Annotated in this window: 199 protein-coding genes, 4 tRNA genes and 2 pseudogenes (2 of these 205 cut by a window edge); 100 read left to right on the plus strand and 105 right to left on the minus strand. The window is 68.6% G+C overall.

What is annotated here, in order from left to right; genetic code table 11:
• Positions 1-431, minus strand: partial view of a MarR family winged helix-turn-helix transcriptional regulator gene (locus ACQP1O_RS06565; protein WP_364621920.1) — the 5' portion only. 43 nt of this gene lie to the left of the window's left edge; 431 of the gene's 474 nt are visible here — the first part of the coding sequence; it begins with the start codon at positions 429-431; its stop codon lies off the left edge, out of view.
• 81 nt (positions 432-512) lie between these two features.
• Here ACQP1O_RS06565 and ACQP1O_RS06570 point away from each other — a divergent pair, with 81 nt between their 5' ends.
• Entirely contained in the window at positions 513-836 is a 324-nt protein-coding gene (locus ACQP1O_RS06570) for a rhodanese-like domain-containing protein (RefSeq protein WP_433564972.1), read from the plus strand.
• A 118-nt stretch (positions 837-954) separates the two neighbouring features.
• Positions 955-1,644: a dienelactone hydrolase family protein gene (locus ACQP1O_RS06575; protein ID WP_433564973.1), complete on the plus strand. Its 690-nt coding sequence runs from the start codon at positions 955-957 to the stop codon at positions 1,642-1,644.
• Positions 1,645-2,067: 423 nt separating this feature from the next.
• Here ACQP1O_RS06575 and ACQP1O_RS06580 read toward each other — a convergent pair whose 3' ends face one another.
• Both ACQP1O_RS06580 and ACQP1O_RS06585 read right to left on the minus strand, forming a co-directional pair.
• Positions 2,068-3,294 carry an MFS transporter gene (locus tag ACQP1O_RS06580; protein ID WP_433564974.1) on the minus strand — a complete coding sequence of 409 codons (1,227 nt, stop codon included), beginning with the start codon at positions 3,292-3,294 and terminating at the stop codon, positions 2,068-2,070.
• Positions 3,294-3,944, minus strand: coding sequence for a GntR family transcriptional regulator (locus tag ACQP1O_RS06585; protein ID WP_433564975.1), 651 nt, complete (start codon positions 3,942-3,944; stop codon positions 3,294-3,296). Before ACQP1O_RS06585 ends, ACQP1O_RS06580 begins: the two co-directional genes overlap by 1 nt.
• A 148-nt stretch (positions 3,945-4,092) precedes the next feature.
• Between ACQP1O_RS06585 and ACQP1O_RS06590 the strand changes: the two genes are divergently transcribed.
• On the plus strand, positions 4,093-4,554 hold the full coding sequence (locus ACQP1O_RS06590) for a YiiD C-terminal domain-containing protein (RefSeq protein ID WP_433564976.1): 462 nt from the start codon (positions 4,093-4,095) through the stop codon (positions 4,552-4,554).
• Positions 4,555-4,613: 59 nt separating this feature from the next.
• Here ACQP1O_RS06590 and ACQP1O_RS06595 read toward each other — a convergent pair whose 3' ends face one another.
• Positions 4,614-4,997, minus strand: a complete 384-nt coding sequence (locus ACQP1O_RS06595; RefSeq protein WP_433564977.1) for a hypothetical protein — start codon at positions 4,995-4,997, stop codon at positions 4,614-4,616.
• A gap of 112 nt (positions 4,998-5,109) precedes the next feature.
• A complete protein-coding gene (locus ACQP1O_RS06600; RefSeq protein ID WP_433564978.1) occupies positions 5,110-6,330 on the minus strand; it encodes a cytochrome P450 in 1,221 nt (406 codons plus the stop codon).
• A 183-nt stretch (positions 6,331-6,513) separates the two neighbouring features.
• On the opposite strand from ACQP1O_RS06600, the gene ACQP1O_RS06605 reads away from it, so the two are divergent.
• Positions 6,514-8,109 (plus strand): carboxylesterase/lipase family protein, encoded by a 1,596-nt coding sequence (locus ACQP1O_RS06605; RefSeq protein WP_433564979.1) that lies wholly within the window; start codon positions 6,514-6,516, stop codon positions 8,107-8,109.
• A 376-nt stretch (positions 8,110-8,485) separates the two neighbouring features.
• A complete protein-coding gene (locus tag ACQP1O_RS06610; protein WP_433567598.1) occupies positions 8,486-9,061 on the plus strand; it encodes a TerD family protein in 576 nt (191 codons plus the stop codon).
• On the opposite strand, the gene ACQP1O_RS06615 is transcribed toward ACQP1O_RS06610, so the two are convergent.
• On the minus strand, positions 9,058-9,837 hold the full coding sequence (locus tag ACQP1O_RS06615; protein WP_433564980.1) for an SGNH/GDSL hydrolase family protein: 780 nt from the start codon (positions 9,835-9,837) through the stop codon (positions 9,058-9,060). The two genes, ACQP1O_RS06610 and ACQP1O_RS06615, sit on opposite strands and share 4 nt — an antisense overlap.
• 76 nt (positions 9,838-9,913) lie before the next feature.
• Positions 9,914-10,351 (minus strand): nuclear transport factor 2 family protein, encoded by a 438-nt coding sequence (locus tag ACQP1O_RS06620; RefSeq protein ID WP_433564981.1) that lies wholly within the window; start codon positions 10,349-10,351, stop codon positions 9,914-9,916.
• A gap of 164 nt (positions 10,352-10,515) precedes the next feature.
• Between ACQP1O_RS06620 and ACQP1O_RS06625 the strand changes: the two genes are divergently transcribed.
• Positions 10,516-11,448, plus strand: a complete 933-nt coding sequence (locus tag ACQP1O_RS06625; RefSeq protein ID WP_433564982.1) for a LysR family transcriptional regulator — start codon at positions 10,516-10,518, stop codon at positions 11,446-11,448.
• A gap of 63 nt (positions 11,449-11,511) precedes the next feature.
• Here ACQP1O_RS06625 and ACQP1O_RS06630 read toward each other — a convergent pair whose 3' ends face one another.
• The 3 genes from ACQP1O_RS06630 to ACQP1O_RS06640 form a co-directional block, all read right to left on the minus strand.
• Positions 11,512-13,275, minus strand: coding sequence for an oleate hydratase (locus ACQP1O_RS06630; RefSeq protein WP_433564983.1), 1,764 nt, complete (start codon positions 13,273-13,275; stop codon positions 11,512-11,514).
• A gap of 89 nt (positions 13,276-13,364) precedes the next feature.
• Positions 13,365-14,225: a 3-hydroxyacyl-CoA dehydrogenase gene (locus tag ACQP1O_RS06635; protein ID WP_433564984.1), complete on the minus strand. Its 861-nt coding sequence runs from the start codon at positions 14,223-14,225 to the stop codon at positions 13,365-13,367.
• Between the two features lie 2 nt (positions 14,226-14,227).
• Positions 14,228-14,815: a TetR/AcrR family transcriptional regulator gene (locus ACQP1O_RS06640; RefSeq protein ID WP_433564985.1), complete on the minus strand. Its 588-nt coding sequence runs from the start codon at positions 14,813-14,815 to the stop codon at positions 14,228-14,230.
• A 157-nt stretch (positions 14,816-14,972) separates the two neighbouring features.
• Here ACQP1O_RS06640 and ACQP1O_RS06645 point away from each other — a divergent pair, with 157 nt between their 5' ends.
• A complete protein-coding gene (locus ACQP1O_RS06645) occupies positions 14,973-17,261 on the plus strand; it encodes a molybdopterin-dependent oxidoreductase (protein WP_433564986.1) in 2,289 nt (762 codons plus the stop codon).
• On the opposite strand, the gene ACQP1O_RS06650 is transcribed toward ACQP1O_RS06645, so the two are convergent.
• The gene (locus tag ACQP1O_RS06650; RefSeq protein ID WP_433564987.1) at positions 17,230-18,129 is read right to left on the minus strand and encodes a LysR family transcriptional regulator; all 900 of its coding nucleotides are present in this window, start codon (positions 18,127-18,129) and stop codon (positions 17,230-17,232) included. The two genes, ACQP1O_RS06645 and ACQP1O_RS06650, sit on opposite strands and share 32 nt — an antisense overlap.
• Before the next feature lie 103 nt (positions 18,130-18,232).
• On the opposite strand from ACQP1O_RS06650, the gene ACQP1O_RS06655 reads away from it, so the two are divergent.
• On the plus strand, positions 18,233-19,495 hold the full coding sequence (locus ACQP1O_RS06655) for an MFS transporter (RefSeq protein ID WP_433567599.1): 1,263 nt from the start codon (positions 18,233-18,235) through the stop codon (positions 19,493-19,495).
• On the opposite strand, the gene ACQP1O_RS06660 is transcribed toward ACQP1O_RS06655, so the two are convergent.
• The 3 genes from ACQP1O_RS06660 to ACQP1O_RS06670 form a co-directional block, all read right to left on the minus strand.
• Positions 19,468-20,859 (minus strand): aminotransferase class I/II-fold pyridoxal phosphate-dependent enzyme, encoded by a 1,392-nt coding sequence (locus ACQP1O_RS06660; protein WP_433564988.1) that lies wholly within the window; start codon positions 20,857-20,859, stop codon positions 19,468-19,470. The genes ACQP1O_RS06655 and ACQP1O_RS06660 overlap by 28 nt on opposite strands.
• The gene (locus ACQP1O_RS06665) at positions 20,856-27,194 is read right to left on the minus strand and encodes a type I polyketide synthase (RefSeq protein ID WP_433564989.1); all 6,339 of its coding nucleotides are present in this window, start codon (positions 27,192-27,194) and stop codon (positions 20,856-20,858) included. Before ACQP1O_RS06665 ends, ACQP1O_RS06660 begins: the two co-directional genes overlap by 4 nt.
• Before the next feature lie 100 nt (positions 27,195-27,294).
• Positions 27,295-27,927, minus strand: a complete 633-nt coding sequence (locus ACQP1O_RS06670; RefSeq protein ID WP_433564990.1) for an N-acetyltransferase family protein — start codon at positions 27,925-27,927, stop codon at positions 27,295-27,297.
• 283 nt (positions 27,928-28,210) lie between these two features.
• Here ACQP1O_RS06670 and ACQP1O_RS06675 point away from each other — a divergent pair, with 283 nt between their 5' ends.
• Positions 28,211-29,305 carry a TerD family protein gene (locus ACQP1O_RS06675; RefSeq protein WP_433564991.1) on the plus strand — a complete coding sequence of 365 codons (1,095 nt, stop codon included), beginning with the start codon at positions 28,211-28,213 and terminating at the stop codon, positions 29,303-29,305.
• Positions 29,306-29,489: 184 nt separating this feature from the next.
• A complete protein-coding gene (locus tag ACQP1O_RS06680; protein ID WP_433564992.1) occupies positions 29,490-30,821 on the plus strand; it encodes a hypothetical protein in 1,332 nt (443 codons plus the stop codon).
• A gap of 69 nt (positions 30,822-30,890) precedes the next feature.
• On the opposite strand, the gene ACQP1O_RS06685 is transcribed toward ACQP1O_RS06680, so the two are convergent.
• Both ACQP1O_RS06685 and ACQP1O_RS06690 read right to left on the minus strand, forming a co-directional pair.
• Positions 30,891-32,228: a TerD family protein gene (locus tag ACQP1O_RS06685; protein WP_433564993.1), complete on the minus strand. Its 1,338-nt coding sequence runs from the start codon at positions 32,226-32,228 to the stop codon at positions 30,891-30,893.
• A 56-nt stretch (positions 32,229-32,284) separates the two neighbouring features.
• Positions 32,285-32,992 carry a haloacid dehalogenase type II gene (locus ACQP1O_RS06690; protein WP_433564994.1) on the minus strand — a complete coding sequence of 236 codons (708 nt, stop codon included), beginning with the start codon at positions 32,990-32,992 and terminating at the stop codon, positions 32,285-32,287.
• Between the two features lie 65 nt (positions 32,993-33,057).
• Between ACQP1O_RS06690 and ACQP1O_RS06695 the strand changes: the two genes are divergently transcribed.
• From ACQP1O_RS06695 to ACQP1O_RS06715, 5 genes are all read left to right on the plus strand, one after another.
• Positions 33,058-33,930: a class I SAM-dependent methyltransferase gene (locus ACQP1O_RS06695; RefSeq protein ID WP_433564995.1), complete on the plus strand. Its 873-nt coding sequence runs from the start codon at positions 33,058-33,060 to the stop codon at positions 33,928-33,930.
• Positions 33,931-33,994: 64 nt separating this feature from the next.
• Positions 33,995-35,299: a DUF1800 domain-containing protein gene (locus ACQP1O_RS06700; RefSeq protein WP_433564996.1), complete on the plus strand. Its 1,305-nt coding sequence runs from the start codon at positions 33,995-33,997 to the stop codon at positions 35,297-35,299.
• A 13-nt stretch (positions 35,300-35,312) separates the two neighbouring features.
• Entirely contained in the window at positions 35,313-36,506 is a 1,194-nt protein-coding gene (locus ACQP1O_RS06705; protein WP_433564997.1) for a DUF1501 domain-containing protein, read from the plus strand.
• A 138-nt stretch (positions 36,507-36,644) separates the two neighbouring features.
• On the plus strand, positions 36,645-42,668 hold the full coding sequence (locus tag ACQP1O_RS06710; RefSeq protein ID WP_433564998.1) for an amino acid adenylation domain-containing protein: 6,024 nt from the start codon (positions 36,645-36,647) through the stop codon (positions 42,666-42,668).
• 51 nt (positions 42,669-42,719) lie between these two features.
• Positions 42,720-43,748, plus strand: coding sequence for an LLM class flavin-dependent oxidoreductase (locus tag ACQP1O_RS06715; protein WP_433564999.1), 1,029 nt, complete (start codon positions 42,720-42,722; stop codon positions 43,746-43,748).
• Here the strand turns inward: ACQP1O_RS06715 and ACQP1O_RS06720 are convergent.
• Complete coding sequence (locus tag ACQP1O_RS06720) at positions 43,740-45,062, minus strand: hypothetical protein (RefSeq protein WP_433565000.1); 1,323 nt, start codon at positions 45,060-45,062, stop codon at positions 43,740-43,742. The genes ACQP1O_RS06715 and ACQP1O_RS06720 overlap by 9 nt on opposite strands.
• A 140-nt stretch (positions 45,063-45,202) precedes the next feature.
• On the opposite strand from ACQP1O_RS06720, the gene ACQP1O_RS06725 reads away from it, so the two are divergent.
• Positions 45,203-45,364 carry a hypothetical protein gene (locus ACQP1O_RS06725; protein ID WP_433565001.1) on the plus strand — a complete coding sequence of 54 codons (162 nt, stop codon included), beginning with the start codon at positions 45,203-45,205 and terminating at the stop codon, positions 45,362-45,364.
• Between the two features lie 42 nt (positions 45,365-45,406).
• Here the strand turns inward: ACQP1O_RS06725 and ACQP1O_RS06730 are convergent, their stop codons facing one another.
• A complete protein-coding gene (locus ACQP1O_RS06730; protein WP_433565002.1) occupies positions 45,407-45,547 on the minus strand; it encodes a hypothetical protein in 141 nt (46 codons plus the stop codon).
• A gap of 108 nt (positions 45,548-45,655) precedes the next feature.
• On the opposite strand from ACQP1O_RS06730, the gene ACQP1O_RS06735 reads away from it, so the two are divergent.
• Entirely contained in the window at positions 45,656-46,264 is a 609-nt protein-coding gene (locus ACQP1O_RS06735) for a MerR family transcriptional regulator (protein WP_433565003.1), read from the plus strand.
• Between the two features lie 115 nt (positions 46,265-46,379).
• Here ACQP1O_RS06735 and rplL read toward each other — a convergent pair whose 3' ends face one another.
• From rplL to ACQP1O_RS06750, 3 genes are read right to left on the minus strand one after another with little or no spacing between them, the layout of a single operon-like run.
• Positions 46,380-46,763 carry a 50S ribosomal protein L7/L12 gene (gene rplL / locus ACQP1O_RS06740; protein WP_357001394.1) on the minus strand — a complete coding sequence of 128 codons (384 nt, stop codon included), beginning with the start codon at positions 46,761-46,763 and terminating at the stop codon, positions 46,380-46,382.
• 41 nt (positions 46,764-46,804) lie between these two features.
• A complete protein-coding gene (locus tag ACQP1O_RS06745) occupies positions 46,805-47,236 on the minus strand; it encodes an acyl-CoA thioesterase (protein ID WP_433565004.1) in 432 nt (143 codons plus the stop codon).
• Entirely contained in the window at positions 47,236-47,619 is a 384-nt protein-coding gene (locus tag ACQP1O_RS06750; RefSeq protein ID WP_433565005.1) for an acyl-CoA thioesterase, read from the minus strand. The genes ACQP1O_RS06745 and ACQP1O_RS06750 overlap by 1 nt, the downstream gene beginning before the upstream one ends.
• 138 nt (positions 47,620-47,757) lie before the next feature.
• On the opposite strand from ACQP1O_RS06750, the gene ACQP1O_RS06755 reads away from it, so the two are divergent.
• From ACQP1O_RS06755 to ACQP1O_RS06775, 5 genes are all read left to right on the plus strand, one after another.
• The gene (locus ACQP1O_RS06755; protein ID WP_433565006.1) at positions 47,758-48,714 is read left to right on the plus strand and encodes a GlxA family transcriptional regulator; all 957 of its coding nucleotides are present in this window, start codon (positions 47,758-47,760) and stop codon (positions 48,712-48,714) included.
• A 15-nt stretch (positions 48,715-48,729) separates the two neighbouring features.
• The gene (locus tag ACQP1O_RS06760; protein ID WP_433565007.1) at positions 48,730-49,461 is read left to right on the plus strand and encodes a DJ-1/PfpI family protein; all 732 of its coding nucleotides are present in this window, start codon (positions 48,730-48,732) and stop codon (positions 49,459-49,461) included.
• 20 nt (positions 49,462-49,481) lie between these two features.
• A complete protein-coding gene (locus ACQP1O_RS06765; RefSeq protein WP_433565008.1) occupies positions 49,482-50,669 on the plus strand; it encodes a cytochrome P450 family protein in 1,188 nt (395 codons plus the stop codon).
• 132 nt (positions 50,670-50,801) lie between these two features.
• Positions 50,802-51,806, plus strand: a complete 1,005-nt coding sequence (locus tag ACQP1O_RS06770) for a saccharopine dehydrogenase NADP-binding domain-containing protein (RefSeq protein ID WP_433565009.1) — start codon at positions 50,802-50,804, stop codon at positions 51,804-51,806.
• Positions 51,807-51,817: 11 nt separating this feature from the next.
• Complete coding sequence (locus tag ACQP1O_RS06775) at positions 51,818-52,666, plus strand: NAD(P)H-binding protein (RefSeq protein ID WP_433565010.1); 849 nt, start codon at positions 51,818-51,820, stop codon at positions 52,664-52,666.
• Here ACQP1O_RS06775 and ACQP1O_RS06780 read toward each other — a convergent pair.
• The 6 genes from ACQP1O_RS06780 to ACQP1O_RS06805 all read right to left on the minus strand — a co-directional run bounded on the left by ACQP1O_RS06780 (position 52,653) and on the right by ACQP1O_RS06805 (position 59,220).
• On the minus strand, positions 52,653-54,305 hold the full coding sequence (locus tag ACQP1O_RS06780) for a sulfatase-like hydrolase/transferase (protein WP_433565011.1): 1,653 nt from the start codon (positions 54,303-54,305) through the stop codon (positions 52,653-52,655). The genes ACQP1O_RS06775 and ACQP1O_RS06780 overlap by 14 nt on opposite strands.
• 63 nt (positions 54,306-54,368) lie before the next feature.
• Positions 54,369-55,226, minus strand: coding sequence for a class II fructose-bisphosphate aldolase (locus ACQP1O_RS06785; protein WP_433565012.1), 858 nt, complete (start codon positions 55,224-55,226; stop codon positions 54,369-54,371).
• Positions 55,223-56,164 carry a hexose kinase gene (locus ACQP1O_RS06790; protein WP_433565013.1) on the minus strand — a complete coding sequence of 314 codons (942 nt, stop codon included), beginning with the start codon at positions 56,162-56,164 and terminating at the stop codon, positions 55,223-55,225. Before ACQP1O_RS06790 ends, ACQP1O_RS06785 begins: the two co-directional genes overlap by 4 nt.
• Positions 56,161-57,318 (minus strand): N-acetylglucosamine-6-phosphate deacetylase, encoded by a 1,158-nt coding sequence (locus tag ACQP1O_RS06795; RefSeq protein ID WP_433565014.1) that lies wholly within the window; start codon positions 57,316-57,318, stop codon positions 56,161-56,163. Before ACQP1O_RS06795 ends, ACQP1O_RS06790 begins: the two co-directional genes overlap by 4 nt.
• Positions 57,315-58,253: an ROK family protein gene (locus ACQP1O_RS06800; RefSeq protein WP_433565015.1), complete on the minus strand. Its 939-nt coding sequence runs from the start codon at positions 58,251-58,253 to the stop codon at positions 57,315-57,317. The genes ACQP1O_RS06795 and ACQP1O_RS06800 overlap by 4 nt, the downstream gene beginning before the upstream one ends.
• A 13-nt stretch (positions 58,254-58,266) precedes the next feature.
• A complete protein-coding gene (locus ACQP1O_RS06805) occupies positions 58,267-59,220 on the minus strand; it encodes an SIS domain-containing protein (protein ID WP_433565016.1) in 954 nt (317 codons plus the stop codon).
• A 158-nt stretch (positions 59,221-59,378) separates the two neighbouring features.
• On the opposite strand from ACQP1O_RS06805, the gene ACQP1O_RS06810 reads away from it, so the two are divergent.
• Genes ACQP1O_RS06810 through ACQP1O_RS06825 form a run of 4 tightly spaced genes read left to right on the plus strand, consistent with a single transcriptional unit; the run spans position 59,379 to position 63,125 of the window.
• The gene (locus ACQP1O_RS06810) at positions 59,379-60,620 is read left to right on the plus strand and encodes an extracellular solute-binding protein (RefSeq protein WP_433565017.1); all 1,242 of its coding nucleotides are present in this window, start codon (positions 59,379-59,381) and stop codon (positions 60,618-60,620) included.
• A complete protein-coding gene (locus tag ACQP1O_RS06815) occupies positions 60,617-61,516 on the plus strand; it encodes a carbohydrate ABC transporter permease (protein WP_433565018.1) in 900 nt (299 codons plus the stop codon). Before ACQP1O_RS06810 ends, ACQP1O_RS06815 begins: the two co-directional genes overlap by 4 nt.
• A complete protein-coding gene (locus ACQP1O_RS06820; protein ID WP_433565019.1) occupies positions 61,513-62,337 on the plus strand; it encodes a carbohydrate ABC transporter permease in 825 nt (274 codons plus the stop codon). The genes ACQP1O_RS06815 and ACQP1O_RS06820 overlap by 4 nt, the downstream gene beginning before the upstream one ends.
• A complete protein-coding gene (locus tag ACQP1O_RS06825; protein ID WP_433565020.1) occupies positions 62,334-63,125 on the plus strand; it encodes a DeoR/GlpR family DNA-binding transcription regulator in 792 nt (263 codons plus the stop codon). The genes ACQP1O_RS06820 and ACQP1O_RS06825 overlap by 4 nt, the downstream gene beginning before the upstream one ends.
• Before the next feature lie 11 nt (positions 63,126-63,136).
• Here ACQP1O_RS06825 and ACQP1O_RS06830 read toward each other — a convergent pair whose 3' ends face one another.
• The 3 genes from ACQP1O_RS06830 to ACQP1O_RS06840 all read right to left on the minus strand — a co-directional run bounded on the left by ACQP1O_RS06830 (position 63,137) and on the right by ACQP1O_RS06840 (position 66,269).
• Complete coding sequence (locus tag ACQP1O_RS06830; RefSeq protein ID WP_433565021.1) at positions 63,137-63,943, minus strand: DUF1460 domain-containing protein; 807 nt, start codon at positions 63,941-63,943, stop codon at positions 63,137-63,139.
• 61 nt (positions 63,944-64,004) lie between these two features.
• Complete coding sequence (locus ACQP1O_RS06835; RefSeq protein ID WP_433565022.1) at positions 64,005-65,474, minus strand: AIM24 family protein; 1,470 nt, start codon at positions 65,472-65,474, stop codon at positions 64,005-64,007.
• A 162-nt stretch (positions 65,475-65,636) separates the two neighbouring features.
• Positions 65,637-66,269, minus strand: a complete 633-nt coding sequence (locus ACQP1O_RS06840) for a TetR/AcrR family transcriptional regulator (protein ID WP_433565023.1) — start codon at positions 66,267-66,269, stop codon at positions 65,637-65,639.
• A gap of 111 nt (positions 66,270-66,380) precedes the next feature.
• Here ACQP1O_RS06840 and ACQP1O_RS06845 point away from each other — a divergent pair, with 111 nt between their 5' ends.
• From ACQP1O_RS06845 to ACQP1O_RS06870, 6 genes are read left to right on the plus strand one after another with little or no spacing between them, the layout of a single operon-like run.
• Positions 66,381-67,793: a flavin-containing monooxygenase gene (locus ACQP1O_RS06845; RefSeq protein WP_433565024.1), complete on the plus strand. Its 1,413-nt coding sequence runs from the start codon at positions 66,381-66,383 to the stop codon at positions 67,791-67,793.
• A gap of 37 nt (positions 67,794-67,830) precedes the next feature.
• Positions 67,831-69,075, plus strand: coding sequence for an NADH:flavin oxidoreductase/NADH oxidase family protein (locus ACQP1O_RS06850; RefSeq protein ID WP_433565025.1), 1,245 nt, complete (start codon positions 67,831-67,833; stop codon positions 69,073-69,075).
• 17 nt (positions 69,076-69,092) lie between these two features.
• Positions 69,093-69,893: an SDR family NAD(P)-dependent oxidoreductase gene (locus ACQP1O_RS06855; RefSeq protein ID WP_433565026.1), complete on the plus strand. Its 801-nt coding sequence runs from the start codon at positions 69,093-69,095 to the stop codon at positions 69,891-69,893.
• 1 nt (position 69,894) lies between these two features.
• A complete protein-coding gene (locus ACQP1O_RS06860) occupies positions 69,895-70,677 on the plus strand; it encodes an acetoacetate decarboxylase family protein (RefSeq protein ID WP_433565027.1) in 783 nt (260 codons plus the stop codon).
• 36 nt (positions 70,678-70,713) lie between these two features.
• Entirely contained in the window at positions 70,714-71,838 is a 1,125-nt protein-coding gene (locus ACQP1O_RS06865; protein WP_433565028.1) for a hypothetical protein, read from the plus strand.
• 14 nt (positions 71,839-71,852) lie between these two features.
• Complete coding sequence (locus tag ACQP1O_RS06870) at positions 71,853-73,127, plus strand: cytochrome P450 (protein WP_433565029.1); 1,275 nt, start codon at positions 71,853-71,855, stop codon at positions 73,125-73,127.
• On the opposite strand, the gene ACQP1O_RS06875 is transcribed toward ACQP1O_RS06870, so the two are convergent.
• Complete coding sequence (locus ACQP1O_RS06875; RefSeq protein WP_433565030.1) at positions 73,111-73,752, minus strand: cysteine hydrolase family protein; 642 nt, start codon at positions 73,750-73,752, stop codon at positions 73,111-73,113. The two genes, ACQP1O_RS06870 and ACQP1O_RS06875, sit on opposite strands and share 17 nt — an antisense overlap.
• Positions 73,753-73,759: 7 nt before the next feature.
• Positions 73,760-74,086, minus strand: a complete 327-nt coding sequence (locus ACQP1O_RS06880) for a hypothetical protein (protein WP_213557582.1) — start codon at positions 74,084-74,086, stop codon at positions 73,760-73,762.
• 69 nt (positions 74,087-74,155) lie between these two features.
• Here ACQP1O_RS06880 and ACQP1O_RS06885 point away from each other — a divergent pair, with 69 nt between their 5' ends.
• Entirely contained in the window at positions 74,156-74,494 is a 339-nt protein-coding gene (locus ACQP1O_RS06885) for a winged helix-turn-helix transcriptional regulator (protein ID WP_433565031.1), read from the plus strand.
• A gap of 21 nt (positions 74,495-74,515) precedes the next feature.
• Here ACQP1O_RS06885 and ACQP1O_RS06890 read toward each other — a convergent pair whose 3' ends face one another.
• From ACQP1O_RS06890 to ACQP1O_RS06900, 3 genes are all read right to left on the minus strand, one after another.
• Positions 74,516-74,710 (minus strand): hypothetical protein, encoded by a 195-nt coding sequence (locus tag ACQP1O_RS06890; RefSeq protein ID WP_433565032.1) that lies wholly within the window; start codon positions 74,708-74,710, stop codon positions 74,516-74,518.
• Between the two features lie 111 nt (positions 74,711-74,821).
• Entirely contained in the window at positions 74,822-76,069 is a 1,248-nt protein-coding gene (locus ACQP1O_RS06895) for a glycosyltransferase 87 family protein (protein WP_433565033.1), read from the minus strand.
• Positions 76,070-76,237: 168 nt separating this feature from the next.
• Positions 76,238-77,107 (minus strand): LysR family transcriptional regulator, encoded by an 870-nt coding sequence (locus ACQP1O_RS06900; RefSeq protein WP_433565034.1) that lies wholly within the window; start codon positions 77,105-77,107, stop codon positions 76,238-76,240.
• An 83-nt stretch (positions 77,108-77,190) separates the two neighbouring features.
• On the opposite strand from ACQP1O_RS06900, the gene ACQP1O_RS06905 reads away from it, so the two are divergent.
• A complete protein-coding gene (locus ACQP1O_RS06905; protein WP_433567600.1) occupies positions 77,191-78,198 on the plus strand; it encodes a bile acid:sodium symporter family protein in 1,008 nt (335 codons plus the stop codon).
• 4 nt (positions 78,199-78,202) lie between these two features.
• On the opposite strand, the gene ACQP1O_RS06910 is transcribed toward ACQP1O_RS06905, so the two are convergent.
• Positions 78,203-79,594: a nucleobase:cation symporter-2 family protein gene (locus tag ACQP1O_RS06910; RefSeq protein ID WP_433565035.1), complete on the minus strand. Its 1,392-nt coding sequence runs from the start codon at positions 79,592-79,594 to the stop codon at positions 78,203-78,205.
• 396 nt (positions 79,595-79,990) lie between these two features.
• On the opposite strand from ACQP1O_RS06910, the gene ACQP1O_RS06915 reads away from it, so the two are divergent.
• From ACQP1O_RS06915 to xdhC, 3 genes are read left to right on the plus strand one after another with little or no spacing between them, the layout of a single operon-like run.
• A complete protein-coding gene (locus ACQP1O_RS06915) occupies positions 79,991-81,442 on the plus strand; it encodes a xanthine dehydrogenase small subunit (RefSeq protein WP_433565036.1) in 1,452 nt (483 codons plus the stop codon).
• On the plus strand, positions 81,439-83,808 hold the full coding sequence (xdhB, locus tag ACQP1O_RS06920) for a xanthine dehydrogenase molybdopterin binding subunit (RefSeq protein WP_433565037.1): 2,370 nt from the start codon (positions 81,439-81,441) through the stop codon (positions 83,806-83,808). Before ACQP1O_RS06915 ends, xdhB begins: the two co-directional genes overlap by 4 nt.
• A 1-nt stretch (position 83,809) precedes the next feature.
• The gene (gene xdhC, locus ACQP1O_RS06925; protein WP_433567601.1) at positions 83,810-84,628 is read left to right on the plus strand and encodes a xanthine dehydrogenase accessory protein XdhC; all 819 of its coding nucleotides are present in this window, start codon (positions 83,810-83,812) and stop codon (positions 84,626-84,628) included.
• Between the two features lie 21 nt (positions 84,629-84,649).
• Here the strand turns inward: xdhC and ACQP1O_RS06930 are convergent, their stop codons facing one another.
• Positions 84,650-86,266 carry an FAD-binding protein gene (locus ACQP1O_RS06930; RefSeq protein ID WP_433565038.1) on the minus strand — a complete coding sequence of 539 codons (1,617 nt, stop codon included), beginning with the start codon at positions 86,264-86,266 and terminating at the stop codon, positions 84,650-84,652.
• Positions 86,267-86,377: 111 nt separating this feature from the next.
• Here ACQP1O_RS06930 and ligD point away from each other — a divergent pair, with 111 nt between their 5' ends.
• Positions 86,378-87,340 (plus strand): non-homologous end-joining DNA ligase, encoded by a 963-nt coding sequence (gene ligD / locus ACQP1O_RS06935; RefSeq protein ID WP_433565039.1) that lies wholly within the window; start codon positions 86,378-86,380, stop codon positions 87,338-87,340.
• On the opposite strand, the gene ACQP1O_RS06940 is transcribed toward ligD, so the two are convergent.
• Both ACQP1O_RS06940 and ACQP1O_RS06945 read right to left on the minus strand, forming a co-directional pair.
• Positions 87,337-87,984, minus strand: a complete 648-nt coding sequence (locus ACQP1O_RS06940) for a response regulator (RefSeq protein ID WP_379387733.1) — start codon at positions 87,982-87,984, stop codon at positions 87,337-87,339. The genes ligD and ACQP1O_RS06940 overlap by 4 nt on opposite strands.
• Positions 87,981-90,269, minus strand: coding sequence for a hypothetical protein (locus ACQP1O_RS06945; protein WP_433565040.1), 2,289 nt, complete (start codon positions 90,267-90,269; stop codon positions 87,981-87,983). The genes ACQP1O_RS06940 and ACQP1O_RS06945 overlap by 4 nt, the downstream gene beginning before the upstream one ends.
• A 285-nt stretch (positions 90,270-90,554) precedes the next feature.
• Between ACQP1O_RS06945 and ACQP1O_RS06950 the strand changes: the two genes are divergently transcribed.
• Together ACQP1O_RS06950 and ACQP1O_RS06955 are read left to right on the plus strand one after the other, a co-directional pair.
• Positions 90,555-92,003, plus strand: coding sequence for a lipase maturation factor family protein (locus ACQP1O_RS06950; protein ID WP_433565041.1), 1,449 nt, complete (start codon positions 90,555-90,557; stop codon positions 92,001-92,003).
• A 6-nt stretch (positions 92,004-92,009) separates the two neighbouring features.
• Positions 92,010-92,762, plus strand: a complete 753-nt coding sequence (locus ACQP1O_RS06955) for a hypothetical protein (protein WP_433565042.1) — start codon at positions 92,010-92,012, stop codon at positions 92,760-92,762.
• A 50-nt stretch (positions 92,763-92,812) separates the two neighbouring features.
• Here ACQP1O_RS06955 and ACQP1O_RS06960 read toward each other — a convergent pair whose 3' ends face one another.
• On the minus strand, positions 92,813-95,104 hold the full coding sequence (locus ACQP1O_RS06960; protein WP_433565043.1) for a phosphocholine-specific phospholipase C: 2,292 nt from the start codon (positions 95,102-95,104) through the stop codon (positions 92,813-92,815).
• Positions 95,105-95,555: 451 nt separating this feature from the next.
• Between ACQP1O_RS06960 and ACQP1O_RS06965 the strand changes: the two genes are divergently transcribed.
• The 4 genes from ACQP1O_RS06965 to efeB all read left to right on the plus strand — a co-directional run bounded on the left by ACQP1O_RS06965 (position 95,556) and on the right by efeB (position 100,309).
• Positions 95,556-96,194 carry a hypothetical protein gene (locus ACQP1O_RS06965; protein ID WP_433565044.1) on the plus strand — a complete coding sequence of 213 codons (639 nt, stop codon included), beginning with the start codon at positions 95,556-95,558 and terminating at the stop codon, positions 96,192-96,194.
• Between the two features lie 96 nt (positions 96,195-96,290).
• Entirely contained in the window at positions 96,291-96,794 is a 504-nt protein-coding gene (locus tag ACQP1O_RS06970) for a GtrA family protein (protein WP_433565045.1), read from the plus strand.
• A 166-nt stretch (positions 96,795-96,960) separates the two neighbouring features.
• The gene (efeU, locus tag ACQP1O_RS06975) at positions 96,961-99,051 is read left to right on the plus strand and encodes an iron uptake transporter permease EfeU (RefSeq protein WP_433565046.1); all 2,091 of its coding nucleotides are present in this window, start codon (positions 96,961-96,963) and stop codon (positions 99,049-99,051) included.
• A gap of 28 nt (positions 99,052-99,079) precedes the next feature.
• Complete coding sequence (efeB, locus tag ACQP1O_RS06980; RefSeq protein WP_433565047.1) at positions 99,080-100,309, plus strand: iron uptake transporter deferrochelatase/peroxidase subunit; 1,230 nt, start codon at positions 99,080-99,082, stop codon at positions 100,307-100,309.
• Positions 100,310-100,343: 34 nt separating this feature from the next.
• Here the strand turns inward: efeB and ACQP1O_RS06985 are convergent, their stop codons facing one another.
• Entirely contained in the window at positions 100,344-101,831 is a 1,488-nt protein-coding gene (locus ACQP1O_RS06985) for an FAD-binding oxidoreductase (RefSeq protein ID WP_433565048.1), read from the minus strand.
• A gap of 1,039 nt (positions 101,832-102,870) precedes the next feature.
• Between ACQP1O_RS06985 and ACQP1O_RS06990 the strand changes: the two are divergent.
• A pseudogene (locus tag ACQP1O_RS06990) lies at positions 102,871-102,915 on the plus strand (hypothetical protein); the annotation flags it as partial.
• Between the two features lie 375 nt (positions 102,916-103,290).
• Here the strand turns inward: ACQP1O_RS06990 and ACQP1O_RS06995 are convergent.
• The 4 genes from ACQP1O_RS06995 to ACQP1O_RS07010 all read right to left on the minus strand — a co-directional run bounded on the left by ACQP1O_RS06995 (position 103,291) and on the right by ACQP1O_RS07010 (position 106,975).
• Complete coding sequence (locus ACQP1O_RS06995; protein WP_433565049.1) at positions 103,291-103,623, minus strand: transglycosylase family protein; 333 nt, start codon at positions 103,621-103,623, stop codon at positions 103,291-103,293.
• An 82-nt stretch (positions 103,624-103,705) separates the two neighbouring features.
• Positions 103,706-105,184: a flavin-containing monooxygenase gene (locus ACQP1O_RS07000; RefSeq protein WP_433565050.1), complete on the minus strand. Its 1,479-nt coding sequence runs from the start codon at positions 105,182-105,184 to the stop codon at positions 103,706-103,708.
• Between the two features lie 414 nt (positions 105,185-105,598).
• Complete coding sequence (locus ACQP1O_RS07005; RefSeq protein WP_433565051.1) at positions 105,599-105,937, minus strand: transposase; 339 nt, start codon at positions 105,935-105,937, stop codon at positions 105,599-105,601.
• A gap of 87 nt (positions 105,938-106,024) precedes the next feature.
• Entirely contained in the window at positions 106,025-106,975 is a 951-nt protein-coding gene (locus tag ACQP1O_RS07010) for a LysR family transcriptional regulator (protein ID WP_433565052.1), read from the minus strand.
• A gap of 349 nt (positions 106,976-107,324) precedes the next feature.
• On the opposite strand from ACQP1O_RS07010, the gene ACQP1O_RS07015 reads away from it, so the two are divergent.
• Complete coding sequence (locus tag ACQP1O_RS07015; protein WP_433565053.1) at positions 107,325-107,666, plus strand: hypothetical protein; 342 nt, start codon at positions 107,325-107,327, stop codon at positions 107,664-107,666.
• 25 nt (positions 107,667-107,691) lie between these two features.
• On the opposite strand, the gene ACQP1O_RS07020 is transcribed toward ACQP1O_RS07015, so the two are convergent.
• Together ACQP1O_RS07020 and ACQP1O_RS07025 are read right to left on the minus strand one after the other, a co-directional pair.
• Positions 107,692-108,627 carry a tyrosine-protein phosphatase gene (locus ACQP1O_RS07020; RefSeq protein WP_433565054.1) on the minus strand — a complete coding sequence of 312 codons (936 nt, stop codon included), beginning with the start codon at positions 108,625-108,627 and terminating at the stop codon, positions 107,692-107,694.
• A gap of 44 nt (positions 108,628-108,671) precedes the next feature.
• Positions 108,672-110,147 (minus strand): glycoside hydrolase family 5 protein, encoded by a 1,476-nt coding sequence (locus ACQP1O_RS07025; RefSeq protein WP_433567602.1) that lies wholly within the window; start codon positions 110,145-110,147, stop codon positions 108,672-108,674.
• A gap of 295 nt (positions 110,148-110,442) precedes the next feature.
• Here ACQP1O_RS07025 and ACQP1O_RS07030 point away from each other — a divergent pair, with 295 nt between their 5' ends.
• From ACQP1O_RS07030 to ACQP1O_RS07045, 4 genes are all read left to right on the plus strand, one after another.
• Positions 110,443-111,156, plus strand: a complete 714-nt coding sequence (locus ACQP1O_RS07030; RefSeq protein WP_433565055.1) for a hypothetical protein — start codon at positions 110,443-110,445, stop codon at positions 111,154-111,156.
• Between the two features lie 87 nt (positions 111,157-111,243).
• Complete coding sequence (locus ACQP1O_RS07035) at positions 111,244-112,254, plus strand: alpha/beta hydrolase (RefSeq protein WP_433565056.1); 1,011 nt, start codon at positions 111,244-111,246, stop codon at positions 112,252-112,254.
• 178 nt (positions 112,255-112,432) lie between these two features.
• On the plus strand, positions 112,433-113,962 hold the full coding sequence (locus ACQP1O_RS07040) for a cellulase family glycosylhydrolase (RefSeq protein ID WP_433565057.1): 1,530 nt from the start codon (positions 112,433-112,435) through the stop codon (positions 113,960-113,962).
• On the plus strand, positions 113,959-114,711 hold the full coding sequence (locus tag ACQP1O_RS07045; RefSeq protein ID WP_433565058.1) for a thioesterase II family protein: 753 nt from the start codon (positions 113,959-113,961) through the stop codon (positions 114,709-114,711). The genes ACQP1O_RS07040 and ACQP1O_RS07045 overlap by 4 nt, the downstream gene beginning before the upstream one ends.
• A gap of 66 nt (positions 114,712-114,777) precedes the next feature.
• On the opposite strand, the gene ACQP1O_RS07050 is transcribed toward ACQP1O_RS07045, so the two are convergent.
• The gene (locus ACQP1O_RS07050; protein ID WP_433565059.1) at positions 114,778-115,008 is read right to left on the minus strand and encodes a hypothetical protein; all 231 of its coding nucleotides are present in this window, start codon (positions 115,006-115,008) and stop codon (positions 114,778-114,780) included.
• Positions 115,009-115,624: 616 nt separating this feature from the next.
• Complete coding sequence (locus ACQP1O_RS07055) at positions 115,625-116,590, minus strand: LysR substrate-binding domain-containing protein (protein WP_433565060.1); 966 nt, start codon at positions 116,588-116,590, stop codon at positions 115,625-115,627.
• A 307-nt stretch (positions 116,591-116,897) separates the two neighbouring features.
• Between ACQP1O_RS07055 and ACQP1O_RS07060 the strand changes: the two genes are divergently transcribed.
• The gene (locus ACQP1O_RS07060; RefSeq protein ID WP_433565061.1) at positions 116,898-117,794 is read left to right on the plus strand and encodes a tyrosine-protein phosphatase; all 897 of its coding nucleotides are present in this window, start codon (positions 116,898-116,900) and stop codon (positions 117,792-117,794) included.
• Positions 117,795-117,812: 18 nt separating this feature from the next.
• On the opposite strand, the gene ACQP1O_RS07065 is transcribed toward ACQP1O_RS07060, so the two are convergent.
• Entirely contained in the window at positions 117,813-118,733 is a 921-nt protein-coding gene (locus ACQP1O_RS07065; RefSeq protein WP_433565062.1) for a helix-turn-helix domain-containing protein, read from the minus strand.
• Between the two features lie 8 nt (positions 118,734-118,741).
• Between ACQP1O_RS07065 and ACQP1O_RS07070 the strand changes: the two genes are divergently transcribed.
• The 6 genes from ACQP1O_RS07070 to ACQP1O_RS07095 all read left to right on the plus strand — a co-directional run bounded on the left by ACQP1O_RS07070 (position 118,742) and on the right by ACQP1O_RS07095 (position 126,947).
• Complete coding sequence (locus ACQP1O_RS07070) at positions 118,742-119,980, plus strand: cytochrome P450 family protein (RefSeq protein WP_433565063.1); 1,239 nt, start codon at positions 118,742-118,744, stop codon at positions 119,978-119,980.
• An 81-nt stretch (positions 119,981-120,061) separates the two neighbouring features.
• Positions 120,062-120,304, plus strand: coding sequence for a hypothetical protein (locus ACQP1O_RS07075; protein WP_433565064.1), 243 nt, complete (start codon positions 120,062-120,064; stop codon positions 120,302-120,304).
• A 748-nt stretch (positions 120,305-121,052) separates the two neighbouring features.
• The gene (locus ACQP1O_RS07080) at positions 121,053-122,471 is read left to right on the plus strand and encodes a cytochrome P450 (protein WP_433565065.1); all 1,419 of its coding nucleotides are present in this window, start codon (positions 121,053-121,055) and stop codon (positions 122,469-122,471) included.
• A 9-nt stretch (positions 122,472-122,480) separates the two neighbouring features.
• A complete protein-coding gene (locus ACQP1O_RS07085) occupies positions 122,481-123,473 on the plus strand; it encodes a GAF domain-containing protein (protein ID WP_433565066.1) in 993 nt (330 codons plus the stop codon).
• An 825-nt stretch (positions 123,474-124,298) separates the two neighbouring features.
• Complete coding sequence (locus tag ACQP1O_RS07090) at positions 124,299-124,724, plus strand: hypothetical protein (RefSeq protein ID WP_433565067.1); 426 nt, start codon at positions 124,299-124,301, stop codon at positions 124,722-124,724.
• Between the two features lie 498 nt (positions 124,725-125,222).
• Positions 125,223-126,947, plus strand: a complete 1,725-nt coding sequence (locus ACQP1O_RS07095; RefSeq protein ID WP_433565068.1) for a hydrogenase maturation protein — start codon at positions 125,223-125,225, stop codon at positions 126,945-126,947.
• 51 nt (positions 126,948-126,998) lie between these two features.
• Here ACQP1O_RS07095 and ACQP1O_RS07100 read toward each other — a convergent pair whose 3' ends face one another.
• Positions 126,999-127,802 (minus strand): Zn-ribbon domain-containing OB-fold protein, encoded by an 804-nt coding sequence (locus ACQP1O_RS07100; RefSeq protein ID WP_433565069.1) that lies wholly within the window; start codon positions 127,800-127,802, stop codon positions 126,999-127,001.
• Positions 127,803-128,066: 264 nt separating this feature from the next.
• Positions 128,067-128,148: transfer RNA gene (locus ACQP1O_RS07105), tRNA-Leu, on the minus strand.
• Between the two features lie 388 nt (positions 128,149-128,536).
• Between ACQP1O_RS07105 and ACQP1O_RS07110 the strand changes: the two genes are divergently transcribed.
• Positions 128,537-137,911: a fatty acid synthase subunit beta domain-containing protein gene (locus ACQP1O_RS07110; protein ID WP_433565070.1), complete on the plus strand. Its 9,375-nt coding sequence runs from the start codon at positions 128,537-128,539 to the stop codon at positions 137,909-137,911.
• A gap of 282 nt (positions 137,912-138,193) precedes the next feature.
• The gene (acpS, locus tag ACQP1O_RS07115) at positions 138,194-138,616 is read left to right on the plus strand and encodes a holo-ACP synthase AcpS (RefSeq protein WP_354834180.1); all 423 of its coding nucleotides are present in this window, start codon (positions 138,194-138,196) and stop codon (positions 138,614-138,616) included.
• A gap of 20 nt (positions 138,617-138,636) precedes the next feature.
• Here the strand turns inward: acpS and ACQP1O_RS07120 are convergent, their stop codons facing one another.
• Positions 138,637-139,275 (minus strand): TetR/AcrR family transcriptional regulator, encoded by a 639-nt coding sequence (locus tag ACQP1O_RS07120; protein ID WP_230329926.1) that lies wholly within the window; start codon positions 139,273-139,275, stop codon positions 138,637-138,639.
• Between the two features lie 292 nt (positions 139,276-139,567).
• Here ACQP1O_RS07120 and ACQP1O_RS07125 point away from each other — a divergent pair, with 292 nt between their 5' ends.
• Positions 139,568-140,869 carry a hypothetical protein gene (locus ACQP1O_RS07125; RefSeq protein ID WP_433565071.1) on the plus strand — a complete coding sequence of 434 codons (1,302 nt, stop codon included), beginning with the start codon at positions 139,568-139,570 and terminating at the stop codon, positions 140,867-140,869.
• 72 nt (positions 140,870-140,941) lie between these two features.
• Here the strand turns inward: ACQP1O_RS07125 and bcp are convergent, their stop codons facing one another.
• A complete protein-coding gene (gene bcp, locus ACQP1O_RS07130; protein WP_357010875.1) occupies positions 140,942-141,415 on the minus strand; it encodes a thioredoxin-dependent thiol peroxidase in 474 nt (157 codons plus the stop codon).
• A 140-nt stretch (positions 141,416-141,555) separates the two neighbouring features.
• Between bcp and ACQP1O_RS07135 the strand changes: the two genes are divergently transcribed.
• Positions 141,556-141,780, plus strand: coding sequence for a DUF3618 domain-containing protein (locus ACQP1O_RS07135; protein ID WP_433565072.1), 225 nt, complete (start codon positions 141,556-141,558; stop codon positions 141,778-141,780).
• Positions 141,781-141,966: 186 nt separating this feature from the next.
• Here the strand turns inward: ACQP1O_RS07135 and ACQP1O_RS07140 are convergent, their stop codons facing one another.
• Positions 141,967-142,269 carry an excalibur calcium-binding domain-containing protein gene (locus ACQP1O_RS07140; RefSeq protein WP_364621204.1) on the minus strand — a complete coding sequence of 101 codons (303 nt, stop codon included), beginning with the start codon at positions 142,267-142,269 and terminating at the stop codon, positions 141,967-141,969.
• 390 nt (positions 142,270-142,659) lie between these two features.
• Between ACQP1O_RS07140 and ACQP1O_RS07145 the strand changes: the two genes are divergently transcribed.
• Positions 142,660-143,124 carry a MarR family winged helix-turn-helix transcriptional regulator gene (locus ACQP1O_RS07145; RefSeq protein WP_433565073.1) on the plus strand — a complete coding sequence of 155 codons (465 nt, stop codon included), beginning with the start codon at positions 142,660-142,662 and terminating at the stop codon, positions 143,122-143,124.
• Here ACQP1O_RS07145 and ACQP1O_RS07150 read toward each other — a convergent pair.
• Both ACQP1O_RS07150 and ACQP1O_RS07155 read right to left on the minus strand, forming a co-directional pair.
• Entirely contained in the window at positions 143,121-144,167 is a 1,047-nt protein-coding gene (locus tag ACQP1O_RS07150) for a crotonase/enoyl-CoA hydratase family protein (protein ID WP_433565074.1), read from the minus strand. The genes ACQP1O_RS07145 and ACQP1O_RS07150 overlap by 4 nt on opposite strands.
• 52 nt (positions 144,168-144,219) lie before the next feature.
• Positions 144,220-144,534 (minus strand): hypothetical protein, encoded by a 315-nt coding sequence (locus ACQP1O_RS07155; RefSeq protein ID WP_357010865.1) that lies wholly within the window; start codon positions 144,532-144,534, stop codon positions 144,220-144,222.
• 166 nt (positions 144,535-144,700) lie between these two features.
• Between ACQP1O_RS07155 and ACQP1O_RS07160 the strand changes: the two genes are divergently transcribed.
• Positions 144,701-145,558 carry a GNAT family N-acetyltransferase gene (locus ACQP1O_RS07160; RefSeq protein WP_433565075.1) on the plus strand — a complete coding sequence of 286 codons (858 nt, stop codon included), beginning with the start codon at positions 144,701-144,703 and terminating at the stop codon, positions 145,556-145,558.
• Between the two features lie 16 nt (positions 145,559-145,574).
• On the opposite strand, the gene ACQP1O_RS07165 is transcribed toward ACQP1O_RS07160, so the two are convergent.
• The gene (locus tag ACQP1O_RS07165) at positions 145,575-146,021 is read right to left on the minus strand and encodes a MarR family winged helix-turn-helix transcriptional regulator (protein ID WP_433565076.1); all 447 of its coding nucleotides are present in this window, start codon (positions 146,019-146,021) and stop codon (positions 145,575-145,577) included.
• A 78-nt stretch (positions 146,022-146,099) separates the two neighbouring features.
• On the opposite strand from ACQP1O_RS07165, the gene ACQP1O_RS07170 reads away from it, so the two are divergent.
• Both ACQP1O_RS07170 and ACQP1O_RS07175 read left to right on the plus strand, forming a co-directional pair.
• The gene (locus ACQP1O_RS07170; protein ID WP_433565077.1) at positions 146,100-146,474 is read left to right on the plus strand and encodes a cupin domain-containing protein; all 375 of its coding nucleotides are present in this window, start codon (positions 146,100-146,102) and stop codon (positions 146,472-146,474) included.
• Between the two features lie 120 nt (positions 146,475-146,594).
• A complete protein-coding gene (locus ACQP1O_RS07175) occupies positions 146,595-147,416 on the plus strand; it encodes a thioesterase family protein (RefSeq protein WP_433565078.1) in 822 nt (273 codons plus the stop codon).
• Positions 147,417-147,514: 98 nt separating this feature from the next.
• On the opposite strand, the gene ACQP1O_RS07180 is transcribed toward ACQP1O_RS07175, so the two are convergent.
• Positions 147,515-148,417 (minus strand): LysR family transcriptional regulator, encoded by a 903-nt coding sequence (locus ACQP1O_RS07180; RefSeq protein ID WP_433565079.1) that lies wholly within the window; start codon positions 148,415-148,417, stop codon positions 147,515-147,517.
• Positions 148,418-148,478: 61 nt separating this feature from the next.
• On the opposite strand from ACQP1O_RS07180, the gene ACQP1O_RS07185 reads away from it, so the two are divergent.
• A complete protein-coding gene (locus ACQP1O_RS07185; protein ID WP_433565080.1) occupies positions 148,479-148,829 on the plus strand; it encodes a DoxX family protein in 351 nt (116 codons plus the stop codon).
• Here the strand turns inward: ACQP1O_RS07185 and ACQP1O_RS07190 are convergent.
• Positions 148,819-149,577 (minus strand): EI24 domain-containing protein, encoded by a 759-nt coding sequence (locus tag ACQP1O_RS07190; RefSeq protein ID WP_433565081.1) that lies wholly within the window; start codon positions 149,575-149,577, stop codon positions 148,819-148,821. The two genes, ACQP1O_RS07185 and ACQP1O_RS07190, sit on opposite strands and share 11 nt — an antisense overlap.
• Positions 149,578-149,776: 199 nt before the next feature.
• Between ACQP1O_RS07190 and ACQP1O_RS07195 the strand changes: the two genes are divergently transcribed.
• A complete protein-coding gene (locus tag ACQP1O_RS07195; protein WP_433565082.1) occupies positions 149,777-150,214 on the plus strand; it encodes a PPOX class F420-dependent oxidoreductase in 438 nt (145 codons plus the stop codon).
• 204 nt (positions 150,215-150,418) lie between these two features.
• Here ACQP1O_RS07195 and ACQP1O_RS07200 read toward each other — a convergent pair.
• Both ACQP1O_RS07200 and ACQP1O_RS07205 read right to left on the minus strand, forming a co-directional pair.
• Positions 150,419-150,491, minus strand: a tRNA-Lys gene (locus ACQP1O_RS07200).
• A gap of 210 nt (positions 150,492-150,701) precedes the next feature.
• A pseudogene (locus ACQP1O_RS07205) lies at positions 150,702-150,886 on the minus strand (Ni/Fe hydrogenase subunit alpha); the annotation flags it as partial.
• An 81-nt stretch (positions 150,887-150,967) separates the two neighbouring features.
• Here ACQP1O_RS07205 and ACQP1O_RS07210 point away from each other — a divergent pair.
• Positions 150,968-151,381, plus strand: coding sequence for a nuclear transport factor 2 family protein (locus ACQP1O_RS07210; RefSeq protein WP_433565083.1), 414 nt, complete (start codon positions 150,968-150,970; stop codon positions 151,379-151,381).
• A gap of 430 nt (positions 151,382-151,811) precedes the next feature.
• Here the strand turns inward: ACQP1O_RS07210 and ACQP1O_RS07215 are convergent, their stop codons facing one another.
• Positions 151,812-152,021: a cold-shock protein gene (locus ACQP1O_RS07215; RefSeq protein WP_433565084.1), complete on the minus strand. Its 210-nt coding sequence runs from the start codon at positions 152,019-152,021 to the stop codon at positions 151,812-151,814.
• A gap of 258 nt (positions 152,022-152,279) precedes the next feature.
• Positions 152,280-152,352: transfer RNA gene (locus ACQP1O_RS07220), tRNA-Lys, on the minus strand.
• Between the two features lie 328 nt (positions 152,353-152,680).
• Between ACQP1O_RS07220 and ACQP1O_RS07225 the strand changes: the two genes are divergently transcribed.
• On the plus strand, positions 152,681-153,883 hold the full coding sequence (locus ACQP1O_RS07225; protein WP_433565085.1) for a L,D-transpeptidase: 1,203 nt from the start codon (positions 152,681-152,683) through the stop codon (positions 153,881-153,883).
• A 95-nt stretch (positions 153,884-153,978) separates the two neighbouring features.
• Here the strand turns inward: ACQP1O_RS07225 and ACQP1O_RS07230 are convergent, their stop codons facing one another.
• Both ACQP1O_RS07230 and ACQP1O_RS07235 read right to left on the minus strand, forming a co-directional pair.
• Complete coding sequence (locus tag ACQP1O_RS07230) at positions 153,979-154,362, minus strand: hypothetical protein (protein ID WP_433565086.1); 384 nt, start codon at positions 154,360-154,362, stop codon at positions 153,979-153,981.
• Positions 154,363-154,497: 135 nt separating this feature from the next.
• Positions 154,498-155,145, minus strand: coding sequence for a cyclase family protein (locus tag ACQP1O_RS07235; RefSeq protein WP_433565087.1), 648 nt, complete (start codon positions 155,143-155,145; stop codon positions 154,498-154,500).
• Positions 155,146-155,256: 111 nt separating this feature from the next.
• Here ACQP1O_RS07235 and ACQP1O_RS07240 point away from each other — a divergent pair, with 111 nt between their 5' ends.
• Positions 155,257-155,961, plus strand: coding sequence for a hypothetical protein (locus ACQP1O_RS07240; RefSeq protein ID WP_433565088.1), 705 nt, complete (start codon positions 155,257-155,259; stop codon positions 155,959-155,961).
• A 51-nt stretch (positions 155,962-156,012) separates the two neighbouring features.
• Here the strand turns inward: ACQP1O_RS07240 and ACQP1O_RS07245 are convergent, their stop codons facing one another.
• On the minus strand, positions 156,013-156,846 hold the full coding sequence (locus tag ACQP1O_RS07245; protein ID WP_433565089.1) for a class I SAM-dependent methyltransferase: 834 nt from the start codon (positions 156,844-156,846) through the stop codon (positions 156,013-156,015).
• Positions 156,847-156,932: 86 nt separating this feature from the next.
• Between ACQP1O_RS07245 and ACQP1O_RS07250 the strand changes: the two genes are divergently transcribed.
• Positions 156,933-157,355, plus strand: coding sequence for a helix-turn-helix domain-containing protein (locus ACQP1O_RS07250; RefSeq protein WP_433565090.1), 423 nt, complete (start codon positions 156,933-156,935; stop codon positions 157,353-157,355).
• A gap of 50 nt (positions 157,356-157,405) precedes the next feature.
• On the opposite strand, the gene ACQP1O_RS07255 is transcribed toward ACQP1O_RS07250, so the two are convergent.
• A complete protein-coding gene (locus ACQP1O_RS07255) occupies positions 157,406-157,888 on the minus strand; it encodes a MarR family winged helix-turn-helix transcriptional regulator (RefSeq protein ID WP_433565091.1) in 483 nt (160 codons plus the stop codon).
• Between the two features lie 105 nt (positions 157,889-157,993).
• On the opposite strand from ACQP1O_RS07255, the gene ACQP1O_RS07260 reads away from it, so the two are divergent.
• Entirely contained in the window at positions 157,994-158,614 is a 621-nt protein-coding gene (locus tag ACQP1O_RS07260; RefSeq protein WP_433565092.1) for a DUF4386 domain-containing protein, read from the plus strand.
• Between the two features lie 336 nt (positions 158,615-158,950).
• A complete protein-coding gene (locus ACQP1O_RS07265) occupies positions 158,951-160,063 on the plus strand; it encodes an RNA-guided endonuclease InsQ/TnpB family protein (RefSeq protein WP_433567603.1) in 1,113 nt (370 codons plus the stop codon).
• 201 nt (positions 160,064-160,264) lie between these two features.
• Here the strand turns inward: ACQP1O_RS07265 and bla are convergent, their stop codons facing one another.
• Both bla and ACQP1O_RS07275 read right to left on the minus strand, forming a co-directional pair.
• On the minus strand, positions 160,265-161,179 hold the full coding sequence (gene bla, locus ACQP1O_RS07270; protein ID WP_433565093.1) for a class A beta-lactamase: 915 nt from the start codon (positions 161,177-161,179) through the stop codon (positions 160,265-160,267).
• Between the two features lie 76 nt (positions 161,180-161,255).
• The gene (locus ACQP1O_RS07275) at positions 161,256-163,034 is read right to left on the minus strand and encodes a penicillin-binding transpeptidase domain-containing protein (RefSeq protein ID WP_433565094.1); all 1,779 of its coding nucleotides are present in this window, start codon (positions 163,032-163,034) and stop codon (positions 161,256-161,258) included.
• A 154-nt stretch (positions 163,035-163,188) separates the two neighbouring features.
• Between ACQP1O_RS07275 and ACQP1O_RS07280 the strand changes: the two genes are divergently transcribed.
• Positions 163,189-164,094, plus strand: coding sequence for a serine hydrolase (locus tag ACQP1O_RS07280; RefSeq protein ID WP_433565095.1), 906 nt, complete (start codon positions 163,189-163,191; stop codon positions 164,092-164,094).
• Here the strand turns inward: ACQP1O_RS07280 and ACQP1O_RS07285 are convergent.
• The 10 genes from ACQP1O_RS07285 to ACQP1O_RS07330 all read right to left on the minus strand — a co-directional run bounded on the left by ACQP1O_RS07285 (position 164,043) and on the right by ACQP1O_RS07330 (position 177,289).
• A complete protein-coding gene (locus ACQP1O_RS07285) occupies positions 164,043-164,996 on the minus strand; it encodes a LysR family transcriptional regulator (protein WP_433565096.1) in 954 nt (317 codons plus the stop codon). The two genes, ACQP1O_RS07280 and ACQP1O_RS07285, sit on opposite strands and share 52 nt — an antisense overlap.
• A gap of 33 nt (positions 164,997-165,029) precedes the next feature.
• Positions 165,030-165,881 carry a thioesterase family protein gene (locus ACQP1O_RS07290; protein ID WP_433567604.1) on the minus strand — a complete coding sequence of 284 codons (852 nt, stop codon included), beginning with the start codon at positions 165,879-165,881 and terminating at the stop codon, positions 165,030-165,032.
• 79 nt (positions 165,882-165,960) lie between these two features.
• A complete protein-coding gene (locus ACQP1O_RS07295; protein WP_433565097.1) occupies positions 165,961-166,470 on the minus strand; it encodes a hypothetical protein in 510 nt (169 codons plus the stop codon).
• Between the two features lie 80 nt (positions 166,471-166,550).
• Complete coding sequence (locus ACQP1O_RS07300) at positions 166,551-167,033, minus strand: adenosine-specific kinase (RefSeq protein ID WP_433565098.1); 483 nt, start codon at positions 167,031-167,033, stop codon at positions 166,551-166,553.
• Between the two features lie 110 nt (positions 167,034-167,143).
• Positions 167,144-168,652 carry an amino acid permease gene (locus tag ACQP1O_RS07305; protein ID WP_433565099.1) on the minus strand — a complete coding sequence of 503 codons (1,509 nt, stop codon included), beginning with the start codon at positions 168,650-168,652 and terminating at the stop codon, positions 167,144-167,146.
• Positions 168,653-168,686: 34 nt separating this feature from the next.
• Positions 168,687-169,757: a Glu/Leu/Phe/Val family dehydrogenase gene (locus ACQP1O_RS07310; protein WP_433567605.1), complete on the minus strand. Its 1,071-nt coding sequence runs from the start codon at positions 169,755-169,757 to the stop codon at positions 168,687-168,689.
• A gap of 176 nt (positions 169,758-169,933) precedes the next feature.
• The gene (locus ACQP1O_RS07315) at positions 169,934-173,428 is read right to left on the minus strand and encodes an indolepyruvate ferredoxin oxidoreductase family protein (protein ID WP_433565100.1); all 3,495 of its coding nucleotides are present in this window, start codon (positions 173,426-173,428) and stop codon (positions 169,934-169,936) included.
• Positions 173,429-173,647: 219 nt separating this feature from the next.
• Complete coding sequence (locus ACQP1O_RS07320; protein WP_433565101.1) at positions 173,648-174,151, minus strand: Lrp/AsnC family transcriptional regulator; 504 nt, start codon at positions 174,149-174,151, stop codon at positions 173,648-173,650.
• 71 nt (positions 174,152-174,222) lie between these two features.
• Positions 174,223-175,908 carry a hypothetical protein gene (locus ACQP1O_RS07325; RefSeq protein WP_433565102.1) on the minus strand — a complete coding sequence of 562 codons (1,686 nt, stop codon included), beginning with the start codon at positions 175,906-175,908 and terminating at the stop codon, positions 174,223-174,225.
• Positions 175,909-175,912: 4 nt separating this feature from the next.
• On the minus strand, positions 175,913-177,289 hold the full coding sequence (locus ACQP1O_RS07330) for an MFS transporter (RefSeq protein ID WP_433565103.1): 1,377 nt from the start codon (positions 177,287-177,289) through the stop codon (positions 175,913-175,915).
• 142 nt (positions 177,290-177,431) lie between these two features.
• On the opposite strand from ACQP1O_RS07330, the gene ACQP1O_RS07335 reads away from it, so the two are divergent.
• Entirely contained in the window at positions 177,432-178,463 is a 1,032-nt protein-coding gene (locus ACQP1O_RS07335) for a LacI family DNA-binding transcriptional regulator (RefSeq protein WP_433565104.1), read from the plus strand.
• Positions 178,464-178,614: 151 nt separating this feature from the next.
• Here ACQP1O_RS07335 and ACQP1O_RS07340 read toward each other — a convergent pair whose 3' ends face one another.
• Complete coding sequence (locus tag ACQP1O_RS07340) at positions 178,615-179,571, minus strand: LysR family transcriptional regulator (protein WP_433565105.1); 957 nt, start codon at positions 179,569-179,571, stop codon at positions 178,615-178,617.
• A gap of 155 nt (positions 179,572-179,726) precedes the next feature.
• Here ACQP1O_RS07340 and fdxA point away from each other — a divergent pair, with 155 nt between their 5' ends.
• The 4 genes from fdxA to ACQP1O_RS07360 all read left to right on the plus strand — a co-directional run bounded on the left by fdxA (position 179,727) and on the right by ACQP1O_RS07360 (position 183,226).
• The gene (gene fdxA, locus ACQP1O_RS07345; RefSeq protein WP_433565106.1) at positions 179,727-180,062 is read left to right on the plus strand and encodes a ferredoxin; all 336 of its coding nucleotides are present in this window, start codon (positions 179,727-179,729) and stop codon (positions 180,060-180,062) included.
• 122 nt (positions 180,063-180,184) lie between these two features.
• Positions 180,185-180,778, plus strand: a complete 594-nt coding sequence (locus ACQP1O_RS07350) for an LppP/LprE family lipoprotein (RefSeq protein WP_433565107.1) — start codon at positions 180,185-180,187, stop codon at positions 180,776-180,778.
• Positions 180,779-180,807: 29 nt separating this feature from the next.
• Positions 180,808-182,223: a glycoside hydrolase family 27 protein gene (locus ACQP1O_RS07355; protein ID WP_433565108.1), complete on the plus strand. Its 1,416-nt coding sequence runs from the start codon at positions 180,808-180,810 to the stop codon at positions 182,221-182,223.
• Positions 182,224-182,257: 34 nt separating this feature from the next.
• On the plus strand, positions 182,258-183,226 hold the full coding sequence (locus tag ACQP1O_RS07360) for an SDR family NAD(P)-dependent oxidoreductase (protein WP_433565109.1): 969 nt from the start codon (positions 182,258-182,260) through the stop codon (positions 183,224-183,226).
• Between the two features lie 16 nt (positions 183,227-183,242).
• Here the strand turns inward: ACQP1O_RS07360 and ACQP1O_RS07365 are convergent, their stop codons facing one another.
• The 5 genes from ACQP1O_RS07365 to orn form a co-directional block, all read right to left on the minus strand.
• Positions 183,243-184,253 carry an SGNH/GDSL hydrolase family protein gene (locus ACQP1O_RS07365; RefSeq protein WP_433565110.1) on the minus strand — a complete coding sequence of 337 codons (1,011 nt, stop codon included), beginning with the start codon at positions 184,251-184,253 and terminating at the stop codon, positions 183,243-183,245.
• Between the two features lie 31 nt (positions 184,254-184,284).
• Complete coding sequence (locus ACQP1O_RS07370; protein WP_433565111.1) at positions 184,285-185,841, minus strand: ArnT family glycosyltransferase; 1,557 nt, start codon at positions 185,839-185,841, stop codon at positions 184,285-184,287.
• 59 nt (positions 185,842-185,900) lie between these two features.
• A complete protein-coding gene (locus ACQP1O_RS07375; RefSeq protein WP_433565112.1) occupies positions 185,901-186,905 on the minus strand; it encodes an SGNH/GDSL hydrolase family protein in 1,005 nt (334 codons plus the stop codon).
• Positions 186,906-187,779: 874 nt separating this feature from the next.
• A tRNA-His gene (locus ACQP1O_RS07380) sits at positions 187,780-187,855 on the minus strand.
• Between the two features lie 66 nt (positions 187,856-187,921).
• Positions 187,922-188,545: an oligoribonuclease gene (gene orn / locus ACQP1O_RS07385; RefSeq protein ID WP_433565113.1), complete on the minus strand. Its 624-nt coding sequence runs from the start codon at positions 188,543-188,545 to the stop codon at positions 187,922-187,924.
• 191 nt (positions 188,546-188,736) lie between these two features.
• On the opposite strand from orn, the gene ACQP1O_RS07390 reads away from it, so the two are divergent.
• A complete protein-coding gene (locus ACQP1O_RS07390) occupies positions 188,737-190,473 on the plus strand; it encodes a helicase HerA-like domain-containing protein (protein ID WP_433565114.1) in 1,737 nt (578 codons plus the stop codon).
• A 6-nt stretch (positions 190,474-190,479) separates the two neighbouring features.
• Here the strand turns inward: ACQP1O_RS07390 and lysA are convergent, their stop codons facing one another.
• The 6 genes from lysA to ACQP1O_RS07420 all read right to left on the minus strand — a co-directional run bounded on the left by lysA (position 190,480) and on the right by ACQP1O_RS07420 (position 196,649).
• Complete coding sequence (lysA, locus tag ACQP1O_RS07395; RefSeq protein WP_433565115.1) at positions 190,480-191,826, minus strand: diaminopimelate decarboxylase; 1,347 nt, start codon at positions 191,824-191,826, stop codon at positions 190,480-190,482.
• 132 nt (positions 191,827-191,958) lie between these two features.
• A complete protein-coding gene (cmrA, locus tag ACQP1O_RS07400) occupies positions 191,959-192,753 on the minus strand; it encodes a mycolate reductase (protein ID WP_354834405.1) in 795 nt (264 codons plus the stop codon).
• Positions 192,754-192,898: 145 nt separating this feature from the next.
• Positions 192,899-193,321, minus strand: coding sequence for a DUF4189 domain-containing protein (locus ACQP1O_RS07405; protein WP_433565116.1), 423 nt, complete (start codon positions 193,319-193,321; stop codon positions 192,899-192,901).
• A 135-nt stretch (positions 193,322-193,456) separates the two neighbouring features.
• A complete protein-coding gene (locus tag ACQP1O_RS07410) occupies positions 193,457-194,047 on the minus strand; it encodes a VOC family protein (RefSeq protein WP_433565117.1) in 591 nt (196 codons plus the stop codon).
• A complete protein-coding gene (locus ACQP1O_RS07415; protein ID WP_433565118.1) occupies positions 194,047-196,074 on the minus strand; it encodes an FAD-dependent oxidoreductase in 2,028 nt (675 codons plus the stop codon). The genes ACQP1O_RS07410 and ACQP1O_RS07415 overlap by 1 nt, the downstream gene beginning before the upstream one ends.
• Positions 196,071-196,649 (minus strand): PadR family transcriptional regulator, encoded by a 579-nt coding sequence (locus tag ACQP1O_RS07420; RefSeq protein ID WP_433565119.1) that lies wholly within the window; start codon positions 196,647-196,649, stop codon positions 196,071-196,073. The genes ACQP1O_RS07415 and ACQP1O_RS07420 overlap by 4 nt, the downstream gene beginning before the upstream one ends.
• Positions 196,650-196,815: 166 nt before the next feature.
• Between ACQP1O_RS07420 and ACQP1O_RS07425 the strand changes: the two genes are divergently transcribed.
• Positions 196,816-197,781 carry a hypothetical protein gene (locus ACQP1O_RS07425; RefSeq protein ID WP_433565120.1) on the plus strand — a complete coding sequence of 322 codons (966 nt, stop codon included), beginning with the start codon at positions 196,816-196,818 and terminating at the stop codon, positions 197,779-197,781.
• A 70-nt stretch (positions 197,782-197,851) separates the two neighbouring features.
• Here ACQP1O_RS07425 and ACQP1O_RS07430 read toward each other — a convergent pair whose 3' ends face one another.
• Positions 197,852-198,286 (minus strand): flavodoxin family protein, encoded by a 435-nt coding sequence (locus tag ACQP1O_RS07430; protein WP_433565121.1) that lies wholly within the window; start codon positions 198,284-198,286, stop codon positions 197,852-197,854.
• 395 nt (positions 198,287-198,681) lie between these two features.
• Here ACQP1O_RS07430 and ACQP1O_RS07435 point away from each other — a divergent pair, with 395 nt between their 5' ends.
• Complete coding sequence (locus ACQP1O_RS07435; protein ID WP_402767483.1) at positions 198,682-198,885, plus strand: cold-shock protein; 204 nt, start codon at positions 198,682-198,684, stop codon at positions 198,883-198,885.
• A 184-nt stretch (positions 198,886-199,069) separates the two neighbouring features.
• On the opposite strand, the gene ACQP1O_RS07440 is transcribed toward ACQP1O_RS07435, so the two are convergent.
• Complete coding sequence (locus ACQP1O_RS07440; RefSeq protein WP_433565122.1) at positions 199,070-200,494, minus strand: MFS transporter; 1,425 nt, start codon at positions 200,492-200,494, stop codon at positions 199,070-199,072.
• Between the two features lie 102 nt (positions 200,495-200,596).
• On the opposite strand from ACQP1O_RS07440, the gene ACQP1O_RS07445 reads away from it, so the two are divergent.
• Positions 200,597-201,577, plus strand: coding sequence for a helix-turn-helix transcriptional regulator (locus tag ACQP1O_RS07445; protein WP_433565123.1), 981 nt, complete (start codon positions 200,597-200,599; stop codon positions 201,575-201,577).
• 78 nt (positions 201,578-201,655) lie between these two features.
• Positions 201,656-202,990 carry an MFS transporter gene (locus ACQP1O_RS07450; protein ID WP_433565124.1) on the plus strand — a complete coding sequence of 445 codons (1,335 nt, stop codon included), beginning with the start codon at positions 201,656-201,658 and terminating at the stop codon, positions 202,988-202,990.
• A 19-nt stretch (positions 202,991-203,009) separates the two neighbouring features.
• On the opposite strand, the gene ACQP1O_RS07455 is transcribed toward ACQP1O_RS07450, so the two are convergent.
• Complete coding sequence (locus tag ACQP1O_RS07455) at positions 203,010-203,621, minus strand: TetR family transcriptional regulator (protein ID WP_433565125.1); 612 nt, start codon at positions 203,619-203,621, stop codon at positions 203,010-203,012.
• A 221-nt stretch (positions 203,622-203,842) separates the two neighbouring features.
• Between ACQP1O_RS07455 and ACQP1O_RS07460 the strand changes: the two genes are divergently transcribed.
• The 3 genes from ACQP1O_RS07460 to ACQP1O_RS07470 are packed head-to-tail and all read left to right on the plus strand — an operon-like array spanning position 203,843 to position 206,434.
• On the plus strand, positions 203,843-204,907 hold the full coding sequence (locus ACQP1O_RS07460) for a ferredoxin reductase (protein ID WP_433565126.1): 1,065 nt from the start codon (positions 203,843-203,845) through the stop codon (positions 204,905-204,907).
• Positions 204,908-204,937: 30 nt separating this feature from the next.
• The gene (locus tag ACQP1O_RS07465) at positions 204,938-206,086 is read left to right on the plus strand and encodes a fatty acid desaturase family protein (RefSeq protein ID WP_433565127.1); all 1,149 of its coding nucleotides are present in this window, start codon (positions 204,938-204,940) and stop codon (positions 206,084-206,086) included.
• Entirely contained in the window at positions 206,087-206,434 is a 348-nt protein-coding gene (locus ACQP1O_RS07470) for a hypothetical protein (RefSeq protein ID WP_433565128.1), read from the plus strand.
• A 49-nt stretch (positions 206,435-206,483) separates the two neighbouring features.
• On the opposite strand, the gene ACQP1O_RS07475 is transcribed toward ACQP1O_RS07470, so the two are convergent.
• Positions 206,484-207,083, minus strand: a complete 600-nt coding sequence (locus ACQP1O_RS07475) for a DUF4254 domain-containing protein (protein WP_433565129.1) — start codon at positions 207,081-207,083, stop codon at positions 206,484-206,486.
• A 462-nt stretch (positions 207,084-207,545) separates the two neighbouring features.
• Here ACQP1O_RS07475 and ACQP1O_RS07480 point away from each other — a divergent pair, with 462 nt between their 5' ends.
• Positions 207,546-207,866 (plus strand): hypothetical protein, encoded by a 321-nt coding sequence (locus ACQP1O_RS07480; RefSeq protein ID WP_379400928.1) that lies wholly within the window; start codon positions 207,546-207,548, stop codon positions 207,864-207,866.
• A 339-nt stretch (positions 207,867-208,205) separates the two neighbouring features.
• Here ACQP1O_RS07480 and ACQP1O_RS07485 read toward each other — a convergent pair whose 3' ends face one another.
• From ACQP1O_RS07485 to ACQP1O_RS07500, 4 genes are read right to left on the minus strand one after another with little or no spacing between them, the layout of a single operon-like run.
• Positions 208,206-208,799 (minus strand): GTP-binding protein, encoded by a 594-nt coding sequence (locus tag ACQP1O_RS07485; RefSeq protein ID WP_433565130.1) that lies wholly within the window; start codon positions 208,797-208,799, stop codon positions 208,206-208,208.
• Positions 208,783-209,220 carry a DUF742 domain-containing protein gene (locus ACQP1O_RS07490; RefSeq protein ID WP_379382751.1) on the minus strand — a complete coding sequence of 146 codons (438 nt, stop codon included), beginning with the start codon at positions 209,218-209,220 and terminating at the stop codon, positions 208,783-208,785. The genes ACQP1O_RS07485 and ACQP1O_RS07490 overlap by 17 nt, the downstream gene beginning before the upstream one ends.
• Positions 209,217-209,645 carry a roadblock/LC7 domain-containing protein gene (locus tag ACQP1O_RS07495; protein ID WP_354834451.1) on the minus strand — a complete coding sequence of 143 codons (429 nt, stop codon included), beginning with the start codon at positions 209,643-209,645 and terminating at the stop codon, positions 209,217-209,219. The genes ACQP1O_RS07490 and ACQP1O_RS07495 overlap by 4 nt, the downstream gene beginning before the upstream one ends.
• Positions 209,646-209,656: 11 nt before the next feature.
• Entirely contained in the window at positions 209,657-212,218 is a 2,562-nt protein-coding gene (locus ACQP1O_RS07500) for a sensor histidine kinase (protein ID WP_433565131.1), read from the minus strand.
• A gap of 274 nt (positions 212,219-212,492) precedes the next feature.
• On the opposite strand from ACQP1O_RS07500, the gene ACQP1O_RS07505 reads away from it, so the two are divergent.
• On the plus strand, positions 212,493-213,134 hold the full coding sequence (locus ACQP1O_RS07505) for a DUF4389 domain-containing protein (RefSeq protein WP_433565132.1): 642 nt from the start codon (positions 212,493-212,495) through the stop codon (positions 213,132-213,134).
• Here the strand turns inward: ACQP1O_RS07505 and ACQP1O_RS07510 are convergent.
• From ACQP1O_RS07510 to ACQP1O_RS07520, 3 genes are all read right to left on the minus strand, one after another.
• Complete coding sequence (locus ACQP1O_RS07510) at positions 213,098-213,979, minus strand: ABC transporter ATP-binding protein (RefSeq protein WP_433567606.1); 882 nt, start codon at positions 213,977-213,979, stop codon at positions 213,098-213,100. The two genes, ACQP1O_RS07505 and ACQP1O_RS07510, sit on opposite strands and share 37 nt — an antisense overlap.
• 104 nt (positions 213,980-214,083) lie before the next feature.
• Positions 214,084-214,899, minus strand: coding sequence for an ABC transporter permease (locus ACQP1O_RS07515; RefSeq protein WP_433565133.1), 816 nt, complete (start codon positions 214,897-214,899; stop codon positions 214,084-214,086).
• Positions 214,892-215,695 carry an ABC transporter permease gene (locus tag ACQP1O_RS07520; RefSeq protein WP_433565134.1) on the minus strand — a complete coding sequence of 268 codons (804 nt, stop codon included), beginning with the start codon at positions 215,693-215,695 and terminating at the stop codon, positions 214,892-214,894. Before ACQP1O_RS07520 ends, ACQP1O_RS07515 begins: the two co-directional genes overlap by 8 nt.
• A 209-nt stretch (positions 215,696-215,904) precedes the next feature.
• On the opposite strand from ACQP1O_RS07520, the gene ectB reads away from it, so the two are divergent.
• The 8 genes from ectB (at position 215,905) to ACQP1O_RS07560 (ending at position 226,555) form a co-directional block, all read left to right on the plus strand.
• Complete coding sequence (ectB, locus tag ACQP1O_RS07525; RefSeq protein ID WP_433565135.1) at positions 215,905-217,167, plus strand: diaminobutyrate--2-oxoglutarate transaminase; 1,263 nt, start codon at positions 215,905-215,907, stop codon at positions 217,165-217,167.
• Between the two features lie 483 nt (positions 217,168-217,650).
• Entirely contained in the window at positions 217,651-218,454 is an 804-nt protein-coding gene (locus tag ACQP1O_RS07530) for an ABC transporter permease (protein WP_433567607.1), read from the plus strand.
• Positions 218,427-219,230, plus strand: coding sequence for an ABC transporter ATP-binding protein (locus tag ACQP1O_RS07535; RefSeq protein ID WP_433565136.1), 804 nt, complete (start codon positions 218,427-218,429; stop codon positions 219,228-219,230). The genes ACQP1O_RS07530 and ACQP1O_RS07535 overlap by 28 nt, the downstream gene beginning before the upstream one ends.
• Positions 219,227-220,222 (plus strand): ABC transporter substrate-binding protein, encoded by a 996-nt coding sequence (locus ACQP1O_RS07540; RefSeq protein ID WP_433565137.1) that lies wholly within the window; start codon positions 219,227-219,229, stop codon positions 220,220-220,222. Before ACQP1O_RS07535 ends, ACQP1O_RS07540 begins: the two co-directional genes overlap by 4 nt.
• A 10-nt stretch (positions 220,223-220,232) precedes the next feature.
• Positions 220,233-221,378, plus strand: a complete 1,146-nt coding sequence (locus ACQP1O_RS07545; RefSeq protein ID WP_433565138.1) for an LLM class flavin-dependent oxidoreductase — start codon at positions 220,233-220,235, stop codon at positions 221,376-221,378.
• Positions 221,379-221,528: 150 nt separating this feature from the next.
• The gene (locus ACQP1O_RS07550; RefSeq protein ID WP_379442603.1) at positions 221,529-221,810 is read left to right on the plus strand and encodes a hypothetical protein; all 282 of its coding nucleotides are present in this window, start codon (positions 221,529-221,531) and stop codon (positions 221,808-221,810) included.
• Positions 221,811-221,877: 67 nt separating this feature from the next.
• Positions 221,878-224,799, plus strand: a complete 2,922-nt coding sequence (locus ACQP1O_RS07555; protein ID WP_433565139.1) for a helix-turn-helix transcriptional regulator — start codon at positions 221,878-221,880, stop codon at positions 224,797-224,799.
• Positions 224,800-224,872: 73 nt separating this feature from the next.
• Positions 224,873-226,555: a bifunctional metallophosphatase/5'-nucleotidase gene (locus ACQP1O_RS07560; RefSeq protein ID WP_433565140.1), complete on the plus strand. Its 1,683-nt coding sequence runs from the start codon at positions 224,873-224,875 to the stop codon at positions 226,553-226,555.
• A gap of 32 nt (positions 226,556-226,587) precedes the next feature.
• Here ACQP1O_RS07560 and ACQP1O_RS07565 read toward each other — a convergent pair whose 3' ends face one another.
• The gene (locus ACQP1O_RS07565) at positions 226,588-227,355 is read right to left on the minus strand and encodes a glucose 1-dehydrogenase (RefSeq protein WP_433565141.1); all 768 of its coding nucleotides are present in this window, start codon (positions 227,353-227,355) and stop codon (positions 226,588-226,590) included.
• 185 nt (positions 227,356-227,540) lie between these two features.
• Here ACQP1O_RS07565 and ACQP1O_RS07570 point away from each other — a divergent pair, with 185 nt between their 5' ends.
• From ACQP1O_RS07570 to ACQP1O_RS07580, 3 genes are all read left to right on the plus strand, one after another.
• Positions 227,541-228,095 (plus strand): inositol oxygenase family protein, encoded by a 555-nt coding sequence (locus ACQP1O_RS07570; protein ID WP_433565142.1) that lies wholly within the window; start codon positions 227,541-227,543, stop codon positions 228,093-228,095.
• 46 nt (positions 228,096-228,141) lie between these two features.
• A complete protein-coding gene (locus tag ACQP1O_RS07575; RefSeq protein WP_433565143.1) occupies positions 228,142-229,050 on the plus strand; it encodes a LysR family transcriptional regulator in 909 nt (302 codons plus the stop codon).
• Positions 229,051-229,299: 249 nt separating this feature from the next.
• Positions 229,300-229,575, plus strand: coding sequence for a hypothetical protein (locus tag ACQP1O_RS07580; protein ID WP_433565144.1), 276 nt, complete (start codon positions 229,300-229,302; stop codon positions 229,573-229,575).
• A 156-nt stretch (positions 229,576-229,731) separates the two neighbouring features.
• Here ACQP1O_RS07580 and ACQP1O_RS07585 read toward each other — a convergent pair whose 3' ends face one another.
• A protein-coding gene (locus ACQP1O_RS07585) for an NRAMP family divalent metal transporter (protein WP_433567608.1) crosses the window boundary here: on the minus strand, positions 229,732-230,686 show its 3' portion. 812 nt of this gene lie beyond the right edge of the window; 955 of the gene's 1,767 nt are visible here — the last part of the coding sequence; its start codon lies beyond the right edge, outside the window; its stop codon occupies positions 229,732-229,734.

A 230,686-nucleotide genomic window follows, 5' to 3' on the forward strand; every position in this document is an offset into this window, starting at 1 on the left:
GGGCCGAGCACCTTGCGCAATGCCGTTGCCACGGTCTCGAGTTCGGCCGGATCCAGTCTGCCCCCGAATCGCTGTTCGATGCCGGTCAGATAATGCGGCGCGGCCTCGCGGAAGCGGCGGCGGCCCGCATCGGTAATGCTCACGAACGCCGAGCGGCCGTCGTCCGGATTGGATTCACGCCGAACCAAACCGTGCGACTCCATCTCGGTCACCAGCCGGCTCACCCGGGTTCGGCTGAGCACCACGCGCTCGCCCAGGTCACTCATCCGGAGCCGGTGCGGCCCATCGAGTTCCAGCAGCACGTCGTACCAGCTCAGCGGCAGTCCGGTGGCGCGGCGCAGAGCGGCGTCGAGTTCGGGCACGAGTTTCGCGTGGACCTGCAGCAGGGCGGCCCAGGCGTGGACGGCCGGATGGGATCGGGAAGCGGACACCGGCCCATCATAACCAGTTGCGTGCGCGCGCACATAAGTAGTAGCGTGCACACGCACATATTTTTCTGAAAGGGAATTCCCATGACCGCACTCATCACACGCGACGAACTCGTGAAGGAGATCGAGGCCGGTTCGGTCGTCGTGCTCGACGCCCTCGGCGGCGAGTACTACGCCAAGGCCCACCTCCCCGGCGCGTTCGCGCTGGTCGAGGCCGAGGTGGAAAGCCGCGCGCCGCAACTGCTTCCGGATCGCGACGCGGCCATCGTCACCTACTGCTCCAACGCCGCCTGCCCCAACAGTCAGAACGTGGCCACCCGACTGGAGCGGCTGGGCTACACCAACGTCCGCAAGTACCGCGACGGCATTCAGGATTGGACAGAGGCGGGCCTGCCCGTCGAAAGCTGATCGCACGCACCGGAACTCGGCCGCCCCCCGTCGCGATGCGCGGCGGGGGAGCGGCACATTGTCCCAGACGCGCTACGATGCCCCGGTTAGTTCGATCTCCGACGGAGGGGGCTCATCGGTGAGCACGATCCAACTGACCACACCCGACGGCACCATCGACGCCTATGTCGCCACCCCGGCCGGAACCGGGCCCTGGCCCGGTGTCGTGGTGCTGCACGACATGGTGGGCGTCAACGACGACATGCGGACCATCGCCGGCCGCCTGGTCGACAACGGGTATCTCGCCATCGTCCCGAATCTCTTCGCGCGCGGCCGGGTTCGGTGCGTGCCGAGCGTGATCCGGGAACTGCTGTCCAATGGGAACGGCACCACCGTCCACGACATCCTCAGCGCCCGCGCCCATCTCATCGCCGATCCGAACTGCACCGGCCGGGTGGCCGTGGTCGGCTTCTGCCTCGGCGGCGGGTTCGCACTCCTGGCCGCCACCAAGGGTTTCGACGCCGCGGCGCCGTTCTATCCGTCCGGCCGCGGCAACTACGAGGACATCCTGCGCGGTTCCTGCCCCATCGTCGCCAGCTACGGCGCCCTCGACCCTGCCAATCCCGGCCGCGGTCCTAAACTCGAACGCGTCCTGACCGACTACGGCATCGACCACGATGTGAAGACCTACCCCGGCGTCACCCACGCCTTCGCCAACCTCACCCCCGCCGAGTCGGTCATCCGGGTCGCGGGCCTCGGCTACAACGAAGAGGCCACCGAGGACGCTTGGAATCGCATCTTCGCCTTCTTCGAGACTCACCTGCGCTGAGCCCGGTCCGGCTCCGACCGTTCAGTCCTTGACGGTGATCGAGAGTCGAGAGCGCGTGGGATTGTCGGGGGAGACGCGTTCCCAGACGGCGTCGAGCATGGGGGCCAGCAGGAGTTCGCCGAATTGGCGGAGTAGCACTGCGACTATCTGGGCGGATTCGGGCTTGTCGGTGGAGGCCTGACCGGCCTCCCGCAGGCGCCGGTCACCTCGCTGCGGGTCAGGTCGACGACCGCGTCCAGCAGGTGGATGCGGGTTTCGGAGGGTTCCAGCAGCGAGCGGCGGATGTAGTTCACGACCGCCGGGTTCTCCAATGGCACCCACTGCGATCTGCTGGTGATCGTGGCCGACGCGGAGGTGATACGACAGTGGCGGCGGCCCGAATTCGGGCCGCCGCCACTGTTTTCCGGAGTTTCGCCGCTCGGGTCAGGCTGCGCGGGCGCGGCTCACGATGCCCAGGCAGATCGCGCACCCGGCCGCGAGGACACCGAACATGGCCGGGTAGCCGATGCCGGTGCTGTCGTGACAGACCGCCATGACGGCAGGGACGCCGAAGCCGAGATAGCTGACCGCGTAGAACACCGCGGTCAGTCCCGCGAGGTCGTCGGGCCGGGCCATGCGCTCGATCTCGAGCAGGCCCGCGACCAGGCCGCTGCCGAAGCCCATGCCGAGCGCGATGGCGGTCAGCACCGTCAGCCACATGGTGAGGGTGGCGGAAGCCGCTGCGGCCAGGACCATTCCGGTGATCACCAGGCTCAGAGCCAGGACCGGCAGGCGCAGCGAGCCCGGCCGGTCGATGCGGCGGGCGACGGATTGGATGCCGAACCCGCAGCCCAGCGTGATGACGGTGATGAGGGCCGAGAAGGCGATGGGCGCGCCGTGCACCTTGGGCATCATGAGCGTCGGCATGATGGCGTAGGCCGCCGCCGACGAGGTGAACAGCCACAGGCACACCGGCAGCGCCACGGTGCGGAAGCGGTGGTGCGCGGCGGCGGGGACCTTCAGATCGTCCAGCAGCCGACCCGGATTCGCCTGCGGGGCAGTGGTTTCCGGGGCGCGGAACAGCAGCGCCGCCGCCAGCACGCACAGCGTCACATTGATCAGGTAGGCGAGGCTGTCCGGCCACGGCGCCCACTGGGCCAGCACCCCGGCCACGCCCGCGCCCACGCCGAAGCCGCCGGTGAGGCTCATGGCCGAGCGCCGCGCCCCGGTCCCCGAGGCGGTCTCGGCGGTGAACGGCGGCTGCGAGAGTTCCTTGAGCCAGCTGCTGCCCACCGCCATGGCCAGGCCCAGCGCGATGCCGCACAGCACGCGTCCGGCGGAGAGCATGGGGACGGAAGCGGATCCGAAGGCCAGCAGGGTCGAGCCGGCGGCCGCGATGAAGGGCGCGGGCCGCATGAGCGGGCGGCGGCCGTAGCGGTCGGAGAGCGGGCCGCCGATGAGCAGCGCGGGGACGATGCCCAGCACGTATTCGAACAGCAGCAGATCCACGGTGGTGACGGGCAGACCGTCCCGCTTGTACATGACCAGCAGCGGCGTGAATTCATTGCCACCCCAGGCGATCGCGAAGATCGCCGTGGCCACGCCGAGCCACGCTCTGGGATGGGTGCCGATACCGGTGGTGCGGGTGCCGACGGCTGTCAGCGTCGCCATCACAGTCCTCTCAGGGTCACGCCGTGCACGTCGGTGAGGTGCTCGGCGAGTGCTTCGGCGAAACCGGCGGCGTCGGCGGCTTCGATCAGGTCGGCGAGCCGGGTGTGCTGCTCGATGATCCGGTGCGGATGGGTCTCACCCCGGTGCAGTGCAACGCTGTTCATCCGGCGCTGGCGCTCGCGCAGCGAGTCGTAGAAGCCGATGAGCAGCGGATTGTCGGCGGCCACCACGTACTCGCGATGGAAATCGGCGTCCACGATGGCGAATTCGTCGAGGTTGCCCGCATCGGCGAGTTCACGCTGGCGGTCCAGGGATTCGCGCAGCCGGGGGATCAGCCCCGCGCGGGCGATGCGGGTGAGCGCGTCGACCGCGCCGGTTTCCACGATGTAGCGGGCGTGGATCACATGCTCGGCCTCGCGCGAGGGCACCGGCACCACCAGCGCGCCGCGCTTGGGGTAGAGCCGCATCCAGCCCTCGGTCTCGAGCCGGAGGAAGGCCTCGCGGACCGGGGTGCGGGAGGTGCCCAGCTCCCCGGCCATCTCGTTCTCGCTGACCAGTTCCCCGCCCGGCAGGTCGCCGCTCAGGATGCGTTCCTTGATTTCGCGGTAGGCCCGCTCGGCGGCGGAGAAGGTCTTGGACACGACTTGCATACTAGAGGCGTCATGGGATGATTTGCCCGAATGTGGCGGGTTTCACCCGGGGCTGAAAGAGTTGCGCCACAACCCTCTCACCCATAATGATTCACGTTGTTGGCAATACGTCAGTAAGTTGCCCTATTTCCGGGACGAGGAGGTCCGCATGGGGAACGATGCCCCGCCGCTGAACGAGGTCGTGAACGGTGGTCTGGAGTTCACGATTCCGATCGCGCACACGATGGGGGTGCGGGCCGCCGAGGTGCGCCCCGGTTTCGCCGCCACCACGGTGCCGGTCGAGGGCAATGGCAATCACTTCGGCGTCATGTACGCCGGCGTGCTGTTCACCGTCGCGGAGATCCTGGGCGGCGCGGTGGCCATCGCCAGCTTCGACACCGCCAAGTACTTCCCCCTGGTGAAGGATCTGCACATCTTCTTCCGCAAGCCCGCCGCCACCGATGTGCGCGCCGAGGCCACGCTGTCGGAGGAGGAGATCGCGCGCATCACCGAGGAGGCCGAGGCCAAGGGCAAGGCCGACTTCACCCTCAAGGCCGTGGTGACCGACGCGAATGGCGTGGTGGTGGCCGAGACCGAGGGTCTGTACCAGTTGCGCGCCCACGGCAAGTGAGCCGAAACGACCCGAGCCCCGGAGGAAAACCCCCGGGCTCGGTCGTTCTCGCGGGCGTGTCAGGCGATGATGATCCAGCCCTTGCAGCCGGTGCCGGCGCTGCCGGGCCACTCCGAGCCGGAGACCTCGAAGGGGATGACCCCGGGCATCGGGGTGCCCAGGTCGATCTGGGTGGTCTGGGCGGTGTAGGTGTCGGGCAGCGGGGTGCGCTGCCCGTTCATATCGATCTTGGCGTCGTCGGTGAAGTTGTTGGAGGTGGTGATCTCCAGCGTGGTCGGCGTGAACGAGTGGGCCAGCAGGGTGGTCTGGGCGCAGCGGCCCTTGGAGTAGTCGAGCGTGATCCGCTGCGGGGCCGCGTCGGCGGACGCGGGGGCGGCGAGGGCGCCGGAGGCGGCGCAGGCGAGCGTGGCCAGGGTGATACGGCGGAGGTACACGGTCTTCACGAACAGATCCCCTTTCCTATGGTCACGACGATGAATCCCCCCTCGATCGACGACGATCATGCCGTGACCGAGCCCCCGGCACGCGGCGGACGCGCGGAAGAATCCGCGCGGATCAGTGGATGCGCAGTGGCAGGCTGCGGTGGCGGCGCACGAAGATGCTCGGAAACCACTGCGGCGGGGCGTCTTCGACGAGGGTGAATCCGGTGGTGCGGTCGAGCAGCGCGGTCATGGCCGCGGTGGCCTCCAGTTTGGCCAGCGCCGAGCCGATGCAGAAGTGGATGCCGCGCCCGAAGGCGAGATTGTTGGCCCCGCTGCGGCGGTCCAGGTCGATGGCGTCGGGATGCTCGAAGCGGGCCGGATCCCGATTGGCCGCACCCCACAGCAGCAGCACATGGCTGCCCGCGGGAATCTCGCTGCCGCCCAGGACCGTATCGGCGGTGACATGCCGATGATGGCCCCGGAAGGGCGATTCCAGCCGCAGCGCCTCGTCGAGGAACGCAGGCAGCAGCGCGGGTTCGCGGCGCAGCTCGTCCTGGAGTTCGGGGCGGGTGGCGAGCAGCCGCGCGGCATTGGCGATCAGCCCGGCGGTGGATTCGCCGCCCGCGCCGACGAGTTGGACCAGGATGAGCACCGCCACCGCGTCGGTGATGTCGCCGGCCGCGCAGGCGCGGGCCAGTACACCGAGCAGGTCGTCGCCGGGATCCTGCCGGGCGGCGGCGAACCTGGTGTGCAGGTGGGCGGCCAGCTCGGTGGCGGCGGTGACCAGCTGCCCGAAACGTTCGGCCTCGACGACCCCGCCCAGCATCTCGGTGCTGTCGTAGGCCCACGTCAGCAGTTGCGGCACATCCGTGTCCGGTAGCCCGATGATGTCGGCGACCAGCGCCAGCGGTAGCCGGTCGGCCATGCCGGTCGCCCAGTCGATGCGATCGCCGTGCAGCTGCTCGGTCCACAACCGGTCCACCAGCTCGATGGCGGTGGATCCGAGGCCGCGAATCCGCTTGGCCAGCAAGGGCTGGACCAGCTTCCGCTGTGCCTGGTGGCTGGGATCGTCCCCGGTGGCCAGCACGTGGATGGCCTGGCCGCCGCCGTCCATATCGAAGGTGGCGGGCGGCTGCCCCTGCTGCCGCAGCAGCGCGCCGGTGAGGTGCGAGGAGAACTCTTCGGGCCGATTCACCGCCTCGGCCACCAGATCCCACGAGGTCACCAGGTAGAAGCCGGTGCCCGGGATGCGGTACACCGGCGATTCCTCGCGCAGTCGCCGGTACAGCGGATAGGGATCGTCGAGGTGCGCGGGGTCGAACAGGTCGAGGGTCTCGGGTGAGGTCCGGGTCATGCGCCCACGTTTTCCGGCCCTGAATCGACTGTCAACGGCCGTCTCGCCGTGAGACGGCCGCCGCGCGGTGACCCACTCGTACGCAGGGGTTTTGCGCGCGTCTCGAGACTTCGGGCCTCCGTACCGGGCAGCCGACTAGTATCGAACGATTACGCGATAACGCTGCTGGCCCAGGAGGCTCGGGTGATCGTGCGGTACCGGGAGTGGATGGGATGGGGAGCCGGGGCGGTGCTCTCGGTGGTCGCCCTGCTGGTGACGGTCTTCGCGGTGAACGGACCGGTGGCGCGGGCCCTACCGGCTGCCCCCGACACCGTCGCCATCGACAGCGGCACCCTGCACGGCGTGATCGCCCCTGACTACCGCCTCTTCAATGGAATCCCTTACGCCGCACCGCCGGTGGGCGCGCTGCGCTGGCGGCCGCCCGCACCGGTCGCGCCGTGGCAGGGCGTCCGCGAGGCCCGAGACGCCGGGCCGAAATGCGCGCAGGCTCTGGGCGTGGGCGGGCTGCGCTCGACCGATGAGGACTGCCTCTCCCTGAACGTCTGGACGCCGCGCACCCTGCCCGCCGACGGCCGCGACCTGCCGGTCATGGTGTGGATTCACGGCGGCGGCCTGCAGACTGGCACCGGAAGCATGTACGGTGCAGCGCCTCTGGTGTCGCAGCCCGACGGCGACAGCATCGTGGTCACCATCAACTACCGGCTCGGGGCGTTCGGCTTCCTGGCCGCCTCGGCACTGGACGAGGGCGCGGGCTCGGGGGACTACGGGCTGATGGATCAGCAGGCCGCGCTGCGCTGGGTGCAGCGCAATATCGCGGCGTTCGGCGGCGATCCGAACCGGGTGACGGTGGATGGTGAATCGGCGGGCGGGGTTTCGATCTGCGCGCAGCTGGCCACACCCTCCTCGGCCGGGCTGTTCCAGGCGGCCATGATGCAGAGCGGCCCGTGCGCCTCGCAAGCCCTCGCCGCCGCCGAGGCCGAGGGCGATGCCTGGGCGGCCGCAGTCGGATGCCCGGGAGCGGACGCGGCGTGTCTGCGTGGTCTCCCGGCGGACGTGCTCGTCGATCGCGCGCCGGAGTCCGCGAATCTGGTGTACGGCAACGACTTTCTTCCGCGTGATCCCATCGCCGTGCTGAAAGCCGGCGGGATGGCCCATGTTCCGACCTTCATCGGCTCCAACCATGACGAGATGGCGCTGTGGGTGTGGATGGATTACGGCATCCCGCTCGGCGCCAGGATGACCGCCGCGGACTATCCCGCCTTGCTCAGCACCCGGTTGAGCGGCATGGACCAGGCGCAGGTCGATCGGGTCATGGCGGAGTACCCCCTCGGCGACTACGCGCAGCCCGCGCTGGCGCTCACCCGGGCCTGGACCGACAAGTTCGTCTGCAAGCTGGCCGACCAGGTCGGCGACTTCGGCCGCCAGAACCCCACCTACGTCTACGAATTCGACGACCGGACCGCCCTGGCCCCGCCCAGCACCTTCCCGATGGGCGCCTACCACGCCGCGGAACTTCCCTCCCTCTTCGACCTGGTACAGGCCGGCCCGCTCCTGCACGGCGTCATGACCCCCGACCAGCGGCGCCTGCAGGACGAAATGCGCCGCTACTGGACCCGCTTCATCACCGCGGGTACCGGGGATCCGCAAGGATTGCCCACCATCCCCCAATACACCACGGCCGCACCGTCATTCCTCTCCCTCCGCCCCGGCGGCAACCAGTTCTCCGATGCCTTCTACACCGACCACCGCTGTGAGTTCTGGAGCGACCTGGTGCGGTAGGCGGGGCGCCGATCAGGCGGTGCCGTGCAGGTACATTCGAGGTGTGACGCTCGGTAAGGGGGAGCCGCGGGCGGGGCTGGGGCGGGTGGGTCCCGAGCCGTCGGCGCGGTGGGCGGGATTGGCCGCGCGGCTGCGGGCGGCGGTACTGGACGCGCACGCCGAGGCGGTGCGTGCGATGGACTCCGCGGAAGGCGCAGTGGCGCCGGGGAATCGGGACCTGATCGAACTGCTCGCCCTGCAACGCCGGATCGCCGTGATCGCCGAACAGCTGGATACGGATTCGGCGACCTCGGTTTCGCACAGCGAGGTGGCCTCCGCTTCGCTGCGCGAGGACGATTGGGCGTGGAGGTACCGCTCGCGGAGGGAAGGTAATGCGATGAGTGTCAGTTTGGCCAAAGGCGGCAATGTCTCGCTGTCGAAGCAGGCGCCGAATCTGACGAAGGTGGCCGTCGCCCTGGGATGGGACGTACGCAGCACCACCGGAGCCGATTTCGATCTCGATGCCAGTGCCCTCGCCTGCGGGCCGAATCAGCGTGTCGTCTCCGACAAGCATTTCGTGTTCTACAACAACCTGCGGTCCCCGGAGGGCACCATCGAGCACACCGGCGACAACCTCACCGGTGCGGGCGAGGGCGACGACGAGGTGATCACCGTGGATCTGGCGGCCATGCCGCCGAGCATCACCAATATCTTCTTCCCCGTATCGATCTACGAGGCCGAGATCCGGCGCCAGGCTTTCGGGCAGGTGCGCAATGCCTACATCCGGGTCGTGGACGCCGTCACCGGGTCGGAGCTGACCCGCTTCGACCTCACCGAGGACGCCTCGACCGAGACCGCCATGGTGTTCGGCGAGCTGTACCAGCACGGCGCCGAGTGGAAGTTCCGGGCCATCGGACAGGGCTACGCCTCCGGATTGGCCGGTATCGCACGGGATTACGGGGTCAACGTCTAGAGCCGCACCGGGAGCGGCACCGGACGCTTGGGCACCCGCCGGTCACCGGAGGAGATACCGCGCAGGCGGCGCATCACCCACGGCCCCAGCGCGGTTGCCGCCCACTGGAATTCGGCCGCGATCGAGCGCAACGCCCCGTGCTCGGGCAGATCCGGGAGCAGCGGACGGGTCCAGGCGTCGTTCGCGCCGGGCAAACGCAGGGCCTCGGCCACCGCGTCGGCGATGCGCTGGTGCCCGAGCGGGCTGGCGTGCAGCCGGTCCGCGTCCCACAGGCGGGGATCGGTCACCACGGCATGATGGCCGGTCTCGGCGACCAGCACGCCGTGCCGCTGGGCCGCCGCCCGCAGCCGGTCGTTGATCGCGGCGATCCGGCCGCGAATCGGCCGGGCCAGCGGAATCGTCTCGGCCACATCGGGAAAGGTCAGCGTCGCCACCACCGCGCCGGTCGCGGTGAGCGCGGCGAACATGGCCTCGACGTGGCCGGCGATCTCGTCCGGGTCGAAGTTCGGGCGCAGCAGATCGTTCATTCCGGCCAGCACGGTGGCCAGATCCGGGCGCAGCGCCAGCGCCGCGTCCAGCTGGTCGTCGCGGATCTGGTGGGCCAGCTTGCCGCGCACCGCCAGATTGGCATAGCACAGTTCGGGATTGGTGAGGGCGAGGCGCTCGGCCAGCCGGTCCGCCCACCCGCGCAGGCCGGTCAGGTCGTCGCCGTCGCCCACGCCCTCGGTCTGGCTGTCGCCCAGGGCGACGTATCGGGTGTACCTGCCATCGGTCATGGCGGATCGGCCTTTCGGTGACTGTGCGTGGATCATCCCAGGAAATCGGCCGGCACGGGGGCCGGACCGAACTCGTTCACGAGCCCGCCGCTTGGCGTTCGGCCGCTGCTGTCTCCCGTTCGATTTGCGCGACAGCCTCGGCCTGGATCCGCTCGAACTGCGCGGCCATCGCCTCGGCGAGCGCCTGCGCGCCGGAGAGCGGACGCACCATCACCATGAACTCGTCGATCCGGCCGTCGGCGTCGAAGTGCAGGAAGTCGCATCCGGTGATGCGCTTGCCCGCGACCGTGGTCTCGAAGACCAGCGCGTGATCACTGCTGTCCGCCGCGCCGATCTCCTTGATGTAGCGGAAGTCCTCGAACACCCGCATGACACCGCGCAGGATGGCCGCGGTGATGGCCTTGCCCGGGTAGGGCTTGAAGGCGACCGGGCTGGTGAACACCACGTTGTCGGCGAGCAGGGCCTCCATGGCCGCCTCGTCACGGGCCTCGACGGCCTTACGGAAGGGGTGCATGATTCCCTCGTTTCCTATAGTCAAATCATTGCCTACTACATTCGAACAGTAGTTGCAGCGCACTCGTATGTCCAGGTTGTCGATACTCAAGAAATTGACTATTGGGAAGCTGTTCGACCCACGCTCGCGGTGGCCGCGCATCACCGGGTCAATAGACTCTCCGGGTGCGACATAGGCAGGCCGATGGCTCCATGGACCTGACGCAGCTGCGGACCTTCCTGGCCGTCTACCGCGCCGGGTCGATCACCGCCGCCGCGGGTCAGGTCGGCCTCTCGCAGCCGACGGTGACCACCCAGCTGCAGGCGCTGGAACGCCGGGTGGGACGGCCACTGTTCGAGCGGCTGCCGCGCGGTGTCGCCCCGACCGCGGCCGCCCACGATCTGGCCGCGCGGGTGGCCGCGCCGCTGGACGCCCTGGAGTCGGTGATCGGCGACGGCTCCGATGAAGGCGTCGCAGCCGTGGAACCGCCGGTCCTGCTCGGCGGCCCGGCCGAATTGCTGGCCACGCTGGTCCTGCCCGCACTCGCACCGCTGGTCGCGGACGGCGTCCGGCTCGCGGTGAGCACCGGCCTGGCCGACGACCTGCTCGCGGATCTGCGACTCGGAAAACTCGACCTGGTCGTCTCGACCATTCGCCCGCGGGGCCGGACCGTCCTCGCGGAGACGCTCGCCGATGAGGAGTTCGTCCTGGTGGCCGCGCCCGAGGTGGCCGCCCGCACGGATCTGGAACGCCTGCGCGCCAATGACTTCGGCGCAGCGCCCCTGGTGACCTACGCCCCGGACCTGCCGATCGTCCGCCGCTACTGGCGGCACGTCTTCGACACCCGGTTGGAAGCCGACCCCGGCCTGGTGGTCCCGGACCTGCGCGCCGTCCTCGCCGCCGTGGTGGCGGGCGCGGGCGTCTCGGTGCTCCCGAGCTACCTGTGCACCCGCGAATTGGCCTCGGGCGCCATCGAAAAGCTCTGGGACCCGCAGGATGTGCCGATCAATACCGTCTTCCTGGCCCGCCGGGTGGGCGGTCCCGTCCGCCCGCACGTGGACCGGGTGCGTGCTCGCCTGCTCGCGGCCGCGCGCGAGTGGCACGACTGCCCGGACTGACGACAACGGCCCGGTCCCCAGGGAACCGGGCCGTGGTGGCACGTCGGACCGAATCCGTACCCCCTACTTCTCGATGAGACCGTACTGGGTGAGCAGTTCGCCGATCTCGTTGTTGCCGAGGCGCTTCGCCAGCGCGCGCCAGAGCAGGTCCGGGCCCGGGAGGTCGATGGGATCGCCGTCGCGGAGGCGGCTCATGGCGGCCAGCAGGGTGCGGACGTCGTAGGTGGAGTTGAAGACCTCCGGGACGCCGCGTTCGATATCGAGCAGCTGGTACGCCGCCTCCATACCGGTGCGCACCGAGTACTCGGTGGTGAAGATGCAGTCGCGGCTGGTCTCCGCGAACTGGCCGATGAAGGCGAAGTTGACCGAACCCTCCGGGACCACGTCCGGGCGGTCACCCGCCTTGCGGGGCATGAAGAAGGCGGTCACGTAGGGCATCATGACCGGCACGCACTTGGCGCCGCTCGCGGCCAGCTCGGGGATGTCCGCTTCGGGAACGCCCAGGTGGTACAGCCACTCCTGGGTGATCTCCTCGCCGGTGCACTCCTGCATGGTCTTCTTCACGTAGTCGCCGGGCTTGTCGACGAACAGCGAGTACACCCAGACCACGATCTGGTCCTCGGGCTGCTGCTTGAAGTGCGGCTGCCGGTTGACCGTCCAGCTCATCAGCCAGCTGGAGTCCTTCACGGTGACGATGCCCCCGGTGACGACCTTGCCGCTGAAGGGATCCCGCTTGCAGATCTTCTGAATGTATTCGGGGATGCGCTGATCCAACGTGGTGACGGTGGCCGACTCCCACTTGGTCTCGGGAATGTGCGAACCGAACACGTCCGGATGGCCGAAGGCCTTGTCCTTGGCGGCGATTCGGCGCCACAGATCCCACGCCGGGGCCGGGCCCTCGTCGACCTTGGCGGGCGTGTGGTGGTCGCCCTCGTCGGAGTTCTCGGTGAGCGAGCCGATGGTCATCAGCAGCAGATCGTCCGGCCCCAGGTCGACGCCGCCCTCGATGCCGTCCGAGATCCAGTGGATCCTGGTGGCCTGCTTGCGATCCGCGGTGAGGTCGAAGTCGACGTCGGTGACGGTGGTGTCGAACTTGAAGGTGACGCCCTGGTCCAACAGCCAGCGGTAGAGCGGCAGCACCAGTGACTCGTACTGGTTGTACTTGGTGAACTTCAGGGCCGAGAAGTCCGGCAGGCCGCCGATGTGGTGGATGAACCGCTGTAGGTACAGCTTCATCTCGAGCGCGCTGTGCCACTCCTCGAAGGCGAACATGGTGCGCCAGTACATCCAGAAGTTGCTCTCGAAGAAGTCCTTCGAGAACACCTCGTCGATGCGCTTGCCCTCCATCTCCTCACGGGTGGCGAGGAAGATCCTGGTGATGTCCTGCTGCGCCTTGTCGTTCAGCGTGAAGAGGTTCTTGGTCTGGGCGCTCTGACCCCGGTTGACGGTGGCGCGCTCGAGAGAGAAGTTCGGGTCGTCCTTGTTGAGCCAGTAGAACTCGTCGAGCACGCTCGCGTCCTCGACCTCCATGGACGGGATGGTCCGGAAGAGGTCCCAGAGGCATTCGAAGTGGTTCTCCATCTCGCGGCCCCCGCGAATGACGAAGCCCTTCTCGGGTTCCCGGATGCCGTCGAGTGCGCCGCCCGGCAACTTCAGCTCTTCCAGAATGGTGATCTTGCTACCAGGCATCTGGCCATCACGGATGAGGAAGGCCGCCCCGGAGAGCGAGGCCAGGCCCGACCCCACGAACCAGGCCGTCTTGCCCTCGACGCCCGCCGGCTTGCGTGGCCGCGCGAAGGCTTCGTAATTGCCACTGCTGTAGAACATAAGAACTCCTGTCCAAGAGATTGGTCTGGAAGGAAACCCAACTCGCGGAGGCTCTCAGGGGCCGACGCCCACGAAACCCCCTTCTCGAATCACGCCGTGTACTTGTAGAACCCCTCCCCGGTGGCGATGCCGAGCTTGCCCTGGTCGATGTAGTTCTCCTTGAGCCACTTGGCGATTCGCTGGGCGTCCTCGTCGCCGTGGGCCATGATGTTGTAGGGCGTGGTCAGGCCGATGATGTCGAGGATCTGGAAGGGTCCCGCCGGCGCGCCGGTGCCGATGCGCCAGGTCTTGTCCACCGCCTCGGGCTCGGCGTAGCCGCCTTCGGCCAGGTTCATGGCCGCGTTCAGCAGCGGCACCAGCAGCGAGTTCAGGACGTAGCCGGCCTTCTCCTTGTGCAGCTCGATGGGCACCATGCCGATGGCGGTGGCGAAGTCCACGACGGCCTGGAAGACAGCCGGATCGGTGTCGGCGGTGCCCATGATCTCGGCGGTGTTGAAGTGCCACACCTGATTCGCGAAGTGCAGCGCCAGGAACCGGTCCGGGCGCCCGGTGAAGTCCTTCATGGCGCTGGGCAGCAGCGTGGAGGAGTTGGTGGCGAAGATGGTGCGCTCGGGCGCGAGCTTGCCCAGCTTCTCGTAGGTGTCCTGCTTGATGGCGAGCACCTCGGGGATCGCCTCGATCACCAGGTCGGCGTCGGCGACCGCCGCGGCCAGATCGGAGCTCAGCGCGATGCCCGCCGCGGTCGTCTCGGCCTTGCCGTCGCCCGCGCCCGGCACCTGCTCGCGGTAGGTGGCGGCCAGCTTGTCGAAGCGGCCGCGTGCGGCGGTCAGCACCTCGTCGGTGATGTCGTACGCGGTGACGTCGAATCCGCGGAACGCGGTCTGGAACGCGATCTGGGAACCGAGAACCCCGGTGCCGAGCACGGTGACCTTGCGGATCTCGATGCTCATTGTCATTGCCTCCCTAGGGATGTGAAGAATCCAGTGATTATCTGTGCGATCTGCGCCCGCAGATCCGCCATGGCGTCGTGGCCGGGATGCGCCCCGGTGGACGGTTGCACCAGCGCCAGGTGCAGGACCGCGAAGATGCTGCGCCCCGCCAGCCTGGCCTGCTCTTCCCAACGCGCCGAGGTGTTTTCGAGCAGCCGCTCGGCGATCATGGACTCCAGCCGGGCCACCAGTGCCAGGCCCTCGGAGCGGTACTTGTCGGTCGGTGAGCCGAACAGCAGTTCACGCTGATAGGCGATGGTGTTCTCCGGCCGCTGCTCGGCCGCGCGCAGCAGCGGATCCAGCATGGCCGACACCGCCTCCACCGGGTCGGTCTGTGCCCGGGCCGCGGCGGCGCCGTCGTCCAGCGCGGCCCGCAGTTCCGCGTTGTAGACCATGAGCAGCAGTTCGCCCTTGGTGGCGGCGTACCGGAACAGCGTCCCGGCGGCGATATCCGCGCGATCGGAGATCTGTTGCGTGGTCACCCGGTCGAAGCCGCTTTCAGCAAACAATGCGGCGGCGGCATCGTAGATTCGCGACTGCTTGTCGTGCATCTTCCGCTGCCGTCGGCCGACGTGTGCCGATCGTGCCTGAACGGCCATTGGGCACCTCCAACCCTGCCTTCAGAACTGAGTGGACTCAAAAATGAGCGTACTCGCGGTTACTGAATGCGCAACCCGGAGCGTCCCCGGCCGGGCGTATGTTGGTCGAATGGCGACGCATCTCACCCACTGGGGCGTTTTCGAGGCGAGCAGCGACGGAGACCGGCTCACCACGGTGCGACCCTGGCGCGATGATCCGGAGCCCAGTCCGTTGATCGAGAATGTGGCCTCGGCGCAGCATCATCCGGCGCGCATCTCGCGGCCCCATGTGCGAAAGGGCTGGCTGGACAACGGTCCCGGACCAGCCGACCGCGGTGCGGACGAATTCGTGCCGGTGTCGTGGGAGACCGCGCTGGATCTGCTGTCCGGCGAATTGTCCAGGGTGTACAGCGAATTCGGTCCATCGGCGGTGTACGGGGGTTCCTACGGCTGGGGCAGCGCCGGGCGATTCCATCACGCGCAGAGCCAGATTCACCGCTTCCTGAACTGCCTCGGCGGTTACGTCTCACACCGCAACAGTTACAGCCTGGGCGCGTCGACCGTGCTACTGCCGCACATCCTCGCCGACATGGGCACGATCATGTCGCATGCCACGACGAAATCGGTGCTGGCCGAACACTCGAAGCTGGTGGTCTCGTTCGGCGGGCTGTCGCCGAAGAACGCCGCGGTGGCCCCGGGCGGAGTCTCCCGGCACAATGGCCGCGGCTGGATCGAGACGGCACGGGAGAACGGCTGCCGGTTCGTCACCGTCTCTCCGCTGCGTGATGACATTCCCGGCGAGGCGCAGGCCGAGTGGATCGCCGCCCGGCCCGGCAGCGACACCGCACTGATGCTCGCGCTCGCCCAGGTGCTGGACGCGGAAGGCTTGGCGGACAATGCTTTCCTCGACCATTACACCGTCGGCCACGAGCGCTTCGCCGACTACCTGCGCGGTGCGGTCGACGGTGTCGTGAAGGACCCGGAGTGGGCGGAGCCACTCACCGGCATTGCCGCGGAACGGATTCGGACGCTGGCCCGGGAAATGGCGGGTACGCGCACGCTGGTCACCGTGAGCTGGTCCCTGCAACGCGCCCGATACGGCGAGCAGCCGCTGTGGCTCGGCGTGGTCCTCGCCGCCATGCTCGGCCAGATCGGTCTGCCCGGTGGCGGATTCGGGCACGGCTATGGTTCGGCCGCGAATGTCGGCCTGGCCGTGCGACTCACGTCGCCGCCGCGCCTGCCGCAGGGCGTCAATGGCGTCGACGACTTCATTCCGGTCGCGCGGATCGCGGACATGCTGCTGAACCCCGGCGCGCCTTACGAGTACAACGGCGAGCACCGCACGTACCCGAATATCCGGCTGGTTTATTGGGCGGGCGGCAATCCCTTCCATCACCACCAGAATCTGGCCCGGCTGCGCACCGCGTTCGGCCGCCCGGACACCGTGGTGGTGCACGATCCGTTCTGGTCGGCCACGGCCCGGCACGCCGATATCGTGCTGCCCTCGACCATGACGATCGAACGCGACGACTACGGTTCCGGCGAGGGCGACCGCTTCCTCTTCCCGATGCCCGCCCTGACCCGCCCGCACGGCGAGGCCCGCGACGACTACTGGATGTTCGGCGAGCTGGCCGAAAGGCTGGGCGTGGGAAAGGAATTCACGGAGGGCCGGGCGACCCGGGAGTGGCTGCGCCACCTCTACGACGAGTGGCGGGAGCGGCTGGCCGGCCACGGCCACGACGTGCCGGACTACGACACGTTCTGGGCGGGCGAATCGCTCGAGCTGCCCCTCTCGGCCGAGGAGCACATCGCATTCGCGGATTTCCGGGCCGACCCGGCCGCGCATCCGCTGCGCACCCCGAGCGGCCGGATCGAGATCTTCTCCGAGACCATCGCGGGCTTCGGGTACGACGATTGCCCGGGGCACCCGGTCTGGCTCGAGCCCGACGAATGGCTGGGCAGTCCGCTGGCGGCGCGGTTCCCGCTCCAGCTGGTGGCCAATCAGCCCCGGACCAAGCTGCACAGCCAGCTGGATATCGGCGCGTACAGCCAGTCCACGAAAATCTCGGGCCGCGAACCGGTCCGGCTGCATCCGGACGATGCCGCCGCCCGCGGCCTCGCCCCGGGTGACATCGTCCGGATCTTCAATGACCGCGGCAGCTGCCTGGCCGGACTGGACGTCAGTGACGCGGTCCGGCCCGGCGTCGCGCAGCTGTCGACGGGAGCCTGGTACGACCCCGACCCCGCCGATCCGACCTTCTGCCGGCACGGAAACCCGAACGCGGTGACCAACGATCGCGGCAGCTCGCGCCTGAGCCAGGGCTGCACCGGTCAGCTGTCCCTGGTGGAGATCGAGCGCTACACCGGCTCGATCCCGCCGCTGACCGTCACCGGCCCGCCCGCGATCGCCGGTTCCTGAGCCTGCTGTCCGCGGTGAGGGCCTCGATCACGGTGCGGGCAGCATTGGACGGCGTGCGCGCGGCGGCGTGGCCGACGCACAGCTTCCAGGGCAGCGGCCGGGGTGCGAAGTCGGAGTAGGGCACACTGGGCGAGAGCAGCGCGACGGACTTCGGGATGAGGGCCACCCCGAAGTCCTTGGCAGCCAACTCGAGTGCGAAGGCCTGGTCGGCCACCTCGATCACGGGAACGCGGTCCGGAAAGAGCTCATCGGCGATGGTCCGGATGCCCCAGCCCGGCGGAAAGTCGATGTAGCGCACGCCGTCCAGGTCGGCGGCCCGAAAAGGACGCCCGGCCAGCGGATGGTCCGGCCCGGTGCACAGCACCAGGGTCTCCTCGGCGATGAGATGCGTGGTGATGCCCGGAAATTCGCTGCTCATGCCCGCGAGCAGTGCCAGTTCGAGCGAATTGTCGCGCAGCCCGGCCACATTGCCCGCCATGCCGGATATGCTCTGCCGCATCTGCAGCGTCACCGCCGGGAACCGCTGGTGCAGTTCGGCGATGATGCCCGCCAGGTCGAAATTGTGGATGTTCATGAGGTTGCCGATGACGACCTCGCCGCGGATCTCGCCGCGGGCGGCGCCGATGGCGTCCACGATGTCGCGCCGGGCGCGCAGCAGTATCCGGGCGGGAGCGACCATTGCCCGGCCCGCCTCGGTGAGCTCCAGGGTGCGCGGCGTGCGGTCGAACAGACGCACCCCGAGTTCGTGTTCGAGCTTGCCGACGCTGGTGGAGACCGCCGATTGGACCAGGTTGAGGGCGCGGGCCGCGGCGGTGAAGGACCGATGGTCGCAACAGGCGAGGAAGCATTCGATCTGACGCAACTCCATGCTCGGAGCGTACCGATGCCATCTATTTCAAAGATGGCAGTATCGAAAACCATCGCTTTTGTTGATCGCTCGGCGTACCCACCATGGACTGGTGACTGATTCGATGACCGTGGCCCCCGCCCGGCCCGCGCCCGAGACCGCGACAGCGCCCGGCGCGGCGCTGACCCGGACGACCGTGCTGGTGTTCGCGGTGACCGCGGGCTCCTCCGCGGCCGGCAACTACTATCTGCAACCCCTGCTGCACCAGGTCGCCGGGGATCTGAGCATCTCCACCGCGACCGCGGCCCTGCTGGTCAGCGCCGCGCAGATCGGCTATCTGTGCGGCCTGGCCCTGCTGGTGCCGCTGGGTGACTTCCTGCGCCGCCACCGCATGGTCCCGGTGCTGCTGCTGGCCTCGGTTGCGGCCCTGCTGGTTTCGGCCTTCGCGCCCAATTTCGCGGTGCTGTTCGCGGGGGTGGTGGCCACCGGTGTCGCGGCCTCGGCCGCGCAGGTGGTGGTGCCCTGGGCCTCGGCGCTGGCCGATCCGGCCCGGCGCGGGCAGGTGGTCGGCACGGTGATGAGCGGACTGCTGCTGGGAATCCTGTTGTCGCGGGTGCTGTCCGGTGCGGTGGCGCAGCTGGGCGGCTGGCGGGCGGTGCTGCTGGTGGCGGCCGGACTGCAGGTGGTGATGGCGGTGAGCGTCTACCTGCTCGCACCCGCCACGCCGCGGGCGGCCACGGGCGAGAGCTACCCGCAGGTGCTGGCCTCGATCCTGCGTCTGATCCGCCGGCACGCGCTGCTGCGGCAGCGCATGCTGCTGGGCTTCATCCTCATGGCCTGCTTCTCGGCGGTGTGGACGGCCATCGCCTTCCTGCTGTCCGGGTCGCACGGAAGTGATTACCACTACGGCGAATTCACCATCGGCCTGTTCGGCCTGGCGGGCGTGGTGGGGGCGCTGGGTGCGCCGGTGGTCGGGCGGATGGCCGATCGCGGGCACCTGCGCCGCGTCACCACGCTGACCTGGCTGGTGCTGCTGGCGAGCTGGGCGCTGATGGCCTGGGGCGCGCACAGCGTGGTCGCGTTGATCGCCGCGCTGGTGATCTTCGACTTCGGCATCCAGGGCGCGCATCTGACCAATCAGAGCGCCATCTACACCCTCGATCCGGCCGCGCGCAGCCGCCTGACGACCGCGTACATGGTCACCTACTTCCTGGGCGGTGTGGCCGGTTCGGTGACCGCCGGGGTGGCCTACGAGGCGGGCGGCTGGGCGCTGGTGTGCGAGATCGGCGTCTTCGCAACCATATTGGGCCTGCTGCTGTGGGCGGCGTTCGCACTCCGCCCACAGCGCGCGGGGGTGCGTCAGCCCGTCATGTCGGCGGGCAGCTGACCGGACATGGCAATCGCCTCGGCGAGCAGATCAGCCGTCGAGAGCAGTTGCTGCCGAGTGTGTTCCGAGGTGATGAAGAAGCGGAGCCGCTCCTTGCCCACCGGGACCGCCGGGGCCGAAATGGCCCCGGCGTACACGCCGTGCTGGAGCAGGTGGGCCGAGACGAATCCGGCCCGGATCTCGCCCGGCACGATCACCGGCAGGATCGGGGTGCTCTGGGAGTCACCGAGATTCAGCTCCCGCTCCCGCAACGCGGTATCGAACAGGCGCGCGTTCTCCCACAGCCGGGTGACCCGCTCCGGCTCGGCCTCCAGCACCTCCAGCCCGGCCAGGGCCGCGGCGATCCCCGAGGGCACGGGCCCGCCGGTCAGCATGGCCACGCCGGGTGCGCTCGACTTCATCGCCCCGATGAGATCGGCGTCGGCGGCGATGAACCCGCCGACGCTGCCCAGAGCCTTGGACAGGGTGCCCATCCAGATGTCCACATCCGCGCCGGCCATGCCGTAGTGCTCGCGAATGCCGTGCCCGGTGGGTCCGAAGACACCGAGCGAATGCGCCTCGTCCACCATGACCGCACAGTCGAATTCGCGTGCGACGGCGGCCAGTTCGGCAACGCGGCCGACGGTGCCGTCCATGGAGTAGTGGCCCTCGATGACCACCAGCGCCCGGTCGAACCCGGAGCGTGACATCTTCAGCACCGACCGCAGCGAGTCCGGGTCATTGTGCCGGAAATTGATCCGGCGGCAACCCGCCCACTGTGTGCCCGACACCACGCTGCCGTGAATCAGGCTGTCGCAGAAGGCCACATCGCCCTCGCGCAGCAGGAAGCCGATCACCCCGGCATTGGTGAGATAGCCGCTGGTGGTCACCATGGCGTCGCCCACGTCGTAGATCCCGGCCAGCCGCTGTTCGAGTTCGCCGTAGAGCGGGATCTCGCCGGAGACGATCCGGCTGGCCGACGCGGACGCGCCGTACTGGTCGAGCGCGTCCTTGGCGGCCCGCACCACCCGGGGGTGGCTGGACAACCCCAGGTAGTTGTAGGCGCTGAAGTTCACCAGGTCGGTGTCCAGGGCCCGGATCACGGTGTCGTTCGGGCTGGTTCGCGGCAGGAACACCGGATTCGGCATCCCCGACTGACCGTAGAGGGCATCGATGGCTGCCCGCTTCACCACGGCCGCGGCGACGTCGGGGTGATCGGCGAACTGACGGCCGGGACCGCGCGGGGTGCGCGCGGCCGCGGTCCGGCCCAGTGGTGCGATCCCGGTGGACACCGGGTGCGCTGCTGCGGTACCCGTGCCCGTCGTCTCCTTGATCCCACTGCCCGCCAGGAGTTTCCGGGCCAGATCGCGTGCCGACTCGGTCATGCCGGCACCGCCTGGCCGGTCACGGCCGCGTCGCCGCCGACCAGGAGTTCGGCCGCGCGAGCGCCGGCCTGCTGGAGGGTGAAGGACCGGCCGACCTTCATGGACATCAGGTCCACGCCGAGCGTCTTGCTCACCAGCGCACCGAATTCCACCGCCATCAGCGAGTCCAGGCCCAGTTCCGGCACCGGCACCGTCAGATCGATGGAGTCGGCGTCGACGCCCATGACCACCGCCAGCTGTTCGGCCAGCATGTGCGCCACCACGTCGGCGCGTTTCTGCTCGTCGAGCTCGCGCAGCGCCGCCACCAGATGCGACGCGGCCGAATTGTCCTCGACCGCGGCGGCGACGCGCTCGGCGGTGCGCCCGGTCATGGCGTACCAGGACACCGTGGCGGCGACCCGCGACCAGTCGATGGGAATGATGGACGCCTGGTGGTGGATGCCGAGTTCCAGTGCCTTCTCCAGGTATTCGGCGCCCTCCTCCATGCTGATCGGATCGAATCCGGCGGTGCGCAGGTAGCGGGACACGTACTCGTCCTCGGCCATCCCGCCGCCGGACATGTGGCCCCAGCCGACCGACAGCGCGGTGCCGCCCTGCCGCGCCACCACGTCCGCGGTGGCATCGAGCGCGAGATTGGCCGCGGTGTAGGCGTATTGGCCGATGCTGCCGAAAATGGCGCTGCCGGAAGAGAACAGCACGAACATGTCGAGCTCGGCCCCGGCGGCCTCGATGCCGCGTCGCAACGCGATCACGCCCTCGGCCTTGGGCCGGTACACGGTGGCGAGGCTGTCCCGGCTCATATCGGGTACGCGCTTGTCGTCGAGGCTGCCCGCGGTGTGGAAGACGCCGCGCAGCGGGTGTTCGGCGGTGTGCGCCCGCGCGATCACCGCGGTCATCGCGTAGGCGTCGGTGACATCCACCCGCTCCTCGACCACCTCGACGCCCTGTTCCTGCCAGAGTGCGAGCTGGGTGCGGGCGGCCTCGGTCCGCGGGCCGCCGCGCCCGAGCAGGGTGAGCCGCCGGGCGCCCAGCCCGACCAGCCAGCGGCCCATGGCCAGGCCGAAGGCTCCGAAGCCGCCGGTGATCAGGTACTGCGCCGCCGGATCCACGGTGACCGCCGGAATCATCGGGCGCACCTGCGGCGCTGCGGATTCCAGGCTCACCGCGATGCGGCCGAAGTGCGCCGACCGGGCCACGTCCTCGAAGGCCTTGGCCACGTCGGCGGTGTCGTACAGCTCGTAGGGCAGGTACCGATAGATCCCGGCCGCCAGCTTCTCGTGCACGCCCTGCACGAGTTCTCCGGTGGGCCTGCGCTTGAACGCGAGCATGCGGTCCAGGTCGAAGGAGTGGTAGGAGAGGTTCTTGTCGAAGTACCCCAGGTCGAGCACGCCGCCGGTGTAGATGTCGGCCTTGCCGATCTCCACGATGCGCCCGAACTCGGCTACCGCCTTGAAGTTCCGGCGCAGGATCTCTCCGGGCGCGGTGCTGATCACCACATCCACGCCCCGGCCGTCGGTGAGGCCGAGGACGTCGTCGGCGAAGTTGAGCGAGCGAGAGTCCAGCGCGTGGTCCGCGCCCTGCGACAGGACGTAGGCCCGGCGCTCGTCACTGCCCGCGGTGCCGATCACGGTGGCCCCGTGCAGTTTCGCGATCTGCACCGCCGCCGAGCCGACGCCGCCCGCCGCGCCGTGCACCAGCACCACATCGCCGGCCCGCACCCGCGCCAGTTCCAGCAGCGAGTGCTCGGCGGTGGCGAACGCCACGGTGCTCGTGCACTGGCCGACCTCGGAGCTGTCGGCGACCCGGGTGATCAGGTCCGCGTCGGTGGTGTGGAAGCGGGAGATCATGGCCTTGGAGGTCAGGAACACCCGATCGCCGACAGCCACATTGTCGACGTCCGCACCGACGCGGACGACGACGGCGTCGGCCTCCATCCCGGGTTCGGTGCCGTAGAAGGTGCCCGCCATCTCGCGCTCGCCGAGTACGCCGATGACCTTGAGCGGGTCCTTGTAGCCCAGGCCGATGGCCAGGATCCGCACCTCGACCTCGGTCGGTCCCGGGGCGCGCCGGTCGCAGCGCCGCCACGCCATCCGGGACAGCACCCGCGACTTCGGCAGCTCCAGACGGAAATTCGCCTCCGGATCGGTGAGCGGTTCGGCCCGGTCCAGGGCTTCCAGCCGGTCGGGCAGGGTGGCCGCGACCACCGTCACCCAGCGCAGGCCGTTGCGCAGCACCACCTCGTCGGAGTGGTCGTAGGTGAAGGCGCCCACGATGGCGAGCTCAGCGGCCAGATCCGCCTCGGCCACCTCGGGATCCACGTCGATCAGCCGCCAGCGCAGCCGCGACTGCTCATTGAGCAGCACCCGGCGGGCGCCGGCGAGGGCGGCGTGGGCGGGGTCCGGCGCGGCATCCTCGTCCGGGTGCGCGAAGGCGCGCTCGGTGACCAGGGAGACGTGGATGGAACCGTCACCGGTCATGGGGATTTCGTCGCCGCGCTGCTGCAGCCAGTCCTCGAGGAAGCCCTCGACCGTCACCGCGATCCGGCGCAGCGTCCAGAGCGCGTCCAGGTCGGTGTATTCCGAACCCGCCACCAGAACGACGTGTGTGCGCTCGACGCCGCTCAGTGCCACGATCTGCTGAAGTCGTTCGCGCACCACGGCTTCCAGGTCCCTGCGGGTCGGATCGCCGACCGCGAGCACCTCACCGTGGGCCGTCGTGCCCGCGATGAAACCGGCGCGGGAACCGGCCTCGGCGGCGAGGTCGATGGCCAGCGTATACGCCGTCTCCGAGGACGGCAGCGCGCTGGTGTCCACGGGTTCCCGCATGTCCCAGCGGTCTTCGTAGAAGTAGTCCGTGAGCCGTTGCAGCGCACCGCGATCCGGGTTGATGGCCCCCAGACGCAGCCCGATGATCTGCATCACCACGTTCCGCTCGGCGTCGAGCAGGTCGTAATCGCAGGTCAGATTGTCACCGCTGTGCAGCCGCGCCACCACGGTCACCTGGTCGGGGATGGGCGCGAACACCCGCACCCCTTCCACCGCGACCGGAACCAGCGCGCCCCGTTCGGCATTCGGCGCGGCGGCGAGGACCGCGCCGAAGCACTGCACGGCCGCGTCGACGACAGCAGGGTGGGCGAGGTGGCCGCTGTCACGGGCGATGGCGCCGTCCAGGGTGGCGACCACGGTATTGCCGGACACCCGCAGCTCGGTGGCGCGGCGGAAAGCCGGGCCGTAGTCCAGGCCGCGTGCGGCGAAGGCGGTGTAGTAGGCGTCCGGGTCGATGGCGAGCATCTCCTCGAGCACCGGCAGGTCGGCCTTGGTCGGCTCGTACACGCCCTCGACCAGCCGGCCGGTGGCATTGATGGTCCAGTTGATGCTCGCGGGCTCGCGGGAGCGAATCGTGAACCGACGCGTGGATTCCTCCACGTGCAGCTCCACCACCGGCGCCATGCCCTCGTCCACCACCAGCGGCGCGAGGAAGCGGACATCCTCGACGGCCACCCGGGTGGACTCGGTGCGCAGCGCCGCCGCGCTCAGCGCCGCGTCCAGATAGGCCGCGCCGGGCAGGATCCGGGAGCCGCCCACCACATGGTCGGCCAGCCACGGCAGATCGCCCACGCTGAGCTGGATGCGCCAGGCCGTGGTCGGGTCCTCGAGCATCGGATCACCGAGCATGCGGTAGCCGCCGGGGGTGCCGTACCTGAGCTGTTGCAGGCCCGGCAGTTCGATGCGCAGCCGGGTGCGCTGCCACGGATAGCGCGGCAGGTCCACGTGCGGGGTGACGACCGAGCCGAAGAGGGCGTCGATATCGAGCACGCCCGCGGTGTAGAGGCCCGCGACGGTCTGCCGGATGCTCTCGTCGTCGGCCTGCTTGCGATTGAGGGTGGCGACGGTGGTGCCGGTCTCGCCCGCGCCGATGAGAATTTCGCGAATGTTGGCGCCCAGCACCGGATGCGGACCGACCTCCAGAAACACCCGGCTGCCCGCGCTCACCAGCTCGGTGACGGCGTCGGCGAAGCGCACCGGCTGCCGCACATTGGCGCACCAGTACTCGGCATCCCAGTCGCCCGCGCCGACGCGGGTCCCGGTCACGGTGGACCACAGGGGAATTCGCGGATCGGCGAGCGTCAGATCGGCCAGCGCCGTGCGCAGCTCGTCGAGGATGGGGTCCATCAGATAGCTGTGGTAGGGCACCTCGACCTGTAGTCGGCGCGCGAAAACGCCCTGCTCGGTGAGGGATTCGGCGATCTCGTCGAGCCGCTGCTCATTGCCGGCCAAGGTGACCGCACTCGGGCTGTTGATCGCCGCGATGCTGACCAGCTCGTCGCCCTCGATCAGCGCCAGGGCCGCGGCCGGCGGCAGGCCGATGGCGAGCATGCCGCCCGAACCGGCCGTGGTGGCCTGCAACCGCGCGCGGTGACAGCTGACCAGCAGCGCGTCCCGCAGCGAGAGCATCCCGGTGACATAGGCGGCCGACACCTCGCCGACACTGTGGCCGACGACGGCGGCGGGCCGGATGCCGAGCTCCTCGAGCAGCGCGACCAGTGCCACCTGGATCAGGAAGTTGGCGGGCTGGGCGACCGCGGTCGAGGTGACCCGCGAATCCTCCTCGGGCCGCAACAGTTCCTCGACGATGGACCAGCCCGAGATCTCCCGGAACACGGCGTCGATCCGCTCGGCCGCTTCGGCGAAAGCGCCACCGGCGGTGAGCAGTTCGCGTCCCATGGCCCACCACTGCGGTCCCATGCCGGTGAAGACGAAGACCGGCTCGGGCACCTTGCGGGCGATCACCTTCGCGGTACGGCCCTCGCCATTGGCGAAGTCCACCAGCGCCCGCACCAGCTCGGCGTCGTCACCGAAGGTGAGGCCGGCGCGCACCGGGTGGTGATGGCGGCGCGTCCACGCCGCCTCGGCCAGCCGGGCGGGGTCGGCGCCCGCCGCGATGAGCTCGGCGAAGCCGCGTGCCAGGGCGCGAGCGGCGGTGTCGTTGCGGGCCGAAATCGGCAGTACGCCATGGTGTCCGGGCACATGGGCGGGAGCCTCCGTCGGGATGTACTCCTGGAGGATGGCGTGCGCGTTGGTGCCGCCGTATCCGAAGCCGTTGACCGCGATGGTCATTCGCGTCTCCGGCGCGACCGGCTGGGCCTGCAGTTGCAGCGCCAGGCCGAGCTCCTCGAAGGGGATGTCGGGGTTGGGCTCGTCGAGCCAGCCCTGCGGGGCGATCGTGCGATGGGTGATGGCCAGCGCCGACTTGATGACGCTGGCGATGCCCGAGGCCGCCTCGGTGTGCCCGAGCTGCGCCTTCACCGAGCCCACGCCGAGCGGTCCGGTGCGCTCCCCGACCTGTCCGTAGGCGCGGCCGATGGCCCGCAGCTCGAGCGGATCGCCGACCGGCGTGCCGGTCCCGTGCGCCTCCACGTAGGTGACCTCGTGCGGCGCGATGCCCGCCCGCTCGGTCACCGACTTCGCCAGGGCCTCCTGCAGATCGGCATTGGGCACGGTGATGGCGGTGGTGCGCCCGTCCTGATTGGACCCGGTCGCCTTGACCACCGCGTAGATCCGGTCCCCGTCGCGCTCGGCGTCTTCGAGCCGCTTCAGGACCACCATGCCCGAGCCCTCGCCGCGCCCGTAGCCGTCCGCGCTCGCGTCGAAGGGCTTGCTGCGGCCGTCGGCGGCCAGGAAGCCGCCCTTGCACATGGACACGAACGTCTCGGGCAGCAGCATCAGGGTGACGCCGCCGGCCAGCGCCACGGTGCAGTCGCCGTTCTCCAGCGCCTGGCAGGCCAGGTGGAAGGCCACCAGCGACGACGAGCACGCGGTGTCCACCGTCAGGGCGGGACCGATCATGTTGAGCGCGTACGCGATCCGGTTGGAGATCATGGTGTACGACGCGCCCGCCGGGGTATGCATGTCCACCCAGGGCAGCGTCGCATTGGTCAGGGACGTGCCCATCTGGTCGAGGGTGAAGGCCCCGACGTAGACGCCGATCGGCGCACCCGAGACGCGACCGGCGATGCCCGCGTCGTCCAGTGCCTCCCAGGCGACCTCGAGCACCAGCCGCTGCTGGGGGTCCATGGCGGCGGCCTCGCGCGGTGAGATACCGAAGAATTCGGGGTCGAAGGCCCACGGATCGCCGGTCATGAAGGCGGCGCGCTTGGTGTACATGCGTCCCGGCGTGCGCTTGTCCGGGTCGTAGAAGCGGCGGTAGTCCCACCGATCCGACGGGATCTCCACGACCCCGTCGCCCTTGTTGATGATGAAGTCCCAGAACGATTCCGGTGAATCGATACCACCGGCGTAGCGGCACCCGATTCCGACAATGGCAATGTCAGACACTACGTCTCCTCGGCAAAACAAAAACGAACCTGGCGATCCCCCCGAGGCAATGCGGAGCCGCCCGGGTCGTGATCCACGATCCGGGCGTCCGCTGCCGACGTCAGCCGGCGCTGACGCGCGGCGGCGGGCGCAGCAGGAAGTTCAGGTCCGGACCACTACTCCCGATTCGGGTCCGGCCGACCTGCTCGAAATTGATCGTCTCGTAGTAGGCGACGTTCTCGTCCTTGCAGATTCCGCACAGCGCGCGGCCGTCCGCGTCGGATTCGGCGGTGAGCCGGGCCAGTAGCGCGCGGCCCACACCCGCCCGCTGCGCCTGCGGTTCCGCGCCCAGATAGACCAGATAGTTGTGCGGTTCGGCGGGCGCGGTGCGGGCGATGGCGGCATCCACCTCGATGCCGCGCCTGGTCGCGCCGACGCCCATGGCCCACAGCAGCTGGGGGCCCGAAATGGCTTCCCGCCATGCCGGATTGCGGTAGCCGTCCGGAATCCACAGCGACGCGCCGACGATTCGGTCGTCCACCTCCGCCACCAGCGCGGCGTCTGCGGGCAGGTAGCGGTGTTTGATCAGTACGCGAAGCATGCCGGGCGCGCGCCGACGGCGGACCGCGGGATCGGGGAAGACGTAGTCCTCGATCGGATCGTCGGACTCGAAGGCCAGGGCGAGCACCCGGACCATGTCCTCGATGTCGGCTTCGGTGGCGCGGCGAACGACCGGTGGATCCGACTGAACCAAAACAGTCCCTTACATTTTCATGCCCGTCGGCGCCCGACCCCGATGACGGACAGTCTGCTGGTGTCCAGTGGTGCCTGCGTGTCCCCCACCGGACGGTAGCCCCGCAGGCTACTGCTGAGTAGGGTACTCGTAACTTACTGAACATGCGACCGATTCGTGTTGTGGCATAAAATGATTCACCGGGGGATGGCCTGACGCTGTGACATGTCCTAAGGTTCGCGCGCGTAAAAGCGATATCGCTTCGTTTCGTCCGGGTGACCCATGGTTCCCATAAAGTGGGAGCGTGGCCGCACTTCTCACCCAAGGGCAGACCGGTGAACTGGGCGTCGCGGATGTCACCGTGACGGTGCACTTCAGCGCGGGTATCGACCTGGCCGCGCTGCTTCTCACCGATCGGGGCGCCGTCCGCGACGACAACGACCTGATCTTCTACAACCAACCCGCGGGCCCCGGCATCCAGCTGGTGCCCGGGCAGAACGCCGTCGCCGTCAGCCTGGCCTCGGTACCGCAGGGGGTGGCGCACATCCGCATCGTGGTCAGCCTGGACGACCGCGACGGCCGCCTCGGCGACTATCCCGCCCCGCACATCGGCATCGCCGACGAGCGCGGAATCCCGCTGTACGAGTACGTGATCGACGGCCTCGGCAACGAGTCGACGGTGGCGGCGGTGGATCTGGATCGCGGCGCCGACGGCTGGTACGCCCGGGCGGTCGGCTTCGGCCATCCCGGCGGCTTCGCGGCACTGCTCGCCGATCACGGCGTGTCGATCAGTACCTCCCCGCAGCCGGCGCGCTCGACCGCGCCCGTCATCGCGCCGGTGCTGCGGGTCGGCGACACCATCGCGCTGCGGCGGCAGGGCGCCGACCTGAGCTTCGTCAAGATGGGGCTGGGCTGGGATCCCGTCCACGTGCAGCACAGGTGGGGTTCGCGCCCGGTCGAGATCGATCTGGACGCTTCGGCCCTGGTGTACGCCGGGCACGATCTGGTGGACGCCGCGTACTACGGCCAGCTGGTGACCAAGGACGGCGCCATCCGGCACTCCGGCGACAACCTCACCGGTGAGGGCAAGGGCGACGACGAGGTCATCACGGTCGACCTGACCCGAGTCGGCTCGCATGTCACCGCCATCGTCTTCGTCATCACCTCCTACGCGGGGCACACCTTCGAGCGGGTGCGCAATGCCTTCTGGCGCTTGATCGACGGCACCAACAGTGCCGAGCTCACCCGGTCCAACCTGAGCTCGGGCGGCCCGCACACCGGCATGGTGGTGGCGAAAGTGCACCGCGAGGACGGTATCTGGAAGGTGCAGGCACTCGGTCACCCGATCCAGGCCGGGCATCCGGTCGAGGCGGCCACACAGGTCACCAAGTTCCTCTGAGTTCCGAACCCGGCCGGTTCATCCGGCCGGGTATTCCGGCGAGTCGCCGGTGTGCCGCGGGTGAACAGGTTCATCCGGGTCCGGCCGGATCCTGATTCCGGCCATACTGTCGTAGTTTCGTGGTTCCAATCTGTGCTGCTCTACCCCCTTCCATTGCTGAAACGAGGTAGCTCACATGTTGCGTATGTCACGACGGTTCGGAGTCACACCGAAATCCCTACTGCTACTGGTCTTCCTGGCCATTGTCGGGCTCGCCATCACCGCCTGCACGGGCGCGCAGGGCAGTTCGGTGGCCGCGGGCACGCTGGACACCGGGTTCGGTGACGGCGGCAAGGTCACCACCGATCTGGGGTCATCCGCCGATCACGCGAATGCCGTTGCGGTGCAGGCGGATGGCAAGATCGTCGTCGCCGGCAGCACCCAGGATCAGGTCCAGGGCGACAACTTCGCCGTGGTTCGGTACTCCTCGGACGGTAAGTTGGACAGCGCCTTCGGCGACGGCGGCAGGGTGGTCACCGACTTCGGCGGCAAATCGGACGTGGCGAGCGCAGTCGCGCTCCAGGCCGACGGCAAGATCGTCGCGGTGGGCACCAGTCACGGTACCGCTACGGGGGACAATATCGCCATCGCCCGCTATTCCGCTGATGGCAAGCTGGACAACGGTTTCGGCGCCAACGGCCAGGTGAGCGCCAATCTGGGCACCGCGGCCGACCACGGCAACGCGGTGGCGGTGCAGTCCGACGGCAAGATCGTGGTTGTCGGCAGCACGCGGGACCAGGTGCAGGGCGACAACTTCGTCGTGCTGCGATACACGCCGGATGGCAAGCTGGACAGCGGATTCGGCACCGACGGCAGGGTATCGACCGATTTCGGTGGTCGGTCCGACATTGCGAAATCCGTTGTCGTGGAATCGGATGGCAAGATCGTGGTCGCCGGGACCAGCAGCGGCACCGCCACCGGCGACAATATCGCCGTCGCGCGCTACACCTCCGACGGCAGGCCGGACTCCGGGTTCGGCGTCAACAGCCAGGTGAGCTCCGATCTGGGCACCGCCGCGGATCACGGCAATGCGGTGGCGGTGCAGGCCGACGGCAAGATCGTGGTGGTGGGCAGCACCAAGGATCCGGTGCAGGGCGACAACTTCCTGGTGGTGCGGTACACGCCGGATGGCAAGCCGGACAGTGGTTTCGGTGACAATGGCAAGGCCATCACGGACTTCGGCGGCAAGTCCGATGTGGCGGCCGCGGTCGCGCTGGCCCACGACGGCACGATCATCGCGGTCGGCACCAGCAGCGGGACCGGCGCCGGGGACAATATCGCGCTGGCTCGCTACACCTCCGGCGGCAAGCTCGACAGCGACTTCGGTGCGGACGGGAAGGTGAGCACCGACCTCGGGACGGCGGCCGATCACGGGAATGCCGTGGCGCTGCAGGCGAATGGCGGGATCGTGGTGGCAGGGACCACCAAGGATTCCGCGCAGGGCGACAACTTCGTGGTGCTGCGTTACGGCGCCTGATTCTCGGTTCGATTGGCGGCGGGGCGCGTCCGGTCCGGGCGCGCCCCGTTTTCGTCGGGCGTGGTGCTCTCAGGAGACGGTGATGAAGCGGCCCAGCTGCGGGACGGCCTCGCCCGGATGCTTGGCCTGGAAGCCCTCTCCGATGGCCTGCAGAGCCCACTCACCGTTCGCGCGGAACACCTTGGCCATGGCGATGGCCGTGAACGGCATGCCACCCGCCAGCGCGTATCGGGCCAGCTCGGCCTGTGTGGTGTCGTCCACCAGCCGGCAGTAGGCATTGCTGACCTGCTCGAAGGTGTGGCCCTGATACGAGGTGACGATGAACAGTAGCGTGTTCACCTGGCGTGGCACCCGGCTCAGGTCGACCAGGATCACCTCGTCGTCCCCGGCGGCGCCCTCGCCGGTCAGGTTGTCGCCCGAATGCCGGATGGAGCCGTCCTTGGAGGTCAGCTGCCCGTAGTAGGCCACGTCCACCAGGTGCCGGTCGGCGAACATGGCCACCCAGGCGTCCAGGTCGATGTTCACCGGTCGCCGGCCGAACAGACCGCCCTGCCGGGCGGGATCCCATCCGAGCCCCATCCGAATCCGGGTCAGCGCGACGCCGCCGTCCTTGCGCAGGGTGACGCGCTGGCCCTTGGACAGATTCACCGGACGCCCGCGTGAGAGCCCGCCGTCGCCGGTCGGCGGCGCGGAATTGGGGGGCGGCGGGACCTGATAGGCCGAATTCTGCTGGGGCTGAGTGGGATACGGTGAAGTCGGCGGCGGTGGAGTGCTGTATGGCGAGGTCGGCGGTGGCTGAGTGGGATATGGCGAGTTCGGCGTGACATAGGTCGGCTCGACCGGCGGCGGGTAGGCCGTGGGAGGGGGCGGCGGGGGAGCGGTGCGGGTCTCGACCGGCGGCGCTTCCTCGACGGTGACCCCGTGGTCGGTGACCAGGGCCGCGAAGCCACCCGCATAGCCCTGGCCGACCGCGCGCACCTTCCAGTTGCCGTAGCGCCGGTACAGCTCGACCGCGATCACGATCGATTCGCTCTGCAGATCCTCGATCTTGTACTCGTACAGCGGGTTCCCGTGCTGATCGGAGACCGCCGCGATCGGCGGCGCGATGCGGCCGAAGGTGGACCCCACCTCGTCGAGCGTGATCACCGCCCGGATCTGGGTGATGTCGGCGGGCACCTGGGTCAGCGCCACCGACAGTTCGGCGGGCTGCCCCGCCTCCCCGTTTCGCAGCCGTACCCCGGGCCCGGCCGGTTGGTTGTAGAACACGAAATCCGCGTCCGAGCGCACCTTCCCGTGCTCGGTCACCAACAGCGCGGACAGCGCGGCGGCCGCCGCGACCCGGACGGAAACCACCACCTCCGGCGCGGTGAGCGGTCCGTTCTGACCCTTCACAAGCGTTGTGGACAAGGCCGATCCTCCCGTATCGAGACGCCCACTTGCCACTGTAGGAGACCCGGGTGCCCTCAGCAGCCGAGCTGGTCGGCCAGGTCGAGGAAATCCACGGCATTGATATCGAATTCGTCCGAGAACTCCGTATCGCCGAGTTCGGGGTCGCCGTACTCCAGCGGACGCGTGATGAACGCCGTCCGGAATCCGAGCTCGCCGGCCGCCCGGATGTCGTACTTGTGGCTGGCCACCATCATGATCTCGGCGGGTTCCAGCCCCAGATACCGCGCCGCGAGCCGGTAGGTCCGCGGATCCGGCTTGAACACCCCGGCCATCTCCGCCGCGAACACGGCATGCCACGGCAGCCCCCCGTGCCGCGAAATCTCCACCACGGCACTGACATCCGCATTCGACAGCGTCGCCAGCGTGAACCGCCCGCGCAACCGCCGCAGCCCCGCCACCGTATCCGGCCACGGGTCGAGCCGAGCCCATGCCCGGGCCAGTTCGTCCCGCTCCGGCACCCCGATCGACATCCCCCTCGCCTCGAGCAGCGGGTCCAGCGTCTTCCGGTACACCGAGGCCACGCTCACCCAGGGCCCCTGATCCGGCCGTTGCGAAGTCTCCGCGAAATACGCGGCCCGCCACTCGTTCACGAACGCGCCCCAGTCCTCTTCCGGCCGCTCACCCCCGAGCGCGGCCTCGGCCGCCCGCCGGATGGTCGAATGGAAATCGGTAGCGGTCCCCTGCACATCGAACAACAGCGCCTTCGGGCTCAATACGTCCACAGCCGAAGACTAGGCGAGTTGTTTGTCATAGTTCCGACGGCCGGGGACGGTTCTAGGCTGAGCCCATGGAGACGGGTAGGGCGAGTAGGACGGCGTTGGCTACCGCGTATGCGCGGGCCCATCACCAGCTTTCGGGGGAGCCTCGGGTGTTCACCGATCCGCTGGCGGCGCGAATTCTGGGGATGACGGCGGATCGGATCGGGGATCTGGATACCGCGACTCTGGATCGGCCGGGCGGGAACGATCCGCGGCAGCGGGTGCGACGGTATTTCCTGGCGGCGCGGGCTCGGTTCGCCGAGGAGGTGGTGGCCGCGGCGGTGGCCGACGGGACCACGCAGGTGGTGATTCTGGGGGCGGGGCTGGATACGTTCGGGTATCGGAATCCGTATCCCGGTCTGCGGGTGTTCGAGGTCGACCATCCGGACACCCAGGAGTGGAAGCGTGAGATGCTCGCGCAGGCCGGGATCGAGATTCCGGGGTCGCTCACGTTCGTTCCGGTGGATTTCGAAACCGGCACGCTGGCAGGGGGATTGGCTGCCGCCGGGTTCGATCGGGAGCGGTCGGCGGTGTTCGTCTGGCTCGGTGTGGTCATGTATCTGACCCGGGCCGCCATCGATGAGACCCTGCGGTTCATCGCAGGTCAGGGGCAGCCGGTGCATGTGGTGCTCGACTACCTGAGCGGGGGGAACACGGACGAGGAGCGTGCGGCGGTGCGGGCGCGGGCCGAGCGGATCGCGGCGATCAACGAGCCGTGGCTGAGTTACTTCGAACCCGAGGAGATCGAGAACCTGCTGCGTTCAGTGGGTTTCGATGCGGTCGAGTTGCGTTCGCTGGCCGGATTGTTCGAGGAGTATCTCGGCGAACCGCTGGCCGATCTGCCGCCGGGGTACGGTCGCGCGCCGCTGCTGCACGCGGTCCGCGGGCCGGTCGGGGACTGAAGATTGCCTGAAGCTCCGCGCCCGGCCCGCTGAGCGGGCGCGGAGGCGCTCGATACTCGGGGGCATGGGCAAATCTGCGGAGTGGATGCGTACCGCGCGGGTGCTGCGCCGGACCGGGTTCGGGGCGACCGGGCCCGAGATCGACGCGGTCCCGGATGTAGCGGGCTACCTGCGCGCCGCGCTGACCGCCGACCCCGAGGCCGATCCGGGCGCCCGGGCCACCCCCGTGCCGGAGCTGGTCCCGCCCGCCCCGCTCGGCAAGGGTGCGACGACCGAGGCCCGCAAGCAGTACCGGGCGCAGATCACCGGTCAGCTGGACACGCTGACCTGGTGGTGGCTGCGGCGTATGGCCACCGTCCGGGTCCCGGTCCGGGAGAAGCTGACCCTGCTGTGGCACAACCACTTCGCCACCTCGGCCACCAAGGTGCGCAATGCCGCCGAGATGGCCGCGCAGAACCGGACGCTGCGGGCCGGCGGCGCGGGTGACTTCGCCGCGCTCGCCTACGCCATGCTCACCGATCCGGCCATGCTGCGCTGGCTGGACGGCGTCGCCAATACCGCGAAGGCGCCCAACGAGAACCTGTCCCGCGAGTTCATGGAGCTGTTCGCGCTCGGCCACGGCAATGGCTACACCGAGACCGATGTCCACGAGGGGGCCCGGGCCCTGACCGGTTGGACCATTACCGGCGGTGCGGCCGCTTTCGGCGCCGAGCGTCACGACCAGGGCTCGAAAACCGTGCTGGGCGTGACGGGTTCACTGGACGCCCGGTCGTTCTGCGATGCCGTACTCGCCCGCCCGGAGTCCCCGCGTTTCGTGGCCGGGCGACTGTGGCAGCAGCTGGCCTCCGACGATCCGCCCTCCGATGCCGCCCTGAACCGCCTCACCGCCGCCTACGGCCCCGGCCGGGACCTGTCCGCCCTGGTGACCGCCGTCTGCACCGATCCCGAATTCACCACCGCCCGAGACACCGTCGTCCACGGACCGGTGGAATGGCTGATCGCCGCCGTGCGGGCCTTCCAGATCCCGCTGACCGCGGACGCCGATACCCGCGCCCTCGCCGGGACGTTGCGCAAGCTCGGCCAGCTGCCCTTCTATCCGCCGACCGTCGGCGGCTGGCCGCGCGGGCAGGGCTGGATGTCGAGTGCCGCCGCGCAGATACGGCTCACGGCGGCAATGGATCTGATGAAGCAGGCCGACCTGTCGCCGATCACCCAGGCGGGCCGAGCCGACCGCCTGGACGCCACCGCCTACCTGCTCGGCGTCGGCTCCTGGTCCGACCGCAGCGCCGCGGTGCTCGCGACCGCCGTCGATCAGCCGCCCCGGCTGGCCGCGCTCGCCATCAATACGCCCGAATACCTCACCAGCTGAAAGCCACACCACCATGCCGCAATTCAGTCGCAGACAGTTCCTGGCCGGCACCGGCGTGCTGGGCGCGCTCGGTGTGGCCGGCGCCTCGGTGATCACCTGGGACGAGCTGCAGCAGCGCGCCGTCACCACCCCGCTGGCCGCAGGCTCCGGAATCCTGGTGGTGCTCACCCTCTACGGCGGCAATGACGGCATCAGCACCGTGATTCCCTACGCGGACAACGCCTATCACGACGCCCGCCCCGAGCTGTCCTACCGCCCCGAGGAAGTCCTGCACCTGGACGACCAACTGGGCCTCAACCCGGCCTTGAAGGGCCTGTCCGGCATGTGGCGCGATCGCACTCTCGCCATTGTGCGCGGAGTCGGGTATCCCGACCCCGATCACAGCCACTTCCGTTCCATGGACATCTGGCAGACGGCCTCGCCCGACGAGCCGGTGCAAACCGGATGGATCGGCCGTTGGCTGGACGCGACCGGTGACGATCCGGTCCGCGCGGTCAATATCGGGCCCGTCCTGCCCCAGCTCGCCATGGGGGCTGAACACACTGCGGCAGCGCTGGATCCCGCGTCCGCGCCGCTGTCCGGCGACCTCGCGGCAGCTCTGTCCGGTCTGGCCGCCGCCGACGCCTCCGACAGCCCGGCGCGGGCCCGGGTCTGCACCGGCTACCGGGCCGAACAAACTGTCCGGCAAACCTTTTCGTCTCTGAAGCCGCCGGGGAAGACGGCTGCGAACCCGCTGACCGCCCAGCTGGACCTGGTCTCCCAGTGCGTGAAGGCCGGTGTTCCCACCCGCGTCTATTCGGTCAGCCTGGGCGGTTTCGACACCCACGCCGACGAACGACACACCCAGGAACAGTTGCTGGGCCGCCTGGACGAGGCGGTCACCGCCTTCCTGAAGGACCTCTCCACGCATCCGCGCGGCCGCGATGTGGTGCTGATGGCCTACAGCGAATTCGGCCGCCGGGTGGCCGCCAATGCTTCGCAGGGCACCGATCACGGCACCGCCGGACCCGTCTTCCTGGCCGGGGCGTCTGTGACGGGCGGCTTCCACGGCGACGAGCCCAGCCTTACCGACCTCGACAATGGCGACCTGAAGATGACCGTCGACTTCCGCGACGTCTATCACGAACTGCTGCACCGGGTCCTCGCCACCGACCCTGGCCCGGTGGTCGGTTCCGGTCGCCGTGACCTCGGCCTGCTGTCCGCCTGACCGCGGCGTGCCCGGAATGTCGGCCCCGCGACACACGTAAGTGTTGCCGACCCGCCCGGAACGCGGTATTCAGTTCGCTCGTGTGGGAAGGCGAATCGAGGCTGAGAGTAGGGACCGGTGCGCGCCGATGTTTCTGCGGTGGGCCGGGCGAGAAACACGCATGGCCGCCGCCACCCACGGATCCGACTGCTGCCCCAGCTACTGGCCGCGGCGGCGGAGGGTAATCCGTCCGGGATCGCACTGCGCGCGGGCGCGCAGTCCCTGACCTATGCCGAGCTCGACGAGCGATCCGCCCGCCTGGCGCGGGTGCTGGTGGCGCGGGGGCTGGGTCCGGGCGACCGGGTGGTGCTGGCGCTGCCGCGTTCGCCCGAGGCGGTGGTCGCGGTCTGGGCGGTGGCCAAATCCGGGGCGGCCTTCGTGCCGGTCGACCCCGGCTATCCGCCGGATCGGGTGGCGCACATGCTCGCCGACGCGGGCGCGCGCTGCGGGCTCACCCTGGCCGCGCTCCGCGACCGGCTCGGCGCCGCCCTCGACTGGCTCGAACTCGACGCGCCCGACTGCGCCGCACTCGTCGCCGACGCCTCGGCGGAATCCATGGACTTCACCGAACGCACCCGCCGCCTGCACGGCCGGGACATCGCGTACGTCATCTACACCTCCGGCTCGACCGGGGTCCCGAAAGGTGTGGCCGTCACGCATTCCGGCCTTGCCGGGCTCTGCGCCGAGCAGTCCCGCCGGTTCGCCGTCACCGCCGAGTCCCGCACCCTGCACTTCGCCTCCCCGAGCTTCGACGCCGCCGTGCTCGAACTACTGCTGGCTGTCGGAGCCGGCGCGACCATGGTGCTCGCGCCCGCGGACTGCTACGGCGGTGGCGAACTCGCGGACCTGCTGCGCGCCGAGCGGGTGACGCACGCCTTCCTGACCCCGGCAGTCCTGGCGGGACTGGAGGCGAGCGGGCTGCCCGACCTGGCGGTGGTGGTCGCGGGCGGCGAGGAGTGCCCGCCGGATCTGGTCGCACGCTGGTCGCCGGGACGGTCCTTCTTCAATCTCTACGGCCCGACCGAAACCACCGTCGCCGCGACCATCAGCACCGCGCTGACCACCGCGGACACCGTCGATATCGGCGGACCGATCGCCGGGGTGACGGCTCTCGTCCTGGATGCCCGGCTACGGCCGGTGCCGACGGCGGTGGCCGGTGAGCTGTACCTGGCCGGGCCGGGCCTGGCACGCGGGTATCACGAGCGTCCCGGGCTGACCTCCGCCCGCTTCGTGGCGCACCCGAATGGCAAGGGGGAGCGCCTCTATCGGACCGGTGATGTGGTGCGGTGGATCAGCGGCCGCGCCGGTGTCCCGGTGCTGCAATACCTGGGCCGCAACGATTCGCAGGTGCAGATCCGGGGCATCCGGGTGCAGCTCGATGAGATCGACGCCGTCCTGTCCGCACACGAATCCGTATCCTTCGCGATCACTTTCGTGCGCCGCCTGCGCAGCGGGGCCCACGGTGTGGTGTCGTACGTGGTGCCCGCATCGGATGCGGTCGTGGATACCGTGAGCCTGGCCGAGTATGCGCGGCAACAGCTGCCACGCCACGCCGTTCCCGCCGCCCTCACCGTGATCGACGCGGTTCCACTGACTCCGTCCGGCAAGCTGGATCGGGCCGCCCTGCCCGAGCCCATCGTCGCCGCGCGCCCGTACCGGCCGTCGTCGACCGCCACCGAGCGTGCCGTGGCCGCCGCCTTCACCGAGCTGCTCGGGGTGGGCCGGGTCGGCGCGGCCGACGACTTCTTCGAGCTCGGCGGAAACTCCCTACTCGCCATCCGATTGGCCGGGCGCCTGGGTGCGGATCGGGGCACCCGGGTACCCGTGCAGTTGATCTTCGAGCATTCGACGGTGGCCGAGCTGGCGGCGGCCGTCGACGGGGTCGACGCCGGAGCCCGGCCACCGCTGACCGCGCGGTCGCACCGCGCGAGCCGGGCGCCGCTGTCGCCGGCACAGCAGCGCCTGTGGTTCCTGGCACGTCTGGAACCGGGATCGGCGACCTACAACATCCCGTTCGCACTGCGCCTGTCCGGCGAACTCCACACGGCGGCACTGGAACTCGCCGTGCGTGATCTGCTCGACCGGCACGAGGCGCTGCGGACCAGCTATCCCGAGCACCACGGCACCGGTTATCAGGACATCCGGCCCGCCGCCGCTGTCCAGTGGGATCCGGCACCGGTCGACATCGCGGAGTCCGAGGTACGGCCGCAGCTGATCGCGTTGGCGGGCACGGGATTCGACGTCACCACCGAGGTCCCGGTGCGTGTGCGGCTGTTCCGGACCGCCGACCGCGAGCATGTGCTGGCCGTCGTGATCCACCACCTGGCCGCGGACGGCTTCTCCATGGTCCCGCTGACCCGCGACCTCATGACCGCCTACACCGCCCGCACCCGCGGCACGGTCCCCGACTGGCCGCCACTGCGTGTGCAGTACGCCGACTACGCGATCTGGCAGCGCGAATTGCTGGGCGCGGCATCCGATCCCGGCTCATTGTTGGCGACGCAACTGCGGCACTGGCGCGAGGCGCTGGCGGGCCTGCCCCCACTGCTGGACCTGCCCATCGATCGCCCGCGCCCGCCGGTGGCGTCGCATCGCGGTGCGGCCCAGCACTTCCGGGTGGACGCCACCCTGCACCGGGCGCTGGAGGAGCTGGCCCGCGCACGCGGCGTCTCGGTGTTCATGCTGCTGCACGCGGCGCTGGCGGTCGTGCTGGCCAGGCTGGCCGGGACCACGGATGTGGCGGTGGGCGTGCCGGTCGCGGGCCGCGGCGAACCCGAACTCGACGATGTGGTCGGCATGTTCGTCAATACCCTGGTCCTGCGCACCCGCATCGACCCGGCGGAGAGCTTCGCCCGCCTGCTCGACCGGGTGCGCGACACCGACCTGGCCGCCCTCGCCAGTGCTGAACTGCCCTTCGAACGGCTGGTGGCCGACCTGGACCCGCCGCGCAGCCGGGCGCATCACCCGCTGTTCCAGGTGGCCCTGTCCTTCCAGGAATTCGGCGCTCAGGTGCTGAGGCTGCCCGGTCTGACGGTTACCGCGGCCGATCTCGGTGAGACGTTCTCGCCCGTCGATCTGCAACTGACCGTCGTCCCGCAGCGCGACGCCGAAGGCGCTGCGGGGCTGAACTGTTCGTGGCGATACGCCGTAGATCTGTTCGATGAGCCGACCATCGCCCGGCTCGGCCGGCGGTTGGCCGCGCTGCTCGCCGCGGTCGCCGCCGACCCCGAGCGGGCGGTCGGGGACCTGCCCCTGACCGAGGCCGCCGAACTCGCGACCTTCGCGACGGCCGGGCCGAATCACGCAGCGCCACACAGGTTCATGTTCGAGGCGTTCATGGACCGGGCCCAGCGCACCCCCGGCGCGATCGCGGTGACCGGAGACGGTGCCGCACTGACCTACCGCGAGCTTGCCGAGCGATCGAATCGCCTGGCACGCCGGCTGATCGGGCTGGGCGTCGGTCCCGGTGCCAGGGTCGCCGCGGCACTGGATCCCGGTCCCGATCTGGTGGCATGCCTCTATGCCATCGTGCAGGCCGGTGGCGCGTTCATGCCGATCGACCCGGGCCAGCCCGCCGATCGGATCGAGGCCATGCTGGCCGCGGCCGCACCCGTGTGCACGGTGACCGCCGATCTCCTGAATCCCGCTGAGCTGTCCGAGTTCTCCGCCGATCCGGTGACCGACACCGAACGGCTGCGGCCGCTGCGTGAACAGGACCTCGCCTATGTGATCTTCACATCCGGCTCCACCGGCCGCCCCAAGGCCGTCGGCGTCTCGCATGCCGCCCTGGCCGGCTACATCGCGTTCTTCACCGCCGAATACCAGCTGACCGAACGTGATACCTACCTTCAGCTGGTGCCCGCCACCTTCGACGCATCGCTCATCGGCGCCACCGTCCCACTCGCCGTGGGCGCGCACCTGGTGATCCCGTCGGGTCCGGGCCGCACCGATCCCGAGCACCTGGCCGATCTCATGGCCCGCCACCGGGTGTCGGCCTTCCTCGCCGTGCCGTCCCTGCTGCGCGCACTGCTGGACCATGCTCCGGCGGGATCCTTCGCGGCACTGCGTGTGGTGTGGGCCGGTGGTGAAGCCCTGCCCGCCGAGCTGATCCGGCGGTTCACCGCCGCCGGTCCGGCCCGGCTGCACAACCTGTACGGGCCCACCGAGGCCACCATCTCCGTGACCGGTGTCGAGGTCACGCACTGGGGCGACGCGCCGGTGTCCATCGGTGCGCCGCACTGGAATTCACGCGCCTACGTCCTCGATTCCCGCCTGCACCCCGTGCCGGTGGGCACACCTGGTGAGCTCTACGTCGCGGGTGCTCAACTCGCCCGCGGCTACCTCGGACAGGCCGGCACCACGGCGGATCACTTCGTGGCCGATCCCTTCACCGCCGCAGGGGAGCGTATGTATCGCACCGGCGACCTGGTCCGGCGTACCCACTGCGGCGGCCTGGAATACCTGGGCCGCACTGATTTCCAGCTCCAGCTGCACGGCCTGCGCATCGAACCCGGCGAGGTGGAGGCAGCACTGCGCGCGCACCCCGCCGTCGCCGAGGCCGTTGTGGCGATCCGCCGGGACCGGCTGGTGGGATACCTGCGCACCGGCGCGACCGAACCCGACCTCTCCGATGTGCTCGCGACAGTCCGAAAGCGGCTGCCCGGCTACATGATTCCGGCCCAGCTGACCGTGGTCCAAGCCTTCCCCCTCGGACCGACGGGCAAACTGGACCGGTCCGCGCTGCCCGATCCCGAACTCCCGGTGCGGGAATACCGGGTTCCGCAGACACCCGAAGAACTGGCCATCGCGGACGTGCTCAGTGCGGAACTGGGCATCGATCGGGTCGGCCGTGAGGACGACTTCTTCGCCCTGGGCGGAAACTCCCTGTCCGCCATCCGGGTTCGCGCCGCCCTGGCCGACCGGCTCGGCCTTCCCGTACCGCTCGCGCATCTCTTCGCCCATCCGCAGGTGCGGGAACTTGCCGCCGCGCTGCGGGCGGACTCGGCCCCGACCGGCGCCGAACCCGGCCCCTCGGCCGACACGGCCCTGGCCCCGGAAATCACCGCCGCGGGCCTCCCCGCGCCGCGCCCCGGCGAGCCCGCCGCCATTCTGCTCACCGGCGCAACAGGATTCCTCGGCGTCTTCCTGCTGCGGGAGCTGCTCGACCGAACCTCCGCGACCATCCACTGCCTGACACGCGCCCGCGATGTCTCCGCCGCACGCGACCGGATCTCCGCGAACGCCACCCGCTACGGCCTCGACATCTCCGCCGATATCCATCGAATCGCCGCTGTTCCCGGCGATCTCGCCCGACCCCGGCTCGGCCTGGCTCCGGCCGAGTTCACCGAACTGACCCTGCAGATCGACGTGATCTACCACGCCGCCGCCCTCGTCAACCACCTCGAGCCGTATGCGCGCATGCGCGACGCCAATGTCGGCGGCACGGTGGAGGTCCTGCGGCTGGCCACCACGGGTCGCTGCAAGCCGGTCCACTACATCTCGACCGCCTCGGTCGCCGACGCCCCGCTCCCGCACGGTCTGCCGGGCTACGTCACTACGAAATGGGTTGCCGAACACCTCGTCCGGACCGCCGCCGACCGCGGCCTGCCCGCTCGCGTCTACCGCCCCGGCCTGATCACGGGCGATTCCCGCACCGGCGCCGCCGGCACCGACGACGCCTGGTGGACCATGCTGCGCGCCATGCTGGTCCTCGGCCTCGCACCCGAGCTGCCGGACGCCGAGGTCGCCATGCTGCCGGTCGACCAAGCGGCCGCGGCCATCGTGGCCGCGGCAGCCGAGCCCTCAGGACGCGCCACCGTCGGCTTGCTGCCCGGAAGAACGTTGTCCCTCAAAGCTATTCGCGACGAACTGCTGGGCCGGGGCTATCGGGTCGACCTCGTCGACCCGGCGGAATTCGCGTCCGCGCTGCTGACCGCGGCCGAACAGCCCGGAGCCGACGACCTGCTGGTGCGAGCGGCCGCACTCACCGTCAACCATTCGGCCGAGGTGACCGGGGCCCCCAGCGATGCGGACTCCGCCTGTCCCGGCGCCGACCGAGTCACCCTGAAGCGCTACCTCGACTACTACGTCGCCACCGGCTTCCTCCCACCGCCGCCGCTGTGACCCGGATCGCGCTCTCGGAATCAAAGCCCGCCGCCTGCGTTGGCACTGATCATGACTGCGGCACTGCGGGCGATCCGCTTCTCCATCCTGGACCGCTCCCGGGTGCGCCTGGACCAGCCGCACCCGGAGGCCCTGCGCGAGACCGTCGAGTTCGCCCGTCTCGCCGAGGACTGGGGCTACCACCGCTTCTGGGTCTCCGAACACCACAGCGTGCCAGGCGTGGCCGGGTCCGCGCCGACGGTCCTGGCCGCCGCCATTGCCGCGGCCACCTCCCGCATCCGTGTCGGCACCGGCGGCGTCATGCTGCCCAACCATCAGCCGCTGATCGTCGCCGAGCAGTTCGGTGTCCTGGAATCGCTGTATCCCGGCCGCATCGATATGGGCCTGGGCCGCTCGGTCGGCTTCACCGGCGGCGTGCGCCGCGCCCTCGGCCACGACCGGCGCGACGCCGAGGACTTCGACGCCCAATTGTCCGAGCTGCTGGCCTATTTCGCGGGTGGTCGCCAGGGTGTGCACGCCTGGCCCGCGGAGGGCCTGCGGGTGCCCGCCTTCCTGCTCGCCACCGGTTCCGGGGCCGAGCGTGCCGCCCGTTTCGGCCTGCCCCTGGTCATTGCGCCCGTCACCGGCGAGGACGTCATGGCCGGGGCGATCGAGCGGTACCGCACCGGCTTCCGCCCGGGTCCCGGCGGCGACGAACCCTATGTCGTCCTGTCCGGCTCGGTCGTCGTCGCCGATACCACCGAGCAGGCGCACCGCCTGCTCCTGCCCGAGGCCTGGTCGGCGGCCTGGTCCCGCACCCGCGGCGAATTCCCGCCTCTGAGCCCGCCCGAGCTCATCGAGCGCGCACCCATGACCGACCGCCAGCGCGAGCTGTTCGGGGAAGCCCTGCGCGGACACATCCACGGCACCGCATCCGAGGTCCTCGCCGACCTCGACCGCCTGGTGCGCCGCACCGGTGCCGACGAATTCCTGGTCCACACCAGCACTTACGACCGCACCGCCCGCCTGGAGTCCCATCGCCGGCTCGCGGAGGCGGTAGGACTGCGCGCCGATGTGGAAGGACAGCGCGCCTCAGCGTGAGCCGTGCCAGACGCCGTCATGGTCGCGGTGGGTGGACAGGTAGGCGGTGTCGGTGAGCAGCGTGTCGTAGAAGTCCAGGTCGATGTGCTGGGCCTGGAGGTAGTTCATGATCCAGACCGTGGGCACCGTGCCCGGGAACTTCCCGAAGGTCTCATCGATGTAAGTCGCTTGGAGAGCGACGAATTCGCGGAAGCGGCGGTCCCACGGCGCGGCCGCGCCGCGGACGCCCGGGGTGTCGGCGAAGGGCCCAGGCGTCGCCGGGTGGTACGGCCCGCCCGGCCCGAACTTGCGCTCGGCCAGCGCCTCGACCGCGGCGGCCATGGACTCGTGGTGCGGCCGGCAGAACGCCTCGAACACCCCGGGCCGCCCGGTGGGATTGGGGAACGGCCAGTCCGGATCGGCGTCATAGCGGAACCCCAGGCCCGGGACCTCCGGATCGCCGGACGCCCCCAGCACGGTGAGCCGGTCGATACCGTCGAAGGTCCACCCGCCCAAACCCATGGCACCGAGCAGCAGGTGGCCGTTCACCACCGCCGCCATGAGTTCCGCGGTGGCCTCGGTCAGCGAGTACTGCTCGACGAAGCTGAGCGGAATCGGATCGGTGAAACGCAAACGGTCCCGGTACTTTTCGACGCCCGGGATCTCCCGCTTGTTGATGTCGTCATACAGCGCGAACCCGTTCTGGACGAAGAAGGCGATATTGGCCAGCAGCTGCTGGGCCACATCCGCGACCGGAATCACCAGCAGCGAGCCGGCGTGATTGGCGATCCAGGTGTTGTGGCCCTCCAGGTACGGCTCCTCGCGCGGAATGTGAATGCGCTTGTCGGACAATCGGATCACCCGCGCCAGCAGCGCGTTCAGCTGGGCCTCGGCCGCACCGTCGCCCTCGGCGTAGACCGTCGTCGGCGCGGCGTCGCGGGTCGGCAGGAAGTAGGTCCCGGAGTCGTCGGTGAAGAAGAACTCGCTGGTGTGGAATCCGGCCGCCGAGGCGAAGGTGCGTCCCGTCGCCGACCCGCTGTAGTTCGGCCACGCGGGCGCGTATCCGGGATGGTGGCTGATCCCGAAATGCCAGCCGGTCCAGCCCGCGACGGTATTGAGCACCACCGCCCGCTCCAGCTCGCTCAGCGCGCGCGGCGCGTGCTTGCTGGTGAAGGCCAGCGGGCCCGCCGGAATGCTCCCGCCCAGCGGAAAGCGCCGGGAGCGCCGCCCGTAGATGGCATCCAGGAGTGGGAAGCGCGCCAGTTCGCGTAGCGCCTCCCGCTCGCCATCCCCGGGAGTCAAGGGCGGCAATCCCACGGAGCTCGAGTCCGACATTGTTCTCCTAGGTAAACGGAAGGTGAACGGAACTTGACCAAAAGGTCGGAGGTGAGCCATAATTGCCGATCTGTGCCTCGCAACCCGCGAGGTCTGTGCAATCGGTATTACGCCGGCGCAACTCCGGAAGGAGGGCTGTCATGGCTTTCATCAACTTCTCTCGTAACCCGCTGACCGTGCTCTCGGTCCTCGCAGAGCGTTCTCGCTCGGCGCTCACCGCTCAGGAACGGGCCAATCTGCGGTCCACCCGGGCTCGCGCCGCGATCTTCAGTGCCTCGCTCGGCGCCCACAGCACTCGCTGAGCCGGCTGACGCAGAGTCACGTACCACGCCCGCCGTCCCGAATCATCCGGGGCGGCGGGCTTTTTCACTGTTCTGCGCGTAGGTGCAGGCGGGTGTAACCGGAATCCGGTGCAGGAACGGCGCGGCGATCGGCGCCGTCGACGGCGACAGCTCGCGGCCCGTCGCCACATCATCGGCTGTCATAGCCGAAACGTATCAGTTCGCGCCCGGGGGCTTGTGATCGGGCTCACGCTTGAAACCGACGTAACGTCAGGTTTTAGCGTGGGTGGAGCACACCGAAAGGGAGGCGCGATGGGCGAGCGGACCTGGCGAGTCGGGGAATTGGCCCGGGAGATCGGGGTGACTGTGCGCACGCTGCATCACTACGACCGGCTCGGGCTGGTGACGGCGTCCTCGCGCACCGGTGGCGGGCATCGCTGCTACGGCGAGGCGGACGTGCGGCGGCTGCATCGCGTGATCGCGTTACGGGACTTCGGGTTCACGCTCGAGGAGATCGCGGGCGTGCTCGCCGACACCCCGGATCAGGATCCCCGCGACCTGGTCCGCCAGCAGCTCGAGGTGCTCGACCGCCGGATCGCACAGGCCCTGCGTCTGCGCGCCCGCCTGCTCGGTGTGCGCGACGGCCTCGACCGCGTGGCCGAGCCGTCGGCACTGGAGTTCCTGCGATTGATCGAGGAGATGGTGGCCATGAATCAGCCCATGACACTGGAGGAATTCACCCGGCTCGCCCGGCAGCGCGAGGCCCGCGTGCGGGAGCTCACCGAGGAGCAGCGCGCCGAGCTGTTCCAGCGCCGTGAGGCCGCATTCGCCGCCTTGAGCGCCGAGGAGGTCGAGCGAATGCAGGAGGAGCGCCGACGCTATCTGCCGCCCGGCTTCGAACCCGGTGGCGCGCAAGGGTAGTCGCGTCGGCGAGTGTGGCCCCGGTGTCCCGCCGGGGCCGCGCTCGTATCGGCGGGTGCACCGGCACGCCACCAGGGCGCCGCGCAGAGGACTGATCAGCGCAGAACCGTATTGATCAGCGGAGAGCGGCGCGGGCTCCGGCGGCCTCGAGTCTGATCCGGGCCGCCTCGGCGGCATCCTTGTCGACCTTCTCCAGGACCGCCTTGGGGGCCGCCTCGACCAGGTCCTTGGCCTCCTTGAGGCCGAGGCCGGGAATGATCTCCCGCATGGCCTTGATGACCTGAATCTTCTTGTCCCCGAAGGATTCCAGGACGAGGTCGAATTCGCTCTGCTCGTCCGCCGCCTCGGCCGGCGGCGCATCCGCCACGGCCTGGACGGCCACGGGCGGCGCGGCGGTGACACCGAACTCTTCCTCGAACGCCTTCAGGAACTCCGAAAGCTCCAGCAGCGTCATACCTTTGAAAACGTCGAGCAACTCGACAATGGTCATCTTGGCCATGATGTACCCCTTGCAACGCTGACCAGGCGATACGAACAAGTCTAAGCGTGCGGGGCCGCCAAGGTCATCAGATATTCGCGTTCTCCGCGTGTCAGCGGGCGTGGCGCGCCGTCGTCGATGGCGACCAGCGTGGAAGTGGCGGAGAGATACAGGTATTCGGCGTCGCGGACCTCGTGGGCCAGGGTGAACGAGGTGGTGCCGATGCGTTTCACGACCGAGGTGACGCTGACCGGCGCGGCCCGGAAGAGCAGCGGCATGCGATAGGACAGGCGCTGGCCCGCGACCACCACCCGCCACCGGGCGCTGCCGGATTCGTGGCTACCCGGCAGAGACTCGTGGCTACCCGCCAGAGACTCGTAGCGGCCCAGCAGATCCGAGCGGGCCTCGTCCAGGTACTGGGCGAACACCACATTGTTGAGGTGCTGCTGCGCGTCGATGTCGGTGCGGCGCAGCTGGATGTCGTAGGTGTGCATCAGGCTTCCAGATCCTTCAGCAGGTGGCGCTGATCCTCGGGCAGCGGGCGCGACCTCTGGGCGGTCTGGTCGAAGGCGACCATGGTGCACACGGCCGTGGAGTACACCACGTCCTCGTCCCGGATCTCCTGCTGCAGCGCGAACGACGAGGTGCCGATCTTGGTCACCCAGGTCTCCACCCGCACCGGCTGCTGGCGGTAGCGCAGCGGCGTCAGATAGTCGATGTCCATCTGCGCGACCACATTGGCGCCGCCGAAACCCCGCGTCCAGAACAGGTCGATGCGGGATTCCTCCAGGTAGCGCAGGTGCGCCGCATTGTGCACATGCCCGTCGGCGTCCATGTCGGACCACCGCAGGGGGCACAGGAAAAGGTGTCGGGCCACCCCGCATTCATATCAAGCGGGCCGGGGTGATTCAGCTCATGCCAGGTCGGTCGGCAACCTCCGGGCTAGTGCCGGATGGCCGGATCTGCAAGAGTCGTGTCATTGACGCCATCGGGGCGGAGACCGCAGGCTGAAGGCATGCGGGTGGTGTTGATAGTGGTCTTCGACGGGTTCCAGCTGACCGATCTCGCCGGGCCCGCCGACGTGTTCACCGGGGCGGCCGCGCTCGGCGCGACCCCGGGCTATCGGGTCGAACTGGCCGCCGCGCAGGCCGGTCCGGTGCGTTCCTCGTGCGGCATCGAGGTGACCGCGGCGCACGGGCTCGACACCTGGGACGGGCCGCTGGACACGCTGCTCGTGGTGGGCGGGCTGACCGTATGGGCCGCGGCCGGGGACGCCGATCTGGTGACCGGCATCCGGCGGCTGGCCGGCGGCTCGGATCGGGTGGGCTCGGTGTGCTCGGGCACCTTCCTGCTGGCCCGGGCCGGACTGCTGGACGGCCGCCGCGCCACCACGCACTGGGCGGGCGGTGAGCTGCTGGCCGAGCAGTTCCCGGCGATCACCACCGAACCCGACCGCATCTATGTGCGCGACGGGCCGATGTGGACCTCGGCCGGGGTGACCGCGGGCATCGACCTGGCGCTGGCCATCGTGGCCGCCGACCACGGGCCGGACCTGGCGCGCGAGGTGGCGCGCTGGATGGTGGTGTACCTGCACCGCCCCGGCGGGCAGAGCCAGTTCAGCGCGCCGCTCGCGGCCAACCCGCCGAAGCGGAATTCGCTACGGGCGCTGCAGGTCTGGATGGAGGAGAATCCGGAGGCGGATCTCTCGCTGTCCGCGCTGGCCGGGCGGGTCGGCATGAGCATCCGGCACTTCTCCCGCGTCTTCGCCGGCGAGACGGGGACCACCCCCGCCCGCTATGTCGAGCAGGTCCGCGTGGCCGCGGCCCGGCGCCTGCTGGAGACCACCGACCAGCCCATGGATCGGATCGCCGCTGCCGTCGGGCTCGGGAGCCCCGAGACCCTGTACCGAATCTTTCACCGCCAGCTGGGCATACCGCCGGGCGAGTACCGCGCCCGGTTCACCACATTCTGAAAGGGGGAGTGTCCCATGACATTCCAGATCGCCATCGTGCTCTACCCGGGCATGACCGTGCTCGACGCGATCGGTCCGTACGAGGTGCTGCGGATGATTCCGGACAGCGAATTGCGGTTCGTTTCCAATGAAGTCGGCCCGATCGTCTCCGACAGCGGAGTGCTGGCGCTGGGCGCGACCCACACCTTCGCCGAGACCCCCGCACCGGATCTGGTGCTGGTCGGTGGATCCGAGGCCGCGACCACCGAGGCCATGGCCAATCGCGAGCTCATCGACTGGTTGCGGGCCGTGCACCCGAACACGCAGTGGACCACCTCGGTCTGTTCCGGTGCATTGATCCTGGCCGCCGCCGACATCCTGCGCGGTCATCCCGCCACCACGCACTGGGCCGCTCAGCCCGCCCTGGCGGCGTTCGGGGCCGAGTCGCGCCCGCACGACCGGATCGTGCACAGCGGCAAGATCGTCACCGCCGCCGGGGTTTCCGCCGGAATCGACCTCGGGCTGTGGCTGGTGGGCCGGATCGCGGGGGAGCAGGTCGCGCAGATGACCCAGCTCTACATCGAATACGACCCGCACCCGCCGTTCGACACCGGCCACCCGGACAAGGCGCCCGCCGAGATCATGCGGAAGGCCCGCCTGACGATGACCAAACGGGCCGCCACACCCCGCCTTCCGGTCGACCTGGCCACGACCGCCTGGCGGCTGACCCTCAACCGCATGCGGGAACGCGCCGCCGCCAAGCGCTGACTTCCCGTACCGTCGGAAGGGTGACCGAGCTGCTCGGCGAGCACTTCTTCGCCAATCCGCATGCGTACTACCGGCTTTGGCGCGAGCAGGGCCCCGTCTACCGGGTGCATTTCGGCGACGGCGTGGACCGCTGGCTCATCATCGGCTACGAGGAGGCGCGCGCGGCGCTGGCGGATCCGCGGCTGTGCAAGGACATCGACCGGCTGGAAGCGGTGATCGAGCGCAAGTACGCCGGGACCTGGGCGGGGCCGCGCACTCACGACGGCCTGCGGCACATGCTCAATGCCGATCCGCCCACCCACACCCGGCTGCGCAAGGCGGTGTCCCAGGCGTTCACCGCGCGCCGGGTGGCCGCGCTGCAGCCGATCATCGAACGGACGGCGAACGACCTGCTCGACGCCATGGCCGGGCACGAGCAGGTGGATCTCCTGCAGGCCTTCGCGGTGCCGCTGCCGGTGGCGGTGATCTGTCACCTGCTGGATGTGGACATCGAGGACCACGGCACCTTCCGTGAGTGGACCAAGGCCCTCGTCGGCACCCTGGAGCCGGACGTGGACCGGGCCCGGGCGCACGACGAGATGGTGGCGTTCCTGCGGAAGATACTGCAGCGCAAGCGGGCCGAGCCCGGCGAGGATGTGCTCTCGGCGCTGGTCGCCGACGACGCCGAGCTCGACGAGGGCGAGCTCATCGGCATGGCACTGCTGCTGCTGGTCGCCGGGCACGAGACCACGGTGAACCTGGTCGGCAACGGCATGCTCGCCCTGCTGCGCGACCGTCCCTGGCTGGAACGGTTGCGCGACGACCCGGACCTGATCCCCGCCGCCGTCGAGGAATTCCTCCGCTTCGACGGCCCGGTCGACATGGCCACCCTGCGCTTCACCAGCGAACCGATCACCGTGGGCGGCACCGTCATTCCCGAGGGCGAAATGGTCCTGGTGGCTCTGGCCGCCGCCAATCGCGACCCGCGCCACTTCAGTGATCCGCACCGCGTCGACCCCACGGCCGACCGCACCGCCCACCTGGGCTTCGGCTACGGCATCCACTACTGTGTCGGTGCGCCCCTGGCCCGCCTCGAGGGCCGGGTGGCCTTCAGTGCGCTGCTGCAACGCTTTCCGGACATCACGCTGGCCGTCGACGACTCCGAGCTGCGGTGGTATCCGAATGCCGTGATCCACGGCATGAAGCGATTGCCCGTGCGTCTTTCCTGATCCGGCTCCGGGGTGCGGGGATCCGGGAATCGAAATTCCCCGGCGATAAGCGATGACTTTTCGTCGGCGCGGCGGTCTATATACATGAACTGATTTTCGAATTGTCCGTCGAGTCAAAAGAGTTGATCTTTCATGACCGTATTCGCCATCTACGGGGCCACCGGTCACACCGGTCGCCTGGTCGCCGCTGATCTCGCCGCACGGGGAAAAGAGGTGGTGGTGTCCGGGCGAGATCCGGATGCTCTGGCTGCCCTGGGCTGTTCGCGGGTGATGCCCGCCGCGCTGGATGATCCAGCGGCATTGCGGGCGCTGGCCGAGGCCGCCGACGTGATCATCCACTGCGCGGGGCCCTTCGCCACCACCGGACTGCCGGTCGCCACCGCCGCCGTCGAGGGCGGTTGCCACTATGTCGATCACGCGGTGGAGGTGCATCACGTGAAGCGGCTGTTCGACAGCTTCACCGAGCCCGCGCAGCGGGCCGGTATCACCATGCTGCCCAGCGTGAGTTTCTATGGGGGACTGGGTGATCTGCTGGCCGGCGCGGTCGCGCGCGGGATCCCCGACATCGACCGGATCACGGTGGCCTACAACGTCACCAACTGGATGATGACCCATGGCGCGGTGGAGACCGCGCGGCTGCTGTTCGCCGACACGGATCGCATCGGCTACGAGGACGGCGAGCAGCGGTACGGATTCGTGGAACCGCGACAGGCGATCTTCGCGTTCCCGCCGCCGGTCGGGCCGCGGCCCATGATCGCGCCGGTGCCGTTCCCGGAAGCGGTCACGGTGCCCCGGCACACCCGCACCAGGGCGGTGGAGGCGCAGCTGACCTCGCGCACGTTCGAGGAGGAGCAGGCCTTCGCCAGTGAGCAGGTGGACGCGGCCGCCCGCGCCGCGAGCGAATTCATGATCGCCGCACAGGTTCTCGCGCCCGGCGGCTCCGCGGCCGGGACGCTGACCGGCCGGGACCTGTGGTCGGCGGCCGCGCTGGCCTCGGTGGAAGCCGCGGTGCGGCTCGCCGAGGGCGGTGCGAAGAGCGGAGTCGCCAGTCCCGGTGAGGCTTTCGACGCCGTGGACTTCCTGAGCGGCCTCGCCGCGCGCGGGGCCTTCGAACTACGGTTGCCGGCGACGGCGTGAGGAGCAGAGCAATGGAACCGATTCTCGTCACCGGCGCGGCCGGTGGAAGCCAGGGCGGCACCGGCCGGCTGGTCGCCGAAACCCTGATGCGCGCGGGTCTGCCGGTGCGTGCCTTCGTGCACAGCGATGACGGCCGTGCGGCCGAGCTGAAGGATTCGGGCGCGGAGGTCGTCGTCGGCGATCTGCGCGAGATCACCGCCGTGACACCCGCCCTGCAGGGCGTGCGCCGGGCCTACTTCACCTATCCGGTGACCGCCGGAATGATCGACGCCACAGCGGTTCTCGCGGCCGTCGGCCGTCAGGCCGGGCTGCAGCGCGTGGTCGCGACCTCACAGCTCGGCTCCGATCCGCAGGCGGGCACCCCGCACATGCGGCGGCACTGGGTGGCCGAACAGGTGCTCGACACCGCCGGCATCGGCGCCGTGCACCTGCGCGCGGCGGTGTTCTACGAGAACCTGCGGGTGGCCATCGGCGACCGCGGGGAGCTGGCGCTGCCGCTCGGCTCGCCCGACACCGTGCTGCCGCTCATCGCGGGCGCGGATGTGGCGGGGGTCGGGGCGGGCGTGCTGCGCACCGAGGGCCCGGTGGATCCGGTGCTGTGGTTGGCGGGCGAGATCATGACCGTCGGCGAGGCCGCCGAACTGTTCGGCGTCCCCTACCGGAACGTCGATCCGGCGGAGTGGTCGGAGTGGGCCATGACCGTCTACCGCGACGCGGTGGCCGTCGAGCACCTGACCCACCTGTGGACCATGTTCGCCGCTATCGGATCCGGTCACGAGCTCTTCCGCGTGACCGAATCCATCGAGCGGTTCACCGGCCACTCGCCGATCACCCTGCGCGAGTTCGTCACTTCGGCGTGAGGAAGTCCTCCAGGAAGTTGCCCAGGCGTTCGGCGCGCGCGGCGATGCTGCGGTTGGACTGCACATAGTCGTCGATGCCCTGCTCCTGGGCGTCCTTCAGGTACCCGGGCAGCGGCTGCTGGATCTCGGTGTCGATGGCCTGCGCCAGCAGCTGTGCCATGGTGTCCCGCTGCGGATTTCCGGTCGCCGCCTGATTGTCGAGCTCCAGCCGGCCGTTCTCGGTGGAGTAGTCGTAGAGCTCGAACTCCTGCTCGGCCGACGCGTCGATCTGGATGCGGCCGTCCAGCCACTTCGAGTAGGACGCGAACTTGGCGTCGGCCGTGCGCACCATGGCCACGTGGCCGGGCGCGTTGTGGTCGAACAGGATCGCCGCCTCCTCGATGGTGGACTCGTCGGTGGTGTGCGCGATCCACGGGCGTCCGGCGGCGGAGGCATTGCGGCACAGGGCAGCCAGGTCCAGGCGGCCCCGCAGATGCTCGTAGCGGTCCCCGGCCCGCCAGTCCGAGCCGCCGGTGGCGATGGTCAGCAGTAGGGGCGTGAGGTCCACGCTGGAGGTGAGTTGCGTGCGGGCGCTGGTGGAATCGGTGGGGCTGAGGTATCCGCGCGGGTCGTGCACGTACAGCGGCACCCGGACCGCCTCGTCGTAGGCGCCGCCGCCCTTGCCGTGCAGCCCGTGCGATCCGGCGTAATCGCCGTGATCGGAGGTGAAGACGATGACCGTATTGGCGGCGACGTCCGGTCGCGAGTACAGCGTGTCGAGGACCCGGCCGATCTGCCCGTCGACCTGCTGCTGCAGCCATAGGTACAGGTTGCGCATGTCGATCCAGGCCTGGGTGGCCTCGGGCGTGCCGTAGGGTGCGAGCCCGAACGCCACCACCGACGCCTGCACCAGTGCCATCTGCAGCCGCGGCTTGGCCGAAAGCTGTTCCAGCGATTCGAAATTCCCGGGCAACTGGTCCATCCAGCGTGGAATGTCGAGGTTGGCCTGGTCGCGGCGGGTCCAGCGCGGCCAGTACTGGATGTCGTGCGGATTCACCAGTGACACCGTGGTGCACCACGGCGACCCGCCGGAATCGTGCTCGAACCAGTCCACGAAGTCGTCGACGATCTTCGGATCGGCCTGCAATCCCTGCCCCGGCGCGCCGTTCGGCGACGGGTAGGTGCCGCCGCCGAACCCGTAGGCGTCCAGCGCGCCCGGCGTGCGGTCCGGGTAGTGGCCCAGATGCCATTTGCCCCACCAGGTCGTCTCGTAGCCCTGCTCGCGCAGCATGGAGCCCCAGGTCGGGAAGCGCGGGGAGAGCGTGGATTCCGAGACCACCATGCAGCCGGTCTGATGGCTGTAGAGCCCGGTCACCAGCGCGCCGCGGGAGGCAGTGCAGTCGTTGGCGGCGGTGTAGTGCTGCTCGAACGAGACGCTGCCGTGCCGGATGCGGGCCAGATTGGGCAGCAGCTGATCCAGGGTCTGCTGATCGGGGAACCAGGCGGGCGCGCGCATCTCGTCGACGATGACGACGAGGATGTTCGGTTTGCCCGGGTCCACATCGGCTCGGGCCCGGGGTGCCGGTCCGGTCGTGGTGGCGGCCACCGCCGCCGTCACCGATGCCGCTGCTCCCGTCAGGAATCCACGTCTGCCGAACAAGGGGCCTCCTACTGCCGAAGTGGCGATTCCCGGGCAGCGTAGGACAGTTTCGCGAGCCGATCGTCACGCCTGCGCGGGACCCGGCATCCCCCGCCCGGGGGACAGGACGCAGAGGTAGTGCTCGACCTCGTGCTGGATCGCGGTCCGGCCGGGACCCAGATATCGGCGTGGGTCGGAGAGGTCCGGGTGTGTCGCGAGGGTCGACCGAACCGATTCGGCCAGTGCGATATTCAGGCGGGTCGCGATATTGATCTTCGCCATGCCGTGCCGGACGGCCGCGCCCAGGCCGGCGTCGGAGACGCCCGACGATCCGTGCAGTACCAGGGGGACCGGGAGTTTCGCGGCCAGGGCGGCGATCAACTCGGTGTCCAGCATGGCATCGCGGGTGCGCATGGCGTGGGCGGAGCCGACCGCCACGGCCAGCGCGTCCACCTCGGTCGACGAGACGAAGGCGACGGCCTCGTCGGGATCGGTACGCACACCGGGGGTGTGGGCACCGTCCTTGCCGCCGATCGCGCCCAGCTCGGCCTCCACGTGCACGCCCCGCTCGTGGCACCAGCGGGTGATGGCCGCGGTGGCCTCGACATTGGCGGTGTAGTCGAGGGCGGAGCCGTCGTACATGATCGAGGTGATGCCGAGTTCCACCGCCTGCGTGACCAATTCGCGAGACGTGGCGTGGTCCAGGTGGACCGCGAGGTCGGCGGGGCTGTCGGCGGCCAGGTCCAGGCAGGCGTGCGCGAGCGGCTTCAGGCCCCGGTGGTAGTGGACGGTGTTCTCCGAAATCTGGAGCACCGCAGGCCGATTCGCGGACTCGGCCGCGGCGGCGATGGCCTGCGCGTGCTCCAGGGTGATGACATTGAACGCGCCCAGCCCGCCGGGACGGGCGGCGGCGAGCAGCTCGGCGAGCGGGACCAGCGTCACGGGTGGGACTCCGGGATCAGTGCGGTGACGCTGACGGCGGGGGCGAGGCGGTCGCGGAGCGTCAGGTCGATCTCGCCCGCCACCGGGATCACCACGGCCGCCGCGGAAGTCGCGACGGCATCGGTGAGCAGGGCAGGCCAGTCCGGCTCGCTCTGGGCGGCCAGCGCGCGGATCACCGCGGCCGCGGCCGCATCGCCCGCGCCGGTCGGATTGCCGGCCAACGGTTCCGGCAGTGTCGCCGACCAGGCCCCCGACGCCGTCACCGCGACCACGCCGGCCGGGCCGCGGGTGGCGACGACGGCGCGGACACCGGCCGCCAGCAGTGAGCCGGCGGCGGCCGCCACGGCCCGCGGGGTATCGGCGACCACGCCGGTGAGACGTTCCAGCTCATCCTGATTGGGGGTGAGCACGACGCCGGGAACGGCGGCCGCGAGCTTCAGCGCCGGACCGTCGACATCGCACACGGCCGGTACGCCCGCCGCGACGGCCGTGCGCACCAGGTCGGCGGGCACGGCGTCGTCGACCCCGCCGGGCAGCGATCCGGAGATCACCAGCCCGCGCAGCTCGGGCAGCAGGAACGCGACGCGATCCAGCAGCCGGTCCACGGCGTGCGGCTCGTGCACGTACGCGCCCGGCTCCCACAGGCCGGTGGCGGTGCCGTCGCGGGATTCGCTGATCACCAGGGTGCGCCGGACCCATGGCAGGGCGGGCACGAAGTCGGCGGGAAATTCGGCGGCGGCCGCCGCGGCGAAGGTGTGGTCGGCGAATCCCGTTGCCCGCACACAACTTCCGAGCTGGCACAGGACGCGGGTGACATTGATGCCCTTGCCGCCCAGGCGCTGCTCGACCGAGAGCACCCGCTGGGCGCGTCCGCGTTCCAGGCGTTCGAGCCGGTAGGTCAGGTCGTAGGCGGGATTCATGGTGACGGTGAGGATCACGCCAGCCACCGTCCCCGCCGCAGCACCCGCCGCAGGTTGAGGTCGTCGTCGAGTACCACGGCGTCGGCGTACAGACCCGGCCGCAGGTCGCCGACCTGATCCAGCCCGGTGGCGTCGGCGGGGGTGGAGGTGACGGCCGCGACGGCGTCGTACAGCGGGACGCCGCACTCGCGGACCGCCCAGCGCAGGCAGTGCAGCAGTGTCGCGGTGCCGCCCGCCAGCGAGCCGCCCGGCACCCGGGCCACACCGTCGGTCACGGTGACCGGCCGGGGTCCCAGCCGGTACTGCCCGTCCGGCATGCCCGCGGCCTGCATGGCGTCGGTGACCAGCACCACACGGTCGGGGGCGGTGGCGAAAACCAGTGCGCCGAAACCGGAATCGACGTGCACGCCGTCTCCGATCACCTCCACGAAGGCCTGCCGCTGAGCCGCCGCGACCAGGCCCGCCGCCACCGGCCCGGGCGCCCGATGATGCAGCGGCGGCATGCCGTTGGCGAGATGGGTGACCAGGGTGGCGGACCCCTCCGGGCTCAGTGCCGCCCGGAAGCGGGCATAGCTCGAATCGCTGTGGCCGACGGCGACCACCACGCCAGCGTCGATCAATTGTTTTGCGGCGGTGTCGAATCCGGCACGTTCCGGGGCCAGGGTCATGACCCGCAGGCTGCCCTCGGTGGCCCGCAGCAGGCGGTCGATCAGCACGGGATCCGGATCGATGAGGCAGCCGAGATCGTGTGCCCCGCAGCGGGTCCGGGACAGGAACGGTCCCTCGACGTGGATACCGGCGATGGCCCCGTCGGCGGCCAGCCTCCGCAGCACGGCGGCCTGGGCCACCATGGTGTCGGGCGCCGCGGTCACCAGGCTGGCCAGCACGCTGGTCGAGCCGCGCCGGTGATGGAAGGCCGCGGCCGCGCGCGCCTCCGCCGGATCCTCGGTGTCGAAACGATGGCCGAAACCGCCGTGGGTGTGGATGTCCACCAGGCCGGGGACGATCGTGCCCGCGTATTCGGGCGGCAGTTCGCGGTGGGTCGTGGCCCATTCGGTGGCCGGTCGCACCGTGGCCACCCGCTCGCCTCGAATCGAGACGACACCGTCCTCCAGCACCCCCGCCCGGGTCACCACCCGGCCGCGCAATTCGAGTCCGCGCCGGCCGCTCATCGCAGTTCACCCGTCCGCGCCAGGTGGGCCGCGCCGATCAGACCGGCCCGAATACCGAACTCGCCCAGTGTGACCCGGGGGACGGGCGCCACCCGCAGCAGGGTGGCGAGCCGAGCGTGCAGGCCGTCGGTGAGGACCGCGCCCGCGCGGGCCAGGCCGCCGCCGAGCACGATCAGCTCGGGGCAGCTCGCGTGCACCACACCCAGCAGGCCCGCGGCCAGCGCGTCGATGGCATCGTCGATTACTGCCCGCGCCTGCGGATCGGTGTCGACGGCGGCGAAAACGGTTTCCGCGCCAGTGATTTCGCGGCCGGTGCTGGCGGCGTAGGCGCGGACGATGGCCGGTCCCGACGCGACCGTCTCGACGCAGCCGGTATTGCCGCACGGGCAGGGTAGCCCGTCGCGGTAGCGCACCGGGATGTGGCCGTATTCCCCGGCCTGTGCGAGGCCGAGCCGGCCGGCGGGGGCGCGCACCAGGCGGCCGCCCACCGACAGCGTGCCGCTGATGCCGGTGCCGAGGATCAGGACGCAGACATCGTCGAGGCCGCGGCCCGCGCCGAAACGCCATTCGGCCCAGCCCGCCACGGTCACGTCGTGGTCGATGAGCACCGGCAGGCCCCAGCCGTCGGCGAAACGATTGCCCACCTTCGCATTCCGCCAGCCGAGATTGCTGCTGAACACCGCGATGCCGCGGTCGGAGTCGACCAGCCCGGGCAGGACCACCGCCGCCCGCGCCACCCGCTGCCGGTGGCCCGGCGGCAGGGCCGCCAGCAGCTCGCCGCCGAGCCGTTCGATGGCATCGAAGGCAGCCTCGCCGCGCGGTGTCCCGACGGTTGCCCCGCATCGGACAGCGCCGCCCGCATCGGTGATCTCGGCCTTGGTGGTGCCGCCCCCGACGTCCACGGCGAGCACCAGATCCGTTGCTGCGTCAGCCATCACGGCACACCCATCAGCCCAGGATGACCGATCGCGTCAGGTTGCGCGGGTGATCGGGGTCCAAACCCAGGTCGGCGGCCCGCAGCAGGCACAGCAGGTGCACTCGCACCAGCTCGGCCAAGGGGTCGATGTCGCGCTGCTCGACATGTGCTCCGGTGGCGCGGATGTCGTCCGTGAGCCCGGGCGGCTGCGGGCCCAGCGCCCACACCGCGCGGCCGGGTCCGGCGATGCTGATGGGGCCGTGCCGGTACTCGGTGGACAGGTAGGACTCGGTCCAGGAGCGGCACGATTCGCGCAGCTTCAGCGCGGCCTCGTCGGCGATCGCGGCGGCGAAATCCATTCCCACGAAAGTGATCTGCTCGGCATCGCGGACACTGTTCAGCGCAGCGGGGTCGTGGTCGGCGAGCACGGCCCGGGCCTGTGCGATCACCGGGCGCAGATCCTCGCCGAGGTGCCAGCGCAGCAGCGCCAGCGTCGTTGTGGCGAACCGGGTTTGGACCACCGATCGCTCGTCCACCTCGTCGATGAGGATGGGGTCGGCCAGCTCGAGCACCGGCGTGCCGGGGCTGGAGCTGATGACCGTGCGCGGAATCTCCTCGGGCAGTGTGGAGATGGCGTCCAGCACCTCGGTGGTGGTGCCGGAGCGGCAGATCACCAGATAGCGGTCGTAGCCGCGGCCGATCCCCGCGAGATCGCGCAGGCGCGGATCGCCCGCCGGCCAGGCGTCGGTGAGCCCCTGCCCGGCGGATTCGCGCAGTGCCGCGAAGGCGCGGGCCATGAACAGCGAGGTGCCGCAGCCGAGTACGGCCACCCGTTCGCCCGAAACGGGCAGCAGGTGGCGGTGCGCGGCGGCGGTGGCTGCGGCGCGGGCCCAGTCGTCGGGCTGGGTTGAGACCTCACCCGCGAGATGGGATCCGGCGGCCGGATGGCTTGCGGGGATGGAGATTCGATTTGCCTCGGGCAGCACGTACCCAGGATCAACCCAGTGATCGTTCCTGTCAATTTTCCCGGCCAAACGATCACATTCGAGCAGACTTCGCGTTAGATTCGGACATACCGAATCGTTCGCTTCATTCATCATCCGCGATTCGCGTCGCAGGGTGTGCAGATTGAGGAGCCCTTGTCGTGAAACGTCCACTGCGCGGCGCACTTTCCTCGGTGGCGCTGCTGACCGGCCTGGTGCTGACGGTGTCCTCCTGCGGTTTCGGCGGGAGCAAATCCGACGACTCGGACCCCAATACGCTCACCTTCCTCGCGCCGACCTACAGCGACGGGACCAAGGCCGAGTGGGACGCCATCATCGCGGATTTCCAGAAGGCCAATCCGGACGTCAAGGTCAAACTCTCGATGGAGTCCTGGGATTCGATCAATGATGTTCTGCGCACCAAACTGCAGTCCAAGGGCACCACACCCGACATCCTGAACATCGACGCCTATTCGACCTACGCCACCGACGGCCAGCTGTACCCGGCCACCGATGTCGCCGACCCCGCGGTGATCGCCGACATCCAGCCCGGCTTCGCCAAGAACGCGTCCATCGACGGAACCCAGTGGGCGCTACCACTTTTCGCCTCCACCCGCACGCTGTTCTACAACACCGAACTCTTCGCCAAGGCGGGCATCGGCGCACCGCCCCGGACGTGGACGGAGCTCACCGACGACGCCAAGAAGATCCAGGCCCTCGGCGGCGTCTCCGGGTACGGGCTGCCGCTGGGCAGCGAGGAGGCCCAGGGCGAGACCTCCATCTGGACCTTCGGCGCGGGAGGCACCTGGTCCGACGGCGACAAGGTCACCGTCGACACCCCGCAGAACCTCGAGGGCGTGCGGGCCATGAAGGCCATCGCGGACGCCGGTGCGACCGAACCGAATCCGGGCGCCACCAACCGGCTCGACGTCATCAATGCGTTCATCCAGGGCAAGATCGGCATGATCGAGGGGCTGCCGCCCACCATCAGCCAGATCGCCGCCAAGAATCCGAGCCTGAAGTACGCCACCGCACCCTCGCCGACCAAGACCGGCGACCCGTCCACCCTCGGTGTGGCCGACCACCTGATGGCCTTCAAGAAGGACGGCACCAAGGCCGCGGCCATCAAGAAGTTCCTCAGCTACTTCTACTCCGCGGCCGTCTACGCCAAGTTCGTCAGCGGCGAGCACTTCATCCCCATTACCACCAGCGGTGCAGCGGCACTCACCGACGATCCCGTCACCAAGGCGTTCGCCGCCACCCTGCCGGTCGCGAAGTTCTATCCGAGCAACAACCCGAAATGGGGTGCCGCACAGGGCGCCATCCGGCAGCAGATGGGCACGATCGCGCAGGGCAGCGACCCGGCCTCGGTGCTGCAGAAGATTCAGCAGGCGGCGAGTTGAGGGGCGTCGCCTCCCATCGATCCACGGCCACGCTGCGCGCGTTGCCGTGGATCGGCCCTGTGCTGGTCCTGATCGCGGCGGTGGTGGCCTATCCGGCCGGGTACATGATCTGGACCTCGACCCGCGACCTGAGCGCCTACGGGACCGACCGCGGCCCGGCCGGATTCGCCAACTTCCGCAGGCTGTTCGCCATCGACGAACTGCCCGCGATCCTGGCGCACACCGTGGTGTGGGTGGTGGCGGTCGTGGTGATCACGCTGGTGCTCTCGGCGGGGCTGGCGCAGTTCCTGAACAAGGACTTCCCGGGGCGGACGGCGGTGCGGCTGGCCATCCTGGTGCCGTGGGCGGCGTCGGTGGTCATGACGACCACCATCTTCGACTACATGCTGGATCCGGATGTGGGGATCGCCAACCGGTTCCTGGTCGATATCGGAGTGCTGGATCGGGGTTTCGGATTCACCAAGCAGCCGGGGCCGGCGTTCCTGGTGGCCATCGGGGTGGCGGTGTTCGTGTCCGTGCCGTTCACGACCTACACGATTCTGGCGGGGCTGCAATCGATTCCGTCCGATATCGACGAGGCGGGGCGGGTCGACGGGGCGAGCTCCTGGCAGCGGTACCTGTATCTGACACTGCCGCAACTGCGTCCGGCCATGGCGGTGGCGACGGTCATCAACATCATCAACTCGTTCAACTCGCTGCCGATCCTGCAGGTGCTGACCGGCAGCATCGCGGGCTTCTCGGCGGACACCACGACCACGTTGACCTTCAAGCTGATTCGGCAGAATCAGCAGGTCGCCACGGCAGCCGCCATGAGCGTGCTGAACTTCGTGCTGATCCTGGTGATCATCGCGATCTATGTGAAGCTGATCCGGCCTGCCGGCGAGGAAGCCCGATGACCCGGCGCCGGTGGGGGCTCACGGCCGTCGGCGCGGTGCTGGCGGCGGTGTTCCTGCTGCCCTATCTGGTCATGGTGCTCGGGTCGCTCGAGCCGCGTTCGGAGATCCTGCGGATCCCGCCGGCCTACCTGCCGCGGCAGTGGCGTCCGGACAACTACGCCACCATGTGGCACACGCCGGAGACGCCGCTGCCGTTCAATCTGGTGAGCACCCTGGTGATCTCGGTGTTCGGGACGCTGCTGGTGCTGGTGGTGGCCATTCCGGCCGCGTATTACACCGCGCGGCGGCGGTTTCCGGGCAAGACGCTGTTCCTGGGTCTGGTGCTGGTCACCCAGATGCTGCAGCCGACCGTGCTGGTGACCGGCCTGCTGCGCGAGTTCTTCACCCTCGGTATCAACGACACCTGGCTCGCCATGATCCTGGTGAACGGCGCGTTCAATCTGTCGTTCGCGGTGTGGATCCTGCACAGCTTCTTCGCCGGGGTGCCGGTCGAGGTGGAGGAGGCCGCCCAGCTGGACGGGCTGAACCGCTGGCAGATCCTGACCCGGGTGAGCCTGCCGCTGGTATGGCCGGGCATCGTCACCGCCACCGTGTTCGCCTTCGTCTCGTGCTGGAACGAATTCGCCGCCAGCCTGGTCATTCTCACCACGCCGGAGAATCAGCCGCTGTCGGTGGCGCTCACCAAGTTCGTCGGGCAGTACGACGTGGCTTGGCAATATGTGTTCGCCATCTCTACCGTCGGCATCGTGCCCGTCGTGATTCTGTTCGCGCTCATCGAGAAGCGCCTGGTCGCCGGCCTGACCGCCGGCAGCGTCAAATGACCGCTCCCGCAGACCGTTCCCGGCGCTGGAATCGCCTGCTGGAACTGCTCGCCGACGCGGGCCGCCTCTCGGTCGAGGAGGCCGCCGCCCGCCTCGGTGCGTCCCCCGCCACCATCCGGCGCGACTTCACCGCGCTCGCCGACCAGGGTCTGGCCACCCGCACCCACGGCGGCATCGTCGCCACCGCCGTCGCCTACGACCTCCCCGCCCGCTACCGCGGCAGCGCCGACGAGTCCAAACAGCGCGTCGCCGAACACGTTGCGGCCCTGATCGATCCGGCCGAAGTGGTGGCGCTCAACGGCGGCACCACCACCACGGCCGTGGCCCGCGCCCTGGCCGCGCGCCCCGACCTCCCCACCTCCACCGACCATGAACTCACCATCGTCACCAACGCCCTCAATATCGCCGCCGAACTGGTCCTGCGCCCCCACCTGCGCACCATCTGCCTCGGCGGCCTGGCCCGCCGCGAGTCCTACGAACTCCACGGCCCCCTGGCCGCCCTGGCCCTGGCCGAATTACGCCTGGACACCGTGATTCTCGGCGTCGGCGCGATCTCCGCCGAGGGCGGCGCCCAATGCCGCCACCTCGACGAGGCGGGCATCAATGCCGAAATGGTCCGCCGCGCCCACCGCGTCATCGCGGTCGCCACCGCCGACAAACTGAACCGCACCGCTCTCGCCCGCATCTGCCCCATCGACGCCATCCACGTCCTGGTCATCGACCGCGACGCCGACCCCGCCGCCCTCACCCCCATCCGCGACGCCGGCGTCGAGGTGCATCTGGTCTGAGCGCGGCCGAATCAGTTCGGGCGCAGCACGACCAGGCCCGGGACCGTGGTGAGGTACTGGGTCAAGGGGGTGTCGACGACCTGGTTGTCGGCGGTCAGGGAGGAGGCGTTGCGGAACATCGGGCCGTTCGGGGTGCTGATGAAGACGCCCACGTGGGAGACGTCGAGGCCGGCGTCGGGGGTGTAGGCGCCGAGGTAGTCGCCGGTGTGGAGGGCGGTGATGACGGCGTTGTCGAAGGAGCCGCTGGGGATGTAGGTGATGTCGCGGTCCACCACCGGGATGCCCGGAAGATAGTTGCCGCCATCGGCTTTCGCGTTGAGGTGCTTGGTGACGGTGACCGCGGCGGGGGTGAGGGTGGGGGTGATGTCGGTGGCGGCGATGCGGTTGACGGCGGCCCAGTCGGTGAAGAAGTGCTTGCGGCTGGTGAATTCGACCCGGCCGTCGGCGTAGCGGGTGGCCACCAGGTTCTGGATGAAGTCTGCGCGGGTGGTGGAGCGGCTCAGGGCTTCCACGTAGTCGAGGTAGGTGAAGCAGTCGACGCGGCGGAAGTCGATGACCAGCTGTTCGGGCTGGGTGGCGGAGCCCATGAGCATGTTCGCGCCGTAGGGGGTGCCGAGGAAGCGGCTGGAGAGCTGGGCGATCGCGTCGGTCCGGGTGCCCGTGATCGAGTTGCGCAGGGCGAGCAGCACGTCCAGCTGCTGCGAGGTGGCCTCGTCGAGCGACGGGTCGGCGGGGATGGCCATGGCCTGGGAGGGCGCCAGGGCCAGCGCGGAGACCAGTGTGACCAGCATCAGCAGGATTCGGGTGAGTGTGCGCAAAACCCCTCCATCGGAACGAGACGTGCCTCTCGAACCTAACAGCTGATCGGTGAACTGCGGGTCAGCCGAGCAGGCCGCCGAACATGCCGCCCGACTGCCCGGCCTCCTGACCGCCGCCGGTCCCACCGATGAAACCGCCCGGCGGCAGCTCGGAGGGCTGCACGATGACGAAGCCGCGGCCCGAGAACGACAGGGTCAGGCCCTCGCCGGTGCTGCGGCCGATCAGGCGGCTGAAGCCGAAGGAGTCATTGCGCTTGATGCCGGTCTGCAGGCTGGACGACCAGGCCACCGCGGCCTGCGGATCGGCATAGGTCGGCTGGTCGACATTCAGGACCACGGGGGAGCCGTGGGTGGTGATGGCGATCCGGCCGCGACCGGTGAAGACGCAGTTGAAGAAGCCCGCATTGCTGGCGTAACCGGCCGCGCCCTGGACCCTTTGGATCTTGTAGGACAGCGTGGAGTCGAAGGCCAGCACGTTCGCGCCATTGATGGTCAGGCCGTCAGTGCCGTCCAGGTCCACGATGTGCACATCGGAGGCGGCATTGGCCAGGAACAGATCCCCGCGCCCCGACACCTGCATGAGCGGTACGCCCTCACCGGTGAGCCGCTGCTGGATCGCCCGCCCGATCCCACCCGACCCGAGCGCCTTGAACTGCAGATCGCCCTGATAGGCCACCATCGATCCGGCCCGCGCGAGGGTCTCCCCGTCGACCGCCACCCGGATCATCTTGCCGCCCTGCTTCTGAATGCCGTAGCCGCTGACCTCGGCATGATTCGGATGGAACAGCTCGCTCTGCACGGACGGAACTCCTTGTGGCGCGGAATGATTCGGGACGGGGGCCGCGGGCGGATAGGACGGCGGCGCGAAGGACTGCGGGGCCATGGGCATCTGCTGCGGCGCGGCGGGCGGCTGGAATTGCTGGGCAGGCAGGGTGGGCGGCAACGGCATCGGCTGCGCGGCGGGGTTGGGTTGTGTCGGCGGATATTGCGCAGGCTGGGGCGGCGCGGCCGGTTGCGCTGGGAGGCCCTGCGCCGGAAGCGTAGGGGCGGGTGCCGTTTGGGCCTGCACCGGCGGTTCGGGGTCGTCGTCGATGGTCACGCCGAAGGCCTCGGCCAGTCCGGCCAGGCCGTTGTCGTAGCCCTGGCCGACCGCGCGCACCTTCCACGCGTCGCCGCGGCGGTAGATTTCGACACAGACGACGGCTGCCTCGCTGGTCAGGCCGTTCATCGGGAAAGTCAGTGTGCCCGCAGGGGATCCGATGGCGGCGGTGAGCGTCCCGGCGGCGGCGAAGGTGGCGGGCCCGCTGCCGTCGAGGCTGGCGGTGATGGCGACCCGATCCACGTCGGCGGGCAGGGCGGAGGTCTGGATGTCCACCATGTCCCCGGCACCGCGGCCGTGCCGGTAGACCACGCCGGGACCGACTGGTTGGTTGAAGAAGATGAAGTCCCCGTCCGACCGCACCCGCCCGTTCGCGCCCAGGAGCAGCGCGGATACATCGACTGCGGCGGAGCAGGTTACGGTGACCGTCATCAGATCAGCGGGCGCGGGCCGATTCTCCCCGCGGGCGAGCGCCGTCACCGCGGCCTCTCGCGGTCGGTGCGGACCTGTTCGGGCGAAAGACGATTCACAGCATCCAGTCTCCCGAATGGCGGGATCAATGGCTATCCGGGTGTTCCCCCAGATGTTGCCGGATCAGTCACCCGGCTTCCGGAAGGCGGGCAGCGCCGGGATCAATGTCGCGGCGAAATCACGGATGCGCTGGGGTGGATAGGCTTCCGGATCGGCCAGAACCAGGCGGCCCGCCTCCCAGAACAGGGCGTACATGGTTCGCGCGGTGAGCTCGATGTCCACGGTGTCGAGCCGATCGGCCGGGATCGCCTCGCGCACGAAGACTTCCAGTGCCGCGATGAACGCCTGCCGTCCGCTCTCCAGGCGTTGACGGAACGTCGGGGTGCTGGCGTCGACCAGCAGGAAGACCGCGCGCCAGCGATCGGGCGCGGCCTGAATGGCGGACAGGAAGTGCTCGAGGCTGTCGGTCACGGCCGCGACCGGGTCGCCGGTGGACGCGAGCGGCACGGCGGTCGCCATCTGCATGAGGGCCGCGGTCTCCTCGCGATCCAGGGAAGCGCGCAGCAGGGCATTGGAGTCCTCGAACAGGCCGTAGATGACCGGCCGGCTCACCCCGGCCTCGCGAGCGACGGTGTCGATGGACACCTTGTGGATGCCCTGCTCGACGATGACGCGCAGCACCGCGTCGAGCAGTTGTTCCCGGCGCTGCTCGGGTGCCATTCGCGGGGCGTAAGCGCGGTTTCGACGCTCGGTCATGCTCACCGTCCACCTCTCTGATCAGGGGCCCGTCTTGACAACCGGCACCGCCGAGCAAATACTACACTCACTGTAGCTACACAGACTGTAGCTTTTCATCGGGAGGTCGCAATGGCGCGTCGGTACTGCATCATCGGGGCGGGATACACCGGGTTGGCGGTCGCGAAGGCATACACCGACCTCGGTCTGGACTACGACCACCTCGAGGCCACCGACGCCATTGGCGGCAACTGGTCGCACGGGGTGTACGACTCGACGTACCTGATCAGCTCCAAGGACGTCACCGAGTACCCGGACTACCCGATGCCCGCCGACTACCCGGACTTCCCGAGCGCCGCGCAGATGCGGGACTACCTGCGCGCCTTCGCCGCCGAATTCGGGCTCGATCACCGCATCGAATACGACGCCCCGGTCGCCGATGTCACGCCGCAGGACGAAACCGGGCTGGCCGGGTGGCGGGTGGTACTCGCGAACGGCGAGGTGCGCGCGTACGCCGGAGTCGTCGTCGCCAGCGGCCACTACTGGGACGTCAATATCCCTTCGTACCCGGGCGAATTCACCGGCAAGCGGATCCATTCCAAGAACTACAAGCGGCCCGCCGACCTGGACGGTCCGCGTGTCCTGGTGGTCGGCGCGGGCAACTCCGGCTGCGATTTGGCCGTGGAAGCCGCGGTGACCTTCGGCAATTCGGAGATCTCCCTGCGCCGCAGCTACTGGTTCATCCCGAAGTACGTGTTCGGCATTCCGAGCAGCAAGTTCGATGTCGGCTCGGTGCCGATCCCGAAGGTCGCGCAGGAGGCCGTCTTCCGGTCCATCGTCGCGCTGGGTATGGGCAGCTTCGGCAATTTCGGGCTGGCCAAGCCCGAACACCGCATCTTCGATCAGGACCTGGTGGTCAACCAGCAGCTGCCGTACTTCCTCAAGCACGGTCGCATCGCCGTGCGCCCCGAGATCGAGCGATTCGACGGGCGCACCGTGTATTTCGTCGACGGCACCAGCGGTGCCTACGACACCATCGTCTGGGCGACGGGATTCAAGACCACCTTCCCGTTCCTGCGCGACGGCCTGCTCGACTGGGAGCGCGGCCAGCCGCGGCTGGTGGCGCATACCTTCGCACCGGGCCTGGCCAATCTGTGCTTCGCCGGACTGGTCGCCCCGCGCTCGGGCGCGGGCATGCTGCTCATGAACTCCGCCCGCCTGCTCGCCGAGGCCGCACTGCTGCAACAGCGGATGCGCACCCCGGTCGGCGACCTCTACGCCCACATCGTGAAGCCGTCGGGCGAAATCCTCGCGGGCGGACCGGAATTGCGTTGGGAGGCGCTGCGGGGCCGGTTCCTGGTGCGCACCATGACCCAGCTGTCCACGCTGCGCGCACTGCTGTCCGGTGGGGCCGCACCGTCCGGGGCGAACGGATCGACCCTCGCGAACGACGCGAGTGCGGCCGAGCCCCAGCCCAATGCGGTCCGCGACCTCCCGCGCGCGGTCTTGCGCCCGATCCTCGCCCTCGCCCGCAATATCGCCTGACCTCCACACTCCCTCCCCGACACCAGGAGTCCCGCCCATGCCAGCCAAGACCCGCAAGCCGCGCACCGTCGCCGTCGACAGCCCCCTCACCCTGCCGTGCGGCATCACCCTGCCCAATCGGATTGCCAAGGCGGCCATGAGCGAACAGCTCGGCGAGCTCGACGGCGCGCCCAGCCAGACGCTGACCCGGCTGTACAGCGCCTGGGGGCGCGGCGGCGCGGGGTTGCTCATCACCGGCAATGTGATGATCGATCGCCGCGCCTACGTCGAGCCCCGCAATGTGACCCTCGAGGACGACCGGCATCTCGAAGCCGTCGGCAATTGGGCGCGGGCGGGCGCACGCGAGGGCTCGGTCACGGTCATGCAGATCAACCATCCGGGGCGGGTCGCGGTGGGACCGCTGCACCGGCGTCCGGTCGGCCCGTCGGCGCTGCGGCCACAGGCGGTCGGCTTCAATCTGCGCAGGCCGCGGGCCCTTTCGCTCGATGACCTCGCCGATCTGCGCCGCCGCTGTGCGCGGACCGCGGAACTGGCGGTGCGCGCGGGTTTCGCGGGTGTGCAGGTGCACGCCGCGCACGGATATCTGCTGTCGCAGTTCCTCTCGCCGCTGGCCAATCAGCGCACCGATGAGTACGGCGGGACGCCGGAGAACCGGCGGCGACTGTTGCTCGAGGTGGTGGCCGACGTGCGAAGGGCCATCGGGCCCACCGCGATTCTCTCGGTAAAGCTGAATTCGGCAGACTTCCAGCGCAGGGGGCTGGAAGAGGCCGAGTCTCTCGAAATCGCATTCGCCTTGGAGCAGGCCGGAATCGATCTGCTCGAGGTGTCGGGCGGCAACTACGAGACCCCCGCCATGACCGGTGCGGTCGCCGACAGCACCCGCGAACATGAGGCGTACTTCCTGCGCTACGCCGAGCAGCTGCGACAGCGTTCGGCGTTGCCGCTCATGCTCACCGGCGGCGTGCGGACCCTCGATTTCATGAACGATGTCCTGGCACACGGCGCGGTCGACGTGATCGGCCTGGGCCGCCCGTTCGCGGTCCAGCCCGACATCGCCGCCGACCTGCTGGCCGGAACTCGCGAGCCGGTGGCGCTGCCGACCGCGCCACGCCTACCGATTCCCGGTGCCACGCCGATCAATTCGTATCTGCAGCTGGCCTGGCACGCCGCCAACTTCCGACGCATCGCGGCGGGCGAGAAGCAGGTGAGCGGCCCGGGCGCGGTGCGCACCCTGGTCGCCGCCGGGATCACCGTGACCGCCCGCGCGCTCACCCAATTCTGACCGCCGAGGAGTACGCCATGAGCCTTCCCGAACCCACCGCCAGCAGCCGGGCCGTCGTCACCGGAGCCTCTTCGGGCATCGGCGTCGCGCTGGCAGAAGGTCTTGCCCGGCGCGGATATTCGCTGATCCTCGTCGCCCGTCGCGAGGACCGGCTGAAGGAGCTGGCCGACTCACTGTCGAATCGCTACGGCGTCGAGGCCGAGATCCGCGCCGTCGACCTGTCCGACCGCGAGCAGCGCGGCAAACTGTGCGTGGAGCTCGACGCCCGCGATATCGCCGTGCTCTGCAACAACGCCGGCTTCGCCACTTACGGTGAGTTCGCCAATGCCAACCGGACGCGCGAGCGCCAGCAGGTCGAGCTGAATGCTGTTGCGGTGCACGACCTCACGCTGGCTGTGCTGCCCGGCATGGTGGAGCGCGGTGTGGGCGCGATTCTGATCACCGGATCGACCGCCGGAAACCAGCCCGGCCCCGGCAATGCCGGCTACGCCGCCACCAAAGCCTTCGCCAACACCCTCGCCGAATCCCTGCACAGCGAGCTGACGGGGACCGGCCTGAGCTGCACGCTGCTCGCCCCAGGTCCCGTCCGCACCGAATACGCCGAAGTCGCCGAGGTCCCCAACCTGGACAAGCTGGTTCCGGGGCCGCTGTGGGTGAGCGCGGAACAGGCTGCCGAGGAGGCGATCGCGGGCATGGCCGCCGGTCGTCGCCGGGTCGTCCCGGGCGTTTTCGCCAAGGTGCAGACCGTGAGCGGCCAGTACACCCCGCGTGCGGTCATCGGTCCCGTGCTGCGCGCCGTCTATCGAAAGGTCAAATGACATGAACTGGGAACCGGCCCTCCGCACCGTGGGCCGCTCGCTCGGCGCGGACCTCGATCGCCTGTGGTCGATCGCCAATCCGCGCGGCAGCTTCTACCGCGACGCTCGCTACTTCTCCGCGACTGTCGAAGTCGATCCCGACAAGATGAAGCAGTGGCTGCCCGCCGGGCTGCGCCTGGCCGAACCGGCCCGCGCGGATGTGTTCACCGCCTACTTCCCGGACTACAACTACGGCACCGAGGGCTATCACGAGGCCGCGGTCTTCGCGCACGTGAAGACCTTGCAGGGCACGGGGATCCACTGTCCGTGGATGATCCTCGACGACGACGTCGCGCTGATCCTGGGCCGCGAGGGAGCCGGTTACCCCAAGAAGCTCGGCGAGATCGACTGGACGCTGGGCGATTCCGAGATCCGTGCCGAGGCGGGCCGCCGCGGTGCCAAACTGGTCAGCATGGGTGGACGACTCGGTGAGGTCATCGAGAACGCGCCGCCGTTCCTGGGCCGCCCGCACCGCAATGTCATGGGCCTGCTGGGGGTGGCGTTCCCGTCGTTCCTGGTCGGGTTCACCCCGCGCGAGGAGGTCGTCGAGGCCCGCCGGGTGGAAGACTTCACCCTCGAACTCGGTGGCTCCGAACGCGATCCAATCGACCAAATGGGTCTGGGCCGGGTCATCGAGGCCAGACTGCACCGGGTCGACCTGTTTGCCGCCGGTCTCCCGCCGATCCCGCTGCGACCGCTCAGCCCCCTGTTCGCCGCCAGTCACCTGCGGCCTCGGGTGCTCTGACACCGCGTCCCCGACCAGCATTTCCAGGAGGCTCCCATGAGCATCGCCGAACGCCTCGTCACCGAGCCGCTCGCCATTCCGCGCCCGGCCACCACCGCGCCGTTCGCCCGCATCGACACCTTCGACAAGGCGCTCACCGCGCCCGGTGGCTACGGTGCAAGGCTGCGGGCCTGCCGCACGGCCGCACTGGATTTCAAGCGTGAGTTCGCCGTCGGCGGGCGCCCGGATTCGGTGCGTACCCACGACCTGATCTCGCTTCCATACCCGACCCGGTACGGGCTGTTCCGGGCCGCGATCAGCCCGACACCGTTCGTCACCATCAGCAATCGCATGCTGATCGTGCGGTGGACCGACAGCGACGGCACCAAGCGGACGCTGCTGTTCGAGCCCAGTGATCACGAACTCGACTCCTACACACCGTATTTCGCGGAGCTCCAGAGGTACACGCCCGGGCCGCTGCGCAATCTGTTCGTCACCGCGCACACCGATGTCCTGTCGGCCTGCCGCGCGGCCGGGGTCGACCCGGCCGAGGTCGACTACCTCGCCTTCGATCACCTGCACACCCAGGACGTGCGCCGCTGGCTCGGCACCACCCGGCCGCAGGCCGACATCAGCCCGGAACGGGCTGTGTCCGCGGCCTTCCCGAACGCCAAGCTGCTCGCCCAGCGCGAAGAACTCGAGGCCATGGCGGACCTGCATCCGTTCCAGCGGCCCTGGTACCAGCCGGGCACCTTCGTGGATCTGCCTCCGGAGAAGATCCTGCCGCTGGACGGCAGCGTGCTGTTGGGTCCTGGCGTTGCGTTGATCTCGACACCCGGCCATGCCATGGGCAATCAGTCGCTGGTGCTCAATACCGACAGCGGCATCTGGGCGATCAGCGAAAACGCCATCGCCACCGAATGTCTCACACCGGAGCACTCGAAGATCCCGGGCCTGTCCGGTTCCACGCGGTCCTGGGGGCACGAGGTGGTGCTCAATGCGAACACCATCGAAACCACCTACGAGCAGTACAACTCGCTGGTCATCGAGAAGACCATCGTGGACGTGTCCCAGCAGGATTCGCGCTTCCTGCAGTTCTTCCCCTCCAGTGAGCTGACCGGGGCGCTGCTCAACCCCGGCACCTCGCCCACCTTCACCCATCGCGCGATCCGGCACGGCTGACCCGGGCGATATCCGTGACTACCGCACCCTCCCCGGCCACCCCGGGCTTTTTCGCCGGGCTGCTCGACCCGGCCAACCGTGCCGACCCCTACCCGCTCTACGACCGAATGCGCGAGCACGGGCCGGTCCGGCTCGGCGGCGGGCCGGTGGTGGTCCTCACCTCCTATCGGGACTGCGCGGCCGTGCTGCGGCATCCGGCCGCGGTAGTGGAGCGGCGGCACGCGTCACTGCCGCTGGGCCCGACCCCCACCCACGACCTGGCGGGCGAGCGGGCGGCGGAACTGACGGGAACCAACTCGTTCCTGTTCCGGGACGCGCCCGATCACACGCGGTTGCGGCGGCTGGTGGCCAAGGCGTTCACGCCGGCGGTGGTGCGGGGGATGACCCCGCGCATCACCGCGATCGCGGACGGCGCCCTCGACCGGGCCGCCGAGCGCGGGCGGCTGGATGTGGTGGCGGATCTGGCGTATCCGCTGCCGATCACGGTGATCTGTGAGTTGCTCGGCGTGCCCCTCGAGGACGAACCCCGTTTGCGGCAGTGGTCGAGCATGCTGGCGCGCACCCTCGACCCGGTTTCGGGGAAGTCGACCACCGGTCGCCCCGATCCGGTCGAGTTGGTGCGCGCCAACAACGAATTGCACGACTACTTCGAACAATTGGCGCGAGAACGGCGGCGGCGGCCCAGCGATGATCTGCTGTCCGCGCTCATCAGGGCCGAGGAGTCCGGTGATGCGCTGACTCACGAGGAGCTGATCGCCACCTGCGGGCTGCTACTCATCGCCGGCCACGAGACCACCGTCAACCTCATCGCCAACGCCACCCTGGCCCTGCTGGGCCACCGGCATCACCTGGCCATCCTGCGCACCGCGGGGGCCTTCGCGGCGCCGGTGATCGAGGAGACCCTGCGCTACGACCCGCCGGTGCAACTGGTTCCGCGCATCGCCCGCGACCCGATTGCCTTGCCGGGCATCGAGATCGCGGCGGGCGACATGATCGTCATGCTGCTCGCCGCCGCCAACCGAGATCCGGAGGTCTTCGCGGAGCCCGGCCGGTTCGACCCGGCCCGCGAGAACCGGCACCTGGCCTTCGGTCTCGGCCAGCACTTCTGCCTGGGCGCACCGCTGGCCCGGCTGGAGGCCGATATCGCCCTGACCCGATTCGCGCGGCGCGTGCGCGAACCCCGGCTCGACTGCGAGCGTCCGCCGTACCGGGAACACGTCACGCTGCGCGGGCCGGCCGCGATCCCGTTGTCCTACACCGGGATTCTTCCCGCTAGCGGCGATTCATGAGCGCACTGAGGGCATCGGTGCGGGTGGTGCGGGAACCGCCCGCGAAGGCCAGTCCGGCCAGCGAGCGTTCGGCCGCCTCGGCGTGGCCCGCACCGCAGGCGTCGGTCACCACGATGGGCAGGTAGCCGAGGTCGGTGGCGTGCCGCACCGTGGGTTCGATGCCGACCTCCATGGCGATGCCCGCCACCGCGAACGCGCCGATTCCCAAGTCCCGCAGGGCGATATCGAGTGGCGTCCCGGCGAACGCCGACATGGTGATCTTGTCGAAGACGACCTCGTCGGGACCCGGGGACAGCTCGGGCACCAACTGGTACTGCGGCGAGCCCTGTGCGAAGGCGGCCCGCACCTCGGCCGGATCGTCCACGTGCTGCCACTCCATGGCGGTGCGCAACTGCGAAATCCCCGCCGCCGCCGGAGGAATCGACATGTGCCGGGTATAGAAGACACGGAAACCGTTCGCCCGCGCCGCATCCCGCAACTGCACACAGGACTTCACGATGCTCTCGCCGTCGGGCAGCTGCCCCACGATGCCGACCTGCATGTCGTAGATCAGCAGCGCCATGCGCTCCGGGTGGCAGACGTCCTCGACGGTTTGCGGGATGGTCAGGCCGTAGGCTTGTCGCATGACGGCCTCACCGGGTGCGGTCGTAGGGTTCCGCGACATCCACCGAGGCGTCCATCAGCGCCTCGATCGGCAGCGGCGCCGTGACCGGCACATACGTCCACTCCAGGAAGCCCTTCTTGGTGAGCGGGAAGTCGTTCACGTACCGCTGCGCCTCCTCGACACTGTCGACCTCGAACACGATGACCACCCCCGGCTCGTCGGCGCGGGCATAGTTCTCCCGAACGATGCCCGCCTTCCACAGCCGCCACACATTGGCGACCTCCTCGGGCAGATACGGGGTGATGGTCTCCAGCGTGACGCCGGGCTTGAATCGATCGAATGTAATGACCTTCATGGGAATCCATGAAAGTCCCATGATTACAGTGTTACAAGAACGCACTTTTCGGTAAGTACCGGAGGCGAGATGCCGGCGAAGCGCTACCACTGCCCGGTCGAGGTGACCGTCGATCTGATCGGGGGCAAATGGAAGGCGGTCATTCTGGCGCACCTCAAGGAGGGGGTGCGGCGATACGGGGAGTTGCGGCGGCTCATGCCGGACACCAGCGAGAAGATGCTGGTTCAGCAGTTGCGGGAGTTGGAATCCGACGGCTTGGTGCGGCGCACGGTGTTTCCCGCTGTACCGCCGCAGGTGGAGTACGACCTCACCGACGAGGGGTGGAGCCTGGTCCCGGTGCTGACCGCACTCTACGAGTGGGGTGAGAAGCGGAGCGCGCGAACGGGTCTCGTCATCGAGAAGCCATGACGCGCCCCGCGTCCGGGTTCGTCAGGCGGCGCGGTCGGTGCGCTCCGTGTGGTCCGGTCCCCTTCCGTCCGCCTCGCACTGCGCCCGGTGCATGGCGCACCGGTACTTCGGCCCCGGCTTGATGAAGGCGGGATCCAACCGCTGGGCGAAGGTGAGGTTGTCACGCCGCCAGCAATCGATGCACACCGGCTCCTTCATGGCGTCCTCCTCGGTCATCGCTCGCGAAAGGTATGCGCGAGAGGGATTCCCATCCCCGGCCTGATTCGGATATACCCCCGGCAACTCTTCCATAACGGATGCGGCCAAATAGCCGACCGGTCGGATTGTCTATCCGCGATCGGGGGAGCGCCGGAGGCGGGCGATCAGGCCGCCCAGGATGACCACGTAGACGATGACATAGCAGTTCAGCAGGATCTGCGAGATCGGCCAGGACGGCGGGAACAGGAACCAGCCGACCACCACCCAGCGATCGGACCAGTGGTAGGCCCAGGCGCCGGTGGTCAGGTAGAGGAAGCCGGCCGCCGACCACCAATGCGGTTCCGACGCGGCACGGTTGACCAGGTAGACGAACAGCGGCAGGAACCAGACCCAGTGGTGGTTCCAGGAGAACGGGGAGACCGCGCACGAGGTCAGGCCCGCGGTGGTCACGGTGAGCAGCTTCTCACCGCGGCTGTAGAGCGCCGCCGCGAGCAGCAGTCCGCCGACCGCGACCGGGACTGCGATCAGCAGCCACAGCCACTGCGGCACCTGATGGCCCGAGAGATGGGCGATCGTGCCCCGCAGTGACTGATTGGCCGGCTGAATGTCGGGGGCGATGCGGTCGGACTGGAAGAACGTCCTGGTCCAGTACTGCTTCGAATCGGACGGGAGGACGGCGCCGGCGACCAGGATCGTCATGACGAAGGTGGTCGCGGCCACCACGGCCGCCCGCCACTGCCGCAGCACCAGGAACTGCGCCACGAAATACAGCGGCACCAGTTTGATGCCCGCGGCCAGCCCGACGCCCATGCCGCGCAATCGGCTGCCCTCCGGGCGCGAGAAATCCCACAGGATCAGCGCCATCAGGACGAGGTTGATCTGGCCGTAGTACAGCGTGGTGCGCACCGGCTCCAGGAACATGACCGTCGCGGCCAGCAGAGCACTGATCCCGGCGAGCCGCCAGGTGAGGCGGTGGCCGAGTACGCGCCAGCACAACAGGACACAGCCGTAGAGCACGCAAATGTTCAGTGCCAGCCAGGAATTCGTGACGTAACCCCACGGCACCATCAGGATCGGCAGGAACATCAGCGTGGAGAACGGCGTGTAGGTGAAGGACAGGCCGCGATGCGTCGTCTCGGTGTAGAGCGGATGGTCGTGGTAGATCTTCCACGCGCCGTCCCGGTACACGTGGACGTCGAAGCCACCCGCCAGAAAACCCACCTGGTCCAGCCACGGATCCACGGTCGTGAAGATCAGCACGAGCGACAGCACCGCACCGAAGGCCAGCACGATCAGCGTCGTTCTGCTCCATACCGGCGGTGGCCCACCGGAATCCGCAATGACAGCACTGTCGTTCGTCCTTGCACCGATCAACACCAGACCCACCTCGGATGTGCGATACACGCTGCCGGGCTCGAGAGATGCTGAACACGAACGCTTCAGCCCGCCCGCCTTGACGCTGCCGGCCATCGGCCGGCCGATCCGCGCTCTGCGTAGCGCGAATTCGGATTCTCAGCACCCTACCGTCCACGGCGGGCGGTGCGGTCACATGCCCGACCGCGTGGTCTGGAGTGATAGGCGGCGCGCATTGGCGATGATGGCGTCGGCCAGCGCCTGCTCGGGATCCGCGAGGCGGGTGCGGCGGTGCATGAGAACGAAATCCAGTTCCCCCAATTCGGGTAGCCGGGGGTCGGTGAGCGGGACCAGCCCATCGGGCAGCACACCCGCCGCGTGCGCGATCACCCCGAGCCCGGCCAGGGCCGCCGCCCGCAGTCCGAGCAGGCTGTCGCTGACACACGCGACCCGGCAGGTGCGGCCCGCGTGCTCGAGCGCGCGCAATGCCTGCTGCCGGGTCAGGCTCGGCTCCGGATAGGTGACCAAGGGCACAGGATCCTCGAATTCCGTTGTGGCCGAACGCCCTGCCCACGCCAGCCGGTCCCGCCACAGCAGGGTGCCGTGCCGCTCTCCCGGCAGCCGCTTGCCGAAGACCAGGTCGAGTTCGCCTGCGGCCATACGGGATTTGAGGGTCTCGCTCAGGCCGACGGTGAGCTCGAGATCCACGCCCGGGTGGGTGCGCTGGAACTCCACCAGGATGTCCGGGAGCGCGCGGGCCATCACATCGTCGGACGCGCCCAGCCGGACCAGGCCGGTGAGGGCGGAACCGGAGAAGTAGGCCTGGGCCTGGGCCTGCGCGTCGAGGATCGCGCGGGCGAAGCCGATCATGGCCGCGCCGTCGGCGGTGAGCGCCAGATTGCGGGTGTCGCGGCGGAACAGCTCCCGCCCGGCGGCCTGTTCCAACCGGGCGATATGGCCGCTCACGGTGGACTGGCGCAGGCCCAGCTCACGGCCCGCGGCGGTGAAGCCGCCGGCCCGCTCCACGGCCAGGAAGGTGCGTAGCAGTTCGGGTTCGAACATGCGGGTAATTATCGCGTATCGCGATGAGAGATATCGGATCGAACGACTATCGCGATCAGCATCCGCGCTCCTACCGTCGAAATGTGCAGCTCCTCGCCAAACTCCGCATCGACTCCTTCATGCTGGGCATCCTCGCCACCGTGGCGCTGGCCGCCCTGCTGCCCGCGCGCGGCGACGCGGCCGAGGTACTGGACTGGGCCACCAAGATCGCCATCGCGGTGCTGTTCCTGCTCTACGGCGCCCGCCTGGAACCCCGTGAGGCCCTGGCCGGACTACGGCACTGGCGACTCCACTCCGGAGTGCTGGCAGCCACTTTCGTGATCTTCCCGCTGCTGGGCCTGGCCCTGCGGGTGCTGGTGCCGAGCGTGCTCACCCCGGACCTCTACACCGGTGTGCTGTTCCTGTGCCTGGTGCCCTCGACGGTGCAGTCCTCCGTCGCCTTCACCTCGATGGCCCGGGGCAATGTGGCGGGCGCGGTGGTGAGCGCCTCGCTGTCGAATCTGATCGGCGTCTTCGCGACGCCGCTGCTCGTGATGGCCTGCATGAACACCACGGCGGGCGTGCATGTTTCACCGTCGGCGGTGCTCACCATCGTGGTCCAGCTGCTGCTGCCTTTCCTGGCCGGGCAGCTGCTGCGCCCCCGCCTGGGCTGGGTGCTGAGCCATCCGGCCGCCACCAAGACGGTGGACCGCGGCTCGGTCTACCTGGTCGTCTACGCGGCGTTCAGTGCCGGTGTGACAGCGGGCATCTGGCACGATCTGTCGGCCCGGGTGCTGGTGTCCACGGCGCTGGTATGTGCCGCCCTGCTGGCCACCGTGCTGGCGCTCACCTCGCTGGGTGGCCGCCTGCTCGGCTTCTCCCGCGCGGACCGCATCGTGCTGACCTTCTGCGGTTCCAAGAAGAGCCTCGCCACCGGCCTGCCCATGGCATCGGTGCTCTTCGCCGGGCATCCGGTCGGCCTGATCGTGTTGCCGCTCATGATCTTCCACCAGATCCAGCTCTTCACCTGTGCGGCCCTGGCCCAGTGCTATGCCCGCCGGGCGGACCCGGCGGAAGCCGAGTTGCCCAGCGGTGCAGTGGAACCGGTGTGATCGGTCAGTGCGCCTCGTTCACCGGTGTTCCGGTCTTGCTCGCACCCCAGTGATTGAAGAGCAGATTGAGCACGAAGACCACGATCACGGCCGAGGTGATCGGGCTGCCCGCGATCATCTGGAAGTCGGCCGGGAACTTGGTGTAGATGTTCGGGGCCACCGCCGGCAGCAGTGCCACCGACAGCGTGACCGCGATGATCAGCATATTGCTGGTGCCCTCGAACTGGACCTTGTGCAGCACTCGCAGCCCGACCGCGGTGACCATGGCGAACATGACCGTGGCCGCGCCGCCGATCACCGGACCCGGCAGTGCCGCGACCACACTGCCGACCTTGGGCACCAGCCCCAGCGCCACCAGCATGCCGCCGCAGGCCGCGACCACCCAGCGGCTGCGCACGCCGGTCAGCCCGACCAGCCCGACATTCTCGGCGAAGGCGGTGTCGGGGAAGGAGTTCATGAATCCGGCCAGCACCGCGGAGAGTCCGTCGGCGGCCAGGCCGCGTCCCAGATCCGCGGGCTCGAGCTGCTTGTCGACCATTTCGGCGACGGCGACCATATCGGCGGTGGACTCGGTGAAGGTCACCAGCATGACCACGCACATGGAGATGATCGCGCCGAGATGGAACTCGGGCGCGCCGAAGATGAACGGCCGCGAGATCGCGAACCAGCCCGAGGACCCGACCGCCGACATGTCGACCAGGTGCATGGGCACCGCCACCAGCGTGCCGATCGCGACACTGATCAGCACGGCCAGCTGGGCGATCAGCCCGCGGGCGAAACGGTGGATCACCACGATCAGCCCGATGACCAGACCGGCAAGCGCAATATGCGAAATCTGGCCGTAGTCGGCCGCTTTCGGGTCGTCGCCGGCGATCAGCCCGGCGTCCGCGCCGATCAGCGACAGCCCGATCACACAGATCACGCAGCCCGACACCAGCGGCGGGAAGAACCGCACCACCTTGGCGAAGAAGCGGGCGATGACCAGACCGAACACGCCCGACACCAGGATCGCGCCGTAGACGGTGGGCAGCCCGGCCTCGCCGCCGCCGAACTGCTGCGCGATCAGGATCATGGGCGAGACCACGGTGAAGGTCGCGCCCGCGACCACCGGCAGCCGGACACCGAGAATCCGGCCGATGCCGACCGACTGGATGATGGTGACGATGCCGGAGACCAGCAGATCGGCGTTCACCAGCAGGCCGATGGTGTGGGCCGGTAATTTCAGCGCTCCGCCGACGAGCAGCGGCACCGCGACCGCGCCCGCGTACATGATCGCCAGGTGCTGCAGGCCCAGCAGCGCCAATCGTGGGGGCGGCGGGATTTCGTCGACCGGATGCCGGGGCCGGACGACGCCGATATCGGGTTTACGGGAGGGGCGCGAAAAGCGCATTTGCATGATGCCTCCTGGAACGCGTGAACAACGGCCGGAACAGGCCGCGACCACGACCCGAATGATGGCGCAGGAAATACCTCTCCCGCAGCAGATTGTTCGATTGTCCAGCCGGTTCGGCGCGCCTCCCGGCCGCCTTCGTATTTTCCTACAGAATCCCACGGTCCGCGGCCCTTCGTGTTGACCGAATATCGTGCCGCGACGTAGGTTCGGTGCCTCGTAACCCGTGGTCACAGGCAGGAGGCGACCGGATGTCCACCAATTCCGACCTGCGTCGTCTCGCCCACCGCACGGTGTGGGTGCCCGGCCGCGTGGCGCACGGCTGCTGAGGTCCGCTTTCTCGACGAGCGGAATTAATCCGCGAACACTGGATAGTGCACTCGATGTAGAAGGCAGCCTGCAATGGCAATTTTCATGACGGTCAACGGGAAGACCACGACGATTTCTCCCGCCGCACCGCATACCTCTCTGCTGGACTTTCTCCGGGAGCTCGGGCTCACGGGGTGCAAGGAGGGTTGCGCGGAAGGCGAATGCGGCGCGTGTTCGGTGCTGGTGGCCCGGCCGGGAGTGGCCGAGCCGACCGAATGGGTGGCGATCAATGCCTGCCTGGTGCCCGCCGTCGCGCTGGACGGGCAGGAGATCGTCACCGCCGAGGGCCTGGGCGGCCCCGCGCGGCTGCATCCGGTGCAGCGCGAGATGGCGGTGCGCGGCGGATCGCAATGTGGTTACTGCACTCCGGGATTCGTGTGCAGCATGGCCGCCGAGTACTACCGGCCGGATCGGCGGGCGCTCGACGAGATCGCACCCGACTGCACCCGTGCCGAGACCGGGCCCAATGGCTTCGATCTGCACGCGCTCAGTGGCAATCTGTGCCGGTGCACCGGCTACCGGCCCATCCGCGATGCCGCCTTCGCGGTCGGCGCGCCCGCGGCCGATGACGAACTGGCCCGGCGGCTCGCCTCCGACCCGCCGGAACCGGTGGCGACCGACTTCAGTTCCGGCGGGCAGCGTTTCGTCCGGCCCGCGACCCTCGCCGACGCGCTCCGGCTGCTGCGCGAGCACCAGGACGCCACGGTGGTGGCGGGCAGCACCGACCTGGGCGTCGAGGTGAACCTCCGCGATCGGCGGGCAGAGTACACGCTGGCCGTCGATCAGTTGCCCGAACTGCGTGAGCTGACCATCGGCGCGGACCGGATCGAGCTGGGCGCGGCGCTCACCCTCACCGAGATCGAACGCCGGCTGTCCGGACGGGTGCCACTGCTGTCGGAGTTGTTCCCGCAGTTCGCCTCCCGGCTCATCCGCAATGCGGCCACCCTGGGCGGCAACCTCGGCACCGGCTCGCCCATCGGCGACGCGCCGCCGGTGCTGCTGGCGCTGGCGGCGTCGGTCGTGCTGGCCGATGCAGACGGTGAGCGCGAGGTCGCGCTGGCCGACTACTTCACCGGCTACCGGTGCTCGGTGCGGCGGCCGGACGAGCTCATCAAGTCCGTCCGGATCCCGCTGCCGCTGGCGCCGGTGACCGCCTTCCACAAGATCGCCAAGCGCCGATTCGACGACATCTCCAGCGTCGCAGTGGCTTTCGCGCTCGACATCGAGGACGGTCTGGTACGCACCGCGCGCATCGGGCTGGGTGGTGTGGCCGCCACCCCGGTGCGGGCCTACGACACCGAGGCGGCCCTCGCGGGCCGGCCCTGGACCGAATCGACCGTGATCGAGGCCGCACAGGTGCTGCGGGACGAGGGCACGCCGCTCGACGATCACCGCGCCAGCGCGCGGTATCGCAGCGCCATGCTCGGGGAGAGCCTGCGCAAACTGTTCGCCGACACCACCGAACCCGCGGGGGCGCTGTCATGAGCCACCTGTCGCAACGACCCGAGAACCCCGTGGTGGGTGTGGCGCTGCCGCACGAGAGCGCCGCCCAGCACGTCACCGGGGCCGCGCTCTACACCGACGACCTGGTGTACCGCACCAAGGATGTGTTGCATGCGTATCCGGTGCAGGTGTCGCACGCGCACGCGCGTATCACCGCCCTGCACACCGCGCCCGCGCTGCGAGTGCCCGGCGTGGTGCGGGTGCTCACCGCCGCGGACGTGCCCGGCATCAACGATGCCGGCGTCAAGCACGACGAGCCGCTGTTCCCCGACGAGGTCTGCTTCCACGGCCACGCCGTCTGCTGGGTGCTGGCCGAGACCCTGGAGGCCGCGCGGCTGGGCGCGGCGGCGGTCGAGGTGGAGGTGGAGCCGCTGCCCTCGCTGATCACGATCGAGGAAGCCGTGGCGGCCGGCAGCTTCCAGGGCGCGCATCCCCAGGTGCGGCGCGGCGACCTGGAAACCGGGTTCGCGGCCTCGGCGCACGTGTTCACCGGTGAAATCCACTTCTCCGATCAAGAACACTTCTACCTCGAAACCCATGCCGCCCTGGCGCATGTCGACGAGGGCGGACAGGTGTTCGTGCAGTCCAGCACCCAGCATCCGTCGGAGACCCAGGAGATCGTGGCCCACGTACTCGGGCTGCACAATCACGAGGTCACCGTGCAATGCCTGCGCATGGGCGGCGGATTCGGCGGCAAGGAGATGCAGCCGCACGGCTTCGCGGCCATCGCGGCGCTCGGCGCGACCCTCACCGGGCGTCCGGTCCGGTTGCGGCTCAACCGGACCCAGGACCTGACCATGTCCGGCAAGCGGCACGGATTCCACGCGCAGTGGCGGGTCGGATTCGACGCCGACGGGCACATTCAGGCCCTGGACACCACCCTGACCTCGGACGGCGGCTGGAGCCTGGACCTCTCGGAGCCGGTGCTCGCCCGCGCGCTCTGCCACATCGACAACCTCTACTGGATTCCCAACGCGCGCTTCAACGGTCGCATCGCCAAGACCAACAAGCCCTCCAATACCGCCTTCCGGGGCTTCGGCGGTCCGCAGGGCATGCTCGTCCTGGAGGACCTACTGGGCCGGTGCGCGCCGCTGCTCGGCCTGGACCCGATGGAGCTGCGCCGCCGGAACTTCTACCGCGCCGGGCAATCCACGCCCTACGGGCAGCTGGTGCGCCACCCCGAGCGCATCACCGCCACCTGGGACCAGGTGCTCGAACGCGGTGAGATCGCCACGCGCACACGGGAGATCGCGGCCTTCAACGCGACGCATCCGCACGTGAAGCGCGGGCTGGCCGTCACCGGCGTCAAGTTCGGCATCTCGTTCAATATGACGTCCTTCAACCAGGCCGGGGCGCTGGTGCTGATCTACAAGGACGGGTCGGTGCTGATCAATCACGGCGGCACCGAGATGGGGCAGGGCTTGCACACCAAGATGCTGCAGGTGGCGGCCACCACGCTGGGCATCCCACTGGACAGGGTGCGGCTCGCGCCGACGCGAACGGACAAGGTGCCCAACACCTCCGCGACCGCGGCGAGTTCGGGGGCCGACCTGAACGGCGCGGCCATCAAGAACGCCTGCGAGCAGTTGCGCGATCGCCTGCTGCAGGTGGCGGCGGCCCGGCTGGGGGTCAATGCCTCCGATGTCCGCATCGCCGACGGTGTCGCCCGCGCCCTGGGCCCCGGGGACGCGGTCGTCGAATGGAACGACCTGTGCCGGACGGCCTATCTGCAGCGAGTTCAGTTGTCGGCGGCCGGTTTCTACCGCACCGAGGGCCTGCACTGGGACGCGAAGACCATGCACGGCTCGCCGTTCAAGTACTTCGCCTACGGCGCGGCCGCCGCCGAGGTGGAGGTGGACGGCTTCACCGGCGCGTACCACATCCGCCGCGTCGACATCGTCCACGATGTCGGCGACAGCCTGTCCCCGCTCATCGACATCGGCCAGATCGAGGGCGGTTTCGTCCAGGGTGCGGGCTGGCTGACGCTGGAGGACATCCGCTGGGACACCGGTGACGGACCCGGCCGCGGGCGGCTGCTCACCCAGGCGGCGAGCACCTACAAGCTGCCCAGCTTCTCGGAGATGCCCGAGGTCTTCAATGTCACCCTGCTGCAGCACGCGCACGAGGAGGGCGTGGTGTACGGGTCCAAGGCGGTGGGGGAGCCGCCGCTCATGCTGGCGTTCTCGGTGCGCGAGGCGCTGCGCCAGGCTGCCGCGGCCTTCGGACCGGACGGGGTGAGCGTCGAGCTGGGCGCGCCCGCCACGCCGGAGGCGGTGTACTGGGCCCTCGACGCGGCCCGGCACGCCCGCGAATTCGCCACCGAGGAAAGCGTTTCCGCCCGTGCGTGACATGACCTGGGTGACCGCGGTCGCGCGACTGCGCGACCGGCGGGAACCCGGCGTCCTGGTGACGGTGGCGTCCGTGCGCGGCCACGCACCGCGGCGGGCGGGCGCGAAAATGGTGGTGGGACAGTCCGATATCTGGGGTTCGATCGGCGGTGGCAATGTCGAGGCCGTCGCGGTCGAGCGCGCCCGCGAGCTGATCGCGAAACCGCACGCCGAACCCGAGCTGATGGAATTCGCCCTCAACGACAAGGTTGTCGGTCAGCACGGCGTCCAATGTTGCGGCGGCACGGTGACCGTGTTGCTCGAGCCGCTGCCGGTGCGCCCGGCCGTGGCCATCTTCGGGGTCGGTCATGTCGGGCTGGAACTGGCCCGCATCCTGGCCCGTCAGGATGTCGACCTGCACCTGATCGACTCCCGGCCCGAGGTGCTCTCCGGGGAACGGCTCGCGCCGCTGGACGACGCCATCGCGCGCGTCCAGACGCACCACACGCCGCTGCTGCCGGAGCAGGTCCTCGACCGGCTGCCGCCCGGCACCCACATCCTGATCATGACCCACGATCACGCCGAGGACGCCGCCCTCTGCGACGCCGCCCTGCGCGCCGACGACCTCGGCACCATCGGCCTGATCGGATCCCCGGCCAAGTGGGCGCGGTTCCGGAAGCGGCTCACCACCGAGGGCGGCCATTCGCCGGAAGCCCTGGGCCGCATCAAGACTCCCATCGGGCTGGCCGATATCACCGGGAAGGAACCGGCCGTGATCGCGGTGAGCGTCGCGGCGGATCTGTTGCACACCTTCGAACTCGGAGCGCGCACCACCGACTGAAGCCGCCCCCGGCCGCCGGGGTCAGTGCGTGGCCGCCGGCTCCACGCTGTGGGTACCGGCGCGACGCCCCGAGAAGACGCAGTCGGCCAGGGACAGGCCGCTCACGTACGAGTTCGAGCACACCCCGACCGCGGCCCGGCCCGCCGCGAACAGACCCGGGATGGCCGCGCCGGATTCGGTGCGGACCGCGCCGGTCTCCTCGTCCACCAGCAGCCCGCCCAGGGTGAGCATGGGCATCGGGTAGGTCAGCCGGGACTTGAACGAGATGTCCAGCAGCGCAAAGGGTCCCGTGTGCAACGGGCGGCGGATGTCGTCGGGCTTGCCCATGGGGTCGGGCAGCTGCTGCTCGATGGCGCGATTGTGCGCGTCCACGGTCTTGCGCAGGGCCGCCGGGTCGATACCGGCCCGGGCCGCGACCTCCTCGACGGTCCGGCCGGTCACGCTGCCGAACCGCAGCAGCAGCTCGGCCTGCATGCGCTGGAACCACACCGACTGCTCACCGATCTGGCGGCGCGCCTCGGCGGCCAGCCGCGCATCGACCAGCAGCCAGGCCCGATGCCCCGGACCGGCGGCGATGGCCGCGCCCAGGGCCGCGCCGTAGCGGGACTCGTCGATCATGCGCTGCCCGTTGGCATCCACGGCGATCGAGCCGAAGTAGGCGCTCGGCGGGGCGATGAAACGCCAGGTGGAAAGTGCGTCCATACGACCGGTGGCCGCGCCCGCCGCCTGGGCCATGGCGATGCCGCTGCCGTCGTCACCGGCGGTGCCCAGCGGCAGCCCCTCGGCCCACGGATAGTCGGGTGCGTGCTCGGCGACCATCGCGCCATTGGCGATGAAGCCACCGGTGGTGAGGATGACCCCCGACCGCGCCTGGATGCGCACCGGCGTCCCGTAGCGCCGCTCGATGCGGGCCAGCAGGGCCTGCACCGCCTTGCGCAGACCCTGGTGATACACACCGGGTTTCGCCGATATCCGGGCCAGCGCGGCGAACCTGCGCTGCACCGCCGCGGGCGCGCCGCTGATCGTGGTCGCCTCGATGCCGACGACCCGGCCGTCCTCGACCACGAGTCGCGTTGCCCGGGTACCGGTTTGAACGCGCACTCCGTGCTTCGCCGCCGACTCGGCGAGCGGACCGAACAGCTTCGTGCCGGACACCCCGCGTCCGTGCGCCCGATGCCCGCGCTGCCGCGGCCGCGCCAATTCCCGGAAGCCGCCGGAGTTTTCGCTGCCCGAGTAGTACAGGTAGTAGTCGTCGGTGGGGTACGAGGTCTTGAAAGGGCACAGCGACGGCTGGAACGGCACCCCGTGCCCGGTCAGCCAATCGATCAGTGCGGGCGACTCCTCGCAGAACTTGCGCAGTGTCCGCTCGCTCACGGTGTCGCCGACCTCGGCGCGCAGATACGCGAGCATGTTCTCCACGTCGTCCTCGACCCCGGCCGCGCGCTGCACCCAGGTGCCACCGCCCGCGTACACGATTCCGCCGGACAGCGCGGTCGCCCCGCCGCCCAGGTAGCGGTCCAGGGCGAGCACGTCGGCGCCCGACTCCCGCGCGGCCAGCGCCGCCGCGACACCCGCGCCGCCGTATCCGACCACCACCACATCGGCCGAAGAGTCCCAGGTCCGCACCGTTGCGTCCACCTTCCCGAGTGAAGAGATCCCAGCGAGGTGAACTATAACGTGTTCTAGTTCGGTGTGTGGTTCGCGGCGAGCCGGTCGCGGATGACCCGACGGCCGGTTACCGTCGGACGGGTGGCCAGCAAGTCAGCCGCACCGGCGATCGAGGTGCCGGTCGGCGAACACACGGTGCGCGTGTCCAATCCTGATCGGGTGTACTTCCCGGAGACCGGGGCGACCAAGCTCGACCTGGTGCAGTACTACCTGAGCGTCGGCGACGGGATCGTCAACGCGCTGCGGGACCGGCCGTGCATGCTGCACCGCTTCCCGAAGGGCCTGCCCGGCGGCAAGGTCCACCAGAAACGCCTGCCCGGCGGTGCGCCGGACTGGATTCCGACTGTCCAGCTGTACTTCCCGCGCTACGGCCGCACCGCCGACGAACTCTGTGTCGAGAAGCTCGCCGACGTGATCTGGGCGGTGCAGATGTCGACGGTCGAGTTCCACCCCTGGAACTCGCGCCGCTTCGATACCGAGCAGCCCGACGAATGGCGCATCGACCTCGACCCCATGCCGGACTGCCCGTGGTCGCGAGTGCAGCAGGTGGCCGGGGTCGTGCACGAGGTGCTCGACGAGCTGGGTGCGGTCGGCTGGCCGAAAACCTCCGGCGGCAGAGGATTACACGTCTACGTCCGCATCGCGCCCCGCTTCGGATTCCAGGAGGTGCGCCGGGCCGCGCTGGCCTTCGCCCGCGAGGTGGAGCGGCGCGCGCCCGCGGACGTCACCACCGCCTGGTGGCGCAAGGATCGCGATCCGGCGCAGCTGTTCGTGGACTACAACCAGAACGCGCGCGACCACACCATCGCCGCGGCGTACTCGGTGCGCGGCGTGCCCGAGGCGACGGTGTCGACTCCGGTGCGCTGGAACGAGATTCCCGAGGTGCACCCCGGCGACTTCACCATGAAGACCGTGCCCGCGCGCTACGCCGAACTCGGCGATCTGCACGCGGGCATCGACGAGGCGGTGTTCGACATCGAACCGCTGCTGGAGTGGGCCGACCGCGACAAGATAGACGTCGACCTCGACGAGGACGGCGACTAGAGCTCGTCGGTGGTGATCAGGCCGTCGCGGATGGCGCGCGCCACCAGGGCCGCCTTGGTCGGGGCCGAGCGTCCGACCGCCGCGTACTTGGCGCGGATGCGTTCCAGGTACGTGTTGACCGTGCCGACGGTGATGTAGAGCTGCTGGGCGACAAGGGCTTTGGACTCGGTCTGGAACCAGGCCAGCAGCACCTCACGTTCCCGGCCCGACAGTCGCGGCCGGTCGTCGCCGTCGGCGCTCATGGCCCGGGCCATGGTCGGGCTCAGGTACGGCCGCACCTCGGCGGCGGCGTGCAGGGCGGCGATGAGATGTTCGCGCCCTTCGGTTTTCGACAGATAGGTGACCGCGCCCAGGTCCAGGCAGTCCCGGACCAGGTGGGGTTCGGTGTACTGGGAATAGACCACCACCCGGTGCCCGCGCGCGCAGATCGTGCCCAGCGCGCTCAGATCCGGTGCGCGCTGGTCGAATTGGAGATCCAGCACGATGGCGTCCAGGTCGCCGCGGTCCGGTCCGCCCGCGGCCAGGAAGGCCGCCGGATCCGGATGGTCGGCCGCCACCTCGATGCGCGGCTCGGCCGCGGCGCACCAGCCGCGCACGCCGTCGCGGATCAGCGGATGGTCGTCGACTATGGCGATACGGATCATCGGGCCCCCTCGACCTGGAAACGGTGATGCAGTCGGGCCCACAGTAATTCGCCCGCGGTGACCACCTCGGTGTGCACCGCCCCGGCGGCGGCGAGGGCGGTGCCGGACAGCGTGGAGAGGCGGTCCAGCGTGTCGGCCGGGCAGTCGCCCAGCGCGCTGACGGTACAGCCCGCGGCGTCCGCGGTCACCACCACCCGGGCACGGGAACGGCTGGCGTCCAGCATGATCCGGGTCGCGGCTACCAGATGGCCCCGGACGGCGTCGGGCAGGTCGCGGCCGGCGGGCCCGATGCCGCGACCGACATCGACCTCCGCCTCGACGGTCACCGCCACCCCGCGCCGTTCGGCGGCGTCGATACCGGTGCGCAGGTCGGACAGCAGCGGGTGGCCGAGACCGTCCTGCTGGGTGAACAGGCGGCGCAGGCGTGCGTACTCGGTGCGGGCGGCGGCCTGGACGGCCGGGTCCCCGGGATCCCGGGTGCCGTCGGCGAGACCCGCGAGCAGCGGGGTGAATTCGGTCAGCAGTTCGCGATAGCGGCGCAGGCACTCCTGCTCGGTCATGCGGCCGACGGCGTCGGCGGTGCGGTGCCGCAGGCGTTCCCGATGCAGGGCGGTGGCCTGCCGCGTGGCCCGATCGAGGGTGGCCGCGAACCAGGCGGTCAGCATCTGCAGGAAGAAGATGGCCGCGGTGTGATACCCCAGCACCGTGAGGGTCTCGACGCTCGGCGCGCGGGCCGGCACCAGTGCGCACACCAGGACCCACCAGACGCTCAGCGCGGACAGCGACAGCCGCGGCGGCAGCCGGAAGCCCAGCGCGACCACGGTCCAGCCGGACGCGCCGATCGACCAGTTCGCGCCCGCCAGTACGGCATCCGGCGGCAGCAGGGCGATGAGCACCAGCGAGGCGGCGATCGCCACGCCCATGAGCACCAGCGTCACCGATTCGCGGCGGCGCGGCGTCAGCGCCGCCAGGGCACAGGCCACGTTCACCGCGACCAGCAGCGCGTTCACCGCCGCCGGGGGCGTCGCCGCGGCGGCGGTGAGGGTCGACTGCAACAGGGTGTCGGCGATCGCGATGCCCACCATGCCGTACCCGAAACTGCGCCCGAGCCGGTCGATTCCGGAGACGGCCGCCGGTGCGCCGAACGAATGATCCTCGGCGGCAACCGGTGCGGCGACCGGCCAGCGCAGCCGGACCTCGGTGCCGTGCCCGGGGATGCCGGTTACCTCGGCGTCGCCGCCCACGGCCCGCAGGCGCTCGACGATCGAATGCCGGATGCCGTACCGGTCCTCGCCGGGCGTGCCGTCGAATCCGATGCCGTCGTCCGCGATCAGCAGAGTCCCGGGTCCGGCGCTGATCACCACGTTCGAGGCCTGGGCGTGCCGGTCGACATTGGTGAGCGCCTCCCGCGCGGCCGCGGTCACCGTCCATGCCAGCGCCCGGCGGATCGGCAGCGGACCCGGTGTGCGCAGAGTGACCTGGGCCGAGCATTCGATGCTCAACTCGCGCAACAATTCCGAGAGGTCGGCCGACGAATCATCGCCCGGCAGAGGGATTCCCGACTCCAGCACGGTGAGGTCGCGCGCGGCCTGGCGGGCGATGCGCTCGCGATCGGCGGCCGCGCCCTGACCCACCATCAGCAGGGTGGCCGCGGCGGTGTCGTGCATGACCGCCCACTGCTCGTGCTCGTAGCGCCGGCGGGCCGCGGCGACCTCACCGGCGATGCGGGAGTCGGCGGCCGCGGTCACGGTCTGGTCGTGCACGATGGCCGCGCGCAGCACCACCCGGCGCACCCCCACCGCCAGCAGCCACTCCACCAGCAGGTAGGCGACCGCCAGATCGGACAGGAAGCCCCACGGCGTCAGACCGGGCGTACCGCGGTTGGCCCAGTAGAGCGCGGCGAGGACCAGCACGGTCACCGCCGCCGATATCCGCACCCGCTCAGCGATACCCACCGAGATCACCGTTGCCGCCACGACCTTCACATCGATGAGGTCTCCGGTACCGACGCCGGACGCGGCCACACTGACCGTGCCCAACAGGTAGATCGCCACCACCGCGACATCGGCCGCGGTCCACCACGGCCCCAGGCGCCGCCCCCACAGCCGTCCCGCCGACCACATCGCCAGCAGCACGGTGACCGTCCGCCCCGTGCCCGGATCGACGGCCCCGCCGGCCAGGTACACCACGGTGAGCAGCAGGCAGGCGGCGTGCCGGAACCGAATGGCCAGCCACGTCGCCTCCTGTGCGACCGCGGCATGGGTCGGGTCGGCTTCACGCAGCACCCGGTCACGGTACCGAACCGGATTCGAGCCAGCATGGCATCCCGGCGGACGCCGCGGTGTCCGTCGAACATCCGACAGACAGACCCGTCGGGCTACGGAAGAGTGAACTGTGCAGTGGGGTGTGCGGGTCCGGCCCGCGCAGCGGCTGCGCCCGCGGCCGTTGGCGGGCGGGGAGTCAACGGCCGCCCGGGTCAGCGGACCCGGGCCGGTGCGCGCGGGGTGAGTACGCTTCCAAGTGGACGGACTTAGTGCCCGAGGTGACACGGCCGGCGCAGGAGGCGCGGGATGGAGTGGTTCATCGCACCGGAATACTGGTTCGCGCGGCAGGTGATCGAGCGCGGGATCGCGGCCATCTATCTGATCGCGTTCGTGGCGGCGGCCCGGCAGTTCCGGGCGCTGACCGGGGAACACGGCATGCTGCCGGTACCGCGTTTCGTGGCGCGGCGGCCGTTCCGGGTGGCGCCGAGCGTCTTTCAGTTGCACTACACCGACCGGTTCTTCGCGACGGTGGCCTGGGGCGGGGCGGCGGTGTCGGCCGCCCTGGTGGCCGGGGTCGCGGATCTGCTGCCGCTGTGGGCGGCCGTGGTGGTGTGGCTGCTGGTGTGGGTGCTGTACCTGTCGATCGTCAATGTGGGGCAGGTCTGGTATTCGTTCGGGTGGGAGTCGCTGCTGCTGGAGGCCGGTTTCCTGGTCGCGTTCCTCGGCAACGACCGGGTGGCCCCGCCGGTGCTGGTGGTGTGGCTGGCCCGGTGGCTGGTGTTCCGGGTGGAGTTCGGGGCGGGACTGATCAAACTGCGCGGTGATAGTTGCTGGCGGGATCTGACCTGCCTCTACTACCACCACGAGACCCAGCCCATGCCCGGTCCGCTGAGCTGGTTCTTCCACCAGCTGCCGCGGCCGCTGCACCGGATCGAGGCGGGGGCCAATCACGTGGCGCAATTGGTGGTGCCCTTCGGGCTCTTCGCGCCACAGCCGGTCGCGAGCGTGGCCGCCGGGATCATCATCGTCACGCAGCTGTGGCTGGTGCTGTCGGGCAACTTCGCCTTCCTCAACTGGCTGGTCATCGTGCTCGCCTGGTCCGCCGTCTCCGATTCCGCTGCGGCAAAGGTGTTTCCGATACCCGCGGCACCGGCACTGCCTGACTCGCCGCTCTGGTTCACGGTGCCGGTGTTCGTCTTCGCGGCCTGCACCGTGGTGCTCAGCTACCTGCCGGTTCGCAATATGCTGTCGAGCCATCAGCGAATGAATCAGTCCTACAATCCTTTCCATCTGATCAATACGTTCGGCGCGTTCGGCGTCGTCGACCGCATCCGCTACGAGGTGGTCGTCGAGGGCACCGACGAAGCCTCGCTCACCGCCCACACCCACTGGCGCGAATACGAGTTCAAGGGCAAGCCCGGCGACCCCCGTAGGTTGCCCCGCCAGTGGGCTCCGTACCACCTGCGCCTGGACTGGCTCATGTGGTTCGCGGCCCACTCGTCCAGCTATGCCCGGCCGTGGTTCGACGGCCTCCTCCAGCGCCTGCTGCGCAACGACCCCGCTACCCTGTGCCTGCTGCGCCGCAATCCCTTCCCGGACGTCCCGCCCCGCTACATCCGCGCCCGGCTCTACGAGTACCGCTTCACCAGTCCCCGTGAACTGCTGGAGACCCGCGCCTGGTGGGTTCGCACCCTGGTCGGCGAATACGCGCCGCCGATGTTCTCACCGCGCATCTCGCGCGTGACCCGGACATAATGCGGCATGGGTTTCTTCAGGCCGCGCTGCCCGGTGGGGGAGGTGGAACGGCTCTGGGTCGAGGAGATGCTGTCCTGGTGCGCCACCCAATTCGGCACCAGGACGCTGCGCACCCCCGTCATCCTCCCGACCTCCGACTACTTCCCGGACACCTACCCGGGCGCCGAACCGCAGGCGCTCGCGGTCGTGGAGCGGGTGGTCCGGTACATGGGAGTCGGGCGAAATCGCATTGTCGTGGAACTCGATTCGGCCGGTGCGGCGCCGCCCGACCAGCTCATGCAGCTGGAGGGCGCGGCTCGCGGAGAGGCCGGGCACTACCGGCTGGAGCACGGACAGGCGGTAGTGACGCTCGAACTGGCGCGCCTGCGCTCACCGATCACCCTGGTGGCGACCGTCGCCCACGAGCTCGCCCACGAGCGGCTGCTCGGTGAGCAGCGAATCGCCCCGGACCGGCACGACGGCGAACAACTCACCGATCTGGCCACGGTCTACCTCGGCCTCGGCGTCTTCAATGCCAATGCGGCGTTCCAATTCTCGCAGAACAGCCGCGGCTGGCGCTCCCAGCGCCTGGGCTACCTCTCCCAGCCCATGTACGGCTACGCCCTGGCCTGCTGGACGGTCATGCGCGGCGACCCCCGCCCCGCCTGGGCGGCCCACCTCGACACCAACCCCCGCGTCTACATGAAGCAGTCCCTCAAATACCTGCGAGCCAATCCCGACGCCCTCCCCGGCTGGCGCGCCGCGTCGTTCGAATCCTGAGGCCGGCCTTCGGATCCGGAAGTCCGGATCCGAAGGCCGTGCGGCCGCGACTACGCGGTGCCGCTCGCGCTGCCGTTCTCCAGGTGACCGGCGAAGTGCCTGCGCCAGTTGGGGTTTCCGGAGAGGCTGAGCGTCAGGTCGTACCAGCCCTGGTCGAGCGGGGCGGTGATGTCGCGTTTGGATCCGGCGTCGATCGTGGTCGAGGAACCACCGCCCACCTGGACCGTCAGTGCCGAACTGCCGGAATTGCTCACGGTGACAATGAAAGCGGGCTGATCGGCGGTGCCGCCGACGGCGGCGGTGGCGGTGAGGACCGCGGTGTCGGCGGTGCCCGCGGCCTCGACGAGGAACCCGTTGGGGGCGTGGATCGCGAAGTCGTAGGAGCCGCCGAGCTGGAATCGCTCCTGGGCGGTGCCGCCCGGGGCCACCACGGTCTGGCGGATCGAATTGTCGTGGTAGGCAAAGGTTTGGAACGGCATGGCCACCGTGCCCTGGTTGCCGTATCGGGCTGTCGCGGCGTTGCCGGCGACCTCCACCCAGGCGACCGGCTGATAGGGCAGCGGCCGGGCCTTGGCGCGGCCCGCGTCCTGGACCGGCATCTGCTGTCCGGCGGGGGAGGGCGGGGTCGGCTTGGGCAGGTTCTTCTGACCGGCCGCGCGGGCGCGCTCGGCATTGGCGTCGGGCAGGGTGGGAATGCTGGTGTCGCGCTTGCCGAAATCGAAGCAGCTGGTGAGGTCGCCGCACACCGCGCGCCGCCAGGCCGAGATATTGGGTTCGGCGACGCCGGTCCACTGCTCCAGGAAGCGCAGCACCGAGGTGTGGTCGAACACCTGGGAATTCACGTAGCCGCCGCGGCTCCACGGTGAGATGACCAGCATCGGCACCCGTGGTCCCAGGCCGATCGGCGACTGCCCGCCCAGCAGCGCCCCGGCCCGGCTGATCAGGGTGTCCATGGTCGCCGAGCCCGAGGCCAGCCCGAGCGTCGCCGAGCCGGAATTCAGGTCGGTGCCGGTGATCTCCAGCGACGGCAGGATCTCGTCGGGGGTGCCGGGCGGCGCGGTCGGCGGCACCACGTGGTCGAAGAAGCCGTCGTTCTCGTCGTAGTTGACGAGCAGGACCGTCGACTCCCACAGCTTCGGGTTGTCCCACAGGGCCCGCAGGACGCGCTGGATGTAGGCGGCGCCGTCGGCGGGACGGTAGGCGGGGTGCTCGGAGTAGCCGGCGGGTGCGACCACCCAGGACACCTGCGGCAGGGTGCCGGCGGCGCAATCGGAAATGAACTGCTGCAGCACGTAGTCGACATTGGTGCCGTCGGTGCCGGCCGGCGCGGGCGTCATGCCGGTGGTGGTCACCTTGGCGCGGTCGGCCAGCTGGCGGACTGCGGGATCGGACGAGGCCGCCGCGTCGTGATAGGCGCGGAACAGCCACAGCGGGTTGTCGCCGAAGTCGGCGAGGAAGTCGCCACCGCTGTGCGAGTCGGCGTACACCTGCCACGAGATCCCGGCCTGCTGCAGGCGTTCCGGATAGGTGGTCCAGCTGTAGACGGGCCGATAGTCCGGGGGATTGGACACGGCCGGGCCGCCCGCCCGCCCGGCGGCGTCGATGGTGCCGGTCCAGTGGAACAGTCGGTTCGGTGTGGTGGGTCCCTGGATCGAACAGAAGTAGTGATCGCAGATGGTGAACGCGGAGGCCAGTGCGCGATGGAACGGAATATCGGCCTCGGTGAAATAGCCCATGGTCATCTTGGACTTGGCCGCGATCCAGGAGTGGTAGGCGCCGTCGGCCCACGCCATGTGCGTGGTGTTCCAGTCGTGCGCCAGATCGCCGAGATCCTGTCCGTCCACCCGGCTGGTGTCGACGTGCCAGGGCAGCAGGAATCCGGTGCTGCTGAACGCATCCGGCTGATGGAACGCGTCCCGGTTGTCGCCGCCCGCCGACCCACTGCTGCTCCCGGTGCCCGATCCGCTGGCCGACCCGCTCGCCGATCCGCTGGCGCTCCCGGTGCCCGCCGACCCGCTGCCCAGATCGGTCCCGGGCCCGCCGGCGAGGGCGGTGTCCATCGCCGCCTGCAGGATCGGGTCGTAGCCGCCGGCGGGCAGCCGCAGGGCGCGCTTGTCACCGAAACCCCGCACGCCGCTCATGGTTCCGAAGTAGTGATCGAAGGATCGGTTCTCCTGCATGAGGATCACCACGTGCTGGACCTGATCCAGGGAGCCAGAGCGCCCCGGTTCGGCCAGTGCCTCCGCCATGCCCTCCGGCAGCCCGGCCACCCCCGCCGCGCCCGCGGCCAGCATCGACCCCAGCACCGTCCGCCGATTCGCGGTACCGAACCCACGACCCATCGAGAATCTCCATTCAGCCTGTCTGTCAGCACTTCCGGCCCACACCCCGCCGAGTGTCGCGTACGGCACAGCGGCGCGGCAGACGCTACCGGCTCAATTCCCACTTCGCATCGTTGGCAATTGGTGTCCGACGGACATCAATTGCGGGGCCGATAGACAACGAACGCTTTCGAATCCACTCGAAATTCTGGTTACTGTTCTACCGTGTTGTGCTCCAGCGTCTTCGAGCGGTGTCGGTGCGAAAACTGCTGGAACATATCGGAGTAGAGCCGAGGCGCTGCCGTCCGTGCGTTGATACGCCGCGACCTGGTTCGGGGCGGCGTCGACGATCGGCGCCGGCCGGATTCCGGGGCAACGGCAGCCGGCGCGCGCAGGCATCGGCGACAGTGGTGAAGTAGCGCAACTGCCGGGTATGCACCTCTATGGCCTGGATTCCAGAGGGTAATCCACCGTGCTCGATCGACAAGTTGTGCTTGTGAATCGGTCCGAAATTCGGATTTATTTTCGGAATGATTGCGCGATAGGATTTTTCAGCGCTGGTTCTAGCGAGAATCGAAGGAATATGCGCAAGAATCCGAGGCATATCACCGCTGCCGATCCGGCGCCGATCGGGGCGAGCATGACATGGACGGGCGACATCGGGGCGCTGATCACACGTGGTGTGATCCTGTTCCCGCACGAACCGCGATTCATGTTCGGTCCCGGTATCTTTCGCGAGACGGACGCGGCGGCCCTGGCTCGGACGACCGGGTGTCCGGTTCTCGCACGGCGTCGCCGGCGCGGGCCGGCGGCGGAGCGTGACCGGACGGCTCAGCTGACAGTTTCATACCGGGAACTGCTGACCATCGGCATCCAGACGAAGCGGATTCTGGTGGCGGGCCGGGCTACCCACGCGGGCCTCGTGATGGCACTGCTCGCGAACCTGCGGGAGGGCGGTCTCAGCCCGCCCGGGGCGACCGTGCTTCTCGCGCCGGAGCAGCCCAGCTCACCCGACGCCGCCCTCGAACACTTCCGCAGCGTGTCCGAGGCGGCAGCATTCATTCGCACCTACCTGCATTCCCTCGGAAGCAGGGAACAGGAATCGAGTTGACGACCACGTCGGCACCTCGGCGGCTCATGGATATCGACCGGCCGGAGTTGGTCCGGTGATCACCTGACGGTCATGCTGCAATGCCACCGTGGTCGGATGCGGATGGAGACGGAGGCGCGACCGGCCCGGGCGGTTCGCTGGTTCCACCTGGTGTGCGACCGGCTGGTTGCGTGGCTGCCCTTCGGGCTGGGGCGGCTGGTAGCGCCGACCTTCGCGGGCTATCTTCTGGTGAGCGGATGCACCTTCGCCGTGGATCTGGTGGTTCTCACCGCCTTGCACGGGGCGCTCGGGCTGGCGCTGCCGATCGCGGTGACCGTGGCCTATTGCGCCGCATTCGGATTGAGCTACCTGCTCAACCGCACGCTCAACTTCGAGTCGCACGCGGCAGTAGGCCCGCAGGTCGCGGTCTACGTCGTTGTGGTCGCGATCAATTACCTGGTGTTCATCCTCGGCGTGACCAGCGGCGTGGCAGCGCTCGGCCTCGACTACCGCGTGGCCCGGATACTCGGCGGACTCGGCGAGGGCATCTTCATGTACGCGGCGATGCGCTGGATCGTCTTTCGGACCTGGACTCTGCCCGGTCGGCGTCCGGGCAGGTAGCGCACCGCCACCACCGGTCACCGCTCGCGTGAGCAGGTGCCAATTGCACTCTGGCTTGATCATTTCGTACCGGGCCGGTGTCGGGAGCGTGACCAGCGATAACGAGTCGGTGTGCTGGACGGGGGTGGAGTGGACGGGCATGTAGGTATGGCTTACCTTGGCAGCCGTGAGTGTTGCCGAGGCTGTGCCGAATCTGCTGATCTGCCTGCGGGAGGGCCTGGAGGCGGGGCTCGTGGTGACCATCCTGCTGGCCGCCGTGCGCCGGCTGTCCACACCCGAACGCCCGCTCTCGACCACGCCGGTCTGGCTGGGCGTGCTCGGCGCGATCTCGGTGGCGGGGAGTTTCGCCGCCGTGCTGACGTATTCGACTGCCGCACTGACCAGTTCGGCCCGGGCCGCCGTCGCCGGCGTGCTGAGCGTGCTGGCCGTGGCCCTGGTCACCGCGATGATCTTCTGGATGCGGCGGACCGGGGCGTCGCTGTCGGGACAGCTGCGCGGCGAGGTCGCGCGGGCCGCCGGACTGGGCGCGGGCGTGCTCGCGGTGACGGCGTTCCTGGCCGTCGGGCGCGAGGGCCTGGAGACCACGCTGTTCGTGTGGACGGCCATCAAGGCGGCCGGGTCGACCGCGGCCCCGCTGGTCGGCGCGGCCCTCGGACTGGGCATCGCGATCGCGCTGTGCTGGTTGCTGTTCCGGCGTGCGGTGCGGCTCAACCTCGGCGTCTTCTTCAACCGGACCGCCGTGCTGCTCATCGTGATCGCCGCGGGCGTGCTCGCCTACGGCCTCGGTGACCTGCAGGAGGCGGGCTGGCTGCCGGGCGCGCGCTGGATCGCGTTCGACCTGACCGCGCACGTCGACCCGAATTCGTGGTGGGTCTCGATCATCACCGGCATCACCAACCTGTCGCCGAAGATGACGGTGCTGCAGGTGGTGGCGTGGATCGCCTACCTCGCCACCGTGATTCCGCTGTTCGTCCGGGCGGGTCGCACCCCCGCGACCGAGGCCGAGCCGGCGACGAAGTCGGAAGCCGTGTCCACCGAAAAGAGGCCGGAAACCGAACCCGCGCACGCGGATTGGTGGGAGCGGATCGCCGGTCCGCGTCCGGTGCTGGTCGGCGCGACCCTGGTGCTGGTCCCGGTGCTGGCCGCCGGCACCGCCATCGCCCTGCTGCCGTCCGGTGGTTCGAACAGCACGCGCGCGGTCACCGTGACCGCGGATGCCTGTGCGCCGGAATGGACCTCGGCGCACACCGGCACCCAGACCATCGCGGTGCACAACACGTCCGGCAAGTCCGGTGAGATCGATCTGGTCGACGCGGACGGTGCGGTGGCCGGTGAGATCGAGAACATCGGTCCCGGCACCACCGCCGAGCTGACCGCGACCCTGAATCCGGGCAGCTACACCATCGTCTGCCTGATGTCGGGCCGCCCGTCGCTGTCCTCGCCGCGCGTGCAGGCCACCGGTCCGCAGACCGACGCGCCCCCGGCCTTCAAACCCGCGCGCGCCAGCGAACTGCGTGGGCCGAACGAGGCCTACCAGGCGTACGTGCGGGGCGTGCTGACCCGTCTGACCGGTGCCGTCGGCACGGTCGGCCGGGATCTGCGGGCGCGCAATATCCCCGCCGCACAGGCCGATTGGCTGCTCGCGCTGCAGGAGTGGGAGCGGGTCGGCGCGTCGTACAACAGCTTCGGCGAGGCGGGGACCGCGGTCGACGGGCTGCCCGGCGGCCTGCCGGACGGCGTCAACGATCCAGGATTCACCGGTCTGCATCGCCTCGAGTACGGCCTCTGGCACGGCCAGGGCCCCGACCAGCTGCTGCCCGTGGTCGACAAGCTCACCGCGGATATCGCCGCGATCGGGGACAAGCTGACCAGTACCGATATCGCCGGAGATCCGGCCACCCTGCCGGTGCGCGCCCACGAGATCCTGGAAGACGCACTGCGCGACCACCTTTCGGGCCTGGACGATCAGGGCGCGGGCGCGGCCTATCCGGCGACGCTGGCCGATGTCGAGGTCACCCGCACCGTCCTGGATCAGCTCGCCGTCCCGCTGGACGAGCGTGATCCGCAGCTGCGCCCCGACCTCGGGACCAAGCTGGACCGGCTGCGCGCCGCCCTGCTGGCCACCCAGGACAACGGCCGCTGGCGCGCGCCCGCGCAGACGCCGCAGGCCGCCCGGCAGGCGGTGCTCGCCGCGATCGGCGCGGCCCTGGAAGCGCTGGACCGGGTGCCGCGGCTGCTGGAAACCAAAGCGAACTGACTCTCTACGAAGGACCGAGGCCATCACCATGACTGTCAGCCGCCGTCGTTTCCTCTCCGGCGCCGCCGCGGGCGCCGCCGGAACCGCCCTGACCGCGGGCGTTCTCGTCGAGGGCGCCCGCGTGGACGCCGCCGCGGGCGGGCAGGCCACGACCACACCGGCCTACCCGTTCCACGGCGCGCATCAGGCGGGCATTCTCACCCCGGCTCCGGCCGATCGCCAGAACGCCTCCTGCTTCGCCGCGTTCGACGTGACCGCCGCCAACCGGGCCGAACTCGCCGACCTGATGAAGACGCTCACCGAACGCGCCCGCGCCCTCACCGCCGGTGGCCCGCCGCCGGATCTGGGCCCGAGCCACCCGCCCGCCGACAGTGCCGTCCTCGGCCCCGATATCCCGGCCGACGGCCTGACCGTCACCACCGGTGTCGGTGCGAGCCTGTTCGATCAGCGGTACGGGCTGGCTTCCCAGAAGCCCGCGCACCTGACGCCGATGCGGATCTTCCCCGACGATTCGCCGGAACCGGCCTGGATGCACGGTGATCTGCTGCTGCAGCTGTGCGCCCACAACCCCGACACCATCCACCACGCCATCCGTGATCTCACCCGCCACACCCGCGGCGGGATCCAATTGCGCTGGAAGATCCAGGGTTACAACTCCCCGCCGCGGCCGTCCGGCACCGGCCGCAATCTGCTCGGCTTCAAGGACGGCACCGCCAACCCGACCGGCTCCGACGCCGCCGCCCTGATCTGGGCCGACAGCCCCGACGAGCCCGCGTGGACCCGGGGCGGCACCTACCAGGTGGTTCGCCTCATCCGCATGCTGGTGGAGTTCTGGGACCGCGTCTCGATCGCGGAGCAGGAGAACATGTTCGGCCGCCGCCGCGAATCCGGCGCACCCTTGGACGGCACCAAGGAATTCGACGTCCCCGACTACGCCGCCGATCCCGACGCCACCGTCACCCCCGTCACCGCCCACATCCGCCTGGCCAACCCCCGCACCCCCGACACCGCCGACCAGCAGCTGCTGCGCCGCTCCTACAACTACGACCTCGGCGTCGACCCGAACGGCAATCTCGCCACCGGGCACATCTTCACCTGCTTCCAGCAGGACATCCAGCGCCAGTTCGAAACCATCCAGACCCGCTTGGCCGGAGAGCCTTTGACCGACTACGTCCAGCCCTTCGGCGGCGGCTACTTCTTCGTCCTCCCGGGCGTCACCGATACCAAGGACTGGTACGCCCGCACCCTGCTGAGCTGATCCGCCGCCGCCCGATGCGGGTCGGCCCTTCCGGTCAGGCCGTCAGCACGGTATGGATTCGGTTGTCGGGGTCGATGGTTCGGCGCAGCGCGGCCAGGCGCGGGTAATTCTGTCCGTAATAGCGGCTCATCGGATCGCCGGGTTCGAGATAGTTCGCGTAGGCGCCCGCCGAGACCGGCGCGAAGAGCTTGTGGGCAGCGGTGACCCAGGCCAGCGCGGTGTCGTGTGGGATCGGCTGGTAGGCGCCCCATTCGACGAGGGCGGCGTGGTTGCGCCAGGGGAAGGCCGTCCCGGTGGGCCCGGTGTCGCGGATCGCACCGTCGAGGGTGTTGATCTGCACCCAGCCGGTGCCGCCCGCCTTCGAGAAGGTGGTGAGGGCTTCGATGATGCGGGCGATGGCGTCGGGGGTGAGCTCGGTGACGACATCGGAGCCGTTGGTGAAGGATGCCCGCGGTGAGGTGGGGTTGCCGCCCGCCAAGTACAGGATGGTGTCCATGTGATCGAGGGTCTGGGTGTCGACGCTCAGCGGCTGGATGCCGATCGCATCGGTCAGGTCGGCCGCGGCCTGCCCGCCGGACCCGGCCGCGCAGACCATCTGCATCCAGCAGTCCAGGCTGCCGTTGCCGTCGGCGTCGATGCTGACGTCGGCCCACTGGGAGCGGTCCGCGGACTGCAGCCAGGTGGACCATCCCGCGATCACGCGGTCCGCGCTGTCGCCCGGAAAGGTCAGGCGCACCAGGTCTTTCGCGGTCGCGGGGCAGGTGTCGTAGGTGAGCGAGGTGACCACCCCGCACAGTGACCCGCCGCCGCGCAGCGCCCAGAGCAGGTCCGGGCGGGAGGTTTCGGAGATCTCGGCGATGGTGCCGTCGAGCAGGACCAGCGTCGCCCCGGTGAGCCGGTCGCAGGTGACGCCGTAGGCACGGGATTCGAAGCCGAGGCCGCCGCCGAGAGTGAGCCCGGCGATGCCGACATCCGGGCACATACCGGTCGGGATGGTCAGATCCGAGCGGTCCAGTTCGCGGTACACCTCGTACAGGGTGTGGCCGGGTGCGACAACCGCCTGTCCCGCATCGACATTCACCCCGGTGAGTTGCCGGACGTCGATGATCACCGCGCCGGTCGCCGACGACACGCCCGCATAGGAGTGCCCGCCGGAACGCCCGGCCACGGGCAGCCGGTATTCGGCCGCGAAACTCATGGCGGCGACGACATCGGCGGTATTCGCGACCTGCACCACGGCCGTGGGTGATTCGGTGTCGAAGCGGGTGTTGAAAACCTGCTTCGCCGCCCCGTAGTCGGCATCGCCGACCCGGACCACGCGACCCCGGATCACCCGTTCCAGCCTGCTCCAATTCGGTTTCGCCGCACCGTGAGCGGAGGAGCTCGCGACCGGATCGGCATCGGAGTGACCGGTGAATCCCCACCCGGCCAATGCGATTCCCGCCGCACCGCAGAGGAACGCGCCTCGCGAGATCCCGGTGCCCGCGGCAGTTGAAGGCGAAATGGATTTCGCTCTGCGCATGTGCCCTCCAGGCTTGGTGCTAGCCGGAAAACCATGGCGGGCAACGGATGCACGCCTGCCCGGGAAGTCGACTATGTGTGGTTTGCCGCAATTTCCTGCGGATGATCAACAGCCGCTAGGTAATTGTGCCGACCACCCGGGTGGCGAGGCAGGACTTTCGATGGACGCGTAAACAACTCACAGGCAACCGTGACCGAACTGCCCGGGTGTCGCTCCGGGCCTACCCCTCACCCGTCCATGCCCCGTGCATCGAACTCTGAGGTGGGCGCCTCGCATCGATGCTGGGCCGCGCTCGCTGAGATAGCGCGCTTTATTGGCGAGACGGACTCGGCGACAGCACGTCGGGCTGTGTGACCAGGCCTATCGTTCCGCGCTGAACCCCGTGGCAATCGGTGCGATGTGGGTGCGCGCCAGCCGGGCGGCCGCCTCGGGATCGGTCGGATCGATGGCCAGGCTGGGTGCGGCCGCAGTGGCCCGTGCAGGGCACGGAGAGCGCGCCGACCCGGGTGGTGGGTGTCGACCGTCCGGGCAACAGCGGCCTCGAATCGGCGGTCGGCCTCGGGGCTCCGGTCCTGATGTATCCACTCCTGGAATCGGCCAACCGGCATCGCTCGGGGCGCGGTCCCAAGGAGCAGCTGCCGGCGGCGGGGCGCTGTGGTCGCGCTTCTCGGCGGTGGCCGCGGAGAACCCGAATGCCTGGCTGCCCCGGTACTTGCTTCCCGGTCGCCGTGCAGATCGCCGCCCGCGAACTCGGCCTCCCGCTGGATGATCCGGCACGGCCGCTGACGGTCACGGGCGGCCTGACCTTCGGTGGCGGTCCGGGTAACGCCTACGGTGGCCACGGCATCGCCACCCTGGTCGAGCGGCTGCGCAGTGATCCCCACGCGTGCGGACTGGCGACTTCGCTCGGCTGGTATCTGACCAAGCACGCGGCCGCGATATTGTCGGCCGTCCGCCCAGCGTGCCCTACCGATTCACGAAACCCGTTGTGCACCATCCGCCATCGCGCCCGGTGCTGGAGGACTACACCGGCCCGGCGGTGGTCGAGGCGTACACTGTTCCCTTCGACCGCACGGGATCCGAGCCGGAGGCCGGGGTCCTGAGCCCGCTGACGCCCGACGGCGCGCGAGTCTTGTTGCGTACCAGCAAACCCGGGATCGCGAGCGAGTTGCGCCCTGATCGCACTCGACCCGGATTCCGCTCTCGCCTTCGCCGAAAAGCACGGATTGCCAACCGAACCCGCGGCGCTGGCGGCGACCACCGCGGTCGGGGCCGCCGTCGAGGCGGCCGTTCGGCAGGCCGATGCCAAGCTCTCCCGTATCGAGCAGACCAAGAAATTCCGTATCGCCCCAGACTTCTGGCAGCCGGGCAGCGACGTCCACACCCCGACCATGAAGCTGCGGCGCAAGCCGACCGGCGAACGCTACACCGATCTGATCGAGGACATGTATCGGGAGCCTCAGAGATACGCCCCGCAGGATGGCCAGGCGCCCGGTCCTTCACTGGCGAGGATGCGTTCCGCGATGCGGATCTGTTCCTCGCGGCTGGCATCGGCGGGATTCCCCCAGCCGCCGTACGCCTTCCAGGTGCCCCAGCTGAATTGCAGACCGCCGTAGTAACCGTTCCCGGTGTCCGCCCCCCAATCCCCGCCCGCCTCGCACTGGACCACGGCGTCCCAGTCGTGCCATCTGGCGGCGAGTGCGGTCGCGGCCGGCCCGCAGGCCAGAGCCGTAATGCCAACCGCGAGAGCAAGAACGTGAACAGGTCTTCGAAACGAGTGCTGTCCGATCATGGCGTATCTCCGCCCTGGTAGCCGAACTCGCAGGAAAGACAACCAGTCGATCGTAGCTGAAAGTTTGCTAAGAGTCGATAAGTTAGTTCTGACCTCGGGATTGGCTAGTTTGCAGACGGAAGTCGGCCGGGTCGGGCTCGGACAGCATGGATTCCATGGTGGCGCGGTCGAAGGGGAGCAGGTCGATGCTGCCGCCTTCGGTGAAGTACCAGGAGTTGCAGCCGGTGTTCCAGACGGTGGGGCCCATGGCCTCGGCCACTTCGGATTCGAAGCGCGCGGTGGCATCCTCGGTGACCTCGACTGTGTCGAATTCGCCTGCGCTCCAGCGCTGGATCCAGCGGGTGATATAGCGGGCGGTCACCTCGGCCGCGTGGTGCAGCGGGATCGAGCCGGTGGGGGAGTGCGGGCCCAGCACCGTGAAGAAGTTGGGGAAGCCGGGGATGGCGGTCATGCGGTAGGCGCGGGGGCCCTGCGCCCAGGCCTCGTCGATCGAGATGTCGTCGCGGCCGGTCAGATTCATCGGGCGCATGTAGTCGTGGGCGCGGAAGCCGGTGGCCAGGACGATCATGTCGAGATCGTGGTGGCGGCCGTCGGCGGTGCGGATCCCGGTCGGCGTGACCTCCTCGATGGCAGTGGTGACCAGTTCGGCATTGCGGGCGCGCAGCGCGCGATAGTAGGTGCCGGACAGCACCTGTCGCTTGCACAGCGGCTCGTAGTCGGGGGTGAGCTGTTCGCGCAGCTCCGGCTGGAGGATCTGCGCACGCAGGCTCAGCCGGGCGTACTCCTGCACGGCGCGCCGCCGCCAGCTGGGCCGGGTGACCACATCGGTGAACAGCCTGGCCCCGGTCATACCCGCTCGGTAGAGCGCGCGATTCACCTGCGGCAGCCGGTTCAGTACCGCGCCCACCAGCGCCGGCTGCGGAATCTGCATCGGCGCCCAGATCACCCACTGCGGGCTGCGCACGAAATGCGTGACCCGCTCGGCCTCGGGCTGCAGCGCCGAAACCACCTGCACGCCGGTCGATCCCGTCCCGATGACGGCGATCCGCCGCCCGGCGGTTTCGACGCCGTCGTCCCAGCGCGCCGTGTGCAGGATGTCGCCGCCGAACCCGGACAATCCAGGCAGATCGGGCACGGCTGGATGGTGCAGCACCCCGGTGGCCGCGATGACGAAGTCGGCCTCGTAGCGGCTCCCGTCGCCGGTCTCGACGAGCCAACCGGACCCGGTGAACGTCGCCGCCACCACCTCGGAATTCAGCCGCAGACGCGGGCGCAGTCCGTACTGCTCGGCCACATCGGCGAGATATCGCTGGATCTCCGGGCCGGGCGCGAAGATGTGCGACCAGTCCGGCTTCGGCGCGAACCCGAACTGGTACAGCTGGGAGGGCACGTCGCAGGTCAGTCCGGGGTAGTGGTTCCAATGCCACACCCCGCCGACATCGGACCCCTTCTCCAGGATCACGAAGTCGTCGAACCCATTGCGCTGCAACGTGATCGCACTCGCGATGCCGGACACTCCGGCCCCGATGATCACGATGCGAGGCTGCCGCGCCGCACCCATCCCAACCTCCTTGTTGGATACTCCTGGAACTCGAATACCGACGGTATTTGGACCCGGTGGGTATGTCAATCGGACGGCAATGGGCGGCTGCTCAGCGCTGGACCTGCGCGGTTGCGTGTACGGGTCGGTCTCCGCTGCTTCGAGGGCGGGTCCGGTCCGGTCGCAGTTCGGAACCGGAACCCGCCCCGGAACGGGTCAGATGGTCTTGTGCGGCGTGGACGAGCCAGTGCTCAGCAGGCTCTTCAGTGCCGCGAGGATGGTGTCCAGCGAGAGGTTGGCCAGGGAACCCATTGTTTTCTCCTTCGATCCGGAATTGCTTGGAGTGCTCGTGCGCTCGTCGAAAACGTTATGGCACAAGGAGTTCGAAGAGAAATCACTGTTCGGGATCCATTGACAATGGTGAATTGTTGTTCGTCACGGCAGAATTCGGCCGAATTCCACGGGGGCAAGGGGTCGGGTCGTGCGCAATACCGCGATTATCCGTTCGAGGTCGGCCACCCGTCTGCGGAGTCTCTTGTTCTCCTTGGCCATGGCGGTGAAAAGGCTCTCCTCGGCCGTGCCGGTTGCGTTCTCGGCGCGGCCATCCATATGCTCCGCGTGGCGAATCCACAAGCGCAGCGCCTCGTGATGGACGCCGAGATCCGCTGCCATTCTTCGAAAAGTCGGTTTGGGATCCGATTCTCGGTAGAGTCGGATCGCGTGCGCCCGCAGCGCGTCCGGGTACTTCTTCGGTGGTGCCACGGGCGACCCCATTTCTCTTCGATCCCGAGAAATGTTAGTTCGCAATGGAACTGCGGGGAAATCACCTTTTTCGGATGATTGACAAGTCCGGGTTGTCAATCAGAGGTGCGGCGGCACCGTGCAATCCGTGAAGTCTGGTTCCTGCAGCTGGGCGACCAGGTCCGGACGGGTGTCGCGGATGCTGCGCGCGACCTCGACGAAGGAGCGGACCAGCGCCGATTCCTGCGCGCCGCGCCAGCCGACGGCCACCTCATTGGGCGTTACGTCGACGATGGGGAGTAGACGCACGCCCGGGAACGGAATCCACCGGGCGCAGGCCACGGTGAGGGTCACGCCGACGCCGGTCGCGACCTTGTGCAGTTCCTCGAGCAGTGAATTCGACCGGGACACCACCGGCGCCGGGGTGCCCGAGCGGTAGGCGTCCAACTCCCAGAACGCATTCCACACCGGATCGGTGGTGGCGGCGCCGAGCAGCGGCTCATCGAGCAATTCGTGGACGAAGACCTCGGTGCGCTCGGCCAGGTGATGACTCGTCGGCAGCATCACCATCAGTGGTTCGGCGAACAACGTCTCGAACTGGACGCCATCGTCGACGAACGGGCGGCGGGCGAATGCCACGTCCACCGATCCGGTGGCCAGACCGGCCGACGGATCCTCATAGGTGAAATGGCGCAACTCGACGGTGATGCCCGGATGGCGCTGGCGGAAGGTGGAGAGGATCGGTTCGGTCAGGGTCAGCGCCGCACCCTCCAGCGCGCCCAGGACCAGCCGGTCCTGGGCGCCGCGATGCACCGAGCGAGCCCGCTCGACCGCGGCGTCCAGACCTGTCAGCGCGCCGCGGATATCCTGCAGGAACACCGCGCCGGCGGCGGTCAGTTCGACATTGCGGGTGGTCCGGGAGAACAACACCACGTCCATCGCGTGCTCGAGCTGCTTGATCTGGGTGCTCAACCCCTGTTGCGAGACATGCAATCGCTGCGCCGCACGAGTGAAACTCAGCTCCTCCGCTACTGCGATGAAGTATTGCAACTGACGGGTGTGAACTTCCATGTCGCGCAGTCTAGGTGGACGAAAGTTCCGGACAGAACACTTCCCCGAAATGCGGACCGATTGACAAATCACGCTTGTGGACAGTCCACGAACAATGATTTCTCTTCGTCTGCCCGGTGCTCTAGCGTTTCCAGAGGCGTTCGTCGGGACCGGAACACCGGAAGTATTCGCATGCCGAGCCGCTCCGATAACGCGATAAACGTGCGAGCCCGCTTCCCACCAGGCTCGCACCGCCTCACGTGGTGCTGAGGCAATGTCGGCGCTGTCGGCGAACCGGAGCGTGGAGCCGCGACGCCGGCAGCGTCGATATCTTTTTGCATCGATATCGACCCCGGCGGCAGGAAATACGATGACGAATTGGAATGCCCTGGTGGGCAAGTTGTTCGCGCTGCAGCGCCGGGCCGCGGAGAGCTTCCGCGAGCCACGGCTGATGTCGGCTCCCAACCCGCCCGCCGCCGAGGACGCACTCGGCAAGACCATCGTGTCCTCCCGTTTCATCGTGATGCTGTTCCCGATCCAGCCGCAGGACGGTGCGAGCCCCTGCTGGGATTGCATGTCCGGCACGGATCTTCGCTATCCCAGCTTCGGCGCCTGGGCCGAGGACGAGGCGGCCGCGATCTCCTACGCGCTGCGTGAGGAGCTCGCGGACCGCCACTGTCTGCCTCGCGCCGGACAGCGCTGTCCGCATTGACTCGGACGGCGCTGTCCACCTCGGCTCAGACCAGCAGTTTCGCGCGCAGGGCGTCGATGGTGGCCTGATCGAGACCCAGCCCCTGCCGCACGTACTGGTCGACACTGCCGTAGAGCCGGTCGACCTCATTGAAAGCCGCTTCCAGCCAGGACAATTGGACTGCCTTCGGATCACCGAGCTCGGCATTGCTGGCCAGGTAATCGGCATTGACCACATCGCGCGGCACGCCGAGCAGGGTGAGCAGCACCGCGGTGGCCCAGCCGGTCCGGTCCTTGCCGGAGGTGCAGTGGTAAACCGTTGCGCCGCCGGTATTTCCGGCGATCGAGCGGAGCAGGGTGCCGAAAGCGACGTCCGAGCCGCGGAAGTTGACCATGAACGGATAGTCGATCGACTGGACCATGTCCGAGGAACCGTTGATCAGGCCGTCGATGACCGCGCGTCCCAGGGTGATCGGCGGGAGCTCATGGAAGGAGATGCCGCTGTCGAAGCTGATCACGTCGGCGACCTTGTATTGCGCGCCCGTCGGCACCCGATCGGGCGCGCTGCTGCGCTCGGAGCCACTGCGCAGGTCGACGTCCAGCGTCACGGTGGCGGCGCTCAGCTTGGTCAGGTCGGTATCGGCGAGCCCGGCGAGGCGGTTGGATCGGAAGGCCACGCCCGTGCGCACGGTGTGCCCGTCGGTGGTGCGGTAGCCGCCGATATCGCGGAAGTTGGTGGCGCCGTCGAGTTTGATGGCGGTGGTGGCCGGCGCGGGCAGGGTCGACACCGGATCGTTCGCCCCCGAGGAGCCGGAGTCGGAGGAGCCGGACGAACCGAAACCGCCTGAACCGGAAGCGGATCCGGAGGCGATATCGGCGGGCGCCGCGGTGGCCGGGGACGCGCTCAGTACCGCGCCGAGCGCGATCATTCCGGTGAGCGCCACCGCCGCGGTGCCGGCCCGGAGGGTTCTGCGTGAAGACATGGGAGGACCTGCTTACTGTGGGGGGAGAAAAGAATTCGAGTCCGTCAGGACTGCTTGATGGAATAGGCGCCGACGGTGTTCCCGATCAGCTGCCAGCCGCCGTCCACCTGGGTGAGGGTGAGGTCGGAAACATTGGTGGACTGCACATTCGGGCGTGCGCCTCCCGGATACCAGGCCTCGAGACGTCCGGTGCCGGAGCCGGCGAACCCGTTCGCGGTGACCGATGCCAGGCTGCCGGGCACGGCACGCGGATAGGCGCGGGACAGTGGCCGGGTATATCCGGCGGGCTGACCGAGCGAAGCATTCGACGGGCAGGCGACGCGGTTGAGATTGCCGGTCGGCTTGTTGGTGTTGCCGTCGCGAATCACATGCGGGTCACCGCAGGCTCCCTTCCACGCCCACCATGCGCCGCCGATTCGGTTGGCGTTCAACTGGTCCACGAATCGATCCACCTTGGCCGAATCGGAGTCCGCATCGCCGAACCAGCCCCACTCGCCGCTCCACACCGGCACCCTGTACTTCGCGGCCGTATCGAGCGCCAGCTTGAAGCCCAGCTCGATCGACGGGAAGGCGTTGACGATATTGATGGACTCGCTGTACAGATGCGGCGAGAACACCGCCAGCGGATCGGTGATGTAGTGCGCCGGTGGCGTGGCGTCGATGCCGATGGCCGACCAGATCGCGCTGGGCTCGAAGATCGCCAGGTGCGGCAGGCTGCCGCGCTCGGCCTGCCGGATGGCCGCGATTACCCGCTGGTAGTACTTGCCGAGCTGGTCCGCCGCCGAGAACGGGTCGCGCAGACCGGGATTGGGCTCGTTGATCAGGTCGTAGCCGGCGATGGCGGGCTCGTCCTTGAACTCCGCGGCCAGCTTCGCCCAGGTGTTGACCAGATGGCCCTGAATACCCTGGGCGTCGTCATAGAAGTTCTGGAATGCACGCGCCACCGCGGGTGCGGATTCGCGGACGCCGCCGAAGTTGCAGGTGGTCCAGCCGTCGGTGAGCGTCGCCCAGGCGGGCGCGCCGTCCCAGCCGATGCCGGGTTTCATGAAGATGGGGCAGCCCTGTCCCTTGGGTGTGCCCACGGCCTTGCCCCAGGCGTCCTGGTGCATGTCGAGCACCGTGTAGATCCCGTTCGCCTTGGCGTCGTCGACGGCGGTGTGGATGCGGGCCAGATAGGTCTGGTCGAAGGCCCCGGGAGTGGGTTCGAGCGCTGACCACGCCAGATTCAGCCGCACCACATTGAAGCCGAGCGCCGCCATCTGCGCGAAATCGGTGCGATCCAGCGGCTGCACGGTCGGCAGCGCGGGATCGTTCTGCGCATAGTCGTTGAGCTGGTTGACATTCGCCCCGCGCAGCAGCACTGTGCGCCCGGTGACATCGGTGATGGCGCCATTCGAGACCGTGAGCTGAGGCAGGGTCCAGCCGCCCGGTTCTGCCGCCGCGTTCGGCATCTGCTGCGCCGCGATACCGGCGAACAAGAGTGCCGCCGCGGCGGCGGGGGCCAGAACTCGGCCTCTCAGTAGCATGTCGAACCTCTCCGTGATGCGAAATCGGGAAGATTTCTCCGGACGCTCGGTGCCCAGCTGCCGAAGCTGGAACCGGTGCGTGCACGAAAAACCTAGTGGCCCACCGGGGCCGAGCGGAAACAGTAGTTCCCGGCTGATTGACAAGACCGGGTTGTCAATGGACCGCAAAATAGGATTTAAGTTCTCTTCCTTTGTGCTCTAGCGTTTCCCGGCGTGAGCGAAGGCTCGAATTCCACACCGGCTCACTGCTAATCGGTTCCGCGTTCTGCCGGAACTGCTGGAAGGAATCATGCGTAATACCCCCAAATTTGCCGCCGGAATTGCCGCGGCCGCATTGGTGATGTCGGGAGCGGGTGTCGCCCTCGGCACCGCGACCGCCACCGCCGACACGGCGCCCGCATCGTGCGTCCAGACACAGCACGTCGACTACAACCCCGGCATCAGCAGCTTCTGGATCACCCACACCTACGACAAGACCGTCGAAGCCACGACGGCCGCCGCCGGCACGCTGGTCACCTACAAGGTCGTGGTCGGAACCACCAGTATCGGCAATCCGTACGTCAACTCGATCACCGACTATCCGCCGCCGGGCTTCGACAAGCCGGTCAAGGCCGTGGTCACCGCGTACCACTTCGGTCAGGGCGAGCAGGCAGCCGACGTGACTCCGGAGCCGAGCAACGGTGGCTGGCGGGTCAGCAGTACCGGGTGGTTCGTCAACTCCGGGTATCCGGTGACCGCCGAGTTCACCTACAAGGTGCCGAGCTCCGTCACCGACGGCCAGCAGATCCTCAGCGGCGGCATCAGCGTCGGCGGCACGGTCGGCTCGGGCTCCGACCAGCCGGGCATGGGCGTGTGCTTCACCGCTCGCGGCGCGAATCCCGGTGAGGCCCTGCTGGGCAGCCTCGACCAGGGCGGGCTGGGCTCCTCGCAGAACCAGCTCAGCTCCACCGGTTCGGTCACCGACACCATCGCCAATGTGATCAAGCGCCTGATGGGCAGCTGACCAGCCGGTCCGATACTCCTGGACCGCGGCGTGCGCGCGGCCGCCGCGGCCCAGGACCCTTCTCATCACCGTTCCGAGGAGTCAGTCGTGTCGCCCAGGCGGACCATCGCGTCGCTCATCACGTCGTGCGTCGCAGCCACAGCTCTGCTCTATGTCGCACCGGGCGCGCTGCAGGCTTCGCACGCCGATGTCACCGCACATCTGGATCACATCGATCGCGCGGGACAGCGGCAGGAGATGTTCTATGTGTATTCGGCCGCCATGCAACGAACAATCCCGTTGCAGGTGCTCACGGCATCCGATTCGAGCGCGCCGCACCCGACTCTGTATCTGCTGAACGGCGCGAGCGGTGGCACCGATATCACCAACTGGTACAGCCGGACCGATATCGTGTCGTTCTTCTGGAACAAGAACGTGAACGTGGTGACTCCGGTCGGCGGCGAATTCTCCTATTACACCGATTGGCAGCAGGACGATCCGAAACTGGGACGCAATCGCTGGGAGACCTTCCTGACCCGGGAACTGCCGCCGATCATCGACGCGACCCTGCACACCTCGGGCGCCAATGCGATTGCGGGCGTATCCATGTCGGCCACCTCGGCACTGGATCTCGCGTCCGCCGCCCCCACGGTGTATTCCGCGGTCGCGGCGTACAGCGGCTGCGCCTCCACCTCGGACCCCGCCGGCCGTGCTTACATCCGGTTGGTGCTGGCTCGTGGTGACGCGGACCCCAAGAACATGTGGGGCCCCGACGACGATCCGGCCTGGCGGGCCCACGACGCGATCCTCAACGCGGACAGCCTGCGCGGCAAGGCGATCTACCTCTCCAGCGGCACCGGTCTGCCCGGACCGGCCGAGGCCCTGGGCGCACAGCCCACCGCCGACCAGATCATCACCAAGGCGAATCAGATGGTGCTGGGCGGCATGATCGAGGCCGCCACGAACGGGTGCACCCACCAGCTCGCCGATCGTCTGAGCGCCCTGAACATTCCCGCCCAGGTCGACTTCCGCCCCACCGGCACCCACACCTGGGCCTACTGGCAGGAAGACCTGCACCGGTCCTGGCCCCTGCTCGCCTCAGCGCTCGGCACGGAGTAGTCCGGGGCCGGGCCCACGAACGCGAGCTGCCCGACCGGCTCGCCGCCCCCCAACGACGTGGGGCTACCGCGGAAAGTCGGCACCGTCCGCGCCCGCCTCGAGCTCCGGACCGGCGGTGCCGACCCCACAGGCCTGAGCGCGACCCACCGCCGGAGCGCGACCCCAGAAGCAGGAGAGCATGGACACGACAATCGCCCACAGCACACGCCGGACCAGGTGGGTGACCCGATCGGTGGCCGCGGTGGCGGTAGTGGTGGGGTGTGCGCTGGCCGGATCGGTCCCGCCCGCCACGGCCGTGGCCGATGCCGTCTCACCGTTGCATATCGACGGTTCTCGCTTCGTCGACCAGTACGGACGGGTCGTCCTGCTGCACGGTGTCAACAGCGTCGGCAAGGAACCGCCCTACTTCGCGCCGGGAACCGTTCTCACGGCCCAGGACGCGGAGCGGCTGTCCCGGCACGGATTCAATACCGTACGGCTCGGCGTCAACTTCGACGGGCTCATGCCCACTCAGGGCGTGGTCGACACCGCGTATCTGGATCGAGTCGCGAGCGTCGTGGATACCTTGGCGCAGTACGGAATCCATACCGTGCTCGACAATCACCAGGACGGGCTCTCGAAGGTCTGGGGCGGCAACGGTTTCCCCGAATGGGCCATCCACTCCCGACCCGGAGCCGGTGAATCCAACCTCGGCTTTCCCCTCTTCTACCTGATGCCCAGCATGAACGCGGGCTGGGACGAGGTCTGGAACAACACCTACGGCGTACTCGACTATCTCGGTCAGGCGCTCGGCGCGCTCGCGGACAAGATGAACGGCAACCCCGGCGCGCTGGGCATCGAACTGCTGAACGAGCCCTGGCCGGGCTCGGCGTTCCTGTCCTGTTTTCCCAACGGCTGTTCGGGCTTCGACGCCAAATATCAAGCGGCCATGCAGAAGCTGACCGATGCGGTGCGCGGCCGCGACGGTGACCTCATGGTGCTGTGGGAACCCAATGTCACCTGGAACGAGACCATGCCCACCGACCTGGGCAAGAATCCGCCGATCAGCGCGCCCGGCATCGCCTTCGCCCCGCACGACTACTGCATTCCCAGTCAGATGGCCATCTACAACGGCCTGCCCACGTTCCTGCGCGGCCTGTGCCCGCTGCAGCAGGGCAAGACCTGGGGCAATATCGACGCCTTCACCCGCCGCACTGGAATCCCCACGCTGGTCACCGAATTCGGCGACGGCGACGCCACCGTGCTGAGCAATACGCTGATCAACGCCGACGACCGATTCATCGGCTGGCAGTACTGGCAATACGCCGCCGGGACCGACCCGTTCGCCGGCGACATCGGTAACCAGCTGGTGCGAACCTACCCGCAGGCCACCTCGGGCACCCCGGGCCGGATGATCTTCGACGCCGCCACCGGCGACTTCGCCTACCGCTACACCCCGCGCGCCACCGGCAAGCCGACCGAGATCTACGTCTCGGATCTCCACTACCCCAGCGGTTATCAGGTCCGCGTCGACGGCGGCACGGTGACCTCACCCGCCGGCGCGCGAGTGGTGACCGTGGAGGCGAACGCCTCGACGCCGGTGACGGTGTACATCAACCGGCCCGGATCGAAGGGCGCGACGGTGCCCGACGGTCCGGTGGGCACCGGGTCCGCATCGGGGTCGGCCTCGGGTTCCGCGTCGGGTTCCGGCCCGGGTTCGGGTTCGTGAGCAGATTCCTGCACCTGCCGGTAGCCGGTCATCCCACAATTCGGTTGATCGGCTTTCCGCACGCGGGGGGTGCGACGACGGCGTATTTCGCTCTGAGCCAGCGGTTTCCGCCGGACTGGGACGTGATGTTCCTCGAATACGCCGGTCGCGGACGACGCCATCGGGAGCGTCTGGCGACCTCCTTCGACGCGGTCGTCGAGGACGCGCTGCAAGCTGTCGATCCGTGGACCGATGCGCCGTTCGCGCTCTTCGGCCACGGTTTCGGCGCCGCGGTGGCGCGTGCGGTCGCGCTCCGGCTACTCGAGCGCGGCTGCCGACCGCGCTGGGTCGGCTCGAGTGGCTTGACCCCCGGTCGCTCGCCGGTGCTCGACCGATTGGCCGGCATGGACGACGAGTTCATGGTCGATTGGATGATCGATGCGGGCGGGATACCCGAAATGGTCCGTACGACACCGGAGTTCGTGGCCCTGACCGCCCGCGTGCTCCGCGCCGACCTGCAGTGCCTGGACGGATCGGGCGAGCTGCCGCCACTGCCGGTACCGCTGGGCGTCTTCGGCGGCGACGCCGACCCGCTGGCGCCGGCAGCCGACCTGGCCCGCTGGGCCGCACACTGCGCCGCCGGATGCACTGTCACGACCTTCCCGGGCGGCCATTTCTATCTGTTCGGCGACCAGCTACCCGCGCTCGTCGCGGCGGTGACCGCCGCCGTCAGGTCCGCCCCCTGGTCGAGACCGGGCGCAGTTCCATGATCGTCTACGCGTCGAGCCGGGGGCGATCACCGAAATAGCCACGTTCGCAATCGCTTACACCTGCGGCTACGACGACACCGTCACCGGCGCCGATGTCGTGTCGGAGGGCGCCCAGAGCCGAGAACACGGCAGGCAGGGCATCTCGGAGGTCACGCAGTCATCGACGCTGACCGTCGCCGCACCGGTGACGGTCAGCTCGGTCGCCACCTCGCCGATCTGATCGGCGTGGCCCTGGTAGTCCAGAACCAGTGGACCCAATTCCACATGCAGGTGGAGAATTTGACTCGGCGCACTCATCGGCCCGCTCCCGATATCGAATCTCGGCGTCAGCTGAAGATTGACGCCGCCGGTGGCGGGTCTCAATCCATTCATGGGCGGTGTGAAGGACTTCCACACCCCGGTAGGGCGCAAATTGCCGGTTTGTCCGGCTGATACTGAAACCCTACTTACCGGATGGGATTTCAGGAAATCACTTGTTCTTGCCGATTGATGAAGTCTCGGTTGTCAATGGCTTTGTGTCGGGGCGGCAGGCGCTGCGCCCCGACAGTGGAAACGACTCGTGTAGATCCTGGCTGAGCTGCCCGAACGCATAAAGTGGCGCCGAGTCGGTGTGGAACGACTCGGCGCCACTGGGTCAATGCGCCCGGCGCAGGGCGGGATTGCTACTTGGTGCCGGCGGAACCGCTGAACAGCTTCTTGACCAGCTCCGAAACAAGAGCGTCGACAACGAGATTGGCCAAGGAACCCATTTTCTTCTCCTTCATGTGTTTCCGAATGAGCTTTCGCTCACCGCGAGAAACGTTATGACACAGAAGGAAAGAATTGAAATCAATTTTCACGGATGATCGACAACGAGTAATTGTGGATCACGGGAGTGGCGTCATCCGGCGAGATTCGGCAGGCGCCGACCGGGTCAAGACGGCATCGCGCCGGCGGCGCGGGCGTGTTCCCGATCGCGGCAGCGCGGCGCCTGGAGGCGGGCCAGCAGGCCGGGATTCGCATCACGGACTCGGCGCGCGACATCGATGAAGGAACGCACGAGGGCGTTTTCGTGCCCGGCGCGCCAGCTCACCGCGACCTCGTTCGGGGCCGCGTCGATCACGGGTACGAGCCGCACGCCGGGGAATTTGATCCAGGCCGCGCAGGGCACGGTCATCGCGATGGCCGCTCCGGTGGCCACCTGGTGCAGTTCCTCCAGCAGGGTCTTCGCGCGGCAGGCCACCGGCGCCGGGCGTCCGATACGGTGGGAGTCCAACTGCCAGAAGGCATTCCACACCGGATCTGCGGCGGCCGAGGAGAGGATCGGCTCGTCCAGCAGTTCCTCCGCCGCGACCTCGGTGCGGTCGGCCAGGCGATGATTCGCCGGCAGCATCACCATCAGTGGCTGCCGGAACAGCGGCTCGAATCGCAATCCGGCGTCCTCGAACGGTCGCCGCACGATGGCGACATCCACCTGTCCGCTCGCCAGGCCCGCCGACGGCGTCTCGTAGGTGAAGTGGGACAACTCGAGAGTGACCTCGGGATGGCGCTCCCGGAATGCGGCCAGAATCGGCTCGGTCAGGGTCAGCGCCGCCCCCTCCAGACAGCCCAGCACCAGCCGATCGTGTTCACCGCGATGCGCGGCGCGGGCCTCTTCGAGCCCGAAAGCCAAGCTGGACAATGCCTCTCGGACATATCGCAGGAACGCATTCCCGGCCGCCGTCAGCTCCACCTGTCGGGTGGTGCGTGAGAACAGCGTCACGTCCATATCCTGCTCGAGCTGCTTGATCTGCATGCTCAGACCCTGCTGCGAGACGTGGAGCCGCTGGGCGGCCCGGGTGAAACTCAACTCCTCCGCTACCGCGATGAAGTAGTGCAACTGCCGAGAATGAACTTCCACGAAGGGCAGTCTAAGCTGGTCAGACGTCCAAAATGTGTCGTTCCGCCAACTCTGGCCCTGAACGATCAGCAATTGTGCAGCAGTCATACAGGTCGGGGCGGAGATTCGTACTCACTCACCGCTCGACGTATCCGCACGGCCCCCGTCCCAGGTAGTCGATGTCCCGCTGAATGAGACCCGTTGGACTGTTTTCTGATTGGTTTCCGCCGGTTCATCCGGTCCACGTAGATCTGTCTGCGATCAATTGTGTGTCACGCGTTGTCGCAGATCAGGGGACGGGTGGCGCACACGAACAGGAGTCTGAGAGTTGTCTGTTTCGTGGCGTCGTAGCGCCGTCGTTGTCGCGCTGAGTGCTGGGCTGCTGGCAAGCCCGTTGCTCGGGAACGTAGTGGATGCGCAGCTGTCGGCGCTGCCGGCGGCGGCCGCCAAGCCGAAAACCGATCAGGCGGCAGATGCGCCCCGGCTCGCCAGTGTCGACAATTTCCGCGATGTCGCAGGCACCGGCGCCGGTTACGACGCGCAGGGAAGCCACCACGTCAACAAGGGGGTGTTCTACCGCTCGAATGCGCTGACCCCCAACGATTCCGACCTGGCCACGCTGAACGGGCTGCACCTGAGCGGCGTATTCGACCTGCGCAGCAGCAGCGAGATCGCCGCCAAGCAGGACCGTGTTCCGGCCGGCGCGGCGTACGTGAACATCCCGATTCTGGGCGGGGATCTGTCCAGCGCCGTGGCGAAGCTGAAGTCGCCCGATGACGCCGCCAACTTCATGCGGGACATCAACCGGCTCTTCGTCACCGGCGCGGACGAGCGCGCGGGATTCGCGAATCTGCTGACCCAGCTCGCCGGCCAGGACGGTCCCGCGGTCTTCCACTGCACCGCGGGCAAGGACCGCACCGGCTGGGCCGCCTACCTGCTGCTGAGCATCGCCGGCGTCGACTCCGACACCATCATGAACGACTACCTGCTCACCAATCAGTACTCGGCCGCCTCCATCGCCGCCACCCTCGCTCAGATCAAGGCCGCCAAGGGCGACGCGGCCGCCGCCCTTTACCAGCCGCTGCTCGGCGTGGACCGCAGCTACCTGCAGGCCGGAATCGACCAGCTCACCGCCACTTACGGTTCGGTCGACAAGTATCTGAAGGACGGCCTGGGTCTGAAGGGCCAGACCATCGAGCAGTTGAAGCACAAGCTGATCCAGTAGCCGCCCGGCGGCGGGCTGTCAGAAGTCGCCGGCGTCCAGCGGATGGAGTCGGCCCCGGGATCGGACGATCGGCACCTGGTGCTGCATCTGCCAGTTCTCCATGACCAGCGAGTACAGCCCGCCTCGAACCCGCAGGCGCGATTGCATATTCAGCGGCAGCGTGTACGTCACGGCCCCGGCTTCCCACATGGTCCGGAAGTCGGGGAATCGCTCCAGCCGTTCGTGGTATTCCCGGGCCCACGCGGTGTGGCCGTAGCGCCCCATGAATCCTCGATGGGTAGCGACGCCGATCCCCACCTGATCTTTCCAGTTGATCATGATTTCCCGAGCCTCGTCGGTGAACGACCACTCGAGCATGTACGTCCCCGGCCGATGCGTGGGGAAGGTGTCGTAGTAGGCCTGATTCGCCGTGATCAGCCGGCGCTGCGGCGCGTAGAAGGACACGAGATCGGCTGCCGCCTCGGTCATTTCGGTGGCCATGATCGATGTCACCGCGGTCTCGAACACCTCGAACTCCGGGATCTCCAGGGCCGGACCGATTCCGGTGATGGACGGGTAGGGCGAGGCGTAGCCGGCCAGATCGCAGATATAACGCCACTCGTCGTCGCTGGCCTGATAGGTCGTCGCCAGTACCCGCAAGATCCCGACGTCGACCTGTCCGACCTCGTCGCGCTCGACCTTGGTCAGGTAGCTGGCGGTGATATGTGCCTCGGCCGCGGCCTTTTCCCTGCTGAACTTCCGCGCCGCGGGAAGCTCGCCGGTCTCGTGCCTGTGGACCTCTTCGCGCTTGCGCAAAAACGTAAGATGCTGCCCCAACGACTGTTTCGTGGGCTCATTCACCACTCTCGGCGGATCCTCTCTGGGTACTGCATGCAACGCGATTGTATATACGGGCCGGGGATGTTCGGGCCGGGTCGTGCCGGACCCGCCCTGATACATTCCGAAACATGGGGTACGAGATCGGCTCTCCGGCAAACAATTTGGCGACCGAGGTCATCGAACTGACCGATAACTTCTTCGATGACCCGCACACGGTGTACGACCAGCTGCGGGGCAGGGGAGCGGTGCATCGGGTCCGCCTGCCGGATTCCGGGCTCGGATGGTTGATCACCGATTACGAGGTCGCCAAGGCCGCGTTCACCGATCCCGCCATCAGCAAGGTCCTCAAGTCCCCCGGTGCCAAGGCCACGGTCGCGGCGGAGGGCGGCGACCGGCATCTCGGCGGCAGCATGTTCGCGGACATGATGGTCTTCTACGACCCGCCGGAGCACACCCGCCTGCGCGGCCTGGTCAACCGGGCCTTCAGCGGACGGGCCATGGCCGAACTGTCGCCGCGGATCGGTGAACTCTCCGACGAGTTGCTCGCCGACTTGGCTTCCGACCGTGGCGAAGTCGTGGATCTGCTGGAACGCTTCGCCGTCCCGCTCGGCATGTCGGTGATCTGCGAACTACTCGGTGTCCCCAGCACGGACCGCGACGCCTTCCAGCGCTGGTCCACCTCCCTGTTGTCCAGCGAGGAAAGCAACGAGGACCGCGCCGCGGCAGTCATGGATTTCGTCCGCTACATCGACCAGCTGATCCGCACCAAGGACGCAACCCCCGGCCAGGATCTGCTCTCCGAACTCATCGCCGCCCGTGCGGACGACGACCGCCTCAGCCACCGCGAACTGATCAGCATGGTCTTCCTGCTCCTGGTCGCCGGCTTCGAAACCACGGTCAACCTCATCGGCAACGGTGTCGCGATCTTCCTGGCCGACAAGAACCTTCACAAAGCCCTGCTGGCCGACGCGGACCGAATCCCGGCCTTCATCGAGGAGGTCCTCCGCTTCGAAGCCCCCGCCACCGAAGCAACCTTCCGCTACACCACCGCCCCCACCACCCTCGGCGGCATGGAAATCCCCCAAGACCAACTCATCCTCATCTCCATGGCAGCCGCCGACCGCGACCCCACCCAATTCCCCGACGCCCACCGCTTCGACCCCGACCGCTCCCCCAACCACATAGCCTTCGGCCACGGCATCCACCGCTGCGTCGGCGCCCCGTTGGCCCGCACCGAAAGCGCCATCGCCCTCACCCGCCTCCTATCCGCCTACCCCAACCTCGAACTAGCCCCCGACGCCGACCTCCATTGGCGCAAAAGCCTCATCGTCCGAGGCCTGACTGCCCTCCCGGTCCGGTTGCGCTGACGCCCGAGCACAGACGGCGTTGGACCACCATGGGCACCGAGATCACCGAGATCGGTGACGCCGGTTCGAAAACTATCGCTGTTGGGGGACATAGCTTTACAGCCGGTCATCGGGCACCTCATCGAGGTCGTCTTCGCGCAGACCGAGGGTCGCAAGGGATTTCGGAGCTCCGGCGAGCTCACCCAGGCGGGCGAATGCGGCCGCACGGCCGAGGAGTTCACGAAGTTCGTCGAGGACGCGGGATTCGAACTCACCGATCACCGTCGGATCGGTGACAGCGACCGTGCCCTCCGCATCTACGTAGCCACGCTCCTCACTCGCTGACCTGTTCGGCGCTGCACGCCGGATCTCGGGAGTAGTTGGGGGCCGGAGTTCCCCTCCGAGCCCGGCCCCCAACACCAGGCCGCGGTCAATCCGCGATGATCCGTGGTGGGTTGACCTCCTTCATAACCATCACCTGACCTGTCTCTTGGTTGGGACAGAGCACACCGAGGGCGATGATCCGGCACTGGCGCACGGTGCTGGCGTCGCGGCTCCGGGACGGTCATTGAGGCCCCGAGCCCGCGGAGCCGGCCTGTGCGCGCCGGGCACATGATTTCTGGCAGATCCTCGACAACCGGGTTGCTGCAGGCACCCCGCTGTTGCGTGGATCGGCTGCATCGACGACTCGGTCTGCACAGCCGAGAGCAGAGCGGGCGCGGACAGCCGGCAATGCACGGTGGAGATTTCGACGAATTCGACCCGGCCCACCCTATGAGCGATGACCGGCGAATCACGGCGGCATGGCAGTGCCAGCCCTGAACCGTGTTGTGCACCGGTGCGGCCTTGGTTGCTCATTCGTCGTCTCACCTGCTGGTCGTATTGCGCAGCTCAGCAGGACAGACGGGTACACAGATACGCCGTGCCGTGCGCGAGCTTCTAACGTCCAGCTAGGGGAATGAGCCGCCCAGCTTGGCGACCAGCAAATCATGCTGGGTAGGGCTTGCGCAACCGACGTTCGGACGAATTCGGCGCGTGAGCCCGATCGCTCTCGGGATGGCAATCAGCGGCTTGGCGTGTTTGAGTGGCACGCATGGAATCGTCAAGTGCCGCGCTGCCTTTGGATGCGCTGCCGCATCCACCGGGTCGGCTTCCTATCCTCGGCGATGTGGCCAGTGTGGACCGCCACCGCCCGACACAGCACGAGCTGAAGCTTGCGCAGGGCGGGCTGGGCCCAATCTTCCAGCGCAAGCTGCTCGGCACGCAGTTGATCATCGTGACCGGGGGCCGGTTGGCGGCACAGTGCAACGACGAAACATCCTGGGGGCGTGTGCTTCTCGGGCCGCTGGCGAAGATTCGGCCGGTCGCCCCGCACGGCATGTTCACGGCCAGCTCGAAAGATCCCCTGTGGGGGCAGGCCCGCCGCATCCTCACGCCGGGGTTTACCCAAGCCGCCATGCGCACCTACCACGATGCGATGGCCTCGGTCGCCGATGACCTGGTGACCGAATGGGCCTCGGCCGGCGGGGCCGGTGTGGCTGTTCATTCGGCGATGACCCGCGCCACCCTCGAAGTGATCGCGCGGGCCGGGTTCGGCCGCGACCTGAGGCTGTTCGACCCCGTAGGGCAGGGGAGCGATTCGCACCGGTTCGTGCGGGAGCTGGGTCGCACGCTGCAGTGGGCCTCGGAATCCACCAACGACCTGCCCATCATCGGCGACGTGCGGGCCGCGCTGCGAGCGCCCGGCGTGCGCCGTGACATCGCCTCCCTGCAGTGCTACGTCGACGAACTGATCGCCGACCGGCAGCACGAAAACACCAGCGACGCAACCGATCTGCTCGGGCTGATGCTGACGGCCACGGACCCGGAGACCGGGGAGCGGCTGCCCGCGGACAACATCAGGGACCAGACACTCACGTTCTTGATCGCCGGGCACGAAACCACCGCCGCCCTGCTGGAAGTCGCGCTGTACCACCTGGCGCAGAACCTGGACTACCAAGACCGCGTGCGCGCCGAGATGCCCGCGCAGACAACCGATCTGGGCTACGACGACGTGGTGAAGATGCGATTCGCACGTCAGTTCCTCAATGAATGTCTCCGACTATGGCCGCCCGCGCCGGGCTACTTCCGGATCGCGCGCACCGACCAGAACCTCGGCGGCTATCGGATCCCGGCGGGGCGGGCAGTGTTCGTGCTTGCGCTGGCCGCACAGCGCGACTCTGATGTGTGGGGTCCAGGCGCCGCGGACTTCGACCCGGACCGCTTCGATTCCGCCGCGTTGCGCGCCTTCCCCGACCGGTTCTTCCAGCCGTGGGGCACGGGCCCGCGCTCGTGTATCGGCCGGGCGTTCGCGCTGCACGAGGCAACGCTGATGCTGGGCCGGCTGGTACACGCCTTCGACCTGGCCACGACCTCCACCGCGCCCCTGACTCTGCGCGAGCGCGGAACATTGCGCCCCGACCCGTTCGAATTGACCGCCCGCGGCCGCTCAGTGGCCACCACCAGGGGATAAGCGCTCTCGATGTCGTGGTTTCTCATTCAGGCCCTGGGGCCTCTGGACACCCCCGCAACCATCGTCGCCAAGGACGGCGAACGCCGCGATTGGGTGTCGCTGCGGTCGCTGCAGCGCAACGAAGGTGTCGATGTCACCGACACCATCGACTGGGTGCGCCGGTCCGGATCGGACTTCGATCAAGTGGTCTCCGGCCGCGGTGGTCACAGCCGCGTCCAAGCCCTGCCCATCCTCGGCCCCGACGACGAAGTGTATGCCGTCCACCTGTGGGTCGGGGCGCCGGACGAACCCATTCCCGCTCATCGCCGTGCCGCCGGAATCGCATGGTACGCAGGTGATCTGCAAGTTCAGCAACGCCTCGAGTCATGGATGATGTCCACAGATGATGCCGATGGATTCAAACGGGTTCGCTCGCCCGGTGAATTCTTCCGCAAGGTCGTGAAATTCGATGACGCCACCGCCTTGATAGCACTGGGCACCAACCCCCAACCCGGCGCGCAATTCAGCCAGCACATCGTGGTTCTGCACGACAATGGGCACCTGATGAACTGGCAGACGTTCGCGGTCGGCCGAACCGATTTGGAGCGGCCCGGCCTGCGCGGGTTGACACACGATGTCTCCGACGTGGATCCGGTTTCTCTGAGCCCGCACGAAGCGCTCGGCCTGACCGATGAACCCGGACCGGATGCACCCGCCGCCGCCCTGATCGCCTTCCCGCCCACCGGTGCCCCGCTCATCGCGCAATGGATCGGGCACGTACCCACCTGGATCGACTGGCAACGCGAGGGTGACGCCGAATTGATCCACCGCGACGACTGGGACGCGATCGCGAAAACAGCGGTCATGCTGCAGCCCGGACTGCTCGACTCCAAAACTGTCACCCCTGCGCGGATCCGCGCCCACACCCCCAGCGGCTGGCAACCGGTGATGATCACATCCCGCCGCTTCCCCGGGGAGGTCGGCAGCCGTCTGCACATCGTCAGGATCGCCCGCACCGACTAGCATGCTAGCCAGTCGGTATCAGTGATCTCGGCACCCGGACAAGCCCAGGCGCAGGCAGCGTGCGTACGCCGCACCAGCGCTGCAGCACTCACTCGGGGCCGGAATCGAACCCGAGTGTGGTGTCCGGGCCGTATCCGAGTTCGCGCAGACGCTCGGCGATATCGGCGTGGACGTGATCGATGCCGGCGGTATCCGACCACCAGAAGGTGCAGAGGAATCCGTCTCGATGGGCTCGGGAGCGAGATGCGTAGAGCCGTTCTCACGTACAGCCACGGCGTATTCGACTGCGGCACAGTAGGTAGCTCGGCTGCCGTTCTGTCGATGATCTGCCGACTGACCGTGATGCGGTCTGTACTCCGGAGCGGAGAGCAGTCCTCGAGAATCGACTCTTCATGAACGACGGCCCCGATCTGGAACGCCCCGGCTTGCTCATTGATTCATCAACGACTCCGAGTGGCAACTTTGCATCAGGACTTGGTTGTCTCGATGCGTTGGTGAAAGGTCCTATGGGGCGGTTCGTTTCGCTGGTGAGCTTCCTCACGGGTGCTGGTTCGCTGTTGGGGGACACAGCTTTACAGCCGGTCATCCGGATGCCATCCGGGCGTCACCGTTGTGGCACGGTCGATGGTTGAAACTGTTCTCGCACTCGGTGCCGGTCGACGAGCCTCCAATCGCCCGGTGTCCGCACTCGACGCGAATCCTCCGTTCATGCCTCGCGTCGGCCACGGGAACCCGCGGACACCCCTGGCACCGGGTGCACCCCTCGTCGCGCGCACGGAGGTTTCGATGTTCGAATCGTGTTGTTCCCCTTACGAATCGGCCCATGTGCTGAGAGCGCGCTACGGACTTCCGGTGGAGATGTACGCCGACCGCCCGCTCCTCACCGTCGGCGCCGCGGTCGAGGCGCTGGCGCTGCCGGAATCACTGGGTGGGCGGGTCCGCCTGCGGCTGTCCTGGCTGCCGTCCACGCCCGTGGTTGCCGACCCGCGCGACCGCTTCTGGACCTTCCTGGTCGCCCCGCCCCTCCCGTATCACCCTGTACCCCAGCGACTGCGAACCTTCTTGCAGGAGAACGGCGTAACCATGCCGGACCGCGGCAGCCACATCATGCTGCCGACCTCCGACCACGAGCCGGGCTGGCACTGGGCGAACGAGCCGGAGCCGGGCCGGCTCGGATTGCCGCACCGAGCAGTGGTGCTGGCCGCCATCCGGCTGTCTATTCTCCAGGGACCCGACCGCGTTCCGGCCTGATCGCCGGGCACGGCGGCGGGGAAGTGGCTGACGGCGGCTACTTGCCTCAGATCGCTGAGGTGAGCAGATCCCCGAGGTAGGTGGCAACCGCCGTTGTCGGTGTCGGGTGTTTCGCCTGCGAGTGAACCGGCGATGCTCCGCTCGACGGTCCAGGACAGCACTGCTGCGAACTGGGGAGCGGATGGGCTCTCGATCGCGAGCCCAGTCGCCCGATCGGACTCGATGACAGTCTCGAATCGTGTGATGAGGCTCGACATGGTGGCGCGCGGTAATGGCTGGAAGCGAGTCGCCGGGTCTCCAAGGGTGATGCGGCAGTCGCGCTGTGCTGGGGGCAGTCTGTCGTCTGCGGCGCGTCGGCCGGTCCCCCATGGGCAAGGTGTTGATTCATGTGTTTCCCGAGTGGCGGGCGCATCCGTAGCGCAATCCGTCCCATAGGGTGCTGCTGTTTCGAATTTCCGGTGGGTATCGGTTTGTGTCGCCACGAGCTCAAAGGAAACCATGCGAATCCTGCTTCTCTCGAGCGCATTCAACAGCCTCACCCAGCGCATCCACGCGGAATTGCGGCAGCGGGGGCACTGCGTGGGGGTCGAGTTGGCACTCGGCGACGACCAGTCACTACGGGCGGGTGTGGCGCGATTCCGGCCCGAGTTGATTCTTGCGCCGATGCTGACAGTCGCTGTGCCAGAGGATATCTGGTCGGAGAACACAGTGCTGATCGTGCATCCGGGTCCGAAGGGTGACCGAGGTCCGTCGGCGCTGGACTGGGCGATCAGTGCCGGCGCCACCGAGTGGGGCGTCACCATTCTGCAGGCCGTCGCGGAAATGGACGCGGGTCCGATCTGGGCCTCGGAGTCGTTTGTGATGCGGCCCTGTGGGAAAAGTGAGTTGTACCGGACCGAGGTCGCCGATGCCGCGATGTGCGCAGTATTACGGGCGGTTGACCAATTCGAGCAGGGGGGCTTCGAGCCCGAACCGCTCGACTATGACCGTCCCGATGTCCACGGACAGCAGCAGCCGTATCACAGGCAGGAGTTTCGACGTATCGATTGGTCCAGCGACAGCACGGAAATGGTGCTCCGCAAGCTGCGCGCGGCCGACTCCCAACCCGGCGTGTTGGACGAGCTGTACGGACGCCAGTACTTCGTACACGGCGGGCATCGCGAGGATCGGCTGCGCGGGGCGCCAGGCGCCGTTCTCGCTACCCGGGACGGTGCGATCTGCCGAGCCACCGTGGACGGCGCGGTCTGGCTACCGCAGCTGCGCAGCCGCCGGATACCCGGCGGCCCAGCAACTTTCAAACTGCCCGCGACCGCGGTGATAGACCGCGAGTATCTGGCCGGAGTACCGGACCTTCCCATTTCGGCAGCCGAGGCCGCAACCCGCGATACCTGGTCCGAGCTGCGGTATTACGAAGTCGAGAACGTCGGCCATCTCGAATTCTCTTTTGCCGGTGGAGCAATGAGCACGGACCAATGCCGGCGGCTACTCGACGCGTATCGGCAGGCGTGCGCTCGACCGACAACGGTGCTCGTGCTGGGGCCGGCGCGCGACTTCTTCTCCAACGGCATCCACCTCAACGTGATCGAAGCCGCCGCGGACCCCGCGGCCGAGTCCTGGCGCAATATCAACGCCATCGACGATCTGGTCGAGGCGATTCTCACGACCATGGACAAATTGGTGATCTCGGCGCTGGCCGGGCACGCGGCTGCGGGCGGGGTGATGCTGGCACTGGCCGCTGACGAGGTCTGGTGCCGGGAGTCCATCGTGCTCAACCCGCATTACCGGCTGATGGGTCTGTACGGGTCCGAGTATTGGACCTACACGTTGCCACGTCGGGTCGGTACACAGCAGGCCGATCGCCTGATGCGGGAAGCGCTGCCGGTCGGTGCACGCGCCGCCGAGGCTCTCGGCCTGGTGGACCGCGTGGTCCCGGGAGATGGCGGAGAGTTTCGCGCCTGGGTGAGGCGAGAAACCGCCGCATTGTCGGCGGCCGGGTCCACCACAGCAGGTCGACTGCTCGAGAAGAAGCGTCGGCGCGCAGTGGACGAGGCGGCAAAACCCTTGGCGGCGTATCGATCCGAGGAGCTCAGCCGGATGCGTCAACACCTCTACGGCGCGGGAGAGCCCTATCACCGGCTCCGCCGCGACTTCGTGACGAACGCTCGCCCCTCGGCCACACCCGCCCACATTCTCGGACAACTCACGCAAACGGAGCAGACCTGATGGTTATCGATCACGTCAGGATGCGCACCAGACCTCGGGAGGACTGTGGCACTAGCCCGGGACGTAGGAAACCGAAGAGTCGGGGTAGGCGCGCCACGCCCATGACAGCGAGTCCAGCAGGTTGCGTTTGAGCGTTCGCGCATCACGAGTGTCGCTGGGGCGTTGAACGAGCGCCTCGCGAATCATCTGCACGAACCGCCAGCGGGTGACGCCGAACGCGACCAGCAGTTCGCCGGCGCTGGCGCCGCCGGACGGGGCCCGTCGGATCGCGAACTCGACCACGGATCTCGCAGTTGTGTCGAGCGATTTGTTTGCCGCCAGAAAATCGCAGTGCGTCATCGACGAACGAACCCATCCCGGGTCGTGGGTGTCGTGTGCCGCGGGGGACATCGCCGACTGCGGGCTCTTCCGATCATTCGCGGGCGCGCTGTCGGGCGGGGTGCTGCCGTCCGAAGGCCATGGATCGGTGGTGTCGATGGTGAAGACCGGGAATCGGTCCTCGGGCGGGTCGGGTTCGTATCGGACACGGATCGGCCGGTCCGATGGTGGTGGGAGCTCACCGTCGATCGTGGAGTAGATCCAGGGGCCGTCGTCGAGTTCGACAATGGCGACCGTCGACTGCTCCCACGCCCCGGTGTTCGATGGGTGGTGCGCCACCTTCCACGACACGATCGACCCCGTGCCCGAGGAGGGTACCCAGTCCAGAGTCGTGGACCGGCACGATGAACAGGCGTTGGTCATTGGCGCGACCAACGTTGCACAGTTGGTGCAACGCCGAATCATCAAGGTCGCACCGCCGTAGCGCCCGGAGGGGGCGCCGAAGTGTCGTGGGTTCTCCTGCTTGTGGTCGAACATCGGAATCCTCGCCAGTTCTTGCCTGTGCTGTCACTGTCGAGACTGCATTGCGGACGGCCCTGCCCGCGACGGCAGAACTACCCACGACATACCTATTTTTGCCGCCCCCGCCCAGTAGGGGCACCGGGCAACCAGGGCCGGGAGACGCACATCGGTCCAGAAGAAAGGTGCAGATCAATAGCGTTAGCCACTGGTTAACCCTTGTGTGCGCGAGTGCACTCGTACACGCGGTCCGCCGGACGTGGCACGGGTGCCACGGATGTGTGCGCGAGGCGGGACTTGAACCCGCACGTCCTAGGACACCAGAACCTAAATCTGGCGCGTATGCCAATTTCGCCACTCGCGCTAACGGTACGACCGTCCAAACTTTACCGGGTCTAACGGGGATCGCGAAGCACCGGGAGTGCGTGCCGTACTGGTCGGTAACCTCACCAGGGATTATAACGATTTGATAAACCCCAATGTGAGGGAGCCTCACATTTCCTACACGGACGTAACCGAGTCCACCAGCGGCTTCAAACATGAGGGAGGGTCATGTTTCGCGCCATTCTGGTACGGACGTACGGAAAAACTGCTCGGTAGGAACCCGGTCGGTGACCAAACATGAGGAGATCCTCATGATTTTGTGCCATCCTCGGCTTCTACCAGGGCCTGCGGGCCGGAGGGATACCTGCGCACCGTGAGCGCGGCCCAGTCCTTGGAGGCTGGCCGCCAGGAGAAGGAAGTCGAACGTCTTGACGATCAACGAGAGCACCGGAACCGGATCGAAGGCCAGGGCGGCGGGGAAGTCACGGGAGAGTGGTGTCAGGTCGTCACTGCTGGACCGGTTGCTGGGGGGCGCGCCGTACGCTCTCGCATTCGGTGGGCAGGGCGCGCAGTGGCTTACCGAGCTCGAGGAGATCGGGCGGGATTCCGCCCTGGAGCCCGAGCTGACGGCGCTGGTCAACGAGGCCGCCACCACGCTGGAACCGATCGCGGCACAGCTGCTCGTGGTCCGGCCGGTCGGTTTCGACCCCATCGCATGGATGCTGGAAGAAGAGATCGCCGACCCGGAGCAGGGGGAGGTGTCGGGAGCGCCGTCAGCGCAGGTGTTGCGCTCCGCCGCCGTCTCGATGCCGGGTGTGTTCCTGACCCAGGTCGCCGCGCTGCGCGCGCTGCGTCTGCAGGGCCTCGATATCGTCGCGCACGCGCCCGCCGCCGTCATCGGCCACTCACAGGGCCGCATCGCGGCCGCCGCCGCCGAGGCGCACGGGCAGCGTGACGCCGAACTGCTGGCCATCGCCCAGATGATCGGCGCCGCAGCCGGCCTGGTCGCCCGCCGCCGCGGTCTGCTGCCGGTGGGGGAGAAGTCCCCCATGGTCGCCGTCTCGAATGTCGACCCCGAGGCCCTGGAAGCCGTTGTCGCCGAGGTCATGGCCGGTGTCGCGCCGGAGAAGGCCGCCGTGCTGTCCATTCGCAACGGCCGCCGCCGCGCCGTGCTGAGCGGCCCCGTCGGCCAGCTCGACCGCGTGCGCCAGCGTGCCGCCGAGATCAATGCCGAGCAGGCCGGCGAGCGCGACGCCAAGAAGCGCGGCGGCGCGGTCTTCGCCCCCGTCTTCGAGGACATCCCGGTCGAGGTGGCCTTCCACCACCCGGCGCTGGCCGAGACCGTCGACCTCGTCGAGGGCTGGGCCCAGCAGTGTGGCCTGGACACCGAGCTGGCCGCGCGCCTCGCCCGGGAAGTGCTCGTCGACCCGATCGACTGGGTCGGCACCGTCGACGACACCGTCTCGCGTGGTGCGCAGTGGATCCTGGACCTCGGTCCCGGCGACCTGCTGACCCGCCTCACCGCCGGCTCACTCAAGGGCACCGGCGTCGGCGTGCTCCCCGCCTCCACCCGCCCGGGCCAGCGCAGTCTGTTCACCCCCGGCGCGGCCCCCGAGGTCGCCGCGGCCTGGAGCGAATTCGCGCCCAAGCCGATCCGCCTGCCCAACGGCCGGATCGTGGTCGAGACCGCGTTCACCCGCCTCACCGGCCGCTCGCCCATCCTGCTGGCGGGCATGACCCCCACCACCGTCGACGCGAAAATCGTTGCGGCCGCGGCCAATGCGGGCCACTGGGCCGAGCTGGCCGGTGGCGGTCAGGTCACCGAGCAGATCTTCGCCGACCGTGTCGAGGAGCTGAAGCACCTGCTGCAGCCCGGCCGCGCGGTGCAGTTCAACTCGCTGTTCCTGGACCCGTACCTGTGGAAGCTGCAGCTGGGCGGCAAGCGCCTGGTGCAGCGCGCCCGCAGCGCCGGCGCCCCGCTGGACGGCGTCATCGTCACCGCCGGCATCCCGGAACTCGAAGAGGCCGTCGCCCTCATCGAGGAGCTGTCCGAGGTCGGCATCACCCACGTGGCCTTCAAGCCCGGCACCGTGGCCCAGATCCGCGCCGTGCTGCGCATCGCCGACGCCGTGCCGTCGTACCCGGTGATCATGCACATCGAGGGCGGCCGCGCCGGTGGCCACCACTCCTGGGAAGACCTCGACGACCTGCTGCTCGAGACCTACGCCGAACTGCGCAGCCGCGAGAACGTGATCGTCTGTGTCGGCGGCGGCATCGGCACCCCCGAGCGCGCCACCGAATACCTCACCGGCGAATGGTCGCAGCAGCACGGCTACCCGGCCATGCCGCTGGACGGCGTGCTGGTCGGCACCGCCGCCATGGCCACCCTCGAGGCCACCACCGCCCCCGAGGTGAAGCAGCTGCTGGTCGACACCCCCGGCACCCCCGACTGGGTCGGTGCGGGCACCGCCGTCGGCGGCATGGCTTCCGGCCGTAGCCAATTGGGCGCGGACATCCACGAGATCGACAACGCCGCCTCCCGCACGGGCCGCCTGCTGGACGAGGTCGCCGGTGACGCCGAGGCCGTGGCCGCCCGCCGCGCCGAGATCATCGAGGCCCTCGACGCCACCGCCAAGCCGTACTTCGGCGACATCGCCACCATGACCTACCTGGAGTGGCTGGAGCGCTACGTCGAGCTGGCAGCCTTTCTGCCCCGGACCCACCCTGACCTGGATCGCCGCAAGGACTTCGACTGCGGCGCCGACTTCTCCGACGCCATCGCCGACGCCACCCGCTCGGTGTGGCTGGACATCACCTGGCGCGACCGGTTCGCGGAGATGGTGCGCCGCACCGAATCTCGCCTCAACCCGGCCGACCGTGGTGAAATCGCATCCCTTTTCGCCGACGACTCCGCTTTCGAGACCCCGGTCCAGGCCATCTGCACCCTGAAGGAGCAGTACCCGGCCGCCGCCGGCACCGTGCTGCACCCGGCCGACGTCCCGTTCTTCGTCGCGCTGTGCAAGACCCCCGGCAAGCCGGTCAACTTCGTCCCGGTCGTCGACCAGGACGTGCGCCGCTGGTGGCGCTCGGATTCGCTGTGGCAGGCCCACGATCCGCGCTACACCGCCGACCAGGTCTGCATCATCCCCGGCACCGTCGCCGTCGCCGGCATCACCCGCGTCGACGAGCCGGTCGGTGAGCTGCTGGACCGCTTCGAGCAGAACACCGCGTACTCCCTGGTGCGCGCGGGCGTCGTCCCGGCCGCCGTGGACGGCCGCCGCCGCGCCGAGGTCGCCAACGGCCTGCTCGACATCGTGCTCGCCGCCCCCGACGTGCAGTGGGCCGGCCGCACCACCGTCAACCCCATCCACCGCCTGGGTGACCTGGACGAGTGGGAGATGAACGGCAAGGGCGCCAAGCACCCGCGCACCGGCTCCACCCTGTCCGCCACCGAGGGCCCCGAATCCGATTCCGCCTACGTGGAATTGACCGTCCCGCTGCTGGGCAAGGATGCCGTCCGCATTCGCATCACCGTCCCGGCCTCCGTGTACAGCGGTGGCGCGCCGGTCATTACGGAGACCGACGCCGAGGCCGCCATGTCGGCGCTGCTGGCCGTCGCCGCCGGCCAGTCGCTGCCCGAGGTCAAGGCCGTCGACGGCGCCCAGGTGGCGCACGTCAACCTGGCCTGGAGCCCGGACCTGATCGCCGACCACGCCGGCGTCACCGGCGCGGGCCTGCCCGACAACCTGAGTACCATCGGCCGCACCGCCCCCGACGTGCTCGTCGGCGCCTGCTGGCCCGCCGTTTTCGCGGTCCTGGGCGCCACCCGCACCGCGGACGCGCAGAGCGTCATCGAGGGCATGCTGGATCTGGTCCACCTGGACCACCAGATCGAGCTGCTGGGCGAGCTGCCCGCCGAGCACGCCGTGCTCGCCGTCCGCGCCGAATCCGCCGAGGTGCTCGACACCGACCTGGGCCGCGTGGTCGAGGTCAACGTCACCGTCGGCGTCATGCGCGACCACGGCCTGGAGACCCCGGCCGTCGCGAAACTGGTGGAGCGCTTCGCCATTCGCGGCCGCACCGGCGGGGCCGAGCTGGCCGACCCGCCGCGCGCCGCGGGCTCGCTGTCCGAGGACGCCTCCGACACCCCGCGTCGCCGCCGTCGCGACGTGGCCCTGGTCGCGCCGCGTGCCATGGGCGCCTTCGCGCAGGTGTCGGGCGACTTCAACCCGATCCACACCTCCGACAACGCCGCGAAGCTGGCCGGTCTGGGCAACCCGATCGTGCACGGCATGTGGCTGTCGGCCGCCGCGCAGCACGCCGTCTCGGCCATCGATCTGAGCGACAAGGTGCCGCCGCGCACCATCACCGCCTGGACCACCCGCTTCCTGGGCATGGTCCGGCTCGGCGCCAAGATCGATGTCCGCGTGGAACGCGTTGCGGTGGACCGGGGTTCGGAGATCGTCGAGGTCTCCTGCCGCATCGACGGCAACCTGGTGATGACCGCCACCGGCCGCATCGCGCCGCCGAAGACGGTCTACGCCTTCCCGGGACAGGGCATTCAGGCCAAGGGGATGGGTCTGGAAGCCCGGACGCGGTCCAAGGCCGCCAAGGAGATCTGGGATCGCGCCGACAAGCACACCCGCGAGGCCCTGGGCTTCTCGATTCTGGCTGTGGTGCGCGACAACCCGACCTACCTCAAGGCGCGCGGCGTGGAGTACCGCCACCCGCAGGGTGTGCTGCACCTGACCCAGTTCACCCAGGTGGCCATGGCCACGCTCGGTGTCGCGCAGGTCGCGGAGCTGCGCGAGGCCGGCGCCTTCATCGAGGGCGCCATGCTCGCCGGGCACTCGGTCGGTGAGTACAACGCCCTCGCCGCCGCCGCGGGCGTGCTGCCGCTGAACGCGGTCCTCGAGGTGGTGTTCCAGCGCGGCTCGGCCATGCACGAGCTGGTGCCCCGGGATGCCCAGGGCCGCAGCAACTACCGCATGGCGGCCATCCGGCCCTCGCAGATCGGCATCGCCGACGACCAGGTCATCGACTGGGTCAAGAACCTCGGCGAGCAGGCCGGGGAGTTCCTCGAGGTCGTCAACCTGAACCTGCGCGGCTCGCAGTACGCCATCGCGGGCACGGTCAAGGGCATGGAGGCGCTCGAGGACGAGATCGAGCGGCTGCGCGCCGTGACCGGCGGCAAGCGCGCGTTCGTGCTCATCCCGGGCATCGACGTGCCGTTCCACTCCACCGTGCTGCGCGCCGGCGTGCCGGAGTTCCGCACCAAGCTGCTGGATCTGCTGCCCACGGACCTGCAGCCGGAGCTGCTGATCGGCCGCTACGTTCCGAACCTGGTGCCCAAGCCGTTCAACCTGGAGCGCGAATTCGTCCAGGAGATCGCGGATCTGGTGCCGTCCGAGCCGCTGGCCGAGGTGCTGGCCGACTGGGACGAGTGGACCGCCAAGCCCGTCGAGCTGTGCCGCGTGGTCCTGGTCGAGCTGCTGGCCTGGCAGTTCGCCAGCCCGGTCCGCTGGATCGAGACCCAGGACCTGCTGTTCACCGATGTCGAGCACGGTGGCGTCGGCGTCGAGCGGTTCGTCGAAATCGGTTTGGCCGCAACGCCGACCGTCGCGAACCTGGCGTCCAACACGCTGAAGCTGCCGCAGTTCGGCAGCGCCGTGGTCGAGGTGCTGAACATCGAACGCGAGCGCGGCGTCGTCTACTCGACCGACACCGACCCCGCGCCGGTGGAGGAGCCCGAGGAGACCCCCGCCGAAACCGCCTCTGCCGCCCCGGCTCCCGCTGCTGCCGCCGCGCCGGCCCCCGTGGCCGTGCCGGCCGGTGGCCCCACCCCGGACGACATCGCGTTCTCCGCCGCCGACGCCACCCGCGTGCTCATCGCGCTGTGGACCAAGCTGCGCATGGACCAGATCGGCCCGGTGGACACCATCGAGGGCCTGTGCGACGGCGTGTCGTCGCGCCGCAACCAGCTGCTCGTCGACCTCGGCGCGGAGCTCTCGCTCGGTGCCATCGACGGTGCCGCCGACGCCGACATGGGCGCGCTGTCCGGCACGGTCGACCGCCTGGCCCGCACCTACAAGCCGTTCGGCTCGGTGCTCTCCGACGCCATCGGCGACCATCTGCGCAAGGTCTTCGGCCCCTCCGGCAAGCGGCCCGCCGCCATCGGCGACCGCGTCAAGAAGGTCTGGGGTCTGGGCGACGGCTGGGCCAGCCACGTCACCGCCGAGGTATCGCTCGGCACCCGTGAGGGCCAGTCGGTCCGCGGTGGCGACCTGGGCGGCCTGGTCTCGGGCGGCCTCTCCGATGGTGCGTCCGTGGATGCCGCCATCGACGCCGCCGTGCAGGCCGTGGCCCTGCGCCGCGGAGTCGCGGTCTCCATGCCGTCCGCCGGCGGTGGTGGCGGCGCGACCGTCGACGCGGCCGCGCTGGGCGAGTTCACCGAGCAGATCACCGGCCGCGACGGCGTGCTGGCGCAGGCCGCCCGGGTGATCCTGGAGTCCCTGGGCCACGCCGAGCAGGCGTCCGCGCCGGAGGCCACCGAGGACACCCTGGTGGATCTGGTCTCGGCCGAACTGGGTTCGGACTGGCCGCGACTGGTCGCGCCCGCCTTCGACGCCCGCAAGGCCGTCCTCATCGACGACAGGTGGGCCAGCGCCCGTGAGGATCTCGCCCGCCTGTGGTTCGGCAACGACGGCTCGCTGCCGGTCGAACCGGTGGTGGACGGCTACGTCGGAGCCGGTGAAGCCGTTGCCGCGCAGGCCACCTGGTGGCGCAACCGGGCCATGACAGAGGCCCGCTCGGTGCTGGCCGGTGTCTACGGCGCGATCGCCGAAGCCGCCCTCAGCAGCGAGGACCCCGGCGTCTGGTCCTCCGACATCGCCGTGATCACCGGCGCCAGTAGGGGTTCCATCGCGGCGGCGGCCACCGGTCGGCTGCTCGCGGGCGGCGCCACGGTCGTGGTCACCACCTCCAAGCTGGACGACGAGCGCCTGGGCTTCTACAAGCAGCTCTACCGCGAGAACGCCCGCAAGGGCGCCGCCCTGTGGGTGGTCCCGGCGAACATGGCCTCTTACACCGATATCGACGCGCTCATCGAGTGGGTCGGCAACGAGCAGGTCGACAATGCCGGTGGCGCGAAGATTCTCGTCAAGGAGGCGATGACCCCCAGCCTGCTGCTGCCCTTCGCCGCGCCCCGGGTGGCCGGTGACCTCTCCGACGCCGGCGCTCGCGCCGAAATGGAGATGCGGGTGCTGCTGTGGTCGGTGGAGCGTCTCATCGGCGGCCTGTCCAAGCTCGGCGCCGACCACGACGTGGACGCGAAACTGCATGTGGTGCTGCCGGGTTCGCCCAACCGCGGCATGTTCGGCGGGGACGGCGCCTACGGCGAGTCCAAGGCCGCCCTGGACGCCATCGTGGCCAAGTGGCGCGCGGAGAAGTCCTGGTCGGAGCGAGTCACCCTGGTGCACGCGCTGATCGGCTGGGTGCGCGGCACCGGCCTCATGGTCGGCAACGACCCGCTGGTCACGGCCGTCGAGAAGGCGGGCGTGCACACCTGGTCCACGCTGCAGATGGCCGACGAACTGCTCAAATGGTGCAGCTCGCGGGCCCGCGTGGTGACCGCCACCGGACCGCAGCAGATCGACCTGACCGGCGGTCTCGCCGGAGCCAAGCTGGATCTGCCGGAGCTGGCCCGTGAAGCCCGCGAGCAGGCCGAGGCCGCCGCCGACGAGTCGGAAGGCCTTGACGGCGCCAACACCATTGCGGCCCTGCCCGCCCCGCCGACCCTGAGCTCCAAGCTGCCCACCCCCGAATGGGGTTCGGTCACAGCCGATCTCGACGACATGGTCGTCATCGTCGGCGCCGGCGAGCTCGGCCCCTACGGTTCGGCGCGCACCCGGTTCGAGATCGAGGTCTCCGACCAGCTCTCCGCCGCGGGCGTGCTGGAGCTGGCCTGGACCACCGGCCTGGTCACCTGGGAGAACGACCCCAAGCCCGGCTGGTACGACGCCGAATCCGGTGAGTATGTCGAGGAATCCGAGCTGGCCGACCGCTACCACGACACCGTGGTGGAGCGTTGCGGCGTGCGCCGCTACGGCGACGACGGCGCCATGATCGACAATGCCGCCCCGCTGCTCACCTCGGTGTTCCTGGACAAGGACCTCACCTTCGTGGTCAACAGCGAGGCCGAGGCGCGCGCCTTCTTCGCCGCCAACCCGGAGCAGACGGTCGTCACCCCGGTCGCGGGCCAGGGTGGGTCCGAGGGCGCCGGCGCAGACTGGCAGGTGACCCGCAAGGCGGGCACCGAGATTCGCGTGCCGCGCAAGGCCAAGCTGTCGCGCACCGTCGGCGGTCAGATCCCGACCGGCTGGGATCCCACCAAGTGGGGCATCTCCGCCGATATGGCCGGCTCCATCGACCGGGTGGCGCTGTGGAACATCGTCTGCACCGTGGACGCCTTCCTGGGCTCGGGCTTCAGCCCGGCGGAGCTCATGAGCTGGGTGCACCCGGCCATGGTCGCCAACACCCAGGGCACCGGTATGGGTGGCATGTCGTCCATGCGCTCGCTCTACATCGACAACCTGCTCGGTGAGCCGCGGGCCAACGACATTCTCCAGGAGGCGCTGCCCAACGTCGCTCTGGCACACGTGGTTCAGAGCTACGTCGGCTCCTACGGCGGCATGATCCACCCGGTCGCGGCCTGCGCGACCGCGGCGGTCTCCGTCGAGGAGGGCGTGGACAAGATCCGGCTCGGCAAGGCCGATCTGGTGGTCGCGGGCGGCTATGACGACCTCGGCATCGAGGGCATCGTGGGCTTCGGCGACATGTCCGCCACCGCCGACTCGGCCGTCATGTCCGCCAAGGGCATCAGCGATCGCTACTTCTCCCGCGCCAACGACCGCCGCCGCGGCGGCTTCGTCGAATCGCAGGGTGGCGGAACGGTATTGCTGGCTCGCGGCTCGGTGGCGCTGGAGATGGGCCTGCCGGTGCTGGGTGTCGTCGCCTACGCGCAGTCCTTCGCCGACGGCGTGCACACCTCGATTCCGGCTCCGGGCCTGGGCGCCCTGGGCGCGGGTCGCGGTGGCCCGGAGTCCAAGCTGGCCAAGGAACTCGCCAAGCTCGGCGTCACCCCGGACGAGATCGCGGTGATCTCCAAGCACGACACCTCCACCGCGGCAAACGATCCCAACGAGTCCGAGCTGCACGAGCGTCTGGCCACCGCCATCGGCCGCTCGGAAGGCGCTCCGCTGTTCGTGATTTCGCAGAAGACCCTCACCGGTCACGCGAAGGGCGGCGCGGCGGCGTTCCAGATGATCGGCCTGTGCCAGGTGCTCGAGCAGGGTGTCATCCCGCCCAACCGCAGCCTCGACTGCGTGGACGAGAAGATGGCCCAGTACCCGCACCTGGTGTGGCTGCGCGAGCCGCTCGCGGTGGGAGATCGCTTCCCGCTCAAGGCCGGTCTGGTCACCTCGCTCGGCTTCGGCCACGTGTCGGGCCTGCTGGCCATCGTGCACCCGCAGGCGTTCGTCGAGGCCATCGCCGACACCGAGCAGCGGGAGGCGTACCAGCGCAAGGCCGAGGAGCGGCAGCTGGCCGGCCGTCAGCGCTTCGCCGAGGCCATGTGCGGCGGCGCCCCGCTGTACGAGCGGCCCGCCGACCGCCGCCTGGGCGGCGACGGCACCCCGGCCAAGCAGTCGCGGCAGCTGGAAGCCGACATGCTGCTGTCGCAGCAGGCCCGGCTCGGCGCCGATGCCGTCTACGTGGCGGTGCCGAAGGGACCGGCCTGCCAGTAGGCCACACAGACCGGCCTGTCGGTAAGTAGCTCCCGGCAGGTCTGACACAGCGGGCTCGCGTCGGCGCTCCTCGGAGTGCCGGCGCGAGCCCGCTGTTCCATGTCCGCGAGCGGACCAAATGGCAATGTCCGCGAGCGGACCAAATGGCAATGTCCGCGAGCGGACCAAATGGCACTGCGATGACCGGGACATGTGTTCGAGGGAGCCTACGGTGCCGTAGGTCCGCTGGTATGTTCGCAGCCAATTCGATTGCACGCACAAGGAATCTAGGAGTCCCGCACTGTGACGATCCTGGGTATCGGCCTGGACTTGGTCACCATCTCCGAGTTCGCCGAACAACTGGAACGCACCGGAACCACCATGCTCCGGGAGAGTTTCACCGCTGGGGAACGGCGCTACTGCCAAAGCAAGGGCACCGACCCGGCCCGGAGTTACGCCATCCGGTGGGCCGCCAAGGAGGCGGTCATCAAGGCGTGGGCGACCTCTCGCTTCGCCCGCAGCCCGCAGATCGGGGACAACCCGTACCCGTTGATCGAGGTCGTGAACGACGCCTGGGGACGGCCCAGCATCAAATTGCACGGGCTGGCAGCGGAATTCCTGCCCCGGGTGCGAGTTCACCTGTCGCTCACCCACGATGGCGACACCGCCGCCGCCATGGTAGTGCTGGAGGATCCGGGCGAACTGGCCGATCTGATGCGCGACTGATCCGCGGGGGAGGGTCGCGGTTACTCCGGATCGAAGGTGGTGCGCTGCCCGCCGGAGCGCGATTCCTTTTCCGCGATCAGCAGATACGCCACCATGAGGCGCTTGAGCTCGGCGACGGCGTCCTCATGGCTGAGCCCGTCCTGCACCGAGAAGTTCAGCATCGAGTACACGACGTGCACCAGCACCTGCGCCATCATGGAGCGGCGGCCGCGCGGGGTGCGCGGCATGAGCGGGCGCAGCATCTGCGAAACCGCTTCGGCGAACTCCTTTTCGTGGATCGCGCCGGTCGCGCGCGTGGACGGGGTGGACTGCATGGCCAGCCACACCTCGCGCCGCGACGGGTCGGTCATCCACAGATCGGCCAGGTGATCGACCAGCTGCGTCATGTGCCGCAGCCAGTCCATGGACGGGATCTCGCCGTGGAAATCGGCCAGTTCCTGCGAAACCGCCACCAGGTCTTGGCGATTCAGCTCGCAGACGATGACGTACTTGTTGGCGAAGAACTGGTAGAGGGTGCCGATCGGCACCTCCGCGCGGGCCGCGACCTCTTCGCAGGTGAACGATTCGAAGCCGACCTCGACGAGTAATTCCCGGGATGCCTGCAGCAGGGCGTCGAACTTGCGTTTTGATCGTTCCTGCGTCGGGCGGCGACGGGGCATCAGCTCCTGTGGATCGTCCTGCAGCTCCAACGCAGGGTCCGGTCGTCGCGTCGACCCGGTTCCCGTGCGTGCTTCCACAATGAACAGCCTACGGGTAGCGACACGCGCATGACACGCTGCGGTACTTCGTGTGTCATCGCATCCCACCCATCCACGCCGCGTTCGGCTCCGAAGACCCATCGCAGCTGCCTCCCAGCTGCGGATCTCTGCCGGCGCATATCGACTGTCCGTCCGCCAGTACGTCGACGTTGGAAGGCTGATTGTGGTTGCTCCTACCCCTGATCGTTCTGCGGTGACCATCGGCGTCGCCACCGAGCGCGGCACGGTGCGCGCCGTGGCCCTCACCGAAGACGGCGACAAGGTGTCCGAGCGCGTGGTGCTCGAGCGTGTCGAACCGATCACCGGAGATACGAAGGCCGACTTGGCGGTCGCGGTGGAGCTGGCGCTGGAGGACATCGCCGACCGGATCGGTACGGGCCGTGAGATTCTCGGCGCGGCGGTCGCCTACCGGGATACCGCCGAGCGCCGCGCGATCGTCACCAAGCTGGCCGCCGGCTCCTGGCGCGACGCCTCTCTGGTGTCGGCCAAGGCCGCGCATCTCGCGATGGCGCGCGCCATGACCTGGGTGGATGAATTCGAGGATCTCGCCATCTGCGAGGTGGTGCCCGGCTTCCAGGCCTTCTCGCTCATCTCGCCCGAGCGTAGCCGGGTGCTCGCGGCGGTGACGCTCACCGGTGGCGCGGCCACCGAGGAGGCCATGCGCACGGCCGTCACCGCCGCCTGGGACCAGTTCGACGCGGCGGGTGTGAAGCCGGACGCGGTGGTGCTGATCGGTTCGGCCGCAACCGAACCCGCGGTGGTGGCCGCTCTGGAGTCGGGCTTCGGCGCACCGGTCATCCCGTGCTCGGTGGCGGCGGCCGCACCGGCCATCGGCGCGGCCCTGGCCGCCCTGCCCGAGGCCGAGTTCGCGGGCGAGGCCGCCGACCGCATCCGCCGCGCCCGCGGTACCGCGGCCCTGTTCGCGGCGGCGAGCGTGCTCGCGGGTGGTCTGGTGGCGGCCGGGTTCTATACCTCGGGCAGTGATTCCAAGAAGGTTCCGGCCCCGGTGCTCATCGATTCCCGGGTCTCCGCCGACCCACGCAACGGTGCCGAGCATCCGGCCGGCGAGGCACCGGCGCCCGCCGCAACCGACCCCGGATCCGGCGGTCCCTTCGTCGACGGTCTTCCGGTCGGCCCGGTCGAGCCGACGGATGCGGTTACGCCGAACCACGGTCAGCCCGCGCCCGAACTGCAGCCCACCGATATGGTGACCGTCGATCCGGCCACGCTGAACTGGGGTCCGCGCGGCGACAACCCGCGGACCGGCGGAAAACCCAGGCCGCTGATCAAGGCCCGCCCGGAATCGGAGGTCGCCTCGAATCCGCGGTCGATCATCCCGGCCCCGACCCACGCGGTCGGCGCACCCACCGAATCCGGGCTGTTCCCGGGCGAACTCGCGCCCCCGCAGTTGGGGACGACCGAATTCTCCTCCTGGTGGGACAACCACTGGCGCATGCTGCTCCAGTGGGCCGCGCAGGCGATGCCGAAGGTGTAGCGACTTCCCATTCTCGAGACTCTCGCACGGAATCCCGGCCCGAATCAGGGCCGGGATTCCGGGTTTTCGCGGTCAGACCGACAGGTCGCGGCGCAACTTGGCGACGTGCCCGGTGGCCTTCACGTTGTACTGCGCGACCTCGATCTTCCCGTTCTCGTCGACCAGGAAGGTGGACCGAATAACGCCGGTGACCTTCTTGCCGTACATCATCTTCTCGCCGAACGCGCCGTAGGCGGACAGCACCTCCTTGTCCGGGTCGGACAGCAGCGGGAAGGTGAGCTGCTCGGTGTCGCGGAACTTGGCGAGCTTGGCGGGCTTGTCGGGGGAGATGCCGACGACCTCGAGGCCGGCGCCTTCGAGATCGGCCAGGTTGTCGCGGAAGTCGCAGGCCTGCTTGGTGCAGCCGGGCGTGCTCGCGGCCGGGTAGAAGTAGACGATCACCTTGCGCCCGCGGTAGTCCGACAGCGAGACGTCCTTGCCGTCGGCGTCGGGCAGGGTGAAGGCGGGCGCGGTGTCGCCGGGACTGAGTCGGTGATTCTCGGTCATGCCGCCACGCTAGTCGACGGGCTCGAGCCGGTGTTGGCGATACACTCCTGAACAGGTCGGCTCGCATGCGCCTGCGTCGCGCGAGCGGCCCCGAGACGACAATGCCGCCTTCCAGCGCGGTTTCCAGACAGGAGTGTGACGTGGCGAGAGATACCGAGGCGATCGAGCGGGAGATCGAGGCAGCACGCAACCGGCTCGCGAGCACCCTCGATGAACTCGCGGTCCGCACCGACCCCCAGCGGCTGGCTGACAATGCCAAGCGGTCGGTCATGGCGAAGCTGAACGAGCCCAAGATCAAGTACAGCCTCATCGGCGCCGGCGCCCTGGTCGCGACCCTCATCGTGGTCAAGATCTTCCGCCGCTGAGCAGCGCCGACTCCCGGACGCTCAGGGGTCACCCCTGAATTCCCGAACCCGAATATGGCCCGGTCCAACAGGACCGGGCCATATTCGTATCGCTGGGTCCCCCATGCCATGCGGCCCGGTCCGAAAGGACCGGGCCGCATTGGCTTTTGGGATTTCAGGGAGGTGTCCCTGAGAGCCCGAGAGTTGTCAGACGGTGGGGCAAGCCATTCCGGTGCCGTCCGGGTCCAGGTGCGGGCTGTAGCCGGGCTGACCGCGGAACAGCGGCGCCACGCCGGCCGCGCGGGCCTGGTCGCAGTTCTCGTAGACGGGTCCGCCGGCCGAACCGGTCTGGGACAGGCCCGCCGAGCCGGTAGCGGCGGAGCCGGTGTCGATGGCGGAGGAACCGGTGCCGGAGGAACCGGTGGGGACGTCGGCGAGGGCGACGGTCTGGGCTGCGATGGTCGTCAGTCCCGCAACGCTGGCGGTGACGAGAAGCCGGCGAACGTTCATGTATTCCTCAATGTCGGCGCAATAGGGGTGGCAACTGGCCCGGTTCGGCGCGGATGTGCCACCGCCGCCGCAAGCGGTTGCGGCGCGGTGACCGGTCCGGGCTCGGCGTCGAGTTTTCTGGCGCAACGTTGCATTGTCAACCGGATGGGCTATTCATCCAGGTGAATTAGGGGATTTGCCCCGAATGCCGGAACCTCTTCTGCCGGTGGGTGTCTCATTCGCCCTGGTCGGAAATGCGCTCGCGCATTGACGATTTCCGCCAGAACTACGCAAATTGGACGGTCAGTACTGTACGGCAGGACGCGGCCCGATGGCCGCGCGGATGCGCCGTGAAGTTCCTGAGTATCTTCTTGGTGTCCGTGTCAACTACTCGTCGATACTATGGATGCCATGACGCGCTGGCTGACCGATGCGGAACAGACGACCTGGCAGTCCTACATTCGCATGCGACAACGCCTGGACGCCGCCCTCGCCGCCGGGCTGGCCCAGGACGGACTGTCGACCTCCGACTACGAGGTACTGGTCGCGCTGTCCGCGGCCGGTGGCCAGCTGCGCGCCAAGGAACTCGGCGCGGAGATCTGCTGGGACAAGAGCCGCCTGTCCAAGCACCTGTCGCGAATGGCGACCCGCGGCCTGGTCGATCGCTGCCAGGCCGTCGACGACGCCCGCGGCCGGGAGGTGCGGCTGACCGATGCCGGGCGCCGGGCGCTCGAAGCCGCCGCCCCCAATCACGTGGAGCTGGTGCGGCGGCTGTTCGTCGACGAGATGACCGCCGAAGAGGCGGCCGCGCTGCGCTCGCTGGCCGAACGGGTCGTCGCCGAGGTCGAGCGCACCGACGTCGAGGGGATCGCCTAGTCCTCGGGCTGCTCGAACTGGGCACGCTTCCAATCGCCGAACGGTTCGTCGCGCTCGCGGACGGCCTCGCGGAAACCGGCGGTGGCCGAACGCAATTGGAAGGCGTAGCCCTCGCGGGTGTGCCGCGAGATGCCGTCGAACACGGTGCTGACCATGCCGGAGTTCGCCACGCCCTGATTGAGCAGCGCGCTGTTGAGCGCCAGCTTCGCCATCACCAGCTGATTGATCGGCACCCGCGAAATGCGTTCCAGCAGTTCCTCGGTGCGTTCGTCCAGCTCGGCGGCCGGCGGGGCCTCGATGGCCAGGCCCCACTCCAGCGCCTGCTTGCCACTGAGGCTGTCGCCGGTGAACAGCAGTCGCTTGGCGCGCTGGTCGCCGACCCGGTGCGCCCACATGCCGGCGGCCGGAATACCCCAGGTCCGGGTGGGCGGGTAGCCGAAACGGGCGTCCTCGGCGCAGATGATCTGGTCGGCGAACAGCGCGATATCGGTGCCGCCGGCGATGGCGAAGCCGTGCACCTTGGCGACGGTCGGCTTGTTGGCGTGCAGCAGGCTGGCGAAGCCGCGGTTGAAGCGCGACATCATGGCGTAGTCGACCATGGGATCCCAAGTGCCCCAGGGATTGTGATTGCGCGCCTGCACGACCGGGTCGAGCACGGTGCCCTCGGTCGGCTGGGCGCCCTGGGCCGGGGCAACGGTGCCGGCGTCGTGATTGTTCTCGGCGAAGATCGACAGGTCGTAGCCGCCGCAGAAGCCCTTGCCGCGCCCGCTCACCACGATGACGTGGACGCGCGGATCCAGATCGGCCCGCTCGACGGCGGCGGCCAGTTCGATCGGGGTGTCGGCGGTGATGGCATTGCCGCGCTCGGGCCGGTTGAAGGTGATGCGGGCGATGCGGCCGGTCACCTCGTAGGTCAGCGTGCGGCCGGTGTAGTCGTTCACCGGTTCGGGGCGGCCCGCGAACAGCGAGTCGTCACCGCCGGTCAGATCGTCGCGCCAGGCAGCCGGGCGGGTGCCGGAGTGGTTCTCGTAGTCGGGGGACACTCAAGCAGTGAACCCCGGTTCATTTCTTGCTGTCAAGGATTTCCGGGCGTTCCTACTCCCAGGGCTTGACCGGCGGTTTCACCCAGAGGATCTTCTCGTCCAGCCGCTCCCGGCGGGCCTGCGGATGTCCTGGATTGCGCTCGGCCCAGGCGTCCTTCTCGCCGAGCAGCCCGGCCACCACCTGCCAGGTCTCATCGGTGCTGGGCGGATTGGTGTCGGCCGCCCGCGCCAGCTTGCGCCGTTGCGCGGCGGGCAGTTCCAGCAATTCGGGTCCGCTGATGCCGCGCGCCCAGAGATAGGCCGCCAGCCGCCGGGCCTTCTCCTCCCGGCTGCGGCTGGCGTGATCGGAGTGTGCGTAGTCGGCCATATCTTTCCTCGAACTCCGCGCAACCCCGCAGGTCGCGGGCCATGTCTGCTCGACCCTACCGGAGCGCCGGGGCCGGCTCGCCGGGCCCTCCGCCGGGACGGAGGGCACGCCCGCCGTGTCCTCGAATCTCCGCGAGTCACAGAGCTTTTGCGGTTACCGTGGTCGCATGCCGGATGCCGTGCGTATCGATGGTCTGGTCATTGCCCGCGCCACCCCGGCGGAATGGGCCGCCGTGGTGGAGTGGGCCGCCGCCGAGGGGTGGAACCCGGGGCTGCGTGATGTCACCGCGTTCTTCGCGCAGGATCCCGACGGGTTCCTGCTGGGGCGGCTGAATGGGGAGCCCGCCACCGCGGTCTCGGTGGTCAACTACGGCGACGACTACGCGTTCCTGGGTTTCTATCTGGTGCGCCCGGACCTGCGCGGGCGCGGGTTCGGCCTGGCCACCTGGGAAGCCGGGCTGCAGCACGCGGGCGAGCGGGTCGTAGGGCTCGACGGAGTTCCCGCGCAGCAGGACAACTATCGGCGCAGCGGGTTCGAACTCGCCTACAGCAGTGCGCGATTCGTGGGTGTGCCGCGCCTGCCGCTGCCGGATGACACGGTCACCGCGCTCGCGCCGGCGGATTTCGCGGCGCTGCAACCGTACGACTCCGCGTGCTATCCCGCGGATCGGCCGGTATTCCTCAGCGCCTGGCTCACCGAGCCGGGGCATCGGACCTTCGCCCGCATTGTCGACGGCACGGTCACCGGCTACGCCACCCTGCGTCCGGCCAGGGATTCGCTACGGGTGGGCCCTCTGTTCGCCGACACCCCCGGCGACGCGCATCAGCTGCTGGCCGCACTCGCCGCCCATGCGGCGGGTATGCCGCTGGCGGTGGATGTTCCGCTCGACAACGACCCCGCGGTGCGGTTGATGGAGGCGGCCGGGTTGACCCCCAGCTTCGAGACCGCGCGCATGTACACCGGGCCCGTCCGCGCGTATCACCGGGAGCGGGTCTACGGGGCGACCTCCCTCGAACTCGGCTGAGCGGTAGTGGAATTCGTCACCAGGTCGAGGGGCGCACCCGGCCGGGCGTGACGACTCGCGCGAGGGCATTGCGCAGTTCGACCGTCGCCGCGAGTCCCAGCGTCGCGGCCCAGCGTTCGGTGAAGCGGGCCGCCGCGGCGTCGGCGGCGCGGGTGCACGCCCACCCGCGCTCGGTGAGCGTGACGAGCTTGGCGCGCGCGTCGTGCGGGTGTGGATTGCGTTGCGCGTAGCCCTTTTTGACGAGTTCCTCGACCAGCTGGCTGGCGGCCTGCTTGGTTACCCCCAGATGGTCGGCGATCTCGCCGACCGTCGCGCCGTTCGGCGCCATGCGCACGAAGGCGAAGCCGTGGGTCGGCCGGATGTCGGTGAATCCGGCCGCGACGCACCCGTCGTTGATGGCGTCGGTGACCTCCGCGGCGGCCGCGAGCAGTAGCAGCGGCAGGTCTTGTGCGTATCCGGGCATGTCTGGAATCTTGGCACTTGACAAAGAAGTCAACAAGCTTGACTATATAGTCAAGTCGCTTGACTAAAGGAGATGGCAATGCCTGTAATCCACGCCGCCGACGCCCAGTCCCACGAAATGCACGGCTCCCGCTTCACCCCGCTGGTCCGCCCCAGTACCGGCAGCAGCGAACTGTGCCTGTGGCGGCTGGAGATCGCGCCCGGCACCCAGGGTGTCCCGCACCGCGTGCACCGTGAGGAGGCCTTCGTCCTGCTCGCGGGCTCGATCACGCTGACCATCGACGGCGAGGCCGCGCGGCTGGCGCCCGGTGACGCGGCGGTGGCGCCGGCCGGATCCACCATCCGCCTGGACAATCCGGATGACCGGACCGCCGAGGTGCTCGTCAACGCGCCCGTCGGTTTCACCGGCGAGCTGCTCGACGGCACCGTCGTCAACCCGCCGTGGGTGAACTGATCACCCGCCGATTCCTCCCCGTGTGGTCCCGGTTTCTCGACTGACCGGGACTGCGGTCTTCCCTCGGGTTTCTGAAACGTGTTCTAATTCGGAGGCTCATCAACCGGTAGGGGAGACTCCATGGTCGCGTTCTTCACCCATGAGAACGGTCGCTTCACGGCGACCCGGATGGCGGTCAGCGCCTGGTCTCCAGCGCAGCTGGCCGGTACGGCCGTCTGCGGCCTGCTCGCGCATGAACTCGAAACGCACTGCCCCGGACCAGATTTCATCCCCGCCAGATTCACCGCCGACCTGTTCAGCCCGGTCCTCAACGAGCCCATCGAACTGCACAGCTCGATCGTCCGCGACGGCAATCGAATTCGCGTGGCCGATGCGTCCATCGTCCAGCACGGCCGCGTGCGCGCCCGCGCCACCGTGCAATTCCTGGTCGCCACCGCCGAGCCGCCGGGCGAGATCTGGCATCCGGCCCAGGAGCTCCCGACCCCGGAGACCCGGCTCGACGGGCCCGAGGGCAGCCCGCCCCTGTTCAAGTCCGGATCCTTCGACTGGACCCATGATTTCGCCTCCGGCGTCAACCCGCACCGGAAGGCCGCGTGGAACAATGTCCCGGCCCTCATCGACGGGGTGCCCATCACTGCGTTCGAACGTGCGGCCTTCGTCAGTGACTCCACCAACCTGGTCTGCAACTGGGGTACCGCGGGGGTCGGCTACATCAACACCGATGTCACCATGACGCTCTCGCGTCTGCCGGTGGGTGTGGAATTGGGTGTGCAGGCGCGAGACCATGTCTCCGCGAACGGCATCGCCGTCTCCACGGCAACTCTGTACGACCGCACCGGCGAGCTGGGGTTCTGCACGATCACGGCGCTGTCCAATGCTCGCCGCCAGGTCGATATGGCTGCCTTCGCCGAAGCTCAGTCTCTTCCCGCTTCGACCCGCTGACGCGCGCTCGCCTCCTCGCTCGTCGCCCTCGGCGGGTGCGCCATCGATTCGGCTGCAAGGAAATACGGCCCGGCGAACCGCCGGGCCCGAGGCCGTTTTCATGCAGGCGGCGTCTGTCGGTGATCGAGGCAGCTGCGGACGAAGTCCTGCACGACCGGATCGGTGTCCGCCGCGGGTCGCCAGGCGACGCCGGCCTGGCTCGGGCTCACGCCGCTGACCGGGCGGTAGACGATGCCGGGACGCGTGTAGAAGCGCGCCGCGGATTCGGGCGCGAGGGCGATCCCGTCACCGTTGGCGATGCAGATCAGCCAATCGTCGGGGTGTTCGGTGACCGCGCCGATCCGCGCCGGATGTCCGTCGCGCTCATCGGCCGCCAGCCAATAGTCGCGCCACGCACCGGTTTCCGACGGTGCCGCCACGAATCGCTCGTCCCACAGGTCACTGAACGGGATCACTTCGCGGGTGGCGAGCGGGTGCGAGGCGCGTACCGCGACCCAACGCGGTTCGGTCAGTAGCAACTCCACCCTGAACCGCTCCTGGCCGGGAAATGGCAGCCGCAGCAACGCGACATCGACATCCCCTGTGGCCAGCCCCGCAGTCGGGTTCGACCAGGCCGCCTGCCGCATCTCGATACGCCACTCCGGACGGCGGCGGACGAAATCCGCGATGATGAGCTGGGTGGTCTCATTGGCCCCGCCCGCGATGAACCCGACCCGAAGCACGCGCGCCGCCGCGCTCGCGGCGCTCATCGTCCCCGTGAGCGCCCGATCCCAGCTGGCCAGTACCTCCGGCACCCATTGCGCGAGCGCCCGCCCCGGTTCCGTCAGTGCCATACCGGATTTCGACCGCGTGAACAGCCGCACCCCGAGCTGGTCCTCCAACTGCTTGATCTGTTTCGTCAGCGCTGGCTGCGACACGAACAGCCCCTCCGCCGCGCGGGTCAGATTCCCTTCCCGGGCCACAGCCGCGAAATACCGCAGCAATCGCGTGTCCACATCCATGCCATCAGGTTATAGATGCAGGTATTGGACGTGGAAAGGCATGGTCGGACAGCATCGTTGGGTGTCCATCGCCTACCTGTCCCTCACCCTTGTCACCATCGCGATCAATGGCGGAATGGCCATCGCCGACTTCGCCCGAGCGAAGTTCGTCCTCGCCAACTCGGCCGAAGTGAACTTCCCCGCGACCTGGATCCCCCTGGCCGGCGCCGCCAAAGCCGGCGGAGCCCTCGGCCTTCTGCTCGGCCTCCTGGGCGCCCGTCCCCTCGGCATCGCCGCCGCAGTCGGCTTGATCCTCTACTTCACCGCCGCGCTCGTCGTCCACGTCCGCGCCCGCGTCTTCCACAACATCGCCTTCCCCGCAATGTACTTCGCGTTCGCCGTCGCCTCCTTGGCGTTCGCCCTCATGCGGTAGTGCCTGGTTCGCCCAATAGTTCGCGGGTCAGGAGAGTGGCCCCGGCGACGCCGCCCGGCATGAGGAATACCGCGACGAACGGCACCAGGAAGGCCACCCCGAGCGGAACACCGAAGCCCCACGCCAAACCTCTCCGGGCGCGCAGCAGAGCCAATTGCTCGCGCAGGTGAATGGCGCGTCGCTGCAGCGCGACCGCGGTGAGCTCCTGCGTGAGAAAGAACCCGGTGACGAAGATCGCGGCCACCGGAATCACCGTCTGCCCTATGACGGGTACGAACCCCAGCACGAACAACACCACCGCCCACACCATGGCCCGCACCAGAATCCGGACGCTGTCCCGAAGTGACACCCACAACTCCAGCCACCAGGCCAGCCCGGACTCCGGTGCGGTCCCATCGGCCGACATCGACCGATCGACCCGCTCCGAGATCACGTCATAGAACGGCGATCCGATCACCAACGTCACCGCAGTGAACGTGAGCACCGCCGCAAGCACCGCGAGCGCGATCAGAGCGATGTCCAACGCCCCGCGAAACAACCCCGCCCACGGGCTCGGCCAGTGATCGGCGAACGGCGTCACCGTCTCGGTCACATCCCCACCCCACGCAACCACCGCAACCAGGGCCGCCACATACAACACCAACGTCACCAACGCCGGCACGATCCCGACCCCGAACTCTCGAGGATTCCGCACTACCCACCGCTGCCCCCGGACAAAATAGGCAAACCCGACCCCGAAATCACGCATCCCCGAACCCTACTGGCACCCACTCACAGCCACCCGCCCGAAACGTGTGTTCACGTCACCGTTCGGCGATCTCTTCTTCGGTGCCGAGGACGGATCACGAAGTGAGGTTTCGGCACCGCTTCATGAGCATCCGAACCCAAAATTGTTGCACCATCATCGATCCGGATGCGGTCTGTGCCGACGGGAGGGCCGGGATTGCGTGGTCGCTGCCGAGGCATCCCGGTACGCTTCGTCGGTGACCTTCACAACGAATGAGCAGCAGTTCCTCGCGGAAGCCGGGATCGGCCGGCTGGCCACGGTATCGCCCGACGGCGTTGTGCAGAACAACCCGACCAGCTATCGGGTGAACGCCGACGGCACCATCGACATCGGCGGTATGCGCATGCACAGCAGCCGTAAGTTCCGCAACGTCGCAGCGGGCAGTCGGGTTTCTTTCGTGGTCGACCAGCAGGTCTCGCTGGAGCCGTACGTTATTCGCGGCATCGAGGTGCGCGGTACGGCCGAAGCGCTCGACGACCAGGAGCCGCCGTTCCCTCCCCAGGAGCGCTCGATCATTCGGATCCATCCGGACCGGATCATCTCCTGGGGCATCGACGGCGGCTCCTTCGATTTCACCAGTCGCACGCCCGGCAACTGATCGTCTTCGGCGCTGCGGCGCAGCTTCATTCGCTCGCGAGGCGTGGTGCCGATGCCGAGGACCCATCGATTTCCCGTGTGATCAGTCCTCGAACAGACGTGGCCGAGATTCAGTGGGATGCAACCGGTACCGCTGCTCGCAGCGGACGTCGCCTCATGAAGCGAGAACTGCCCTGGCAGTGGGGCTGCCAGGGCAGTTCTTCTGTGCGCCATCAGGGACTCGAACCCCGAACCCGCTGATTAAGAGTCAGCTGCTCTGCCAATTGAGCTAATGGCGCGTGTTACTCCGTGGGGCTTGGGCTTTCGCCTGGCCGCTCTGCGGGGCGCGAAGAAGATTAGCAGGGATTGATTGCAAAACTGGAATCGGCGTAGACGTCGGTCAGCGTAGCTGCCGCAATCACCGTGCGGGACTTGCTGAACACCAGCACTGCGCCCACCTCGGGGGAAAGCGGCCGATCGGTTGCGGGCCGCGACCGGGGGCGGACCGCTCATCGGTGCACCACGTCGAGCTCGAGGAAGTGGGCCGAGCAGGAGATGCATGGATCGTAGTTGCGACGGTGCGTTCGCACAGGGTGGTCAGCGCCGCATTGTCCAGGTCGAGATGCTCGGACACCACGCGGCGTAGATCGTCCTCGATGGCAGTGCGGTTCTGGGAGGTCGGCGGAATGGTGGTGATGTTCAGCCATCGGCGCGGCGTCTACGAATCACTCCCCGGAGAACAATGAACCAAGCGCCACGAGAGAGGAGACCTGTCGTGCCCGACTCCAACGATCTGATGGCAGTAGTGCGGCAGTATGTCGACGCTTTCAACAACGGTGACGAGAAGGCGATGGCGGCATCATGCGCCGACCCGATGCAGATTCTCGACGGAATGTCGCCGCATGTGTGGCAGGGACCGACAGCCGCAGAGGACTGGTGGAGGGCCGCGCTTCTGGAAGCTGAGCACGTCGGGGCTTCCGGCTACCACATCGATCTCGGTGAGCCACGGCATGTCGATGTCACCGGCGACTACGGGTATGTCGTCGTTCCGGTGACCTTCTCGTACACCCTTCGGGGTGAGCCGGTCACGCAAACCGGCGCGGTCTTCACTGCGGCACTCGGCAAGGTCGGCGCCGACTGGCGCCTGACGGCCTGGGCCTGGGCCAAAGGCACCCACGCGGCTCAGTAGTGAGCGTTTCGCCGGATCCGACCATCGAGATTCCATGTATGCGCTGCTGCGCGCCGAACACACTGCGTCACAGCACGTTCGCACCATGGTGGCTGTTCAGGAACGCGCCCGGTCACATGATGCGCACCGCACAGCCACATGATGTGCACCGCACAGCACGACCTGACCGCCGGCGATCTCGGGCGACTCGCACGGCGTGTCGGTGTCGTGCCCGCCTGAGCCGCCTCGCGGCCGGGCTCAATGCCGAACGCGGAGAACCGCGCCCGGCCGTATCCGTTGTTGCCTTCGAGTCGAGTTCCTCCGCGTCGTCCGAACACCGTGTAGGCCTCCGGTCACCTGCACCCGGGGGCTTGATTCATGTTCGGGCGCAAGCGATGAGCTCGGGGCGACCTCGAACGCGCAGTTCTCGACCGTGTCCGCGGTCGAGGACCTACTGTCCCTGCACCACGACGTTTTCCGCCTGCGGGCCCTTTGCGCCCTGCACCACGTCGTACTCGACGCGGTCGTTTTCCTGCAACGTTTTGTAACCGGTGGACTGGATCGCGCTGAAGTGGACGAATACGTCCGGTCCACCGTCGTCCTGCGTGATGAACCCGAATCCTTTGTCGGCGTTGAAGAACTTCACAGTGCCTGTTGCCATTGGTGCCGCTCCCTTCCGATCGGACGAGTGGACCGCTCGAGCCTACCGGCCGATTGGTCTCCGGTCTGGCCGGACACGGCGGCTGGAGCGGGATCTGCTCGTGCCGGACTCGACGTCGGCGTTGTAACGGTTCGCCGGTGACCACCCAACAGTGAGGCAATTGTGGAACGGGCCGAGACTGTGCCCGTGGCCGCAGAGGAAGTCGCTTCGTGAAACGAGAAAAGCCCTGACAGTTGAACTGTCAGGGCGTTTGCTTTGTGCGCCATCAGGGACTCGAACCCCGAACCCGCTGATTAAGAGTCAGCTGCTCTGCCAATTGAGCTAATGGCGCGTGTCACTCCGCGGGGGGCTCGATCTTTCGCTCGGGCCGCTCTGCGGTGCGAGAAGAACATTAACAGGGTGGAGTGCGGAAAGTGAAATCGTGCGTCTGAGCTGCGGGTTTGTGGAGGGTTGGGGTGTTGTTAACGCGGTGGGGGCGATTACGGATGTTTCGGACGAAGCCCCTCTGGGCCGGACGCTTGGTTGGAAGCCGGGGTGGTTGTGACTGCCAGGGCGGGGGTCTCGGTCGGATGGGGTGGGCGTGGTGATCGAACAGGCGTAGTCGGGGCCGGGAGTAGTGCGGTGGCCGGTTGTGCACCGAGACGTGAAGCGGGGTTGCGATGAGTGAGGGTCGGGGCCGGCGACGGCTGCTGGGTATCGGGGCGGTGGTGTCCGTGCTGGCGTTGGCGCTGGTCGGGTGCTCGTCGGGGGGTAAGGGTCAATCCGCGACGGTGGCAATCGATTCCAATCCCATCGGCGAGCTCATGAAGCCGAAACTGATCGCGCCGGTCAAGGACGGCGACAAAGGGGTATCGCCGGGGGAATTGACGTTGAAGGTGGAGGACGGCCAGCTCACGACCGTGGCGCTCACTGGACCGGACGGCAAGCCGGTGCCGGGCGAGCTGGCGGCGGACGGCCGTTCGTGGCGGCTGACCGAGCAGTTGGGGTTCGGGCGCACCTACAGGTTGAGCGTCGACGCGATCGGCCTTGGTGGCGCGACCAATTCGACTATGAGTTTCACCACTATCTCGCCCAATAACCGTACCCACCCGTACCTGTTGCCGGCGGAGAACGACGTGGTCGGTATCGGCCAGCCGGTGGCCGTGCAGTTCGACGAGAACATTCCGGATCGCAGGGCCGCCCAGGCGGCGATCAAGATCACTACCACGCCCGCGGTGGAGGGTGCTTTCTACTGGGTCAACAATCGCGAGGTGCGCTGGCGGCCGCAGAACTTCTGGGCCCCGGGCACCAAGGTCGACATCGCGGTGAGCGCGTACGGCCGGGATCTCGGCAACGGCCTGGTCGGCGACAGCGACATCCACTCCAGCTTCACCGTCGGCGACGCCACGGTCTTCACCGCCGACGACAACACCAAGATGGTGACCGTCGAGCGCAACGGCGAGGTGATCAGGACCATGCCGACCTCGATGGGCAAGAACTCCACACCCACCGACAACGGCGTCTACATCGTGGGCGACAAGTTCGACAAGATCATCATGGATTCCTCCACCTACGGCGTCCCGGTGAACTCGCCGGCCGGCTATCGCACCCCGATCGACTGGGCGACGCGGATCTCCTACTCCGGCATCTTCTTCCACTCGGCCCCGTGGTCGGTGGGCGCGCAGGGCTCGGCCAACACCAGCCACGGCTGCCTGAATCTGAGCCCGGCCGACGCCAAGTGGGTGTACGACAACGTCAAGCGTGGTGACATCACCATCGTCAAGAACACCGTCGGCGGCACGCTGTCCGGCCTGGACGGGCTGGGCGACTGGAACATTCCGTGGGAGCAGTGGAAGGCCGGCAACGCCGACGACAACCGCTGATACCCGACGCCCGCTGCTGATCGCGGACGCGCCGAAGGGGCATCAGCGTGTTCGCCGATGCCCCTGGGGACGCGCTCGATCCAGGGTGTGGGGGGTCAGCCGATGGTCCCCGGCCCGATGCCGCCGCCGCCGTTGAGGTTGCCGCAGCCCAGTCCCGCGTAGCCCGCGAGCGCCGCGGCGCTGCCGGCGACGGTGCAGCCGTTCTTCGAGGAACCCGTGGTCGCCGAACCGGACGCGCCGCCGAGCTTGATGGCGGAGGACCCGAAATTGACATCCGACTCCATCGGGTTGCTGTCCGAGGTCGGGTCGGTCGTCGTGCCCGGAGTGGTGGTCGTGCCCGGGGTGGTCGTCGTGGTGCCGGGCGTGGTCGTGGTCGTGGTCTGCGAGGCGTCGGTGAGAACGATCTCCGCGGACGCGGCGGGCGCGGCGGGCAGAATGGCCGCAACGGCTAGCAAAGTGGTTACGGCATAGCGGTTCACGTGCGAAGTCCTTCGGATCGAGCATGGGTCGGGGCCCCGACTCCCCGGTGTCCAGAGAAGTGTACGAAGATCGCGTGACCCGCGCCGCAAAGTGCGACACACTGGTGTTTCTGTCACACTCCGAGACGTGCTGGGTCAGCCGCCGAGGCGTGCCACGGCACGCGCCGGAGCGCCGTCCGCACCGGGCAGATTGAGCGGGAACATCGACACCTCGACCCGCTGCCCGGCCTGCTGCGCCGCGAGCACCTCGCTCAATCCGGTCAGATTCTCGGCGATGACCGCGTGCGCCCCACACAGAATCCGGTGCACCGGGATCTCCTCGGCGGGCGTCGGGTCGACACTGAGCGCGTCGATCCCGACCGTTCGCACGCCCGTCTCGATCAGATACTCGGCCGCCTCCACGGTCAGATGCGGATGGTTCAGGTACGCGTGGGTACCCCAGTGCCGCGACCAGCCGGTGTCGATGAGCACTACCTGCCCCGCCGCCACCCGGTCCGCGAAGTACTCGCGCCCGATCACCCCGCCCGCCCCGGCCGCCCGTGCGTCGATGACCACACCCGGACCGGTGAACCGGTCCAGCGGCAGCTCGTCCAGCGCCGGCAGCGCGTCGTCGATATGTCGCGGCGCGTCCACGTGCGTGCCCGTCTGAGACCCGAGATCCAGGTGCAGCACGTTCACGCCGTCGACGGCCACGGTGAGCGCGGGCCGGATGGTGACCTCCGGATCGCCGGGATACACCTGCATACCGGACCGGATCGGTACCGAAAGATCGATGATGCGCACTTTCCGCCTGCCTCCCTGTGGATTTCACGCGATGATGACAGTCAGCAAGATCGAATACAGTCGCCGATGAGGAATTCGAGAATCGCTATGTCTGCCATACATATTGCCGTGTTGAACCGCAGTACCGTACTGACCGACGCGCAGGTTTCCGCCGTGGTCCCAGCATTGCAGACGCAGGTGCACCGGGATTGGGCCCCGGTGTGGGGGAGCGACGCCGACCTGAGTTTCGTGGCGACGGGCGCGCAGCCTCCGGCCGGCGCCTGGTGGCTGGTGGTCTCCGACGACTCCGATCAGGCCGGGGCGCTCGGCTATCACGACCTCACGAATGAGGGTCTGCCGATGGGAAAGGTGTTCGCGCGCAGCGACATCGGTGCCGGCCTGCAGTGGACGGTCACCGCCAGCCATGAGCTGCTGGAGATGCTCGGTGACCCCGATATCAACCTGGCCGCCTACGTGTTCTCCAGCGCCACGGCCGGACGCATCTACGCCTACGAGGTCGCCGACGCCTGTGAGGCCGACCAGTACGGGTATGCGATCAATGGAATCCAGGTGTCGGACTTCGTGTTTCCCGCCTGGTTCGAGAACTTCCGCAAGGCGGGCAGCACCCGGTTCGACTACGGCAATCACATCAGCGCTCCGTTCCAGCTGCTGCCCGGCGGATACATCGGCGTGTTCGACATCAACGGCGGCAGCGGCTGGCATCAGCTGACCGCGGAGAGCAAGCCCGCGCAGTACGCCATGCGTGCCCGGGTCGGCAGCCGCCGCGAGCGCCGCCGCACGCCCCGCGACCAGTGGCTGCTCAGCGAAGTGCGGTGAGATCCGCCAGTTTCCGTAGGTCCGGCCGCGGCAGCGAGCTGTCGCGACCGGTCAGCGAGCCCGGGCGTCGAGCAGCCAGCAGGCGGCGGTGAAGCGGGCCTCGTCGCCGTGCACGAAGGGTTCGAAGGCGGCCCGCACGGTCTCGATGACCCGCTGCCGGGTGGCTTCGTCCACCTCGAGCAGGGCCAGGCCGACCGGTCCCAGTCGCGAGAGGTAGCCGACGAGGGCCGGTTCGGGCATGACACAGTCGACATCGAGCGGGTGGATGTCGATATCGGCCCAGCCGCTCGCCGCCAGGATCCCGGCCACGTGATCGCGGTCGGCGAGGGCGAATTGGCCTGGTGAACCGGGGATTCGGGGTTCGAGATTCGACAGCAGCGGCGCCGCGGCGCGTTCGGCGGCGGTGAAGAACGGATTCGCCTCCGGATCGCGCCAGACGATGCAGCCGAGCCGGCCGCCGGACCGGGTGGCTCGGCGCAGGTTGGTGAAGGCGGCGACCGGATCGGCGAAGAACATCACCCCGAACCGGGAGGTGACGAGGTCGTAGGCGGCGGGTTCGAAGGGCTGGGTCTGGGCGTCGGCGCGAAGGAAGTCGACGGGCAGGCCTGCTCGCTCGGCGTTGGCGCGGGCGGCGGCGATCATCGGTTCGGCGATGTCGACGCCGGTGCAGTGCGCGCCGGTTTCCCGCGCGAGGGCGAGGGTGGTGCCGCCGGTGCCGCAGCCGACGTCGAGGACGTCCCGGGCTCCGGTGTCGCGCGCCAGCGTCACCAGGATGTCCTGGAGCGGTCGCATCACCTGGGCGATGAGGTCCTGGGCGTCGACCCAGGCATTGCCGGAAGCGCCGTTCCAGCGGGCGGATTGGTCATTGTCGAGCGGTGTCGTCATGGTCGCTGTCCTTCGTCGGTGGACGGGCCGGAGAGCTACACTGTCCCAATTCAAGTCGGCTTGAGGTCAAGCTCCGAGGTGATCCCGTGAGCAGTCTGGATATCGCCGAGGTCGTTCGCCGATCGGGCGTCCCGGCCTCGACATTGCGCTACTACGAAGAGCGGGGCCTGATCGCCTCGACCGGCCGCCGTGGGCTCCGCCGCCAATTCGACGAATCGGTGCTGGAACAGCTGGCCCTGATCGCGCTCGGCCGTACCGCCGGTTTCTCCCTCGACGACATTGTCGTCGCCTTCGGTCCCCCGGGCGACCTGCGCGTGGACCGTGCCGCGCTCCTCGGCAAGGCGGACGAATTGGACCGCACCATTACGCAATTGACCGCCGTGCGCGACGGCCTGCGGCACGCGGCCGCCTGCCCGGCCCCGAGTCACGCGGAATGCCCGACCTTCCGGCGCCTGCTGCGCGAGGTCATGGCGGGCCGGATCGCCACCATCGACGCGCTGACCCCGTGACAACCGCTGCGCCGCAGCGCATCTGAGCGATGGCGCGGCACGGCGGGGCGTCACTCCGTCCTGTAGCCCGGATGCACGCCCGGGGTCAGTCCATGGTCGGCGGCTATGCGGACCAGCAGCCCGGACAGCTGTGCTTGTTCCTCCGGCGTCAGTGACCGGCACATGTGCTCTTCGGCCTCGCGGGCGACCGCGCCCAGTTCGCCGAGAGTGGTTCGTCCCTTCGCGGTCAGGAACAGTGCGTGCTGCCGCCGATCGTCGGGATTGCGTTTGCGCTCGATGATTCCGCGTTCCTCGAGCTTGTCGGCGAATTGGACGAACCGGCTGGGCGGCATGCCCAGTTCGTCGGCGAGTTCGCGCTGGCTGCGGCCCGGCTGCACGATGAGCATCCGGAGCAGTCCGGCCTGCGCAGGCGTCAGGTCCAGGGTGGCCGTGCGCTCGGCGAATCGATTCGCCGCATAGGCGCCGACCTGGGCCAGCAGGAACCCGACGGCCGCCACGCCGCGCTGCGGCGCGACCTCGTCTTTCGCATTCATTTCGCAATAGTAGCAGCGGCATAATAATAGACGGTTGACAATCATTACATTCTGTAATCATTATTGGGGCGGCACGGTTCGCCCCGAGATTGAGGATCACCGCTGATGAGCACCACCATCGATCGCACCAACCCCGCCGTTCTCGCCCCCGTCGCCGCGTTCGCGGCGCTCACCATCGCCTACGTCGCCACCAATGCCCGCACCCCGCACCCGGACGCGAGCGGTGCGGACGTGCTGGCCTACACCACCGCGCATGCCGGGCTCATCGATGCCGGAGCGCTGCTGCTGGTGTTGTCCGCCGCGTCGCTGGCCATTGCCGCCGGGCTCATCCAGCGGGTGCTGCGCGGTCCGTCCATCGCCACCATCGGCGGTGCGCTCGCCGCCGGCGGGCTCACCTTCAGCGCCCTGTTCACCTGGTCCGGCGGTCGGCTGAACGGTGCTGCCGCACCGGAACTGGCCCGCGCGATCGCCGATCTGGGGTACCTGTCCGGCGGCCCCGCCTACGCGGCCGGCTTCGGGCTGCTGGCCGTCGGCATCGCGATTCCGGCGCTGCTGGAACGGAAGCTGCCGACCTGGCTGATCTGGTGCGGACTGGCCGTCGCCGCCGCGGCCGCGCTCTCGACGCTGGCACTGGTCGTCTCCGGGTTCGCCTTCCTACTGCCGGTGGTCCGCTTCGGTGGCCTGCTGTGGCTGATCGCCGTGGCGGTCGTGCTGTCCCGGCGCTGAGCCGCCACCCGTCCTGCCAATTCACCTGCCGCGCAACATGATTCACCTATAAAACCGCCGATCAAGCGGCGGTGGCCTACCCCGGGTCACCGTCGCTGAGTGTTTCCGGAGGCCGGTAACTTTCGGCGGGCATATCCCGTCATGCGGGTATGAACAGCGAAGACGGCGTTGAATTCCGCCAGCTCGCATTAGAAGTCGCCGCACACGTCCCGCATGATCAGCTCGATCTGGGTCGAGTGTCGGTCGGTGAACACGCGAACGGTGTCGTTTTCTGTCATAGCCCAATGGCAATATCGGGGTGTGCAGCTTCGATACAACTTCCGTCTGTACCCCACTGTGGGGCAACAGCAGTCGTTGGCGAGGGCGTTCGGGTGTGCGCGGGTGGTGTTCAACGACGCGCTCGCTGCTCGGGTGCAGGCGCACCGGTCGGGTCGGGGGTATCTGCCCGATCGCGAGCTGTCGAAACGGTTGACCGAGGTGAAGAAGGCGCCGGAGCGGGCCTGGTTGTCGGAGGTGTCGTCGGTGGTGCTGCAACAAGCGCTCGCCGATCTGAACACCGCGTACCGCAACTTCTTTGAGTCGATCACCGGCAAGCGCAAGGGACCGAGGATCGCGCCACCCCGGTTCCGGTCCCGCAAGGACAATCGGCAGTCAATTCGGTTCACGAAGAATTCGAGATTCGCGGTTAGGGCAGGCGGCAAGCTGCGGTTGCCGAAGATCGGAGACGTATCGGTGCGATGGTCGCGGGAGCTGCCGTCGGAGCCATCGTCGGTCACGGTCATCAAAGACGCCGCATGCCGGTATTTCGCGTCGTTCGTGGTGTGCACCGAAGACACACCGTTACCGATCTCGGATTCCGAGGTGGGGATCGACCTGGGACTGTCGACGTTCGCTGTCCTGTCGGACGGCAAACGTATCGATTCGCCGAGGTTTCTACGCCGAGCCGAACGCCGGTTGCGGAAAGCTCAGAAAGCGTTGTCCCGCAAGGCGAAGGGCTCCGCGAATCGGGCGAAAGCCCGCGTCAAGGTCGCCAAGGCTCACGCCAAGGTCGCCGACACGCGCCGGGACTGGGCGCACAAGCATTCGACACGGATCATCCGCGACAACCAAGCGGTGTTTGTGGAGGACTTGTGCGTGCAAGGTCTCGCGCGGACCAGGTTGGCGAAGTCGGTGCAGGACGCCGGGTGGGGCATGTTCACCGGCATGCTGGAGGAGAAAGCCGCCCGGAACGGGCGGTATTTCGCCAAGGTGGACCGCTGGCTCCCCTCGACCCGCATGTGTTCGCAGTGCGGGGCGATCACGGAGAAGAAACCCTTGCATGTTCGGGAGTGGACATGCGCGTGTGGCGCGGTCCACGACCGGGATTTCAACGCCGCGATCAACATCCTGGCCGCCGGACGGGCGGACAGGCTAAACGCCTGCGGAGGGACCGTAAGCCCAGCCACATAGCGGAAGGCAAGTCCCTGGGAAACAGGAACCCACCGAGAGCGCCCGCGAGGCCGCTGGTAGGAATCTTCGGCTTTGAGGCCGGAGAGGACGTCAAAACATCTACTACTGGCACGCACCGACCCGGAGAACGGCGAGTACTTCGTCGGCAGCGGCAGCTCGACGCGACAGCCCTGACCCGCCCGACTCCGTCCCGCCCGCGGGCTAGCGGATGGCGGCGACGGCTTCCTTGGCGAGGGCGGCGACCAGCGGATTGTCCGCTGCGGCAGCCTGATCCGGCTTGGTGGTCAGCACCAGGACCACCAGTGGCGCGGCGCCGCCCGCGGGCCAGGTGACCGCGATGTCGTTGGCGGTGCCGTAGTCGCCGCTGCCGGTCTTGTCGGCGGTCTTCCAGTCTGCCGGGAGCGCCGCGCGAATGCGGGCATCGCCGGTGGTGTTGGCGAGCAGCCACGCGGTCAGCTGCGTCCGTTCGGGTTCGGCCAGGGCGTCGCCGAGTACCAGTTTGCGGTAGTCGTCGGCCAGGGCGGCCGGGGTGCTGGTGTCGCGTTCGTCGCCGGGGATATTGGTGTTGAGCTCGGTTTCCCAGCGATCCATGCGGGTGGTCTGGTCGCCGATCGAGCGCAGGAAGGCGGTGACGGCCGGCGGCCCGCCGAGCAGTTCGAGGATCTGATTGCCCGCGGTGTTGTCACTGTGGGTGATGGCGGCCTGGCAGAGTTCGGCCACGGTCATGCCGGTATCGACGCGAGTGCTGGTGATCGGCGAGTTCGCCACCAGCTTGTCGGGGGTGAAATGGATGACCTGGTCGAAGAATCCGCTGTTGAGCGGATGCGCGTGCAGCAGTGCGCCGCAGGCGAGCGGTTTGAAGGTGGAGTCGAAGGCGAATCGTTCGTCCTGCCGATAGCCGATGGTCTTGCCGGTGCCGGTATCGATGGCGACAACGCCCGCCCGGGCCCCGTGCTGCTGTTCGAGCGCGCGCAGCGCCGCCTTGTCGGTGACCGCGCCGGAGGTGGTGGTCGGTCCGCTCACCACCGCTTCGGTTTTCGAGTCGCGGCCGCAGCCGCCGGCCAGCGGGGCGAGGAGCAGGAGGGAAACCAGTGCACCGTATTTCAGGGTCGACAAAACAAGCCTCTCAATCGTTTTCGAGTGCTGAAGGGGGTATTCGGCTCGCGCCGTGTGAAATTGGAAGTAGAGGAGGTCAGTGCGGGGCGCGCAGCATGCGGCCCGCGGCCTGCACGGCCGGCTCGGAACTGCCCGCGTCGCTGATGAAGACGGCGAGAGCCAGATCGCCGTCGATGCCGACGAACCAGCCGTGCGCGTGCTTGTCGTCGATGTATTCGGCGGTGCCGGTCTTGCCGAGCAGGCCGGGGATATCGCGCAGTTCGGTGGCGGTGCCGCCCGTGATCGTCTCGCGCATCATGGATTTCACCTGATCGGCGATACCCGGCGGTAGCGCGGGCGGCTGCCGGTCGGGCTTGCCGGGCTGCCCCTGGACGACGGTCGGCGGCTGGACCGTGCCCTGTGCGAGCGCGGCCGCCAGCCGTGCCATCCCGAACGGCGACGCGGTCACCTTGCCCTGCCCGATGCCCTCCTCCACCCGCAGCGCGGGCGTGTCGGCGGTGGGGACCTTGCCGGTGACGGTGGTCAGTCCGGGCGTCACATAGTCGATGCCGAGCCCGAGCTGGGCGGCGGCATTGGTCAGCCCGTCCGGTGCGAGCTGAACCGCCAGCCGGCCCATGGTGGTGTTGCAGGACTTGGCGAAGGCGGTGTGCAGCGGCACCTGGCCGAGGTCGAAATTGTTGTCATTGGGGATCTCCCGGCCCTCGATGTTCTCCTTGCCGGGGCAGGCGACCACGGAGTCGGGAGTGACCTGGCCTGCCTGCAGGGCGGCCGAGACGGTGACCGTCTTGAAGGTCGAGCCCGGCGGGTACAGCCCGGTCAGTCCGATCGGGCCCTGCGCGTCACCGGCGGCATTCTGTGCCATGGCCAGCACGTTTCCGGTCGACGGCTGTACGGCGACAATGGCCGCCGGGGTGGTGATCGGGGCCAGCGCGGCCTCGGCGGCCCGCTGCAAACCGATATCGAGAGTGGTGTGAATATCGGTGACCGGCTTGGGATCCGGGCCGCCCACGCGCTGGGTGCCGTCGCTGCCCTGGGCGCGCACGGCCCAGCCGGTGGCGGCGTCGGCGTGCTGTTGCCACAGGTCGGAGAGGCCCGAGAAGGTCGGGGAGGACAGGGCCTTGTCGACGGCCAGCAGCCGGGTCTGCTGGGCGGTGGTCACATTCGCGAGGTTCGTGAGGGCGGCTTGGACGGTGGCGTAATCGGATTCGCGCAGGGTGACCGCCGTGACCGGTTTGCCCTGGGCCGCGGCCAGATCCGATTGCAGGCCCGCGGCCGTGACATCGGCCGCGACCGGTCGCAGGGCTGCCGCGACGGCCGCGGTGTCGGCTCCGGGCGCGACGTTGACCAGTGTCACCACCTGCTGGGTGAGCAGATCACCGCCGGCGCTGTCGAGGACCTTGGCGGGGTCGGGGTAGACGAGGCTGTAGTACAGCGGGCCGACATTGAGGCCGGGCGCGACGGTCGCCGGATCCCACTGGATCTTCCAGTCGCCGCCGGACTGCGTGGCCCGGCCCGAGGTGGTGTACGTCCACTCGTTCTTGCCGTCCTTGCCCAGCTTCCAGGTGGCGGCCAGCGTGAACGTGCCGCCGTCGTCGGTCTTCTCGACCTTGCTCGCCTCGAAATGCACCTGCTTGCCCAGGCTGTCGTAGAGCGGGCCGAGCGCGGCGGAGGCCTTGGCCGGATCGCTGGTGGCGTTGGCGGCGGCGGGGACGTCGTCGCGGTTCAGGGCGTCCGCGAAACCGTCGACGGTCTTGGACAGTCCGGATGTGGCATCCGATCCGGAGCATGCCGTCGCCGTGACCAGCATCGCCGCGGCGCAGACACCGGTGAGGGCCTTCCTGCTGAACTCTGCCATGACAGCCACCCCAACATGGATCACCGGTGGCTGTCCAAGACCAACACGGATGAGAACCGATATAGAAATCGTTATCGTTGCAGCGTGCTGGGCATCGAGCGGTGGCGTCACGGGCGGTTGACGGGCCGATCGGGGCACCGGGAATGCTGAGGGAGTGGACGAGATCTTCCGGACGGCCGGTGTCGAGGGCCGGGTGCATGCCCGCTGTTTCGACTGTGACGGCGAATTCGGCTGGGCCGCAGACGAACCGGTGGTGTTGTCCTCGGTGGTGAAGGTGCCGCTGGTGCTGGAGTTCGCGCGGCAGGTGGCGGCGGGGCAGCTCGATCCCGCCGATCGGGTGCGGGCCACGGCCGCGGACCGGCTGGGCGGGGTCGGCACCGCGGGCTGCCATGACGATGTCGAATTCAGCCTGCGCGACGCCGCCTACTTCGCGCTCACCGTGAGCGACAATACCGCCGCCGACCTGCTGTTCGATCGGGTCGGCGTGGACAATGTGCGGTCGCTGGTGCGGGAGCTCGGGCTCACCGGCACCCGGATCATGGGCTCGCTGCGCGACATCCTCTACAGCATGGCAGAGGATATCGGTGCACGTGACCTGCACGAATTCGCCAGGCGCTACCCGGAATCCAGTGCGGCGGAGGTGTTCGGCTCGCGCGCGGTGGATCCGCTGCGCACCACGGCCGGGACCGCGCGCGATATGACGCGGCTGCTGTGGCTCATCGGCGAGGATCGCGCGGGTTCGCCCGAGGCGTGCCGGTTCGTGCGGGATCTGATGCGGCAGCAGGTGTACGGGCATCGGCTGCCGTCGGCGTTCCCGCCGGGCACGGACATCTGGTCCAAGACCGGGACGCTGCCCGGGATCCGCAATGAGATCGGGGTGGTCGGGTATCCGGATGGAAGCCGGTACGCGGTCGCGGTTTTCACCGTGTCACACAGCCTGGCCGGGCGGCAGCCCGCAGTGGACCGGGCCATCGGCGCGGCGGCGCGGCTGGCCGTCGAGCGCATCGATCACGGCAGTCCCGCGACCACATCCCACGGCCGGCGCTGCGGGGTGTCTTGAATCGGGGCCGGCCGGGACGCGCCGTCACCCTGCACGACCGTGACGATGAGGTCGGCGAGTTCCCGGACCAGCGGGTGCGGGGCGGCGGCGGGCCAGGTCAGGGCGAGCCGCCAGCTCAGCGTGCCCTCGGGCAGCGGCCGCCACACCACGCGCGGCTCCTTCTGTGCCACCAGGCCCTGGTCGAAGGCGACGCCGCGGCCGGAAAGCACCATGCCGAGCACGAATTCGGGATTGCGGGCGTGCTGCACCGAGGTGGGGCGGAAACCGTGCTCCCAGCAGGTGCGCAGGGTGGCGTCGTAGAGGCCGGGCGCGGCGGCGCGCGGGAAGATCACGAGTCCGTGTCCGGCCAGATCGGCCAGGGTGAGTGCGGCCCGCGCGGCCAGCGGGGAATCACGCGGCAGCACCACGCCCAGTGGAGTCTCCACCGCCGGGCCCGATTCCAGGCCGACCACATCCACCGGGTACTGCAGCAGCCCCGCGTCCAGCTGCCGATCGGCCAGCAGCCGCACCTGCTCGGCAGTGGTCAGCTCCTGGAGGTCCACCCGCACCTGGCGGCTCTCGAACGCGGTGAGGATGGCGGCCAGCACACGGCCCGCCAGTTCGGGCGGCACGCCCACCCGCAGTGCGTCGATCTCACCCCGGTGCGCCTTGCCGACCAGCGATTTCGCCCGCTCCCAGCGCGCGATCAGGTCCCGCGCCTCCACCAGCAGGATCTGCCCCGCCTCGGTGAGCTCCACCCGCCGGCTGTCGCGTTCCAGCAGCCGGGCCCCGATATCGCTCTCCAGCTTGCGGATTCGCTGGCTCAGCGCCGGCTGGGCGATCCGCAGCCGCTCGGCCGCCCGGCCGAAGTGCAACTCCTCGGCCACGGCGATGAAGTAGCGCAACTGACGCAGCGGATCCACCCGACCGACGATATCGGTTTCCTTATCGCCGGGTCAGGCCCGGGCGCGCACCTCGAGAATCTGCAGGCACCGCCCGATCGGCCCGCGCTCGTCGTGCAGCACGGTCGAGCACATCCCGACCCCGTCCGGCCCGATGGACGTCTGCACCGCCAGTCCGATCCACTCGCCCTCCGGCAGCCGGAACAGGTCGATCGTCAGATCGGTGTTCAGGAAGGTCCACCGATGCGGATCCAGCTGCGCCCCAATCCCATTGGCCACATCGGCCACCGAGAACACCCGCACCAGCGGTGAGATCTCCTCCCCTTCGACCACCTCGACCAGCGGCCGCACCCACACCCGCCGGGTGACGTCGTCACTCTCCACCGCCCGGATGTCCACCGACTTCACATACCCGACATCCCACCCGTCCGGCACGCCCCACCCGATCTCGGACGCCTCCGGTAGTGCCGCCAGTGGCGCGTCGGCCGTATGCACCACCGACGAACTGTCCGACGTGGCAATCCGCCATGCCGAAGCCTTCGCCACCGCCCGCCGGCTCCCATCCGCCTGCGTCGCCACCAACTCGGCCCCCACCAACTCGACCCGCTTCCCCGGCCGCTCCACCCACGCCCGCACCTCGACGTCCCCCACCGGCACCGGCCCCAAGATCTCCATCGTCAACCGGGCAACCCGCGCCCCCTCCCGAGGCGCACACCGCTCCACCGCCCGCGCCAGCAACGCCGAAGGCGGCGCCCCATGCTGCATGGAAGCCGCCCACACACTCACCGTCGACCCGGTAGCCCCATATCGCTCGAACCCCTCGTCACCCACCCCCTGCGCGACGTAATACGCCTTGGTCCCGGCCTCCTCCAAGGCCGCCCGCTCCACCGCTGTCACGTCATACATCTGGATCACCCAGCAAACGTATCAGCCCACGTCCAACCCACTAGACGGTGTACGACAAACGCTCGATTCGACCACAGATTCAGGGTCCTCGCTGCAAGGTCAGGATGTCGTGATGAATCCGGTCGACGATCGCCTCGGGACTCCAGCTCGCGTCGATGCGGGTCTCATCGGCGAAGGGCAGTGGCTGCCAGCCGTGGTACCACTCGGCCATCTGCTCCGGCGAGAAGTCCGCCGCCCGGGAGCTGCCGAGGTGCCGGGCGACGGTCTCCTCGAAGGTGAGGTCGAAGCAGTAGTGCAGAGCGTGATCTGCCGTGGCGGTGAGGCGCTCGAGCATCGAGCCGTACCGCCCGGCGTTCAGGATTCCCTCCACGATCACCACCAGTCCCCGAGCCAGACCGAATGTCGCAACGTGCTCCAGCAGTTCGATATTGGCAGCTCCGGCCGCATCAGGCTCCCGCAGCATCTGCCGGCGCACCACGTCCTGTGGCACGACGAGACATACGCCCCGCGCGAACCGTTGCTGCACCGCGAGGGCAGCGGTCGACTTCCCCGATGCCGAGTTGCCGCGAACAACGACCAACACGCTCATGCCGCTGCACGGTACCCGGGGCGAAGGAACCCCTGCACAACGTTCGGACACAGCGCAACCGGGTTGGATCCGAATCCGGGTCAGAGTTTGTAGCCGATGGCGCGGAGGAGGTGGTGGCGGTCGGTGCGGTCGGTCTCGGTTTCGATCCCGAGGGGCGGGGCGCCGTCGACGACGCCGATGATGCCGCGGCCGAGCGCGGTTTCGGCGATGAGGACCTCGACGGGGTTGGCGGTGGCGCAGAAGATGGTGCAGAGCTCGGGGATGTGGCGGATCGCGTTGAGGACGTTGACGGGGTACCCGTCGCGGAGGAAGACGATGAAGGAGTGGCCGGCGGCGAGGGCTGTCGCGTTCTTGGTGGCGAGGTCGACGAGCTCGTCGTCGTTTCCGGACCAGCGGATCAGGCGGGGGCCGGAGGCTTCGCAGAAGGCCAGCCCGAAGCGGAGTTGCGGGCCTGTGCCGACGAGGGCTTCGTGCATGTCCTCGACGGTCTTGATGAAGTGGGACTGCCCGATGATGACATTGAGCTCATCGGGATTCTCGATGGGCACCGCTGTCAGTTCCATCCGGCTATCGTCCCTCGTCACGCGGCCGTGGAACAAGATCAGGGAGCTGCCGGGGTGGGAATTCGGGCGAATTCCCACGGTGACAGCTCCCTGATCTTGTCGGGGCCGGGTCAGGACACGGGGTCGGGTTCGGGCGCGGCGATGGATTCGGCGGCGGGGGCCTGCTGCCTGCCGAGGATGGAGTGGCGGCGGCTGTAGGAGAAGTAGATGACGACGCCGAGGACCATCCAGATGACGAAGCGGAGCCAGGTTTCGATGGAGAGGTTCAGCATCAGCCAGAAGCAGGCCAGGGCGGCGAGGATGGGGATGACGGGGACGAGCGGGACTCGGAAGCCGCGCTTCAGGTCGGGGCGGGTGCGGCGGAGGATGGGGACGCCGAGGGAGACGAGGACGAAGGCCACGAGGGTGCCGATATTGACCATTTCCTCGAGGGTGCCGAAGTCGACGAAACCGGCCAGGAGGGCGCAGACGACGCCGACAATCACGGTCAGGCGGACGGGGGTGCCGTGCTTGCCGGTGTGGGCGAGGCCGCGGGGCAGCAGGCCGTCGCGGGCCATGGCGAACAGGACGCGGGTCTGGCCGAGGAACATGACCATGACGACCGTGGAGAGGCCCGCGAGCGCGCCGATGGAGATGATGTTCTTCACCCAGGTCGCACCGTGCAGGGCGAAAGCGGTTGCCAGGGTGGCGTTTCCGCTCGCGAGCTCGGTGTAGGGGACCATGCCGGTGAGGATCAGCGAGACGGCGACGTAGAGCACCGTCACGATGGCCAGCGAGCCGAAGATGCCGCGCGGGACATCACGCTGCGGGTTGCGGGTCTCCTCGGCGGTGGTGGCGACCACGTCGAAGCCGACGAAGGCGAAGAACACCAGCGAGGCCGCGGCCAGCAGGCCGTACCAGCCGAAATTCGTTCCGCCGGAACCGGTCAGGAAGGAGAACAGCGACTGGTGCACGCCACCGGCCTGCGCGGAGGGCTGCGACGGCGGGATGTAGGGGCTGAGGTTGGACGCCTTGAAGTACGTGGCGCCGACCACCAGCACCAGCGCGATCACGGCCAGCTTGATGGCCACCGCGACGGCCGAGACCCGCGAGGACAGTTTGGTGCCGGTGGCCAGCAGCACGCCGACGATGGCGATGATGACCACCGCGCCCCAGTCGAACGAGATGGATCCGACGTGCGCGACCGGATTCACCAGGCCGCCGAGCACCTCGCCGAGATACTGCGACCACCCCTTGGCGACCACCGAAACGGCAAGGGCGAACTCGAGAATGAGATCCCACCCGATGATCCAGGCGATGATCTCGCCGAAAGTGGCGTACGCGAACGTGTACGCACTGCCCGCCACCGGCACGGTCGAGGCGAATTCGGCGTAGCACAACGCCGTCAGCCCGCAGGCGATGGCCGCGAACACGAAGGCCAGCGAGACCGAGGGTCCCGCGACCGTGCCCGCGGTCCGGGCGGTGAGCGTGAAGATGCCCGCCCCGATGACCACCGCGACACCGAAGATGGTGAGATCCCTCGCCGTCAGATCCTTGCGTAGCTTGGAATCCGGCTCATCGGTATCCCGGATCGACTGCTCGACCGATTTGGTGCGGAACACTCCGCTCGCGAACGCCACTTGTCGTCTCCTCTCTGAAACTACGGTGCGGCGATCAGAGGGCCCGCGGGATGGCGTCGAGACGCCGCTCCGCGAACCTGTTGGCCGCCGCTCCGGTGCCGATTCCCTCGGCCTTGGATTCCGCGATGATGTCGCGGCAGCGGTCGAAGATGCCCCTCACCGCATCTTCGACCTCGGCCGACGCTGCCTGACGCAGCTCACCGGCCACCTGAACGAGCCCACCACCATTGGCCACGAAATCCGGGACCCAGGTGATGCCTCGCTCGTTCAGGGCGTATTCCACTGCGGGCGTGGCCAACTGGTTGTTGGCGGCGCCGCAGACGAGTTTCGCCTCGATGGCCTCGGCACTGGCCGCGGTGAGCGTGCCGCCGAGGGCGCAGGGGGCGTAGACGTCGACCGGAGCGGTGGACACGTTGCTCAACAGTCGAACCGACGGATTGTCCTTCGAAATGTGGTCCAGCGCCGCCTCGTTCACGTCGGTCGCGCAGACCTCCGCGCCGTCGGCGAGCAGCAGCTGGATGAGTTCGCGGCCGACCTTGCCGACACCCTCGACGCCGACCGTGCGGCCCGCCAGTGTGGGTGCGCCCCACACGGATTCGGCGCCGGCGCGCATGGCATTGAACACGCCCAGCGCGGTGAGCCGGGCGCTGTCGCCGGACCCGCCCGCCGCGGTGCTGCGGCCGGTGACATGGCTGGTATAGCGGCCGATGGCGTCCAGGTCATCGGTGTTGGTGCCCACATCGCCCGCGGTGATGTAGCGCCCGCCGAGGGATTCGACGAACCGCGCGTAGGCCGCGAACAGCTCCTCGCTCTTGTCGAGGGCCGGATCGCCGATGATGACGGCCTTGCCGCCGCCCAGGTTCAGGCCGGCGGCCGCCGCCTTGTAGGTCATGCCCCACGACAGTCGCAGCACATCGTCCAGCGCCGCCGCCTCCGAGGCGTACGGGTACATCCGGGTGCCGCCGAGCGCCGGGCCCAGCGTGGTCGAGTGAATCGCGATGATCGCCTTGAGTCCGCTCTTGTCGTCCTCGCAGAACACCACCTGCTCGTGGCGTCGAGCGCTCAACTCGTGCGAGCGGCCGAAAACCCCTGCGTCGGTGTGCATTGCGGTCACAATCGATTCCTTTCGTGGACGCCGCTTGTGGCGGCTGGGTGGTGGCCGCGTGGTGGGCGGCCGGGTGTCGTGCCCGGATTCCGGGCACAGGTCATCGCGGTACGGCGGCGGGAACGATGCCGCCGTACTGCGTCGGATGTGGAATTGGGAAGGGCGAGCGGCCCGCGTCAGCCGTCGAGGCCGAGCTCGCGGAGGCGGGCGCGGTAGAGCTCGACATTGCCGAGCTTCACGTCCTCGTAGCCGCGGACCAGGTCGGGCAGGGCGGCCGCCTCGGTGGCGGTGGCATAGCCGTCGGTGGTGAGGTCGGCCGCCAGGCGGCCGACCATGTCGGTGTAGTGGGACAGCAACTCCCGCTCCACCTTTCGGACATAGGCGTAGCCGAAGGGGTCGAGCTTGGTGCCGCGCAGGGACTTGCCCTTGGCGAGCAGCTTCAGGGCCACATGCGATTTGGGGGTGAGGCCGATCTTCTTCTTGCGGCCGAGGGCGCGGAGCACCGGGGGATGCAGCTTGTAGGTGAGGTTCTCGCCGCCGGGGACCTGAGCCCGCACCTCGTCGAGGAAGGCCGGGTCGACCAGCAGGCGGGCGACCTCGTACTCGTCCTTGTACGCGGTGAACTTGTACAGCCCGCGGGCCACGGCCTCGCTGAACTCGGTGCGCTCGGTGACCGCGCGCTCGGCGTTCCAGGCGGCCTGGACGGTGTCGATGTAGCGGCGGGCGACCTTGGCGTTCTGATAGCCGACCAGCTCGCCGGCACGCAGCTCCACCAGTCGCCGGACCTCGCCCTCGAAGCTGGTGCCCGCGAGCAGCTCGGCAGGGGCGATACGCGGAGTGCGCTGTGCCGCAGCGGTATCGGTGGCCGCCGCGAAGGCGGCCCGATCCGCTATGGCCACCCGACCCCAGCGGAATGCCGCGATATTGGCCGATACCGCAACCCCGTTGATGGTGATCGCCTCTTCGATCGCCGCGGCGGGCAGCCGCAGGCCGCCGGTCTGGAAGGCCGCGCCTACCATCAGGAAGTTGGCGGCGGCGGTGTTCCCGAACAGCTGCTGCGCGGCCGCCAGGGCATCGAAGCCGAACTGCGAATCAAACACCGCCGCGAGCCGATCCAGCAGCGAACCGGTTTCCGGGTAGGTGACCGACTTGTCGTAGACCATGTCCCCGGTCGGGGTCTGGCTGGTCGAGGCGACCACGACCGTCGCGGCCGGATTGCCGTACTGCAGGTTCTTGGGGTCGGCGGCGGTCAGCAGATCGATGGCCATGATGCAGTCCGCGCTGCCCGGGGTGAGCCGGTTGGACGGCTCCAATTCCGTTGTGGAGAACCGCAGGTGGGACAGTACCGGCCCGGCCTTCTGGCTGAGCCCGATCTGATCCAGGCTCTCGACCGCGTACCCGGCCCGCAGCGCGGCGGTGGCCAGCACCTGGTTGACCGTTACGATGCCGGTGCCGCCGATGCCCGCGATGAGCACGTTCTGCGTGCCCAGCGGCGCGCCGAGTCCCGGATCGGCCACCATGGGCGGCTCGGCCGCCTTGCTGCGCTTCGTAGCGGCCGACTTGGAACCCTTGCGCCCCTTGGCATCCGGGTTCAACTCCACCGTCACGAACGACGGGCAGTCCCCGTCCAGGCAGCTGTAGTCGGTATTGCAGGAGGTCTGGTCGATGCGCGTCTTGCGCCCGAACTCGGTCTCCACCGGCTGCACCGACAGGCAGTTCGACTTGGTGCCGCAGTCGCCGCAGCCCTCGCACACCGCCTCATTGATCACCACGCGGGTATTGCGCACCGGCAGCGTGCCGCGCTTGCGCTGGCGGCGGGCGTCGGCGGCGCAGTGCTGGTCGTAGATCAGGACGGTGACGCCCTCGATCTCGCGCAGCATCTTCTGCGCCTCGTCGAGCCGGTCGCGATGCCACAGCAGAGTGCCCTTGGCCAGCGCCTTCCGGTTGTGCCGCTTGGGATCGTCGGCGCAGATGACGATCTGCTTCACGCCCTCGACGGTCAGCTTGTGGGTGAGCTTCGCGACCGTCAGCCCGCCCTCCACATCCTGCGCGCCGGTCATGGCGACAACCTCGTTGTAGAGCAGCTTGTAGGTGATGTTCACCCCCGCTGCCACGCACGCCTGGATGGCCAGCTGCCCGGAGTGGAAGAACGTCCCGTCGCCGATGTTCTGGAACAGGTGCGGCACATCGGTGAACGGCGCCTGCCCAATCCACTGACTGCCCTCACCGCCCATCTGGGTCAGGCCGGTGACCGCGCTGTCGCTGCGCCCGGACAGGGTGACCAGGGTGTGGCAGCCGATGCCGCCACCACCGATCGAGCCCTCGGGCAGGGCGGTGGAGCGGTTGTGCGGGCAGCCGCTGCAGAAGTACGGGGTGCGCTTGGCGGACAGCACCTCCAGTGAGAGTGCCGGCGGCGGAGCCTTCTTCAGGTCGACCCGCTCGCGCAGCACCCGCCGCAGCGGGGCCAGCAGCCGGCCCGCGGTGAGCTCGCCGTCGAACGGCATGAGCGGCAGGCCGTTTCCGTCCAGCTTGCCGAGGATCTGCGGGGCATCGGCGGTGCCGTACAGGATTTCGCGAATCTGGGTCTCGATGAACGCGGTCTTGTCCTCGACCACGATCACCTGCTCCAGACCCCGGGCGAACTCGGTGACCCGATGTGCCCCAACCGGATACGGCATGCCGATCCGCAGCAGGCGAATGCCCGCCCGGTGCATGGCCGCCTCGTCCACACCCAGATCGACCAGCGCCTGGCGCACCGCGTCGAAGGTGGTGCCGGTGGCCGCGATGCCGATCCGCGCGTGCGCCGGATCCACCTCGATGACATCGAGATCATTGGCCGCCCCGAAGGCGCGCACGGTGGCCCAGCGCGGTCCGTACAGGTCGGCCTCGGCCAGCACACTGTCCGCGGGCGCCGCCATCGGCCGCTGCCGGTAGGCGAAAGTCTTTCCCTCCCACTGCACTTCGGGTACCGAGATGGGGAGCTCGGCGACCGAGGAATCCACCGTCCACGCGCCGTCGGCGACATCCGCCACGATCTTCAGGGCCACGATGCAGCCCGAGGCCCGCGACAGCGCCACCCCCTGCATTCCCATGGTGATGATCTCGCGGGCATTGCGCGGGAACAGCACCGGCACACCCATGGCCGCCAGTGACCGCTCGCTCACCGCGGGCACGGTCGAGGACTTCGAGGCCGGATCGTCACCCACCAGCAGCAGCACGCCGCCGCGCGGATTCACCCCGTACATATTGGCGTGCCGGATGGCGTCGGTGGCCCGGTCGACGCCGGGCCCCTTGCCGTACCACACACCGACGACGCCGTCGTGCGTCGCCGTTCCGGCGGGCAGATCCGCCTGGCTACCCCACACCGAGGTGGCCGCGAGTTCCTCGTTGAAGCCCGGCACGAAGGCAATGTCGTGTTCGGACAGCACATTCGGCATGCCCAACAGCATCTTGTCGACCCCGCCCAGCGGGCTGCCCTGATACCCGGACACGAAGGTCGCGACCCGGTGGCCGGCGCGCATATCGCTGACATGCTGTTCCACCAGCAGGCGGGCGATGGCCTGCACACCGGTCAGAAGGACCGGACCCGCGCCGGACCGGTAGCGGTCGGCGAGGTCGTAGGGCGTAGCCGGTTCGGCCTGTCGGACAGGCGCGCAGGCAACGTCGGTCATGAACAGTCACCACACTCTCCACAGCCCAGATCGTGAGCTGCAAACCAAGGGACCAAAGCGATCGGTGCAGCGAAATCTGCCGTGATGTGTGATCTGTGTCAACAGATGCGCGAAAACTTGATCAGACTGCTCAAAAGTGATCTGGAACACTGTGACGCACGCAGCATTTTGCTCGAGCGTCCACGCGGAAGTCCGCTCGAGTGTCCCCGGCCCATCTCCTCATGCGCCGGGGCTAGTGCGTGATTCGGCGGGCCGGCTCGTCAGATGCTCGACGAGCGGCAGCGACCGGTACTCGACCGGAGTCGCGAGGGCCAGCATGGTTTCGGTGTGCTTCACGCCGGGAATCGCGTGCACGCGCTGGATGATGGACAGCAGATCCGGCTGGGACCGGGCCGCGATCCGCACCAGCAGATCCCCGCGCCCGGTCGTCGCGTGCACCTCGAGCACATTCGGGAACTCCCGCAATGCCTCGACGATGTCGTTCATCTTGTTCTGGTTCAACTCGATGCCCAGGAACGCGTGCACCGCGAACCCGATGGCCTGCAGATCCACGTCCGGCGGATACCCCCGCACCGCGCCGGACGCCTCGAGCCGCTTCATCCGCGCCTGCACGGTGTTGCGCGCGATCCCCAGCCGCTGCGCCAACTCCAGAATCGGCACCCGCGGATCGGCCGCCAACTCCGCGAGCAGCGCGGAATCGAGGCCGTCGATCTTGATGCTCATGCCGCATTGTCGCACAGCCACGGGCCGGGGCCGGCGGGCCGGAACCGCCGCTCCGCCCCACCGGCCATGGCTCAGCTCAGGCCCGGGACCACGGCATTGCCGTCGTGATCGCCCGTCGAGGGCCTTTCGCTACTTGCGATCACACCGCGCAGGGAGGCGAGCAGCGCGGGGGACACGGGGACGATCAGGTCCACGGAGCGATCGCCCGGGGTGCCCGCGGAGTGCGGTCCGCCGACCCGGGTGGGCTCGTTGAACGACAGTTCGCGATGCCGGGACGCGAGGTCGAGCAGCTCCAGGGCCGGGCCGGGGCGTGCGGGGGCCCAGTGATCGATCATGGTGGAGCGGATGATCAGGTGATTCGAATCCTGCTGGGGGAGTGCCAGTTCCAGCAGACGGGTCTGGCAGGGCCATTCGCACAGGCCGGAGGTGAGTACGTGCCAGAATCCGCCCGCGGGGTCCTCCTGCGGATCGGGACGGTGGCGCGGGGTCACCTTGTTGCGGTGCTCGTGTCCGGCGATCCACAGCACCGCGTTGCCGAAGCGGTGCAGCAGCGCCTCCAGATCGGCTGCGAGGTAGCGGGTTTCGCCATCCGGGTCGGGTGTCGTGTTGGTCAGCATGTCCAGACCGTGGTGGGAGGCGATGATCACGGCGCTGTCCGGGTTCCCGGTCCGGACGATCGCGCCGTCCTCGCCGCGATACGACGAGTGCGCCGCGATCAGCTGGTAGACCAGCCAATCCCATTGGCGTGCACCGATACTGCCGGTGACGTGCCCGGCGGGGTGGGTGGAGTCCAGCACGATCATGCGCACGCCGGGGACCGCGTCGTAGCTGTAGTAGGTGGTGCCCTCGATCAGGTTCTGCTCGGTGAATCCGTGGCCGCGCGGCTCGGTGGGGCTGTCCAGGTGGGCGCGCACGTATTCGGCCGGGCTGATGACCCGGCGGTCGGCCCGGGCGGCGATCGGTACGGCCGGACCCTGCGACAAGACGGTCGGATCGGGCAGGTACCGCAGCATCGGATCGGCGGGCGGCTCGATGCCCAGCGCCGTGGGCGCACTGTCGCCGGTGACCAGCGCCTGGTACTCGGGGGTGACGGGCGCGCGGCCCTGGACCAGGCAGTCGTGGTTGCCGAAGCAGGCCAGCCAGGGCACGCCCAGGCCGCGGGTGCGGAAGGGGCGGGCGGCGGCCGCCAGCAGGCCCGGGACGTCGGGGAATCCGTGTTCGCGCTTGTAGACGTCGCGGGATTCCGGTTCCGGGTTGTAGAACTCGGCCGAGACGGTGTGCGCGGGTAGCGTTTTCGTCTCGGTCGCCCCGAAGTTCGGGTCGAGTACGGTGTCGCCGTCCAGCAGGGCGAACAGGGCCGACAGCTCGTTGGACTGCGCGCTGTCGATATTGTCGCCGGTGGTGACGACGAAATCGATGGTGCCCGTGCCGAGTTCGCGCAACGTGCGAACAGTGGCCTCGAAGGCATGCAACGCCACCGGTTCCTGCGGGCGGTAGGCCGGGAACATGTACTCCCACCCGGGCCGGCCCGCCAATCCGTGCAGGAAGGTGAGACGGCCGGGGGATGCGGGGTCGGCGATCTGGAAGTCGGTCAGCTGGACGAATCGCGCCACGGTCGCACCCGGGTCGAGGGTGGTGCCGGGGGCGAGTTCGGTACGGGCCGCACGCGGTTCGGCCGGACCGCGTTCCAGGCCCCGATACCGGCCGTCCGCGTCGATTGCCGCGCCCGGACGGATCGTGTGATCGGGAAGGGACACCGGTTCAGCCCACGGATTCCGGTGCGGCCGAACCGGATTGCGCCCGGCTGGAGCCGGAGATCTCCGCCGAGAGCTCTTCCAGTGTGCGGCCCTTGGTCTCCGGGGCCAGGGTGGCCGCGATGGTCAGGCCGATGACACTCGCGCCCACGAACAGCCACAGCACGTGGTGCAGGCCCCACGATTTGATCAGTGTGGGCAGCCACAGGGTGCCGATGATCGCGCCGATCCGCGACACCGCCGTGCCCAGGCCATTCGCGGTGGCGCGCACGGCGGTCGGGAAGACCTCGCTCGGATAGACCAGGTTCACGATGCCCGGGCCGGAATTGGCGAACAGCACCGCCGCGCCGAGCAGCACCACCAGGCCCGTCAACCCCGGGTTCTGCCACAGCGCCAGCACCGTCAGGGCGAGGAACATGCCGATGAAGCCGACGATCAGCAGCGGACGACGGCCCACCCGGTCCACCAGGGCGACGCCGGTGAACGCGCCTGCGATGCCGACCAGGGCGACGATCAGCGAACCCGTATAGGTGCCGGTCGTACTGGTGGTGACCTGCTGGAGGATCGTCGGCGTGTACAGCGTGATGCCGTAGTACGACAGCGTGTACATGAACCAGAAGCCGCAGCAGAAGAACGTGTAGCGCAGCAGCGGCATGGTCAGCAGCGTGCGCCACGGCGAATCATGCTGCGGTGCGGCGGGTCCGGACAGCCGTGCGGTGGCGTCGCCCAGTCCGGTGAGCACTGCGTTCGCCTCCGCGCCGCGGCCCTGGGCGGCCAGCCAGCGCGGGGATTCCGGGATGCTGCGCCGCATCCACAGCACGATCAGCGCGAATACCGCACCCAGGACCAGCATGACGCGCCACATGGCGGCGCCGAGCGGGAGCAGGGCCAGCGCGAAGGCGTAGGTCGTCGCCGCGCCCACGAACCAGGTGGCGCCGAGGCGGCACATCAGGCTGCCGCGGCGTGGGGCGGGCGCGTATTCCGCGAGCAGCGAGGTGGAGATGGTGTAGTCCGCTCCCAGGGCCAGACCCAGCAGGAAGCGACAGACCAGCAGTTGCCAGGCGTCCTGGGCCAGCGCGGCGACCAGGGCGAAGAAGACGAACCCGATGAGGTTCACCAGGTACATCTTCTTGCGGCCCAGCCGGTCGGTGAGGCGGCCGAAGACCAGAGCGCCCACGAACATTCCGACGACCGCGGCCGCGGAGAGCGCACCGGCCATGAAGGTGGACAGGTGCCACTGCTTGGTGACGGTCGGCAGCGCGACCGCGATCACCGTGATGTCGAAGCCGTCGAGGAACATGCCGGCAGCCGAGAGCACGGTCACCTTGCGGTGGAAGGCGGTCAGCTCGGTGGAGTCGAGGACTGAAAAGGCATCGCTGGGCACGATGGTCCTTCCTGGGGAGATCGAATTGCTCAATCGTTTTAGCAAAGGTAGAGGCGTTGAAGCGAGCATCCGCCCCGGACGTCGTCGAGAGTTCAGAGCGCGGTCATCCGAGTTCAGCCTCCGTTCGCTAGTGTTTCCCTCCGTGGTAGCCGGGAGCGAACCGATCACGCAGCGCGATGTGGCGATATCGCTCGGAGTCTCCATTTCGGCGGTCAGCCTGGCACTCGCCGGGCGGCCCGGCGTCAGCGACCGGCTGCGAGAGCGCATTCTCCAGCGCGCCACCGAACTCGGCTACCGGCCCAATGCCTCCGCGGTCGCCCTGCGCACCCGGCGCACCCGGGTACTGGGACTGCTCATCCGCAACCTGCGCAACCCGCACTTCCTCGATGTGATCGACGGCTTCGACGAAACCTGTTCCGCCGCGGGCTACGACGTCATGGTCGGCTCCTCGCGCTACGACGCCGGCCGGGAGCGCCAGCTGCTCGACGCCTTCCAGCATCGGGCCGTGGATGGGCTGGCCATCGCGCCCATCGGCACGAGTCCGCATGCGCGGGAATGGCATTCGGTCACCCGGCGGCCCGTGGTGCTGCTCGATACCGCCGACCGCGAGCATCCCGGGCTTACCATGAGCGTGCGTTCGGACCAGGAGACCTCGGTCGATCTCGCGGTGCGGCATCTGCTCGAACTGGGACACCGGCGGCTGGCCATGGTGGTGGCGCCACCGGAGAAATCTCCGGATCCCGAACGGCTGGAACGCTTCCGGCGGCTCGGCGCCGAACTCGGCTTCACCGCGCTCCCGGTGACCACCGAACTCTCCGCCGACGCGGCCCGCCCAGCCGTCACCGCGGCCCTGCGGGCGCACCCGGACGAGCGGCCCACCGCATTCATCACCAACAGCGACTACATCGCCCACACCGTCTACCTGTCCGCAGCCGACTGCGGGCTCCGTGTGCCCGAGGACGTCTCGGTCATCGGTCACGACGACCTCCCGACCTCCCCCTCCCTGTCCCCGGCCCTGACCACCCTGGCCGTGGACCGCCACGCCATCGGCTGCCGCGCCGCCACGCTCCTGATCGACGCCCTCCACTCCCGCCCGATCGACCAACCCAACATCGTCGTCCCGGTCCACCTCGAGGTCCGATCCTCAACCGCCCCATCACCCCGGACCACCTAGGGCGCGTCGCCACCCCGGCTCGACCGGCAGCCGCCGCTAACCCGGATCGGACGCGCATCCGCCCCGCGTCGGTTCGGGCCGCGCCGCTTTCGGATCGTCTGGACGCGCTACAGTGTCGGCTCCGCAGGGGGCCGCCGGTGAGCCGGATCGGCTAGGACGTGCCGTCGGCCTGGACCGCTCGAGTCGTGCCGCTGGTTCGGTTCTGCTCGACTCGGGTGGCGCAGTGGAGGAGTTGGGCTGTGTGGGTGGCCGGGGGTGATTGCCTGCGCCAGACGGCACGGAAGTTGCGGGTCAGTACCGCGTCGGCGACTGGAATCTCGATCAGGGTGCCGGTGCCGAGGTCGGTGTCGGCGAGGAGGCGGCTCAGGATGGCGGGGGCGACGCCGGTGCGGGCGGTGGCGAGAATCGCTGCCGTCGAACCGAGTTCGGCGGCGGGGCGGGCCGGATCGGAGTCGGTGGTGAGCACCTCCCAGACGGTGGCACGGGTGCCCGAGCCGGGTTCGCGCCACAGCAGCGGAGTGGCCGCCAGTTCGTGCACGGTGACCGGGGCGTGTCGGCGGGCCCACGGGTGATCGGGGCCGACGACCAGCACCAGATCGTCGGTGCCGAGTATCCGGGCGTCGAGTTCGGTCGGGGGATTGGGGCCCTCGACGAAGCCGAGATCGGCCTGCCCCAGCCGCACCCACGACTCGACCTGCCGCGAGTTGCCCACCTCCAAGGCCACCGTCACCTCCGGATGCGTCTCCCGGAGCGCGCCCAGCCACTGCGACATGCGATGGTCGGCAATGGTTTTCGACGCGGCGATGCGCAGGCGCGGCCGGTCCGGGGTGCGCAGGGCCGCGACGCCCGCGGCGAAGGCGTGCGCCGCGGACAGCATCGGCCGCGCATACTCGACCACCTTGCGGCCCGCCTCGGTCAGCGTGGACCCGGTCGGCCGGCGGTCCAGCAGCCGCAACCGCAACCGCCGCTCCAGCGCGGTGATCCGCTGACTGGCGGCCGGCTGGGTGATGCCGTGGCGGCGAGCGGCGGCGCCGAGACTGCCCAGTTCGGCCACCGACGTGAGCAGATCCAGCACCTCCAGGTCGGGGGTTCCCGGGGGAAGGGTCATAAGGTTCGATTATGCGGGGCCGGGCGGCCGCACATAAGCCCGGCTTATGAGGTGCTCGATATTCGACGGCTACCGGACCGTGCCCCCGACGGCCAGGGTGGAACCGTGCCCGCCCGTGACCGATCGGCCGCGGCATCGAATCCTCGGGAGACAACATGACTTTCGTCATCGGAGCCGACTGCGTCGACGTCCTGGACCGCGCCTGCGTCGAGGAATGCCCCCTCGACTGCATCTACATCGGCGACCGCATGGCCTACATCAACCCCGACGAATGCACCGACTGCGGCGCCTGCGAACCGGCCTGCCCGGTCGAGGCCATCTACTACGAGGACGATATGCCGGACGGGCAGGAGGTATTCGTCGCGGAGAACCGGCGGTTCTTCGACGAGCCACTGCCCGGCCGCACCGAGGCGCTCGGAGCGCCCGGCGGCGCCTTCCGATTCGGCAAGGCGGGCGTCGACACGCCGTTCGTGGCGGCGTATCAGAGGTAGGGTTGGGAGCAATCCGGCGAATCCCTTGTGGCAGAACGCGGTATCTGCCGACGGCATGCCGACGGCCCCCGTATCGGGACCCTGCCGCTAACGCGAGTTCCCGGCACCCCGATGATCTAGAGGTGACACGTGCGCGGCGGGATGCCATGAAGACCAGGTCAGTGGTCATTCTCGCGATGGGCGCTGCCCTCGCGGCGGTGGCCACCGGCTGCGGGACCACCACCTCAACGGGCCCGAGTTCGGCGGCCCCCACCTCGGCGGCGCCTACCTCGGCTCCCGCCGCCGAGCAGTCCGCCGCCCCGGCGGGCAGCGGCCACGGGCTCTGCCTCGACATCAATTCCGACCTGGCCCGGGAGGCCATCGCGCGGCTGTCGCCGCCGCCGGTCGGCGGGTGGAAGACGGGTCAGGCCGCCGATGATCAGATCTCCGCGGGTTGTGCCGGGGTGCTGTCCTGGATGACGGTGAATTCCGACACCAATCACCCGTACACCCACGTTCTGTTCTTCACCGACGGCACGTATCTGGGGACGGCCACCCCCCAGCCGTACATGTACACGATGGTGACCGGCAAGACTCGCACCTCGCTGTCGCTCACCTACCACTGGCTCAACGGCAACGACCCCATGTGCTGCCCCCAGGGCGGACCCAGCGTGGTCACCTTCACTCTCACCGGCAAAAATGTGAAGGCCGACGGCCAGCTCCCGCCGCACAATTGAACCTTCCCCCAGCCGAGGAGACGTCCGGCGTGCGAGTTGGAATCCTGTCGTTCGCGCTGGTCGTCACCACTGCCCTGCTGACCGCCGACACCGCGGCCGCGCCACCGCGTCCCGCCCCGATCGCGGCCGTCGGCGGCCGGCTCACCCCGCCCATGGGCTGGAATTCGTGGAATTCCGGAATTCCGTTGACCGAACAGAACATCCACGAGGTCATCGACACCATGGTCGGCTCCGGCATGCGCGACGCCGGATACCGCTACGTGAATCTGGATGCCGGATGGGCGGCGCCGAAACGCGACGCCGCCGGGAACCTGCGGGCCGATCCGCGGCGGTTCCCGCACGGCATGGCCGCGCTCGCCGACTACGCGCACGCGCGCGGCATGTACCTGGGCCTGTACTCGAGTCCCTACAACGAGACCTGCGGGCAGACGCCGGGCAATGCCGGCCGCGGGCACGAGACCGCGGATGCGCGGACCTTCGCGGACTGGGGCGTCGACTTCCTCAAATACGACTGGTGCCGGGCCGATACCGACCTCGCCGAGCAGGTGCCCGCCTTCACCGCCATGCGCGATGCCCTGCGCGGCAGCGGGCGCCGGATCGTCTACAGCATCAACCCGAACAGTTCCGGCAACCTGCACGCCGGCGGGGACTACGACTGGTCGACCATCTCGGATATGACCCGCAATACCGCGGATCTGATTCCGCTGTGGCACAACGGGTCGCCCGATCAGCACCTGGCCACCCGATCCGGGCGGGGCCTGATCGGTGTCACCGACGAGCTGGGGGCGGCCGAACCGCTGGCCACCCGCACCCGCCCCGGCTACTGGAACGACCCCGACATGATGGTGGTCGGACTGCCGCTGACCGAATTCATCAGCGCCCACCTGGCGGGCTATCCGGCCGATGTGCTGGCCGGGCGATTGACCACCCGCCAGATTCTGGAACTCGAGACGTCGTTCGATCTGTCGCCCGAGGTGATCGGCCACCTGCGTGATCCGCAGTTCAGCCTCGATCCCGACGAGCAGCGCGCGCACTTCTCGCTGTGGGCCATGCTCGCGGCGCCGCTGATCGCGGGAAACGATGTGCGCGCGATGTCCGAGCAGACCCGCGCCCTGCTGACCAACGCCGATGTCATTGCCGTCGATCAGGATTCGCGGGTAGCGCAGGCGACGCCGCTGCCGGGGGACGGGCGGATTCTGGTCAAGCCGCTCGCCGGCGGCGCGGTGGCGGTGGCAGTGTTCAATCCCGGCGATCGGGCGGCGACCATCGAAACCGGGCTGGCCGCAACCGGATTGCGGCCGGCGGAGTGCTACTCGGTGCGCAATCTGTGGACGCACACCGACACCACGACCACCGGTGCGCTCAGCGCCGCCGATATTCCGGCGCACGGCGTGGCCATGTACGAGGTCGGTTCCGGCTGCGCGGCAATTCCATTCGCAGAGTAGACAGTAGAACTATCCGATAGTTACGCTATCCATTATGGAAGCCAGCACCGAGCCCGAATCCGCCGCCGAACCCGGCCCCGCCTCGGGGGTCAGCAGACGGCGGCTCCTCACCACCACCGGAGTCGCCGCGACCCTCACCGCGGCGGCGGGCGCGGCCGGCGGCATCGCCCTCGTCCAGGGCGGAGCGCCGACCCCCGTGGTAAAGCCTTCCGGCGCACGGCGTTTCGAGCGGAAGGTGGTGCTGATCACCGGGGCCACCTCCGGCATCGGCCGCTCCGCCGCCCTGATGTTCGCCGCCGAGGGCGGGCACGTCGGATTCTGCGGCCGCAGAGAACAACTCGGCCGCCAGGTCGAACAGCAGATTCGGGCGGCGGGCGGGGAAGCCACCTACATCCGGGCCGATGTCCGGGTGGAATCCGATGTGCGCCAGTTCGTGGACGCGGTCGCCGACAAGTACGGCGGGCTCGACGTCTGCTTCAACAATGCGGGCATCACGCTGCAGAAAGCCTTGCACGAGTACAGCTCCGCCGAATGGGACGACGTCGTCGACACCGACCTGCGCGGCAACTTCCTGGCCCTGAAATACGAGATCCCGCACCTGATCTCCCGCGGCGGCGGGGTCGTGGTCGTCACCTCCTCGTCCAACGCCATCGCCACCACCGAGGGCCGGGCCGCCTACACCGCCGCCAAACGCGGGCTGGTCGGCATGGTCCAAGCGGCCGCCTACGACTACGCGGACAAGAACATTCGCATCAACACCCTCATCCCGGGCACCACCGACACCGAACTGGTCCGGCGCGCGGCCGGCGCGATGAACCTCCCCGACGAGGTATGGAAAACCATGACCGAGGTCTACGGCAAACAGCACGTCCCCGGCCTGCGCCGCATGGCCACCCCCGACGAGATAGCCGCCTTCGCCCTGGCCCTGGCCTCCGACGACTTCCCGTACATGACCGCCGCCCAGATGGTGATCGACGGCGGCAAAACCGCCTACGCGGGATAGCGGAGCGCGGCCCTGATCAATGGGTCTGTGCGATGCGGCTGTAGACCTCGGCGGCTACGGCGGTGTCTCCGCGGGGGGAGGGATGGAAGGGCAGGCCGACCAGGTTCACCTTCGGATCCAGCGCACCGAGGAGCCACGGATCGGTGGAACACAGGCCGTGTCCCGCGGTGGGCGTCCGGGCGTCGACGAAGTCGATCGAAAGCAATTGGGCCGCATCGCGTTCGGCATCGTCGATGCGGTTCCAGAGTTCGTTGATGGCTCCGCCCCGTGGCTGGACATAGTGGAAGACCCCGAGGACGTCGAGGCACCATGCGCTCGAGTTCTCCGGAGCCAGTTCGGGGTAGCCGACCAGCTCGATCTTCGCGTTCGGCGCGTAGTACTTCACGTAGTCGACGACTTTGCGAATGCGGTCGGCGTAGGCCGCTCCGGTGACGGTATCGAGGTCGGGCCACTGGCCCGGGACCACCGCGTCGGTGTCACAGCCCTGACGAATATTGAACGCGCAGGCCAACTGCGCGGGGGCGCCCGCGGTGGCAGTCGAATCGCGCGGCCACTCGTCGTTGGCTCCCAGCTGGATCGCCACCACCTGGGTACGAGGCCCGAACGCCCCGTTCTTCGCGGCCTTGGTCGCCAGCTGCGCCAGGGTGTAGCCGTCGCGACCCGGAACTTCCTGCCCGGTCGATGTCACCGGGCCGCTGTCGATCGACGCGTTGGTGCATGTGGCGTTCTCGAAATCCGCGGTCCCGGCGACGCCCATGAGCGCGCTCAACTGAACGGGCCAGGACGTGTCGCGGTGCAGGCATTCGTGTGATGCGGCGTCATTGTTGCCGTCGCACTTCACCAGCACCCCATCGCACGGCGGGTTCGCGGCGAACGAATCACCCATGACCACAAGGGTTTTGCCCTCGGCCGGAGCGGGTTCGTCGGCGGCAGCGGTGCCTATCGAGCCGGCGGCGGCGAGAACGGCGACGGCGGCGGCCAGCCTGAGCGGAAGGACGGCCCCGCTGCTGGTCCTGAAACTGATCAATGCAAATCCTCGATGATGTCGGCGCTCTCGCTCAAGAGGCCGGTGGGACAACCATATAGGTCAACTTCGGCCAGGCGACGGACATGGGCACCAGGGAATCGCGACAGATCCACACGGTCACGTGGTGATTCTGTCCGGCTATGCCGAGGGGGTTGTCCATCTGCAGTGCCGGTGTGGTGTGGGCGAAATTGGCAAGGAAGGCACGGTGTTCCGGGCCGTCATTGTAGCCGACGTACAGGATGGTCGTGGCCGAGTCCGGCGGTGGGCCCCACTCGGCGAAGCCGCGATTGGGGCTGTAGACCGGCGGGATCCATACGGACCGTCCATAGTGGTCGAGTGCGCCGGCTTCGTTGTAGGCCTCGGTGACGACCGCGGCACCGGCTTGTTCGACGGGCGGCAGACCGATCGCCACCTTGTGCACCGCGTCGGCCAGGTCCGCCCAGTCGTCGTTGCCGTAGTGCTGCAGGAATCCCCAGTAGCTGTTGTTCGGCACGTCGATCCAGCTCTTGGGATAGGGAAGCATCGCCAGGAAGGCGGTCAGCACCGCGGAGAGGACGGTGAGGCCGGTGAACAGCCGCCGCAGCACCTGGGCGCGGGTACCCGCGGTGTCCAGGAAGCCGGACAGTATCGCGGCGCCCGCGCCGAAGATCGCGGGAACGATCCCGGCGACGTAGTAGGACCGGCCGTGCCCGACGACGACCAGGACCACCATCACCGCGGCGGCGATCAGCACGAACCGGTACGGCCGCAGCTTCGGCTCCCGGGCCAGGCCGTGCAGGCCCAGCACGCCCAGCCCGCCGCCGAGGAATCCGGTGACGATCATGATCGCCACGATCGTCCCCAGCTGCCCGCCGTCGCTCCCCGCCGTTTCCTGGGCGATGGCACTGTTGGTCGCCAGCTGTGGCCAATGGCGGGAGGCCTGCCACAGCGCGGCGGGCGTCATGGCGGCCGCGAAGATCAGCAGGCCCACCCACAGTGCGGGACGGCGCAGGATCTCGCGGGGTCCGGCGGCGAGAACGCCGAGGGCCACACAGGCCCCCAGCATCAGCACCAGCCATTTGTCCTGCACGTCGATCGCCGCCGCCACACCCGCGAAGATGAGCAAGCGGTCCCGGCGCGTGCGCACCCAGCGGACCAGCAGCCAGATGATCAACGCCTGGAACGCCACGTCGAACGCGACGCTGTCCAGCACGGTGTAGGCGACGACGAACGGTGAGACGGCGTAGCCCGCCGCGGCCAGCATCTGATAGCGCGGCCGCGCACCGCATTCGTAGGCCACGGCGGCCGCCAGGATCGACACCGCGATCAGCAGGAGCAAACCGGGAATCCGCAGCGCGAGAACCGATCCGGGTGCGATCAGGTCGCACAGTCGAGCGATCAGGGGTATCGCCGGTCCATTGTCGACGTAGTCGACCGCCAGTCGCCGGCCACACGCCAGGTAGTACAGCTCGTCGCCGGCGAGCTGGAACCGTGCCGCGGAGACGCTCCAGACGAGCGTGATCAAGCCGGAGATCAGGATGACGCTCCGCCACGCGAATTCGGGTGGCGCGGAGGTCGATTCGGATTGAGGGGTGTACGTGAGCGTCATTGCTTCTCCGTTGGATACGCCACGGCGGCACTCGACCGGTCGGGCGGGGTGCGGCCGTGTCAGTGGGTCTGCGCCACGTGGCTGTAGACGGTGGCGGCCACGGCGGCGTCCCCGCGGGGTGAGGGATGGAACGGCAAGCCGGCCAGGTTGATCTGCGGATCCAGAAAGCCGTTGAACCACGGATCGGCAGAACACAATCCGTGCCCCGCGGTCGCCTGCTTCACATCGACGAAGTCGATCTGGAGAATCCCGGCCGCGTCGCGTTGCGCGTCCTGGAGCCGGTTCCAGAACTCGACCATGGCGCGAGCCCGCGGCTGCACCCAGCGGACGAGGCCGAGGAAGTCGAAGCACCACTCAGAGGCGTCCTCCGGCGCCACCTCGGGATAGCCGACCAGTTCGATCCTCGCGTTCGGCGCGTAGTACTTCACGTAGTCGACGACTTTGCGAATGCGGTCCGCGTAGGCGGCTCCGGTGATCGCATCGAGCGCCGGCCACCGGCCCTCGGCCACCGCGTTCTCGTCGCAGCCCTCGAGGACGTTGAACACACAGGTGAACACCCTCGTCGCGTCCGCGGTGATCGTGTCGTCCTTCGGCCACGCGTCGTTGAAGCCCAGCTGGATCGCCACCACCTGGGTACGCGGCCCGAACGCCCCGTCCTTGGCGGCTGCGAGCGCCTCCTGCGTCAGGGTGTACCCGTCCCGGCCGGGAACCTTCTCCCCGGTCGATGTCACCGGACCGGTGTCGATCGTCGCGCTCGAGCACGAATTGTTCTCGACGTCCTCGGCGGTGATGCCCATCAGCCCACTCAGTTGGACGGGCCATGACGTGGGGCCGTGCAGACAGGCCTGCAAACCGTTGCTGTTCGAGTCCGCGCACTTGACCAGCACCGCATCGCACGGCGGGTTCGCGGTGTACGAGTCACCGAGCACAACGAGCGCGCGGCCCGCCGCCGGTGCGGGTTCGGCGTCGGCCGTGCTCACCGACACGGCCGCGGCGAGCACGCCGACGGCGGTGCCCATCCGGAGCCGGAGCGCGGCCCGGCCTGTTGTCCAGGAACTGGTCAATGCAAATCCTCATCGAGCCACGGCCAGTCCGCTTAGGGTGTCGACCATGACGCAGGTCACAGCGTCTGACAGATAAAGCAAAGTATCGCCTTTTCACTTTCTCGGCAAGCAAGTGGTCGGCGTGGGCCGCTGGCCCGCCGGTCGGTTGCTCCGGCTCGGAGGGTGGGAGCGGGGGGCTGTCCGATTTCCGCCGGCATCTGGCGCCTGGGCGCGGTGCCGCACGTTCCGCGTCGCTGACGGAGATGCCAGTGGCCGGGATATCGATGCACACGAAATTTACTCAGAGGATATCTGATTCGAGTTTCGAGCTACGAATCTCGGGTACAGATACTGCTTTTCGCATTGCAGGCGGGCTGAGCAGGCCGAATGTCGTGGGTCATACCGGGTTATCGTGATCGTAAGTGGTTGACAGAGTGGCGAATTCGGACAATTTGCACATCGTTGGGGTCTCAGGATTGAGCACGAAAGCCCATGCGAAACTCGTGCCGATGATCACCTACTTGCAAGCCGCTGTTATCGGCGCTGTCCAGGGTGTCACCGAACTCTTCCCGATCTCGAGCCTCGGTCACTCGGGCAGGGATTCGCACATACGACAGGTTCGGATGGTCGCCGGCATTGCGCCGGCCGCCACCGCAATTGGGGCGCAGCAGCTCGTTCGCCAGGGCTGGATGGGGCTACCCGCAGATGGATTCGCTGGGATGCGCTGTCGGGAAGGATGACGGGCCTACGACCCGCAAACGCGCGCATCAGCCTCGACGCGCATCAGCCTCGAGTTGTATCCCAAGACGGTGGATGGCAATGCCGGGTGAGAAGTTGGAAAAGCTCGAGTAGCAGTTCGGCCCAGGCGAGAGAAAATTCTCCGGCCTGGGCCGATTGGGGTGGCTGACGGGACTCGAACCCGCGACACCCAGGATCACAACCTGGTGCTCTACCAGCTGAACTACAGCCACCATTGCCAGTAACTTCCGGCGCGGTAGAGCTTAACGTGTCCCCGCTGTGAGTACCTAATCGGCTGTTCAGGAGGGGTTTGCGGGGGGTTCGGCGGGGGTCGACAATTCGGCGGCCACGGCGGCGATCTCGGCGGTGGAGGGGCCGGGGGCGGGGACGAAGGCGGTGCGGCGGTAGTACTCGAGCTCGCGGATGGATTCCTTGATATCGGCGAGGGCGCGATGGGCGAGGCCCTTCTCCGGCTGGCCGAAGTAGATGCGCGGGTACCAGCGGCGGGCCAGTTCCTTGATGGAGCTGACGTCGATCATGCGGTAGTGCAGGTGGGCGTCGAGGGCCGGCATGTCGCGGGCGATGAAGCCGCGGTCGGTGGCGATGGAGTTGCCGGCCAGCGGGACAGTGCGCGCGGTCGGGACGTACTGCTTGATGTAGTCGAGGATCTGCTGCTCGGCCTCGGCGACGGAGACGGTGGAGCGGCGGACCTCCTCGGTGAGCCCGGAGCGGGCGTGCATCTCGGTCACCACCGGCGGCATGGCGGCCAGCGCGGCGTCGTCGGCGTGGATCACGATGTCCACGCCCTCGCCGAGAATATTGAGGTCACTGTCGGTCACGAGTGCGGCCACCTCGATCAGCTTGTCGCTGTCGAGCTGTAGGCCGGTCATCTCGCAGTCCATCCACACCACGTACTTGTCCACCCGCCAAACACTAACGCTTCGGCATTCCGCGACCCGGAGGCCCGGCCGCGTCGAGCCCGCTCGGCCGCCCGACCGGGCAGTATCGTTCACACAGTCCCCGCATAACGAGCGGTCGGCATGTTGGTTGGGCAGTTCCGAGGGCAGTAGTTCGCAGGGCAGTCGCAGTTGGCAGAGCAGACGGAGGATGCGCGATGACCACCCCGCAGGAGAGGGCAGCGGCGGCACGGAAGGCGGCGGAGGAAGCGGCGCGGATCGCGGCGGAGGCGGCGGCCGCCGCCGAGGCCGCGGAGAAGGAAGCCGCCGATCTGGAGGCGGCGGACAAGGCCGCGGAGACGGCTCCGGGGGGCGCCGGCAAAGCGAAAACCGCTGCCGCGGAATCTGATTCGGCCGCCAAGGACGAGGCCACCGCACAGGAGATCGCGGCGGGATACGCCATGGAGGGCCTGGCGCTGGAGCTGGGCGCCGTGATCGTCGGTGACACCGTGCATCCCGATGCGCGGGTGCGAATCCCGATGAAGACCATGAACCGCCACGGCCTGGTCGCGGGCGCCACCGGTACCGGTAAGACCAAGACCGTGCAGGGCATCGCCGAGCAGCTGTCGGCGGCGGGCGTGCCGGTGGTGCTGGCCGATATCAAGGGCGACCTGTCGGGTCTGGCGCAGCCGGGGCAGGCGAACGACAAACTGCTGGCCCGCGCCCAGGAGACCGGCGATCCGGACTGGAAGCCGCAGGGCTTCCCGTGTGAGTTCGCCTCCCTCGGCACCGGCGGGATCGGTGTGCCGATCCGCGCCACCATCACCTCGTTCGGCCCGATCCTGCTCAGTAAGGCGCTGGGGCTCAACGAAACCCAGGAATCCACCCTCGGCCTGATCTTCCACTGGTCGGACCAGAACGGCTTGGCGCTGCTGGATCTGAAGGATCTGCGCGCGGTCATCCAATACCTCACCAGCCCGGAGGGTAAGGAAGATCTCAAGGGCATCGGCGGCGTCTCCGCGCAGACCGCGGGTGTGATTCTGCGTGCACTGGTGAATCTGGAGGCAGACGGCGGCGACACCTTCTTCGGCGAGCCCGAGCTCGAGCCCGCCGATCTCATGCGCACCGCGGGTGGGCAGGGCGTCATCACCCTGTTCGAGCTGGGCGCGCAGGCCGCACGGCCGCAGATGTTCTCGACCTTCCTGATGTGGGTGCTGGCCAACCTGTTCCAGACGCTGCCCGAGGTCGGCGATATGGACAAGCCCAAGCTGGTGTTCATCTTCGACGAGGCGCACCTGCTGTTCAACGACGCCTCCAAGGCGTTCCTGAACCAGGTGGAGCAGACGGTGAAGCTGATCCGCTCCAAGGGCGTCGGCGTCTTCTTCTGCACCCAGCTGCCCACCGACATCCCGAATCCGGTGCTCTCGCAGCTGGGTGCGCGCATCCAGCACGCGCTGCGCGCGTTCACGCCGGAAGATCAAGCGGCACTGTCGAAGACGGTACGCACCTATCCCAAGACCGCCACCTACGATCTCGAAAAGGCGCTCACGTCACCGGGTATCGGTGAGGCCGTGGTGACGGTGCTGTCGGAGAAGGGCGCGCCCACCCCGGTCGCCTGGGCGCGCATGCAGCCGCCGCGCTCGCTCATGGACACCATCGGGGACGACGGAATCCGTTCCCGCGCACAGCAGTCCGCGCTGTACGGCAAGTACGGGACCACCATCGACGCGGAATCGGCCTACGAGATCCTGACCGCGAAGATTCAGGCGACCGCGCAGCGGCAGGCCGACGAGGCGGCGGCCAAGGGCTCGCGCGCGGCCAGGCCCGCCCCGCATGAGGATTCGATGGCCGAGAAGATCGTCAACAATCCCGCCTTCAAGAACTTCCTGCGATCGGCGGCCACCGCCGCCGGCCGCGAGATCAGCCGCAGCATCTTCGGCACCCGGAAGCGGTAGCTCGGCTCAGCGCCCGATATCGCGGCTGAGCAGATCGTCGATGGTTTCGCGGCGGATCAACTCCCGGCACCCGCCGTCGCGGACCGCGACGATCGGCGGGCGGCCGACGCCGTTGTAGGACGAGGCCAGGCTGTGGTGGTACGCCCCGGTGCACGGCATGGCCAGCACCTCGCCGGGCCGCAGGTCGGCGGGCAGCCGGACGTCGCGGGCCAGGATGTCGCCCGCCTCGCAGTAGCGTCCGGCGATGGTGGCGGTCATGTGTGGGCCGGTGGGATGCCGGTTGGCGACCACGGCGTCGTAGCGCGCGCCGTAGAGGGCGACCCGCGGGTTGTCGCTCATGCCGCCGTCCACGGTCACGTAGGTGTGGCCGTGCTCGACGTGTTTGACCGACAGCACGCGGTACAGCGTGATGCCCGCCCGTGCCACGATGGCGCGGCCGGGTTCGAGGGCGATGCGGGGCCGCGGGAAGCCGTGCCGGGCACAGGACGCGTCCAGTGAATCCTCGATGATGTCGGCCAGTTCGGCCAGGTTCATCTCGGCGTCGCCGCTGCGGTAGGCGACCGCGTGCCCGCCGCCGAGGTCCAGATCGGTCAGGGTGATGCCGAATTCGTCGCGGATGCGGGCCATCTCGGCGATCATGCGCCGCACCGCCTCGCCGTAGGGGAAGGTGTTGTAGATCTGCGACCCGATATGGCAGTGCAGCCCGGCCAGGGTCAGATTCGGTTGCCGCACAATGCGATCGACCGCCTCCATCACCGCCCGCCCGCCGATCGGGAAACCGAACTTCTGATCGGTGACTCCGGTGCGGACGGCCGGATGTCCGTCGATGTCGATATCGGGGGTGACGCGCAGCAGCACCCGCTGCGGCCGCGCGGCCAGCGCCGAGAGCAGCGTGATCTCGGTGAGCGAGTCGATCACGATGCGCCCGACCCCGCAGTTCACGGCCGTCTCCAGTTCGGCGAAGGGTTTCCCGTTGCCGTGCAGCACGATCCGCTCCGGATCGGCCCAGCTGGACAGCGCCACCGCCAGTTCCCCGGCCGAGCACACGTCCAGTGACAGCCCCTCGTCGGTGATCCATTCGGCCACCCCACGGGTGAGCAGGGCCTTGCCCGCATAGATGATCTCGGCGTCGGGGAACCGAGTGCGGTAGGCCTGACAGCGGGTGCGCACCTCGCCCTCGTCGAGCACATACGTCGGTGTGCCGTACTGATCGGCGATGTCGGCCAGCGCCACGCCGCCGACGGTGATGCGCCCGTCGGCGTCGTAGTGGGTTTCGCGTGGCCAGACCGCCGGATCGAGGCGGGGGACCATGCCCCCGTCGCGCAGCGACGGGAAGATCTCGAGCAGCGTCAAGACGTCTCCTGGTGAGAGCTCCCCGCTTTCTCTCATGCGGGGCCGACACCAGGACTACGCGCGATTCCGCGGTCCGGAATGTCCGGCAACGTCCCTTTTACGAGCACCCCGCCGATCTTGACGGTTTGCTGATCAGCTGCCGAGCTTCTTGTAGGCGGCGCCGGCCACCACCGAGGTGATCGAGCGCGGGCCGAACTGCCCGGCCAGGCTCATACCCTTGCTGATCAGGCCCGGGACCACGCGCATCTTGTTGCGGGCGAGCGCGTCGATGGTGATCTTGGCGGTGTGGGCGGCGGTGACCCAGATGAACTCCGGGATCTTGTTGCCCATCTCCTCCTGGTCCGGGTTGTCGGTGCGGACCGGGCCGGGAGCAAGCAGGGTGACATTGATGCCGGTGCCCTTGAGCTCACCGCGCAACGACTCGGAGAAGGTGTTCACGAACGCCTTGCTCGCGGAGTACGTGGTGTTGTTCGGAATCGGCATATTGCCCGCCGCCGACCCGGTGACGAGGATGCCGCCCGCGCGACGCTCCAGCATGCCTGGTAGTACGGCCAGCGTGAGATCGTGCACGGCAACGGCATTCAGTTCCATGATGTCGCGCTCGTAGTCCAGGTCCAGCTTGGCCAGCGGGCCGAAGGTGGAGACACCGGCGTTGTTGCAGAGGATGGCGATGTCCCGCGCGGCCAGCTCCTTGGCCAGCGGCGCGCGCTGGTCGCGGTCGGACAGGTCGACCGCGCGCACCTCGGCGGTGATGCCGTACCGCTCGGTCAGCCGCTGTGCCAGCTCGGCCAGCAGGTCGCCGCGGCGGGCGACGAGGATCAGTGAGTAGCCCCGCGAGGCAAGCTCTTCGGCGAGGGCGGTGCCGATCCCGGAGGAGGCTCCGGTGACGACGGCACGATTGTCGGCGGTGGGTACAGGCAGGCTCACGGGACCCGAGCCTACCGATGTTCGCGCGGATGGTGCGCTCGGCGTGCGGGTGGGGTGGACGAAAGGCGAACCACCCCACCCCCACGCCCGCGTTCACGCCGTTCAGCGCGTGTCCGGCGGGCGGATCAGGAAATGCCTGCCGAGATCAGGCGGTGCACTTCGAGATGAGGACGCTGGCCTGGGAGGGATCCGCGCTGCCCAGGCTCACCATCAGGGGGTTCGGGTCCGGGCCGCTGGCCGCGAGGGCATTGCGCTCGGCGGCGGCCAGGTTGTTGCCCAGGCCGGTGTACAGGCGGCCGTCGCGGTCCACGAGGGCGGCGCAGCCGTTGTTCCAGCGCAGCGCCACCACACAGTTGGAGTAGCCGCACTCGTCCATGGCGTCGGCGTCGGCGCGGCCCTGGTCGGGCGCGTTGTAGGCGTAGCCGATGGACCACTGGTCGCCGCGGTCGGCGACGGCGAAGGAGCCGTAGTAGTCGTAGGCGGCGTGCGCCGTTCCCATGCCGGTGCTCATCAGCGCGGCGGCGGCGGAGGCCACCGCACCGGCGGCGGCCTTACGAGACAGATGCATAGAGAATTTCTCCCCCAGGATCGTTGAAGCAAGTGCTCCGCGATCATGGCAGGGTGGTACGACATTCCCGACCATCTGAATCGGTTGGTGTATAGGTCATTTCGATTCCGGCCGGAAACGCCGTCCCGCGGCCGGTCAATTCCGGGGCTTGGGCTCCATGAAGGCGATGCCCCACTTCAGGTGACCGTGCCACACGCTGGCTATGCGCCCGCCCTGGACGGCGGGTTTGGGGTCGCCGATGGGGCCGCCCGCGGCGCGGACGGCGGCGACGGTGGCGTCCAGGTCGGGGGACAGGAAGGCGACGCCGGTCAGGGCGGGCGCGCGGCCGGAGGACACGGCCTCGATGAACGGTTCGCCGACCCGGTAGAAGGCCATCTCGGGGCCTTCCGGGCCGCGCGGGAAGAAGCGGCGGCGCGGCGGGATGCCCAGGACGGCGGTCAGATCGGTGACGGCGTCGTCCAGATCGGGCACCCAGTAGACGACGTGGTCGACGCTGGTCACGCCGTTCGGATGCGCGAGCGGGGAATCAGCTTCGGACGTAGTCGATTCCAGGTACGGGATGCCGAGTGATTCGGGGGCGGCATGGGTTTCGTCGAAGCCCCAGGCGGGCTCGCCCAGGGTGCAGGCGACGCGGCCGACCTGCACTCGGCCGCCGCTGATCGTGAAACCCAGCGCCGCCCAGGACTGCTCGTCTCCGGGCAGTCCCAGGCGGGTGAGGTTCGGCATTACAGGGCCGCAGCCAGGCGGGTGCCCTGATTGATGGCACGCTTGGCGTCGAGTTCGGCCGCCAGGTCGGCGCCGCCGATGAGGTGCACCTTCACGCCCGCGTTCTGCAGCGGCTCGTGCAGGTCGCGCACGGACTCCTGGCCCGCGCACAGGATCACGTTGTCGCACTCGATGACCTGCGGGCGCTGCCGCTTCTCGCCGAAGCTGATGTGCAGGCCGCGATCGTCGATGCGCTCGTAGTTGACGCCGCCGATCTGCTCGACGCCCTTGGCCTTGACCGCGGCCCGGTGCACCCAGCCGGTGGTCTTGCCCAGTCCCTTGCCGAAGGAGGACGATTTGCGTTGCAGCAGAACGACTTCCCGGGCGGCGGGGGAGGGCTTGGGGGTGGTGACGAAGCCGGGGACGGTGGGGTCGTCGGAGACGCCCCACTCTTCCTTCCACTCGTCGAGCTTGAGGCTGGGATGTCCTTCGATGGTGAGGAATTCGCTCACGTCGAAGCCGATGCCGCCGGCGCCGATGACCGCCACCTTCTTGCCCACGGGCTTGCCGTCGCGCACCAGCTCGGCGTAGGTGAGTACCTTCGGGTGGTCGATGCCGGGGATATTGGGGATTCGCGGCTTCACGCCGGTGGCCAGGATGACCTCGTCGTAGCCGCCCGCGATGAGCTGCTCGGCGGTGGCCCGGGTCTCGAGATGCACACGCACACCCGTGATTTCGAGCTGCCGGTTGTAGTAGCGCAGGGTCTCGTTGAACTCTTCCTTGCCCGGGATCCGGCGGGCGATGTCGAACTGCCCGCCGATCTTGTCGTCGGACTCGAACAGGTCCACGTGGTGCCCGCGCTGGGCCAGGCTGACCGCGGCCGATAGTCCGGCCGGACCCGCGCCCACGACGGCGAACTTCCGGGTCCGGCGGGTGGGCAGCAGCTTCAGTTCGGTCTCGTGCCCGGCGCGCGGATTCAGCAGGCAGGACACGGTTTTGGCCTGGAAGGCGTGGTCCAGGCAGGCCTGGTTGCAGGCGATGCAGGTATTGATCTCGTCCACCCGTGCGTCCTGGGCCTTGCGCGCCCAGTCCGGGTCGGCGAGCAGCGGGCGGGCCAGCGACACCAGGTCGGAGTCGCCGCGGGTGAGGATCTCCTCGGCGGTCTCGGGCATATTGATGCGGTTGGACGCGCACACCGGAATGGTCACGAGGTCCTTGACCTTCGCGGTCCACTCCACGAACGCCGCACGCGGCACCGAGGTGACGATGGTGGGCACCCGGGCCTCGTGCCAGCCGATGTCGGTATTGATGATGGTGGCGCCGGCGGCCTCCACATCCTGTGCGACGGCGGCGATTTCGTCCCAGGTCTGGCCCTTCTCCACGAAGTCGGCCATGGACAGCCGGAAGACGATGATGAAGTCCGGTCCGACCGCCTTGCGCACCCGGCGCACGATCTCGCCCGCGATGCGGCGGCGGTTCTCCGGCGAGCCGCCCCACTTGTCCTTGCGCTTGTTGGTGCGCTCGGCCAGGAACTGGTTGATGAAATAGCCTTCACCACCCATGATTTCGACGCCGTCGTACCCGGCGAACCTGGCCAGGTAGGCGCAGCGCGCGTAGTCGTCGATGGTCTCCTCGACGCCCTTGGACGAGAGCGCACGGGGTTTGAACGGGTTGATGGGGGCCTTGATGGCGGAGGCGGAGACGCTGGTCGGCATGTAGGAGTAGCGGCCCGCGTGCAGGATCTGCAGCGCGATCTTGCCTCCCTCGGCGTGCACCGCCTTGGTGATGGCGCGGTGCCGGTAGGCCTCGGTCTTGTTGGTCAGCTTGGCGCCGAAGGGCAGCAGCCAGCCGGTCCGGTTGGGGGCGTAGCCGCCCGTGATGATCAGCCCGACACCGCCTTTGGCCCGCTCGGCGAAGTAGGCGGCCAGCCGGTTGGTGTGCCAGGCCCGATCCTCGAGGCCGGTGTGCATGGAACCCATGACCACGCGATTGCGCAGCGTGGTGAATCCCAGGTCCAGGGGCTCGAACAGGTGCGGGTACGCGCTCATCGCTGAGAGCCTTTCGGTTCGGACGCCTGCGACCGGGCTGAGTCGCGCTTCAGGGCGTCGATTACTTCCTCGCACCAGTCGACGATTCCCTCCTCGACGCGGATGCCGCCGCGCAGGACGAGGTACTGGTGCAGCTTGGGGCCGGTGAGCTGATCCGGCGCGGGGTAATCCTTCTTCTCGAAGGTGCGGTACAGGTCGAGCCGGTGCGCGTGCTGGTCGCGGTGGCGCTCCACCTCGGCGGTGAGCGCGTCGACATCGCCGAGGGAGGCGGCTCGCAGCTTCACGCCGAGTTCATTGCGCATGGGTTCCAGGTCGGCGGGTTCGGCGATCCAGCGGATCAGTTCGGCCCGGCCGGCGTCGGAGACGGTGTAGACCTTCTTGTCCGGGCGGCCCTCCTGGGGCACGGTCTCCGCGATGACCCAGCCATGCTCGTCCATGCGCTTGAGTACGCGATAGATCTGCTGGTGGGTAGCGGCCCAGAAGAATCCGATGGATTTGTCGAAACGGCGCGCCAGGTCGTATCCCGAGCTGGCACGTTCGGTCAGCGATACCAGCAGCGCGTGTTCGAGGGCCATGTGGCCAGGGTAACTGGGACGAGACGTACTATGCAATTCAGTGCATAATGTGTCGGCGTGGTGCGGACTCGTCGGTGTGTCGGTTAACGCGGCCGGTCACGAACCTGATTTCAGAGCGAATCACCCGCCCAGGGTGCTGGGCGGGGATGGAGTCAGGGGAGGAAACATGCGTTCGGCATTCACGACGGTGGGGGCCGCGATGCTCATCGCGACATCCGCGGTGCTGATGACGGCCTGCAATGGCAAGGACACCACCGGGGCCACGCCGACCCCGGTGAGCGCCGCGGCGCAGGGCGCCGGCCACCCGGGCGACGCAGTCGCCTCGGGTGGCACAGTCGAGCCCGGTGGCATGAACTCGCAGGCGACCGTGCGCACGATCGGTAAGACCGGCTGGTACGAGGGCTTCGAGATCACCGTCGACAAGGCCACCGTCACACCGGACGAATTCGGCGGCGCGAAGGTGCGGGTGGACATCACCTACAAGAACACCACCACGAAGGACCAGACGCTGAGCATCGTCCCCGGCGTGCAGGTCGACGGCGCACTCGATCCCGGGGCCGGATTCGACAATCCGGACGTGCCCGGAAATGGCTCGGCCGCAGGCGATGTCACCACCTCGGTGAAGAAGCTGGACAATGCCGAGCACCTGCTCGACACCATCACGATCGTCTACGGCACGTCCGCGGACAATCAGACCCTGATCCCGCTGAAGACCGACGCGAAGGCCGACAGCGTCGCTCCCAGGACGCCGAACGTCTCGGGCAAGCTGGTGCAGGACCAGACCACCGTCGAAATCACCGGCGGCACACTGACTCCCAGCTACACCAAGGGTGACCGCAACAAGATGGATCTCGCCCTGCACATCAAGCTGGTCGGCGGCTCCGGCATCGCCGCGGGCGGACTGAACGTCTTCTACGAGTACTTCAGCATCAAGACCCCGGATGGCCAGAACGTGGTCGCCGATATCCGCGGCCCCATCAACGAACTGCTCAACCGCAACCAAACCATCGACAAGGCAGACAATGTCGTCGTGTTCGTGGTCCCCGCACCGGCCACCGGCTCCTACGTGATCAGCTACGACGCGACCAAGGGCACGAGCCCTGCCCCCACCTTCTCCTTCACCGTCAGCTGAAAACCCCTGCGCGCCCGGTTCTCTCCGGATCGGGCAGCTACCCGGGCGCGCTTGTTCACCGTTGTCGTGCTCACAGCCCGGCGGCGAAGACCCGAGCCGCCTCGAGATCACCGGCGTCCGGCCGCCCCTTGTTGACGCCGCCGACCACTCGCAGCGGAGCCCAGGTGTCGAACGCGCGAACCGAGAAGGTGTCGACCACGTCGAACCCCGCGCGCCGGACCAGCCGCGCCATCGGCCATAGTTGCGGCGGAAACCCACTGGTGGCGAACACGAATGCCCTGCCGCGCTCCGCTTTCGGCAGCGACCGCACGAACCCGCGCATCCGGGGGTGGAACATCTGGTTGAAAATCCCCGACCCGAACCCCACCAGGTCGTACTCCCCGAGTGAGCTCACCTCGACCTGCTCGGGCTCCAGGACCGTGGCCTCCAGAACCTCGCCCATGGCCTCCGCCACCCGCCGTGTATTGCCATGTGACACCGAAACACACACGATCAGGGCCTTCATCACAATGCTCCTTCGCTATCCGCATCGATCGGACATGCCTGGAGACACCACCCGAGTCTCGACCGTGACCTCGAAGCGGTGTGTCGGCCGTCATAGGGCTGGCACTCTTGGGCCGGTGTCGGTGTGGTGACGGCCAATTCTCGTGGTCATGGTTCCGTCGATCACTTTGGAACTATGGCATTTCATATATGTCGGGATGTGAATTCGGAGCAGACCGCCGGTCGAGTGCACTGTCGAGTTGCTTCCCGTGCCAGGTGCGGAGCCCGTCGCCGCCGGCACGCGGGACGCTGCTGATCGGGGCGTTGCCGACCGGCTTGCACGAGTGTGACATGCTGGTAGCGAGCACGGGTTGTTGATGTGATCGCTCGGCTCGCAACAGGGAGAAATAAAAAAGTATGTCGCAAGGCAGTGTGAAGTGGTTTAACGGCGAAAAGGGCTTCGGGTTCATTGCGCAGGACGGCGGCGGCCCCGACGTTTTCGTCCACTACTCCGAGATTGCCGGCTCCGGTTTCAAGACCCTCGACGAGGGCCAGCGAGTCGAGTTCGAGATCGGCCAGGGCCAGAAGGGTCCGCAGGCGCAGAACGTCCGCGCCATCTAGGAGCCGACGCAACACCTAACCCGCGCCGACCGGCGCGGGTTTCGTGCTTTTCACACCCTTTCACTCGGCGCTCCCGGACGCCGTTGTGGTTCCGGAGGACCGCTTCCGCCCCCACTTCTCCGACGCGAAACTCCCTCTCGTTCAGCAGATTCCGGCGCAGGGCTGGGAAGAAATCCCAGGTGGGTCAGCGGGCGGCGCGGGTGGCCAGGGCCGCGGCGCCCACCATGGTGATGCTCTGGGCGAGGGCGGTGACGCCGACCGCGTGGGCGGCGGAGAAGCCGGTGGAATCGGCCAGGGTCAGGAAGACCGTGCCGAACGAGGCGACACCGATCACCACGCCGAGCTGGACGCAGGTGACGAGGATGCCGCTGGCGTCGGCGGCGAGGGCGAGGGGGATCTTGGCGGTGGCGCGCGCCATGAGGGGGCTGAAGGCGAGGCCGTAGCCGATGCCCATGACGGCGAAGACGATCAGTTCGGCGGGGCCGATGTCGTGGCCGTCGCGCAACTGCAGACCCATGACAAGGGTGGTCACGGCCGCGATCACCAGGCCCGTAGGGATCATGACGCGGTGGAAGCGCGCCGGGATGCGCGTCCAATTCAGGCTCACCAGACCGAAAGTCACGCCGTTGGGCAGGAACAGCAACCCGGCGTGCAGGGCGCTGTAGCCGAGGGTGGACTGGAGATGGATGGTGAGGACGAAGGTCCAGCCGCCGAAGGTGCACATGAGCAGGAACAGGGCGGCGGCGGTGAGGACCACGCCGGGTGCGCGCAGCACCCGGTCGGCGAAGAGAGGTTCGCCGCCGCGCCGGTGCGCCCGCCGTTCCACCAGGGCGAAACCCGCGAAACCGAAGGCCGACGCGCCCAGGGCGATTCGGGTCCACAGCGGCCAATCCTGCTCGTGACCCAGCACCAGCGGCACCACCAGCAGCAGCACCGCGGTGGCGAGGACCGTGAGGCCGGCCAGGTCCAGTTTGCGGTCCACCCGGACGGTGGCACCCGGTAGCACCCGGGGCGCGACGGCCAGCAGCACCAGGCCGATCGGGACGTTCACGAGAAACACGCCGCGCCAGCCGGTTCCGGCGATGTCGCCGTCGAGGATGAGTCCGCCCGCGAGCTGGCCCGCGACGAAGCCGCTGGAGATGACGGCCGCGTAGGTCGACAGGGCACGGGCGCGGGTGGCGCCGGTGAACTGCCGTTGGATCAAGGTCATCACCTGGGGGACCATCGCCGCGGATCCGACGCCCTGCAGGAAACGGAAGACGATGAGCGCCCCGGAGTTCCATGCCAGCCCGCAGGCCAGCGAGGCGAGGGTGAACAGCGCCAGCCCGGTGACGAACAGGGTGCGCTGCCCGAACCGGTCACCCAGCCGCGCGCCGGTGACCAGCAGCACCGCGTACGCGATGACATACCCGGAGACGATGAGCTGCAGCCCGGAACCGGTGGCGTGCAGGGAGGTTCGGATGGAGGGGATGGCGACATTCACGATGGAGGCGTCGAGTACGGCCATGAATTGGCCGAGCAGGATGACGGTCAGGACTGCGAGGGGACGTCGGACCGTTACCGGGGCGGGAGCCGCCGCGGGTGGAGACTGGGTCAGGCTCTGTGTCATGGGAATCAGCGTGCGCGGTGGCCGAACCGGCGGACAGGAGTCTGTTTATACGGGTACTGGCACCACCTGGATACCCCTAGCGAATACCGTCACCATGGAGTCATGGTGTCAGCCTCGGGTTTCAGCGGCGTCGAGACAATCACGGAAGCGGCCGTGCGCAATGGCAATTCGCGGTCGGTGCGCAAGGCCCGGCGTGAGGAGATGTCGACCTTCCTGAAGTCGCGGCGGGCACGCATCCGCCCGGAGGATGTCGGCCTGCCCGCGGGCGCGCGCCGGCGCACTCCGGGGCTGCGGCGCGAGGAGGTGGCGCAGCTGGCCGGGGTGGGAATCACCTGGTACACCTGGCTCGAGCAGGGACGCGACATCAATTGCAGTGTCCAGGTGCTGGATGCGATCGCCCGGGCGCTGTGCCTGGACGGCGCCGAGCACGCGCACCTGTACCGGCTCGCCGACGTTCCGACCGCGCCGACGCCGATCACCGAGGAGTTGGTGCCCGAGGAGGTGCAGATCATCCTCGACCATATGCATCCGCTGCCCGCCGCCCTGTTCAGCGCCAAATACGATGTGCTGGCCTGCAATACCGCCTACTCGACGATGTATCCGATGTTCATGCGCGGCTCCCGGAACGTGCTGCGCAAGGTCTTCCTGGCCGACGAGTGCTGCACGCCCTACCCGCCCCACTCGGAGCCGGACCACCTGGCCCGCATGGTCGGCTACCTGCGCGCCGCGTACGCCCGCAACCTCGGCGACCCCGAATGGGTGGAGTTCATCGACGACATGGTCTCGGCGAGCCCGCAATTCGCGGAACTCTGGGCGCGCAATGATGTCGCCCTCCCGCTGGGCCGCACCCGCATCATCCGCAACCTCGCCGTCGGCGAACTCGAGATGTACATGACCAGCATGTCCCTGCCCTCCATCGCCGGCGCGTGGATGCAGGTCTGGACGCCGTCCGACCCCGAAGCCTGGGACAAACTCCACGCCCTGCTGTCCATGACGACCGAAGAGCGCCATCGCCCCTGGTCCGAGCACATCGAGCAGGCCCACGGCCGAACCCTCACGATCGACGACGGAGCCTGGGCGTGAGCGGTTCTCGCATGTGCGTGACGCGCGGGGTGTGCGGATGTCGCGCGGGAGGGGAGTGGGTCGCCTAGTCTGCGCTGCATGAGCGAGCGCTCGGGAGACGTCACCGTGGGTCAGGCGACCGGGCGGGGGACGGTGCTGGCGTGGGGGTTCTGGGACTGGGCGGGCGCGGCGTTCAACGCGGTAATCCTGACCTTCGTGTTCTCGGTGTATCTGACCGACAAGGTGGGCAAGGATCTGCCGGGCGGGATCTCGCCCAGCGCCTGGCTCGGGTGGGCGCTGGGAGCCGCGGGGCTGGTGGTGGCGGTGACCGCGCCGGTGGCCGGGCAGTGGTTCGACGCCACCGCCAGACGCAAGCTGGCGCTGGGACTGCTGACCACGCTGACGGTGCTCGTGATGGCGGCCATGTTCTTCGTGCACGCCGACTACCACTACCTGTGGCTGGGATTGGCCCTGCTGGGCGTGGGCTCGGCGGCGTTCGAGCTCTCGCATGTGCCGTACTTCGCCATGCTGCGGCAGGTGTCAACGCGCGCCAATGTCGGGCGGGTGTCCGGGTTCGGCTGGGCCATGGGCTATTTCGGCGGGATCATCCTGCTGCTGATCAGCTACGTCGGCTTCATCGCCGGCAAGGGCGACTATCGCGGACTGCTCGGCGTGCCGATCGAGGACGGGCTGAACATCCGCCTGGTCGCGGTGCTGGCGGCGGTCTGGTTCGCCGGATTCGCGGTGCCGCTGTTCCTGTTCGTCCCCGAGGTCCCACGCACCACGGCCGATCCCGGTGCGGCGGTGCGAGGCCGGTCGTTCCTGCGCTCGTACGGGGTGCTCTTCCGCGACATCCGGGAACTGTGGCGCGTCGACCGGCGCACCGTGGCGTTCCTGCTGGCCAGCGCGGTGTTCCGGGACGGCCTGGCCGGGGTGTTCACCTTCGGTGCGATCCTGGCGGTGCGGGTGTACGGCATCGCGGACTCGGATGTGCTGCTGTTCGGCATTGCCGCGAATGTGGTTGCGGCCCTGGGCGCGCTCGTCGGCGGCCGATTCGACGATCGCACCGGCCCGAAGGCGGTGATCGTCACCTCGCTGGCGGGCATGATCGTGTGCGGAGCGTTCCTGCTGGTGCTGTCCGGTCCGCTCATGTTCTGGATCTTCGGCCTGGCGCTGACCGTATTCGTCGGCCCCGCACAGGCTTCCGCGCGCTCATTCCTGGCCCGGGTGTCTCCGCCGGGTCGCGAGGGTCAGATGTTCGGGCTCTACGCCACCACGGGTCGCGCCGTATCCTTTCTGGCCCCAACCCTTTTCGGCTTCTTCGCCTGGGCGTTCGACGCCGAGCGGGCGGGAATCGTTGGCCTGCTACTCGTCTTGATCGTCGGCCTGATGCTCTTGCTGCCGGTGCGCGGAGATGATGTGCGCGGCCGCTGATTTCAGAAACGGGCCACACCTATGAGGGCCGCCATGCGCCCATGCCGAGCGCGATGAGCCGCACCTGCAGCACCGCGCGCTCCACGGTCCGTACGCTCTCCCGGGATTCGGCCATCAGGTAGTCGGCGATCCGGTCGGCGACGGTGGACACGATGAGATCCGCGGCCAGCTCCAGATCGTCGGGCGACCACGCGTCCAGCGCTCGCACCCGGGACAGGTCGACCACCAATTCCCGTTCGATGAGCTGCATTTCGACCGCGATGGCCCCGCGCAGCGCGGCCGAGCCGCCGTGGCGTTCGCGAATCAGGAAGCCCCACAGGTCGCGCTTCCCGTCGACCTGCTCGAAGACGAAGCGCACGGTCTGCGCCAGCGTCGCGTGCGGGGTGCGCCGCATTTCCCGTAGCGCCAGGCGCAATTGGCGCACACCCTCCTCGACCAGGGTGGTGCCGAGTTCGTCGAGCGAGGCGAAGTGCCGGTAGAAGGCGGTGGGCACGATGCCGGCCGAGCGTGCGATCTCACGCAGGGACAGCGCCGCGAAGCCGCGGTCCGCGGCCAGGGCGAGGGTGCCGTCGAGTAGCGCCGCGCGGGTGCGCTCCTTGCGCTCGACTCGGGTAGCTGCCTGCTCGCTCATCTCGATCACCATACATGCGTTCACATTCGTTCCATTCGCAAGATGTCGTGTGGGTCACACGAACTGCCGGTTGAACTGGAGTGGCTTCGCCCGGCACACTATCTCAGTGTACAGATGTGCACCGAAATGACTCGGGGTTCGGTATGACATCGAGGTCACACCGGAGGCGCATCGACTGCGAAGAGGCGTCGCTCAGCCGGGCGACGCGACAGGAGGCTCACATGGTCGGACTACTCGACCTGGTGCAGAAGACAATGACCACCCCGCACCCGCTGGATCGCTATCTCGAGCTGGTGCGCCCGACCCTGACCCGGCGCACGATGCGCGCGGAGATCACCCACGTGCGGCGCAGCGCGGTCGGCTCGGTCACCCTCACCCTCGCGCCCGCCCGGCAGTGGTCCGGGCACATGGCGGGACAGTACGTGCAGATCGGCGTCGTGATCGACGGCGTCCGTCACACCCGCTGCTATTCACCGGTCAATGCCGAGGGGCGCCGCGACCGGCACATCGAACTCACCGTCAAGGCCCACCCGCACGGCCTGGTCTCGAACCACCTGCACGAGAACGCGATTCCCGGCATGGTGGTCGACCTCGAGCCCGCCGCCGGCGTGTTCCACCTGCCCGAGCCGCGGCCCGAGCAGATCGTGCTGATCAGCGGCGGCAGCGGCATCACGCCGGTGCTGTCCATGCTGCGCACCCTCGCGAACGAGGGCTACCGCGGCCGCATCCTGTTCCTGCATTACAACCGTTCTCCGGAATGGGTGCCGCATCGCCAGGAGCTCGAGGCGATCGCCATGCAGCACGGCAATGTCCGCATCGAATTCCGCTACCCCGAGAACCAGCGCGACGCCAAGTTCGGCTACGACGAGCTGGAGTCCCTCGCGCCCTGGTTCCCGTCCGCGCAGACCTACCTGTGCGGCCCGCCCGGCCTGATGGCCGCGGTGCGCACCGTCTACGAGGCCGAACAGCTCGGCGATCGGCTGCACAGCGAGGAGTTCACCCTCACCACCGCGGTCGTGGACCCGGCCGACGCCGAGGGCAAGGTGACCTTCTCGGGCAGCGGCGTGGTCGCCGAGAACACCGGGGAGAGCCTGCTCGAACAGGCCGAATCCGCGGGCCTGAGCCCGGAGTACGGCTGCCGCATGGGCATCTGCTTCTCCTGCACGGCCGTCAAGCGCAGCGGCTGCACCCGCAATCTGCGCACCGGGGAGCTCGACAGCGACCCGGATCAGCCCATCCAGATCTGCATCAACGCCCCCGTCGGGGACGTCGACCTCGCTCTCTGACTCATTTCCGCCATCTGAACAGGAGGGATCATGGCGATCCTCACCGAAACCACCGAGGGCCCGCTGGTGCTCAGCGTCGACCAGGTCGAGGAGATCGGCCGCGAGCTCGACGCACTGCGCGCCCGCATCACCGCGGACCTGGGCGACCGGGACCGCGAGTACATCTACAAGGTCATCAAGGCCCAGCGCGGCCTGGAGATCGCCGGCCGCGGCCTGCTCTACCTGGGCTTCCTGCCGCCGTTCTGGCTGGCCGGCGTGGCCGCACTGAGCGCGTCGAAGATTCTCGACAATATGGAGATCGGCCACAACGTCATGCACGGCCAGTGGGACTGGATGCGTGAGCCGACCCTGAATTCCCGTGTCTTCGAATGGGATACGGTCTGCCCGGGCGACCAGTGGCGGCACTCGCACAACTACATGCACCACACCTACACCAACATCCTCGACATGGACCGCGACATCGGTTACGGCATCCTGCGCGTGGACGAGGCGCAGAGCTGGAACGTGCTGCGGCTGGGCAACCCGCTCTACGCCTTCGCGCTCATGGTCGCGTTCGAGTGGGGCGTGATGGGCCACGACCTCGAGGTCGAGAACATCGTCCGGGGCAAGAAGTCCTGGCAGGAGGTCAAGACGCTGGTCAAGGGCCAGTGGCGCAAGGCCAGCCGGCAGGTGCTCAAGGACTACGTGGTCTTCCCGGCGCTGACCGGACCGCTGTTCCTGTCCACACTGGCGGCCAACTTCACCGCCAATATCGTGCGCAACCTGTGGACGTTCTCGATCATCTTCTGCGGCCACTTCCCGACCGGCGTACAGACGTTCACCCAGGAGGAGTGCGCCGAGGAGACCCAGGGCGAGTGGTACGTGCGCCAGATGCTGGGCTCGGCCAATATCAAGGGTGGCAAGCTCTTCCACATCATGTCCGGCAACCTGTCGCACCAGATCGAGCACCACCTGTTCCCGGATCTGCCGGCCAACCGGTACCCGGAAATCGCCCCCGAGGTGAAGGCGCTGTGCGAAAAGCACGGCCTGCCCTACAACACCGGACGCTTCTCCCGGCAGATCGGTTCGGTGTGGTCGAAGCTGTTCAAGCTGGCGCTGCCGCCGTTCCTGGTCAAGAATTCAGCACAGGCCGGTGTTATCGTGATGCGCCGGGGGCAGGCGAGCGAAGTGGGCGTGTAGATGATTTCCAAATTCGAGAGCAACAAGGATCTGATCCAGGAATTGACGTCGTCGGGAGCACGACACGTCGGCAATATCGCCTCGATCATCACCGGCACCGTCGCCGAGGTGACCCGCGAGATCGGTGACTGGATCACCGACGCCATCGAGATGCGCGAGGCCGCCGCCGCTGCAGCGCAGGACGCGGCCGCCCAGCGCGCCGCGAACCTGACCGACGACCTCGACGACGAGGTCGACGAGGCCCCGGAACCCGCACCCGCACAGGACAATTCGGCGACGAAGCCGGTCCGCAGCGAGCGCGTGACCGATTCCGAGGTCATCGACGCAGAGGTCATCGACCCGCGTTAGCTCCCGGGGGTCCGGGGGCGAAGCCCTCGAGAGCCCCTGGAGTCGGGTATCACCAGGTCGGAAGTCGCCGGCGATGCTGGGCGACCTCCGTGATCAGATCCCGATAGCCGTCGGCGAGTTCGGCGAGCCGGTACCACTGCAGGTGGGCCTCCGTGTCCACCCCGCGGCGGGGCCGGTCCTCGCTGATGCGATGCGCCACCGCGCGTCGTCGTGCTCGCCCGTCGGCTGCTTTCGGAGCCCGCACCGGCTCGGACTCGGTATTGCCCAGAGCCCGTTGTGCGGCAACCCATTTCGCGGCCATCCGGTCGATGACCGCGCCGAGGGTCTCGGTGTGCAACGAGGCCCCGGCGCGGTGCGGAATGTTCACCGCCACCCAGTCGTCGATGCGGGCCACCAGTTCGGTCCGGCGCTCGTCGATCCGGTCGACGTGGTGGGTGCTGTCGGCGACATCGTCGGGGGTGGCGTCGGCGGCATGTGCCGTGTCCAGGGCGCGATATCGATGCTCATGGCATCGCACCAGTTCGTGGGCTGATTCGAGGACGTCGCGATCGCGACGATCGGAGCTGACCGGTTCCCGGAATGCGCGCAACAGCGTTGATGGCGATGGGAGCTCGGCCCCGAAACCTGCTCCGGTGTAGTCGATTGCCATGATTCCCACCCTCGGCGTCGCATGCGTGGATGCGCCAGGGCCGAGGGGGTTTCGGGGAGGGGCTCCCCTCGGCTCCGGCGCAGCCCCGCACCCGGAACGCAACAGCCCACCACCAGCGACACGGTGAAGTAACCGGGAAATCCGCGACGATGCGATGAGAAGACTGTCCGATAATGCGGGACATATTCAGGAAAGCGCGATAGTCGGAGGGGCGCAACCATCCGGCGCGTGATCGGCGAAGCTGCCTGAAAATCGTTATACAGCATTACAAGACGGTCACATGGTCGCGGCGGTTGAAGGCCGATCGACACCTCTGCGGGCGGTGCGTGAGACAGGGTCGAGGGCTGGGCTCGACCGGGGCGAGGCTTCCCGTCGCAGGGTTCGGTTACCGAGGCTTATGAATAGCTATCTGTGCGGCGTGCCGGGGGCACGACGCGCCGTAGTCCGTTAGCCTCGATATTCGTGCCCGCCTATGCGTCATCGCCGGAACTGCGATTCGGTTTCATGTTCGCGCTGGAAGACCCCGAGCGAATTGCCGAAGTCGTCCGTAATCTGATTGTTCGCCGGACGGTGTCGGTGTTCCGTCTCGCGCATCTGTCCAGCGACAACGGACCGCCCGATCGGTTTGTCGTGAACTGGGGCGCGCTGCCACAGGTCTCCGTCACGACCGCGGCGCCGGACCCCGACGAATTACGTTCCAGCGGAACGATGCTGGTCAACGCGTTTCTGGGGGAGGACGGCGAGGTGAGCCTGTATTCGGCGGGCGCGGCACCGCCGCAGTAGGAACTGGACGGTCCTCTCTCTGTGACGGGTCGCACAGCTCGTCTCAGCGATCTCTCAGCTACTGGCAAGGTTCGCCTAAGTGTCCCTCGGCAGTGTGGGTCCGGTCGCCGAACGGAAATCCCGGGCGGCGGCGTCCACTAGAGAGAGGTTGAAACATGATCCCGGTTATCATCAACACTGGTTCCGCTGCGCTGAACGGCGTGCTGGACACCGGTAGTGCGGCCCTGGGTGGTCTTCTCAACACCCTGTGGACGGGATCCTTCGGCCGTTAATTCGCATTAGAGCGAAGGGTTTTCGGGCAATCGCCCCGGGTGCGTTCGCATCCGGGGCGATTTTTTGTCAGACGGCCAGGGCGGGAGCCCGGCGGGCCTGGAGGATCTGCTCGAGCAGGGCCACCAGGACGAGTTTCACCGATTCACGGTCGCGGGCATCGCAATCCATGAGGTGGATGGTGGGCGAGAGGTCCAGCGCCTCGCGGACCTCGTCGAGCGCGAAGCGCGGTCCGGCCTCGAAGCGGTTGACCGCCACCACGAACGGGGTGCCGCGCTGCTCGAAGAAGTCCAGCACCGGGTAGCAGTCCTCGACGCGACCGGTGTCGACCAGGATGACGCCGCCGAGCGCGCCGTCGAGCAGGTCGTCCCAGAGGAATTCGAACCGCTCCTGACCGGGGGTGCCGAACAGGTAGAGCACCAGGCTGGAGTCGAGGGTGATGCGGCCGAAGTCGAGGGCCACGGTGGTGGTGGTCTTGCCGGTGGCCAGGCCCGGATCGTCCAGTCCCACCGACACTTCGGTCATGGCGGCTTCGGTGGCGAGCGGCTCGATCTCGGAGATCGCTCCGATGAAAGTGGTCTTGCCGACGCCGAATCCGCCGCTGGTCACGATTTTCACCGAGGAGGCGAGCGGTACGGCGGCGGGGTCAGAGGTTCCGAACAAGGTCCCGGATCCTTTCCAGAGCAGCGGTGGAGAGTTCATCGGTCCGGCCGACCGAGACGTGTCCTTCGGATACCAGATCGCTCACCAGCACCCGTGCCACCCCGATCGGAACTCGCAGGGCCGCACCGATTTCGGCGATGGAATGCGGGCGCTGGCACAGTCGCACCACCCGTTCCAGCTCGAACCGCAGCGGTGCGGACAGCGCCGCGGGGGTGGCGCGCACCAGGGTTTCGATGCGCAGGCCGTCGACTACCGGCGTGGTGCGCCCCGAGGTCATCATGAACGGTCGCACCACCTGTTCCTCATCGTCGGCCAATCTCGTATCTCGCGTGGGTTTTTCGGACGCGGCGGCGCCGGACCAGCCGCGCGGGCGGCCGGGCGCGATCATGCGCGCGTCCGGCAGCCGATGCGAATCATTCATCGGCTCAAGGACTCTCGCAATTCGGTGATCAGGGCGGGGGTCAGCAGTGCTCCGGCGCGGTCGGCCAGCACGGCCATCTGATAGCCGACCAGGCCCACATCGGCGCCGTTGTCGGCGATCACGCCGATGCAGCTGCCGTTGCTCATGGCCGAGACCAGCAGGAATCCGCGCCCCATCTCGATCATGATCAGTCGCAGTCCGTCGAAATCGTAACTGCGCGAAGCGCTTCGGCCCAGGCTGGTGAGCCCGGAGACGATGGCGGCGAGCCGGTCACCCGCGGTCCGGTCCAGGCCCTGGGACATGGCCATGAGTAGCCCGTCGGAGGACACCGCCACGGCGTCGCGAACCCCGTCGGTGGTGCGTACGAAGTCGGCCAGCAGCCAGTTGAAAGTGTGCGGATCGGTGTCGGTGTAGTGGGTCGTCACCCGGTGTCCTCCTATGCTGTCGATCCGGGCCGCGGCGGTTCGCCGGTCTGCCCGCGCTGATGGCCGGACCGGAATCCGGCGAGCATGCTGCGTATCTCGTCGGGTGAGCGGTCCGCGACCGGCGGGGCGGCCGGCCGTGCGGCCGCCGGTTGGGCGCCGCCCGGTGCGACGCCCGGATTCTCGCGAGTCTTCCGGTTCCGCTTGACGAGACCGTTTCGCGTACGTTGCACCTCCGGGACAGCTCCCGAAACCTCGGTCGCCGCTTCCGGTGAGCTCGCCGGAACCGGGCCCGCCGGGGACCCCGCCGCCGGTATCCGAATCGCGAACGAACCCGTGGTCGGCCCCCCGAAGAGACGCTCGGCGGCGGTGGCGTGCGGTGGGGCCGCGAGGGTTTGCGGCGGAACGGCCGGGGTGGGGCCGGGCAGCGGAACGAGCTTGATCGAGTTCGGGCTCGCGGGTGCGCCGTTGGGGACGTCGTCGCGGACGGGTGTCGCACGCTGCGGGCGTTCCGTGTCGCCGGAGCCGGGGGTGTGTCCCGAGCTGTGGCGGCCCGGTTTCGGGTCCGGCATGGTGTCGACGACGGTCGGAAGCTGCGCGTCCGCTGCGTGTTTCGAATCCTCGGGCGGGGCGGGAAGTTCCGCGGCGGGGTCGCCGAGCAGGTCGCCCGGCAGCAGCAGCCGGGCCACCACGCCACTGGTCGGGGACACGGTGAGCTCGACCTCGATGCCCAGGCGCCGGGCCAGCCGGCCGACCACGTAGTGGCCCAGGAAGCGGGTGGGCGCGACGAGGAAGTCGGCTTCGCCGCACAGGCGGGCATTGGCGGTGGCGAGCTGATCCGGCGGCATGCCGACGCCGTGGTCGACGATGGCGAGCATGTAGCGCGAGCCGAGCCGGCGGCCGTAGATCTCCACCTCCAGATCGGGCGGGGAGAAGGACAGCCCGTTCTCGATGAGCTCGGCCAGCATGTGCGCGACCTCGCTGACATGCGCTCCCGCGATGGAGATCTCGTCCACCCGGCGCAGCACCACCCGCCGGTAGTCGTCGACCTCGGACAGGCCGGCGCGGATGACGTCGGTCAGCGGAATGGGTTTCGACCAGCGGCGCGGGCTGGACTCGCCGACCAGCACCAGCAGGCTCTCGGCATTGCGCCGCATGCGGGTGGCCAGGTGGTCGAGCTCGAAGAGGTTGGCCAGCGTGCCGGGGTCGAGCTCCTCCCGCTCGAACTCGCTGATCAGCCCGAGTTGGCGGCGCACCAGATTCTGATTGCGCCGCGCCAGGTTGGCCATGGATTCGGTGCTGTTGCGGCGTAGCCGCGCCTGCGCCGAGGCGAGTTCGTAGGCGGTGGTCTGCACCCGGTCCAAAGCCCGGGCCACGGACACGATCTCGGCGCCGGCGCTCTCGTCGGCGCGCACCGGATCGGGCGGGTCCGGGTCCGTGCCCTCGGAGCTCTGCCAGGCTTCGATGAGCTGCGGCAGTCGTTTACCGGCCACCTGGTCGGCCTCCTCGGCCAGCTCGGCCAGTGGCCGCACGATCGCCCGCACGGTGGCGACCACCAGCGCCACCTCGGCGGCGATGGCGAGCAGGGCGGCCAGCACGTAGAGGGACAGGCGCAGGGCGGCGTCGCGGCGCAGTTCGCTTGCCCGGGAGGTGATCTCGCCACCGATGTTGCGCTGGACGGTGCGTTCGCCGTCGATGATGGAGCTCATCTGGCGCCACCAGTCGGCGGGGTTGACCGATTCGGTGATCGGACCGCGCTCGGAGGCGAGGGCGATGGCCTCCGCGTCACCCGCCCGCGCCGACTCGTCGGTTCGCATCGCGGTGTAGAGCTGCGAACGCTGCGCGGGTGTGGCATCGCGTTCGAAAGCGGTCACCGCGGCCTGTCTGGCGGCTCGGATATCGAGGAACTTCACGTACTCGCCCGGTGCGAACGAGCCGGCTGCGAAGACACCGTTGAGGAACCCGCGTTCCTGACCGGTGAACTCCTTGACGTCGCCGAGCGCGTACAGGCTCTGCAACCCCCGCCACAGCCGGCTGTCGAGAGCGTGATCGAGGCCGGGCCGCGCCTGGTTCAGCGTGCCGATGGCGTTGGTATAGAAGGTGAATGAGGCCGACCGGTCGGCGCGCCCGGCATCCACATCGGCGCGCGTGGCGGTCACTCCGGAGAACTGCTGGAGCGCGGTGCGCACCAGATCGGCCCCCGGCGGCTGCTGGTTCAGCGTGGAGTTGAGCTCCTGCAACGCGCTGTCGGTGGCCAGGCGCTGATTGCCGAGCGCGGTACGGGACGCGGTGTCGCCGCCCAGAAGTCCATTGGTGAGACCGCGTTCGCGCTGCACCTCGTGGACCAGGTCCTGTACCGCCAGTGCGAGATGGACCGACCGGGCGGTGTCTCCGGTGTCGCGGTAGTCGTTCACCTCGCGGGTGATGACGATCGTCAGCAGACCCAGCACCAGCGCCACCGACACGATCAGAATGCGGCGCAGGCGCGCCCGGATAGTGCGTGGCCGGATCAATTCCGTTGGCGGCGTGAGCTTCACGTTACCCGTTGGCAACAGTTTCGCCGGACGCACTCTCACTCGGTCTCCCGTAAATCAGCTGTCGTGCCGACCCGGGCCGGGCACATGGAGAATAGTCAGCAACGTCGCACACTCGACCCCGGGCCGCAATTCGAAACCAGTCGATGTGGTGTGCGGAACTCGCAGTCGCGCGCGCTATTACAAATCTGGTCACAATGTGTGAGAAGCAGATGTGATCTTCGCGTCGCCGGGGAAACATTGGGGTGAACAACGGCTCACCGCTGTTCCGGCGGCAGTCGGAAGGAGGCCGCCGCGCTCGAGAGGAGTGACGGACATGCAGCCCAGTCCCGCTTATCCGGTGCGTGTGCGGGGAGACCTCGACCCGGGGTTGTCCCGCTGGATGTGGATAGTCAAGTGGATACTCGCTATTCCACACTATGTCGTGCTGATCTTCCTGAGCATCGCGTATCTCGTGGTGAGCATCATCGCTTTCTTCGCGATCCTCATAACCGGCTCGTATCCGAGAGGGCTCTTCGATTTCAATGTCGGCGTGCTGCGTTGGAGTTGGCGAGTGCGTTTCTACGCGCTCTCGCAGTTGGGAACCGACCGGTACCCCCCGTTCAGCCTGCAACCCGATCCGGACTACCCGGCCGATCTGGAAGTCGACTATCCCGAACAACTGAATCGCTGGATGGTCTTGATCAAGTGGTGGCTGCTGGCGATTCCGCAGTATCTGATCGTCGCCGCGTTCATGGGCGGCGGTCGCAATCAGCTGTCACTGCTGCCGATCCTGCTGATCGTCGCCGTCATCGGTCTGCTGTTCACCGGCGCGTATCCGCGGGGCCTGTACGACTTCGCCATGGGCGTCAACCGCTGGACGTTGCGGGTGCGTGCCTACGCGTCCCTGATGACCGACGCCTACCCGCCGTTCCGGCTCGATCAGGGCTCGAGGGAGCCCGACGCCGCGGCCTCGTAGAGGCGCCGCACCACGTCCTCGATGTCGGGTTCCTCGATCGACAGGTCGCGGACCTCGGCGCGCGCCGAGACGGCCGCGAGGAGCTGTGCGGCAGTGGTGATCTCGGCGTCGAAGGCCAGCCGCTGCCGCATGCCCGCGCCCTGACTGTCGAGCAGTTTGGCGCCGGGCAGGTCGGCCAGGTCGGGGGTGGGCTCGGCGAGATCGACGGTGAGCACCCGTTGCGCACCGACCGTCGCGCCGAGCCCGGTCAGCGAGCCGTCGTAGACCAGCCGGCCGTGGTCCACCACCAGCACCCGCTCGCACAGCCGCTCGATATCGCCCATATCGTGGGTGGTGAGCAGCAGGGTGGTGCCGCGCTGGGTGCGCTCGTAGCGTAGGAATTCGCGTAATCGCTGCTTGGACAGCACATCCAGGCCGATGGTCGGTTCATCGAGAATGACCAGTTCGGGCGAATGCAGCAGGGCCGCCGCGACTTCCGCGCGCATGCGCTGGCCCAGCGACAGCTGCCGGACCGGCGTGTCGAGCGTGCCGCCCATCTCCAGCTGCTCGACGAGCTCGGCGGTGCGGGTGCGCGCCGCAGCAGGGGTGAGCCGGTGGATGGCGGCCAGGATCGAGAACGATTCGCGCAGTGGCAGATCCCACCACAGCTGCGAGCGCTGCCCGAACACCACGCCGATCCGCCCGGCCAGCTCGCGGCGCTGCCGCACCGGGTCCAGCCCGCAGGTGCGCAGTCGCCCGGCCGAGGGGACCAGGATGCCGGTGATCATCTTGATGGTGGTGGACTTGCCGGCCCCGTTCGCGCCGATGTATCCAACCGCCGCGCCCGGCTCGACCCGGAAGCTCATGTCGTCCACCGCGGTCAGCACCTCGCGCCGGCGCCGCCAGCGGCCCTCCTTCTTGCTCAGCACGAAAGTCCTTGTCAGGCCCTCGATATCGATGATGGCACCGTTCACCCGCCGCCTCCTTGATAGTGCCTGGTCCCCAGTCGCCACAGAAACAGCGCGGCCGCCCACACCCACGCCGCCGCCACCGGCGCCGCCCAGGCCAGCCAGCTCGGCAGCAGGGCGGGCCCGGGTATCCCGAGCAGCGCGATGGCGGGCAGATACGAGGTGAAGGCGACCGGAACCAGAAATCCGAACACGAGTTTCATCGGTGCGGGGAACACCGAGGTGGGTTGCATGGACGCGTACGACCCGCCGTAGGTGAAGGCGTTGGTCAGCTCCGCGCCGTCGATGAGGAAGAACTGCGCCCCGGCCGCACACACGAAAAGCCCGGCGAAGATGGCGATTCCGGACAGCACCGTGACGGCGAACAGCACCAGGTGCGCTGCGGTCCACTGGATGTCGTTGCGCGCCAGGCCGAATGACAGCACGGTGGCGGCCACCGCGATGCGCGCCACTCGGCGCAGCTGGATATCGCTGGTCATGAGCTGCAGCAGCAGGGGTTGCGGCCGCAGGTAGAAGGCATCCAACTTGCCCATCCGGATGTAGGTGGGGAGCGTGTCGGCGTGCCCGACCACCATGTCGGCGATGGCGAAACAGGTGTTGCTCATGCCGAACAGCAGCAGCATGGCGTTCAGGTCCAGCCCGCCCAGCCGGGGCACATTGTGGAAGATCACCCACATCTCGGCGAATTCCACCAGCCCGATCAGGAAGGCGCTCACCACATCCGCGGCGAAGGACAGCGGGTAGGCGCGTTGCGCGCGCACCCGCGAACTCAGCACCGCACGGTAGGGCGTCAGCCGGGAGGGGCGTGCCTCATCCACCCTGCACCTCCAGTTTGCGGCGCCCGGCGCGCAGCAGAAGCTGCCCGGCGCCCACCAGCACCACCAACCAGAAGCATTGCACGACAACGATTTCCACCGCATCCCTGCCGGCCGTGCGACCGGACAGCACATCGATGGGCCACTGCAGCATGGACGGGAAGGGCGTGGCGTAGGCAATGTCGCGCAGCCAGCCCGGAAACAGGTGCACCGGCGCGAACAGCCCGGCCAGGAAGGTGCCCAGGATCATGTGCAGGGCGCGCAGCCCGCGGGTCTCGATGAGCCAGAACCCGGCCAGGCTGACCGCGAACATGGACAGGAACGACAGCGCCATGGCCAGCAGCAGGCTGAGAGCGCCCAGTACGTACGGTCCCGGCGTATCCGGGAACGCGAGCCCGAAGGTGAGCACGCCGACGAGAATGCTGGGTATGCCGCGCGGTAGCAGAGAGAACGCCGCCCGCCCCAGGTATTCGGCCAGGTGCGCGTACTGGATGTCGATGGGCCGCAGGAAGTCGATGACGACGTCCCCGGTGCGGATGCGCTCCACGATGTCGGGCAGCGTCCAGAAGGCGATGGTGCCCAGCAGTCCCTGCGACAGCCAGATGTAGGCGCCGATGGTCCCGCGGTCGTAGCCGCCGAATCCGCTGTTCACGCGCACGGCCGTCATGAGCACGGCCGCTCGCACGAAGCCGAACACGAGATTGGTGAGCAGGCCCGCCAGCATCGCGAGCCGGTAATGCGATTGCCTGCGAAACCCTGCCTTGACCAGCTGCCAGTAGACCCCCACGTCGCTGCGCACAAGAGGTTGACACTACGGATGCGGCCGTTGCCCTGCAATGGAGTTGCGTGGCCCCCTCGCTCGGGACAGAGTTATGCTCGATGCCGGTTTGTTGCGGTGTGCATCACGCGCGGAGCTTCCGGGTCCGATTCGCCGGAAAACGGTTTCACGGCTCGGTTCCTGTGATAGAAACATCAGCGTTTCACTTAGTTGCGACGCTAGGACCGCCGATGACCATTGCCGACACGAACGTTTTCGAGGCTCTCGAATCCAATGTGCGTGGTTACTGCCGTTCCTGGCCGACGGTGTTCGACACCGCCAGCGGCGCCTGGCTCACCGACGAGAACGGCAAGGAGTACCTCGACTTCTTCGCCGGCGCGGGCGCGCTCAACTACGGCCACAACAACCCGCTGCTCAAGCAGGCGCTGATCGACTACCTGCTCGGCGACGGCATCACCCACGCCCTGGACATGTCCACCGTCGCCAAGCGCCGGCTGCTCGAGGCCATGCGCGATCTGGTGCTCGTCCCGCGCGGGCTGGACTACAAGGTCCAGTTCCCCGGCCCGACCGGAGCCAATGCCGTCGAGGCCGCACTCAAGCTGGCGCGCAAGGTCACCGGCCGCACCACCGTCCTGAACTTCACCAACGCCTTCCACGGCATGACGCTGGGCGCGCTGTCGGTCACCGGCAATGCCGCCAAGCGCGCCGGCGCGGGCGTCCCGCTGGTGCACAGCGCCCCGATGCCCTATGACGGTTATCTGGACGAGCCCGAGGACTTCTCGTGGATGCGCCGTGCCCTCGACGACACCTCGTCGGGGCTGGACAAGCCCGCCGCGGTCATCGTCGAGACGGTGCAGGGCGAGGGCGGGATCAATGTGGCCCGCGCCGAATGGCTGCGGCAGCTGTCCGAATTGTGCTCGGCCCGTGGCATTCTGCTCATCGTCGACGACGTGCAGATGGGCTGCGGCCGCACCGGCCCGTTCTTCTCCTTCGAGGTCGCGGGCATCACCCCCGATATCGTCGCGCTCTCGAAGTCGATCGGCGGCTACGGCCTGCCCATGGCGCTGGTGCTCATGCGCCGGGACCTGGACCAGTGGGCGCCCGGTGAGCACAACGGGACCTTCCGCGGCAACAACGCGGCGTTCGTCACCGCCGAAGTCGCACTGCGCCACTACTGGTCCGACGACCGCCTGCAGCTCGCCACCCTGGCCAAGGGTGCGCGCGTGCACGAGCACCTGGTCGCGCTGACCGAATCCTTCACCGGCATCTCCACCCGCGGCCGCGGCCTGGTGCACGGCCTCGTCTTCGAGGACGCCTCGCAGGCCGAGAAGGTCTGCCAGGTCGCCTTCGAGCACGGCCTGCTGGTCGAAACCTCCGGCGCCAAAGACGAAGTCGTGAAGCTGCTCCCACCCCTGACCGTCAGCGATGACGAGATCACCCACGGCCTGGGCATTCTCACCCGCGCCGTGGAGATCGTCCGCGACGGCCACTAGACGTCGGCCACCGCCCACACCGGTGCCGACCCGGTGCCGGGTTCCCAGCTGCGGAGGGAACCCGGCACCACCTATTTCTCTGTCTTCCCATGTCGTGAAGTGCTGCTGGAACCAAGCGAGCGGGGCCGCGTCGTTCTCGGGTGAGTTGTGCCGGGATACTCGGCTGTCGACCCGGTGACCACCACGAACAGGCGCAGGTTCTCGTAGACCGTGCCCATGCCCCCGCGCCCGATCGGCCGGTCGAGCCGGTAGGGCCCGAATCGGGATCCGACGGTGAGCGGATGATTCGGACTGCCCACGGTCGTCCTCGGCTCCTCGTCGAGGATTCACTGTGGCAGCGGGGGCGGGGGCAAGCCCAGAATCACGCGGATTGCAACCGGTGACCGGGCGGGGCCGGACCGGCAGGGTCGGGGTGTGGCGGACGAAGGCCCGCGGCCGCCACCGTCCCCGTCCCCGTTCGCCCGAGGTGCTGTCGTGTCCGCAATTGCCGTGCAGGCCAGGCCCATTACCGGCCGGTCACGCCTGCCGAGCTTCTCCGTGCTGGCGCGCTTCGTCGCGCCGGTGCTGCTGGTGGTGGTCTGGCAGATCGCCAGTTCGACCGGCGTGCTGCCCGAGCGGCTGCTCGCCTCCCCGGTGACCGTCGTGCAGGCGGCCGTCGACCTGATCAGGGACGGCACGCTCACCAAGGCCGTGTCGGTGTCGCTGCAGCGAGCCGCGCTGGGCTTCGTCATCGGCACGGTGGCCGGCATCGGGCTGGCCCTGTCGGCCGGGCTCAGCCGGGCCGGGGAGTACCTGGTCGACCCGCTGATGCAGATGCTGCGGACGCTGCCGTTCTACGGCCTGATCCCGCTGTTCATCCTGTGGTTCGGGATCGGGGAGCTGCCCAAGATCGTGCTGGTCGCCTTCGGGGTGGCGATTCCCCTGTACCTCAACACCTTCGCGGGCATCCGCGGCGTGGACGGCAAGCTGGCCGAGCTGGCCCGGGTACAGCGGCTGAGCCGGGCGGGACTGATCCGGCACATCGTGCTGCCGGGCGCGCTGCCGCAGACGCTGGTCGGCCTGCGTCAGTCGCTGGGCGTGGCCTGGCTGGCGCTCATTGTCGCCGAGCAGGTCAATGCCGATGCGGGTCTGGGTTTCATGATCAACGACGCCCGCGAGTTCCTGCGCACCGACGTGATCGTGGTCGGCCTGCTCGTCTACAGCGTGCTCGGGCTGCTCACCGACGCGCTCGTTCGTTCCATCGAGAGGAGAGCGCTGTCATGGCGACGCGGCTTCCTGGCACCCTGACCGATTCGGTGATCGCGGCGACGCTGGCCGAACTGGAGGAGACGACGGCGGCCCCGGCCGCGTCGGATTCCCCGGTGGTGCGAATTCGAAATCTGGTCAAGGACTTCGGTGAACGACGGGTCCTGCACGGACTGGATCTCGACATCCGCCCCGGCGAATTCGTGGCCCTGCTCGGGCGCAGCGGCTCCGGCAAATCCACCCTGCTGCGGGCGCTGGCGGGCCTGGACGACGAGACCGGCGGCGAGCTCACCGTATCCGGCGAGGTCGCGGTCGCCTTCCAGGAACCGCGCCTGGTGCCGTGGAAACGCGTGCGCGACAACGTGACTCTCGGACTGCGCCACGAAAACCCCAGGGCCGCGGCCGCAGCCGCGCTGGCCGAGGTGGGCCTGGCCGCGCGCGGCGAAGCCTGGCCGCTGACCCTTTCCGGCGGTGAGGCGCAGCGGGCCTCACTGGCCCGCGCCCTGGTCCGGGAGCCGGATCTGCTGCTGCTCGACGAACCCTTCAGCGCCCTGGACGCCCTGACCCGCATCACGATTCACGGCCTGGTGCTGAACCTGTGGGCCCGGCATCGGCCCGGCGTGCTGCTGGTCACCCACGATGTGGACGAGGCGGTGCTGCTGGCCGATCGCGCCCTGGTGCTCGACGGCGGCCGCATCGCCCGCGAGATCCCCATCGAGCTGCCGCGCCCGCGCCGCCGCGACCATCCCGAATTCCTGGCCCTGCGTACGGCATTGCTCGCCGAGTTGGGTGTCACCCCGGAAGGAACCACCGAATGAGATCCAAGCGCCTGTTCGCCGCCCTGGCGGTCGCCACGGCCCTCGTCAGCGCGGCGTGCTCGTCCGGCAGCGACGACACCAAGGGCGTGAACGCGGACGGATCGGTGGATCTGTCGCAGGTGACCCTGCACATCGGCGATCAGAAAGGCCTTGCGCTGCAAGCCCTGCTGGAAGTCTCCGGCGAGGGCAAGGGGCTCCCGTACAAAGTCGAATGGTCCACCTTCACCGCCGGACCGCCCCTGCTCGAGGCCATCAACGCCGGATCCATCGACTTCGGCGGTGTCGGCGACGCCCCGCCGGTGTTCGCGGCGGCGGCCAAGTCCCAGATCAAGATTGTCGGGTCCTACGACTCCGGGGCGGCCGGGAACGGTCTGGTGGTGCCCAAGGACTCGTCGATCAAGGATCCGAAGGACCTGCGCGGCAAGAAGATCGCGGTCACCAAGGGCAGTTCCGCGCACTACCACCTGTTGTCGGTGCTGGCCAAGGCCGGGCTCACCTTCTCCGATATCGAGCCGCAGTACCTGCAACCCGCCGACGCGCTCGCCGCGCTGTCCACCGGCCGGGTGGATGCCTGGACGGTCTGGGATCCCTATGTGGCCCAGGCCGAACTGAGCGGCAATCGGGTGCTGGTGGACGGCACCGGCTACGTGAAGCCGGACAGCTTCTTCGTCACGGGCTCGAAGACGTTGCAGAACAAGGCGAATGCGGCCGCTGTCCGGGACCTGCTGGTGCGTATCCAGCGTGCGCACGTGTGGATCACCGGCCATCGCGAGGACTGGGCCAAACAGTCCGCCGCCATCACCGGGGTGCCCTACGACGTCACCCTCCTGGCCGTGAATCGCGCCAACTACCAGGATCACCCGCTCGATGACGCGACGATCGCCGCGGAACAGCAAGTGGCCGAAGGTTTCTCCGATGCCAAGCTGATTCCGGGCAAGGTCCGGATCGCCGACTTCATCGACACCCGCTACAACGACCGATTCACCTCCTAGGAGTCCGCGCATGAGCTTGTCGTTCCATTGGTTCCTGCCCACCTCCGGCGACTCCCGGGGCCTGGTGGCCGGCGGGCACGGCACCCCGATGTCGGGTGACCGCCCGGCTTCGCTGCACTACCTGAACCAGATCGCCGCGGCCGCCGAGACCAACGGCTTCGAGGCGGTGCTCACCCCCACCGGCTCCTGGTGCGAGGACGCCTGGCTGACCACCGCGATGCTGGTCGAGACCACCGAGACGCTGAAATTCCTGGTGGCCCTGCGCCCGGGCCTGATGAGCCCCACCCTGGCCGCGCAGATGGCGGGCACCTTCCAGCGGCATTCCGCAGGACGGCTCTTCATCAATGTGGTGACCGGCGGCGAACCGCTGGAGCAGGCGGCCTACGGCGACTTCGCCGACAAGGAGGCCCGGTACGCCCGGACCGGAGAGTTCCTGGATGTGGTGCGGTCGCTGTGGAACTCGCACGAGCCGGTCACGTTCCGCGGCGAGCACATTCACGTCGAGAACGCGCTGTTGAGCAATCGGCCCGATCCGGTGCCGCCGGTGTTCTTCGGCGGCTCCTCGGCCCCGGCGGGACCCGTCGCGGCCCGGTACGCCGACACCTATCTCACCTGGGGTGAACCGGTGCTGGCGGTCAGCCGCAAGCTCGACTGGATCCGCGGGCTGGCCGTGGACCACGGCCGCAAGCTGGATTACGGCCTGCGCATCCACGTCATCACCCGTGACACCTCCGAGGAGGCATGGGCGGTGGCCGACAAGCTGCTGGCCGGAATCGACCCGGCCGATATCGAGCGCGTCCAGAACGCCCTGGCCAAGAGCGAATCCGAGGGACAGCGCCGGATGTCGGAGCTGCACAACGGCAGCACCGACCGGCTCGAGATCGCCCCGAACCTGTGGGCGGGCGTGGGCCTGGTGCGCGGCGGCGCGGGCACCGCGCTGGTCGGCTCGCACGAGGAGGTGGCCGAACGCCTCATCGAATACTCGAAGGCCGGCATCTCCCACTTCGTGCTCTCCGGCTACCCGCACCTGGAGGAGGCCTACTGGTTCGGCGAGGGCGTCCTGCCGATTCTGGAGCGAAAGGGCCTGTGGCAGCACCCGATCCGCCGTCCTGTCATTCGCGCCGCGACCCCGTTCGCCAGCGCGTCCAGCAGCTAGACCCGAAGTAGCCGGGCCCGGCCGCCGCACCCCGAGGGTGCGGTGGCCGCTGAGTACGTGCCATGAGTAATTCGGCGGAAGCGGCAGCGGGACAGGTCTTCCTACGCTTCGGGCAGCACCCACCGCGGGTGACTCCGAGAGGAGGAGACCATGTCCTATATCCACATCAGTCACACGCCCGGTGTCGGCTTGCAGCGGTACCGGGAGGTGCACGAGGCGCTCGGACCCGAGCCCCTGGCGGGCAACCTGCTGCACATCGTCGGCGAGCTGGACGGCACCCTGCACATCGTGGACGTCTGGGAATCCGCTGCCGCGGCCGACAGATTCGCCGCCGAACGGCTCTTCCCGGCCTTCGAGCGCACCGGCATCGCACCTGGGCCGGACGCCACCATCGAGGCCTTCGAAGGCGAGATCACCGACCGGCGCGGGTAGCGGTCGGTGATCCGCATTCCGGGCGGAGAGGTGTGGCGTGCGAGTAACGTGCGGTCCGGAGGTACCCGTGTCGACCGAGTTCATCGGGCGCGAGCGCGAGCTCGCCGACCTGCGCCGGCGATGGGAGCAGGCGGCGCACGGCACGCCGCGGCTGGTCATCTGCCGCGGCGAGGCGGGCATCGGCAAGACCCGCCTGGCCACCGAACTCACGACCTGGGTCCGAACGCGGGGTGGCCGCACGCTCTGGGCACGGGCGCTCGAAGCCCGGGATGCGCCGCCGTTCGGGCTGTGGCGGCAGGCCTTCGACGCATCCGAGCCCGATATCGAGGATCCCGCGACCGGCCGGACGCGGCTCTTCGACGGGTTCGCGGACCGGCTCACCGGGGACGAGCCCGTTCTGCTGGTGCTCGACGACATCCACTGGGCCGACGAGCCGTCGCTGCTGGCGCTGCGGCACATCGTGCGGGGCTGGCGCGAGCAGCGAATCCTGGTGTGCGCCAACGCCCGTGATGCCTCCGCCGACGCCGAGTCGGGCTGGCGGGCGGTGGCGCCGGAACTGCTGCGGGAACCGGTGACCGACGTCCTGGACCTGACCGGCCTGTCCAAAGGCAGCTCCGCAGCCTGCTTGAGCGCGGCGGCCGAACGTGCCGTGCCCGAACGCATTACCGCCGCCGCCTACCGGATGAGCGGTGGAAACCCCTTCTATCTCAGGGAACTCGGGCGGGGCCTGCGCGGCGCCGCCGGCGGCGAGCTGCGCCTGCCCGCCACACTGCGGGAGGTGGTGCGCGGCCGCCTCGCCGCCGTGCCACCCCGCGCCCAGGAACTGTTGCGGGCGGCCGCCATCCTCGATGACGCCTTCCCCGTCGCGATCGCCGCGCGGCTGATCGGCCGTCCCGTGCTGGAATGCCTCCCCGCGCTGGACACGGCCGTCGCCTCCGGCCTGCTCGTCCTCGAATCACCGGGCGGGACAGTGCGATTCACACACGCTCTGGTGCGCGCGGCCCTCCACGACGGGCTGCCCCTGCAACAGCGGGTGCTGCTGCACGCGCGCGCCGCCCGCGCCATCGAGGAGTTGTATCCCGACGCCCTCGACCAGCACGCCGCCGCCCTGGCCCGTCACTACGCCGAATCCGCGCTCGCCGGTGACCGCGCGCCCGCCCTGCGGTGGGCCCGCCGCGCGGGCGACAATGCCCTGCGCGACCTGGCCTTCGAGGAAGCCGCCCGGCTGTACACCGTCGCCCTCGACCACACCGCCGACCGCCCGCCCGCCGACCGCGGCCGCCTCCTCCTGGCCCGCGCCGCCGCCCACTTCCGCGCCGGGAACCTCGAACCCGCCCGCGACGACTGCCTGACCGCCGGCGAACTGGCCCGCCGCATCGGCGACGCGAATCTACTCGCCGAGCGCGCCCTGATCCTGGAGCCCGTAGGAAATCATCTGTGGGACAGAGATATTCACGAATGGTGCATTGAAGCTCTGACGGCAGAAGCGTCAGTCGGAGACGGCTACCCAGCGGACGAGACCACGGTGGAGCGGGGCGGCAGCGGTCCGGCACGGGACAGCGATGCGGGGAGTCTGTTCGGCGCGGTGGATTTCGACGCGCGATCCGCAGCGAACTGCGCTGCCGGGCGGTTGCCGGAATCGTTGCGGGCACGGCTGCTGGCCCGCGCGACCGAGGCCGCGTCGTATCTGGGCCGGTGGGACGAGATCGGCGAGACCAGCGCGCAGGCACTGGCATTGGCCGATCGCAGTGGTGATGCCGAGGCGCTGGTGGCGGCGCTGCGGGCGCGGCAGCTGGCCTGCACCTGGCCGGAGGATCTCGCCGAACGGGTGCGGCTGGCGGCGCGGATGATCGACATCGGCGTACGGTCGCGGCGGCCCGCCACCGAGCTGTGGGGCCGGCTCTGGGCGATCGACAATCATTGGGAGAGCGGCGATCTGACCGCCGTCGAGACGGAGCTGTCGCGGCTGCGGTGGTGTGTGCGGCACATCGGGGGACCCATGGCCACCTGGCACGTGCTGCTCACCGAGGCCGCGCTGGCCCAGGCCCGGGGCCGGTTCGACGAAGCGCTGCGGGTGGCGGGGCAGGCGCGGGAACTGGCCGAATCCCTGGGCCATCCGGCCGGATTCGGCGCCTACCGAGCGCTGCTCGGCACCATCGGCCACCACCGCGGCTATCCGGACGAGGCGTTCGACATTCCGCCCGCCGCCCAGCGTGGCGAGGTCCGCAACCAGCTGTTCGCCGTGCTGGGTCCCGCGATCCCCCTGGCGGAGAGCGGACGTCTCGATGACGCGGCGGGGCTGTACCGCGGCCTCGGACCGCCACCGGAGTGGGACATTCCGCCGTTCTTCCGGCTGATCGTCATGACCGTCGGCGGATCCATCGCGCTGGCGCTCGGGTACACCGCCCATATCGCGTGGTTCGCCGACCAGCTGCGGCCGTATCGCGATCGGCATGTCATCAGCGGTGCGGGCAACGCGCACTATTTCGGCCCGGTGCCGCTCTGGCTCGGTAAATTCGCCGCCGCACTGGGTGATTCGGCAGCCGCGGAACGCGAGTTGCGGACCGCGCTGGAGATCTGCCGTGATATCGGCGTCCAGGGTTTCGTGGTCGAGTCGAGCACTGATCTGGCCGCGGTGCTGCTGGCGCGCGGGGCGAGCGAGGAGGCGCTGGCACTGGCGAAAGCCGCACTGCCGCAGGCCGAGTCGATCGGCATGCCGCCGTGGACGGACCGACTGCGGAGCATTGTCGCCGAGGCGTCCGCGCGGGCGGTGCTCTCCCCACGTGAGCGGGAGGTGGCCCAGCTGGTCGCCGCGGGGCTGAGCAATCGCGAGATCGCCACCGCCCTGGTGCTGTCCGAGCGCACCGCGCAGAACCACGTGCAGCACATCCTCACCAAACTCGGCTTCAGCAATCGCGCGCAGATCGTGGCCTGGGTGAATCACGCCGACCGTGGCCCGGGCGAGCAGACTGGACCGCGGCCTAGATGAACACGGCTCGGTAGCGCCGGAATTCACCCGGTCGTCGTGCGACCGTCGACCAGGTCTGCCACAGTCGACAGTTATGAACGGTCGGCGGCGTGTTCTGGGACTGTGCGCGGCGGTACTGAGTCTGGGCCTGGTGGCGGGCTGCGGCGGTGCGGACAACCCGACCCCCGCCACCTCGACCGCGGTGCCGCTGGTGTCGACCGGCGACCTGCCCAAGGCGCAACCGGGTGAAGTGCACCTGTTCGGGATCAACGACCTGCACGGGAATCTGCAACCGCCGGACGGCGCCAACGGCAAGGTGGGGACGTACACCGCCGGGGGAGCGGCGTACCTGGCCGCGCATCTGGCGCGGCTGAAGGCGGCCTATCCGGACAGCGCCATTCTGTCGGCCGGGGACAATATCGGGGCCAGCCCGCTCGTCTCCTCGCTGTTCCACGACGAGCCGACCATCGACTTCCTGAACTCGGTGGGTGTCGCGGCCTCCGCGGTCGGCAATCACGAATTCGACCACGGCGTCGCCGAATTGCGGCGACTCCAGCAGGGCGGATGCGCCGCCGACGGCTGCACGCCGGGCGAGCCGTTCACCGGGGCGAAGTTCCCGTACCTGGCCGCCAATGTCACCGACGGCAACGGCCAGCTGCCGCCGGGGCTGAAGGCGTGGACCATGCTCGAGCTGGGCGGCCACAAGATCGGCGTCATCGGCGTCGTCACCACCGACACCGAGCACATCGTCATGCCCGAGGGCATTCGCGGCTACCGTTTCGGTGACGAGGCCGACGCCATCGGCAAGTACGTGCCCGAGATGAAATCCGCGGGTGCGGAAACCGTGGTGGCGCTGCTGCACGACGGCGGCGCCCAGCAAACCCACGGCCGCCCGGTCGATTACAACGGCTGCGCCGGCATCTCACCCGATGTCCAGGCACTGGCCCACCGGACCGACGCCGCGGTGTCGGTGCTGCTCACCGCGCACAGCCACCAGGCCTACAACTGCACACTGGACGGCAAGGTGGTCACCCAGGCCGCCTCCTTCGGCCGCCTCGTCACCGACGTCACCCTGCGCTTCCACGACGGCAAGGTCGAGGCGAAGGCCGTCAACCGGGTCGTCACCCGCGATGTCACGCCCGCGCCCGCCGCCGCCCAGCTGGTGGATTACTTTGCCGGACAGGCGAAACCGCTGGCCGATCGGGTGATCGGCCAGGCCACCGCGCCCGTGCCCGCCGAGCCCGCTCCGGCCGGGGATTCCCCGCTCGGCGACGTCATCGCCGACGCCATGCTCGACGCCATGACCACCGTGCAGGCCGTGGCGGCCTTCATGAATCCGGGCGGGGTGCGCGCGGGGCTGACCGGCGGCAACATCACCTACGAGCAGGCATACACCGTGCAGCCCTTCGGCAATCAGGTGGTGGCGGTGGCGCTGACCGGACAGCAGATCCTGAATCTGCTGGAGCAGCAGTGGGACAACGTCAGCAAGCCCGGTGTGCTGTCGGTCGCGGGCATCACCTACACCTACTCCGACAGCGCGCCCAAGGGGCACAAGGTGGTCGACGGCAGCGTACAGGTGGCCGGGCAGCCGCTGAATCCCGTTGCGGTCTACCGTGTTTCGACCAACAACTTCCTGGCCTCCGGGGGCGACGGCTTCACCGTGTTCCAGCAGAGCCGCGAAACCCTGGTCGGCCCCATCGATCTCGACGCCCTGGAGACCTACCTGCGCGGCCGCGGGGCGGTCACCCCGCCCACGAGCCGCATCGAGAAGCACTAGCGCCGGAACTCCTCGACCGGGAGCCCGGAGTGCTATTGGCCCATCACGTATTTCACCGTCGGTCCGGCGGTCCAGCCGCCGTCCACCGCGAGTTCCGCGCCGGTGATGTAGGAGGACGCGTCCGAGAGCAGGAAGACGATGGCCGAGGCGATCTCATCGGCCTCGCCGACCCGGCCCATCGGGGTATTGGGATAGCCGCCCTCGCCCTGCCGGATGCCGACCGGTGCGGTCATCGGGGTGTAGGTCATGCCCGGGTGCACGGAGTTCACCCGAATCCGGTCGGTGCCGTTCTCGATGGCGGCCACCTTGGACATGCCGCGCACCGCCCACTTGGAGGCGCCGTAACTGCTGGTCATGGCCAGGCCCATGAGCCCGGCGGCGGAGGAGATATTGACGATCGAGCCGCCGCCCGCCTGCTTGAGCGCGGGGATGAAGGTCCGCATGCCCAGGAAGACGCCGACCAGATTGATGTCGATGACCTTGCGGAAATGCTCGACCGATTCATTGGCCAGCAGCTCTCCGGTAGAGATGCCGGCATTGTTCACCAGGCCGTGCACGCTGCCGCCGAAGGCGTCGCAGGCCGCGGCCAGCGCGGTGGTCCAGTCGAGTTCGGAGGTGACGTCGAGGTGCTGATAGACGGCCCGCGAGCCCAATTCGGCGGCCAGCGCCTTGCCCTCCTCGTCGAGCACGTCGGCGATCACGACATTCGCCCCGGCCCCGAGCGACTGCCTGGCGGCCGCGGCGCCGATACCCCGGGCCGCGCCGGTGATGAGAATCGTCTTGCCGCTCAGATCGTGCATGGGAGGCTCCTTCCAGAGGAACCGGCGCACAGGCGTGGTGACCCGTTCACCGGCCACACAGTTGGTTTGCTGAATAGTGTCCGATGCGTTCCGAATCGGGTCGGCGGCGGACCCGAGGCCATATTGTTGATATGTCAACTAGTTCAATCCGGGTGGCAGTGCGGGTATTCCCGTAGGGTGCGGGCGTGAACCGCGCGCCCATCGGCACCGTCGACGAACTCATGACCCTGCTGGCCGGCTGCGCGGATGCCTGGGACATGCCCGACCGCAGCGGCGATCCGGTCGACATCCTCGACCACGACCGGCAGTGCGCCGAGCTCCTGCGCCGCGACTTTCCCGGCGATGAGGAGCTCCAGGTGGCCGGGCTGGTGCACGATATCGGGCACGTGCTGGTGCCCGGCGACGACGCGGGACACGGAGTCCACGGCGGCGACGCGGTCCGGGCCCTGCTCGGCGCACGGGTCGCGCGGCTGGTCGAACTGCACGTGGTGGCCAAGCGGTATCTGGCGGCCACGGATTCGGTGCACGCCGAGGCGCTTTCGCCGTCGAGCCGGCGCACCCTGATCGCGCAGGGCGGTCCCATGACGCCCGCGGAGATCACGGCCTTCGAGCGCGATCCCGATTTCGCCGCGGCCCTCGCACTGCGCCGCGCCGACGATGCGGGCAAGGTGGTCGGCCTGACCGTCCATCCCCTCGAGACCTGGCGGCCGGTGCTCGAGCGGGTGGCCGGCGCCCGCTGAGCGCGGGTCGCCGGACCCGGCCGGGTGGCCTGCATAGACTCGCTCTGTGCCGTTGTCCCCGCGCGTCCCCGATCTGGCCGCCCTCGATCTGCTGTTGTCGGTGATCGAGCTGGGCAGTCTCGGGCGGGCGGCCAAGGCGCACGGCATCAGTCAGCCCTCCGCCAGCTCGCGCATCCGCTACCTCGAGCAGTTGGTGGGCGTGCCCGTGCTGGAGCGGACGACGCTCGGCTCGCGCCCGACGGCGGCGGGCTCGCTCATCGCCGAATGGGCTCGCACCGTCGTGGATGCGGCCGCGCGGCTGGACGCCGGAATCGACAGCCTGCGCGCCCAGCGGGATTCGCGGCTGCGGGTGGCGGCGAGTCAGACCGTCGCGGAGTACCTGTTCCCGAAATGGCTGGTGGGCCTGCGTGCCCGGATGCCGGACACCTCCATCGCCCTGGAATCGGGCAATTCGGCCGAGGTTGCCAAGGCGGTGCTCGAGGGCCGGGCCGGAATCGGGTTCGTGGAGAGCCCGCGCCTGCCGACCGAACTGGAAAGCGATGTGGTGGGCCGGGATCGGCTGGTCGTGGTGGTAGCGCCCGGTCACCCCTGGGCCCGCCGGGCCGAGATCGACGCGGCCGAACTGGCGCGCAGTCCGCTCATCTATCGCGAACCCGGATCGGGGACCCGGAACTCCTTCGAGCGCGCCATGTCCGCCGGAATGCCGGGCTGGGAGCCGAATGTCGCGCTGGAGCTGTCCTCGACCACGGCCATCAAGACCGCCGTCGCCGACGGCATCGCGCCGGCCGTGCTGAGTTCCCTGGCGGTGGCCACCGAACTGGCCGAGGGAATCCTGATGTCGCCCACGGTGACCGGTCTGGACCTGGAAAGACAGTTGCGTGCGGTATGGCCGATCGGACAGAAGCCGACCGGTCCGGCGCGTGATTTGTATGCCATTGCGCGCCGCCCACTCTGAATCGCCCGCGGGAGTTTTCGGGGGTGTCCAGGGGAGTTTTCGCGCCATTCCGGGGAGCTTTGTCCGAAGTGTTGACAGAGTGACGCCCATCACCATAGTGTTCCGGCGCGGGCCCACCGAATTTCCGAAGGGCCGACTCTGCCTGCACATTTCTCTCGCCAATACAATGGCTTCGCTGAATTCGCAGCCCGAAGACACAAGTGCGCCAACGCCTCCCCGCGGGCGTTATCAAAGGGTTATGGTCACGGCATGGTGCGAACCGCCGCCGCTGCTGCAGACCCGGATGAGCCAGACATTCCGGCCACTGCTTCGCGGCCAAAGCTAGAGGTTGTTCCCGAATCGCCTGACCCTGAAGCGCCACAGCCCCACTCCTTCGGCGCACACGTCCTGAGCCCGGCCGATATCGAGCGACTCCCGTCCTCGGCCCGGCACCGCATCGCAGCGTTCATCCACCTGCAGGTGGCAACTCTGGAGGAGTGGCCCGAGCCGATCCTGCCTCCCATTCCTGATCTCGACGATCTCTGACGGTCGCGCACCCCGGGTATTCCCCGAACCGGATTCGTCCAAACCTGTGTGGTGCGGTCCGATTTCATCCCACACCCTGCTGAGCTTCATCGAAAACGGCCGCAGCCCAGGTGCATCGGTGACGATGTGCAGGAACTGCGGCCGCGCCGTGGTTGATCAGCCGCCGATGGACTGGAAGATCTTGACGCCCACCAGGATCACCGCGAGGAGCAGGTAGCCGCGCAGGGCGAACATGCCCACCGTGCGCGCCGTCGAGAACGCCGGTCGCGCCAGGGTGTCGAGCGCGGGGGTGCGCCAGGTGTCGCGGTCCGCCTCCAGAATGGCCTTGCGCTCGGCCTTGGTGAGGCGAGTTGAGTCCAGCTCCTCCACCTGATCCGGATCCAGTCCGCCGAGCTCGGCCGCGGTCCGCTCGGCCTGGCGACGCCGGCCGCGCTGCCAGGCGATGAGCATGCCCGCCCCGCCCAGGACACCGACCAGCGCGCCCGCGCCGAAGCCGATCTCGAGGGTCGTGGTGGGGAGGTCCGGGAAGAAGGTGGCCGCGGTCAGCGCGAGCGACAGCAGCACCAGCGACCAGACGATGACCCCGGCGACAATGTTCTGCTTGACCGTGTTCACCCACGGGCCGAGCACGGCCTTGTCATTGCAGAGCAGGACCAGGAACACCGTCGCCGACGGCAGCAGCACCCCGGCCAGCGCCTGCACCCCCTGGGTCAGCAGGCCCAGCACGTGATCGGGGCTGAACGACACCGCGGCGGCGACACCGAGCAGGGCCGCGTATCCGATATAGAAGGCCGGCGCCTCGGAGACCTTCCAGTGCAGCGAGTGCCGCCGGCCCAGGGTGTCGCCGAGGGCGTAGGTGGTGGCCAGGCCGACGGCATTGGCGCCGATGAGCGAGGCGTCCAGCAGCAGGATGGCGAAGAGCGCGCCGGCGGTGGTGCCCACGTGGTCGTGCAGCGCGTGGGCGACGGCCCCGGCATCGGTGAAGCTGCCGGCCGCGGCCGTGCCCGCGAGGCCGAAGGTGGTCGCCGCCATGATGGCGACCGCGCCGACCATGACCACGACGATGCCGATCCACAGGTCGATGCGCTCGTAGCGGATCCAGCGGGGAGTG

It is taken from the genome of Nocardia sp. CA-151230 (assembly GCF_050942175.1).
Classification (GTDB): Bacteria; Actinomycetota; Actinomycetes; order Mycobacteriales; family Mycobacteriaceae; genus Nocardia.

Excerpts from the sequence above, each read along its gene's own strand:
- ACQP1O_RS06570 (WP_433564972.1), top strand. The coding sequence starts at position 513 with ATGACCGCACTCATCACACGCGACGAACTCGTGAAGGAGATCGAGGCC.
- ACQP1O_RS06580 (WP_433564974.1), bottom strand. The coding sequence starts at position 3,294 with ATGGCGACGCTGACAGCCGTCGGCACCCGCACCACCGGTATCGGCACC.
- ACQP1O_RS06585 (WP_433564975.1), bottom strand. The coding sequence starts at position 3,944 with ATGCAAGTCGTGTCCAAGACCTTCTCCGCCGCCGAGCGGGCCTACCGC.
- ACQP1O_RS06590 (WP_433564976.1), top strand. The coding sequence starts at position 4,093 with ATGGGGAACGATGCCCCGCCGCTGAACGAGGTCGTGAACGGTGGTCTG.
- ACQP1O_RS06600 (WP_433564978.1), bottom strand. The coding sequence starts at position 6,330 with ATGACCCGGACCTCACCCGAGACCCTCGACCTGTTCGACCCCGCGCAC.
- ACQP1O_RS06610 (WP_433567598.1), top strand. The coding sequence starts at position 8,486 with ATGAGTGTCAGTTTGGCCAAAGGCGGCAATGTCTCGCTGTCGAAGCAG.
- ACQP1O_RS06615 (WP_433564980.1), bottom strand. The coding sequence starts at position 9,837 with ATGACCGATGGCAGGTACACCCGATACGTCGCCCTGGGCGACAGCCAG.
- ACQP1O_RS06620 (WP_433564981.1), bottom strand. The coding sequence starts at position 10,351 with ATGCACCCCTTCCGTAAGGCCGTCGAGGCCCGTGACGAGGCGGCCATG.
- ACQP1O_RS06630 (WP_433564983.1), bottom strand. The coding sequence starts at position 13,275 with ATGTTCTACAGCAGTGGCAATTACGAAGCCTTCGCGCGGCCACGCAAG.
- ACQP1O_RS06635 (WP_433564984.1), bottom strand. The coding sequence starts at position 14,225 with ATGAGCATCGAGATCCGCAAGGTCACCGTGCTCGGCACCGGGGTTCTC.
- ACQP1O_RS06640 (WP_433564985.1), bottom strand. The coding sequence starts at position 14,815 with ATGCACGACAAGCAGTCGCGAATCTACGATGCCGCCGCCGCATTGTTT.
- ACQP1O_RS06645 (WP_433564986.1), top strand. The coding sequence starts at position 14,973 with ATGGCGACGCATCTCACCCACTGGGGCGTTTTCGAGGCGAGCAGCGAC.
- ACQP1O_RS06650 (WP_433564987.1), bottom strand. The coding sequence starts at position 18,129 with ATGGAGTTGCGTCAGATCGAATGCTTCCTCGCCTGTTGCGACCATCGG.
- ACQP1O_RS06655 (WP_433567599.1), top strand. The coding sequence starts at position 18,233 with ATGACCGTGGCCCCCGCCCGGCCCGCGCCCGAGACCGCGACAGCGCCC.
- ACQP1O_RS06660 (WP_433564988.1), bottom strand. The coding sequence starts at position 20,859 with ATGACCGAGTCGGCACGCGATCTGGCCCGGAAACTCCTGGCGGGCAGT.
- ACQP1O_RS06680 (WP_433564992.1), top strand. The coding sequence starts at position 29,490 with ATGTCACGACGGTTCGGAGTCACACCGAAATCCCTACTGCTACTGGTC.
- ACQP1O_RS06695 (WP_433564995.1), top strand. The coding sequence starts at position 33,058 with ATGGAGACGGGTAGGGCGAGTAGGACGGCGTTGGCTACCGCGTATGCG.
- ACQP1O_RS06700 (WP_433564996.1), top strand. The coding sequence starts at position 33,995 with ATGGGCAAATCTGCGGAGTGGATGCGTACCGCGCGGGTGCTGCGCCGG.
- ACQP1O_RS06705 (WP_433564997.1), top strand. The coding sequence starts at position 35,313 with ATGCCGCAATTCAGTCGCAGACAGTTCCTGGCCGGCACCGGCGTGCTG.
- ACQP1O_RS06715 (WP_433564999.1), top strand. The coding sequence starts at position 42,720 with ATGACTGCGGCACTGCGGGCGATCCGCTTCTCCATCCTGGACCGCTCC.
- ACQP1O_RS06720 (WP_433565000.1), bottom strand. The coding sequence starts at position 45,062 with ATGTCGGACTCGAGCTCCGTGGGATTGCCGCCCTTGACTCCCGGGGAT.
- ACQP1O_RS06725 (WP_433565001.1), top strand. The coding sequence starts at position 45,203 with ATGGCTTTCATCAACTTCTCTCGTAACCCGCTGACCGTGCTCTCGGTC.
- ACQP1O_RS06730 (WP_433565002.1), bottom strand. The coding sequence starts at position 45,547 with ATGACAGCCGATGATGTGGCGACGGGCCGCGAGCTGTCGCCGTCGACG.
- ACQP1O_RS06735 (WP_433565003.1), top strand. The coding sequence starts at position 45,656 with ATGGGCGAGCGGACCTGGCGAGTCGGGGAATTGGCCCGGGAGATCGGG.
- rplL (WP_357001394.1), bottom strand. The coding sequence starts at position 46,763 with ATGGCCAAGATGACCATTGTCGAGTTGCTCGACGTTTTCAAAGGTATG.
- ACQP1O_RS06745 (WP_433565004.1), bottom strand. The coding sequence starts at position 47,236 with ATGCACACCTACGACATCCAGCTGCGCCGCACCGACATCGACGCGCAG.
- ACQP1O_RS06755 (WP_433565006.1), top strand. The coding sequence starts at position 47,758 with ATGCGGGTGGTGTTGATAGTGGTCTTCGACGGGTTCCAGCTGACCGAT.
- ACQP1O_RS06760 (WP_433565007.1), top strand. The coding sequence starts at position 48,730 with ATGACATTCCAGATCGCCATCGTGCTCTACCCGGGCATGACCGTGCTC.
- ACQP1O_RS06770 (WP_433565009.1), top strand. The coding sequence starts at position 50,802 with ATGACCGTATTCGCCATCTACGGGGCCACCGGTCACACCGGTCGCCTG.
- ACQP1O_RS06775 (WP_433565010.1), top strand. The coding sequence starts at position 51,818 with ATGGAACCGATTCTCGTCACCGGCGCGGCCGGTGGAAGCCAGGGCGGC.
- ACQP1O_RS06795 (WP_433565014.1), bottom strand. The coding sequence starts at position 57,318 with ATGAGCGGCCGGCGCGGACTCGAATTGCGCGGCCGGGTGGTGACCCGG.
- ACQP1O_RS06800 (WP_433565015.1), bottom strand. The coding sequence starts at position 58,253 with ATGGCTGACGCAGCAACGGATCTGGTGCTCGCCGTGGACGTCGGGGGC.
- ACQP1O_RS06820 (WP_433565019.1), top strand. The coding sequence starts at position 61,513 with ATGACCCGGCGCCGGTGGGGGCTCACGGCCGTCGGCGCGGTGCTGGCG.
- ACQP1O_RS06825 (WP_433565020.1), top strand. The coding sequence starts at position 62,334 with ATGACCGCTCCCGCAGACCGTTCCCGGCGCTGGAATCGCCTGCTGGAA.
- ACQP1O_RS06835 (WP_433565022.1), bottom strand. The coding sequence starts at position 65,474 with ATGACGGTCACCGTAACCTGCTCCGCCGCAGTCGATGTATCCGCGCTG.
- ACQP1O_RS06840 (WP_433565023.1), bottom strand. The coding sequence starts at position 66,269 with ATGACCGAGCGTCGAAACCGCGCTTACGCCCCGCGAATGGCACCCGAG.
- ACQP1O_RS06845 (WP_433565024.1), top strand. The coding sequence starts at position 66,381 with ATGGCGCGTCGGTACTGCATCATCGGGGCGGGATACACCGGGTTGGCG.
- ACQP1O_RS06850 (WP_433565025.1), top strand. The coding sequence starts at position 67,831 with ATGCCAGCCAAGACCCGCAAGCCGCGCACCGTCGCCGTCGACAGCCCC.
- ACQP1O_RS06855 (WP_433565026.1), top strand. The coding sequence starts at position 69,093 with ATGAGCCTTCCCGAACCCACCGCCAGCAGCCGGGCCGTCGTCACCGGA.
- ACQP1O_RS06860 (WP_433565027.1), top strand. The coding sequence starts at position 69,895 with ATGAACTGGGAACCGGCCCTCCGCACCGTGGGCCGCTCGCTCGGCGCG.
- ACQP1O_RS06865 (WP_433565028.1), top strand. The coding sequence starts at position 70,714 with ATGAGCATCGCCGAACGCCTCGTCACCGAGCCGCTCGCCATTCCGCGC.
- ACQP1O_RS06875 (WP_433565030.1), bottom strand. The coding sequence starts at position 73,752 with ATGCGACAAGCCTACGGCCTGACCATCCCGCAAACCGTCGAGGACGTC.
- ACQP1O_RS06880 (WP_213557582.1), bottom strand. The coding sequence starts at position 74,086 with ATGAAGGTCATTACATTCGATCGATTCAAGCCCGGCGTCACGCTGGAG.
- ACQP1O_RS06885 (WP_433565031.1), top strand. The coding sequence starts at position 74,156 with ATGCCGGCGAAGCGCTACCACTGCCCGGTCGAGGTGACCGTCGATCTG.
- ACQP1O_RS06890 (WP_433565032.1), bottom strand. The coding sequence starts at position 74,710 with ATGACCGAGGAGGACGCCATGAAGGAGCCGGTGTGCATCGATTGCTGG.
- ACQP1O_RS06900 (WP_433565034.1), bottom strand. The coding sequence starts at position 77,107 with ATGTTCGAACCCGAACTGCTACGCACCTTCCTGGCCGTGGAGCGGGCC.
- ACQP1O_RS06910 (WP_433565035.1), bottom strand. The coding sequence starts at position 79,594 with ATGCAAATGCGCTTTTCGCGCCCCTCCCGTAAACCCGATATCGGCGTC.
- ACQP1O_RS06915 (WP_433565036.1), top strand. The coding sequence starts at position 79,991 with ATGGCAATTTTCATGACGGTCAACGGGAAGACCACGACGATTTCTCCC.
- xdhB (WP_433565037.1), top strand. The coding sequence starts at position 81,439 with ATGAGCCACCTGTCGCAACGACCCGAGAACCCCGTGGTGGGTGTGGCG.
- xdhC (WP_433567601.1), top strand. The coding sequence starts at position 83,810 with ATGACCTGGGTGACCGCGGTCGCGCGACTGCGCGACCGGCGGGAACCC.
- ACQP1O_RS06940 (WP_379387733.1), bottom strand. The coding sequence starts at position 87,984 with ATGATCCGTATCGCCATAGTCGACGACCATCCGCTGATCCGCGACGGC.
- ACQP1O_RS06950 (WP_433565041.1), top strand. The coding sequence starts at position 90,555 with ATGGAGTGGTTCATCGCACCGGAATACTGGTTCGCGCGGCAGGTGATC.
- ACQP1O_RS06955 (WP_433565042.1), top strand. The coding sequence starts at position 92,010 with ATGGGTTTCTTCAGGCCGCGCTGCCCGGTGGGGGAGGTGGAACGGCTC.
- ACQP1O_RS06960 (WP_433565043.1), bottom strand. The coding sequence starts at position 95,104 with ATGGGTCGTGGGTTCGGTACCGCGAATCGGCGGACGGTGCTGGGGTCG.
- ACQP1O_RS06970 (WP_433565045.1), top strand. The coding sequence starts at position 96,291 with ATGCGGATGGAGACGGAGGCGCGACCGGCCCGGGCGGTTCGCTGGTTC.
- efeB (WP_433565047.1), top strand. The coding sequence starts at position 99,080 with ATGACTGTCAGCCGCCGTCGTTTCCTCTCCGGCGCCGCCGCGGGCGCC.
- ACQP1O_RS06985 (WP_433565048.1), bottom strand. The coding sequence starts at position 101,831 with ATGCGCAGAGCGAAATCCATTTCGCCTTCAACTGCCGCGGGCACCGGG.
- ACQP1O_RS06995 (WP_433565049.1), bottom strand. The coding sequence starts at position 103,623 with ATGATCGGACAGCACTCGTTTCGAAGACCTGTTCACGTTCTTGCTCTC.
- ACQP1O_RS07000 (WP_433565050.1), bottom strand. The coding sequence starts at position 105,184 with ATGGGTGCGGCGCGGCAGCCTCGCATCGTGATCATCGGGGCCGGAGTG.
- ACQP1O_RS07005 (WP_433565051.1), bottom strand. The coding sequence starts at position 105,937 with ATGGGGTCGCCCGTGGCACCACCGAAGAAGTACCCGGACGCGCTGCGG.
- ACQP1O_RS07010 (WP_433565052.1), bottom strand. The coding sequence starts at position 106,975 with ATGGAAGTTCACACCCGTCAGTTGCAATACTTCATCGCAGTAGCGGAG.
- ACQP1O_RS07015 (WP_433565053.1), top strand. The coding sequence starts at position 107,325 with ATGACGAATTGGAATGCCCTGGTGGGCAAGTTGTTCGCGCTGCAGCGC.
- ACQP1O_RS07020 (WP_433565054.1), bottom strand. The coding sequence starts at position 108,627 with ATGTCTTCACGCAGAACCCTCCGGGCCGGCACCGCGGCGGTGGCGCTC.
- ACQP1O_RS07030 (WP_433565055.1), top strand. The coding sequence starts at position 110,443 with ATGCGTAATACCCCCAAATTTGCCGCCGGAATTGCCGCGGCCGCATTG.
- ACQP1O_RS07040 (WP_433565057.1), top strand. The coding sequence starts at position 112,433 with ATGGACACGACAATCGCCCACAGCACACGCCGGACCAGGTGGGTGACC.
- ACQP1O_RS07050 (WP_433565059.1), bottom strand. The coding sequence starts at position 115,008 with ATGAGTGCGCCGAGTCAAATTCTCCACCTGCATGTGGAATTGGGTCCA.
- ACQP1O_RS07065 (WP_433565062.1), bottom strand. The coding sequence starts at position 118,733 with ATGTATCAGGGCGGGTCCGGCACGACCCGGCCCGAACATCCCCGGCCC.
- ACQP1O_RS07070 (WP_433565063.1), top strand. The coding sequence starts at position 118,742 with ATGGGGTACGAGATCGGCTCTCCGGCAAACAATTTGGCGACCGAGGTC.
- ACQP1O_RS07080 (WP_433565065.1), top strand. The coding sequence starts at position 121,053 with ATGGAATCGTCAAGTGCCGCGCTGCCTTTGGATGCGCTGCCGCATCCA.
- ACQP1O_RS07085 (WP_433565066.1), top strand. The coding sequence starts at position 122,481 with ATGTCGTGGTTTCTCATTCAGGCCCTGGGGCCTCTGGACACCCCCGCA.
- ACQP1O_RS07095 (WP_433565068.1), top strand. The coding sequence starts at position 125,223 with ATGCGAATCCTGCTTCTCTCGAGCGCATTCAACAGCCTCACCCAGCGC.
- ACQP1O_RS07100 (WP_433565069.1), bottom strand. The coding sequence starts at position 127,802 with ATGTTCGACCACAAGCAGGAGAACCCACGACACTTCGGCGCCCCCTCC.
- ACQP1O_RS07120 (WP_230329926.1), bottom strand. The coding sequence starts at position 139,275 with ATGCCCCGTCGCCGCCCGACGCAGGAACGATCAAAACGCAAGTTCGAC.
- bcp (WP_357010875.1), bottom strand. The coding sequence starts at position 141,415 with ATGACCGAGAATCACCGACTCAGTCCCGGCGACACCGCGCCCGCCTTC.
- ACQP1O_RS07140 (WP_364621204.1), bottom strand. The coding sequence starts at position 142,269 with ATGAACGTTCGCCGGCTTCTCGTCACCGCCAGCGTTGCGGGACTGACG.
- ACQP1O_RS07145 (WP_433565073.1), top strand. The coding sequence starts at position 142,660 with ATGACGCGCTGGCTGACCGATGCGGAACAGACGACCTGGCAGTCCTAC.
- ACQP1O_RS07155 (WP_357010865.1), bottom strand. The coding sequence starts at position 144,534 with ATGGCCGACTACGCACACTCCGATCACGCCAGCCGCAGCCGGGAGGAG.
- ACQP1O_RS07160 (WP_433565075.1), top strand. The coding sequence starts at position 144,701 with ATGCCGGATGCCGTGCGTATCGATGGTCTGGTCATTGCCCGCGCCACC.
- ACQP1O_RS07165 (WP_433565076.1), bottom strand. The coding sequence starts at position 146,021 with ATGCCCGGATACGCACAAGACCTGCCGCTGCTACTGCTCGCGGCCGCC.
- ACQP1O_RS07170 (WP_433565077.1), top strand. The coding sequence starts at position 146,100 with ATGCCTGTAATCCACGCCGCCGACGCCCAGTCCCACGAAATGCACGGC.
- ACQP1O_RS07175 (WP_433565078.1), top strand. The coding sequence starts at position 146,595 with ATGGTCGCGTTCTTCACCCATGAGAACGGTCGCTTCACGGCGACCCGG.
- ACQP1O_RS07180 (WP_433565079.1), bottom strand. The coding sequence starts at position 148,417 with ATGGATGTGGACACGCGATTGCTGCGGTATTTCGCGGCTGTGGCCCGG.
- ACQP1O_RS07190 (WP_433565081.1), bottom strand. The coding sequence starts at position 149,577 with ATGCGTGATTTCGGGGTCGGGTTTGCCTATTTTGTCCGGGGGCAGCGG.
- ACQP1O_RS07215 (WP_433565084.1), bottom strand. The coding sequence starts at position 152,021 with ATGGCAACAGGCACTGTGAAGTTCTTCAACGCCGACAAAGGATTCGGG.
- ACQP1O_RS07225 (WP_433565085.1), top strand. The coding sequence starts at position 152,681 with ATGAGTGAGGGTCGGGGCCGGCGACGGCTGCTGGGTATCGGGGCGGTG.
- ACQP1O_RS07245 (WP_433565089.1), bottom strand. The coding sequence starts at position 156,846 with ATGACGACACCGCTCGACAATGACCAATCCGCCCGCTGGAACGGCGCT.
- ACQP1O_RS07255 (WP_433565091.1), bottom strand. The coding sequence starts at position 157,888 with ATGAATGCGAAAGACGAGGTCGCGCCGCAGCGCGGCGTGGCGGCCGTC.
- ACQP1O_RS07260 (WP_433565092.1), top strand. The coding sequence starts at position 157,994 with ATGAGCACCACCATCGATCGCACCAACCCCGCCGTTCTCGCCCCCGTC.
- ACQP1O_RS07275 (WP_433565094.1), bottom strand. The coding sequence starts at position 163,034 with ATGGCAGAGTTCAGCAGGAAGGCCCTCACCGGTGTCTGCGCCGCGGCG.
- ACQP1O_RS07290 (WP_433567604.1), bottom strand. The coding sequence starts at position 165,881 with ATGTATGACGTGACAGCGGTGGAGCGGGCGGCCTTGGAGGAGGCCGGG.
- ACQP1O_RS07295 (WP_433565097.1), bottom strand. The coding sequence starts at position 166,470 with ATGAGCGTGTTGGTCGTTGTTCGCGGCAACTCGGCATCGGGGAAGTCG.
- ACQP1O_RS07300 (WP_433565098.1), bottom strand. The coding sequence starts at position 167,033 with ATGGAACTGACAGCGGTGCCCATCGAGAATCCCGATGAGCTCAATGTC.
- ACQP1O_RS07310 (WP_433567605.1), bottom strand. The coding sequence starts at position 169,757 with ATGCACACCGACGCAGGGGTTTTCGGCCGCTCGCACGAGTTGAGCGCT.
- ACQP1O_RS07315 (WP_433565100.1), bottom strand. The coding sequence starts at position 173,428 with ATGACCGACGTTGCCTGCGCGCCTGTCCGACAGGCCGAACCGGCTACG.
- ACQP1O_RS07320 (WP_433565101.1), bottom strand. The coding sequence starts at position 174,151 with ATGAGCATCAAGATCGACGGCCTCGATTCCGCGCTGCTCGCGGAGTTG.
- ACQP1O_RS07340 (WP_433565105.1), bottom strand. The coding sequence starts at position 179,571 with ATGACCCTTCCCCCGGGAACCCCCGACCTGGAGGTGCTGGATCTGCTC.
- fdxA (WP_433565106.1), top strand. The coding sequence starts at position 179,727 with ATGACTTTCGTCATCGGAGCCGACTGCGTCGACGTCCTGGACCGCGCC.
- ACQP1O_RS07360 (WP_433565109.1), top strand. The coding sequence starts at position 182,258 with ATGGAAGCCAGCACCGAGCCCGAATCCGCCGCCGAACCCGGCCCCGCC.
- ACQP1O_RS07370 (WP_433565111.1), bottom strand. The coding sequence starts at position 185,841 with ATGACGCTCACGTACACCCCTCAATCCGAATCGACCTCCGCGCCACCC.
- ACQP1O_RS07390 (WP_433565114.1), top strand. The coding sequence starts at position 188,737 with ATGACCACCCCGCAGGAGAGGGCAGCGGCGGCACGGAAGGCGGCGGAG.
- ACQP1O_RS07405 (WP_433565116.1), bottom strand. The coding sequence starts at position 193,321 with ATGCATCTGTCTCGTAAGGCCGCCGCCGGTGCGGTGGCCTCCGCCGCC.
- ACQP1O_RS07410 (WP_433565117.1), bottom strand. The coding sequence starts at position 194,047 with ATGCCGAACCTCACCCGCCTGGGACTGCCCGGAGACGAGCAGTCCTGG.
- ACQP1O_RS07415 (WP_433565118.1), bottom strand. The coding sequence starts at position 196,074 with ATGAGCGCGTACCCGCACCTGTTCGAGCCCCTGGACCTGGGATTCACC.
- ACQP1O_RS07420 (WP_433565119.1), bottom strand. The coding sequence starts at position 196,649 with ATGGCCCTCGAACACGCGCTGCTGGTATCGCTGACCGAACGTGCCAGC.
- ACQP1O_RS07425 (WP_433565120.1), top strand. The coding sequence starts at position 196,816 with ATGCGTTCGGCATTCACGACGGTGGGGGCCGCGATGCTCATCGCGACA.
- ACQP1O_RS07430 (WP_433565121.1), bottom strand. The coding sequence starts at position 198,286 with ATGAAGGCCCTGATCGTGTGTGTTTCGGTGTCACATGGCAATACACGG.
- ACQP1O_RS07435 (WP_402767483.1), top strand. The coding sequence starts at position 198,682 with ATGTCGCAAGGCAGTGTGAAGTGGTTTAACGGCGAAAAGGGCTTCGGG.
- ACQP1O_RS07440 (WP_433565122.1), bottom strand. The coding sequence starts at position 200,494 with ATGACACAGAGCCTGACCCAGTCTCCACCCGCGGCGGCTCCCGCCCCG.
- ACQP1O_RS07445 (WP_433565123.1), top strand. The coding sequence starts at position 200,597 with ATGGTGTCAGCCTCGGGTTTCAGCGGCGTCGAGACAATCACGGAAGCG.
- ACQP1O_RS07450 (WP_433565124.1), top strand. The coding sequence starts at position 201,656 with ATGAGCGAGCGCTCGGGAGACGTCACCGTGGGTCAGGCGACCGGGCGG.
- ACQP1O_RS07455 (WP_433565125.1), bottom strand. The coding sequence starts at position 203,621 with ATGAGCGAGCAGGCAGCTACCCGAGTCGAGCGCAAGGAGCGCACCCGC.
- ACQP1O_RS07460 (WP_433565126.1), top strand. The coding sequence starts at position 203,843 with ATGGTCGGACTACTCGACCTGGTGCAGAAGACAATGACCACCCCGCAC.
- ACQP1O_RS07465 (WP_433565127.1), top strand. The coding sequence starts at position 204,938 with ATGGCGATCCTCACCGAAACCACCGAGGGCCCGCTGGTGCTCAGCGTC.
- ACQP1O_RS07470 (WP_433565128.1), top strand. The coding sequence starts at position 206,087 with ATGATTTCCAAATTCGAGAGCAACAAGGATCTGATCCAGGAATTGACG.
- ACQP1O_RS07475 (WP_433565129.1), bottom strand. The coding sequence starts at position 207,083 with ATGGCAATCGACTACACCGGAGCAGGTTTCGGGGCCGAGCTCCCATCG.
- ACQP1O_RS07490 (WP_379382751.1), bottom strand. The coding sequence starts at position 209,220 with ATGAATGATTCGCATCGGCTGCCGGACGCGCGCATGATCGCGCCCGGC.
- ACQP1O_RS07505 (WP_433565132.1), top strand. The coding sequence starts at position 212,493 with ATGCAGCCCAGTCCCGCTTATCCGGTGCGTGTGCGGGGAGACCTCGAC.
- ACQP1O_RS07510 (WP_433567606.1), bottom strand. The coding sequence starts at position 213,979 with ATGAGCTTCCGGGTCGAGCCGGGCGCGGCGGTTGGATACATCGGCGCG.
- ectB (WP_433565135.1), top strand. The coding sequence starts at position 215,905 with ATGACCATTGCCGACACGAACGTTTTCGAGGCTCTCGAATCCAATGTG.
- ACQP1O_RS07535 (WP_433565136.1), top strand. The coding sequence starts at position 218,427 with ATGGCGACGCGGCTTCCTGGCACCCTGACCGATTCGGTGATCGCGGCG.
- ACQP1O_RS07540 (WP_433565137.1), top strand. The coding sequence starts at position 219,227 with ATGAGATCCAAGCGCCTGTTCGCCGCCCTGGCGGTCGCCACGGCCCTC.
- ACQP1O_RS07545 (WP_433565138.1), top strand. The coding sequence starts at position 220,233 with ATGAGCTTGTCGTTCCATTGGTTCCTGCCCACCTCCGGCGACTCCCGG.
- ACQP1O_RS07550 (WP_379442603.1), top strand. The coding sequence starts at position 221,529 with ATGTCCTATATCCACATCAGTCACACGCCCGGTGTCGGCTTGCAGCGG.
- ACQP1O_RS07560 (WP_433565140.1), top strand. The coding sequence starts at position 224,873 with ATGAACGGTCGGCGGCGTGTTCTGGGACTGTGCGCGGCGGTACTGAGT.
- ACQP1O_RS07565 (WP_433565141.1), bottom strand. The coding sequence starts at position 227,355 with ATGCACGATCTGAGCGGCAAGACGATTCTCATCACCGGCGCGGCCCGG.
- ACQP1O_RS07580 (WP_433565144.1), top strand. The coding sequence starts at position 229,300 with ATGGTGCGAACCGCCGCCGCTGCTGCAGACCCGGATGAGCCAGACATT.